Origin of the sequence: Oceanibaculum nanhaiense (genome assembly GCF_002148795.1) — a bacterium.
Lineage (GTDB): Bacteria > Pseudomonadota > Alphaproteobacteria > Oceanibaculales > Oceanibaculaceae > Oceanibaculum > Oceanibaculum nanhaiense.
This window is the reverse complement of sequence record NZ_MPOB01000003.1, coordinates 1-225,120: the sequence shown is the minus strand read 5'-3', so window position 1 is coordinate 225,120 and position 225,120 is coordinate 1. Positions and strand designations below refer to the sequence as shown.

Annotated in this window: 222 protein-coding genes, 2 tRNA genes, 2 pseudogenes and 1 riboswitch (1 of these 227 only partly in view); of the genes and pseudogenes, 139 read left to right on the top strand and 87 right to left on the bottom strand. The window is 64.8% G+C overall.

Annotated features, from left to right (window positions below; genetic code table 11):
* The 4 genes in view from ccoN to ccoP are tightly spaced (at most 15 nt apart) and all read left to right on the top strand, a layout consistent with a single transcriptional unit that may run on beyond the window.
* Positions 1-716 carry the 3' portion of a cytochrome-c oxidase, cbb3-type subunit I gene (ccoN, locus tag BKM74_RS06390; RefSeq protein WP_086464864.1) on the top strand. 760 nt of this gene lie to the left of the window's left edge, so only the last 716 of its 1,476 coding nucleotides appear in the window; its start codon lies beyond the left edge, outside the window; its stop codon occupies positions 714-716.
* 15 nt (positions 717-731) lie between these two features.
* Positions 732-1,469: a cytochrome-c oxidase, cbb3-type subunit II gene (gene ccoO / locus BKM74_RS06385; protein WP_086464863.1), complete on the top strand. Its 738-nt coding sequence runs from the start codon at positions 732-734 to the stop codon at positions 1,467-1,469.
* An 8-nt stretch (positions 1,470-1,477) separates the two neighbouring features.
* On the top strand, positions 1,478-1,654 hold the full coding sequence (locus BKM74_RS06380; protein ID WP_086464862.1) for a cbb3-type cytochrome oxidase subunit 3: 177 nt from the start codon (positions 1,478-1,480) through the stop codon (positions 1,652-1,654).
* Between the two features lie 4 nt (positions 1,655-1,658).
* Positions 1,659-2,534: a cytochrome-c oxidase, cbb3-type subunit III gene (gene ccoP / locus BKM74_RS06375; RefSeq protein WP_086464861.1), complete on the top strand. Its 876-nt coding sequence runs from the start codon at positions 1,659-1,661 to the stop codon at positions 2,532-2,534.
* A 77-nt stretch (positions 2,535-2,611) separates the two neighbouring features.
* Here the strand turns inward: ccoP and BKM74_RS06370 are convergent, their stop codons facing one another.
* From BKM74_RS06370 to BKM74_RS06355, 4 genes are all read right to left on the bottom strand, one after another.
* Positions 2,612-3,190 (bottom strand): YeeE/YedE thiosulfate transporter family protein, encoded by a 579-nt coding sequence (locus BKM74_RS06370; RefSeq protein ID WP_086464860.1) that lies wholly within the window; start codon positions 3,188-3,190, stop codon positions 2,612-2,614.
* Positions 3,191-3,199: 9 nt separating this feature from the next.
* Positions 3,200-3,718 (bottom strand): YeeE/YedE thiosulfate transporter family protein, encoded by a 519-nt coding sequence (locus BKM74_RS06365; RefSeq protein ID WP_086464859.1) that lies wholly within the window; start codon positions 3,716-3,718, stop codon positions 3,200-3,202.
* 10 nt (positions 3,719-3,728) lie between these two features.
* Entirely contained in the window at positions 3,729-3,932 is a 204-nt protein-coding gene (locus tag BKM74_RS06360; RefSeq protein ID WP_086464858.1) for a YgaP family membrane protein, read from the bottom strand.
* Between the two features lie 153 nt (positions 3,933-4,085).
* On the bottom strand, positions 4,086-6,140 hold the full coding sequence (locus BKM74_RS06355) for a 4Fe-4S binding protein (RefSeq protein ID WP_086465065.1): 2,055 nt from the start codon (positions 6,138-6,140) through the stop codon (positions 4,086-4,088).
* Positions 6,141-6,270: 130 nt separating this feature from the next.
* Here BKM74_RS06355 and BKM74_RS06350 point away from each other — a divergent pair, with 130 nt between their 5' ends.
* The 12 genes from BKM74_RS06350 (at position 6,271) to BKM74_RS06300 (ending at position 16,440) form a co-directional block, all read left to right on the top strand.
* The gene (locus BKM74_RS06350; RefSeq protein WP_176342420.1) at positions 6,271-6,813 is read left to right on the top strand and encodes a DUF3305 domain-containing protein; all 543 of its coding nucleotides are present in this window, start codon (positions 6,271-6,273) and stop codon (positions 6,811-6,813) included.
* Positions 6,770-7,567 carry a DUF3306 domain-containing protein gene (locus tag BKM74_RS06345; RefSeq protein WP_140056030.1) on the top strand — a complete coding sequence of 266 codons (798 nt, stop codon included), beginning with the start codon at positions 6,770-6,772 and terminating at the stop codon, positions 7,565-7,567. The genes BKM74_RS06350 and BKM74_RS06345 overlap by 44 nt, the downstream gene beginning before the upstream one ends.
* Before the next feature lie 259 nt (positions 7,568-7,826).
* Positions 7,827-8,441 carry a TorD/DmsD family molecular chaperone gene (locus BKM74_RS06340; RefSeq protein ID WP_245825835.1) on the top strand — a complete coding sequence of 205 codons (615 nt, stop codon included), beginning with the start codon at positions 7,827-7,829 and terminating at the stop codon, positions 8,439-8,441.
* Positions 8,442-8,533: 92 nt separating this feature from the next.
* Positions 8,534-8,737 (top strand): twin-arginine translocation signal domain-containing protein, encoded by a 204-nt coding sequence (locus tag BKM74_RS06335; RefSeq protein ID WP_086464854.1) that lies wholly within the window; start codon positions 8,534-8,536, stop codon positions 8,735-8,737.
* Between the two features lie 33 nt (positions 8,738-8,770).
* Entirely contained in the window at positions 8,771-11,653 is a 2,883-nt protein-coding gene (locus BKM74_RS06330; protein WP_086464853.1) for a formate dehydrogenase subunit alpha, read from the top strand.
* An 18-nt stretch (positions 11,654-11,671) separates the two neighbouring features.
* Positions 11,672-12,271 carry a formate dehydrogenase FDH3 subunit beta gene (gene fdh3B, locus BKM74_RS06325; RefSeq protein WP_086464852.1) on the top strand — a complete coding sequence of 200 codons (600 nt, stop codon included), beginning with the start codon at positions 11,672-11,674 and terminating at the stop codon, positions 12,269-12,271.
* A 202-nt stretch (positions 12,272-12,473) separates the two neighbouring features.
* Positions 12,474-12,653 (top strand): hypothetical protein, encoded by a 180-nt coding sequence (locus BKM74_RS06320; RefSeq protein ID WP_140056029.1) that lies wholly within the window; start codon positions 12,474-12,476, stop codon positions 12,651-12,653.
* Positions 12,654-12,672: 19 nt separating this feature from the next.
* A complete protein-coding gene (locus BKM74_RS06315; protein ID WP_086464850.1) occupies positions 12,673-13,776 on the top strand; it encodes a formate dehydrogenase subunit gamma in 1,104 nt (367 codons plus the stop codon).
* 50 nt (positions 13,777-13,826) lie between these two features.
* Positions 13,827-14,237 carry a PepSY domain-containing protein gene (locus BKM74_RS06310; RefSeq protein ID WP_140056028.1) on the top strand — a complete coding sequence of 137 codons (411 nt, stop codon included), beginning with the start codon at positions 13,827-13,829 and terminating at the stop codon, positions 14,235-14,237.
* A gap of 49 nt (positions 14,238-14,286) precedes the next feature.
* Positions 14,287-15,576, top strand: coding sequence for a c-type cytochrome (locus BKM74_RS06305; protein ID WP_176342419.1), 1,290 nt, complete (start codon positions 14,287-14,289; stop codon positions 15,574-15,576).
* A gap of 68 nt (positions 15,577-15,644) precedes the next feature.
* A complete protein-coding gene (locus tag BKM74_RS19075; RefSeq protein WP_281251448.1) occupies positions 15,645-15,773 on the top strand; it encodes a hypothetical protein in 129 nt (42 codons plus the stop codon).
* Positions 15,774-15,777: 4 nt separating this feature from the next.
* Positions 15,778-16,440: a haloacid dehalogenase type II gene (locus BKM74_RS06300; RefSeq protein ID WP_086464847.1), complete on the top strand. Its 663-nt coding sequence runs from the start codon at positions 15,778-15,780 to the stop codon at positions 16,438-16,440.
* On the opposite strand, the gene BKM74_RS06295 is transcribed toward BKM74_RS06300, so the two are convergent.
* Together BKM74_RS06295 and BKM74_RS06290 are read right to left on the bottom strand one after the other, a co-directional pair.
* Positions 16,437-17,684 (bottom strand): SLC13 family permease, encoded by a 1,248-nt coding sequence (locus tag BKM74_RS06295; protein WP_086464846.1) that lies wholly within the window; start codon positions 17,682-17,684, stop codon positions 16,437-16,439. The genes BKM74_RS06300 and BKM74_RS06295 overlap by 4 nt on opposite strands.
* 58 nt (positions 17,685-17,742) lie before the next feature.
* Positions 17,743-19,065: an MFS transporter gene (locus tag BKM74_RS06290; RefSeq protein ID WP_176342418.1), complete on the bottom strand. Its 1,323-nt coding sequence runs from the start codon at positions 19,063-19,065 to the stop codon at positions 17,743-17,745.
* Positions 19,066-19,192: 127 nt separating this feature from the next.
* Between BKM74_RS06290 and BKM74_RS06285 the strand changes: the two genes are divergently transcribed.
* Positions 19,193-20,479, top strand: coding sequence for an NAD(P)/FAD-dependent oxidoreductase (locus BKM74_RS06285; protein WP_086464844.1), 1,287 nt, complete (start codon positions 19,193-19,195; stop codon positions 20,477-20,479).
* Between the two features lie 4 nt (positions 20,480-20,483).
* On the opposite strand, the gene BKM74_RS06280 is transcribed toward BKM74_RS06285, so the two are convergent.
* The 3 genes from BKM74_RS06280 to BKM74_RS06270 form a co-directional block, all read right to left on the bottom strand.
* Positions 20,484-20,729 (bottom strand): hypothetical protein, encoded by a 246-nt coding sequence (locus BKM74_RS06280; protein ID WP_245825834.1) that lies wholly within the window; start codon positions 20,727-20,729, stop codon positions 20,484-20,486.
* Positions 20,730-20,807: 78 nt separating this feature from the next.
* Entirely contained in the window at positions 20,808-21,611 is an 804-nt protein-coding gene (locus BKM74_RS06275; protein WP_086464843.1) for a response regulator, read from the bottom strand.
* Positions 21,612-21,717: 106 nt separating this feature from the next.
* Positions 21,718-22,857, bottom strand: a complete 1,140-nt coding sequence (locus tag BKM74_RS06270) for an NAD(P)/FAD-dependent oxidoreductase (protein WP_086464842.1) — start codon at positions 22,855-22,857, stop codon at positions 21,718-21,720.
* Positions 22,858-23,127: 270 nt separating this feature from the next.
* Between BKM74_RS06270 and BKM74_RS06265 the strand changes: the two genes are divergently transcribed.
* From BKM74_RS06265 to pseC, 4 genes are all read left to right on the top strand, one after another.
* Positions 23,128-23,898 (top strand): DUF1217 domain-containing protein, encoded by a 771-nt coding sequence (locus BKM74_RS06265; RefSeq protein ID WP_176342417.1) that lies wholly within the window; start codon positions 23,128-23,130, stop codon positions 23,896-23,898.
* 7 nt (positions 23,899-23,905) lie between these two features.
* On the top strand, positions 23,906-24,292 hold the full coding sequence (locus tag BKM74_RS06260) for a hypothetical protein (RefSeq protein WP_086464840.1): 387 nt from the start codon (positions 23,906-23,908) through the stop codon (positions 24,290-24,292).
* Between the two features lie 89 nt (positions 24,293-24,381).
* Positions 24,382-25,455, top strand: coding sequence for a UDP-N-acetylglucosamine 4,6-dehydratase (inverting) (gene pseB, locus BKM74_RS06255; RefSeq protein WP_086464839.1), 1,074 nt, complete (start codon positions 24,382-24,384; stop codon positions 25,453-25,455).
* Positions 25,452-26,690, top strand: a complete 1,239-nt coding sequence (gene pseC / locus BKM74_RS06250; RefSeq protein WP_086464838.1) for a UDP-4-amino-4,6-dideoxy-N-acetyl-beta-L-altrosamine transaminase — start codon at positions 25,452-25,454, stop codon at positions 26,688-26,690. The genes pseB and pseC overlap by 4 nt, the downstream gene beginning before the upstream one ends.
* On the opposite strand, the gene BKM74_RS06245 is transcribed toward pseC, so the two are convergent.
* A complete protein-coding gene (locus tag BKM74_RS06245) occupies positions 26,687-30,007 on the bottom strand; it encodes a tetratricopeptide repeat protein (protein ID WP_086464837.1) in 3,321 nt (1,106 codons plus the stop codon). The genes pseC and BKM74_RS06245 overlap by 4 nt on opposite strands.
* Positions 30,008-30,175: 168 nt before the next feature.
* Positions 30,176-30,931 (bottom strand): TylF/MycF/NovP-related O-methyltransferase, encoded by a 756-nt coding sequence (locus BKM74_RS06240; protein WP_086464836.1) that lies wholly within the window; start codon positions 30,929-30,931, stop codon positions 30,176-30,178.
* Positions 30,932-31,101: 170 nt separating this feature from the next.
* Between BKM74_RS06240 and pseI the strand changes: the two genes are divergently transcribed.
* The gene (gene pseI / locus BKM74_RS06235) at positions 31,102-32,169 is read left to right on the top strand and encodes a pseudaminic acid synthase (RefSeq protein ID WP_176342416.1); all 1,068 of its coding nucleotides are present in this window, start codon (positions 31,102-31,104) and stop codon (positions 32,167-32,169) included.
* 10 nt (positions 32,170-32,179) lie between these two features.
* Here pseI and BKM74_RS06230 read toward each other — a convergent pair whose 3' ends face one another.
* The 6 genes from BKM74_RS06230 to BKM74_RS06205 form a co-directional block, all read right to left on the bottom strand.
* Positions 32,180-32,851, bottom strand: coding sequence for an HAD family hydrolase (locus tag BKM74_RS06230; RefSeq protein WP_086464834.1), 672 nt, complete (start codon positions 32,849-32,851; stop codon positions 32,180-32,182).
* A complete protein-coding gene (locus BKM74_RS06225) occupies positions 32,848-33,813 on the bottom strand; it encodes an ATP-grasp domain-containing protein (RefSeq protein ID WP_086465063.1) in 966 nt (321 codons plus the stop codon). The genes BKM74_RS06230 and BKM74_RS06225 overlap by 4 nt, the downstream gene beginning before the upstream one ends.
* A 4-nt stretch (positions 33,814-33,817) precedes the next feature.
* A complete protein-coding gene (locus tag BKM74_RS06220) occupies positions 33,818-34,414 on the bottom strand; it encodes a GNAT family N-acetyltransferase (protein ID WP_086464833.1) in 597 nt (198 codons plus the stop codon).
* 5 nt (positions 34,415-34,419) lie between these two features.
* Positions 34,420-35,307, bottom strand: a complete 888-nt coding sequence (locus BKM74_RS06215) for a class I SAM-dependent methyltransferase (RefSeq protein ID WP_086464832.1) — start codon at positions 35,305-35,307, stop codon at positions 34,420-34,422.
* Between the two features lie 6 nt (positions 35,308-35,313).
* Positions 35,314-36,009, bottom strand: coding sequence for a pseudaminic acid cytidylyltransferase (gene pseF / locus BKM74_RS06210; RefSeq protein ID WP_086464831.1), 696 nt, complete (start codon positions 36,007-36,009; stop codon positions 35,314-35,316).
* A gap of 90 nt (positions 36,010-36,099) precedes the next feature.
* Positions 36,100-36,864 (bottom strand): SDR family NAD(P)-dependent oxidoreductase, encoded by a 765-nt coding sequence (locus tag BKM74_RS06205; protein ID WP_086464830.1) that lies wholly within the window; start codon positions 36,862-36,864, stop codon positions 36,100-36,102.
* 192 nt (positions 36,865-37,056) lie between these two features.
* Between BKM74_RS06205 and BKM74_RS06200 the strand changes: the two genes are divergently transcribed.
* Complete coding sequence (locus BKM74_RS06200; protein ID WP_086464829.1) at positions 37,057-38,004, top strand: acetamidase/formamidase family protein; 948 nt, start codon at positions 37,057-37,059, stop codon at positions 38,002-38,004.
* Positions 38,005-38,159: 155 nt separating this feature from the next.
* On the opposite strand, the gene BKM74_RS06195 is transcribed toward BKM74_RS06200, so the two are convergent.
* Complete coding sequence (locus tag BKM74_RS06195; protein ID WP_086464828.1) at positions 38,160-39,365, bottom strand: class I SAM-dependent methyltransferase; 1,206 nt, start codon at positions 39,363-39,365, stop codon at positions 38,160-38,162.
* A 130-nt stretch (positions 39,366-39,495) separates the two neighbouring features.
* On the opposite strand from BKM74_RS06195, the gene BKM74_RS06190 reads away from it, so the two are divergent.
* The 4 genes from BKM74_RS06190 (at position 39,496) to BKM74_RS06180 (ending at position 43,242) form a co-directional block, all read left to right on the top strand.
* A complete protein-coding gene (locus BKM74_RS06190; RefSeq protein ID WP_086464827.1) occupies positions 39,496-40,944 on the top strand; it encodes an amidohydrolase family protein in 1,449 nt (482 codons plus the stop codon).
* A gap of 79 nt (positions 40,945-41,023) precedes the next feature.
* On the top strand, positions 41,024-41,146 hold the full coding sequence (locus BKM74_RS19070) for a hypothetical protein (protein WP_281251447.1): 123 nt from the start codon (positions 41,024-41,026) through the stop codon (positions 41,144-41,146).
* Positions 41,147-41,227: 81 nt separating this feature from the next.
* Positions 41,228-42,655: a mannose-1-phosphate guanylyltransferase/mannose-6-phosphate isomerase gene (locus BKM74_RS06185; RefSeq protein WP_086464826.1), complete on the top strand. Its 1,428-nt coding sequence runs from the start codon at positions 41,228-41,230 to the stop codon at positions 42,653-42,655.
* 116 nt (positions 42,656-42,771) lie between these two features.
* On the top strand, positions 42,772-43,242 hold the full coding sequence (locus BKM74_RS06180) for a hypothetical protein (protein ID WP_086464825.1): 471 nt from the start codon (positions 42,772-42,774) through the stop codon (positions 43,240-43,242).
* Here the strand turns inward: BKM74_RS06180 and BKM74_RS06175 are convergent.
* The 6 genes from BKM74_RS06175 to BKM74_RS06150 are packed head-to-tail and all read right to left on the bottom strand — an operon-like array spanning position 43,227 to position 49,128.
* Positions 43,227-43,607 (bottom strand): Na+/H+ antiporter subunit G, encoded by a 381-nt coding sequence (locus BKM74_RS06175; protein ID WP_086464824.1) that lies wholly within the window; start codon positions 43,605-43,607, stop codon positions 43,227-43,229. The genes BKM74_RS06180 and BKM74_RS06175 overlap by 16 nt on opposite strands.
* Before the next feature lie 10 nt (positions 43,608-43,617).
* Positions 43,618-43,887: a K+/H+ antiporter subunit F gene (locus BKM74_RS06170; protein ID WP_086464823.1), complete on the bottom strand. Its 270-nt coding sequence runs from the start codon at positions 43,885-43,887 to the stop codon at positions 43,618-43,620.
* Entirely contained in the window at positions 43,884-44,372 is a 489-nt protein-coding gene (locus BKM74_RS06165) for a Na+/H+ antiporter subunit E (RefSeq protein WP_086464822.1), read from the bottom strand. Before BKM74_RS06165 ends, BKM74_RS06170 begins: the two co-directional genes overlap by 4 nt.
* A 16-nt stretch (positions 44,373-44,388) precedes the next feature.
* Entirely contained in the window at positions 44,389-45,903 is a 1,515-nt protein-coding gene (locus BKM74_RS06160) for a monovalent cation/H+ antiporter subunit D (protein ID WP_086464821.1), read from the bottom strand.
* Positions 45,900-46,262, bottom strand: a complete 363-nt coding sequence (locus tag BKM74_RS06155) for a Na+/H+ antiporter subunit C (RefSeq protein ID WP_086464820.1) — start codon at positions 46,260-46,262, stop codon at positions 45,900-45,902. Before BKM74_RS06155 ends, BKM74_RS06160 begins: the two co-directional genes overlap by 4 nt.
* A gap of 1 nt (position 46,263) precedes the next feature.
* Complete coding sequence (locus tag BKM74_RS06150) at positions 46,264-49,128, bottom strand: monovalent cation/H+ antiporter subunit A (protein WP_086464819.1); 2,865 nt, start codon at positions 49,126-49,128, stop codon at positions 46,264-46,266.
* Between the two features lie 307 nt (positions 49,129-49,435).
* On the opposite strand from BKM74_RS06150, the gene BKM74_RS06145 reads away from it, so the two are divergent.
* Both BKM74_RS06145 and BKM74_RS06140 read left to right on the top strand, forming a co-directional pair.
* Positions 49,436-50,890: an amidase gene (locus BKM74_RS06145; RefSeq protein ID WP_086464818.1), complete on the top strand. Its 1,455-nt coding sequence runs from the start codon at positions 49,436-49,438 to the stop codon at positions 50,888-50,890.
* Between the two features lie 147 nt (positions 50,891-51,037).
* The gene (locus BKM74_RS06140; protein WP_086464817.1) at positions 51,038-52,288 is read left to right on the top strand and encodes a pyridoxal-phosphate-dependent aminotransferase family protein; all 1,251 of its coding nucleotides are present in this window, start codon (positions 51,038-51,040) and stop codon (positions 52,286-52,288) included.
* Here BKM74_RS06140 and BKM74_RS06135 read toward each other — a convergent pair.
* From BKM74_RS06135 to BKM74_RS06120, 4 genes are all read right to left on the bottom strand, one after another.
* A complete protein-coding gene (locus BKM74_RS06135; protein WP_086464816.1) occupies positions 52,234-52,785 on the bottom strand; it encodes a PAS domain-containing protein in 552 nt (183 codons plus the stop codon). The two genes, BKM74_RS06140 and BKM74_RS06135, sit on opposite strands and share 55 nt — an antisense overlap.
* A 125-nt stretch (positions 52,786-52,910) precedes the next feature.
* Positions 52,911-54,596, bottom strand: a complete 1,686-nt coding sequence (locus BKM74_RS06130; protein WP_086464815.1) for a methyl-accepting chemotaxis protein — start codon at positions 54,594-54,596, stop codon at positions 52,911-52,913.
* Between the two features lie 27 nt (positions 54,597-54,623).
* Positions 54,624-55,241, bottom strand: a complete 618-nt coding sequence (locus BKM74_RS06125; protein ID WP_176342415.1) for a hypothetical protein — start codon at positions 55,239-55,241, stop codon at positions 54,624-54,626.
* 311 nt (positions 55,242-55,552) lie between these two features.
* The gene (locus tag BKM74_RS06120; RefSeq protein ID WP_086464814.1) at positions 55,553-57,187 is read right to left on the bottom strand and encodes a thiamine pyrophosphate-dependent enzyme; all 1,635 of its coding nucleotides are present in this window, start codon (positions 57,185-57,187) and stop codon (positions 55,553-55,555) included.
* A 280-nt stretch (positions 57,188-57,467) separates the two neighbouring features.
* Between BKM74_RS06120 and BKM74_RS06115 the strand changes: the two genes are divergently transcribed.
* The 12 genes from BKM74_RS06115 to BKM74_RS06060 all read left to right on the top strand — a co-directional run bounded on the left by BKM74_RS06115 (position 57,468) and on the right by BKM74_RS06060 (position 67,686).
* Entirely contained in the window at positions 57,468-57,791 is a 324-nt protein-coding gene (locus BKM74_RS06115; protein WP_086464813.1) for a hypothetical protein, read from the top strand.
* 165 nt (positions 57,792-57,956) lie between these two features.
* A complete protein-coding gene (locus BKM74_RS06110; protein ID WP_086464812.1) occupies positions 57,957-58,778 on the top strand; it encodes an aspartate dehydrogenase in 822 nt (273 codons plus the stop codon).
* Between the two features lie 167 nt (positions 58,779-58,945).
* On the top strand, positions 58,946-59,773 hold the full coding sequence (locus tag BKM74_RS06105) for a flagellin (RefSeq protein WP_086465061.1): 828 nt from the start codon (positions 58,946-58,948) through the stop codon (positions 59,771-59,773).
* Positions 59,774-60,137: 364 nt separating this feature from the next.
* Positions 60,138-60,965, top strand: a complete 828-nt coding sequence (locus BKM74_RS06100) for a flagellin (RefSeq protein WP_086464811.1) — start codon at positions 60,138-60,140, stop codon at positions 60,963-60,965.
* An 87-nt stretch (positions 60,966-61,052) separates the two neighbouring features.
* The gene (gene flbT / locus BKM74_RS06095) at positions 61,053-61,493 is read left to right on the top strand and encodes a flagellar biosynthesis repressor FlbT (protein WP_086464810.1); all 441 of its coding nucleotides are present in this window, start codon (positions 61,053-61,055) and stop codon (positions 61,491-61,493) included.
* On the top strand, positions 61,441-62,055 hold the full coding sequence (gene flaF, locus BKM74_RS06090) for a flagellar biosynthesis regulator FlaF (RefSeq protein ID WP_086464809.1): 615 nt from the start codon (positions 61,441-61,443) through the stop codon (positions 62,053-62,055). The genes flbT and flaF (BKM74_RS06090) overlap by 53 nt, the downstream gene beginning before the upstream one ends.
* A gap of 102 nt (positions 62,056-62,157) precedes the next feature.
* Positions 62,158-62,577 (top strand): flagellar biosynthesis repressor FlbT, encoded by a 420-nt coding sequence (locus BKM74_RS06085; protein WP_140056026.1) that lies wholly within the window; start codon positions 62,158-62,160, stop codon positions 62,575-62,577.
* 3 nt (positions 62,578-62,580) lie between these two features.
* Positions 62,581-62,925, top strand: coding sequence for a flagellar biosynthesis regulator FlaF (gene flaF / locus BKM74_RS06080; protein WP_086464807.1), 345 nt, complete (start codon positions 62,581-62,583; stop codon positions 62,923-62,925).
* Between the two features lie 303 nt (positions 62,926-63,228).
* Entirely contained in the window at positions 63,229-64,050 is an 822-nt protein-coding gene (locus BKM74_RS06075) for a flagellin (RefSeq protein WP_086464806.1), read from the top strand.
* A 115-nt stretch (positions 64,051-64,165) separates the two neighbouring features.
* On the top strand, positions 64,166-65,671 hold the full coding sequence (gene flgK / locus BKM74_RS06070) for a flagellar hook-associated protein FlgK (protein ID WP_086464805.1): 1,506 nt from the start codon (positions 64,166-64,168) through the stop codon (positions 65,669-65,671).
* Between the two features lie 30 nt (positions 65,672-65,701).
* Positions 65,702-66,736, top strand: a complete 1,035-nt coding sequence (locus BKM74_RS06065) for a flagellin (protein WP_086464804.1) — start codon at positions 65,702-65,704, stop codon at positions 66,734-66,736.
* 380 nt (positions 66,737-67,116) lie between these two features.
* Positions 67,117-67,686, top strand: a complete 570-nt coding sequence (locus BKM74_RS06060) for a hypothetical protein (protein ID WP_140056025.1) — start codon at positions 67,117-67,119, stop codon at positions 67,684-67,686.
* 155 nt (positions 67,687-67,841) lie between these two features.
* On the opposite strand, the gene BKM74_RS06055 is transcribed toward BKM74_RS06060, so the two are convergent.
* From BKM74_RS06055 to BKM74_RS06045, 3 genes are read right to left on the bottom strand one after another with little or no spacing between them, the layout of a single operon-like run.
* Entirely contained in the window at positions 67,842-68,327 is a 486-nt protein-coding gene (locus BKM74_RS06055) for a hypothetical protein (protein WP_086464802.1), read from the bottom strand.
* Complete coding sequence (locus BKM74_RS06050) at positions 68,324-68,656, bottom strand: rod-binding protein (protein ID WP_086464801.1); 333 nt, start codon at positions 68,654-68,656, stop codon at positions 68,324-68,326. The genes BKM74_RS06055 and BKM74_RS06050 overlap by 4 nt, the downstream gene beginning before the upstream one ends.
* Positions 68,656-69,783, bottom strand: a complete 1,128-nt coding sequence (locus BKM74_RS06045; protein ID WP_086464800.1) for a flagellar basal body P-ring protein FlgI — start codon at positions 69,781-69,783, stop codon at positions 68,656-68,658. The genes BKM74_RS06050 and BKM74_RS06045 overlap by 1 nt, the downstream gene beginning before the upstream one ends.
* A 298-nt stretch (positions 69,784-70,081) precedes the next feature.
* On the opposite strand from BKM74_RS06045, the gene BKM74_RS06040 reads away from it, so the two are divergent.
* Both BKM74_RS06040 and dksA read left to right on the top strand, forming a co-directional pair.
* The gene (locus BKM74_RS06040; protein WP_086464799.1) at positions 70,082-70,489 is read left to right on the top strand and encodes a flagellar assembly protein FliX; all 408 of its coding nucleotides are present in this window, start codon (positions 70,082-70,084) and stop codon (positions 70,487-70,489) included.
* Between the two features lie 145 nt (positions 70,490-70,634).
* Positions 70,635-71,057, top strand: coding sequence for an RNA polymerase-binding protein DksA (gene dksA, locus BKM74_RS06035; protein WP_086464798.1), 423 nt, complete (start codon positions 70,635-70,637; stop codon positions 71,055-71,057).
* 248 nt (positions 71,058-71,305) lie between these two features.
* Here dksA and flgH read toward each other — a convergent pair whose 3' ends face one another.
* The 4 genes from flgH to flgF all read right to left on the bottom strand — a co-directional run bounded on the left by flgH (position 71,306) and on the right by flgF (position 74,902).
* Positions 71,306-72,097 (bottom strand): flagellar basal body L-ring protein FlgH, encoded by a 792-nt coding sequence (gene flgH, locus BKM74_RS06030; RefSeq protein ID WP_086464797.1) that lies wholly within the window; start codon positions 72,095-72,097, stop codon positions 71,306-71,308.
* A 93-nt stretch (positions 72,098-72,190) separates the two neighbouring features.
* Entirely contained in the window at positions 72,191-73,258 is a 1,068-nt protein-coding gene (gene flgA / locus BKM74_RS06025) for a flagellar basal body P-ring formation chaperone FlgA (protein WP_086464796.1), read from the bottom strand.
* 73 nt (positions 73,259-73,331) lie between these two features.
* Positions 73,332-74,117 carry a flagellar basal-body rod protein FlgG gene (flgG, locus tag BKM74_RS06020; protein ID WP_086464795.1) on the bottom strand — a complete coding sequence of 262 codons (786 nt, stop codon included), beginning with the start codon at positions 74,115-74,117 and terminating at the stop codon, positions 73,332-73,334.
* 53 nt (positions 74,118-74,170) lie between these two features.
* A complete protein-coding gene (gene flgF, locus BKM74_RS06015; protein ID WP_086464794.1) occupies positions 74,171-74,902 on the bottom strand; it encodes a flagellar basal-body rod protein FlgF in 732 nt (243 codons plus the stop codon).
* A gap of 562 nt (positions 74,903-75,464) precedes the next feature.
* Between flgF and BKM74_RS06010 the strand changes: the two genes are divergently transcribed.
* From BKM74_RS06010 to BKM74_RS05970, 9 genes are all read left to right on the top strand, one after another.
* Positions 75,465-75,980, top strand: a complete 516-nt coding sequence (locus tag BKM74_RS06010) for a flagellar basal body-associated FliL family protein (protein WP_086464793.1) — start codon at positions 75,465-75,467, stop codon at positions 75,978-75,980.
* A 32-nt stretch (positions 75,981-76,012) separates the two neighbouring features.
* Entirely contained in the window at positions 76,013-77,068 is a 1,056-nt protein-coding gene (gene fliM, locus BKM74_RS06005) for a flagellar motor switch protein FliM (RefSeq protein ID WP_008944799.1), read from the top strand.
* A 51-nt stretch (positions 77,069-77,119) separates the two neighbouring features.
* Positions 77,120-77,629, top strand: coding sequence for a DUF6468 domain-containing protein (locus BKM74_RS06000; RefSeq protein WP_140056024.1), 510 nt, complete (start codon positions 77,120-77,122; stop codon positions 77,627-77,629).
* A 74-nt stretch (positions 77,630-77,703) separates the two neighbouring features.
* Positions 77,704-78,414 carry a MotE family protein gene (locus BKM74_RS05995; protein ID WP_086464791.1) on the top strand — a complete coding sequence of 237 codons (711 nt, stop codon included), beginning with the start codon at positions 77,704-77,706 and terminating at the stop codon, positions 78,412-78,414.
* Between the two features lie 144 nt (positions 78,415-78,558).
* Positions 78,559-78,945 carry a response regulator gene (locus BKM74_RS05990; RefSeq protein ID WP_086464790.1) on the top strand — a complete coding sequence of 129 codons (387 nt, stop codon included), beginning with the start codon at positions 78,559-78,561 and terminating at the stop codon, positions 78,943-78,945.
* Positions 78,946-78,959: 14 nt separating this feature from the next.
* Positions 78,960-79,637 carry a protein phosphatase CheZ gene (locus BKM74_RS05985; RefSeq protein ID WP_086464789.1) on the top strand — a complete coding sequence of 226 codons (678 nt, stop codon included), beginning with the start codon at positions 78,960-78,962 and terminating at the stop codon, positions 79,635-79,637.
* Between the two features lie 36 nt (positions 79,638-79,673).
* Complete coding sequence (locus tag BKM74_RS05980; protein WP_086464788.1) at positions 79,674-80,375, top strand: hypothetical protein; 702 nt, start codon at positions 79,674-79,676, stop codon at positions 80,373-80,375.
* Positions 80,375-81,160 (top strand): OmpA/MotB family protein, encoded by a 786-nt coding sequence (locus BKM74_RS05975; RefSeq protein WP_086464787.1) that lies wholly within the window; start codon positions 80,375-80,377, stop codon positions 81,158-81,160. The genes BKM74_RS05980 and BKM74_RS05975 overlap by 1 nt, the downstream gene beginning before the upstream one ends.
* A complete protein-coding gene (locus BKM74_RS05970) occupies positions 81,157-84,702 on the top strand; it encodes a tetratricopeptide repeat protein (protein WP_086464786.1) in 3,546 nt (1,181 codons plus the stop codon). The genes BKM74_RS05975 and BKM74_RS05970 overlap by 4 nt, the downstream gene beginning before the upstream one ends.
* A gap of 15 nt (positions 84,703-84,717) precedes the next feature.
* On the opposite strand, the gene fliP is transcribed toward BKM74_RS05970, so the two are convergent.
* From fliP to BKM74_RS05950, 4 genes are read right to left on the bottom strand one after another with little or no spacing between them, the layout of a single operon-like run.
* Positions 84,718-85,464 carry a flagellar type III secretion system pore protein FliP gene (fliP, locus tag BKM74_RS05965; RefSeq protein ID WP_086464785.1) on the bottom strand — a complete coding sequence of 249 codons (747 nt, stop codon included), beginning with the start codon at positions 85,462-85,464 and terminating at the stop codon, positions 84,718-84,720.
* Positions 85,461-85,880: a flagellar biosynthetic protein FliO gene (locus BKM74_RS05960; protein WP_086464784.1), complete on the bottom strand. Its 420-nt coding sequence runs from the start codon at positions 85,878-85,880 to the stop codon at positions 85,461-85,463. The genes fliP and BKM74_RS05960 overlap by 4 nt, the downstream gene beginning before the upstream one ends.
* 22 nt (positions 85,881-85,902) lie before the next feature.
* Positions 85,903-86,217, bottom strand: a complete 315-nt coding sequence (locus BKM74_RS05955) for a hypothetical protein (protein ID WP_086464783.1) — start codon at positions 86,215-86,217, stop codon at positions 85,903-85,905.
* A 7-nt stretch (positions 86,218-86,224) separates the two neighbouring features.
* Positions 86,225-86,656 (bottom strand): EscU/YscU/HrcU family type III secretion system export apparatus switch protein, encoded by a 432-nt coding sequence (locus BKM74_RS05950; protein WP_086465060.1) that lies wholly within the window; start codon positions 86,654-86,656, stop codon positions 86,225-86,227.
* Between the two features lie 241 nt (positions 86,657-86,897).
* Between BKM74_RS05950 and flgB the strand changes: the two genes are divergently transcribed.
* From flgB to BKM74_RS05885, 14 genes and pseudogenes are all read left to right on the top strand, one after another.
* Positions 86,898-87,311 (top strand): flagellar basal body rod protein FlgB, encoded by a 414-nt coding sequence (flgB, locus tag BKM74_RS05945; RefSeq protein WP_086464782.1) that lies wholly within the window; start codon positions 86,898-86,900, stop codon positions 87,309-87,311.
* A 32-nt stretch (positions 87,312-87,343) separates the two neighbouring features.
* Entirely contained in the window at positions 87,344-87,760 is a 417-nt protein-coding gene (gene flgC, locus BKM74_RS05940; RefSeq protein WP_086464781.1) for a flagellar basal body rod protein FlgC, read from the top strand.
* A gap of 40 nt (positions 87,761-87,800) precedes the next feature.
* Complete coding sequence (gene fliE, locus BKM74_RS05935) at positions 87,801-88,100, top strand: flagellar hook-basal body complex protein FliE (protein WP_086464780.1); 300 nt, start codon at positions 87,801-87,803, stop codon at positions 88,098-88,100.
* Positions 88,101-88,147: 47 nt separating this feature from the next.
* Positions 88,148-88,414, top strand: a complete 267-nt coding sequence (gene fliQ, locus BKM74_RS05930) for a flagellar biosynthesis protein FliQ (RefSeq protein WP_086464779.1) — start codon at positions 88,148-88,150, stop codon at positions 88,412-88,414.
* Positions 88,415-88,432: 18 nt separating this feature from the next.
* Positions 88,433-89,197 (top strand): flagellar biosynthetic protein FliR, encoded by a 765-nt coding sequence (fliR, locus tag BKM74_RS05925; protein WP_086464778.1) that lies wholly within the window; start codon positions 88,433-88,435, stop codon positions 89,195-89,197.
* Between the two features lie 123 nt (positions 89,198-89,320).
* Positions 89,321-90,439: a flagellar biosynthesis protein FlhB gene (gene flhB / locus BKM74_RS05920; protein ID WP_086464777.1), complete on the top strand. Its 1,119-nt coding sequence runs from the start codon at positions 89,321-89,323 to the stop codon at positions 90,437-90,439.
* Positions 90,417-92,093 (top strand): ATP-binding protein, encoded by a 1,677-nt coding sequence (locus tag BKM74_RS05915; RefSeq protein ID WP_086464776.1) that lies wholly within the window; start codon positions 90,417-90,419, stop codon positions 92,091-92,093. The genes flhB and BKM74_RS05915 overlap by 23 nt, the downstream gene beginning before the upstream one ends.
* A 142-nt stretch (positions 92,094-92,235) precedes the next feature.
* The gene (gene recA / locus BKM74_RS05910; protein ID WP_086464775.1) at positions 92,236-93,315 is read left to right on the top strand and encodes a recombinase RecA; all 1,080 of its coding nucleotides are present in this window, start codon (positions 92,236-92,238) and stop codon (positions 93,313-93,315) included.
* A 289-nt stretch (positions 93,316-93,604) separates the two neighbouring features.
* A complete protein-coding gene (gene alaS, locus BKM74_RS05905) occupies positions 93,605-96,277 on the top strand; it encodes an alanine--tRNA ligase (RefSeq protein WP_086464774.1) in 2,673 nt (890 codons plus the stop codon).
* A gap of 17 nt (positions 96,278-96,294) precedes the next feature.
* On the top strand, positions 96,295-97,140 hold the full coding sequence (locus tag BKM74_RS05900) for an AAA family ATPase (protein ID WP_086465059.1): 846 nt from the start codon (positions 96,295-96,297) through the stop codon (positions 97,138-97,140).
* A 21-nt stretch (positions 97,141-97,161) separates the two neighbouring features.
* Positions 97,162-98,340 carry a vWA domain-containing protein gene (locus BKM74_RS05895; RefSeq protein ID WP_086464773.1) on the top strand — a complete coding sequence of 393 codons (1,179 nt, stop codon included), beginning with the start codon at positions 97,162-97,164 and terminating at the stop codon, positions 98,338-98,340.
* A gap of 38 nt (positions 98,341-98,378) precedes the next feature.
* A complete protein-coding gene (locus tag BKM74_RS18700) occupies positions 98,379-98,546 on the top strand; it encodes a hypothetical protein (RefSeq protein WP_176342413.1) in 168 nt (55 codons plus the stop codon).
* Positions 98,547-98,568: 22 nt separating this feature from the next.
* Positions 98,569-98,937 (top strand): annotated as a pseudogene (locus BKM74_RS05890) (type II toxin-antitoxin system death-on-curing family toxin); the annotation flags it as partial.
* Between the two features lie 38 nt (positions 98,938-98,975).
* A complete protein-coding gene (locus tag BKM74_RS05885) occupies positions 98,976-99,815 on the top strand; it encodes a lysozyme family protein (RefSeq protein ID WP_086464771.1) in 840 nt (279 codons plus the stop codon).
* A gap of 64 nt (positions 99,816-99,879) precedes the next feature.
* On the opposite strand, the gene BKM74_RS05880 is transcribed toward BKM74_RS05885, so the two are convergent.
* Together BKM74_RS05880 and BKM74_RS05875 are read right to left on the bottom strand one after the other, a co-directional pair.
* Complete coding sequence (locus BKM74_RS05880) at positions 99,880-101,094, bottom strand: NADP-dependent isocitrate dehydrogenase (protein WP_086464770.1); 1,215 nt, start codon at positions 101,092-101,094, stop codon at positions 99,880-99,882.
* Between the two features lie 106 nt (positions 101,095-101,200).
* Entirely contained in the window at positions 101,201-101,785 is a 585-nt protein-coding gene (locus BKM74_RS05875) for an LOG family protein (protein ID WP_086465058.1), read from the bottom strand.
* A gap of 219 nt (positions 101,786-102,004) precedes the next feature.
* Between BKM74_RS05875 and BKM74_RS05870 the strand changes: the two genes are divergently transcribed.
* Positions 102,005-102,502: a c-type cytochrome gene (locus BKM74_RS05870; protein WP_086464769.1), complete on the top strand. Its 498-nt coding sequence runs from the start codon at positions 102,005-102,007 to the stop codon at positions 102,500-102,502.
* A gap of 4 nt (positions 102,503-102,506) precedes the next feature.
* Here BKM74_RS05870 and BKM74_RS05865 read toward each other — a convergent pair whose 3' ends face one another.
* Positions 102,507-103,205: a cytochrome b/b6 domain-containing protein gene (locus tag BKM74_RS05865; protein ID WP_086464768.1), complete on the bottom strand. Its 699-nt coding sequence runs from the start codon at positions 103,203-103,205 to the stop codon at positions 102,507-102,509.
* A 243-nt stretch (positions 103,206-103,448) separates the two neighbouring features.
* On the opposite strand from BKM74_RS05865, the gene BKM74_RS05860 reads away from it, so the two are divergent.
* Complete coding sequence (locus BKM74_RS05860) at positions 103,449-104,651, top strand: LysM peptidoglycan-binding domain-containing protein (protein WP_245825832.1); 1,203 nt, start codon at positions 103,449-103,451, stop codon at positions 104,649-104,651.
* 6 nt (positions 104,652-104,657) lie between these two features.
* Here BKM74_RS05860 and BKM74_RS05855 read toward each other — a convergent pair whose 3' ends face one another.
* On the bottom strand, positions 104,658-105,137 hold the full coding sequence (locus BKM74_RS05855) for a hypothetical protein (protein ID WP_086464767.1): 480 nt from the start codon (positions 105,135-105,137) through the stop codon (positions 104,658-104,660).
* 99 nt (positions 105,138-105,236) lie between these two features.
* Here BKM74_RS05855 and BKM74_RS05850 point away from each other — a divergent pair, with 99 nt between their 5' ends.
* The 3 genes from BKM74_RS05850 to BKM74_RS05840 are packed head-to-tail and all read left to right on the top strand — an operon-like array spanning position 105,237 to position 107,505.
* Positions 105,237-105,995 carry a phosphatidylserine decarboxylase gene (locus tag BKM74_RS05850; RefSeq protein WP_407668671.1) on the top strand — a complete coding sequence of 253 codons (759 nt, stop codon included), beginning with the start codon at positions 105,237-105,239 and terminating at the stop codon, positions 105,993-105,995.
* A complete protein-coding gene (gene pssA / locus BKM74_RS05845; protein WP_245825831.1) occupies positions 105,995-106,900 on the top strand; it encodes a CDP-diacylglycerol--serine O-phosphatidyltransferase in 906 nt (301 codons plus the stop codon). The genes BKM74_RS05850 and pssA overlap by 1 nt, the downstream gene beginning before the upstream one ends.
* Positions 106,897-107,505, top strand: a complete 609-nt coding sequence (locus BKM74_RS05840) for a CDP-alcohol phosphatidyltransferase family protein (protein WP_086464765.1) — start codon at positions 106,897-106,899, stop codon at positions 107,503-107,505. The genes pssA and BKM74_RS05840 overlap by 4 nt, the downstream gene beginning before the upstream one ends.
* On the opposite strand, the gene BKM74_RS05835 is transcribed toward BKM74_RS05840, so the two are convergent.
* The 3 genes from BKM74_RS05835 to BKM74_RS05825 form a co-directional block, all read right to left on the bottom strand.
* Entirely contained in the window at positions 107,495-110,677 is a 3,183-nt protein-coding gene (locus BKM74_RS05835) for an efflux RND transporter permease subunit (RefSeq protein WP_086464764.1), read from the bottom strand. The genes BKM74_RS05840 and BKM74_RS05835 overlap by 11 nt on opposite strands.
* Positions 110,674-111,774, bottom strand: coding sequence for an efflux RND transporter periplasmic adaptor subunit (locus BKM74_RS05830; protein ID WP_086464763.1), 1,101 nt, complete (start codon positions 111,772-111,774; stop codon positions 110,674-110,676). The genes BKM74_RS05835 and BKM74_RS05830 overlap by 4 nt, the downstream gene beginning before the upstream one ends.
* 231 nt (positions 111,775-112,005) lie before the next feature.
* On the bottom strand, positions 112,006-112,860 hold the full coding sequence (locus BKM74_RS05825; protein WP_176342412.1) for a class I SAM-dependent methyltransferase: 855 nt from the start codon (positions 112,858-112,860) through the stop codon (positions 112,006-112,008).
* A gap of 199 nt (positions 112,861-113,059) precedes the next feature.
* On the opposite strand from BKM74_RS05825, the gene BKM74_RS05820 reads away from it, so the two are divergent.
* The 4 genes from BKM74_RS05820 to BKM74_RS19065 are packed head-to-tail and all read left to right on the top strand — an operon-like array spanning position 113,060 to position 115,575.
* On the top strand, positions 113,060-113,833 hold the full coding sequence (locus BKM74_RS05820; protein ID WP_086464762.1) for a MotA/TolQ/ExbB proton channel family protein: 774 nt from the start codon (positions 113,060-113,062) through the stop codon (positions 113,831-113,833).
* A complete protein-coding gene (locus BKM74_RS05815; RefSeq protein ID WP_086464761.1) occupies positions 113,814-114,218 on the top strand; it encodes an ExbD/TolR family protein in 405 nt (134 codons plus the stop codon). Before BKM74_RS05820 ends, BKM74_RS05815 begins: the two co-directional genes overlap by 20 nt.
* Positions 114,218-114,667, top strand: coding sequence for an ExbD/TolR family protein (locus tag BKM74_RS05810; protein WP_086464760.1), 450 nt, complete (start codon positions 114,218-114,220; stop codon positions 114,665-114,667). The genes BKM74_RS05815 and BKM74_RS05810 overlap by 1 nt, the downstream gene beginning before the upstream one ends.
* A complete protein-coding gene (locus tag BKM74_RS19065; RefSeq protein WP_086464759.1) occupies positions 114,664-115,575 on the top strand; it encodes an energy transducer TonB family protein in 912 nt (303 codons plus the stop codon). Before BKM74_RS05810 ends, BKM74_RS19065 begins: the two co-directional genes overlap by 4 nt.
* Positions 115,576-115,587: 12 nt before the next feature.
* Here the strand turns inward: BKM74_RS19065 and BKM74_RS05800 are convergent, their stop codons facing one another.
* The 3 genes from BKM74_RS05800 to dctP all read right to left on the bottom strand — a co-directional run bounded on the left by BKM74_RS05800 (position 115,588) and on the right by dctP (position 118,515).
* Entirely contained in the window at positions 115,588-116,904 is a 1,317-nt protein-coding gene (locus BKM74_RS05800) for a TRAP transporter large permease (protein WP_086464758.1), read from the bottom strand.
* Positions 116,901-117,419, bottom strand: coding sequence for a TRAP transporter small permease (locus BKM74_RS05795; protein ID WP_086464757.1), 519 nt, complete (start codon positions 117,417-117,419; stop codon positions 116,901-116,903). The genes BKM74_RS05800 and BKM74_RS05795 overlap by 4 nt, the downstream gene beginning before the upstream one ends.
* Positions 117,420-117,513: 94 nt before the next feature.
* Positions 117,514-118,515 (bottom strand): TRAP transporter substrate-binding protein DctP, encoded by a 1,002-nt coding sequence (dctP, locus tag BKM74_RS05790; protein ID WP_086464756.1) that lies wholly within the window; start codon positions 118,513-118,515, stop codon positions 117,514-117,516.
* A 184-nt stretch (positions 118,516-118,699) separates the two neighbouring features.
* Between dctP and BKM74_RS05785 the strand changes: the two genes are divergently transcribed.
* Positions 118,700-119,320 (top strand): glutathione S-transferase family protein, encoded by a 621-nt coding sequence (locus tag BKM74_RS05785; RefSeq protein WP_086464755.1) that lies wholly within the window; start codon positions 118,700-118,702, stop codon positions 119,318-119,320.
* A 116-nt stretch (positions 119,321-119,436) separates the two neighbouring features.
* Positions 119,437-119,907, top strand: coding sequence for a Tat pathway signal sequence domain protein (locus BKM74_RS05780; protein WP_086464754.1), 471 nt, complete (start codon positions 119,437-119,439; stop codon positions 119,905-119,907).
* Between the two features lie 297 nt (positions 119,908-120,204).
* Here BKM74_RS05780 and BKM74_RS05775 read toward each other — a convergent pair whose 3' ends face one another.
* Positions 120,205-120,528, bottom strand: a complete 324-nt coding sequence (locus tag BKM74_RS05775) for a DUF1491 family protein (RefSeq protein ID WP_244922198.1) — start codon at positions 120,526-120,528, stop codon at positions 120,205-120,207.
* A gap of 132 nt (positions 120,529-120,660) precedes the next feature.
* On the opposite strand from BKM74_RS05775, the gene BKM74_RS05770 reads away from it, so the two are divergent.
* From BKM74_RS05770 to BKM74_RS05755, 4 genes are all read left to right on the top strand, one after another.
* Entirely contained in the window at positions 120,661-121,482 is an 822-nt protein-coding gene (locus BKM74_RS05770; protein ID WP_086464752.1) for a CoA transferase subunit A, read from the top strand.
* Between the two features lie 5 nt (positions 121,483-121,487).
* The gene (locus BKM74_RS05765) at positions 121,488-122,222 is read left to right on the top strand and encodes a CoA-transferase (RefSeq protein WP_086464751.1); all 735 of its coding nucleotides are present in this window, start codon (positions 121,488-121,490) and stop codon (positions 122,220-122,222) included.
* 23 nt (positions 122,223-122,245) lie between these two features.
* On the top strand, positions 122,246-123,469 hold the full coding sequence (locus BKM74_RS05760; RefSeq protein WP_086464750.1) for a CaiB/BaiF CoA transferase family protein: 1,224 nt from the start codon (positions 122,246-122,248) through the stop codon (positions 123,467-123,469).
* Positions 123,470-123,717: 248 nt separating this feature from the next.
* Positions 123,718-124,857, top strand: a complete 1,140-nt coding sequence (locus tag BKM74_RS05755; protein ID WP_086464749.1) for a mandelate racemase/muconate lactonizing enzyme family protein — start codon at positions 123,718-123,720, stop codon at positions 124,855-124,857.
* A 3-nt stretch (positions 124,858-124,860) separates the two neighbouring features.
* Here the strand turns inward: BKM74_RS05755 and BKM74_RS05750 are convergent, their stop codons facing one another.
* On the bottom strand, positions 124,861-126,369 hold the full coding sequence (locus BKM74_RS05750; RefSeq protein WP_086464748.1) for a 3-hydroxyacyl-CoA dehydrogenase: 1,509 nt from the start codon (positions 126,367-126,369) through the stop codon (positions 124,861-124,863).
* Positions 126,370-126,382: 13 nt separating this feature from the next.
* Positions 126,383-127,591, bottom strand: a complete 1,209-nt coding sequence (gene pcaF, locus BKM74_RS05745; RefSeq protein WP_086465055.1) for a 3-oxoadipyl-CoA thiolase — start codon at positions 127,589-127,591, stop codon at positions 126,383-126,385.
* 129 nt (positions 127,592-127,720) lie between these two features.
* On the opposite strand from pcaF, the gene BKM74_RS05740 reads away from it, so the two are divergent.
* The 4 genes from BKM74_RS05740 to BKM74_RS05725 all read left to right on the top strand — a co-directional run bounded on the left by BKM74_RS05740 (position 127,721) and on the right by BKM74_RS05725 (position 132,150).
* Positions 127,721-128,506, top strand: a complete 786-nt coding sequence (locus BKM74_RS05740) for an enoyl-CoA hydratase (RefSeq protein ID WP_086464747.1) — start codon at positions 127,721-127,723, stop codon at positions 128,504-128,506.
* A gap of 177 nt (positions 128,507-128,683) precedes the next feature.
* Positions 128,684-130,072 carry an aspartate aminotransferase family protein gene (locus BKM74_RS05735; RefSeq protein ID WP_086464746.1) on the top strand — a complete coding sequence of 463 codons (1,389 nt, stop codon included), beginning with the start codon at positions 128,684-128,686 and terminating at the stop codon, positions 130,070-130,072.
* A 139-nt stretch (positions 130,073-130,211) separates the two neighbouring features.
* Complete coding sequence (hemA, locus tag BKM74_RS05730) at positions 130,212-131,432, top strand: 5-aminolevulinate synthase (RefSeq protein ID WP_086464745.1); 1,221 nt, start codon at positions 130,212-130,214, stop codon at positions 131,430-131,432.
* A gap of 160 nt (positions 131,433-131,592) precedes the next feature.
* Positions 131,593-132,150 carry a hypothetical protein gene (locus tag BKM74_RS05725; RefSeq protein ID WP_086464744.1) on the top strand — a complete coding sequence of 186 codons (558 nt, stop codon included), beginning with the start codon at positions 131,593-131,595 and terminating at the stop codon, positions 132,148-132,150.
* Between the two features lie 16 nt (positions 132,151-132,166).
* Here the strand turns inward: BKM74_RS05725 and BKM74_RS05720 are convergent, their stop codons facing one another.
* A complete protein-coding gene (locus tag BKM74_RS05720) occupies positions 132,167-133,255 on the bottom strand; it encodes a M14 family metallopeptidase (RefSeq protein ID WP_086464743.1) in 1,089 nt (362 codons plus the stop codon).
* Between the two features lie 248 nt (positions 133,256-133,503).
* Between BKM74_RS05720 and BKM74_RS05715 the strand changes: the two genes are divergently transcribed.
* The 7 genes from BKM74_RS05715 to BKM74_RS05685 all read left to right on the top strand — a co-directional run bounded on the left by BKM74_RS05715 (position 133,504) and on the right by BKM74_RS05685 (position 141,767).
* On the top strand, positions 133,504-135,087 hold the full coding sequence (locus tag BKM74_RS05715) for an ABC transporter substrate-binding protein (protein WP_086464742.1): 1,584 nt from the start codon (positions 133,504-133,506) through the stop codon (positions 135,085-135,087).
* 92 nt (positions 135,088-135,179) lie between these two features.
* On the top strand, positions 135,180-136,157 hold the full coding sequence (locus BKM74_RS05710; protein WP_086464741.1) for an ABC transporter permease: 978 nt from the start codon (positions 135,180-135,182) through the stop codon (positions 136,155-136,157).
* A gap of 13 nt (positions 136,158-136,170) precedes the next feature.
* Entirely contained in the window at positions 136,171-137,175 is a 1,005-nt protein-coding gene (locus BKM74_RS05705; RefSeq protein ID WP_245825828.1) for an ABC transporter permease, read from the top strand.
* A 12-nt stretch (positions 137,176-137,187) separates the two neighbouring features.
* A complete protein-coding gene (locus tag BKM74_RS05700; protein ID WP_245825826.1) occupies positions 137,188-138,180 on the top strand; it encodes an ABC transporter ATP-binding protein in 993 nt (330 codons plus the stop codon).
* Positions 138,173-139,216 carry an ABC transporter ATP-binding protein gene (locus BKM74_RS05695; protein ID WP_086464739.1) on the top strand — a complete coding sequence of 348 codons (1,044 nt, stop codon included), beginning with the start codon at positions 138,173-138,175 and terminating at the stop codon, positions 139,214-139,216. Before BKM74_RS05700 ends, BKM74_RS05695 begins: the two co-directional genes overlap by 8 nt.
* Before the next feature lie 120 nt (positions 139,217-139,336).
* Positions 139,337-140,563: a metal-dependent hydrolase family protein gene (locus BKM74_RS05690; RefSeq protein ID WP_086464738.1), complete on the top strand. Its 1,227-nt coding sequence runs from the start codon at positions 139,337-139,339 to the stop codon at positions 140,561-140,563.
* A gap of 28 nt (positions 140,564-140,591) precedes the next feature.
* Positions 140,592-141,767, top strand: a complete 1,176-nt coding sequence (locus BKM74_RS05685) for a M20 aminoacylase family protein (RefSeq protein ID WP_086464737.1) — start codon at positions 140,592-140,594, stop codon at positions 141,765-141,767.
* A 15-nt stretch (positions 141,768-141,782) separates the two neighbouring features.
* Here the strand turns inward: BKM74_RS05685 and BKM74_RS05680 are convergent, their stop codons facing one another.
* From BKM74_RS05680 to BKM74_RS05665, 4 genes are read right to left on the bottom strand one after another with little or no spacing between them, the layout of a single operon-like run.
* Entirely contained in the window at positions 141,783-142,103 is a 321-nt protein-coding gene (locus BKM74_RS05680; RefSeq protein ID WP_281251443.1) for a HigA family addiction module antitoxin, read from the bottom strand.
* Positions 142,084-142,368 (bottom strand): type II toxin-antitoxin system RelE/ParE family toxin, encoded by a 285-nt coding sequence (locus BKM74_RS05675; RefSeq protein ID WP_086464735.1) that lies wholly within the window; start codon positions 142,366-142,368, stop codon positions 142,084-142,086. Before BKM74_RS05675 ends, BKM74_RS05680 begins: the two co-directional genes overlap by 20 nt.
* 33 nt (positions 142,369-142,401) lie before the next feature.
* A complete protein-coding gene (locus BKM74_RS05670; protein ID WP_086464734.1) occupies positions 142,402-143,415 on the bottom strand; it encodes an aldo/keto reductase in 1,014 nt (337 codons plus the stop codon).
* Between the two features lie 11 nt (positions 143,416-143,426).
* Complete coding sequence (locus BKM74_RS05665) at positions 143,427-143,900, bottom strand: hypothetical protein (RefSeq protein WP_086464733.1); 474 nt, start codon at positions 143,898-143,900, stop codon at positions 143,427-143,429.
* Positions 143,901-144,033: 133 nt separating this feature from the next.
* Between BKM74_RS05665 and BKM74_RS18935 the strand changes: the two are divergent.
* Positions 144,034-144,447 (top strand): annotated as a pseudogene (locus BKM74_RS18935) (DedA family protein); the annotation flags it as partial.
* A gap of 201 nt (positions 144,448-144,648) precedes the next feature.
* Here BKM74_RS18935 and BKM74_RS05655 read toward each other — a convergent pair.
* The 3 genes from BKM74_RS05655 to BKM74_RS05645 are packed head-to-tail and all read right to left on the bottom strand — an operon-like array spanning position 144,649 to position 148,287.
* Complete coding sequence (locus BKM74_RS05655) at positions 144,649-145,611, bottom strand: ABC transporter permease (RefSeq protein ID WP_086464732.1); 963 nt, start codon at positions 145,609-145,611, stop codon at positions 144,649-144,651.
* Positions 145,608-146,567: an ABC transporter permease gene (locus BKM74_RS05650; RefSeq protein WP_086464731.1), complete on the bottom strand. Its 960-nt coding sequence runs from the start codon at positions 146,565-146,567 to the stop codon at positions 145,608-145,610. The genes BKM74_RS05655 and BKM74_RS05650 overlap by 4 nt, the downstream gene beginning before the upstream one ends.
* Before the next feature lie 28 nt (positions 146,568-146,595).
* Complete coding sequence (locus BKM74_RS05645) at positions 146,596-148,287, bottom strand: peptide ABC transporter substrate-binding protein (RefSeq protein WP_086464730.1); 1,692 nt, start codon at positions 148,285-148,287, stop codon at positions 146,596-146,598.
* A 139-nt stretch (positions 148,288-148,426) separates the two neighbouring features.
* Here BKM74_RS05645 and BKM74_RS05640 point away from each other — a divergent pair, with 139 nt between their 5' ends.
* Complete coding sequence (locus BKM74_RS05640) at positions 148,427-149,164, top strand: TerC family protein (protein ID WP_086464729.1); 738 nt, start codon at positions 148,427-148,429, stop codon at positions 149,162-149,164.
* A gap of 237 nt (positions 149,165-149,401) precedes the next feature.
* On the opposite strand, the gene BKM74_RS05635 is transcribed toward BKM74_RS05640, so the two are convergent.
* A complete protein-coding gene (locus BKM74_RS05635; protein WP_086464728.1) occupies positions 149,402-150,064 on the bottom strand; it encodes an orotate phosphoribosyltransferase in 663 nt (220 codons plus the stop codon).
* 116 nt (positions 150,065-150,180) lie between these two features.
* On the opposite strand from BKM74_RS05635, the gene BKM74_RS05630 reads away from it, so the two are divergent.
* From BKM74_RS05630 to BKM74_RS05620, 3 genes are read left to right on the top strand one after another with little or no spacing between them, the layout of a single operon-like run.
* Positions 150,181-150,921 (top strand): hypothetical protein, encoded by a 741-nt coding sequence (locus BKM74_RS05630; protein WP_086464727.1) that lies wholly within the window; start codon positions 150,181-150,183, stop codon positions 150,919-150,921.
* A 48-nt stretch (positions 150,922-150,969) separates the two neighbouring features.
* Positions 150,970-151,761, top strand: a complete 792-nt coding sequence (locus BKM74_RS05625; RefSeq protein WP_086464726.1) for an enoyl-CoA hydratase-related protein — start codon at positions 150,970-150,972, stop codon at positions 151,759-151,761.
* An 8-nt stretch (positions 151,762-151,769) separates the two neighbouring features.
* Complete coding sequence (locus BKM74_RS05620) at positions 151,770-152,180, top strand: Crp/Fnr family transcriptional regulator (RefSeq protein ID WP_086464725.1); 411 nt, start codon at positions 151,770-151,772, stop codon at positions 152,178-152,180.
* Between the two features lies 1 nt (position 152,181).
* On the opposite strand, the gene BKM74_RS18695 is transcribed toward BKM74_RS05620, so the two are convergent.
* The gene (locus BKM74_RS18695; RefSeq protein ID WP_176342411.1) at positions 152,182-152,352 is read right to left on the bottom strand and encodes a hypothetical protein; all 171 of its coding nucleotides are present in this window, start codon (positions 152,350-152,352) and stop codon (positions 152,182-152,184) included.
* Positions 152,353-152,442: 90 nt separating this feature from the next.
* Between BKM74_RS18695 and BKM74_RS05615 the strand changes: the two genes are divergently transcribed.
* The gene (locus tag BKM74_RS05615; protein ID WP_086464724.1) at positions 152,443-153,687 is read left to right on the top strand and encodes a cysteine desulfurase-like protein; all 1,245 of its coding nucleotides are present in this window, start codon (positions 152,443-152,445) and stop codon (positions 153,685-153,687) included.
* Here BKM74_RS05615 and lipB read toward each other — a convergent pair.
* Positions 153,684-154,364, bottom strand: a complete 681-nt coding sequence (gene lipB / locus BKM74_RS05610; RefSeq protein ID WP_407668670.1) for a lipoyl(octanoyl) transferase LipB — start codon at positions 154,362-154,364, stop codon at positions 153,684-153,686. The genes BKM74_RS05615 and lipB overlap by 4 nt on opposite strands.
* 220 nt (positions 154,365-154,584) lie before the next feature.
* Between lipB and BKM74_RS05605 the strand changes: the two genes are divergently transcribed.
* The 13 genes from BKM74_RS05605 (at position 154,585) to ndk (ending at position 166,686) form a co-directional block, all read left to right on the top strand.
* A tRNA-Leu gene (locus tag BKM74_RS05605) sits at positions 154,585-154,671 on the top strand.
* An 85-nt stretch (positions 154,672-154,756) separates the two neighbouring features.
* Complete coding sequence (locus BKM74_RS05600) at positions 154,757-157,045, top strand: NADP-dependent malic enzyme (protein WP_086465053.1); 2,289 nt, start codon at positions 154,757-154,759, stop codon at positions 157,043-157,045.
* A gap of 105 nt (positions 157,046-157,150) precedes the next feature.
* A complete protein-coding gene (gene mgtE, locus BKM74_RS05595) occupies positions 157,151-158,803 on the top strand; it encodes a magnesium transporter (RefSeq protein ID WP_086464722.1) in 1,653 nt (550 codons plus the stop codon).
* A 35-nt stretch (positions 158,804-158,838) separates the two neighbouring features.
* On the top strand, positions 158,839-159,219 hold the full coding sequence (locus BKM74_RS05590) for a MerR family transcriptional regulator (protein ID WP_086464721.1): 381 nt from the start codon (positions 158,839-158,841) through the stop codon (positions 159,217-159,219).
* A 56-nt stretch (positions 159,220-159,275) separates the two neighbouring features.
* Positions 159,276-159,731, top strand: coding sequence for a PaaI family thioesterase (locus BKM74_RS05585; RefSeq protein ID WP_086464720.1), 456 nt, complete (start codon positions 159,276-159,278; stop codon positions 159,729-159,731).
* A gap of 103 nt (positions 159,732-159,834) precedes the next feature.
* Positions 159,835-161,010 (top strand): isovaleryl-CoA dehydrogenase, encoded by a 1,176-nt coding sequence (locus tag BKM74_RS05580; RefSeq protein ID WP_086464719.1) that lies wholly within the window; start codon positions 159,835-159,837, stop codon positions 161,008-161,010.
* A gap of 8 nt (positions 161,011-161,018) precedes the next feature.
* Positions 161,019-161,414 (top strand): RidA family protein, encoded by a 396-nt coding sequence (locus BKM74_RS05575; RefSeq protein ID WP_086464718.1) that lies wholly within the window; start codon positions 161,019-161,021, stop codon positions 161,412-161,414.
* Between the two features lie 52 nt (positions 161,415-161,466).
* Complete coding sequence (locus tag BKM74_RS05570; RefSeq protein WP_086464717.1) at positions 161,467-162,144, top strand: SDR family oxidoreductase; 678 nt, start codon at positions 161,467-161,469, stop codon at positions 162,142-162,144.
* A 182-nt stretch (positions 162,145-162,326) separates the two neighbouring features.
* A complete protein-coding gene (locus BKM74_RS05565) occupies positions 162,327-163,463 on the top strand; it encodes an acyl-CoA dehydrogenase family protein (protein ID WP_086464716.1) in 1,137 nt (378 codons plus the stop codon).
* 27 nt (positions 163,464-163,490) lie between these two features.
* Positions 163,491-164,105, top strand: a complete 615-nt coding sequence (locus BKM74_RS05560) for a 2-hydroxychromene-2-carboxylate isomerase (RefSeq protein WP_086464715.1) — start codon at positions 163,491-163,493, stop codon at positions 164,103-164,105.
* Positions 164,106-164,115: 10 nt separating this feature from the next.
* Positions 164,116-165,723: a carboxyl transferase domain-containing protein gene (locus BKM74_RS05555; protein ID WP_086464714.1), complete on the top strand. Its 1,608-nt coding sequence runs from the start codon at positions 164,116-164,118 to the stop codon at positions 165,721-165,723.
* A gap of 10 nt (positions 165,724-165,733) precedes the next feature.
* Positions 165,734-166,183 (top strand): DNA polymerase III subunit chi, encoded by a 450-nt coding sequence (locus BKM74_RS05550; protein ID WP_086464713.1) that lies wholly within the window; start codon positions 165,734-165,736, stop codon positions 166,181-166,183.
* A gap of 80 nt (positions 166,184-166,263) precedes the next feature.
* Positions 166,264-166,686 carry a nucleoside-diphosphate kinase gene (gene ndk / locus BKM74_RS05545; protein WP_086464712.1) on the top strand — a complete coding sequence of 141 codons (423 nt, stop codon included), beginning with the start codon at positions 166,264-166,266 and terminating at the stop codon, positions 166,684-166,686.
* A 70-nt stretch (positions 166,687-166,756) separates the two neighbouring features.
* Here ndk and BKM74_RS05540 read toward each other — a convergent pair whose 3' ends face one another.
* Positions 166,757-166,879 (bottom strand): aa3-type cytochrome c oxidase subunit IV, encoded by a 123-nt coding sequence (locus BKM74_RS05540; RefSeq protein WP_086464711.1) that lies wholly within the window; start codon positions 166,877-166,879, stop codon positions 166,757-166,759.
* A gap of 340 nt (positions 166,880-167,219) precedes the next feature.
* Here BKM74_RS05540 and BKM74_RS18840 point away from each other — a divergent pair, with 340 nt between their 5' ends.
* Positions 167,220-167,822, top strand: a complete 603-nt coding sequence (locus BKM74_RS18840) for a cold-shock protein (protein WP_086464710.1) — start codon at positions 167,220-167,222, stop codon at positions 167,820-167,822.
* Between the two features lie 220 nt (positions 167,823-168,042).
* Positions 168,043-169,503, top strand: a complete 1,461-nt coding sequence (gene gabD / locus BKM74_RS05530) for an NADP-dependent succinate-semialdehyde dehydrogenase (protein WP_086464709.1) — start codon at positions 168,043-168,045, stop codon at positions 169,501-169,503.
* Positions 169,504-169,553: 50 nt separating this feature from the next.
* Here gabD and BKM74_RS05525 read toward each other — a convergent pair whose 3' ends face one another.
* Positions 169,554-170,252, bottom strand: a complete 699-nt coding sequence (locus tag BKM74_RS05525; protein ID WP_245825824.1) for a response regulator transcription factor — start codon at positions 170,250-170,252, stop codon at positions 169,554-169,556.
* Between the two features lie 63 nt (positions 170,253-170,315).
* The gene (locus BKM74_RS05520) at positions 170,316-171,767 is read right to left on the bottom strand and encodes a sensor histidine kinase (RefSeq protein WP_086464707.1); all 1,452 of its coding nucleotides are present in this window, start codon (positions 171,765-171,767) and stop codon (positions 170,316-170,318) included.
* 164 nt (positions 171,768-171,931) lie between these two features.
* On the opposite strand from BKM74_RS05520, the gene BKM74_RS05515 reads away from it, so the two are divergent.
* Positions 171,932-173,371 carry a phenylacetate--CoA ligase family protein gene (locus tag BKM74_RS05515; RefSeq protein ID WP_086464706.1) on the top strand — a complete coding sequence of 480 codons (1,440 nt, stop codon included), beginning with the start codon at positions 171,932-171,934 and terminating at the stop codon, positions 173,369-173,371.
* Here the strand turns inward: BKM74_RS05515 and BKM74_RS05510 are convergent.
* From BKM74_RS05510 to BKM74_RS05490, 5 genes are all read right to left on the bottom strand, one after another.
* The gene (locus BKM74_RS05510) at positions 173,331-174,608 is read right to left on the bottom strand and encodes a TRAP transporter large permease (protein WP_086464705.1); all 1,278 of its coding nucleotides are present in this window, start codon (positions 174,606-174,608) and stop codon (positions 173,331-173,333) included. The genes BKM74_RS05515 and BKM74_RS05510 overlap by 41 nt on opposite strands.
* A gap of 1 nt (position 174,609) precedes the next feature.
* Positions 174,610-175,146, bottom strand: coding sequence for a TRAP transporter small permease (locus BKM74_RS05505; RefSeq protein WP_086464704.1), 537 nt, complete (start codon positions 175,144-175,146; stop codon positions 174,610-174,612).
* Positions 175,147-175,239: 93 nt separating this feature from the next.
* Complete coding sequence (locus BKM74_RS05500; protein ID WP_086464703.1) at positions 175,240-176,235, bottom strand: TRAP transporter substrate-binding protein; 996 nt, start codon at positions 176,233-176,235, stop codon at positions 175,240-175,242.
* An 82-nt stretch (positions 176,236-176,317) separates the two neighbouring features.
* Complete coding sequence (locus BKM74_RS05495; RefSeq protein WP_086464702.1) at positions 176,318-177,214, bottom strand: amidohydrolase family protein; 897 nt, start codon at positions 177,212-177,214, stop codon at positions 176,318-176,320.
* Positions 177,215-177,216: 2 nt separating this feature from the next.
* Entirely contained in the window at positions 177,217-177,942 is a 726-nt protein-coding gene (locus BKM74_RS05490; RefSeq protein WP_086464701.1) for a FadR/GntR family transcriptional regulator, read from the bottom strand.
* Between the two features lie 143 nt (positions 177,943-178,085).
* Here BKM74_RS05490 and BKM74_RS05485 point away from each other — a divergent pair, with 143 nt between their 5' ends.
* Positions 178,086-179,777 carry a methyl-accepting chemotaxis protein gene (locus BKM74_RS05485; protein ID WP_086464700.1) on the top strand — a complete coding sequence of 564 codons (1,692 nt, stop codon included), beginning with the start codon at positions 178,086-178,088 and terminating at the stop codon, positions 179,775-179,777.
* 66 nt (positions 179,778-179,843) lie between these two features.
* On the opposite strand, the gene BKM74_RS05480 is transcribed toward BKM74_RS05485, so the two are convergent.
* On the bottom strand, positions 179,844-180,509 hold the full coding sequence (locus BKM74_RS05480) for a GntR family transcriptional regulator (protein WP_086464699.1): 666 nt from the start codon (positions 180,507-180,509) through the stop codon (positions 179,844-179,846).
* A gap of 203 nt (positions 180,510-180,712) precedes the next feature.
* Here BKM74_RS05480 and tcuA point away from each other — a divergent pair, with 203 nt between their 5' ends.
* Both tcuA and gor read left to right on the top strand, forming a co-directional pair.
* Entirely contained in the window at positions 180,713-182,203 is a 1,491-nt protein-coding gene (tcuA, locus tag BKM74_RS05475) for an FAD-dependent tricarballylate dehydrogenase TcuA (RefSeq protein ID WP_086464698.1), read from the top strand.
* Positions 182,204-182,313: 110 nt separating this feature from the next.
* Positions 182,314-183,726 carry a glutathione-disulfide reductase gene (gene gor / locus BKM74_RS05470; protein WP_086464697.1) on the top strand — a complete coding sequence of 471 codons (1,413 nt, stop codon included), beginning with the start codon at positions 182,314-182,316 and terminating at the stop codon, positions 183,724-183,726.
* Between the two features lie 6 nt (positions 183,727-183,732).
* Here the strand turns inward: gor and BKM74_RS05465 are convergent, their stop codons facing one another.
* The gene (locus BKM74_RS05465) at positions 183,733-184,812 is read right to left on the bottom strand and encodes a 5-(carboxyamino)imidazole ribonucleotide synthase (RefSeq protein WP_086464696.1); all 1,080 of its coding nucleotides are present in this window, start codon (positions 184,810-184,812) and stop codon (positions 183,733-183,735) included.
* A 4-nt stretch (positions 184,813-184,816) separates the two neighbouring features.
* The gene (gene purE / locus BKM74_RS05460) at positions 184,817-185,281 is read right to left on the bottom strand and encodes a 5-(carboxyamino)imidazole ribonucleotide mutase (RefSeq protein WP_176342437.1); all 465 of its coding nucleotides are present in this window, start codon (positions 185,279-185,281) and stop codon (positions 184,817-184,819) included.
* A 492-nt stretch (positions 185,282-185,773) separates the two neighbouring features.
* Here purE and galU point away from each other — a divergent pair, with 492 nt between their 5' ends.
* The 4 genes from galU to BKM74_RS05440 all read left to right on the top strand — a co-directional run bounded on the left by galU (position 185,774) and on the right by BKM74_RS05440 (position 191,017).
* Positions 185,774-186,652: a UTP--glucose-1-phosphate uridylyltransferase GalU gene (gene galU, locus BKM74_RS05455; RefSeq protein WP_086464694.1), complete on the top strand. Its 879-nt coding sequence runs from the start codon at positions 185,774-185,776 to the stop codon at positions 186,650-186,652.
* 50 nt (positions 186,653-186,702) lie between these two features.
* Positions 186,703-188,025, top strand: a complete 1,323-nt coding sequence (locus tag BKM74_RS05450; protein WP_086464693.1) for a UDP-glucose dehydrogenase family protein — start codon at positions 186,703-186,705, stop codon at positions 188,023-188,025.
* A 22-nt stretch (positions 188,026-188,047) separates the two neighbouring features.
* The gene (gene pgmG / locus BKM74_RS05445; RefSeq protein WP_086464692.1) at positions 188,048-189,448 is read left to right on the top strand and encodes a phosphoglucomutase/phosphomannomutase PgmG; all 1,401 of its coding nucleotides are present in this window, start codon (positions 188,048-188,050) and stop codon (positions 189,446-189,448) included.
* A 117-nt stretch (positions 189,449-189,565) separates the two neighbouring features.
* A complete protein-coding gene (locus tag BKM74_RS05440; RefSeq protein WP_245825822.1) occupies positions 189,566-191,017 on the top strand; it encodes a methyl-accepting chemotaxis protein in 1,452 nt (483 codons plus the stop codon).
* Between the two features lie 10 nt (positions 191,018-191,027).
* Here the strand turns inward: BKM74_RS05440 and BKM74_RS05435 are convergent, their stop codons facing one another.
* The 3 genes from BKM74_RS05435 to BKM74_RS05425 all read right to left on the bottom strand — a co-directional run bounded on the left by BKM74_RS05435 (position 191,028) and on the right by BKM74_RS05425 (position 193,953).
* Positions 191,028-192,299, bottom strand: a complete 1,272-nt coding sequence (locus BKM74_RS05435) for a Y-family DNA polymerase (RefSeq protein ID WP_086464690.1) — start codon at positions 192,297-192,299, stop codon at positions 191,028-191,030.
* Between the two features lie 77 nt (positions 192,300-192,376).
* A complete protein-coding gene (locus BKM74_RS05430; protein ID WP_176342410.1) occupies positions 192,377-192,868 on the bottom strand; it encodes a TIGR02444 family protein in 492 nt (163 codons plus the stop codon).
* 2 nt (positions 192,869-192,870) lie between these two features.
* Entirely contained in the window at positions 192,871-193,953 is a 1,083-nt protein-coding gene (locus BKM74_RS05425) for an ATP-dependent 6-phosphofructokinase (RefSeq protein ID WP_086464689.1), read from the bottom strand.
* Positions 193,954-194,065: 112 nt separating this feature from the next.
* Here BKM74_RS05425 and BKM74_RS05420 point away from each other — a divergent pair, with 112 nt between their 5' ends.
* Positions 194,066-194,269: a YdcH family protein gene (locus BKM74_RS05420; protein ID WP_086464688.1), complete on the top strand. Its 204-nt coding sequence runs from the start codon at positions 194,066-194,068 to the stop codon at positions 194,267-194,269.
* A gap of 11 nt (positions 194,270-194,280) precedes the next feature.
* On the opposite strand, the gene BKM74_RS05415 is transcribed toward BKM74_RS05420, so the two are convergent.
* From BKM74_RS05415 to BKM74_RS05400, 4 genes are all read right to left on the bottom strand, one after another.
* Positions 194,281-195,000: a J domain-containing protein gene (locus BKM74_RS05415; protein WP_086464687.1), complete on the bottom strand. Its 720-nt coding sequence runs from the start codon at positions 194,998-195,000 to the stop codon at positions 194,281-194,283.
* Between the two features lie 9 nt (positions 195,001-195,009).
* Entirely contained in the window at positions 195,010-195,738 is a 729-nt protein-coding gene (locus BKM74_RS05410; protein ID WP_086464686.1) for a hypothetical protein, read from the bottom strand.
* Between the two features lie 103 nt (positions 195,739-195,841).
* Positions 195,842-196,720, bottom strand: a complete 879-nt coding sequence (locus BKM74_RS05405) for a division plane positioning ATPase MipZ (RefSeq protein ID WP_086464685.1) — start codon at positions 196,718-196,720, stop codon at positions 195,842-195,844.
* Between the two features lie 75 nt (positions 196,721-196,795).
* Positions 196,796-198,862, bottom strand: a complete 2,067-nt coding sequence (locus BKM74_RS05400; RefSeq protein WP_086464684.1) for a molybdopterin oxidoreductase family protein — start codon at positions 198,860-198,862, stop codon at positions 196,796-196,798.
* Between the two features lie 88 nt (positions 198,863-198,950).
* Between BKM74_RS05400 and BKM74_RS05395 the strand changes: the two genes are divergently transcribed.
* Positions 198,951-200,081 (top strand): NAD(P)/FAD-dependent oxidoreductase, encoded by a 1,131-nt coding sequence (locus BKM74_RS05395; RefSeq protein ID WP_086464683.1) that lies wholly within the window; start codon positions 198,951-198,953, stop codon positions 200,079-200,081.
* On the opposite strand, the gene gph is transcribed toward BKM74_RS05395, so the two are convergent.
* Entirely contained in the window at positions 200,078-200,746 is a 669-nt protein-coding gene (gene gph, locus BKM74_RS05390; RefSeq protein ID WP_086464682.1) for a phosphoglycolate phosphatase, read from the bottom strand. The two genes, BKM74_RS05395 and gph, sit on opposite strands and share 4 nt — an antisense overlap.
* Before the next feature lie 76 nt (positions 200,747-200,822).
* Here gph and glmU point away from each other — a divergent pair, with 76 nt between their 5' ends.
* Positions 200,823-202,166 (top strand): bifunctional UDP-N-acetylglucosamine diphosphorylase/glucosamine-1-phosphate N-acetyltransferase GlmU, encoded by a 1,344-nt coding sequence (gene glmU, locus BKM74_RS05385; RefSeq protein ID WP_086464681.1) that lies wholly within the window; start codon positions 200,823-200,825, stop codon positions 202,164-202,166.
* A gap of 288 nt (positions 202,167-202,454) precedes the next feature.
* On the opposite strand, the gene purN is transcribed toward glmU, so the two are convergent.
* Together purN and purM are read right to left on the bottom strand one after the other, a co-directional pair.
* Positions 202,455-203,105, bottom strand: coding sequence for a phosphoribosylglycinamide formyltransferase (purN, locus tag BKM74_RS05380; protein ID WP_086464680.1), 651 nt, complete (start codon positions 203,103-203,105; stop codon positions 202,455-202,457).
* A complete protein-coding gene (gene purM, locus BKM74_RS05375; RefSeq protein ID WP_086464679.1) occupies positions 203,093-204,217 on the bottom strand; it encodes a phosphoribosylformylglycinamidine cyclo-ligase in 1,125 nt (374 codons plus the stop codon). The genes purN and purM overlap by 13 nt, the downstream gene beginning before the upstream one ends.
* Positions 204,218-204,363: 146 nt before the next feature.
* Here purM and BKM74_RS05370 point away from each other — a divergent pair, with 146 nt between their 5' ends.
* From BKM74_RS05370 to BKM74_RS05340, 7 genes are all read left to right on the top strand, one after another.
* On the top strand, positions 204,364-205,494 hold the full coding sequence (locus BKM74_RS05370; RefSeq protein WP_086464678.1) for a DUF2066 domain-containing protein: 1,131 nt from the start codon (positions 204,364-204,366) through the stop codon (positions 205,492-205,494).
* Between the two features lie 45 nt (positions 205,495-205,539).
* Positions 205,540-206,115 (top strand): CDP-alcohol phosphatidyltransferase family protein, encoded by a 576-nt coding sequence (locus tag BKM74_RS05365; RefSeq protein ID WP_245825821.1) that lies wholly within the window; start codon positions 205,540-205,542, stop codon positions 206,113-206,115.
* The gene (locus tag BKM74_RS05360) at positions 206,112-207,227 is read left to right on the top strand and encodes an AI-2E family transporter (protein ID WP_086464676.1); all 1,116 of its coding nucleotides are present in this window, start codon (positions 206,112-206,114) and stop codon (positions 207,225-207,227) included. Before BKM74_RS05365 ends, BKM74_RS05360 begins: the two co-directional genes overlap by 4 nt.
* Positions 207,224-207,958, top strand: coding sequence for an HdaA/DnaA family protein (locus BKM74_RS05355; protein ID WP_086464675.1), 735 nt, complete (start codon positions 207,224-207,226; stop codon positions 207,956-207,958). The genes BKM74_RS05360 and BKM74_RS05355 overlap by 4 nt, the downstream gene beginning before the upstream one ends.
* Before the next feature lie 3 nt (positions 207,959-207,961).
* Complete coding sequence (locus tag BKM74_RS05350; protein ID WP_086464674.1) at positions 207,962-208,741, top strand: SDR family oxidoreductase; 780 nt, start codon at positions 207,962-207,964, stop codon at positions 208,739-208,741.
* Between the two features lie 132 nt (positions 208,742-208,873).
* On the top strand, positions 208,874-211,012 hold the full coding sequence (locus tag BKM74_RS05345; RefSeq protein ID WP_086464673.1) for an RNA degradosome polyphosphate kinase: 2,139 nt from the start codon (positions 208,874-208,876) through the stop codon (positions 211,010-211,012).
* A 28-nt stretch (positions 211,013-211,040) separates the two neighbouring features.
* A complete protein-coding gene (locus BKM74_RS05340; protein WP_086464672.1) occupies positions 211,041-212,570 on the top strand; it encodes a Ppx/GppA family phosphatase in 1,530 nt (509 codons plus the stop codon).
* A gap of 13 nt (positions 212,571-212,583) precedes the next feature.
* Here the strand turns inward: BKM74_RS05340 and BKM74_RS05335 are convergent, their stop codons facing one another.
* Positions 212,584-213,210, bottom strand: a complete 627-nt coding sequence (locus BKM74_RS05335; RefSeq protein WP_086464671.1) for a flavin reductase family protein — start codon at positions 213,208-213,210, stop codon at positions 212,584-212,586.
* Between the two features lie 168 nt (positions 213,211-213,378).
* A riboswitch (cobalamin riboswitch) is annotated at positions 213,379-213,576 on the top strand.
* A 185-nt stretch (positions 213,577-213,761) separates the two neighbouring features.
* Between BKM74_RS05335 and BKM74_RS05330 the strand changes: the two genes are divergently transcribed.
* From BKM74_RS05330 to BKM74_RS05310, 5 genes are all read left to right on the top strand, one after another.
* Positions 213,762-215,741 carry a TonB-dependent receptor plug domain-containing protein gene (locus BKM74_RS05330; RefSeq protein ID WP_086464670.1) on the top strand — a complete coding sequence of 660 codons (1,980 nt, stop codon included), beginning with the start codon at positions 213,762-213,764 and terminating at the stop codon, positions 215,739-215,741.
* 132 nt (positions 215,742-215,873) lie between these two features.
* A complete protein-coding gene (locus BKM74_RS05325; protein ID WP_086464669.1) occupies positions 215,874-217,034 on the top strand; it encodes an ATP phosphoribosyltransferase regulatory subunit in 1,161 nt (386 codons plus the stop codon).
* Positions 217,035-217,088: 54 nt separating this feature from the next.
* Positions 217,089-218,378, top strand: a complete 1,290-nt coding sequence (locus tag BKM74_RS05320; RefSeq protein ID WP_086464668.1) for an adenylosuccinate synthase — start codon at positions 217,089-217,091, stop codon at positions 218,376-218,378.
* 114 nt (positions 218,379-218,492) lie between these two features.
* Entirely contained in the window at positions 218,493-220,490 is a 1,998-nt protein-coding gene (locus tag BKM74_RS05315) for a protein kinase family protein (protein WP_086464667.1), read from the top strand.
* A 28-nt stretch (positions 220,491-220,518) separates the two neighbouring features.
* Positions 220,519-221,130, top strand: a complete 612-nt coding sequence (locus BKM74_RS05310; protein ID WP_086464666.1) for a hypothetical protein — start codon at positions 220,519-220,521, stop codon at positions 221,128-221,130.
* Between the two features lie 83 nt (positions 221,131-221,213).
* Here BKM74_RS05310 and rpoH read toward each other — a convergent pair whose 3' ends face one another.
* Both rpoH and BKM74_RS05300 read right to left on the bottom strand, forming a co-directional pair.
* Positions 221,214-222,101, bottom strand: a complete 888-nt coding sequence (gene rpoH, locus BKM74_RS05305; protein WP_086464665.1) for an RNA polymerase sigma factor RpoH — start codon at positions 222,099-222,101, stop codon at positions 221,214-221,216.
* 118 nt (positions 222,102-222,219) lie between these two features.
* Positions 222,220-223,245 carry an RluA family pseudouridine synthase gene (locus tag BKM74_RS05300; protein ID WP_086464664.1) on the bottom strand — a complete coding sequence of 342 codons (1,026 nt, stop codon included), beginning with the start codon at positions 223,243-223,245 and terminating at the stop codon, positions 222,220-222,222.
* A gap of 70 nt (positions 223,246-223,315) precedes the next feature.
* Between BKM74_RS05300 and BKM74_RS05295 the strand changes: the two genes are divergently transcribed.
* The 3 genes from BKM74_RS05295 to BKM74_RS05285 all read left to right on the top strand — a co-directional run bounded on the left by BKM74_RS05295 (position 223,316) and on the right by BKM74_RS05285 (position 224,930).
* Entirely contained in the window at positions 223,316-223,645 is a 330-nt protein-coding gene (locus BKM74_RS05295; RefSeq protein WP_086464663.1) for a hypothetical protein, read from the top strand.
* 42 nt (positions 223,646-223,687) lie between these two features.
* Complete coding sequence (locus BKM74_RS05290; RefSeq protein WP_086464662.1) at positions 223,688-224,737, top strand: threonine aldolase family protein; 1,050 nt, start codon at positions 223,688-223,690, stop codon at positions 224,735-224,737.
* 117 nt (positions 224,738-224,854) lie between these two features.
* Positions 224,855-224,930 (top strand) — tRNA-Glu (locus tag BKM74_RS05285).
* The last annotated feature ends 190 nt before the right edge of the window (positions 224,931-225,120 follow it).

Here is a 225,120-nt window from a genome sequence, read left to right as displayed (position 1 = left end):
GGGCGCTGATCTTCCTCTACATCTGGGCCGGCCCGCATCACCTGCACTATACGGCGCTGCCGGACTGGGCGCAGACGCTGGGCATGACCTTCTCGATCATGCTTTGGGTGCCGTCCTGGGGCGGCATGGTGAACGGCATCATGACCCTGTCGGGGGCATGGGACAAACTGCGCACCGATCCGGTGATGCGCTTTCTGGTCACCTCCGTCGCCTTCTACGGCATGTCCACCTTCGAGGGACCGGTCATGTCGATCAAGGCGGTGAACGCGCTGTCGCACTACACCGACTGGACGGTTGGCCATGTGCATTCCGGCGCGCTCGGCTGGGTCGCCTTCATCAGCTTCGGCGCGGTCTATTACCTGGTGCCCAAGCTGTGGAAGCGCGAGGAGCTGTATTCGCTGCGGCTGGTCGGCTGGCATTTCTGGATCGCGACGCTGGGCATCGTGCTCTACATCACCGCGATGTGGGTGTCGGGCATCATGCAGGGGCTGATGTGGCGCGCCTACGACCATCTCGGCTTCCTGCAATACTCCTTCGTCGAGACCGTGGCGGCGATGCATCCCTTCTATGTGATCCGGGCGCTGGGCGGGGTGCTGTTCCTGCTGGGTGCACTGATCATGGTTTACAACCTGGTGCGCACGGTGCGCGGCGATACCCGCGCCGAGCTGCCGATGGCCGCCACACCGCGCAGCGGCGCGCTGCGTCCGGCCGAGTAAGCGAGGATCAGACCAATGGCGAAAACCGCATTCTTCAGCCATGAGCGGATCGAGAAGAACGGCCTGCTGATGCTGGTCCTGGTGCTGCTGACGATCTCGATCGGCGGCATCGTGGAGATCGTGCCGCTCTATACGATCGAAACCACCATCGAGCGGGTGAAGGGCGTGCGCCCCTATACCCCGCTGGAGCAGGTTGGCCGTAACATCTACATCCGCGAAGGCTGCTATACTTGCCACAGCCAGCAGATCCGTCCGTTTCGCGACGAGGTCGAACGCTATGGCCATTACAGTCTGGCGGCGGAGAGCATGTACGATCATCCGTTCCAGTGGGGCTCCAAGCGCACCGGGCCGGACCTCGCGCGTGTCGGTGGCAAATATTCCAACGACTGGCATGTGGTGCACATGATTGATCCGCGCGCCGTGGTGCCGGAATCGGTGATGCCGGCCTATCCGTTCCTGGCGGAAAAGCTGATCCGCACCGACGATATCGCCGATCATCTGGTGGCGTTGCGCCGGGTCGGCGTGCCCTATACCGACGAGATGGTTGCCGAGGCGAAGGCCGACCTCCTGGCCCAGGCCGATCCTGAGGGCGACCATGAGGCGCTGCAGGCCCGCTATCCCAAGGCCGTGGTCGGGGATTTCGACGGCGATCCGCAGCGGCTGACCGAGATGGATGCGCTGATCGCCTATATGCAGATGCTGGGTACGCTGGTGGATTTCAGCGCCCACGATCTCGACGATCTGCGGCAGTAGGGGCGGCTATGGAAATCCTTCAGGAAATTGCCGGCTTTCTGCGTGGCTATTGGGGCCTTTGGCTGATGCTGCTGTTCGTCGGCCTGGTGCTGTGGACACTGCGCCCCGGCGGCCGCAAGAAATATGACGATGCAAGCCAGATCCCGTTGCGTGACGAAAACGGCAACGGCAGCGGGAAGGAGTGAGGCGATGGCGACCAACCGTATCAAGGATCCGGTGACCGACACCGAAACCACGGGCCATGAATGGGACGGCATCCGCGAGTTGGATAACCCGGCCCCGAAATGGCTGATGTACACCTTCTACGCCACGATCATTTGGGCGATCGGCTACTGGGTGCTGTATCCGGCCTGGCCGGATCTGTTCGGCAGCGGCTACACCAAGGGCGTGCTGGGCTATGTGCAACGCGTCGAGATCGAGGAACAGATTGCCGCCAAGCGCGCCGAGCAGTCGGGCATGCGTGACAACATCGCCAACGCCTCGCTGCAGGAAATCCGCGGCGATGCCGATCTGCTGTCCTTCGCGCTGGCCGGCGGCCGCGTTGCCTTCGCCGATAATTGCGCGGGCTGCCATGGCGCCGGCGGGTCGGGCAATACCGGCTTTCCGGTGCTGGTCGATGATGAATGGCTGTGGGGTGGCACGCTGGAGGATATCCAGTACACCATCCTGCACGGCATCCGGAACAGCAGCGCGGATGCGCGCTATTCCGAAATGCCGCGCTTTGGCCGCGACGGCATCCTGAACCGCGAGGAGATCAACGACGTGGCGGAATATGTCCTGTCGCTGAGCGGCAACGCCACGAACGCGGCGGCAGCCGGGCGGGGCGAGGAAATCTTCGTCGCGCAGTGCGTCGCCTGTCATGGCGAGAAGGGCGAGGGCATGCGCGAGCTTGGCGCGCCCAACCTCGCCGACGATATCTGGCTCTATGGTGGCAGCAAGGCGACCGTGGTCGAATCGATCACCAATGCCCGCTTCGGCGTGATGCCGGGCTGGACCGGGCGGCTGGACGAATCGACGATCAAGCAGCTCACCGTCTATGTCCACGCGTTGGGCGGCGGCGAGTAGCCCGCTTACCGATCACCAGAACGAGAAAAGCCCGGGGCTTGTGACCCGGGCTTTTTCTTATGCCGGTATTGGGCCGGTCAGGCGGCGGGCAGGCCGTCGCCGTTCGGGCCCATCTCGTCGCGCCAGGCGGTCTTGCGTTCCAGCCAGACCAGGAAGCCGGCCAGCAGGGCGGCAAAGCCCAGGGCCAGCAGCCAGAAAGGCAGGCCGGTGACGATGTCCAGCGTCAGCTTGCCGGCGTCGGCCAGTTTCAGCAGCGGCGCCAGCGCCGGCTCCAGATAGGCGAAGACCAGCGCACCCAGGATGCCGCCGGCCAGGGTGAACCAGCTGTCCTTGTAGCCGGCGCCGATCTGCGCGGCTACCGTGCCGGGGCAGGCGCCGGCCAGTGTGATGCCGGCACCCAGCAGCAGCCCGCCGGCGATATCGGCGATGAACAGCGTGCCCTTGGGGTGCAGCTTCACGATTCCGAAGCCGTACAGCACGGCCAGGATGACCAGCCCGGTGACCACGGCGCTGAGGAAGATCTTCAGCATCACGAAATTGCGCAGCTGCATCTGCCCGACGATCATGCCGGGCTCGAACACCCGCGATTTCTCCAGCGCGAAACCGAACACCACGCCCATGGCGAGGCCGGTGAGGATGGCAGTGAACAGGCTCATGGCAACTTCCTAGCGGATGCGCTTGAACAGGAAGGCGGTGGCGATGCCACCGGCGAACATGGCGGCGACCGCGATCATCGAGCCGAGTGCCAGCTGCGCCGTACCGGAAATGCCATGACCGCTGGTGCAGCCATCGGCGATGCGCGCGCCGAGCAGCAGGATGAACCCGCCGGCGAAGGCCATGGCGAAGCGGCCGGCGGGCGATATGCCGCCAGTCGCCTTCGCCCAGATCGGGGATATCCCGCTGCGGCGCATGCCTGACAAGCTGGCCGAGAGCAGCGCGCCCAGCGCGATGCCGACGACCAGTGCGACCTGCCACCAGTTCTTTGCCCCGTCCAGATGCTTGGCGGCATAGCCGATCTCGCGGATTGCGGGATCGACCCATTCGGCGATGCTAACCCCGACGGTGACGAAGGAGGAGGAGGCACCGAGCGCGGTGTTGATCAGGAGAAAGGCAGGAATCTGCAGCAAGCCGATGACGATCCCGGCCGCGTAGGGCGACCAGGCCTTCTGCCTCAATATGTCCATAACAGCCTCCTCAGTCGGCCTGTTTGGTCGGGCAGGTGTTCACGCCGATCAGCGTATAGGCCGGGCACCAGCGCAGCAGGGCGGTGCCAAGCGGCACCAGGCCGATCAGCCCCCACCAGCGCGCATTGCCGTCGAGCAGGACCAGCAGGGACAGGATCGCCAGACCGGCGACGATGCGGAGGATGCGGTCGATGCCGCCAACATTCTGGGTCATGATGAACCTCTTCGCGTTGCAATGCCGTCCGGCTGTTCCGGCGGCTGTCTCACATCATTAATATATATTTGAATATTTACAGGTAAAAGGCCGCATTGCGGATTCCGCCCGTCGCGCGTCCGAATGCCGCGCCCGCGTCTGCCAGAACCGGGGCTAGGTCTTTTTCGGACCGTCCTTGCTGGTGAGGCTGCCTTCGGCAAGGCCTTCCTCACGCTCGCGCAGATAATCATCGGTGGTGCGGGTCAGCGGCCGCGCCTTGCCGGCGAACGGGTTGTTGCCGTTCTCGAACTGCACGATGACTCGGCAATCCTCGCACATCTTGATGCGCTCCAGGGCGGCGGGGTCGCTGAACATCGGGTGATCCTGCAGCTTGGCGACGATACGCTCGACCGATCCCTTGGTGCCGAAGGGTTTGCCGCAGCGCACGCACTCGAACGGCTCCTCCTGCTTGATCGACTGGACCGCGCGCGCCTCGGCGGTGAAGTTCAGGCGCGGCTCCAGCGCGATCACCTGTTCTGGGCAGGTCGCCTTGCACAGGCCGCACTGCACGCAGGCATCCTCCTGGAAGCCCAGGAAGGGCCGGTCGGGATCGTCGGTCAGGGCGCCGGTCGGGCAGGCGCTGACACAGGACAGGCACAGCGTGCAGCCCTCGGTATCGACCTTCAGGGTGCCGAACGGCGCGCCGGCGGGCAGTTGGATTGTATCGACCGGCGCCGGGGCGGCATCGTGCAGATGGGTCAGCGCCAGCGACAGCACGGCGCGCTTGCCGCCCATCGGCAGGAAGTCGCCGGCGGGTGCCGGTTCCATGCCGGGCAGGGCGAAGAGCTGGGCCTCCAGCGCGTCGGGATCTTCCTCCACCAGCACCGAGACGCGGCCGCTGTCATAGCCGAGCCCGGCCATGATGGTTTCCGTGAGGCCCGCCTGCTGGGCCAGGCCCGTCAGTTCGCCGCGCTTTGTGGGCGAGACCAGAACGGCGACATGGCTGGCACCATAGGCCAGCGCGCCGGACAGCAGGTCGAGGCCGGTCTGCGTCGCCTCATTGACCGCGAAGGGGATGACATTGGCTGGCAGGCCGCGCCCGAAACGCGCCATCAGCGAGATCATCTCCGCGCCGTGGCGCTCGTCATGCACCAGGATGACCGGTTTTTTGCCGCCCGCCTCGCGGTAGGCGGAGAGCAGGGTGCGCAACCGGGCCAGCAGCGAGGCGCTGGGCGGCATGGCATAGCTGGCGGCGCCGGTCGGGCAGACGCTGTGGCAGGCGCCGCAGCCGCCGCAGAGATAGGGGTCGATGGCAACCACATCGCCGGCCGAACTGATCGCCGAGGCCGGGCAGACATCCAGGCAGCGCGTGCAGCCGGTCTTTTGGTTGCGGCCATGCGCGCACAGATCGGCGTGGAAATTCACATAGCGCGGCTTGGTGAATTCGCCGACCAGATCGGTCATGTCGAACAGCGCCTTCTGTACCGCCGCCGGATTGCCGGGGTCGGGCCGGAAATAGCCGTCGCGCCGCTCATGCGAGGGGAACAGCGGTGCGCCGCCAGTCAGGTCCAGAATCATGTCGCAGCGCGAGGAGGCGCCATTCTTGCCGGCCTCGAACGCCAGCGCCGCGCGTGAGGAGGGGATGAGCGGCGCGTAATCGTCCACCACGATCTCGAACGCGCCGAGATGGCCGGCGGCCCGCGCGATGCTGCCCTTGAAGATCGGGATGTCCATCAGGCGCGGCGGGATGATGTCGCCCGGCTTCGTCAGCAGCACCGTGACGTCGAGCCGCCCGGCAATCTGGCGCGCCGCCTCGATGGCCTGTTCGTCATGGCCATAGATCAGGCACACGCCCTCCGACTTCATCGTCACGCTGGTGGCATGTTCGATCTCCACCATCGCCTCGGCCAGCAGCGCCGCCATCTTCGGTGTGGTGCTTCTGGCCTGTTCGGCCCAGCCGGCCTGTTCGCGGATATTGACGTAAGTGACGGCGGCATCGCTGCCATCCTCCTCCATCACCTCGGCAAACAGCGGCGCTTCCTGGGTGCAGGCGACGGTGAAGGGATGGCCCTGCGCGGCGGCGCGGCGGAAACTGTCGACCCCGGCACGGCACAGTTCCTCATGCAGCTCGCCGACGGCCTGACCGCAGGCGGCGTTCAGGGCCTTGCCGTCGAGCGGCATGGTGCCCCGGCAGGTGCAGGCAAGGATCCGGCGCTGGGCGTCCGTCATGAAGCGTTCCTCGGTCATCGGTCGTTTTGCGTTATCGTTTTTCATTTTGAAGGGCGGATACAGCATTCCGCCTTCTTGCGCTATATACTGGTGGTAAGACCAATCCTCGGCAATAGGGATGGCAGGAGCGATGAGCAAGGACGCGTCGATGCCGTTGGGCATCGTCATCGAACGCCACAAATCGGCGAACCGCTGGCAGGACTGGCGGTTCCAGCCGGTTGCCGTCATACCCGGCGCGCCGGCTGTGGCGGGCTGGAGCGAGATGCTGCGCGGCGAGGGCTGGGTGCGCTATCATGCGGCGACGCTGCCGGTCTGGCTCTACAGGACGCAGACCCCGGCCTATCTGCACAATCTGTCGATGGAACAGCCGGTCGTGTACATCGTGCTGCGCCGCGATCCGGACCAGCCGGAGGAATTCGCCTTCCAGCCCCTGCTGGTGACCGTCTCGCCCTATGAGGCGGAGGAATATCTCATCAGCGGCGACGAGATCGTCGAGCCGGTGGCGATGCCCGATGTGGTGATGGGCTGGATGCAGGACTTCATCGACAGCAACCATGTCGATCAGCCCTTCGTGAAGCGGCAGCGCGACAAGCACAAGGAGAAGCGGTCGGAGTCGCCGCTGCCGCTGGATGCCTATGGCAAGCCGGTGCGGCAAGGGGGCAATCATGGCTGACCGACCTTTCCTGTCGCGCTGGGCGCGGTTGAAGCAGGAATCCCGGCAAAGCGGGGGACGGCAAACGGGGGGAAGGGGCGGTGCCGCGCCGGTGCTGGAGGAACCCGCCCGGCAGGCGACTCTGCCGCCTGAGGCCGGGGATCCGGACCATTCCGTGCCGGCACAGCCGTCGCAGCCAGGGCAGGAGCGGGTGCGGGAGCAGGATGCGGCCGTCGATCCATCAGAACTGCCCGATATCGACAGCCTGACGGCGGAGTCGGACTTTACGGCCTTCATGCGCAAGGGCGTGCCGAAGACGCTGCAGCGCAAGGCGTTGCGCAAGCTCTGGGCGTCCGATCCGGTGCTCGCCTGCCTGGACGGCCTCAATGATTATGAAGAGGATTTCACCGACGCCGCAACGGTGATCGAGGGCATGAAAAGCTCCTATCAGGTCGGGCGCGGATTCCTGACGGACGCGGAACTGGCGGAAAATCATTCTGTCTATGACGCCTCCCGGAAGGCGCTGATCGAGGCGGATGAAAAGGCCGAGGCGGAAGAGACAGCCACGGCCGAGACCGGCCCGGCAGAGGATACGGCAGAAGATACGGCCAGTATTGCGGAGGGTGCGGAGCCGGAACAGCTGCCGGAGAGCGCCGCAGAGGATTTGGAGAGGGCCGAGCCAGGGACGGAATCGGGTGATTCTGAAAACGCCACGGAGGCTGCAGCAATCCAGTTGGTGCCAGATGCCAAAAATAAGAATGATAATCACTCTTAAATGGTGCCGGCATCCTGATCTTAAATAAGAACGATTATCACTTGCGTTATTCTGTTTTCTGCATTGCCCGGACTTCCCGTGCGAAACATCTGCTTTATCGTTTCTGCTAGACCTGCGAATTTGATTGGCCTAGGCTACTGGTAAGACCAATAACGGCATACCCACCCCGCAAGGGGGTAAAAATCAGGGATGCCACATGGATTTGGTTAGAGGGAGCGAAACGACGCAGATGCCTGACGCGGCTGCGATATCTCATCACATGATAGCGGAAGAAGATCTTCTGCGGGCCAACTGGTACGGCTTCGTGGCGCGCTTTCTTGCGGCGCCGCCCGACCAGTCTGCCCTGTCGCTTGCCGCCGGCTTCGATTCCAAGGGAGACGATACCCAGCGCGACAGTCAGGGTGATGGCAGCGATCTGGGAACTGCGCTCGGCATTCTGGCGCGCCTTGCCCGCCAGACCACGCCGCAAGAGGCGGAAGAAGAATATTTCAATCTGTTTATAGGGGTGGGGCGGGGCGAACTGATGCCCTATGGCTCCTATTACCTGACCGGTTTCCTGAATGAAAAGCCGCTGGCCCATCTGCGCCGTGACATGGCGCGGCTCGGCATGTCCCGTGCTGAGGACGTCAAGGAGCCGGAGGATCACATCGCCGCGCTGTGCGACATGATGGCCGGGCTGATCACCGGCAGCTTCGGCGCGCCGGCCACGCTGGAAACCCAGCATGAGTTTTTCCAGCGGCACCTGTCCCCCTGGGCCGGGCGTTTCTTCGGGGATCTGGAGCGGGCGCGTCACGCGCGGCTCTACCAGCCGGTTGGCACCATTGGCCGGCTGCTGATCGATATCGACCGCGCCGCCTACGGGATGGACGCGTGACCGGATTGACGGGTGACTGGCGCAAGCCGGCCCCGAATTGTGACGAGAGTTCTGATGTTTGTTCGTTTTTGTGAAGCTTGAGGAGGCGCACCATGAAGCAGCAAGACAAGCCGGTTTCGGCCCATCGCCGCGACTTCCTGCGCGTCGCCAGCGTCGGCGCGGTGGCGGGTGCCGCCATGGCCGTTGCGGGCGGCAGTGAAGCCGAGGCCGCCGAAGTGACTGATACGGGCGGCGAGCACGCGGGGTACCGCGAAACGCAGCATGTGAAGACCTTCTACAAGCTGGCCCGCTATTAAGCGCCGGCAGCCAGTAGGGAGCGGGAGAAGACAATGCTCAAGAAAAAATCGGATGCAGTAGCGGCCCGTCCGCGCCTCAGTCAGGCGCTGGCAAGCCTCACCGGCGGCGCCATCGATCGCCGTACTTTCCTGAAGCGCTCCGGCCTCGCGGCTGGCGGCGTGGCGATTGCCGGCACGCTGAGCGGCGGCATGGTGCGCAAGGCCCCGGCGGCCAGCCCGGCCTTTGGCGGCGAGATCAAGCTCGCCAAGACGGTGTGCACCCACTGCTCGGTTGGCTGTACCGTGATGGCCGAAGTGCAGAATGGCGTGTGGACCGGGCAGGAACCCGGCTTCGACAGTCCGTTCAACATGGGCTCGCACTGTGCCAAGGGCGCTGCGATCCGTGAGCTGACCCATGGCGAGCGCCGGCTGAAATATCCGGTGAAGCTGGTCGATGGCAAATGGACCCGTGTGAGCTGGGAGCAGGCGATCAGCGAGATCGGCGACAAGATGCTCCAGATCAGCGAGCAGTCTGGCCCCGATTCGGTCTATTGGCTGGGCTCGGCGAAGCACAGCAACGAGCAGGCCTATCTGATGCGCAAGTTCGCGGCCTTCTGGGGCACGAACAACATCGATCATCAGGCCCGCATCTGCCATTCCACCACGGTCGCCGGTGTCGCGAACACCTGGGGCTATGGCGCGATGACCAACAGCTACAACGACATGATGAACAGCCGGCTGATGTTCTTCATCGGCGGCAACCCGGCGGAAGCCCATCCGGTGTCGTTGCAGCACATTCTGAAGTCGAAGGAGCAGAACGGCGCACCGCTGATCGTGTGTGACCCGCGCTTCACCCGCACGGCCGCGCATGCCGACGAGTTCGTGCGCTTCCGGCCGGGCACCGACGTCGCCCTGATCTGGGGCATCCTCTGGCACATCTTCGAGAATGGCTGGGAGGACAAGGACTATATCTCCAAGCGCGTCTATGGCATGGACAAGATCCGGCCGGAAGTCGCGAAATGGACCCCGGAAGAGGTTGAGCGCGTGACCGGCGTTCCCGGCTCGCAGCTGCAGCGTGTGGCGCGCCTGATGGCGACCAACAAGCCCGGCACGCTGGTCTGGTGCATGGGCGGCACGCAGCACACCAACGGCAACAACAACACCCGCGCCTACTGCATCCTGCAGCTGGCGCTGGGCAATGTCGGCGTTGCCGGCGGCGGCACGAACATCTTCCGCGGCCATGACAACGTCCAGGGCGCCACGGATTTCGGCGTGTTGATGGATTCGCTGCCCGGCTATTACGGCCTGGCGACCGGCTCCTGGAAGCACTGGGCGCGCGTCTGGGATGTGGACTACGACTATCTGCTCGGGAAGTTCAAGTCGAAGGAACTGATGGAGCGGTCCGGCATTCCGGTGTCGCGCTGGTTCGATGGCGTGCTGGAAGACAAGGCCAATATGGACCAGCCGGACAATGTCCGCGCCATGGTGTTCTGGGGCCATGCGCCGAACTCGCAGACCCGCCTGCCGGACATGAAGAAGGCGATGGAGAAGCTCGACCTTCTCGTCGTCATCGATCCGGTGCCGACGGTTTCCGCCGTGCTGCATGACCGCAAGGATGGCTGCTATCTGCTGCCGGCGGCGACGCAGATGGAAACCTCCGGCTCCGTTACCGCGTCGAACCGCTCGCTGCAGTGGCGCGAGAAGGTGGTCGATCCGATCTTCGAGGCGAAGGTCGATCACGAGATCATGTATCTGTTCGCCAAGAAGTTCGGCTTCGACAAGGAGATGTTCAAGCACATCAAGGTGGACGGCAACGAGCCGAACATCGAGGACATCACCCGCGAATGGAACAAGGGCATGTGGACCATCGGCTATACCGGCCAGTCGCCGGAACGGCTGAAGATGCACATGGAAAATCAGCACACCTTCGACAAGGTATCGCTACGCGCTGTTGGCGGACCGGCTGATGGCGAGTTCTATGGTCTGCCCTGGCCGTGCTGGGGTACGCCGGAGATGGGGCATCCGGGGTCGGCCAACCTTTACGACATCTCTCTGCCGGTCGCCGAAGGCGGCATGGGTTTCCGCGCCCGCTATGGCGTGGAGCGCAATGGCGAGACGCTGCTGGCCGAAGGGTCCTGGCCGGTCGGTTCGGAGATCGAGGATGGCTATCCCGAATTCACCATGGCGATGCTGCAGAAGCTCGGCTGGGACAAGGATCTGACGGCCGATGAAATGGCTGCCATCCAGAAGGTCGGCGGTGACAAGATCGGCGGGGTGAACTGGAAGACTGACCTGTCGGGCGGCATCCAGCGTGTGGCGATCAAGCATGGCTGCGCGCCCTATGGTAATGCCAAGGCCCGCTGCGAGGTCTGGAACTTCCCGGATCCGATCCCGCTGCACCGCGAGCCGCTCTACACGCCGCGCCGGGACCTTGTGGCCGACTATCCGACCTACAAGGACCGCAAGCTGCATCGCCTGCCGACACTCTTCGAGTCGATCCAGAAGCAGGATTTCTCGAAGGAGTATCCGATCATCCTCACCTCCGGCCGCCTGGTCGAATATGAGGGTGGCGGCGATGAGAGCCGGGCGAACCCCTGGCTGGCCGAGCTGCAGCAGGACATGTTCGTCGAGATCAACCCGTTCGATGCCAATGGTCTGGGCATCAAGGACGGCCAGATGGTCTGGGTGCACGGTCCGGAAGGCGGCAAGGTCCATGTCATGGCGATGCTGACCGAGCGTGTGGGACGCGGCGTGGCTTTCATGCCGTTCCATTTCGGCGGCAAGTTCCAGGGTAAGGACCAGCGGGCCAAATATCCGCAGGGTGCCGATCCGTATGTGTTGGGTGAATCGACCAACACCGCACAGACCTATGGCTATGACTCGGTGACGCAGATGCAGGAAACCAAGACCACGCTCTGCCGCATCGAGCGCGCATAAGAAGGGGAGACGTAAGATATGGCCCGCATGAAATTTCTCTGCGACGCCGAGCGCTGCATCGAATGCAATGCCTGCGTCACCGCCTGCAAGAACGAGCACGAGGTGCCCTGGGGCATCAATCGCCGGCGAGTCGTCACCATCAATGACGGCAAGCCCGGCGAGAAGTCGATCTCGGTCGCCTGCATGCATTGCTCGGACGCGCCCTGCCAGGCGGTCTGCCCGGTCGATTGCTTCGTGACCACGGCCGAGGGCATCGTCCTGCACAACAAGGACACCTGCATCGGCTGCGGCTACTGCTTCTATGCCTGCCCGTTCGGCGCGCCGCAGTATCCGCAGGCCGGCAATTTCGGCACCCGCGGCAAGATGGACAAGTGCACCTTCTGCGCCGGTGGCCCGGAAGAAGCCGCGAGTTCCGAGGCGGAGTTCCACAAATACGGCCGCAACCGTATCGCCGAAGGCAAGCTGCCGCTGTGCGCCGAGATGTGCTCGACCAAGGCGCTGCTGGCCGGTGACGGCGATGTGGTGTCCGACATCTACCGCGAGCGTGTGGTTGCCCGCGGCTTCGGTTCGGGCGCCTGGGGCTGGGGCACCGCCTACGAGGCGAAGGCCGGCGGCTGATCTGTCATAGGAGTGAACGGGTCCGCGCGCAGGCCGGTGTGAACAGGCCAATGTGCACAGGCGAGCGTGTACAGGCGGGCGGACCCGCCATTCCAGCCGGACGTAAAGAAGCAAGAACGAGAATGGGGATAGATCCATGCTAAAGGCGCTGACGGGGAACGAAGGTGCCCGGCGCGGGAAGGCCCGCAAGGCTTCCGGCGTCATGGCTGTTGGCCTGTTGCTTGCGGCGGGTTTTCTGCTTCAGGGCTGCCGCGAGGAAGAACAGGGCCGCATTCTGCTGTTCGACAAGGGGACCTATATCGGCAAGGTCGTCGATGGCAAGAAGCTGGATCCCGCGACCGTCGAGCAGCTGAACAAGCGCGCCGAAAAGCAGTGGATGTAAGGTCAGGGGAGGCGAAGATATGAACGTCAGGAATTTTGTCCCGCGCATTGTCGCCGTCCTGTCGCTGGCCGTGCTGCTACTGGGCGGCATGCCCGCAGCCGAGCGGCTGGCGGGTATCTCCGCTGGCGCCCATGCGCAGCAGGCCGCTCCTGCCGAAGCCGGCAAGTCCGATGTCTGGCGCTCCATCCGCCAGGGCGAGCAGGGCTATGTCTCGATCCCCGACAAGAAGGCCGGCGTGCTGGTCCAGTCCGAGGGCGAGAACTGGCGCGCCTTCCGCAACGGCCCGCTTTCCACCTGGGGCGTGTGGGGCATGGTCGGTATTCTTGGCCTGCTGGCGCTGTTCTTCATTATCCGCGGGCGCATCCGCATCGAGCATGGCCGAAGCGGCCGGCTGATCGAGCGCTTCAACGGGCTGGAGCGGTTTTCGCACTGGCTCACGGCGGTCAGCTTCATCGTGCTGGGGCTCACTGGCCTCAACATCCTGTATGGCCGCTATGTGCTGCTGCCGGTGATTGGGCCAGACGCGTTTTCCGTCATCAGCCTCGCCGGCAAGTACATGCATAATTACATCGCCTTCGCCTTCATGCTGGGGCTGGTGCTGATCCTCGTGCTGTGGATCAAGGACAATATCCCCAGCCGGCTGGACCTTACCTGGTTCGCCCAGGGCGGCGGCATCTTCTCCAAGCACAAGCATCCGCCGGCAAAGAAGTTCAATGCCGGCCAGAAGATCATCTTCTGGGCCGTGGTGCTGGGCGGTTTCTCGGTCAGCCTGTCCGGGATCGCGCTGATGTTCCCGTTCGAGTTCGCCTTCTTCGGCAAGACTTTCGCCGCGCTGAATATCTTCGGCTTCGGTCTGCCGGAGAATCTGACGATGATGCAGGAGATGCAGCTGTCGCAGCTGTGGCACGCCATCGTCGCGCTGGTGCTGCTGATCCTGATCATCGCGCACATCTATATCGGCACCATCGGCATGGAAGGTGCGTTCGATGCCATGGGCAGCGGTATGGTGGACGAGAATTGGGCGAAAGAGCATCATTCGCTCTGGGTCGAGGAAGTTAAGGAGGAGGAGCGCAAGGCCCGTCTCGGCGGGCGTGGCGCTCCGGCTCCGGGCGACGACGACTGATCGCCGCCCCGTTTCCGCCCCAGCCTTCCGGAACCGATGGAGTAACCGACGTGCCGTGTTCCAAGCGCCGAAATCCTCTTGCCGCCGCGACGGGCCTTGCCTTGCTGTGCCTGGTGGCGGCGGTTTCGGCTTCCCCGGCTTCGGCGCAGCTCAGCACCGATGAGGCCGGCAAGAAACTGGCCGAGACCTATAATGTCCGCGTGCTGGACGTTCGCCTGGCCCGGCATGACGGGCGCCCTGTCTATGCCGCGAAGGTGATGCGCACCGGAGAGGGTGCCGGCAACGGCGCCTTCATGGTGACGACCCTGCTGGTGGATCCGATGACCGGTGAGCTGGTCTCGACCTTCGAGCATGGCACGACCGGCTATTCGACCTCCGTGACCGATTCGCACGAGCCCCGACTCGATTCCTCGGGCAGAGAAATGCGGCGCATGACCAATCGGCCCACCCCGCGCAATTGAGCGGGGGCCGCACCGCATGAACGCGCAGGCCCGCGTGAGGATCCGGCGGTTGACGCTGGTCATTGCGTGCCTGCTTCCTGTTTTGCTGACCGCCCCGCAGGCCAGCGCCCATCTGTCCGGCCATGGCGGGCCGGTGCGCGGCGTCGCCGTTTCGCCCGATGGCAGCCGGGCGGTTACCACCAGCTTCGATTATTCGGTCATTCTCTGGTCGCTGGACTCGTCCGAGGCGACGGCGATCCTGCACGGGCATGAGGCGGCGGTGAACGCGGTCGCCATGTTGCCCGACGGCACGGGCGCGGTGACGGCGGGCGACGATGGCAAGCTGGTCTTCTGGCGTTTTGGCGAGACGGAACCGGTTCGCGTGGTCGCGGCCCATGACGGGCGTATCGTGGCGCTGAACCTCAGCCCGGACGGAAAGGCCATCGCCAGTGCCGGCTGGGATGGCGATGCTGCGCTGTGGGATGCCGGCAGCGGTGCGCTGATCCGGCGGTTCGATGGCCATCAGAGCAATGTGAACGACGCGGTCTTCTCCCCCGACGGAACGATGCTTGCCACGGCGGCCTATGACGGCGTCATCCGGCTGTGGAATATCGCGGATGGCCGCCTGCTGCGCGACCTGACCGGGCATGAATTCAGCGTGAACGCGCTCGCCTTTCTGCCGGATGGCGGCGCGCTGCTCAGCGCCGGTACGGACGAGACGATCCGGCGCTGGAACCCGGCAACCGGGCAGGAAATGAGCCGCCGCCTGGCGCATAAGGGGCCGGTGCTCGACATCGCGGTGTCGCCGGATGGCAAAAGCTTCGCCAGCGGCGGCATCGACGGCATGGTACGGCTCTGGAAGGTTGGCGAGGAAAGGCCGGTCCATGCGCTGGCCGGGCGTGGCGGGCCGGTCTGGGCGGTTGCCTATACGCCGGATAGTGGCCGCGTGCTGGCGGCCGGCAATGATTCGGTGGTCCGGCTGTGGGACGCGGCGACCGGGGAGGCGCTCGGCGATCCGGTGGCAGCGACAGCGGGCGCCAGCACCGCGCCGCAGGATAAGGGGGCGGCGATCTTCCGCCGCTGCGGGCCATGCCATACGGTCACGGCCGATGGCGGCAACCGGGCCGGGCCAACGCTGCATGGCATCTTCGGCCGCAAGGCCGGCACGCTGGAAGGCTATCCCTATTCGCCGGCGCTGCGCGACAGCGACATTGTCTGGACGGCCGAAACCATTGGTGATCTGTTCACACAAGGGCCGGATGTTGTGACTCCGGGCAGCAAAATGCCGCTGCAGAAGCTGGTCCGGCAGGAAGACCGGGAAGCGCTCATCGAGTATTTGCGGCGGGTAACCGGTCCGTAAGACACAATCGGCCGAACGGTGCTAAGATTGCCCGGACAAGGCCGGATTTATAAAAAGAGGGGAGTCTGATGAAAGCGTTTCTGGCGAGTGTCATCGCAGTGCTGGTTATCTCCATCGGCGTCGGCGTGCTGCTGGTGAGCGTGAATCCGGGCGTCGGGCAGGTCTATCAATCGACGCACGGTTCGGTAAGGCTGTAATCCGGTGGCCAAGGCCATCGCCTTCGATGCTTACGGTACGCTGTTCGATGTGCATTCGGTGCGCGCGCTCAGCGAGGAACTGTTTCCCGGAAAGGGGCCGGCGCTGTCGCAGATCTGGCGGCAGAAGCAGCTGGAATATACCTGGCTGCGCAGCCTGATGGGCCGCTATGAGGATTTCTGGGCGGTGACCCGCGATGCGCTGGTCTATGCGCTGAAAAGCCAGGGCATAGCGCCGACCACAGTGGTGCTCGACCGGCTGATGGACGAATATCTCCGCTTGCAGCCGCACACGGAGGCGGGCGAGGCGCTGCATCGGCTGAAGTCGATGGGCATCCGGCTTTCCATCGCGTCGAACGGCAGCCCTGCCATGCTGGACGCGGTGGTCCGCAATGCCGGTTTCGAGACGCTGCTGGAGGCGGTCATCAGCGTCGATCCGGTGCGCCTGTTCAAGCCACATGACGCGGCCTACAAGATCGTCACCGAAACGCTGGACCTGCCGGCGAAGGACATCCTGTTCGTCTCCTCCAACGGTTTCGATGTGGCGGGCGCCAGTTATTACGGCTTCGAGAGTGTCTGGATCCAGCGCAGCACCGGCCAGATGGAGGAGCTGGGCATACAGCCGCGACATGCCATCCGCTTCCTCACCGATATCCCGGGGCTGCTCTAGACCAGCGGCATCAGCCCGCTGAGCCACAGCCAGAGGCCGGCGCCGGCCAGCGACAGCAGGGTCATGGGCACGCCGCAACGGGCATGCTCGATGAAGCCCAGCCGCACCCCGGCGCTCTTTGCGCGTTCCACCGTGATGATGTTGGCCAGGCTGCCGACAATCAGCAGATTGCCGGCCAGCGTGGACAGGATTGCCAGCCCGTAGAGCGTTTCCGCCGCCAGATCCGGCCAGACCGCGAGCAGCAGGATGACCGCCGGTACATTCCCGATGCTGTTGCTGCCGAGGATCGCCACCGGCGCCAGCACTGACAGCTTGTCCGGTGTCAGGCCGCTTGCCGCCAGCAGATCAACGGCCCGGCCCGGCAGGCCGGTCGTGGCCAGCGCCTCGGTCACCACGAACAGGCCGGCGAACAGCACCAGCAGCGGCCAGTCCACCTTGCCGAACAGGGTACGGGTCTCGAGCCGCCGGCTGACCAGCAGCGCGCCGCCGATAATCAGCGCGCTGACCGCATGCGGCAGCGGCGTGGCGAACAGCGCCAGCAGGGCGCAGATCGCGGCAATGGCTTTCAGCAGATGCGTGCGGTCCAGCTTCTGCATCGGCAGCGCCGGGACCGGCGGGGTAACTCTCTCGAAGCGGCCGCGCCAGACGAGGCAGGTGACGAGGAACACGCAGCCCAGCCCGATCAGCGCCGGCACCGCGCAGGCGGCCAGGAAGTTCCAGAAATCGAGTGCGCCGGTCTGGCCGATCAGGATGTTCTGCGGGTTGCCGATCAGTGTGGCCGCCGATCCGGCATTGGCGCCGCCGGCCAGCCCGATCAGATAGGGGCGGGGGTCAAGCCCGCGCGCCAGCAGCCCGGCGCACAGCAGCGGCGTCATCGCGAACACCACCACATCGTTCGCCAGCACCGCCGACAGCAGGCCGGATGTGGCCACCACCGCGCCCAGCAGCCAGACCGGGGAGCGTTCCAGACCGGCGATGCGCAGCGAGCACCAGTCGTAGAAGCCGCTGGCGTCGAATTGCGCCGACAGGATCATCAGGCCGAACAGCACGAACAACGTCGGGAAGTCGATGGAGTCCAGGATGCCGGCAGGCGTTACCGCGCCTGTCACCGCCAGCACGATGGCGGCCAGCAGGGCAATGCCGGCGCGGTCGATGCTGAGGCCGGGGAAGCGCCCCAGCGCCATGCCGATATAGGTCGCGACGAAGACCGTCAGGATCAGGCCGAAATCGACAGTGCCGGTCATGCGGGGGTGCCTGAAAGGAAGGATATCTCCTTCTGGACCGTTTCAGGGCCGTTGGCAATCAGCGCTGTGTTTCGTCTGACGGGTCGGACTCGTCCGGCGACGAGGCCCCAGGCGCCGAGGCTGGCGCGGAGGCCATCGTCTCGCCTTCCGGCTGTTCCTCCTCAGCGCGCGGATCAAGCTGGAACACCGCCGGGGTGCTGCGCGGCACGGCGATGAAATCGCCCTGTTCCTCGGCCGGTTTCGGCGGCCGGCGGGTCATGCGATAGAGCGCGAAACCGCCCATCGCCGCATGCACGAGTGCGGTGAAGGCAAACAGCGCGCGGGCATCCGTCGCCTCCATCAGGATCGAGGCGAAAAGCGGCCCGATCACCGCGCCGGCCCCGTTCAGCAGCAGCAGGCCGGAGGAGGCCTCGACGAAATCGCCCGGTTCCATGTAATCGTTGGCGTGCGAGATGCACAGCGAATAGACCGGGATCATCAGCGCGCCGAACAGGGCGGAGCCGACCAGCAGAAATTGCGGCGGCATGCCGTAGAGACCGATCAGAATCAGCCCGGACAGGCTGGCCAGGAACACCGTGCCGGCCAGGATGGTGCGTCGGTCGTAGCGGTCCGACAGCCAGCCGACCGGCCATTGCGCCAGCGCGCCGCCGATCATCACGGCAGCCATGAAGATCGCCACGCCGGACAGCGGCACGCCGCCGGCCTGGGCGAAGACCGGCCCCATGCCCCAGAAGGCGCCGCTGACCACACCGAAGCCGAAACAGCCGACGACACCGAGGGGCGACAGGCGGTACAGCCGGCCGATCCTGATTTTCACCGTGCTGATGGGGGCGGGAACGGCGCTGCGGGTCAGGCCGACCGGCACCAGCGCCAGGCAGATCAGGATGGCCCCCAGGCAGAACAGCGGATAATCCTCGGGGTCGCCCAGCGTCAGCAGCAGCAGCCCGCCGGTGGTCGCCGTCAGATCGACGATGCGGTAGATCGAGATGACGGAACCGCGCAGTTCGTTCGGGCTGCGCTCGTTCAGCCAGCTTTCGATGATCATGTAGAGGCCGGCGAGGCTGATGCCGGAGATGACGCGCAGACCCGTCCAGACATAGGGATCGACGACAATCGCATGCAGCAGGAAGACCGACGCGGCGATGGCGGCGAACACCGAAAAGGCGCGGATATGGCCGACCCGGCGCACGATCAGCGGCCCGACCACGCAGCCGGCAATGAAGCCGGCGAAATAGCCGGACATCATCATGCCGATCATCGAGGGCTGGAAACCTTCCAGATTGCCGCGGACGGCCAGCAATGTGCCCTGGAGGCCGGAGCCGGTCAGCAAAATGCCGACTGACAGCAGAAGTGCGCTGAGCGTGGTGATTGTCTGTCGCAAGGGTCCGTTCGTCAGGCTGGGGGATATCTGACGGGCGAGGCCGCCGACTTTACCGATACAGTCTAGAACATTAACGCGGGATATGGCTAAGGTTCCGGAGAGATTTCCCTGCCGCGCGGTTCCTTTCATGTCCTCTGCCCCTACAGTCTCCCCCCCAGTTGCCCCACGGCACGTCACGATCATCGGCGCCGGTATCGTCGGCATGAGTGCCGCCCTCTACCTGCAGCGTGACGGCCACAAGGTCACGGTGATCGACCCGAAGCCGCCGGGCACCGGCACCTCGCTGGGCAATGCCGGGGTGATCGCCACCGGCGGGGTGACGCCGACCGCCATGCCGGGACTTTGGAAGAAGGTGCCGAAGATGCTGCTGGATCCGGCGGGGCCGTTCGCCATCCGCTGGCGCTACCTGCCGCACATCGCACCCTGGCTGATCCGCTTCCTGCAGGCCGGCGACGCGGCCCGCGTGCGGCAGATATCGCGGGAGCTTTTGCCCTTGGTCAGCCGGGCGCTGATCGCGCATGAGGAGCTGGTGAAGCTGGCCGGGGCGGAAGACATTATCCGCCGCGTTGGCTGGCTGAAGCTCTATGGCAGTGAGGGCAGCTTCAATGGCACCGCCTTCGATCGCGAGCTGATGACGGGCTGCGGCGTGAAGTTCGATGTGCTGGACAGCGACGAGGTGCGCCAGCTGGAACCGCATCTGCAAAAGCGTTTCGCCCGAGGCATCTTCCAGCCCGATGCCGGGTTCGTGTCGCTGCCGCACAAGCTGATTGCCGCCTATGCCGAGCATTTTCGGCGCAATGGCGGCACCATCCTGCAGGAAACTGTGCGCCGGCTGGAGATCGGGCCGGCCGGGCCGGAGAAAGTGGTGACCGACCTTGCCATCCATCCGGTGGACCGGCTGGTGATCGCGGCGGGCGCCTGGTCGAAGGCGCTGGCGGCAGAGGCCGGTGCGCCGGTGCCGCTGGATACCGAGCGCGGCTATCACCTGAACCTGAAGCTGCCGGATGGCACGCCGTCGGTCGGTCGGCCGACGCTGATCGCCGACCAGTCCTATGTGCTGGCGCCGATGCAGGAGGGGCTGCGCCTGACCAGCGGCGTAGAGCTGGCCGGTCTGGACGCGCCGCCGGATTTCCGCCGTATCCGCCGTATGCTGGATCTGGCGAAGGACGTACTGCCCGCCATCGGCCAGGCGGAGGTAACGCGCGAATGGCTGGGTTATCGCCCCTCGACGCCGGATTCGAAGCCGGTGGTGGGGCGCTCGCCGCGCTATGCCAACACGGTGCTGGCCTTCGGCCACGGCCATATGGGGCTGTCGCTGGGGCCGCTCACCGGCCGGGTGGTCGCCGATCTGGTCGCCGGGCGCGGTTCGGAGTTCGACCTAGCGCCTTACCGCCCGGACCGCAGCTTCCGGTGAAGCCTCACGGCACCTTGCCCTTGTCGAGCAGGATGGCGGTGTATTGCTGGTAGGTCATGCCCAGCTCGCGGGCGCGGCGCAGCCGCATCAGCACTACCTCGCGCGGGGCGGCGAAGGCCTTTTCCTTCGCCTTCTTCCAGCAGGTGACCTGCCAGCCGGTGGACAATGGCGGCCCGCCATTATGGCCGATGCCGAAGGTCGGAAAGCTGGGAATGTCGGGGCGGGGAATGCGGTGGATATAGCGGGGCACGGCAGAGACTTCTTGGCGCCAGCGGAGAGAACAGGCGGCTACTATAGGAAGTGCCGCCGGCCGGCTCCACTCAATTAATCAGAGGGCGTCACAGGTTGGCGCTGTTATGGCGGGGCGCAGGCTGATGCCGATCAGCCGTTCGACCGTCCGGCCGATTTCCTTAAGATTCAACGGCTTCTGGTACAGTTCCACAACGCTGTTGCGCAGCCGCATCCAGGACAGATCGCTGACGGGATTACCGGTGACGACGATGATGTGTGGCCGCTTCTCGAAGGCCTGCAGCTCCGCGATCAGGCTCTCGCCATCCAGCACCGGCATTTCGAGATCGGTGATGACCAGATCGGCGGGGTCGGCCAGCATCAGGTCAAGCGCTTCGCGGCCATTATGGACGACGCTGACGCGGTAACCGTGCCAGGCGACAAAGCGGGTGAGGATTTCCGCCGTTGCCGGTTCGTCTTCCACGATCAGGACATGGGGAACGCGGCTGGTCTCGCCGCAGGCTGGCTGCGCAAGGTGCCGGCGCAGAAGTGCCGCGAGCCCGGCCGCGTCGTAATTCTCCAGCACGAAACTGTCGCTGGTGCCGTGATATTCGGCGATGCGGCGGTCGCGATCGTCCAGCATCGGCACGACCGCCAGGATCGGCAGGGTTGGCGCCAGGCAGCGCAGCACCGGAACGCTGCCGAGGTCGATCGCCGTACCCTCTCGGCTGTCAAGGATCACCAGATCGATTCCGCCCTTCTGCAGGCGCGCGGCGGCCTTACCGATGGATTCGGCGATGCTGATGCGAAACCCGGCATCGCCCGATTCCAGCATCCCGCGGATGGTCGTCCGCCGGCTGGCGATATCACCCACCAGAAGGATGTTCACGGTGCTTTCGGTCATGGCAACCCGGCGATTCTCGAAAAAGGATAGCTCAGTGCGCTCTCAATCCACGGAGGCTAACCGCTAATCCTTTACGATTCCTTAGCTGCCGGAAAAATCTGACAAATTATGCACCGCGCAGCGCCGGCCGGTCCGGTGCGAGATCGGCCGCCGATACCCCGAAACCGGCAATGTCGTCCGGCAGGGGGCTACCGGTGGCAAGGCTGGCCGCCAGCCGGCCCATGGCGGGGGCGGTCTGGATACCATAGCCGCCCTGGCCGGCCAGCCAGAAGAAGCCTTTCGTGTCCGGCGCGAAGCCGGCGACCATGGTGCGGTCGGCAACAAAGCTGCGCAGGCCCGCCCAGCGCGAGGCGAGGCGGCGGATCTGGAAGATGGTCGCCTGTTCGATACGGTCCACGGCGATGGCGATATCCATCTCGTCCGGCTGCGCATCGCAGGGCGGCGAGTCGATCTCGTCCGCCGGGCTGCCCATCAGCCGGCCGGATTCGGGACGGAAATACCAGCTTTCCTCGGCATCGACCACGGCGGGCAGGGCATGCACATCCATGCCGTCCGGCGCATCGAAGGTGAAGGCGGTGCGGCGCTTCGGCTGCAGCCCGACCCTGGCGACACCGGCCAGCGCGGCGACCTCGTCCGCCCAGGCACCGGCCGCGTTCACCACCACGGCGGCGGAGAAGCTGCCAGCGGCGGTCTCGACGCGCCAGCCTTCGCCCTCGCGGGTCAGGCCGGTGATCTCCGCATCGGTGACGATCTGTCCACCGGCGGCGCGGATACCGCGCAGATAGCCCTGATGGATGGCATTCACATCCATGTCGCGCTCGCCTTCATTATAGAAGCCGGCGACGGCATAGCCCTCGCGCAGCACGGGGGCGCGGCGCAGCACGCCGGCGGCGTCCAGCCATTCCACATCGGGCAGCGTTGCCGTGGTTTCGGCATAGGCCTTTTCCAGAATCGGCATCTGCTCGGCGGTCGCCACGATCATCGCCCCGCGCGGGGTGAGCAGCGGCGCCTCGGTGAAGCCTTCCGGCGGGTTTTCGAAGAAGGCGCGGCTGGCGCGGGTCAGCGCGCGGATCGGGGCGTTGCCGTAACCTTCCGCGAACAGCGCCGCCGACCGGCCGGTCGTGTGATAGCCGGGCTGGCTTTCCTTCTCGGCCAGGATGACGCGGCCATGCTTGGCCAGCTCATAGCCGGCGGACGCGCCGGCGATGCCGCCGCCGATCACCAGGAAATCGCAGGTTTCAGTCATTTCAGGAAAACGCCTCGATACGCAGACAGGGGATGTGCGGGCCGGAAAAGAACGCCCGGCAAAAACTGCCGGCCGGCCCTTTGTTCGACGCGCCGACCATCGGCCAGCGCCGGTCGCAGGTCAATGGGAATCGCCGGAAAACCGGCCATTCGCCGTGGCGGGACCTGAGCGGGGAAGGCTGGCCCGCCTCTTGCTTCCCTGTCTGCCCGACAGGATTCCGCAAGAGAAGGAAAAGCCATGCAGATCGGGACCGGGGGCGCCGGAGGGGGAATGTCTTCCCTGCTTCTGTTCAGGACGCTGCAGAATTCCGGCGAGGCGCAGAAACAGACCTACGCCAAGCAGCCGCAGATGCAGCGGGAGATCGATTATTTCCTGGAGAATGCGAAGAAGATCGAATCGCCGGAGGATTTCTTCAAGGACCGCCGGCTGATGCAGGTGGCCCTGGGCGCCTTCGGTCTGGACCAGGAAATGAACTACACCGCCCGCATCAAGGCGGTGATGACGCAGGATCCGGAGGCCAAGGAATCGCTGGTCAACCGGATGGTCGAACCGCGTTACAAGCAGATCTCGGAAGCCTTCGACTTCTTCGGCTCCGGCGTGGAGAATCTGAAGGACGACAAGTTCCTGAAGGACATCGCCGACAAGTTCCTGACCAACCAGTTCGAGAAGAATCTGGGCGGCGGTAACGAGGCGCTGCGCGAGGCCGCCTATTTCCGCCGCAAGGTCGCGGAGGTCGCCGAGGATGGCGATATCTACAAGCTGATGGGCGACAAGGTGATGCGCTCGGTCATTACCGACACGCTGCGCATCCCGAAAGAGATCGTGAATCAGAGCCTGGAACGCCAGGCCAAGGTGATCGAATCCAAGGTCAAGGCGGAGGATTTCAAGGATCCGGCCTTCGTGGACAAGTTTCTCGCCCGCTTTCTGACGCAGAAGGATGCCGAGGCGCAGCTTGCCAATATGGGCGGCGGTTCCTTCGGCTCCTCGGGCCAGATTGCCCTGCAGCTGTTGCAGGGCGGCAATCTCAACATCCTTGTGTGAGGCCGTTATGACTGAGCTTTCCCCGATCCGCATCATCCCGACGGACCCGGACTATTATATCGGCCTCGGCCGGGAGCAGGAGGCCGGCGGCGAAATCGACGACGCCATCGACAGCTACCGCACGGCGATCTTTCACGCGCCGCGCTCGGTGCCGGCGCTGACCGCGCTGGGCGATCTGCTGGCCCGGCTTGACCAGGGTGAGGCCGCCGCGCGCTGCTACCGGCTGGCGCTGCTGGTCGATCCGGCCTGCCGCAGCGCTGCCCGGAACGTGGCCCTGTTGAAGACATCTGGCGAAATCAGCCTGTACCGCCTCGGTCTCGCACTGGAGTCGGTGTCCGAGATGAGCACCGCCGGTGTCTCGCGGGTCATGGATGACGCGGCGCTTGGCGACTGATATGATTCTTTACTGAGGGGCAGCCAAAAGGAAAATCGTGTCGAATCCGTAATCTAGCGTATTCAACGCGGTAATCGGCTGAGGGGGATATGGATATCGAAAAGCAGACCGCTACCGAGGGCGAGACCAGCGCGCCCAGCTTCTATCGCGACTTCCTGGACAAGGAAACCGACTTCAACGACAAGGTCATCCTGGTGACCGGCGGTACTGGCTCTTTTGGCCGGCATTTCGTAAAGCAGGTCATCTCGCGCTATACGCCCAAGCGCCTCATCGTGTTCTCGCGCGACGAGATGAAGCAGTACGAGATGGCGCAGGTATTCCCTACCGACCGCTATCCCTTCATGCGCTACTTCATCGGCGATGTGCGCAATGCCGAACGTCTGGAAATGGCAATGCGCGGCGTGGACTATGTGATCCACGCAGCGGCGATGAAGCATGTTTCGATTGCCGAATACAACCCGTTCGAATGTATCCACACCAACGTCATGGGGGCGGAGAATGTGGTGCGCGCCGCCATCGGCGCCGGGGTGAAGCGGGTGATCGCGCTGTCCACCGACAAGGCGGCCAACCCGATCAACCTGTATGGCGCCAGCAAGCTGGCCTCCGACAAGATCTTCATTGCCGCCAATAATCTGTCCGGCGGCAATGGCTGCCGCTTCTCGGTGGTGCGCTATGGCAATGTGGTGGGCTCGCGCGGCAGCGTGCTGACCTATTTCCAGAAGCTGATCGAGGAAGGGGCGGAAGAGCTGCCGATCACCGATCCGCGGATGACGCGGTTCTGGATCACCCTGACCCAGGGTGTCAATTTCGTGCTGTCCTGCCTGCCGATGATGCGCGGCGGCGAGATTTTCGTGCCGAAGATTCCCAGCATGCTGATGACCGAATTCGCCATCGCACTGGCGCCGCGGCTGAAGCACAAGGTTGTTGGCATTCGGCCGGGCGAGAAAATTCATGAGGTGATGATCTCCTCCGACGATGCGCGCACCACGGTGGATATCGGCGACCGTTACGTCATCCAGCCTTCATTCGCCTGGTGGTCACGTCCGACTGGCTACAAGAACGCCCAGAAGGTTCCGGAGGATTTCGTCTATTCCAGCGACCGGAACAACGAGTGGCTTGGCCGCGAAAATCTGGACTATTACCTGAAGGAACAGGTTTCGTGACCGGCAACCGGGCCGGCGCCGGGGGCTTCCTGCCCTATGGCCGCCAGCTCATCGAGGATGAGGATATCGCCGCCGTGGTCGCCGTATTGCGCGGCGATTATCTCACCACCGGGCCGGAAGTCGATCGCTTCGAGGCCGACCTCGCGGCGGTGGTGCAAGCGCGCCATGCGGTGGCCTGCGCCAATGGCACGGCGGCACTGCATATGGCCGCCCTTGCCCTGGGTCTTGGCCCCGGCGACTGGGTGGTGGTGCCGACGGTCACCTTCCTCGCCACCGCCAATGCCGCGCGCTATGTCGGGGCGGAGGTGGTGTTCGCCGATGTCGATCCGGAAACCGGCCTGATGACGCCGGAGGCGCTGGAGCAGGCGCTGGCGCGCGTGCCTGCCGACGGCAACGCGAAGGCACTGTTCAATGTGCATCTCGGCGGGCCGGTCGGCGATGTCGAGGGCATCCACGCGGTCGCCCGCCGGCATGGCCTTGCCATTGTCGATGATGCCAGCCACGCGCTGGGCACGCGCTACCGCGACCCTTCGGGGGCGTGGAATGCCGTCGGCTCGGGCGCGCATGCCGACATGACCACCTTCTCCTTCCATCCGGTGAAGACGGTGACGATGGGCGAGGGCGGGGCGGTCACCACCAACGATCCCGGCCTGGCCGCCCGGCTGCAGGCCTTCCGCAGCCACGGCATGACCCGCGCGCCGGAGGAATTCACGCAGGCCGATCTCGCCTTCGATGCCGATGGGCGGCCCAACCCCTGGTACTACGAGATGCCGGAGCCCGGCTTCAATTACCGCGCGACCGACATGCAGTGCGCGCTGGGGCGCAGCCAGCTCGCCAAGCTGGCGCGCTTCGCCGCCACAAGGCTGGCGCTGTCGCGGCGCTATGACGAGTTGCTGGCCGACTGGGCGCCGGTGGTGGCTGGCTTGCGCAAGCGCGACGGGCTGGAGCCGGCCTTGCATCTGCACCCGGTACTGATCGATTTCAAGCGTGTCGGGCTGGACCGCGCGGCGGTGATGAACCGGCTGCGCAGCAAGGGCATCGGCACGCAGGTGCATTACATCCCGGTGCATCTGCAGCCCTATTACCGCCAGCGCTATGGCGCGGCGTCCTTGCCGGGGGCGGATTCTTATTACGCGCGCTGCCTGTCGCTGCCGCTGTTCGCCGGCATGGTGGAGGCTGATGTGGACCGCACCGTCGAAGCGCTGGGCGACGTGCTGGGCATCGGCAACCGCTAGAAGCGTTCTTTCACGATTTCCGCCGCACGGTCGAGCATCGGCACCTCCGGCGTGCCATGCACCGGTGTCACGCTGGGCTGGAACGGGAAGTGGTCGGTGCCAAGGGCTAGCCAGCTCGCCCCCAGCAGCAGGGTCGGTACGCCCAGCGCGCCGGCTATCGCCTGCACGGCGGTCGGTGCGGTGATCACCAGATCCAGCGCTGTGATCAGCGCCGCCGTTTCGTCCAGATCGTTGCGCTGATCGACATCCGTGAAATTCTGGATCGTCACACCGAATTGCCTCGCGGCGGCGGCCAGTTCCTCCGCGCAATCATCATACTGCAAATTCACGAAGCGCAGGCCCGGCAGGGTCAGGATCGGGCCCCATTCGGAGAGCTCGGTATAGAATCGCCGCCGGTCAGGCGTGCGCAGGCCGCTGCGCCAGCAGATGCCGATCTTCGGTTCCGGCCCCAGCTTGCCCAGCCTTTTGCGCCAGCTGTCGATACGCTGGGCATCCGCCTTCAGATAGCCGCCGGTCGCCGGGAAATCCTCCAGCCTTTGCCGCAGGTAAAGCGGCAGGCTGCCGACCGGGCAGGCGTAATCATGCTTCTCGGTCAGCCAGTCATAGGTATAGACGATATTGCCGTCCTCACCGGTCGAGGTGCTGGCATGGACATGGATGCCGGGGAAGGATCGGCGGAACAGCGGCACCAGACGGGCTTCGACATCGAGGGTTACCTGCTTCGCCTTCGCCGCCACGTCAGGCAGGCAATTGGCGAAGAATATCTGGTCGCCCAGCCCCTGTTCGCCTGACACCAGGATGGTCTTGCCGGACAGGTCCTCGCCCTGCCAGCGCGGCAGGCCGTGACGGTAATCGATGGCCTGCGCCATGCCGCGCTCAAGGCGGGCCTCATAGCGCTGCCAGCCTTCCTGGATATGGCCGGTCGCCAGCAGATCGACGGCGTAGTTGAGCTGCAGCTTCGGATTCTCCGGCGCCAGTTCCAGGGCCTTGCGGTGGAGTTTCAGCCCTTTCTCCCCATTGCCGAGGATACATTGCAGCATGGCGTAATTGCTGAACGGTTCGGGAAGTGAGGGGTCGAGGCGCAGCGCCTCCTCATAGAACAGGATCGCATTGTCGATATCGCCGGGTTCGTGGCGTTGCGACAGGGTGGCGGCGATATTGTGCCAGAGCCGGGCTTCCTGCGGATAGCGGTTGATCGCCTCGCGGACGATGTCGATGGATTCCGCATGCCGGCCCATCTTGCGCAAGGTCGATCCGAGATTGTTGATGACCTCAACCGAGTCCGGGTCGATCTGCAGCAAGGTCTGGTACAGGGCGATGGCCGCTTCCGGCTGCCCGGTCGCCGCCGCGATATTGGCGGCGCCAAACAGGGCGTTCGGGTCAACCGGATTAATCGCCAGGATATCCTGATAGAGTCCAAGGGCGGTTACATAATCCCCGTCCTGGAAATGCTGGTGCGCCTGTTCGGCTTTCTGGGCGGCCTCGATCTGTGCGGCAAGGGCGGGATTCGCGCCGTCGCCCTTTTGCTGCTGCATCATCATCGAGAAGGAAGGCTTCTTCTTCTCGTCATGCCCCAGCACGGGCGGCGTATCGGTCTCGGGCGCCGTTTCCGGCAGCGCCACACTCCAGGTAAAGGCCCGCTTGCCCTGTTCCCGCAACTCCCGCGGGTCGGCCGCGATGGCGGCCAGGTCGCGGTGTACCTCGGCGAACAGGTTTCGCCAGGGCGAATCCGGGTGCCGGCTGAAACACCGCATGCTCGGAAACCAGGGGCGGTTGCGGGTGCCATGACGCGTCCAGTCCGCTTCCAGGCTGAAGCGCCAGACCGGCATCCCCAGCGCGCCGGCAATTTCGCCTACCGAGGTTGCCGCCGAGATCACCAGATCGAGATTGGCCATCAGCGCGGCGGCGCCGTCGATGTCGTTGCGCTGGTCAAGCCCGTCGATATGGACAAGGTCTATGCCGTGGGCCTTGTTGATCTCCGCCACTTCCTCGGCGCTCGCATCATATTGCAGGCAGATGAAGCGGATGCCGGGGATGGAAAACAGCGGCTTCAAATCCTCGATCTCGGCATAGGCCAGGTTACGGTCGCGGCTGCGCAACTGGCTGCGCCAGCAGAGGCCGACCTTGATACCGTCGCCCAGAGCGTCGATCCGCTTTTTCCAGTAGGCCATCCGGGCGGGGTCGGCCCGCAGATAGCCGGGGGTCTTCGGGAAATCGCCGATAGCGTTCCGGAACAGGCCCGGCAGGCTGCCCATCGGGATATGGGCATCCGCATCGGGAACCGAGCGGGCGAAGGAATCCGATGGCCTTACCAGCGCGTCCGGGACTGATCTGGCAAACAGCGGGACCAGGCGGGTGTCGCATTCGACGATGACCTTGCGGACCTGGCGGACCAGATCGGGAATGCAGGTTCCGAACATGATTTCGTCGCCGATGCCCTGTTCACGCCAGACCAGGATCGACTTGTCGCGCGCATCCTCGCCATTCCACCGGGGCTGTTCGAGATGCCGCTGCGGGCGCCTTTCGCCGAGGGCGAAGCCCAACTCGTACAATTTCCAGCCGGGCTTCAATTTACCGACCTGGAGTTCGAGTGTGCCGTAGTTGAATCGGGAATCGATCAAGTCCGGGGCGAGTGCCGAAGCACAGGCATAAGCCTGCATGGCGCGCTCGTATTTTCCCTGACGCCTCAGCGCATTGCCGAAATTGGAATAGAGCGAGGCCATCTTCGAATCGATGTGCAATGCGCGGCGGAAGCAATCCGTTGCCTCATCCAGGCGCAGCAGCTTGCTGAGGACGATGCCGAGATTGTTAAGGGCAACGGTATAGTTGGGCTGGATGCGGAGCGCGATGCGGTATTGCTCGACCGCTTCTTCCAGCTTGTCCTGATCGCTCAGAACCGTTCCGAGATTGTAGTGCGCTTCGGCATAGTTCCGCTTGAATCTGGCGGCCTGGCGAAAGCTGGCATCCGCCTCGTCCAGCTGCTTCTTCGCCTTGTGATAGGTGCCGGCGCTGTTGTACGCCTCGGCGTATTTGGGGTCGGATTCCAGCGCCAGTCCAACCAGCCTCAGCGCCTCGTCGATCTCGCCGCGGTCCATGGCGATCAGGCTCAGATGATGCAGCGCGGTCGAGTCAGTCGGCTGCCGTTCCAGAATCTCGCTATAGCCCGCTTCCGCCTCTGCCAGCCGTCCCGCCTTGTGATGGGCAACCGCCGCCTGCAACACCTGCAAACGCTGTGTCGGTGACAGGCCCTTGCCGGTGACGAGAGGTTTCGACGCGGCGATGTGTCTCTGCGAGGCGCGGCGTTGCTTGCGGTTCATATCAGGCTTGCGGAGAAAAGGGAGAGGGCAAAGCGGATCGAATCACGGGTGCGACCGCTGGCATGCTGACCGTCTTCCGACAGAGTAGTAACAGTGGGCAGTGGATGCCATATTTTATGTCCTTGCCACCGGCGAAGGTCCGGCTTTGGGGCCGGCTGCGTTCACGGGTCATTCGACCACCATGTAGGAGGTCAGCGGACTCGACGGATCGCGGCGAATGGCGTAGCGCGACAGTCCCAGGACCTCGCGCACGGCGATGGTCTCGCCGGGGAATTCGGGCATGTTCAGCTCGTCGAACGCCAGCACGCTGCCCTTGGTCAGATGCGGCAGGATCGCTTCCAGGCAGTCCCGCGTCGGCTTGTAGATATCGAAGTCGAAATAGGCCAGCGCCACGATGGTTTCCGGATGCGCCTGCAGGTAGGCGGGCAGAGTTTCTGTAGCATCGCCCTTGACCAGCGCATGCTTGGTCTTGTGGGGTATCGGCGCGTTCTTGGTATGAAAGTCCAGAATAGTTTCCAGCTCGTCCGTCCAGTTCTCGGCAACGCCATAGTCACCGGCCTGTACGCGCCCACCATCCTGTGGCGTCACTGACGGGAAGCCTTCGAAGGTATCGAAGCCGATCACCATGCGGTTGTAGTTGAACGGCTCGTGGATGCCGCGCAGCGCCGAGAACAGGGCCATGTTCTGACCCCAGCGCACGCCAAATTCCATGATGACGCCATGCACCGGTACGATCATCCTGTAGAGCGACTGCATGAAATTGATGCGCGACAGTGTCTGCCGGGTGAGGTAGAGGCCGATATTATCGAGCAGTTCCTGATCGGGAACCGGCGAGTTGCGCAACCGGCGGGCAAGGTCCAGCTTGCGGTCAGTTTCGGATTGCGTCGAGCCGACGAGGGTGCGGATGGGCTTGTCTTCGGCCATGCTTCGGTTCCTTCGCTGATCCTGCGGCACGTCACGACAACATGCGGTGGCGCGCCCCCGCTTTTCGTATATCATGGGGCCAACCCCTAATAGACCACAAGATGCGGCCGCTGTGCAGGGGGAACGCGCAGTTTCGGCGTCGCATCCGGCACAGGCGGAAAGGTGCGGCCATGCCTCCCATGATGACCATTGATGGCCGGCCGGTCGGGCCGGGTCATCCGCCCTATATCGTGGCGGAGATGTCGGGCAACCATAATGGCGAAATCGAGCGCGCGCTCGCCATCCTGGACGCGGCGAAGGCGGCCGGCGCCGACTCGGTGAAGCTGCAGACCTACCGCGCCGACACCATCACCATCGACCATGACGGTCCGGATTTCCGCGTCGGCAAGGGTCTTTGGGAGGGCCAGCGCCTGTACGACCTGTACCGGGACGCACATACGCCGTGGGAATGGCACGAACCGCTGTTCCGCCACGCGCGGGAGATCGGCATCACCATCTTCTCCGCCCCGTTCGATCCGACGGCGGTCGAGCTGCTCGAATCGCTGGATGCGCCCGTTTACAAGATCGCCTCGTCGGAGATCGTCGATATCCCGCTGATCCGGCTCGTGGCCCGGACCGGCAAGCCGCTGATCCTGTCCACCGGCATGGCAACCTTTGCAGAGATCGAAGAAGCGGTGGCCGCCGCGCGCGATGCCGGGGCGAAGGAGATCGCCATCCTGCACTGCATCAGCGCCTACCCGACGCCGATCGAACGGGCCAATTTGTCAAACATTCCCGACCTCGCCGAACGGCTGGGCACGGTGGTCGGCCTGTCCGACCATTCGATGGGCACGCTGGCCTCCACCGTTGCAATCGGGCTTGGCGCGGCGTTGATCGAGAAGCACTTCACGCTGGCCCGCGCCGATGGCGGCGTGGACAGCGCCTTCTCGCTGGAGCCGGCGGAGCTGGCAACGCTGGTGGCCGACACGCGCGCGGCGCAGGCCGCCCTGGGAACGCCCGTCTATGGGCCGACCGAGGCGGAACGGGACTCATTACGGTTCCGCCGCTCGCTCTATGTCGTGGCGGATTTGAAGAAGGGCGAGACGATCACCGAGGCCTCGGTGCGTTCCATCCGCCCGGCGCACGGGCTTCTGCCGAAATATCTCGATGCTGTGCTGGGCCGCAAGGCGTCGCGCGACCTGAAGCGCGGCGAGGCCTTCAAGGCCGATATGGTGGAAGGCGGCGTGCCCGGGGCCTAACCAGGGGGCTTTAGCCCCTTTCCATCTCCGCCAGCAGGGCCGGGAAGAAAGACAGGTCGGGGATAGTGTGGCGGGCCTCATAGCCCGGCTTCGCGGCGACATGCCGGTGCCGGCCTGTCAGTACGCGCACGGTCTGCGCCCCCAGCGGGTTCAGCCCGACGAAATCCTTGGATGGGTCATCGGCGATATAGGCGATCTGCCGCCAGTCCGCCTTTTCCCGCCGCCGGATCAGCTCGAAGCAATAGGGCGATGGCTTGGCGTGCCGCACGCCATAGCGATGGGTGATGAAGCATTTGCGGAACAGCGGCGCGATGCCCAGCGCTTCCAACTTGTTCGCCTGCACGATCTTGTGCCCGTCAGTGACGAGATAGAGCGGACGGGCGGAAAGCTTCGGCAGCAGCGAAGCCGCCGCCGGGAACAGCGACAGCGCCGGCTTGTGATGGCGGTAGGTTCTCACACAGGCCGCGACCAGCCCCTTGCCGTGCCGCCCATGCGCCGCCAGCCAGCGGTCGAACACCGCACCACGCCCCTCGCGCGCCAGCGTTTCCCGCATCTGCGCCAGCGACTCCTGTTCGTCCCAGCCGAAGCGGTCATGGCCGAAGCCGGCGACGGCGCGGAAGCCGCTCTCGACGAAACGGCTTTCGTCGTAAAGCGTGTCGTCCAGATCGAAGACGAGAATCATTCGGGCAGAATGAAATGTGTGTCGGCGGGCAGCCGCACCTGCCGCACCTCGCCGGAAATGCGGGCGAAAGGCAGGGCGGCGACGTCGTGGCCGGCCACCTCCGCCAGGCTCCAGTACAGCGAGTCCAGCCCGGCGGCGATGCCGGCGGTGGAGGCGCCGCCGAACCGGCTGTTGCATTCGATGATGTGCGGCTGGCCGGCCCTGTCGATCAATATCTGCATGACCACCGGCCCGCAAAGCTGCAACGCCTCCAGCGCCGTCCGGGCGGCTTCCTCGATAGCGGCGTCGCGGAATGTCGTCGTGACCTGCGATTCGCCGTCCACCACCCGATCACGCCGGCGCAGCACCAGCCCCTTCAAGCGGTAATCTTGGTCCAGCCAGGCATCGACGCTGATTTCCGTGCCTTCGATGAAGGGCTGGAAGATCGGCGCGGTCAGCCTTTTGGCATGCTCCCGTGCGGATGCTGCGTCGAGCTTCAGGCCGATGGCGCGGGAACCGGCGCCGAACCGTTCCTTCACCGCATAGGGAGGTGGGCCGGCATCCTCCAGCCCCTCATAGGCCGGGATGAAGGGCCGGCCGCGTTCCTGTCCGAAGCGTGCGAACGCCAGCTTGTCGAGACAGCGCGTCACGCTCTCCTCCGGCGAGACCAGCACGGCGATTCCTTCGCGGGCGAAGCGTGCCTTGTGCCGTGCCCAGAAAGCCAGCTCGCTATCGCGGGTCGGCAGCACGAAGCCGATGCCACGTTCTCTGCAGCCGGCGATGAGCGCGTCCAGCGCCGTATCGTCTGTGCGCGGCATGGCCCAGAAAGCGTCGGCGGCATACTGCGCCGGTGCATCCGGGTCGATGTCGCCGGCCAGCACCTGCATCTCGGGCGACAGCTTGCGCGCCGCCGCGATGGCCGCACGCAGCAGCGGTATCTTGCGCGCGGCGCTGGTCACCAGCAGATGGCGCTTGCCATTCATGCGTTCATCCATTGCCAGGATGTTCGCCGTTTTCGGCGAGGCAGCCATGCAGGATCGAATCGACCGGCTGTCCATCAATCCATACATGCTGGCGCAGCACGCCTTCCCGCCGGAACCTGTTTTCTTCCAGCATGGCGACGTAGTTCGGACGGATCGCGTAGGTCTCGGTACACAGCCGGTTGAGCCCGAGATCGGCAAAGGCCAGCCTTTTCATCAGCCCAAGGAAGGCACTGAAATAGCGGGCAACGACCTTGTCGTCCCCGATATGAACCGGGTCGAGCAGGAAGGAGACTTCGGCCCGCCGGTGCGCCCAGGCGACATGCACCAGCCCGCCATAGCCGATCAGCCGGTCCTCTTCCCGGTAGCTGACCAGGATGGTATCCGGCCGGGCTTTGCTGAATTGCGGCCAGATATGCGTGGCGAAATAGGCTTCCTGCTGCTCGGGCGTGATCGGTTCCGCCTGGCGCAGCACATCGATCTGCGCATTGCGCCACTGCCGTATCGCCTCGATCTCCGTCTTCTGCACCGCGCGTACCGACAGGCTGCCGGCTTCCAGCACCGGATGCGGCATGCAGGCATAGGTGGCGGGTGGGCTTTGCATCTGAATCAGTCGTGCGGCGTCAGGAAGGCGGTAATGTTGCGGCCCAGCCCGACCTCTGCCAGCGCGGCATAGAAGCGGTTCACCGCCTCGGCGGATTGTTCGGCCAACAGCAGTTCCATCTCCACGCGGGCACGGTGCGCCGAAGCGCCCTGCGCGCGGTCGCGTACATAGTTGGAACCGTCATGCATCAGGAACAGGTCGATGGGGAAGTCGCCGATGATCTCCTGGCAGTCCCAGCCGGTTGCCCCGGCGATGGCGCGCAGGCTGTCGCGCGTGAAATAGGCCAGATGGTCGGGCAGCGCGATCCAGAACCGCTCCGGAATATGGCCATCGGCCAGCAGCTTTTCCTGATAGGCGGAACCATCGTTCGGCACGGTGACCGCCAGCACGCCGCCGGGGGCGACCAGCCGGCGCAGCCTTTCCAGCAGGCCGACCGGATCGATGACATGTTCCAGCACGTTGGTCAGCCAGACGAGGTCGTATTTTTCGCTGGCACCGATGCGCGTATCCAGCAGTCCGAACAGGTCGCCGGCGGTGACGGCGTCCGCCAGATCGGGATTCATCGCCTTGATGCCGGCCAGGCTGTGGTCGATCCCCTCGACGTGCCAGCCCGCGCGCCTGAACCAGGCCAGCGCGAAACCCTCGCCGCAGCCGACATCGAGGAACCGGCCGGGCGTACCCGTGCCGCGCAGCTTCTCCGCCAGGGCCGCTCGCTGGGCGAGCTTGGCGTCGAAGAAGGCGTGCTCTTGCGCTGTGTAGGATTTCCGGTAGTTGCTGCGCTCCTGCTGGTAATAGCTGGCGTAATAATCGCTCAGCTCCTGGGCGGTTGGCATCGGGTCCGCCTGGAGAAAGCCCAGCAGATGGCGCTTGAGGCGGGAATCGTTGATCGTCATGCCCGGTCAGCCCTTGTGCAGTTCCAGCAATCGGAAGAGGTGGGTGGCGCGGACCCAGTCATCCTCGGTGTCGATATCCTGCACGCGCCAGCGCGGAATGCGCAGCGGAATGGTGTGTGGCGCGAACATCGGCTTGCCGGATCGCCATGCCTCCGGCGTGCCCCAGTAGAACTGCGCCGCGTCATGCAGCGCCTCCGGCAGGTCCTGGGATCGGGTGAGGGCATGTTCGGGGAAGAACATCTCCACCCCGCCCTCGGGCAATTGCCGGAAGGAGCGGAAGATGGGGGCGGGAAAATCGGTGACGGTAAAGGCATAGGCCCAGCCGCCCGATTGCAGCAGCTCCAGCCCTTTGCGGACATCCTCTGCATGGATGAAGGGGGAGGCGGGGTAGAGGCAGCACACCGCCTCCAGGTCCCAGCCCTGCGCCTGCATCCAGTCCACCGCATGGGCGACCACTGGCGTGGTGCCGGTATGGTCGTCGGCGAGGTCGGCCGGGCGCGTGAACGGCGCTTCCGCCCGCCATTCGCGCGCCACCTGCGCGATCTCGGCATCCTCGGTGGAGACGATGATATGGTCGAACAGGCCGGATTTCTGCGCCGCGATGATGCTCCAGGCGATCATCGGGCGGCCGCAGAAATCCTTGATGTTCTTGCGCGGGATACGCTTGCTGCCGCCCCGCGCCGGGATCACCGCCACCTTCATTGTCACTATCCGTTCCGTATCACCTGTTACCGCGCCCCATCCTCAACGGAAGCGGGGCGCGGATGCAAGGCCGTATAGGAACTGGGGCGATCAGAACTGGATGCGGTTGGTGTAGGCGCCGTCCACAACCAGATTGGTGCCGGAGACGAAGCTGGCGGCCGGGCTGGCCAGGAACACGGCGGCGCGGGCGACCTCCTCCGGCGTGCCCATGCGGCCGGCGCGGTTCTTCTTCAGGAAATGCTCGTAGCGCGCCGGATCGTTGATCTTGGTGCGGCCCCACACGCCGCCCTCGAAATAGATCGTGCCGGGGGAGACGGTGTTGGCGCGGATGCCCTTGCCGGCATGCGCCTTGGCAAGGTTTGACATATAGGCGATGACCGCCGCCTTCACCGTGTTGTAGGAGCGCACGGTATCGGCGGAAATCTCGATGCCCGACACGCTGGAGATGGCGACGATGGCGCCGTTGCCGGCCTTTTCCAGGAAGGGCAGGGCGGCCTCCACCGTGCGCATGGTGCCCATAATGTCCACCTCGACACTGGCGCGCCAGGCGCTCTCCTCATTACCGCCGCCCATGGCGCTGACATTGGCGATAAGGATATCGATACCGCCCAGCTTCGCCGCCGCATCGGCGATGAAGCCGCGGATGCTCTCGCCGTCGCCGACATCGGCGATGCCGCCATAGGCCTTGGCACCGGTTGCCGATACCGCCTGCTCGGTCGCCTTCACCTCATCCTCCTTGCGCGCGCAGAAGGCGACGTCGCAGCCCTCGGCGGCCAGAATATCGACGATGGCCCGGCCGATACCGCGCGTGCCGCCGGTGATGACGGCCTTCTTGCCCTTCAATCCCAGATCCATGTTCGGTCTTTCCTTGATGGTGTTTCGGTTTATGGAGCTGAGTGTAGGCAAGGGCGCGGCAATGCGCCATCGACCCGATGGTGAAGCTGATATGCGCCGCTTCTCAAGACGTCGGGGACATCGGAAAGAGGTGGCGGCTATCCGCTCCCTCTGTTCAAATGCCGCTTCCTTCCGAAAGACACGCGGGTTCCCATGTCCAAGCACCATACGCTATCTTCCAGCCCCGAAACCTGCCATTGGGGCGCCTTCGACGCGAAGATCCCGCCGGTACTGGAAGTGGAATCGGGCGACCGGGTGACCATCCACACCGTTTCCGGCGCGCCGGAGGTGACGCAGGGCGAGGGCATCGTCGTCCGCCCGGAACTGAAGGAAATCCACGCGAAATCGCCGCGCCTGCTGCCCGGCCATATCCTCACCGGTCCGGTGGCGGTGAAGGGGGCGATGCCCGGCGACGTGCTGGAAGTGCGCATCATCGACGTGAAGCTGCGCGACGATTGGGGCTGGAACATCATCCGGCCGCTGGGCGGCACGCTGCCGGACGAGTTCCCGGATACGCGGCTGCTGCATATCCGCATGGATCTCGAGAAGATGGTGGCGAAGCTGCCCTGGGGCGTGGATCTGCCGCTCGACCCGTTCTTCGGTGTGATGGGCGTAGCACCGCCCCCGGGCTGGGGCGCGCAGACCTCGATCATCCCGCGCGCCATGGGCGGCAATCTCGACATCAAGGAGCTGCGCCCCGGCGCCACGCTCTATCTGCCGGTGTTCAACGAGGGCGGGCTGTTCTCCTGCGGCGACGGCCATGCCGTGCAGGGCGATGGCGAGGTCTGCATCACCGCCATCGAGACCGCGCTCAGCGGCACCTTCGAATTCATCGTCCGCAAGGATATGAGCCTGAAGCTACCGCAGGCGGAAACCGCGAAACATTACATCACCATCGGCCTCGACCCGGACCTGGACGAGGCGGCGAAGATCGCGCTGCGCGGCATGATCGAGCTGATCTGCGCCAAGTCCAATCTCAGCCGCGAGGACGCCTATACCCTGTGCAGCCTGGCCTGCGACCTGCGCGTCAGCCAGCTGGTGAACCAGCATAAGGGCATCCACGCCATGCTGCCGAAGGCAGCGCTGCATGGCGGGAAGTAGAATCTAAACCCTCTCCCTTTGCGGGAGAGGGTGGTGCGCGTCAGCGAACCGGGTGAGGGGGCGGCTCGGTCCGTGGGATTACCCCTCACCCAGCTTCGCCTAATTCGCTTCGCTCATAAGGCTGCGCAACCCTCTCCCGCAAGGGGAGAGGGGGGTCAGAACCGCAGCACCAGCCGGTTGATGCCGTTCAGCGCCCGCCAGATGGGGCGGAACACTGCGATGAAGCCTTCCCAGTCGGCGAAGCCGGCCTGCTGACGAATGGCGTCCAGCGTGCGTGCGCCGTCGATCAGTTTCAGGATCGCGGGGGCCTGACGCGGCAGCGGCAGGGTGACCGGCAGCCCGTCGAACGCGCCTTTGATGCCGCCCTGTTGCTGGACCGCCCTGGCGATGGTCTCCGCCTCCCACTCGATGAAGAGCGGGATCGCATCGGGCACGGGCACCGCCACGGTATCGGTCTTGTGGGTCAGATAGGCGATGTGCAGCTTCATATTGCCGGCCAGCCGCTCGGCCAGCGCTGCCTGTTCCAGCATTGGCAGCGACGCCGCCCGCTTCGCCAGCGCCGGGTCGGTGAGGTACAAGCCGGGGTCATAGCGCAGCGGCTCGATGAAGCTGGCGATGTGCAGGCCCGCACCCGCCACCAGCGTGGCCAGTTGCGGCACGGTATAAGCGCGGTCCTGACGGTGCAGCAGCAGATCGACCAGCTCCGCATCGCCGCGCTGGTGATCGCCGAGGAAGCGGTTGTTGCGGAAGCCGTTGGTGACGGGCAGGGCGGGCAGCAGCTTCTTCGCCAGCGTCACCTGCTCCTTCAGCGGCATGTCGCCGGCCAGCTGCTGCAGGGCCGCCTGAAGCGGGTAGAGGCCGGCGCGGCCATATTCGCCATAGACCATGATCCCGATGCCGCCGCCGGGCGCCAGCGCGCCGGCAAGACTGACGAGGCCGGCATCCGGGTCGGGGAGATGGTGCAGCACGCCGCAGCAATCGATGTAGTCGAAGCCGCCGAGGCCCATTGCCGCCAAATCCAGCAACGAGCCATTCAGGAAGGTCACGTTGGTCAGGCCGCGCGCGGCAAGGCGCTGCTCCGCGATGCGGCGTGAGGCGCTGGACAGGTCGAGATAGGTGATCTCGGCTTTCACGCCCTTATCGTGCAGCTGCTGCGCCATCATCACCGTCGCGTCGCCGGTGCCGCCGCCGGCCACCAGCACGCGGAAGGGCTTGCTCCAGTCGCGCTGCCCGCCGAACAGGTAGTGATCGATCTCCAGCACCCGGCTGGGTGAGCCGGTGACGAGCCGCGTGGCTTCCTCTGCCGGGTTGCGGCCGGGATAAGGATAGGCCTCGTACTGGTCCTGCACCGGGTCGGTCATGCCATGTTCCTCTCTGCGCCGGACCGGCATAGCGCAGAAGATGCTTACGGTCGAGACGATAGGCTCTATGAGCGGTCGCAAATCCTTGCCATGCTACCTGTCAATGACACGAACAAGCTGGGGGGCTTAGATGAACAACGCCGACGCCAAGACTACTGTGATCCGCAAGGCCGACTGGGTCGTCGCCTGGGATCCGGGTACGGAGCGCCATGTCTATCGCCGCGGCATCGACATCGCCTTCCGGGGCAACACGATCCTGCATGTCGGGCCGGATTATGACGGGCCGGCGGACAGCGAGATCGACGGGCGCCAGTCGGTCGTGCTGCCGGGCCTCATCAACATCCACTGCCATCCCTACAACCAGCCGACCTACAAGGGCGTGCGCGAGGAGCTGGGCAATCCGAAGCTCTATATGAGCGCGCTGTACGACCGCACGGCGCTGTTCCAGGATCATGAGGGCGGCCCGGAAGGCCCCTGCGCCTATGCGCTGTCGGAAATGCTGCTGTCCGGCGTGACCACCATCGCCGATCTGTCGCCCAGCTATCCCGGATGGATCGAGCTGCTGGCCCGCAGCGGCTTGCGCGCCTATGTGACGCCGCAGTTCCGCGAGGCGCGCTGGGACGTGCCGACCGGCCACCGGCTGGACTTCGTCTGGGACAAGGCGGCTGGCCAGAAGCAGTTCGAGAAGGCGCTGGCGCTGGTGGACGAGGCGGTGGCGCACCCGTCCGGGCGGCTGTCGGGCATCGTCATGCCGGCGCAGATCGATACCTGCTCGGCCGAGATGTTCCAGGAGTCGGTGAAGGCGGCGCGCGCCCGCAAGCTGCCGCTGCAGACCCATGCGGCGCAGAGCGTCGTCGAGTTCCACGAGATGACGCGGCGGCATGGCATCACGCCGATTCAGTGGCTGGACGAGGTGGGCTTCCTGGCGCCGGACGTGACCATTGGCCATGGCATGTTCCTCGACCATCACTCGCTGATCCATTGGGAAAGCCGCAGCGATCTCGGCCTGCTGGCGAAGCGCGGCGTAACGGTGGCGCATTGCCCGACGGTGTTCTCGCGCTATGGCCACACGCTCGAGCATTTCGGTAGCTATCTGGAGGCCGGGGTGAATATGGCGATCGGCACCGACACCCACCCGCATAATCTGTGGGAGGAAATGCGTACTGCCGCCATCCTGGCGCGGGTGAACGCAAAGGATTTCAGGGCCGTCACCACCGCCGACATGTTCAACGCCGTCACCACCGGCCCGGCCAAGGCGCTGGGACGCGACGATATCGGACGGCTGGCGCCGGGGGCAAAGGCCGACATCGTGCTGGTCGATGCCACCCATCCGATCATGCGGCCGCTGCGCGATCCGCTGCGCAGCCTGGTCTATACGGCAGCCGAGCGCGCGGTGCGTGATGTCTATGTCGATGGCGTGTTGCGCGTCGAGGACGGCCAGGTGCTGACCTTCGATTTCAGCGCCGCCGCCGAAGCGGTGGAGCAGGGCCAGCGTCGCGCCGAGGCGACGGTCGCCCAGCGCAACCCGAAGGGGCTGACTGGCCGCGACATCTCGCCGCTGGTCCTGGAGGAGATGTGAGACGACTCCTTGATTGCGAGCCGGTCGCAACTAAATTAGAATGCATCTAGTTTGCGACTGAGCCGCGATGGAGGCGGTCATGATGGACGACAAGAAGAAGCTGGCGGGAATCGTATGGCGATCGGTCACGCTGGGCATGCTGGTTACGGCGGTGGCCGGGCTGTTGCTGTCGCTTGGCCATGAAACGGCGGCAATAGCCTAAGGCTTGGCGCCTAACGCTTGCGGGCAGGAGGGGCTTGTGCGAAGGGATGACGGACCCTTTCGTCCGTATGCGGATAGCGCGATGCCCCAACCCGAAGTTTTCCATTCTGTCATTCCCGTTATCCTGTCTGGCGGCAGCGGTTCGCGGCTGTGGCCGGTGTCCCGCCTCAGCTATCCCAAGCAGTTCCTGCCTCTGCTGGGCGAGAGCAGCCTGATCCAGGAAACCGTGCAACGCACCGCGCCGGCGCATGGCTTCGCCGCGCCGATGATCGTCTGTGCCGAGGATCACCGCTTCATCGTCGCCGAACATATGCGCCAGCTCGATATCGAGCCGGCGGGCATCCTCCTGGAACCGCAGGGCCGCAACACCGCGCCGGCGCTGGCTGCGGCTGCGCTGGTCGCGCGCGAAAAGGCGCCCGACTCCATCCTGCTGGTGCTGCCGGCCGACCACCATATCGCCGATCCGGCGGGGCTGCGCGCCGCTGTGGCGGCGGGGCTGCCGCTGGCGCGTGCGGGAAAACTTGTCACCTTCGGCATGGTGCCGGACGCGCCGGAGACCGGCTATGGCTATGTGAAGCCGGGTGCCGCACTGGGCGCGGGCGTGTGCGCCGTCGAACGCTTCGTCGAGAAGCCGGACCGCGCCACGGCGGAGCGTTTCGTTGCCGAGGGCTATCTGTGGAATTCCGGCATGTTCCTGCTGTCGGCCAGAACCTGCCTGGACGAGATCGCGCGTCACGCCCCGGAAGTGCTGAAGGCGGCGGAAGATGCTGTGGCCACGGCAACCAGCGACCTGTCCTTCCTGCGGCTGGGGGCGGGCTTCGCCGAGGCGCCCTCGATCTCCATCGACTATGCGGTCATGGAGCGCACCGACCATGCCGCCGTGGTGCCGGCGGATATCGGCTGGGCCGATCTCGGTTCCTGGTCCTCGCTCTGGCAGGTTGGCGAGAAGAACGCGGACGGCAATGTCCTGCAGGGCGATGCCTGGGCCATCGGCACGAAGAACAGCCTGGTGCGCGGCGAGGGCATCGCGACCGTGGCGGTGGGCGTCGAGAATCTGATCGTCGTCGCCACCGAGGATGCGGTGCTCGTGGTTTCCAAGGAGTCCGTACAGCAGGTGAAGGATGCGGTTGATCTGCTGAAGCGCGAGGGCCGCAAAGAGGCGAGCACCCATCGCCAGATCTACCGTCCCTGGGGCTATTACCAGACGCTGCATGCCGGCGACCGTTTCCAGGTGAAGCGGCTGACCGTGAAGCCGGGCGGCAAGCTGTCGCTGCAGAAGCATTTCCACCGCGCCGAGCATTGGGTGGTGGTGAACGGCACCGCGCTGGTTACGCGTGGCGAGGAACAGATGCTGCTGCAGGAGAATGAATCGGTCTATCTGCCGCTGGGCTGCGTGCACCGGCTGGAGAATCCCGGGAAGGTGCCGTTGAACCTGATTGAGGTGCAGTCCGGCGCCTATCTGGGCGAGGACGACATCGTGCGCATCGAGGACGCCTTCGGCCGCGCCTGATGATAGCTGCCATGCCGAATTATCGTTGCATTATAGAGCTTTAATCCTGTTCCCCTTGCGAGAGTGATGGTATCGCTGAAGATACTATGCTGCTCAATTCTCCAACCGGGGGCGGGATGACGGGCCGAGACGGCGATGCTTCGAACAGCAATCAGGCAGGACAGGCGAATGACAATGAAAAAGCAGGAGAAATCGTCAGCGGCTTCGCCGATAACCGGGTAACCCTGTCCGTCACGGGCAATCTGATGTTCATCACGGTCGAGAATGAGGCGGAGCTGAGCGATATCCACGCCTGCCTGGCGGAAGGGCTGGCGCGCGGTCTGGTACGCACCAACATGCTGACGCTTGTGGATGCCACGAAATTCTACGGCATCGTCGAATGGGAGACGATGTACGACATCTTCCGCCTGGCGCCCTGGGGCAGCGCCCCGCCACCCGAATCCCGCGTCGCCTATGTTGCCCGGGACGGCTTCTTCTTCCAGCTCGTCAAGATCGCCGCCGGGATCTTTCCGAAGGCCAATCACCGCCTGTTCAAAGACCGGGCGGAAGCGCTGGACTGGCTACTGGAGGCTCAGCCCTCCGTCTGACGGTGCGGCGTGTCATAGGTGCTCCAGCCGATTTTCTTTCCGGCAGGAGCGGGCAACGTGTCCTGAACCTTCTTGCGCTCCAGGTGCATATGCGCCTTGGCGATGAAGTTGGCGGTGATTGGCGCGGTAATGAACAGGAACAGCGTGATCGCCAGCTCATGCACCGACACGCCCCCATGGGCCAGCAGATTGTAGAGAATGGAGGCGATCAGAATGCCGCCGACGCCCAGCGTCGTTGCCTTGGTGGGCGCATGCAGCCTTGTCATCACGTCCGGCAGTTTCAGCAGGCCGAAGGAACCCACCAGCGAGAAGAAGCCGGCGATGACGATGAAGGCGGAGAGCAGCAGCTCGAGGATGAAATCCATGATGTTCCCCTTACTCGATCACGTCGCCGCGCAGCAGGAACTTGCAGTAGGCCACGGTCGAGATGAAGCCGACCATGGCGAACAGGATCGCCGCCTCGAACAGGATCGATGTATCGCTCATCAGGCTGTACAGCACGATCAGCGCGATGGCGTTGATGGTCATGGTGTCCAGCGCCAGGATGCGGTCCGGCATGGTCGGGCCGGTGGCCAGGCGCCAGAGATTCATCAGCAGCGCCAGGCCGATGCAGGCGAAGCAGAAGGTGATGGCGTAGAAGATCATTCGAAAATCTCCTTCAGGCGGGCCTCGTAGCGCCGCTTGATGTCCGCGACAGTGGCCGGTCCGTCCTCAATGTTCAGCCCATGCACCAGCAGGCTGCGGCCATCGGCCGACAGATCGCAGGAGACGGTGCCTGGCGTCATGGTGATGGTGCCGGCCAGCAGGGTGATCGCTTCCGGCGTGCGGACATCCAGCGGGATCGAGATGAAACCCGGCTTCAGATCGGCATTGCGCCTGAACAGGATCAGCCCGGCGACCTGCACATTGGCGATGACGATATCCCACAGGACCAGGAAGAAATAGGCAAAGGCCTTGGGGTAGCTGCCGATGCGTGGCGCGTCCGGCCACAGCCGGCTGGTCAGCAGTGTGATGCCGATGCCCAGAAAGACGCCCAGCACCAGGCCGCCGACCGAGAAATCGTTCAGCAGGATCATCCAGAGCAGGGTGAGGACAAGGGCCATGATCGGGTGCGGAAGGTAACGTTGCATCACTATCCTCCTTCCCTCAGCGCGACGCCAGCGCGTCGCTGCCCAGGACGGCGGCGATGTAGTCCGTGGGCGCGATCAGCTGCCGGGCGGTCTCGTCCAGATAGCCGGTGACGGGGGCGGCGAAGGCCGACAACAGCGCTGTCATCGCCAGCACACCGATCGTGGCGACCAGCGGCAGCACGGGATGCGCCGCGGGGACGGCCTCGGGAACATCCCCGCCGCGCTTCCAGAACACCAGGCTGCCGGCGCGGGCAAAGGCGATGATGGACAGGAAGGATGTCACCAGGATCAGCGTCCAGATCCAGCCCATCGACTGGCTGTCGCGCGCGGCGTCCAGGATCAGCAGCTTGCCGAGGAAGCCGCTCAGCGGCGGCAGGCCGGCCATGGCGATGGCGGCGGCCATGAACAGCGCCGACAGCAGGCCGATACCGGCGAAGCCGGCGCCCGGCGCCACGGCATCGCTGCCACGGCGGATCGATATCTGCTCGACCAGCAGGAACAGCCCGGCGGCGATGAAGGTCGAGTGCAGCATGTAATACATGCCCGCCGACAGGGCCTCGACCGTGAACAGGCTGAAGCCGGTCAGCAGCGTACCCATCGACCCGACGACGCCGAAGGCGACCAGCCAGCGCAATTGCCGGGCGGCCAGCATGCCGACCATGCCAAGCACCATGGTGACCAGTGCGGCAGGCAGCAGCCAGGGGCCGGCGATCCAGGCAGCCTCGCCCGCATCTGCCCCGAAGGCCAGCGTATAGACGCGCAGGATCGAATAGGCGCCGACCTTGGTCATGATCGCGAACAGCGCTGCCACCGGGGCGGCACTGGCGGCATAGGTGCCGGGCAGCCAGAAATGCAGCGGTACCAGCGCGGCCTTGATGCCGAACACCAGCAGCAGCAGCAGTGCTGCGGCCTGCAGCAAACCCTGATCGGCAGCCCCCACCTGCGGCACCTTCAGCGCGAGATCGGCCATGTTCAGCGTGCCGGTGACGCCGTAGATCAGGGTGGCGCCGATCAGGAACAGCGCCGAGGCGGTCAGGTTGGTGACAACGTAATGCGTGCCGGCCTTCAGCCGCTCGCCGCCGCTGCCATGCACCATCAGCCCGTAGGAGGCGATCAGCAGCACTTCATAGAACACGAACAGGTTGAACAGGTCGCCGGTCAGGAAGGCGCCGTTCACCCCCATCAGCTGGAACTGGAACAGCGCGTGGAAATGCTTGCCACGCTTGTCCCAGCCGCCGATGGCATAGAGCAGCACGAACAGCGCCAGCACGGCAGTCAGCAACAGCATCATCGCCGACAGCCGATCCAGCACCATGACGATGCCGAAGGGCGCCGGCCAGTTGCCCAGCAGATAGGCTTCCGCCGGAGTCTGCGTCGCTGCCGCAACCAGCGCAACGGCGATGGCGAATTGCGCGGCGGTCGCGGCCAGCGCGACGGTGCGCTCCAGCGCCTGTTCCCGGTTCAGGCCCAGCAGCAGCAGGCAGGCGGCGATGGCAGGCACCACCACCGGCATGACGATCCAGTGGTTCATTGCCCGGTCCCCTTCCGGTTGGCCCTATTGCCATCGACATGGTCGCCATCCACATGGTCGCTATCGACCTCGAGATAGGCGCGCAGCACCAGCACCACCGCCATCGCTGTCATGCCGAAGGCGATGACGATGGCGGTCAGTACCAGCGCCTGCGGCAGCGGGTCGGTATAGCTCGCCAGTTTCAGTGCCAGGATCGGCGGCTTCTCGGTTTCCAGCCGTCCCATGGCGAAGATGAAGGCATTCACCGCGTAGGACAGGAAAGTCAGGCCGACGATGACCGGGAAGGTGCGCGCGCGCAGCAGCAGATAGACGCCCGCCGCCGTCATCACGCCAATGCCGGATGCAACCAGGAATTCCATCTCAGCCCTCCTGTCCGGCCGGTTTCGCGGCCGTGGTTTCGCGTGACGGGTCGAGGTCCATCGGTTCCCTGGAGACAGTCAGATGTTCCGCCTTCATGCCGATGCGCGACAGGTTGGCCAGGGCGAGCATCACCGCGCCGACCACGGTCAGGAACACGCCAGTGTCGAACAGCATGGCGGTTGCCAGCTCGAAGGTGCCGACCAGCGGCAGGGTGAAATAGCCAAAGTCGCTGGTCAGGAAGGGCCGGTCGGCCAGCCAGGCGCCGACGCCGGTCAGGGCCGCGATCAGCACGCCTAGGCCGATGGTCGCGTGATAGTCGATGCGGATGCGCTGCGTCGCCCAGCCCAGGCCGCTGGCCATGTACTGCATGATCAGCGCGATGGCGACAACGAGGCCGGCGATGAAGCCGCCGCCCGGCTCGTTATGGCCGCGCAGGAAGATATAGACGCCGACCATCAGCGCCAGCGGCAGCATGACGCGCGCGACCACCACCATCATCAGCGGGTGCCGGTCGGCGGCGCGCGCGGTCTCGAACTGCCAGCTCATCAGCTTGCGCCGGCACTCGCCATGCATCGCGCTGTCCAGCAGCGCGAAGATGACCAGCGCCGCGATGCCCAGCACGGTGATCTCGCCGAACGTGTCGAAGCCGCGGAAATCGACCAGGATGACATTCACCACATTGGTGCCGCCGCCGCCGGTCTTGGAATTCTCCAGGAAATAGCCGGAGATGGTCTCGAAATCGCGGGTCATCACCGCCCAGACCGCGCCGCCGACGCCAAGCCCGGCCAGGCCGGCCAGCACGCCGTCACGGGCCTTGCGCGGCATGCTGCTTTCGGCCGGGGTGGCTTTCGGCAGGAAGTTCAGCGCCAGCAGCATCAGAATGACGGTCGCGACCTCGACGGAGATCTGCGTCAGCGCAAGATCGGGGGCCGAGAAATACAGGAAGCCCAGCGACACGATGAGGCCGACCACGCTGACCAGCAGCAGGGTGTACAGCCGCTGGCGGTGCATCGCCACAACGCCGATGCTGGCGGCGATCAGCAGCACCCAGGCGACGATGGCAAGCGGCGGGGCGGGCAGGGACGGCCGGCCGCCCGGCGCGCTCGTGGTGCCGAAATAGCCGGCATAGCCAACGACCAGCGCCGCCCCCACCAGCCAGGCGAGATAGCCTTGCAGCGAGCCGTTCTGCAGCCTGTTGGTGACCTGGCCGGCCAGCGTCACCAGCACGCCGATCGCGGTCTCGAAGATCGTCTTCGCCTCGGGGCGCGGCACCGATTCGCGGATTGCCTTGACCTGCCTGTGGCGCCACAGCAGCAGCGCGCCGCCGGCGACCGCGATCACGCTCATCAGCAGCGCCGGAGTGAAGCCGTGCCACAGCGCCAGGCTGTACTCGGGCAGCGGACCGCCGATCACGGCGGCGGACACGGTGGCGACCAGCGGCCCGGCGACGAGTGCCGGCAGGATGCCGATCAGCACCACCAGAACCGCCAGCAGGGCGGGCGGCGCCCACATCAGGAAGGGCGGATCATGCGGGTGATGCGGGTAGTCGTGCCGCTCCTTGCCGAGAAAGACATGGAAGATGTAGCGGAAGGAATAGGCAACGGAGAACAGCGCGCCCAACGTCGCCAGCACCGGCACGACCCAGTTCTGGCCGAGCCAGAGGGTGTGCGAGGCTTCCTCCAGCATCATTTCCTTGGACAGGAAGCCGTTCAGCAAGGGGAGGCCGGCCATCGAGGCGGCGGTCACCATGGCGATGGTGCCGGTGATCGGCATCAGGAACAGCAGTCCGCCCAGACGCTTGATGTCGCGCGTGCCGGCCTCGTGATCGACAATGCCGGCGGTCATGAACAGGGCGGCCTTGAAGGTCGCATGGTTTAGGATATGGAACACCGCGACCACGGCGGCCATCGGCGTACCGAAGCCCAGCAGCATGGTGATCAGCCCGAGATGGCTGACCGTGGAGAAGGCCAGAAGCCCTTTCAGATCATCCTTGAACAGCGCGATCCAGGCGGCGATCACCATGGTCGTCAGGCCGGCGGTCGTCACCAGATAGAACCATTCCTCGGTACCGGCCAGCGCCGGCCACAGCCGGGCCATCAGGAAGATACCGGCCTTCACCATGGTGGCGCTGTGCAGATAGGCGCTGACCGGCGTGGGCGCCGCCATCGCGTGCGGCAGCCAGAAATGGAACGGGAACTGCGCCGATTTGGTGAAGCAGCCGCCGAGGATCAGCAACAGCGCCGGGAGATACATCGGCGACTGGCGGATCGCCTCGCCGCTTTCCAGGATCACGGTCAGATCGTAGGAGCCGGCGATATTGCCCAGGAGCAGCATGCCGGCGATCAGCGACAGCCCGCCGGCGCCGGTAACAGCCAGCGCCATGCGGGCACCCTGTCGGCCTTCCGGCAGATGGTTCCAGTAGCCGATCAGCAGGAAGGAGGACAGGCTGGTCAGCTCCCAGAACACCAGCAGCAGCAGGATGTTGTCGGACAGCACGATGCCGACCATGGCGCCCTGGAACAGCAGCAGATAGGCCATGAAGCGGCCCATCGGATCGTCCTTCGACAGGTAGGCGCGGGCATAGATGATGATCAGCGCGCCGATGCCGAGGATCAGTCCGGCGAAGAACAGCCCCAGCCCGTCGATGAAGAAATTCACATTGAGGCCCAGCGCCGGCAGCCATTCGTAGCGCGCTGTCACCACCTCGCCGCGGAACACGGCGGGCGCGTGCGTCAGCAGCAAGGTGAGGCTGGTCAGTGTGGTGGCGAGTGCGGCGATGCTGCAGGCATTGCGTCCTGCCCGTATCGACAGCGCAGCGAAAATGGCGCCGATAAACGGCAGCAAAACGATCAGAAGGAGGCTCATCGGTATCCCTTGCGTCTCCCTGCGACGTATGCCCTGTCCGGATGGGACTGTGTGAGGCTGTCTCGATGCGCGGCGCGGTTGATCCGCTTTGTGCCGTCCTTATTGGCGCGAGGCTGGCGAAATAAAGCGAATATCCCGCGTGCTGTCCAGAAAAGTCGGTCGTGTCCCCTGTCGATTTTCGGTTCCGGCGGTTTGCCTTGGTGTTTGCAGACCGGCCATGCGGCGGTTCGGCTTGGCGCTTCCTGTCAGCATCGCTAACATTTCTTACCATCCGCGAAAATAAAGCCAAGCAGGGAGCCTCAGTATCATGGACATCGCATTCTGGCCGGCGAAGAAGCAGGCGGCGGCCATCAGGAACAAGAAGATCAGCGCTCTCGAACTGCTGGATCACTGCCTGGCGCGGGTCGAAAAGCATGATCGCGACATCAATGCCGTGGTCGTGAAGGATGTCGATGGCGCCCGCAAGCGCGCGAAGGAAGCCGACAAGGCGCTGGCCAGGGGTGCCGTCTGGGGGCCGCTGCACGGCGTGCCGATGACCATCAAGGAATCCTTCGACGTGGTCGGCATGCCCACCACCTGGGGCCTGCCGGAACTGAAGGACAATTTTCCCAAGCAGGATGCGCTGTCGGTCGCGCGCCTGAAGCAGGCCGGCGTGACGCTGTATGGCAAGTCGAACGTGCCGCTGCTGCTGTCGGACTGGCAGAGCTATAACGAGGTCTATGGTACCACCAACAACCCCTGGGATCTGACGCGCACGCCCGGCGGCTCCTCCGGCGGCTCGGCGGCGTCGCTGGCGGCCGGCTTCTGCGGCATCGAGGCGGGCAGCGACATCGGCGCCTCGATCCGCAACCCGGCGCATTATTGCGGCGTCTATGGCCATAAGCCGACCTATGGCATCTGCCCGCCGCGCGGCCAGGCGCTGCCGGGTCGGGTGTCGGCCTCCGACATTTCGGTGATCGGCCCGATGGCGCGCAGCGCCGCCGACCTCGCCATCGGCCTCGATGCCATGGCCGGGCCGGACGATATTGAGGCGGCGGGGATGAAACTCGTCCTGCCGGCGCCGAAGAAGAAGAGCCTGAAGGAGTACAAGGTCGCCCTGATGCTGGACGACCCGAATGCCGAGGTGGACAAGAGCGTGCAGGACCGGCTGCTGGCGCTGGCGGATTTCCTGCGCAAGGAGGGGACGACGGTGGACGAGCGCGCCCGCCCGGACATCGACACCGGCGAGGCGATGGCGATCTATGTGGCGCTGCTGCGCGGCGCCACCTCCGGCCGGCAGACGGCGGAGCAGTACAAGGCCAACCTGGCGCTGGCGGAAAAGCTCGACCCGAAGGACGAGAGCTATGCCGCGCGCATGCTGCGGGCCGTCACCATGCCGCACAAGGACTGGCTGGCCTGTAACGAGCGGCGCCACCAGATCCGCCTGAAATGGGCCGAATTCTTCACCCAGTACGATCTGCTGCTGTGCCCGACCGCAACCACGGCAGCCTTCAGGCAGAACCAGAAGGGCGAGCGCTGGGAGCGCATGATCCCGGTGAACGGCAAGGACCAGCCCTCGACCGACCAGCTGTTCTGGGCCGGCTATACGGGGGCCTTCTACCTGCCCTCGACCATGGCGCCCGTCGGCCTGACGCCGGAGGGGCTGCCGGTCGGCGTGCAGATTGTCGGTCCGCAATATGGCGACCGCAGCACCATCCACTTCGCCGGGCTGATCGAGAAGGGCTATGGCGGGTTCGTGCCGCCGCCTTCCTATGCGGCGTAAGGGGGCGAACTCTTTATCTCCGCGAATGTCGCCGATACAAGAAAAGGCTTGACCAGTGCGGCCTGAAAAATGCCCACTCGTGAACCGCACCGTGGATGCCTGATTCGCGGTGGTTCGATCCATGACCAGCAGCCGAGACGAGAAGCGATGAAACAGGTGAAACGGGGCAAGGGCTTCCTGAACACGCCGGGGCCGACGAATGTACCGGACCGCGTGCTGAGTGCGATGCACACCCCGGCGGTGGATCTGAACGATCCTATCCTGCTCGATACCGTCGCGTCCTGCTTCGAGGATATGAAGACGGTCTTCCGCACCCGGGATGGCCGCATCTTCATGTACATCACCAATGGCCATGGCGCCTGGGAAGCCGCCCTGGTCAATATACTGAGCCCCGGCGACAAGCTGCTGGTGCCGGAAACCGGCAATTTCTCCGCCGGCTGGCGCGATGTCGCGGCGGCCTATGGCGCCGAGATCGAGGAAGTGCCGAACGACTGGCGCACGGCCATTGACCCGGCGCAGATCGCCGCGCGCCTTGCCGCCGACAAGGACCAGAAGATCAAGGCTGTGCTGCTGGTGCATACGGACACCGCGGTCGGCATCACCGCCGATGTGAAGGCGGTGCGCGAGGCCATCGACAAGGTCGGCCATCCGGCGCTGCTGATGGTCGATACCATCGCCTCGCTGGGCACGGTCGATTTCCGCATGGATGACTGGGGCGTGGACGTTGCCGTCGCCGCCTCGCAGAAGGGGCTGATGATGCCGCCGGGCCTGGGCATCGTCGCCGCCAGTCCGCGCGCCATCGAGGCGCACCGCAAGGCAACATCGCCGCGCCGCTACTGGGACTGGGGCGCCCGGATGGAGCCGGAGAGCTATCGCAAATTCTGCGGCACCGCGCCGGAGCACCACATGTTCGGCATGCGCGCCGCGCTCGACATGCTGCTGGAGGAGGGGCTGGAGAATGCCTTCCGTCGCCACCAGATGCTGGCCGACGCGACGCGCGCCGCCATCGATGTGTGGAGCCGGGGCAACGCGCTGTCCTTCAATGCCATCAACCCGGCCGAGCGTTCCAACGGCGTCACCACCATTCTGGTCGCTGACGGCTATGACGGGGCGGCGATCCGCGAGGTTGCCCGCGAAGTGTTCCAGACCGGTCTCGGCGGCGGCCTCGGCAAGCTGCAGGGCAAGGCCTTCCGCATCGGCCATATGGGCGACATGAACGAGCCGATGCTGCTGGGTGCGCTGGCGGCGGTCGAAGCCTCGCTGACTTATCTCGACATTCCCTACGGCAAGGGCGGCGTCGATGCCGCGATCCAGAGCATCGCCCATGCGCGGCGGCGGCAGGATCAGGCCTCGTCCTCAATCACCCTGGTCTCGCCCGGCAAAAAGCCGGCGGCGTAGGTCATCGTCAGGTCGCCGATCGAATCCTTGCTCGTCTCGAAGACCTGCATCCCGATGAAATGATCCACCCTCTCGCCATCATAGGCGAGGGGGCAGACCAGCCGCTGGGTGTGGCCCTTGGCAATCTCCCGGGCACCAATGAACACCGATTCGGACAGCACCGGCAGACGGTGGCTCATGGCCTGTTCGTACAGGCCGGTGATGTAGCGCGCATAGTCCTTGTTGGGATTCAGTTCATCCACATAGGCGCCGGTCAGGTCGAGGCCGGCAGCCTTGGCAAGGCCGGTGCCGCACAGCCGGAAGCGCAGGCGGCCCTCATCCAGCTCGACGATGCTGATATAGGGCAGCAGTTTCGCCCCCAGCTCCAGCGGATCGAAATCCTGGCGCTCCGGCAACAGCCCGTTCCGTCGTCTTCGGTTGCTTCGCCACAGGTCCAGAAGACGGCGGATGGTCGGTCGGATGACCGGGATTTCCGGCGAGGAGGTTTTGCTGGGCATCACCAAAAGGTAACGGCATTCCTGTCACGTGCGTAGAATAAAGGAACGGCCCGGCGCGTTTTCGCGCCGGGCCGTTAGGAAGTTTGCCGTGTTTTGCCGGTGTTGGATCCGCCGGGCGTTACCGGTCAGGCGGACCGCACATTCGTCAGGAAGCCGCTCACCTCCTGCTGCAGGCTGGTCGCCTTGTGGCCAAGCTCGACCGAGGAGTCCAGCACTTCGCCAGCGGAGGCGCCGGTGACCTGGGCGGCCGAACTGACGCTGCCGATGTTGCTCGACACCTCATTGGCGCCGGCGGCGGCCTGCTCGACATTACGGGCGATCTCGGAGGTGGCGGCCTGCTGCTCCTCGACGGCCGCGGCGACCATCGTGGTAATGCCGTTCATCTCGTTGATGCGCTCGCTGATCCGGCGGATCGCCTCGACGGCCGAGTTTGTCGTGGTCTGGATCGAGCCGATCTGGTTGCCGATATCCTCGGTCGCCTTGGCAGTCTGGCTGGCCAGGTTCTTGACCTCGGAAGCAACGACCGCGAAGCCCTTGCCCGCCTCGCCAGCGCGGGCCGCCTCAATGGTGGCGTTCAGCGCCAGCAGGTTGGTCTGCTCGGCGATGTCGTTGATCATGCTGATCACCTCGCCGATGCGGCTGGCAGCGTCCGCCAGTTCCTGCACCACGCCGTTGGTCTGCTCGGCGTCCCGTGCGGCCTCGGTCGCCAGGACGGTGGACTGCGACACCTGACGGCTGATTTCGGCGATGGAGTTGGCCAGCTCCTCGGCAGCGGCGGAAACCGCGTTCACATTCTGCGAGGCCTGTTCGGCGGCTGCCGCGACGGAGGTGGCACGTTCGGTCGTCTCGACCGCGGTGCTGCTCATCGAGCGGGCGGTTGCCTGCATGGTTTCTGCCGAGTGCGACACGTTTTCCAGCAGCGTTTCCACATTGCTTCGGAAGTTATTGGTCAGCTGCTCGATGCGGGCGGCGCGGGCGTTGCGCTCCTCCTGCTGGCGGGCGGCTTCCGCAGCCATCTCCTCGTTGCGGATGAGATTGTCCTTGAAGACCTGGACTGCTTCGGCCATTTCGCCGACCTCGTCCTTGCGGCCGATCGCCGGAATCTCGACGCTCTTGTCACCGCCGGCAAGCTGGGTCATGGCGCCCGTCATCCGGCCGATTGGCGTGACGATGCCGCGCGACAGCAGAACGGCGAGAAGGATGGCGACTGCCAGCGCGGCGATGCCGCCGACGACGATCACCATGTAGGTGGTTGAGATCGCCGCGACCTGCACCTCGATGGCATGCGCGACCTGCGCCTGCTCGGTATCGGCCATCTCTGTCTCAAGGGAACGGATACCGTCGATAAAGCGCCTGCCGGCGCCAACGGCTTCCAGCGTGCGGGCCTCCTCAATGGTATCGACAGCGCGCATGGCCGCGATCTGGCGCGTCGCCACGGTGTCGATCCATTCCTTGTGCAGCATCTCGATCTGAGCGAGACGTTCGCGCTGCTTGGGGTCGCTATCGGCCGCGAGGTCTGCTTTCAGGCTTTTGATCGCCTCTTCGTAGCGCTTGCTTCCGCTCTCATAGGGCGCCAGATAGGCCGGATCGCCGCTGATCAGATAGCCGCGGATGCCACTCTGCTGATCGACGATGGCAGCGGTCATGCTGGTGATATTGCCGAGAATGGTGTCGGCGTGTTCGGTGTCCTCGATGGCGGTCTGCACGACCGACACCTTCCAGAAGGCCACGGCGCTGACCGCGAACATGATGGCGACGATGACCGCGAAGGCGAGAGGCAGCTTCGTGGAAATACGAAGATTATTGAGCATGGGAGGGATTCCTTAAGCTTGTCGGGTTCAGCGGACGGCCTGCTGGCGTCGCATTGCCAGCATGTCGAGATCGACTTCGACGGTGATCGCACCGACAGGCTTGCCATCGACCGGATCCTTGATCGTGAAATTCACCTGCTGCAGGCGATGGCCGGTATCTTTCTCGACTGAAACCTTGTCGGGGAATACCGCATCGGGGCCGACCAGGAAGGTCTTCTGGTACTTCGCCTCGTCACCCTGCCAATAATCGCCGGTGATGCTGCTCTGGCCGACATTCAGACCCTTGTTGTCCATCACGAACATCTCGACGAACAGGCCACGGGACTGGGCCATCTGACGGATCAGGTAGCCAGAAAGCGGGGAGCCCAGGACCTTGGCGATCAGTGGCTGATTATCCGATTTGCGTTCCGCGACCCACTGCTTGTCCAACGCGTCGATATCCGCCTGGGTCAGGGACGTGTGGCGCTCATTCTGCGCCTTGATCGAGATCAGCACGGTCGAATGGCTGGCGATCTCGCGCATCTGTTCGATCAGCGCATCATCGATCTGCGCCGGCGCGGCGGGATCGGATGCCTGTGCCGGCATCCCCAGCACTGCGGACAGAGCCAGCATGGCGGCGAAAAGGGAAAGAGAGAAGGGTTTCATGGCTGCATGCTCCGATATGCAAGTGTGGGCTGTGCAGGGCGGAGCATCGGGTGAATTGCTTAACAAACCCTTTCCTGTTTCTTAACGAAGGGTTTACGCAGCGGTTTGATAATCAATGATATTATTGGTTAATTTTTAAAATTGGTAAATTAATTCAATAATTACAAATAATTACAGGCGGAGTTAATTGCATTCAAGAAACGGTATTGACGAAATTTTTCCGCGAATTTTTTTTAATAAGCGCGCAAATTTTCTCTGCTTTATCGCTGCGCGGGATCGCTGCGCGGGATCGCTGCGCGGGCGCTTGCGGGTCAGTCCGCCGCTTTGGGGCGGGTGACAGGCAGGTAGGTTTCCAGGCTGGCCTTCACCTCGATCAGGCGCGGACCTGTGGCCTGGGCCGCTTCGCGCAGCACCGGCAGGATGTCCTCCTCCCGGTCGATGCTGTAGGCGGCGGCACCATAGGCACGCGCCAGCGCCGCGAAATCGGGATTGACCAGATCGGTGGCGACCACGCGGCCCGGATAATGCTGTTCCTGATGGATGCGGATCGAGGCATAGCTGCTGTTGTTCGACAGCAGGATCAGCAGCGGCAGCTTGCGCGCCACGGCGGTCATGAACTCGGAGCCGGTCATCATGAAGCCGCCATCGCCGACCAGGCAGATCACCTGCCGGCCGGGATGCCGCAAGGCGGCGGCGACCGCGCCGGGCACGCCATAGCCCATGGCGCCCGAGATCGGCGCCAGCAGGCGCTGTGGATAGCGGAACGGCACATGGCGATAGACATGGCTGGACAGGGTGCCGGCATCGGCAACCACGATGCCGTCCTCTGCCAGCACCGCGTTCAGCGCGTGCACCACATTGCCGAACACCACACCGTCCGGCGCGGTCTTTACGGTCCAGGTCGCATAGTCTTCATAGAGCGCACGGATTTTGCCTGACCAGTCGCGCGCCGGCAGGGCGGGCCCCTGCGCCAGACTTTCCGCCAGCGCCTTGGGCGCGGCGGCGATACCGACATCGGCGATGAAATGCTGGCCGACGATGCGGGCATCGTCATGGCAATGCACCAGTATCTGGCGCGGGCGCGGGTAATCCGGGAAGCTGTAATTCTGCGTCGTGATGTCGCCCAGCCGCGTGCCCAGCGCCAGGATCAGATCGCTGTTCTGGAAGGTGGCGATCTGCTGCTTCGGGTTGGCGAGGCCAAGATCGCCGGCATAGAGCGGATGCGCGTTGGGGAACAGATCCTGCCGGCGGAAGCTGACCGCGACCGGCACGTTCCAGCGCTCGGCGAAGGCCAGCAGCGCCTCGCGCCCGCCCGGCACATCCAGACCGCCGCCGGCGATGATGAGCGGGCGCTCCGCCTTTTCCAGCAGCGTGCGGACTTCGGCCACATCGGCTGGTGCCGGCACCGACGGCCGGCGCTTCTGCACAACGTCGGCCGGCATCGGCGCTTCCGGGAACTGCAGATCCTCCGGGATCACGAGGACGACCGGTCCCGGCGTGCCGCTGGTTGCGATGCGCACCGCCTTGGCTGTCAGCTCCGGCACCTGTTCGGCGTCGATGGCTTCGGCCACCCATTTAGCGATGCCGCCATACATGCGGCCATAGTCGATTTCCTGGAACGCCTCGCGCCGCAGATCCTTCTTCTCGATCTGGCCGACGATCAGGATCAGCGGCACGGCATCCTGTTCCGCCGTGTGCAGGGCGATGGCGGCGTTGGTGGCGCCCGGTCCGCGGCTGACCAGCAGCACGCCGGGACGGCCGGTCAGCCTGGCATCGGCGACCGCCATAAAGCCGGCGCTAGCCTCATGCCGGGCCGTGACCACATCGATTGCCGAATCGTGCAGCGCGTCCATGATGCCGAGGAAGCTTTCGCCGGGCACGCAGAACAGCCGGTCGATACCGTTTCGGTGCAGAATCTCGACAAGGGTCTGGGCGGCATTCGGCATCGGGGGGATTCCTGCGCTGCGGTAAGTGTATCCAGATGTGTACAGAATGGCTAAAGCCTCGCCCGCTCATGGGCAAGCCCCATATGGGGAGGCCTGTCATGCAGGAAAGGCGGCACGCCAAGCATCGGCCGCCTGTTGACCGGCCCGGCAGAGACGGGTAATTATATTTCCATGATGTATCTGGTCCGGAACGGCGCGATTCGAATTATCGCCCCGGCGTCTGTCGAGACGCCGGGTGCTGATGAATCGCGTTCTGTTTCCGTTTGTGAGGGTACATCCCATGTCCACCGTTCTTCCTGCCGGTCTTACCGGTAGCCTTTCTGCTGGCGCCGCTGAGTTTCCCGCCGCCGGCGATCCTGTTCTCGCCCATTTCCGCCTGACGGCCCTGGCCGACCCCAACATGCTGTCGCGCTTGCTGGAGCATTTCGCCAAGCGCAGCCTCGTGCCGGAGCGCTGGCTGAGCCAGCGCGCGGACGGGCCAGAGGGTGACGTGCTGCAGGTGGAGATCGAGTGCCATCTGCGCGATGCCGATACCGCCCAGTATGTGGGCCGCTGCCTTGCCCAGATCCCCGGTGTGGTGGCATGCGTGGTGCTCAGCGACTGAGCGGCTGAGCGGCTGCATGCCAGCCGCGCCCTGTGTCGGAACAGGCGGGGCTGGACAATCCTCCTTACCCCACAGTAAGTCCTATGCGGAACAAACGGCATGGGTTGCCGGAAAATCGCCGGCAAGAGGCAAGCCGCCCGGAACGGGCGAGGGGGAGAAGAAAAGATGACCAGCACCAACTCAGTTCTGCGTGTTGCGGTGGGCGGTTTCGGGGCCATCGGCTTTGCTCTGGCGAAGGCGCTGGACGATGGCATTGACGGGCTGGCGCTGGCGGCGGTTTCCGCGCGCGACAAGAAGAAGGCCGCCGACAGGATGGCCGGGTTCCGGGCGCCGGTCACCGTGGTCGATCTGGAAGCGCTGGCGGAACTTGCCGATATCGTCGTCGAGTGCGCGCCTTCCAGCGTGTTCCGCTCCATTGCCGAACCGGCGCTGAAGGCGGGCCGCATTTTCGTGCCGCTCAGTGTCGGCCAGCTGCTCGTGCATGATGATCTGAAGGACATCGCCATCGCCCATGGCGGCCGCATCGTGGTGCCGACCGGCGCGCTGATCGGGCTGGACGCGGTGCGCGCCGCCGCCGAGGGCACCATCGAGAGCGTGACCATGGTGACGCGCAAGCCGCCGCGCGGGCTGATGGGGGCACCCTATCTGGAACAAAACAACATCTCGCTGGAAGGGCTGAACGAGGCCAAGCTGATCTTCGACGGTTCGGCCAGGGACGGCGCCAAGGGCTTCCCGGCCAATGTGAATGTCGCGGCGGCCCTTAGCCTCGCCGGCATCGGGCCGGACCGCACCCGCCTGCAGATCTGGGCGGATCCGGCGGTAACGCGCAACACCCACCGCATCGAGGTGGAGGCGGACAGCGCGCGTTTTTCCATGAGCATCGAAAATGTGCCGTCGGAGGAGAATCCGAAAACCGGCAAGATCACCGCTCTCAGCGCGATTGCCTGCCTGCGCGGGCTGGTGGCGCCGATGCGCGTCGGCACCTGACCCCCACGCTTAAAAACCGCCGTGCGGAGAAAATTTCACTTTGCTGATGTTTTTTATTTGACACGCAGGCAGTGAAAAGGCATCTATCTCGATAGCTGGCATTTTACGCAATCAAAACGAAGGCGTGGCTGGCATATCGGCTAACCCTTAGAAAAAGGAATATGATCATGGCCGCAGGTAATAACTCCATCAATACCAATGTCGGCGCGCTCGTCGCCCTGCAGAATCTGAACAGCATCAACACCCGTTTGGATTCGACCCAGAACCGCGTCTCGACCGGTTTCAAGGTGACTGGCGCCGTCGATGACGCCTCCAGCTTCTCGATCGCTCAGGGTCTGCGCGGCGAGATGAAGGCTTACGGTGCCGTCTCTCAGGGCCTCGCCAATGCGCGCGGTGTCATGAAGGTCGCCGAAGCTGGCGCCACTGCGGTGTCCGATCTGGTCGGCGACATCAAGAAGAAGGTCGTCGAGCTGGCGAACGCCGCCATCACGACGGCGCAGCGTTCGATCCTGACCGCCGACTTCAACCAGCTGGTTGACCAGGCCCGGGCTTTCGTCAATCAGGCGACGTTCCAGGGCAACAATCTGCTCAGCTCGGGTGCCGCGACGACCAACGTCATCTCGGACATCGATGGTTCGACGATCGAACTTCGGCCGAACGACCTGATCTCCGGTCTGGACACCTTCTCCGGTGCCGCAGACGTCAGCAGCGCATCGGCGGCGACGTCGACGCTGACAGCGCTGGCCACCTTCGAGGGTGAGGTCAACACGGCGCTCGGCAACATCGGTGCCGACACCCGTCGCCTGAACTTCCAGGACGATTTCATCAGCAAGATCGCTGATGCCGTGGAAGTGGGCCTGGGGTCCATCGTCGATGCCGACCTGGCAAAGGAATCGGCGAAGTTGCAGGCCCTGCAGATCCAGCAGCAGCTGGCTTCGCAGTCCCTCAGCATTGCCAACCAGCGCCCGTCGGTGCTGCTCAGCCTGTTCCGTTAATCACGGAAACCGGTTTTACCGGAAGGGCGGGACCGCAAGGTCCCGCCCTTTTTCTTTGTCTGTTGTTTCTCCTGCCGCGGTTCCTTCCCCGCCGAGGACTCCTGTCTTATGGCTTGGGGCGCCACCTGCCGGACGTTACCTTCCCCGGGCAGGGCTGCTCCTGAGCGCCTGCCGCACCGGGCAGTTTTGTGCATAGCCGGCCACTGACTAGGAACTTCTTGCCGGGGCAATCCCGTCCTGTTTCATCCGGCGGTCGAAGGAATTCAAATAAATCGTTTAAAAACAAATTGTTAGATAGAATAACCGCTGTGGCACGCCGGTTGCTTTGGAATGCCCGTAGTCATCTACGGATAGGAGCCTCGCTATGCCAGCAGGTCAGAATTCGATTAACACCAATGTCGGCGCGCTTGTCGCGCTGCAGAATATGAACAGCATCAACAGCCGTCTGGATCAGACACAGAACCGTGTCTCGACCGGTTTCAAGGTCACGGGTGCGGTCGATGACGCCTCCAGCTTCTCGATCGCTCAGGGGCTGCGCGGTGAGTTGAAGGCGTACAGCGCCGTCTCCCAGGGCCTTGCCCAGGCGCGCGGCGTGATGACAGTTGCCGAGGCGGGCGCCACGTCGGTGTCTAACCTTGTCGGCGACATCAAGAAAAAGGTCGTCGAGTTGGCGAACGCCGCCATCACGACGGCGCAGCGTTCGATCCTGACGGCCGACTTCAATCAGCTGGTCGATCAGGCCCGCGCCTTCCTCAACCAGGCGACGTTCCAGGGCACCAACCTGCTGAACTCCGGTGCCGCCACGGTCAATGTCATCTCCGATATCGACGGTTCGACCATCGAACTGCGGCCGAACGACCTGATCGGCGATCTGGACACCTTCTCGGGTGCCGCGGACGTCAGCGACGCGTCGTCGGCGACCTCGACGCTGGACGCACTGGCCACCTTCGAGTCCGCCGTTAACACGGCGCTGGGCAATATCGGCGCGGATACCCGTCAGCTGAACTTCCAGGACGATTTCATCGGCAAGATTTCAGATGCCGTGGAAGTGGGCCTCGGGTCGATCGTCGATGCCGATCTGGCGAAGGAATCGGCGAAACTGCAGGCCCTGCAGATCCAGCAGCAGCTGGCTTCTCAGTCGCTCAGCATCGCCAACCAGCGGCCGTCGATCCTGCTCAGCCTGTTCCAGTAACGCCAGTTCTGGTAAGATAAAGGCCGGGATCAGACGATCCCGTGCTTTTTTCAAGTTGGACAAGCGGCTAAACCCGAGGATGTGGACATGGCACTGAAAATCAATGTCAAGCCTGGCGAAAAAATCGTCATCAATGGCGCGGTCATTACCATGGGTGAGGGTGCGAGCTATATCGTGCTGCAGAATCAAGCGACCTTCCTGCGCGAGAAGGACATCATGCAGCCTGAAGAAGCGAACACGCCGGTCCGGCGAATTTACTTCTCCTTAATGCTTATGTACTTAGATCAGGAAAACTACCAGGGCTACTACAACGAATATATGGATCGCATGATCGAGTTGCTGCGGACGACGACACTGCCGCAGGTGCGAGACACGTTGATGGTGATTTTCCGGGATGTTCAGGAAAAGCGTTTCTTCCAGGCCATGAAAGCCTGCAAGGCGCTGATGAAGTTCGAGGAAGAACTGCTGAATACCTATGGCGGAGAAGTCGAGCCTTCGGATCTGGAAATGGCTGGAAAGCCGACGTGAGAAAGGTGAATACGCTATGGTAGGGAATTACGGCGCATATCAGCGGACCAACTCCGTGACGGAAAATCCGCGCGCCCTCGAATATCGTCTGCTCGGCATGGTGACGGCGGCAATGATCGAGGCGGAAAAGAAGCCCGATTCTGCGCGCTTTCCGGCACGGGTCGATGCGGCCTACTGGAACAAGCAGATCTGGGACCATCTGATGGTCGATCTGACCCATGAAGAGAACAAGCTGCCCAAGGAGCTGAGGGTTTCCCTGGTCAATATCGGCATCTGGGTGAACAAGGAAGTCCGCAGCGTCATGGACCGCAAGACGGATTGCAGCACGCTGATCGAGATCAACCAGATCATCATGCAGGGGCTGAAGCCGCCTGCTGTCGGCGTCGATGAGGAGCAGGGCAAGAGGGCATCCTCCGCGCCGGTATCGACCTCGTCTTCGGCCAGCCCGCAGGATAATATACCCGCCCATCCGCTGACGGCAGCGATGTCTGCAAACGCGCCGTTAAGGGGCTATGGTGCCAGCCAGGGTGGCAAGAGCCACGGGATGTCCATCCGCTCCTAGACGGTTCGGTCGCGACGGCTGTAAGCTGACGCTCTTACACGGGGCTGGCCAGCATGAGAATTGCCGGAGCGAGCATTCCGCAGTGCGGGAAGGGAGCGTCGCGTGACCGAACAAATAAAGACCATGCCCTTGCGGCCGGGCCAGAAGCTTGTGATCAACGGGGCAGTGGTCCGCATGGGGAGTGATGGTTCCAGTCTTGAGCTGGACCTTAAAACCCCCGTGCTCACGGAAGACGAGCTGCTGAGCGAGGACGAGGCGACGACCCCGGCAACGCGGATCTACTTTCTGCTGCTGGTGATGTATCTTGATCCGTCGAGCTATGATGCAACCTATCTGCCTTTCATGGACCGGATGATCGAATTGTTGCAGGCGACAACCATCAGGGAGGTGCGCGAAAATCTGCGCATCATCATGCAATGCGTCGAAGCCGGCCGGCAGTATGAAGCGCTGCAGGCCTGCCGGGCGCTTGTCCTGTTCGAGAAGGAAGTTCTGGCCATCGCCGAGGCCGCCAGGGCGGGGTGATCCATGTATGGATATAACGCCTATCAGAAAGCCGCCAGGACCACGATCAGCCCGCGCAGTGCGGAGCATCGGCTGCTGGGCGAGGTGACTGCGGCCCTGATCGCCGCCGACCGGAACCCTGAGGAAAAGCAGCAGCAGGTCAAGGCCTTGCTGTGGAACAAGAAGGTCTGGGACAACCTCATCATCGAACTGAAGGCCGAGGACAACCAGTTGCCTGCGGATCTGCGGGCCTCGATGGTGAAGGTCGGAATCTGGGTGCTGCGCGAAACCTATCGTGTGTTGGATGGCGACAGCGACATAAAATCCCTGATTGAAATCAATACGATCATTATGGAAGGGCTGCGCTAGTACGGTCCTTCCGCCCATCCGGCTGCTGATGCCCGGCCCTGGAAACAGGGGCGGGCTTTTTTGTTTTTACACCAGTCTTTTGAGAGGGGGCGCTTTCGGGCCATGCCCGGCACATTCTCCCCTTTGACTCCCCGGAATAGGCGGCAAGAATTGCCGGGGGCAATCGGCGCACGTCGCAATGGCTGTCGGGACTTTACAAATTATCTTTTGAAAACAATTATTTAATGTCTATTGCCGGAACTGGCACCGCGTTTGCTCTCTCCCATGCCAAAGAGAACATGGCATCGACTTGGGAGTTGAGACATGCCGGTCAATTCGATCAACACCAATACATCGGCTCTGGTCGCCCTGCAGGCGCTCAATGCGACGAACCGGGAGCTGGATACCGTCCAGGACCGCATTTCCACTGGCCTCAAGGTCACGGGTGCGGTCGATGACGCTTCCAGCTTTTCGATCGCGCAGGGCATCCGCAGCGATCTGAAGTCCTATGCGGCGGTGTCCCAGGGCATTTCCAACGCCAAGGGCTTGCTGACCGTAACTCTGGCCGGCGTCACCACGATTTCCGACCTGCTGGGAGACATCAAGAAGAAGGTGATCGAGGGGATGAACCCGGCGAACACCTCCCAGCAGCAGGCGATTCTGTCGGCCGACTACGCGCAGCTGGTCGCCCAGATCGACCGGCTGATCGATAATTCCACCTATAATGACCGGAATCTGCTGGTCAGCGGCGCGACCGATGTGAACGTCATCAGCAATATCGATGGCGCGACTATTCCGGTGCGCGCGAATGATCTGATGACCGGCCAGGTTGATCTGGCGACGAACACAAATCTCGACGATGTGGCCAATGCAACCTCCGCGCTGGCCGCGATCAACACCTATATCGGCACGGTCAACACGGTGCTGGGCAATCTTGGCGCGGACAGCCGCACCATCAGTTATCAGGACCAGTTCATCAGCGTGCTGGACGATGCGACGACGACCGGCCTGGGCGACATCGTGGATGCCGACCTCGCCAAGGAATCGGCGCGGCTGCAGGCGATCCAGGTGAAGCAGCAGCTTGGCACCCAGACCCTCAGCATCGCCAACCAGCGTCCGCAGGTCATCCTGCAGCTGTTCGGCTAAGCCGGGAGAGCAGGTGAACCGGGCGCTGGCCCGTTTCTTGCTTTAACAAACGCATGACGTTCAATTCGACCATGATCCACCGTAACGCTCACCGTAACTCAGGGAGATTTCAGCAATGAGCCTCGATATTGCGTTGCAGAATTCGCTGAGCGGCCTGCGTGTGGCGCAGGGCGGGCTGGATATTGTCGCGCGCAACGTCACGAACGCGAATACCGAGGGCTATACCCGCAAGATTGCCCAGCAGCTTCCCACCGTCATTCGCGGCGAAGGGGCAGGGGCCTATCTCGCGGAAATCCGCCGCAATGTGGATGCCGGGCTGCGCCGTGAACTGGAGACCTCGATCTCCAGCGAGGCGCGCCTGACCGTGGTGGACAAGGCGCTGTCGGAACTGGAACTGGCCTTCGGCAAGCCGTCGGAGAATAATTCCATCGCCGGCCGGCTGAACCTGCTGCGCAACAGCTTCGAACAGCTTTACGCCAATCCGGAGAATCTGACCTCGCAGCAGAAAGTGCTGGGCGAGGCGCAGAACTTCATCGATACGATCGGCAGCCTGTCGGAGCAGATCCAGGATCAGCGCGCCCGGGCCGATGCAGAAATCGCGACGGCTGTCACCGAAACCAATGCGGCGACGGCCAACATCAAGTCGCTGAACGACGAGATTGCGCGCCGCCAGGCGCAGGGCAAGAGCACGGCCGATCTCGAAGACCAGCGCGATATGGAGCTGCAGAAGGTCGCGGAGAATATCGGCATCAAGTATTTCGAGCAGAGCGACGGCAAGCTGGTCATCATGACCGAAACCAGCCGTTATCTGGTCGAATACGAGGATTTCGCACTCGAATTTTCCACCACCGCGAATTTCGATCCGTCCTCACGCTATCCCACCAATGTCGGCGGTCTGACGCTGAACGGCGTCGATATCACGGCAGAGGTTACCACCGGCAAGATCGGCGGTCTGCTGGAGATGCGCGACACGCGGCTGGTGCAGGCGCAGGGCCAGCTCGACGAGCTGGCCGCGACCATGGCCGAGGCGTTCCAGGGGTCGGGCACGCCGCCGCCCGCCGCACCGCCCTACGATAACCGTGTCGAACTGTTCATGGATAATGGCGCGACCTTCGCGCGCGGCGTCGATGACGTGAATGTCGTGGGTTTTTCGCAGCGCCTGACGCTCAATCAGGACATTCTGGACGAGCCCTGGCGTCTGCGCGAAGGCTCCGACCCGGCGACGGTGGTGGCGGAAAGCCTGGATACCGGCGATACCGCCGTCCTGCAGTCGATCCTGACCATGTTCGAAACGACGCGCGCCTTCACGACGACGGAACCAGGCGATGTCGGGCCGGGGGCGGGCCTCGATCTCGATGTCGGCACCGGCGTCACGCTGCAGAGCTATGCCGCCGGCATCGTCGCCTATCAGGGTCAGACCCGCGCCGGCGTTCAGGCGCAGCTCAACTTCGAATCCGGTCTGAAACTGTCGCTCGACCAGCGGCTGAAGAACGAGAGCGGCGTGAATATCGACGAGGAAATCTCGACGCTGATTCAGCTGCAAACCTCCTATGCCGCCTCGGCGCGGGTGATCTCCACCATCACCGAGGCGTTCGACCAGTTGATCGCCATCCGGCGCTGATGATGCCCGGACTGAAAGGGGAATAGTGCCATGAGGATCGCAAACCTCGCCCAGACCCTGCTGATTCGCAACCAGACGCTGGAGACGCAGTCGCGCCTGCAGATCGTCGAGCAGCAGATCGCCAGCGGCTACAAATCCCAGGTTTTCAGCGGCCTTGGCGGCGAGTCGAAGAAGCTGCTGGATTTCGACCAGGCGAAGAGCAGCCTGGAGACCTATGTCGATAGCATCATGGCGGCCGAGCGGCGCGCCAAGGTGATGGATGCGGCGATGCTGCAGGTCAGCGATATCGCCAAGGATATGCGCGCGGACAATATCGCGACCTTCCCGTTCATGAATGATGCGTCGGTCCGGCAGAATGTGCTGACCCGTTCGGAGGAGGCGATCGGCACCACGATCAGCGCGCTGAACGCGCAGTTCGAGGGGCGCTTCCTGTTCTCCGGCTACGAACTCGCCACCAAGCCGATTGACGATACGGCGGCGGATGTCATTGCCGGTGCTGAAGCGGTGCTGGTCGCGAATGGTTTTCCGGCCGGCACGCAGCCGATCACCCCTGCCGATATCGAAGCGGCGGTGGACGAATATCTCGGCATCGCGCCGGCCGCCGCCGCCGGCTACTACGAATCCGGCTCCAGCGACGAGATCGCCGTGCGGATCGATGCGAGCCAGGAACTGACCTATGGCGTGACCGCCGATGACGATGCCTTCCGCACGGTGCTGAAGGGCTATCTGATGACCTCGCTGTCGGTGTCGCGCTATGACGATCTGGAAGGCACGGCGCAGGGCAGTTTCGACACCGCCTACGAGAATGCCCGGACGGTGATCGAGCAGGGCGATGACGCGGTGAACGGCGCGGTCGGCCAGCTTGGCATCCAGCGTCAGAAGATGGAGACGACCCGCCTGGGTCACGAATCCACCATCGACATCCTGACCCAGAGCATTTCCGAGATCCAGGACGCCGACGTCTATGAGGCAATCACCGAATTGCAGCGCCTGCAGGTCCAGCTTCAGGGCTCCTACCAGGTCACGTCGCAGCTGGCCAATCTCAGCCTGGTGAACTTCATCTAAGGTCCTGGCGCTTTGCCACTATCCTGCGCCTCTCCGTCTGCGCCTTCACGCATCGTCCGCTCCGTATCATCGGGCGGGCGATGTTTGGTTTAGGGGTTTAGTTTAGGGAAAACGCGCGCAAGCGGTGAAGCACTCTCATGCGTCATTCCCGCACTTGTTGCGGGAATCCAGGGGGCAGCCTGCTCGGTCAGCATCCAGCAAGCGGAAGCCTGGCCCCCCGGTACAAGACCGGGGGTGACAATGAGAGCCTCATCCCCTGCCTACCGGTATTTCCAACGGCGACATTTCTGAAGCGCTAACCCCTGTTGTGGTCTGCTGTCTTTCGCTTATATATAAAAAACGTCTTTTAGCAGGGAACGACGAAGACGGGAGCATTGGGCGTGATTACGGGCGTTGGAACTGGCGAGGTTACGAGGACCGGCATTCAACCGGCGGCGCGCGGCGCGTCCGACCGATCCGGTCCCGCGTCGCCGCTTAGTGCCGGCAATGCCGCTGCCGATCAGCCCGCCCGGCCCCGTGCGCCCGGCCCGACCGAGGTGAACGGTCCGCAGGTCTGGGGCAATGGCTATCTCAGCCCGGTCTATCGCTTTGACGACAGCACCAGCACCCTGTTCTTCGAGCAGCGCGCCTTCGTGTCCGGCGACACCACCCGTCAGGTGCCGCTGGAAAGCGCGGTGAAACGCTACCGGCTGTTCGAGGAGGTGCGCCAAAGCCCGCTGCCGGGACAGTCCGGTGAGGATGCCAGCCAGGGAGCTGGGCAGGGGGCTGGCCAGGATGGCACAGTCGGCCAGGCGGTCCCGGTATCGCAGGCGGCTGCGCAGGATATCCCCCAGGAGGTTTCGGGCGTGGCGCAGCCTCCGGTCGCCGGCGGTCCGGGCAGCGGAGATGCAGAACCGCTGCGCCAGCAAGCCGGTGCCAGCGTGGGACAGGTACTCGACATCGTGGCCTGAGGGGCCTTGGCCCGCACCCGCCAGTATCTTTTCATCCGGTTGATTTCAGCGCGAACATAATAACGGCCCGGTCCGCGTTCTGCGGTCCGGGCCGTAGCTCCCGCCCGCTTCGGCTAACGAAAGGGGCGGAAAGGGGCAGGGCGTTAGATCTCGCGTCAGATCTCGCGGTTGACGGCGATCGATACCTTGTCGTGCTTGGGCGCGCTGACGCCGTAGCTGAAGGCGCCGGTCGCGGTATAGCCGCCGGTCTCCGCCCGCTTGCTCTGCACAGCGTCCTTGATGACCTTGAAGACGCGCTCGCCGGCCTCGACGGCGCTGGCCAGCGCCAGCATGTTGCGGCTGACCCAGTCCTGCAGCACGTTCATTTTCTCGCGCAGCAGGCTGCGCTGCTCTTCCGGCGCCTGGTTGACCGGCGCCGGGTTCTGTTGCAGCGCGGTCTGCAGCTTCACATAGTCGCTCGACGCCATGGTCTTTTCCGTCTGCAGCGTGCCGATCTCTTTCAGCAGCCGCTGTTCCAGCAGCTGGGTCTCGCGGCTGAGCACGTCGATCAGGCGGTCGATGACCTCGACGAAGCGGCTGAGGTTGACCGGCGGCGGGGGCGCCTCCTGGGCCAGCGTCATGGCTGCGAATGCACTGTTCATTTGCTTGTCTCCTGTAGTCTCAGCATTTCGGCCTGCACATTGTCGGCGATGCCGAACCCGCCGCGCCTGGAGATTTCCTTGCCCATCTCAGTGACGAGCAGGGAGCGCCAGATGCCTTCGGAGGGGCCGCCGCCGAAGGGACCTTCGGTCGGCAGCGATTCGAACATCGGCTTCAGCATTTCCGAGATGAAGACCGCCTCGAACTCTTCCGCGGCCTTGCGGGCCTTGTCGACCGTCATGCCCGGGCCGCTGGGGACCGTGGGCCTGCCGCTGGTCGCCTGGCTGGCGGCCAGCGAAAGGTCGACCGAACTGGAAACCGGGGCGCTCATCAGATCACCTCGATCTCGGCCTGCAGCGCGCCGGATGCCTTGATCGCCTGCAGGATGGCGATCATGTCGCGCGGGCCGACACCCAGGGCGTTCAGCCCATCCACCAGCTCCTGCAGCGTGACGCCCGAGGGCAGCACGGTCAGGCGGCGGTCCTGATCTTCATCGATCTCGATCTGGGTGCGCGGCACCACAACGGTCTCGCCCCCTTCGCTGAACGGGTTGGGCTGGGAGACCTGCGGCGTCTCGGTGATACGGATCGTCAGGTTGCCCTGGGCGATGGCGACTGTGCTGATGCGCACATTCTCGCCCATCACGATGACGCCGGACTTCTCGTCGATCACGACCTTGGCGATATAGTCCGGCGAGACGCGCAGCTGCTCGATATCGGTGATCAGGCCGACCGCGTTATTGGCATATTCCTGCGGCAGCGCCATGCGCACGGTCGCCGGATCCAGCGGCTGCGCGATCGGCTGGCCGAGGAAGGCGTTGATCGCCTGGGCGACGCGGCGCGAGGTGGTGAAATCGGGATTGCGCAGGGAAATCTTCACCGATTCCAGCTGGGTCATCTGGAAATCGATCTCGCGCTCCACGATGCCGCCATTGGAGATGCGGCCGGCGGTCGGCACGCCACGGGTAATGGAAGCGGCCGCCCCCTGCGCGGAAAAGCCGGATGCGGCCACCGGGCCCTGCGCCACGGCATAGACTTCGCCATCGGCGGCGATCAGCGGTGTCACCAGCAAGGTGCCGCCCAGAAGGTTGGAGGCGTCGCCGATGGTCGAGATGTTCACGTCGATCCGGGTGCCCTGACGGGCGTAGGGCGGCAGCGTGGCCGTCACCATGACAGCGGCGATGTTATCGACTTCCAGCCCGTTGTCGCGGGCGTTCACGCCGAGTCGTTCCAGCATGCCGACCAGGCTTTCGCGGGTGAAGACCGACTTGGTCAGATCGTCGCCGGTGCCGTTCAGCCCGACCACGAGGCCGTAGCCGACCAGAATGTTGTCGCGCACGCCCTCGAAGCTGGCGATGTCCTTGATCCGCGAATTGGCGGCGGCGGGCTGGAGCCCGGCCATCAGGAACGCGGCAATAAGGGCCGTCGAAAACAGGGTCTTGCCGATTGATCGCAGCATGTCGCTTCCTCGTAAGTGCAAGCGTCGCGTAATGTCTCGCCACCCATCTTGCGAAAAGCGTGCCATCTCTTGTGGCGCGACGGGGGTGGCGGTAAGGCGCGGAAAATGATGGCTCTTTCGGCTTATCAGGGCAGCCGGCCCGGCCGCTGCCGGGCAAGGCTTTCCCGCTATCATGTTCCCTATCCCGCTTTGGCCGGAAAAATTTGCCGGTTGCGGGGAAGTGCCTTGTGGTATCAGCGTAATTTGTTGATCCGATGGCTGATATGGCCATATATAGAGGCATTGGGACGGAGTGCATATGAAAGTCGGTTCAACAGGCTCTATTCGGTCCGACGCCGCCCGCCGGTCTGACAAGGCCAAGGGCCGCGGCGCCGAATTTGCGCGCCATCTGAGCGCCACGGAGGAATCCGGCGCGGCCCAGCCGGTGGCGGGGGTGTCCTCTGTCGATTCCCTCCTGGCAGTGCAGCAGGTGGATGAACGGCCTGAGCGCCGCGCCAGGCGCCATGGCGAGGATCTGCTGAGCCGGCTGGACGAGATTCGCCACGGTCTGCTGATGGGGGAGATTCCGCTCTCCCGGCTGGAGCAGCTTTCCGAGATGGTGAAGCGGCAGCGCGAGCGCGATCTCGATCCCAATCTTTCCGATATCCTGAACGATATCGAGCTGCGGGTGCGCGTAGAGCTGGCGAAGCTGGGCCGAGACAGCTAGCGTTGTTATATTAGTAAATACCGAAATTCATTGCGTTATTTCGGATTTCCACCAGCTTTCCATTTAATAAAACTTACTCTTGTTCAGGGACAATACGATCCCTATACTCCGCGCGCTTTCGGTTCTGCGTAGCGTGGAGTGGAGTATGTCAGCATCGCCTTTGCTGCCCCCCGACTACCGGCCGTCCGAGGACGAGCCGTTCATGAATCCGATGCAGCGGGAATATTTCCGCCAGAAGCTGTTGCGATGGCGACAGGAAATTCTGGTGGAAGCAGGGCAGACTCTCGACCATCTCAGCAAGGAAAACCTGCAGCAGCCGGATATGGCTGACCGCGCCTCGCTGGAAACCGAGCATGCCCTCGAGCTGCGCACCCGTGACCGCGAGCGCAAGCTGCTCGCCAAGATCGACTCCGCACTAGAGCGGATCGACGACGACAGCTATGGCTATTGCGAGGAGACCGGCGAGCAGATCAGCCTGCGACGGCTGGAGGCACGCCCGATCGCCACACTGAGCCTGGAGGCGCAGGAGCGGCACGAGCGGATGGAACGCACCCACCGCGACGACTGATCCCGCAGACGGATACATCAATAAGCAAAGGCCGCATCTTCGGGTGCGGCCTTTGTTTTTTTGCGCGAAAAGGAAAAGACCGCCAGGCCCCGGTTTCGGGAGGCGGTCTTTCGGTTCAGCCTTCTGCCGGCCGTAACTTGCCCTTGCTTGCCCTTTCGACGAGGCGGGCCAGAACCTTCTGCCCTGAGCTTTCTGCCCACCGCCTTTTGTCGCCGTCCGGCCTTCTGCCGGCGTAAATCCTGCCGTCGTCAGAACGGCATGATGATGTCCATCACCTGCTGGCCGTAACGCGGCTGCTGCACGTCGGTGATGTGGCCGCGGCCGCCATAGGCGATGCGCGCCTCGGCCAGACGGTCATAATCGATGGTGTTGGTCGAGCTGATATCCTCGGGCCGGATGATGCCGCCGACGATCAGTTCGCGGACCTCGAAATTCACCCGCACCTCCTGCCGGCCATAGACCACCATATTGCCGTTCGGCAGCTTCTGGGCGACCACGGCGGCGACCCGCAGGTTGATCGCCTCCTGGCGGTTGATCGTGCCACTGCCGGAGCTGCTGCTGCCGCTCTCCAGCCCCAGCAGATTGCCGGGGTTCACGGCATCGGGCAGCACCTTGCCGAGTTCGGCTTCCAGGCCAAACAGGCCGGTCAGGCCGGCATCCTCACTGTTGGCGCGGCTGCGCTGGGTGGTGTTGGTAAGCTGCGCATTGTCGGCGATCTCGATAATGACGGTGATCAGATCGCCAACCTGTGCGGCGCGCTGATCCTTGAAGAAAGCGCGCGAGCCCATGCTCCACAGCGAATTCGCCTGGCGCACCTGCGGCCGGGTTTCCGGCATCGGCATGCTGACCGGGGTGTAGTTTCTGGCGTGGGTTGGGTTGTCGATGCCGCTCAGCGCCGGCGTCCGGCCTACCTGGCTCAGCCTGTCGGCCGTACCGCAGGCCGAGAGGCCAAACGCGGCAAGGGCGGTGCAGGTCAGCAGCAGGGCGCGTGAGCGCTTCAGGCTGGGGCGCTTCGGGTTATGGGGTTTCGGTGCGTTCATCTCGACTATCCTTCTTCGGGCAAGCGTTGGGCGAAGAGTGGGGCGAAAGGGGGGACGGTAAGGGCAGCCGCCCCCCGGTTGGTGATGTTGCGCTCAGTTCAGGGCCACCTGGCCACGGGTGCCGACCTCGACGAGGTTCGGCCCGATGACGCGGCCCTGGATGGTCTTTTTCGAGGCCGTGTTGGTAACCTGGACCACATCGCCCTCGGCGCCGTTCTGCATGGCGATGCCGGTGGCGGTCAGCCGCATGTTGGCGGTGTAGGCCACGATGGTGACGCGGTCGTTGCGTGTGATCAGCAGGTTCGGCTTCAGGTCGGTGGTGCGCAGCGGCCGGTTCGGGGCCAGTGGCCGCCGGGTGACCGCGCCGATAATCTCCTCCGGCTGCGCCACGATATTGCCGGCGAGGCTGACCTGCCGCACCTTCTTCCAGACGATGTCGCTCTGCTGGATCACGGCGCCGGGCAGCACGGCGCGGGCCAGCACCGGGACATCGACCAGCGTATAGACGCGGCCGGTAACTTGTACGCTCTGCGCCTCTGGATCGTTCGCCGGCGCGGTGATGGTGGCCTGGAAGCGCTGCGAGCGGGCATCGTAGCTCAACTGCTCCACCCGCATGGTCATCGGCCGGTCCGTCGGGATATGGATCCGCACGCCGCGATTGAACAGATCGACGTCGATCTCCTCGAACCGGTCCTGGCTGGCCAGCGCGTCGCGAATCTCGCGCTCGATCTCCTCCGTTGGCACGATGACGCTGGCGCGTTCGATGGCGACCTTGTCCAGCGGGCTGTTCGGCCGCCAGTCGAGACCGTGCTGCCGCGCCAGGGCATAGAGATGGCTGGCGGTATAGATGCGGCGTTCGCCGGGCAGCGGCGCGTGATCGACGACGCTGTTCTTGTCGTCCGTGACGCCGGCGAACAGATGGCTGAGGCGCACCTCGCGCTCCTGTACCATGGTGACGTTCTGCAGCGACACGGGCAGCAGCGCGGCGGCAGGCGCCAGCACACGATCGCGTGCCGTGGACTGCTGCGCCGATACAGGTGTCGCGGCCAGGCCGATGGCCAGGACGGGGACCAGAACGGCGAGGCCCAGGCCGTACATCCGAAGCTGACGCGAGGCGTTCCGGGTGGCATTCCGGGGGGCGGTCTTGTCGCTGGCTCGCATGATGTCTGCTCCTTATTCTGCGTGTGTCGCTTAATCGCTCGCGCGCTATCCGGCGCTGGCGCTTGATCCGGGATCAGCGCAGGCGGGTGACGGTCTGCATCATCTGGTCGGTGGCTTCGATAACCTTCGAGTTCATCTCGTAGGCGCGCTGTGCGGTGATCAGCGAGGTGATCTCGGTCACCGGGTTCACGTTCGAGGTTTCCAGATAACCCTGCAGCAGCGTGCCATAGCCCGGCTCGCCCGGATTGCCGGCAATTTCGGCGCCGGAAGCGGGGGATTCGAGCAGCAAATTGTTGCCGATGGATTCGAGGCCGGCCATGTTCGGGAATACCGCCAGGTCGATACGGCCCAGATTCTGCAGCTGCACCTGGTTGTCCAGCTTCGCCAGCACTTCGCCGCTGGCATTGATGGTCACCGATACGGCGTTCTGCGGCACCGCGATGGCGGGCTGCACCAGGAAGCCGTCGGCGGTCACCAGCTGGCCTTCCGGGTTCAGCTGGAAGGAGCCGTCGCGGGTGTAGCCGGTCTCGCCATTGGGCAGTTCGATGCGGAACAGCCCTTCGCCCTGGATGGCGACGTCGAGCTGGTTGTCGGTCAGCATCAGGTTGCCCTGCTCATTGATCCGGTAGGTCGCCGCGGCGCGGACACCGACGCCGATCTGCAGGCCGGAGGGAACCACATTGCCCTCCTGCGCAGACTGGGCGCCAACCCGGCGCAGATCCTGATACAGCAGGTCCTGGAATTCCGGCCGCATGCGCTTGAAGCCGACCGTGCTCATGTTGGCGATGTTGTTGGAGATGACCTCCACATTGATCTGCTGCGCCTGCATGCCGGTGGCGGCAATATTAAGGGATCGCATGGTCTGTTACTCCGTGTCTGGCTTTTGGGCCGTTAATCAGGGTTCGTTAGGTGTTAGGCGCCGGATGACGGCTTGCCGAGGCGGCGGATGCCGTCGCGCATGCGGTCATGTTCCTGCTGGATGAGGTTGGAGGTGCGTTCGTAGCTGCGGTGGATTTCGATCATCCGAGTGATCTCGCCGACCGCATTCACGTTCGACCCTTCCAGGGCACCCTGCACCACCCGCGAATCCTGTGGTTCGATCGGCTCCTCCAGGGAGACGAACAGATTATTGCCGGCGCGCTGGAGCGTCTGCGGGTTTTCGAAGGCGACGATCTGGATCTGGCTGATCTGCGCACCGTCCCGGGTGCGGATGAAGCCGAATTCGTCAATCAGCAGCGGCCCCTGATCCATCGGGATCGACACCGGGTTGTTGTTCGCGTCGAGAACGGCATAGCCCTCGGTGGTGACCAGTTCGCCATCCTCGTTGGGCTTGAAGCTGCCGGTGCGCGTATAGCGCGGACCCGCCGGCGTCTCGACCACGAAGTAACCGTCACCGCTTACCGTCAGGTCGTAATCGTTGGCGGTTGTCATCAGCGGGCCTTCCGACATGTCGAAGGCAATCGCCTTGTCGATCACGTAGGACAGCTTCTCGCCGAAGCGGGGCTCTTCCAGATATTCGGCGAACAGCACGCGTTGCCCCTTGAAGCCGGCCGTGTTCACGTTGGCGATATTGTTCGCGATCGTGGACATCTCGCGCTGCAATGCACTCTGACGTGACAAGGCGATGAAGGAAGTGGCTTCCATAGTCGTATCTCTCCTGCCTGGTTCGATGACCGGGAACTGTCCGGCGCGTCGGGCTTGCCAGATCAGATGCAGGAGGTGTGCCAAACTGAAAAATCCCAGAATTCCGCCATTCTTTGCGGAAAATTCCGGTTCCGGGACGGCCGCGACACCCTGGCGGCAGGCTTTGCCCGGCAATTCTTGCCAAGGCAGTCGGGGCAGGAGGGGGCGGGGCGGCCAGCGCCGCCGCACGGGAGGACCACGCTTGTAATGGAATGCCCCCGCGTAAGATCAGGCGCGTAAGATCAGGACCACAAGATCGCGCGGTCGCCGTGGAAAAAACGACAAGGTATAGGGTTAAGAGACAGCCAATCCTTTCAACACGGACATGATTCCGCTAAACTGCAAAAAGCGTTATGTATGAAGCCATGCCGGATCGCCGGGCAAAATGCGGCCCAGGATGCAACCAGGGAGGCACGGTTTTTGCTTTCCCTGCTTTTTCAGGCGCCACACCCCGGTGCCACACCATTGGCGCAGTCCGTCCGGTCCGGGCGGTTTCGCAAGAGTGACAGACAGGTAGAACAAGATGGCGGCTGACGCGGTCGGCGAAGATTTCGAGGAAGGCGGCGGCCCGCCCAAGAAAAAGTTCAGCGGCAAGAAGCTGATCCTTTTCATTGTGCTGCCGTTGCTGCTGTTGATCGGCGTCGGCGTGGGCGTTTACTTCTCCGGCCTGCTCGGGTCCGATCCGGTGCCGGAGGAAACCTCCCAGGAAGCGGCGCCGCCACCGCCGCCGGCTCAGGCCGTGTTCTTCGATCTGCCGGAGATCATCGTCAATCTGAACAGCAGCGGCCGGCGTTCGACCTTCCTGAAGATGAACATCAGTCTTGAGTTGCAGAATCCGTCCGATATCGGACGGATCAACGAGGTGATGCCGCGCATCATCGATAATTTCCAGGTCTATCTGCGTGAGCTGAGGATCGAGGATCTTCAGGGCTCGGCCGGCATGTACCGCCTGCGCGAGGAATTGCTGCGGCGGGTGAATCTGGCGGTGCGTCCGGCGCGTGTGCGCGACGTGCTGTTCCGCGAGATGCTGGTGCAGTAGCAGATGCGGCGCCGGGAGAAGACGGAGGCAAGATGAGCAACGACCAGGACGCCCTCGCCGACGAATGGGCCGCCGCGGGCGAAGATGACGAGGATATGGCCGCCGCCATGGGCGGTGACGAGGACGAGGCCACAGCCCGTGTTCTGAACCAGGCGGAAATCGATTCGCTGCTGGGGTTCGATGAGGATGGCGACGGGTCGGGCGATAATTCCGGCATCCACGCCATCGTCAATTCGGCGCTGGTGTCCTATGAACGCCTGCCGATGCTGGAGGTGGTCTATGACCGCCTGGTGCGCATGATGTCCACGTCCTTGCGCAACTTCACCTCGGACAATGTCGAGGTCTCGCTCGACAACATCAACTCGATCCGTTTCGGCGACTATCTGAACTCGATCCCGCTGCCCGCCATGCTGGGGGTGTTCAAGGCCGACGAATGGGACAATTTCGGCCTGCTGGTGGTCGACTCAGCGATGATCTACTCCATCGTGGACGTGCTGCTCGGCGGCCGGCGCGGCACCGCGGCAATGCGCATCGAGGGGCGGCCCTACACCACCATCGAACGCAATCTGGTGGAGCGCCTGATCAATGTCGTGCTGTCCGACCTGTCGGCCGCCTTCGATCCGCTGTCGCCGGTGACCTTCCGCTTCGAGCGGCTGGAGACCAACCCGCGCTTCGCCACCATCGCCCGGCCCGCCAACGCTGCCATCGTGGCCAGGCTGCGCATCGATATGGAAGATCGTGGTGGCCGGCTGGAGCTGCTGCTGCCCTACGCCACGCTGGAGCCGGTGCGCGAGCTGCTGCTGCAGATGTTCATGGGCGAGAAGTTCGGTCGCGATTCGATCTGGGAAGGCCATCTGGCGACCGAGCTGTGGCATACCGATGTCGAGCTGGAAGCGGTGCTGGACGAGGTGCCGGTGCCGCTGGGCGATGTGCTGAACTGGAAAGTCGGTAGCCGCATGCTGCTGAACACCGAAGCGGATTCGACGATTGATCTGCGCTGCGGCAACGTTACCCTGTTCGGCGGCCGCATGGGGCGCAAGGGAACGGACATTGCCATTCGCATCGAGAAGCGTCATCGCAAGATGTAGCAAGCTGCCGCCGGCACGCTGCCGGCGGTCTTGGAAAGGGATGTGTGCGCGATGGGTGTGGGAATGTCGCTGATGCTGGAAGCGCTGGTGGCTGCCCTGCTGGTCGCCACCATCATCTATGCCGCCATCCTGAACCGCAAGCTGGGCCGGTTGCGCGCCGACCGCGCCGCGCTGGAGGCGCAGATCGCCCGTTTCGTGGAGTGCACGCTGCGCGCCGAGGCCAGCATCAAGCAGCTGAAGGCAACCTCCGACGAGGCCGGCCGGTCCCTGCAGCAGCCGATCGACCGGGCCATGGCGGTACGCGACGAGCTGGTGTTCATGATCGAACGCGGCGATTCGCTGTCGGAAAAACTGTCGGGCCGCATTTCGGCGGCGCGGGAACCGCGCGCCCCGGACGCTTCCGATACGTCCGCAACGATGCCGAGGCGGGATCGAAACCCGCGTCAGGCCGCGCCGGCGCAGGACAGGGGCGCATCCTCCGAGAATGAGAATGACGAGGATGGGGCAGGCCGCTCCAAGGCGGAGCGGGACTTGCTGCGCGCCCTCCGCGATGCCCGCTAGCGGGTGACGCTATTGATTTTACGATGTGACGCAGGGCGTCTGCCGCCCGCATCATAGAACCGAGTGGAATGCCGATGCTTTCGATTCCCCGTCTCTTGCCGGTCACCATCCTGGCCGCGCTGTTGCTGCTGACCGTGAAGCTGGGCGGTATCTGGGACGGCGTGTCCCGGATCCAGGCCGGCATCGGCACCGTGCCTGTTCAGGCCCAACAACAGGCCCAACAGCAGGCGCCCGCTAACCAGCCGCCGGCCGACAGCCAGCAGCAACCGGGTGGGCAAGCGGGGGCGCAATCGGACGTGAAGCAGGGGGATGCCGCTGGCAAAGGGGAAGGCGGCACCGCTGTCGACCCGATCCTGTTCAGCCGCTCCGAGATCGAATTGCTGCAGGAATTGTCGCGTCGCCGCGACGAGCTGGACCAGCGCGAGCAGACGCTGGTGCAGAAGGAAGGGCTGCTGGCGGCGGCCGAACAGCGCATCGACAAGAAGATTGCGGAGCTCGATACCATCCGCTCCGACATCGAGGCGCTGATCAAGAAATATAATGAGCAGGAAGAGGCGGAGGTGCAGCGCCTCGTTAAGATTTACGAGGCGATGAAGCCGAAGGACGCGGCGCGCATCTTCGATCAGCTCGACATGAATATCCTGCTGCAGGTCGTGGAGCGTATGGCCGAACGCCGTGTTGCGCCGATCCTGGCCGATATGAGCCCCAAGCGGGCCAACGAACTGACCGCGGAAATCGCCACGCGCCGGCAAATGCCCAATCTGGGCGTCCAGCCGACCCAGTAGCCAAAACCGGCGCAGCGGAACCGGGCCTCCGGGCGCTGGAAAAAATGATAGTGATCGTCTTAACTCTTGTTTAATTAACGGCGATTACAGTGGCCCCTGTCGCCCGTTAACCACAGAATCCTACGCTTTAAATCGAGGTGATGAATGAGCGTCGATATGAATATGGAGATCCTCATCGTCGATGATTATCGCACGATGCTTCGGATCATCCGCAATCTGCTGAAACAGATCGGCTTCGACAATGTCGATGAAGCCACCGATGGCAGCATGGCGCTCAAGAAGATGCGCGAGAAAAGCTACGGCCTTGTCATTTCCGACTGGAACATGGAGCCGATGACCGGCCTCCAGCTCCTCAAGGAAGTGCGCGCGGACGCCAAGCTGAAGCATACGCCGTTCATCATGGTGACGGCGGAAAGCAAGACCGAGAACGTGATCGCCGCCAAACAGGCCGGCGTGAACAATTACATCGTGAAGCCGTTCAACGCCGCCACGCTGAAAATGAAGCTGTCGGCCGTTATCGGGAACTTCTGACAAAGGGTTCTGCCATGGCCGTTCCGTCAAAATTTTCGGCAAAGCAGTCTGCCGGCGAGGACGCTGCCGATCTGGCGGCCGGCCCTGCCGTGACCACCGATGAGGTGGTTGCCATTGTCGAGCAGATGCTCTCCAACCTGCGCGGTGACCTGTCGCCGGGCGCGATGCAGCTGTATGGCGAGCTGGAGGATCTGGCGCGCTTCATCCGCGATGCGCGTCACGATCTGGCGGAAATCCGGCCGGAGGACATAAGGGACCATCATATCCCGAGTGCGACCGACGAGCTGGATGCGGTGATTGGCGCCACCGAGGAGGCGACGGGCCGCATTCTGGACGCGTGCGAAGTGTTCTCCGAAGTCTCCGGCAAGCTGTCGGCGGAGGATGCGGAACGCACGATGACGGCCGTTACCGAGATTTACGAGGCCTGCAACTTCCAGGACATTACCGGCCAGCGCATCACCAAGGTGGTCGGCACGCTGAAGCATATCGAAGACAAGATCGAACAGCTCCTGGAAGCGTTCGGGGCGGGTGTCGGCACGGCGAAGGCCGCTGCGGCGAAACAGCCGCCGGCCGCCGCCAAACCGAAGGCGACGGACGACAAGCCGGACGCCGATCTGCTGAACGGGCCGCAATTGCCTGGCAATGCGAATTCGCAGGAAGATATCGACGCAATTCTGGCGAGTTTCGACTAGACTAGAGGCAGTTAGGTTAACGAACGGCCGGGGTCTATGCAGGGCGAGGACGGGCAGAACGAGGCGAAGCACCCCGCAGCGGCAAGCGCCCAGGCTCTGTTGAGCCTGTATTTGCTGTTGCTGGCCTTCTTCATCCTGCTGCAATCGATCTCCACCTTCGAGGATCAGCGCGCCGGCGAAGTGATGGAGGGTGTGAACCGCAGCTTTCCCTCCTTCCTGAAATCCGGCACGGTCGGCGGCGACCGGATGACCAGCGGCGGCCTGGCCGATGGTGCTGAAGCCTCGGCGCGGCTCGGTCCGCTTTTCGAATCCCATTTTACCCTGTCGCCAACGGCGCGCATGACGGCGGCTGACAGCTACCGCATATCCGTGCCGCTTTCCGAACTATTCGCCGGTCCGGGCGAGGCGCTGAACCCGCGCGTCGGCAGCTTCCTCGACCAGCTTGCCGATATTCTGCAGCGCCCGCCCTCTGGCGCGCGGATCGAGCTTGAGCTGCTGATCCCCGATCAGCCCGCCGCCCTGATCGAGAATCCCAGCGCTGCCGAAACGCCGACCATGCGGCGCCTTGCCAATCTGGTGCAGGCGCTGGTGCAGGCCGGTGCGCCGTCCAGTGCGCTGTCGATCGGTCAGGGCTTCGGCAACGGAAATGGAAATGGCAGCGGCCAGGCCATGAGTTTCCTGTTCCATATCCGGGGCAGCGCCGCCACCGCCGTCACTTTCGGGCCGGAGACCCGGTGATGGCGCTCGACCCGCTGGCCGGCCTGCACGAAAGCGAACGCGACAAGGCATCCGCGCCGGCCTCGCCGCCGCCTTACAGCCCGTTCCATATCCTGCCCAAGGTTGGCGGACCATTCTGGCTGCTGACCTTTCTCGATGTCATCAGTCTGCTGCTGGCCTTTTTCATCATGCTGTTCGCGATGTCGAACCCCAGGACAGCGGCCTGGGTGGACCTTTCGGCGACCCTGGCCGACCGTCTGGCGCCGAATGTGGAAACCGCGAAACCGGCCCCGCCCACCGCGCTGACCATCGACGAGGACAAGGTCGCGCCGGGCCTCAATCTCGACTATCTGGTCTCGCTGTTGCGTGGCCATCTCGATAGCGATCCGCTGTTGGCACGAACCGTGCTTCACCGTTTCCCGGACCGGTTGATCCTGTCGATGCCGTCCGATCTGCTGTTCGCCCTGAACAGTGCAACCCTGAACGATCAGGCCCGCCGGGCGCTGTTCGAGCTGGGCGGTCTGCTGGGCAATCTCAGCAATCGGACGGATGTGCATGGTCATACCGATCCCGCGCCGATCCGCTCCGGTCCCTATCGCGGGAACTGGGAGCTTTCGTTGGCGCGTGCACAGTCCGTAGCGACGGCGCTGCTGGAATCAGGTTATGATAAGCCTATGATCGTTCAAGGTTTCGCCGATACGCGGTTCGTCTTTCTCGCCCGTGACATCGTCTCGCCCCGGCGCGAGGCGCTGGCGCGCCGTGTCGATATCGTGCTCTACCCGTCGCAGGCTGCGATCCTGCCATGATGCGCGCCGCGCTCCTTTTCCTGCTGGCGGTCATGATCGGCCTTTTGCCCGTCACGGACCGCATGGTCCTGGCCCAGCAATCCGGGCAACCGGTGGCCCCCCAGGCAGCACCCCAGGCGACACCGACCCAGGTACCGGTCCGCGGCGGCCTGCATGAGGGGTATGGCCGGCTGGTGTTCGACTGGCCCGGCAGTGTGGACTATACCGCTGCTGTCGAGGATGGCTCGCTGGTCATCCAGTTCGACCGGCCGCTGCGCGCGGACCTCTCCGGCGCGCTCGCCAATCTGCGGAGCTTCCTGGCCGGCGGATCGCTGGAGCCGGACGGGCGCACCCTGTCCTTCGTGCTCGCCAATGGCGATTTTGGCCTGCGCAGCTTCAAGATCGGCACCTCGGTGGTGCTCGACCTGTTGCGTCAGGGCGGTGCCGAGACCGCGTCCGCGCCGCCGCCTCCCAGCCCATTGCCCGCAAGCCCCGATATCCCCAGCCTCCAGGTACGCGGTGCCGATCACGAGGGCTATTCCCGCCTGGTTTTCGACTGGAACCAGCCGGTCGATTACACGGTCGATAACCGGAACGGGCAGGCGACCCTGCGGTTCGACCGTCCCGCCAGCTTTGAAACCGGCACGCTGAACAGCCGACCGCTGCGCAATGTGCGGCGCGTGGAGCCGACGGGCAATGATTCGCGCGGGATGACCTTGCAGATTCCAAGCGATGCCCGGCTCCGGCATTTCCGCAGCGGTACCCGCATCGTGGTCGATGTCCTGAACCCGGCATCCGAGGCGCCAGCGGGTGCCCAGCAGGCAGCACCGCAGCAGGCGGCCGCGCCGACACCGGCGCCGAAACCGCCGGCGGGCGAGCGCAGCCAATCGCAAGCGCCGGCTCAGCCGCCACAACAGCAGGCGCAGGCCCCGGCCCAGCCATCTGCCCAGCCATCTGGCCAGCCGCCCGCCCGCCCGGCCGGGACGCGCGGCCCCGCCCTGCCGGCACAGCCGGTCGCGCCGGTTATCGCCGAACCGACGGCAGAGGCCGGCCCGGTCACCGGTGCGGCGCCGCAATCCGGGCCGCAATCCGCAGACAGGATCATGCCGACGCAACCGCTGGCGTCCTCGCTGTCGCCGCAGCGCATCCGCGCGCCGGTGCCGCTGGAGCAGTTGCAGGGCACGCCGGTGCCGGTGACCTTGCGCCGCGAGGGTGACCTTGTGGCGTTGCGCTTCCAGTTCGAGGATGCCAATGCGGCCGCTGTGTTCCGCCGTGCGGCGCATCTCTGGATCGTCTTCGATGGCGCCAGGCGGTTCGATTTCTCGGCAATTTCCGAAAGCGATGCGGGTATTTTCTCCGAACTCACGCAGCTTCCTGTCCCGAACGGCTCAGCGGCGCGCGCCCGGCTGGTGCCGGGCATCAATCCGCGGATCTGGCGCGACGGACCAACCTGGGTGATCGAGCTGCGGGCGCAGCCGCTGCGCCCGGACGTGGCGCTGAATACCGAGATGCAGCCGGTCAGCCCGCAGGGGCCGCGCCTGTTCATTCCGGTTACCGGCATCGGCGAGACCACCGTGGTTCGCGATCCCGAGGTCGGAGACGAACTTCATATCGTACCCTTGTCGATGCTGGGCCGTGGCATTGAGGGCGACAGGCGTTTCGCCGAATTCGAATTGCTGGCGACGGTGCAGGGCATTGCCGTGGTGCCGCTGGCCGATGGCGTGGCCGTGCGGCAACTGCCGGACGGTGTGGCGATCACCGGCGGCGACGGGCTGGTGCTGTCGCGCGATCTGCCGGAACGCTCCGATACGTTCGGCGAAGTGGCGTCGGATTCCGACATCCGCAGCGGCAAGCCGTTCTCGATGCTGGAATGGCGCGGCAATCAGGCGCCCGGCCAGGGCTTCTATCCCAAGCGGCAGCAATTGCAGTTCGCGCTGGCCGATGCCACCAGCATCGCCCGCACCAAGCCGCGCATGGACCTGGCGCGCTTCTATTTCGCCAACGGCCTGGCGCCGGAGGCGACGGGCCTGTTGCGGGTCATCGCGGAGGGCGATTCGGACTATGCCAACCTGCCCAGCTTCAAGGCGCTGCGCGGGGCGACCCAGTTTATGATGGGGCGCCATCAGGATGCGCTGAATGATCTGTCCGACAGGGCACTGGACGGTATCCGCGAGGTGGCGCTGTGGCGCGGCGCGGCTTACGCGGCGCTCGGCAAGTGGAACGAGGCGGTCGAGCAGTTTGCCCGTGCCGGCGAAATCCCTGCCGATTATCCGCGTAATTTCACGACCGAGATCGCGCTGCTGGCGGCACAGGCCGCGATCCGCGTCGGCGACAATCGCGGTGCCGGCCAGTTCCTGAACGTGGTCGCCGCCGGCGCGCCGACCGACAGCGAGCAGGCGCGCATCAACTATCTGCGCGGGCGTGTGCTGCAGGCGACGGGCGATACCGATGCGGCTTTCGATCTGTGGCGTCCGCTGGCCGAGGGCGCGGACCGCTGGGCCCGTGTACGCGCGGCGCGCGCGGTCATCGAGGAGGAGCTGGCGCAGGAGAAGATATCCAACGCCGACGCGCTGCAGCGGCTGGAAAGCCTGCGCTTCGCCTGGCGCGGCGACGAACTCGAGTTCGACCTGCTGCGCCGGCTGGGCGATCTGTATCTGGCGGAGAATGATTATCGCAACGGTCTGGCGACCCTGCGTGAGGCGGCGACCCTGTTCCCGGACCATCCGGAAACGCCGACCCTGGCACGCACCATGACCGATGCCTTTGCCAAGCTGTATCTCGAAGGTGGCGCGGAGCGCATGCCGCCGCTGACCGCGCTGGCCCTGTACGACGATTTCCGTGAGCTGACCCCGCCGGGTGCCCGCGGCAACGAGATGATTCAGCGTCTGGCCGACCGGCTGGTCACGGTCGATCTTCTGGACCGTGCCGCCAACCTGCTGGACCGGCAGGTGAAATTCCGCCTGGAAGGGGTCGAGAAAGCGCGGATCGGCGCCCGGCTTGCGCTCATCCGGCTGCTCGACCGGCGGCCGGAGGCGGCTGTCGGCGCGCTGGATGAAAGTGCTGTTCCCGGTATCCCGGTCGATCTGGCGCGTGAGCGCAACCGGCTGCGGGCGCGCGCGCAGTTCGATCTCGGCAATCCGGATCAGGCCATCGCTTTGTTGCAGCCGGATACCAGCCGGGAGGCCGATCTGCTGCGCGCCGACATTCTGTGGCGGCAGCAGGATTGGGCCGGAGCGGCCGAAGTGTTCACCCGCCTAGCCGAGCCGCTGGCGGACAAGCGCGACCTGACGGAGCGTGAGGCAACCCTGGTGCTGAACTGGGCGATTTCCGCCTCGATGAGCGAGGATACCCCGGCTGTGGTACTGATCCGGCAGAACTATGCCCAGGCGATGGACGATACCCGTTTCCGCGAGGCCTTCCGGCTGATTACCAACACGACGTCGGGCGATCTGAACGATCTGCGCACGCTGACCCAGCGTTTCCAGGAGGTCGAACGCTTCCAGTCCTTCCTCAGCGACTACCGGGAACGGCTGAAGGCCAGCCAGCTCAGCGCCATCAACTGACGGCGATCTCCGGCTCTATAACGGGCCGTAACTCTGCACCAGGCTGCCGGCGATCATGTACCAGCCGTCCAGCAGCACGAAGAAGATCAGCTTGAAGGGCAGGGAGACAATGACCGGCGGGATCATCATCATGCCCATCGACATCAGGATCGAGGCGACCACCATGTCGATGATGACGAACGGGATGTAGATCAGGAAGCCGATCTCGAAGGCGCGGCGCAACTCGCTGATCATGAAGGCGGGGACAAGGGCGCGCAGCGGCGTGTTCTCGCCAACCTGCTCCGGCGTTGCCTTGGCCATGCCGAGGAAAAGATCCAGATCCTGCTCGCGCACATGGCTGCGCATGAAGCTGTGGAACGGTTCGATCACCCGTTGCAGCGCCTCCGCCTCGTCGATCTGCTGGTCAAGCAGCGGCACCACCCCCTCATTATAGGCGCGCTCCAGCGTCGGCTGCATGATGAAGAAGGTCAGGAACATCGCCAGGCTGATCAGTACGATGTTTGGCGGGTTCTGCTGCGTGCCCAGCGCGAAGCGCATGAAGGACAGAACCACGACGATGCGGGTGAAGGAGGTCACCATCACCAGGATGCCGGGGGCGATCGACAGGACGGTGAAGATGGCGATAAGCTGGATGATCCGCGCCGTGGTGGAGCCGTCGGGCGAGCCGAGATCCAGGTTGAAGCTCTGCGCCGCCGCCAGTCCCGGCAGCAGCAGGACAGGCAGCGCCAGCAGCGCGGTTTTCGCAAGAACGCGGCGGCTCATTCCGCCGTCTCCGTGCCGGTGCGGCGGCCCAGGCGCGGTTCGCGCGGGCCCGGGGGTGCCGGTGGCGCTTTCGGCGCCGGCCTGGTCGATGACGGGGGCGATGACGGGGGCGTGCGGTCCAGCATCGCATCGAAATCGCCGGCGCTGTCCTGCTCATCCTCTTCGAGGGATTCGATCAGCAGATCGCTTTCCGGCCCCAGAAGCACCAGATGTTCCCGGCCGTCGCGGCGCAGCAGCAGCAGCCGGCGCTTGGCGTCCACCGGCAGCACCTCGACCAGCCGCAGCCGCCGCTCGCCGCGTGTGCGGGGCAGCGCGCCGCCAATCCCCAGCCGCCGTATGACCAGATAGAGCAGGCCGAGCAGTGCCAGCACGAAGACCAACGCAAGGACGGCGTAGAGATAGCTTTCGATGTTCATGTGCCGGCCTTTCCGGGGAGCATTATCGGAAGCCTTTATCATAGGCGCGCGAGGCATGCAGCCTTTGCGCGCTGGCGGGCTCCTGCTTCGCCTTGCCGCCGGTCTTCTGCTCCAGCCGGCCGGCCAGCGTGCCCAGTGCCTCGATTGCCTGCTCCATCTCCGGCAGCAGGGTCCGGGCCTCGGCGGCGGGCAGGGCGGTCGCCCCGGCGCAGGCTGCCGCGACCGCACCGGTCAGGCTGGCCAGGCGGACCGGTTCGCCGGCGTCCAGCGCGCGGCCGGCAGCGTCGATATCGGTCAGGATGCGGGCGAGGTTCTGGCGGGCGTCGGCGAGTGACATGGCGCGGTTATGACGCGGTTGTATCGGCGGACGGGGCAGGCGGGGCCTCCTCGGCCAACCGGCTGTTGGCCTGGTACACATAGGACAGGATTTCCGCCACGGCGGCGAAGGCCTCGACGGGGATTTCCTGATTGACCTCCACGGCCATCAGCACCTGGGCGAGTTCGGGATCGCGGCGCACCTTCACATCATGATCGAAGGCCAGCCGCAGGATTTTATCGGCGATCGCGCCATAGCCCTGGGCCACCACCATCGGCGCCCTGTCGGCGCCATGTTCGTGATGCAACGCCACGGCAATCTGCCGATCGCCCTTTTTGCCGTCGCGGGGCGGCAGCGGAGCGACGTCCAGTTCGTCGATGATGTCGAACAGCCGGTCACCCAGCGATGGTTTCTGGGAGGGCTTCTGGGGAGGCAAGTGCGGTGGCTTTTTCGGCTCCATGCCATATTCCATTCGAATGCGCTGACCTATCCTAGAGCCTTTCTCTCTTTCACGGAAGCGACTGCGCCGATGCGGCAATTCTTGCCGGGGCGGCAAGCGGTAGGCCGGAATTCTCTGCCTCGCAGCCGGGTGTGGCAGAATTTTTCTATATTTTTCAATATGTTGTGTTCCGGCACGCGGATTGCTTTCAATTCTGGCAAGGCAAACGGCCGAACCGGATGCAAGGCAAGGAGACAACGACATGAGCATGGGCAATCTGGCACTGTTTCAGGGCATGAAGCAGAAGATGGACTGGCTGGCCCAGCGCCATACCGTGCTGGCGGAGAATGTCGCCAATGCCGACACGCCGGGTTATCGGGCGCGCGATCTGAAGCCGCTGGATTTCCGCGCCATGGTGAAGGAAACCCCGCGGGTGAACATGGCCGCCACCACCGCGAACCACCTGACCGGCATCCGGCGCGAGCCGGAATTCCGCGTCAATGAGGAGCGTCCGCGGAACGCCTACGAAGTCAGCATCAACCAGAACGCGGTCTCGCTGGAGAACCAGCTGACCAACGTGTCGCAGAACCAGGCGGATTTCCGCCTCGCGAGCAGCCTGTACCGGCAGAACCTCACCATGATGAAACTGGCGATCGGCCGCCAGCCGGGCGCGTAAGGGCGCCGCCGCAGGAATAAGGAGAGAGCAGGATGGCACAGGATCTGATGGGTGCGATGACGATCTCGACCTCGGGCATGAAGGCCCAGGGTCTGCGTCTGCGGGTGATTTCGGAGAATCTGGCGAACGCCAATTCAGTGGCGGAGGGTCCGGGGCAGGAGCCCTACCGGCGCAAGATCGTGATGTTCCGGAATGAGCTGGACCGCGCCGACAACATGCACAAGGTCTCGGTAAGCAGGGTCACCAACGACCCCTCGCAGTTCCAGACCAAATACGACCCGACGCATCCTTATGCGGACCAGGATGGCTACATCATGGCGCCGAACGTCTCGGCGCTGATCGAGACGATGGACATGCGCGAGGCACAGCGCAGCTACGAAGCCAATCTGAACGTCATCGAGACCTCGATGTCGATGCTGACCAGAACCATCGATCTTCTGCGCGGTTGATGATAAATAGAGGGCTGTAAGCGCGAAGGAGGAACAGACCATGGTTGCCCGGATCGGTGATGCGATTGCTGCCTATGCCAAGACCGGCCAGATCGAAGGCGGTCTGGAGACGCGCGAGCCTGGCAAGGATTTCGCCAGCTTCCTGCGCGACAGCGTCCAGGAGGCGCATGAGGTGATGAAGGGCGGCGAGGAGATGAGCATGAAGGCCATCACCGGAAAAGCCGACCTCAACGATGTTATCGTCGCGGTGAACGACGCCGAGGTGACGCTGCAGACCGTCGTCGGACTGCGCGACCGGATGATCCAGGCCTATCAGGAAATCCTGCGTATGCCGATCTGACGGCCCGGTTCTGCGTTGGTAAAGGCCGGGGGGCGAGGGGCCGAGTCATGAATCCGAGCGACGTAATCGACGTTTCCCGTGAGGCGCTGGTGGCCACGCTCGTTATCTGCGGGCCGGCCATGCTCATCGGCCTCGCCATCGGTCTTGTCATCGCGCTGTTTCAGGCGCTGACGCATATCCAGGAAATGACGCTGGTCTTCGTGCCGAAGATTATTGTGGTGTTTGCCAGCCTGTTTGTTTTCATGCCCTTCATGCTCAGCACGCTCCTGGATTTCTCGGCGACGCTGGTGGACCGCATTATCGCGCTGAATTAACGGAGGCACGGCTGGCCGATGCCTTTCGAGCTGTTCCTACCCGCCCAGTTTTTCGCCTTCTTCCTGGTGTTTTCGCGCGTCGGTGCGGCGCTCTCGATGATGCCGGGACTTGGTGAGGGGCTGGTCTCCATGCGGGTCCGGCTGGCCTTCGCCATGCTGGTCAGTTTCCTGACAGTGCCGCTGGTACAGGATACGCTGCCGGCAATGCCGCCGACTGCGCCGCAACTGGCCCTGCTGGTGGCCGGCGAGGTGGTGATCGGCCTGTTCATCGGCACCCTGTCGCGCATCGCGCTGACGATTCTGGAAATGGCTGGCTTCATCATCTCGATGCAGATCGGCCTCGCCTCGGCGCAGGCCTTCAACCCCAGCCTGGGCGCGCAGGGCTCGCTGCCCGGCGCGCTGCTGAGCACGATCGGCGTGCTGCTGATCCTGGCGACCAACCTGCATCACATCTTCATGCTGGGGGTGGTGGACAGCTATACGGTGTTCACGCCTGGCGCGCCGCTGCCGGTGCAGGATTTCTCCATGGCGGTCACGCGGGCGGTCGCCGACGGTTTCCGCATCGCGCTGCAGATCGGCGCGCCGCTGCTGGTCATCGGCGTGCTGTTCCAGGTCAGCGTCGGCGTGCTGTCGCGGCTGATGCCGCAGCTGCAGATCTTCTTCATCGTGCTGCCGTTCCAGCTGCTGCTCGGTGTTTTCCTGTTCTCGCTGATATTGTCGGCCTCGATGATGTGGTTCCTGCGCTATTATGAAAGCGTGGTGATGCGCATGCTGGCGCTTTGATTTAGAGTGCAGCCGCGATCGATGTGATAAGTCCGGGGGGCGCTTGCCACGTCAGGTGCCCCAATATTTGCGAATCGGAGACGGATCAACCCCGCGCGGGGCCGGATCCAGACGGCGGAGGCCATGTCCGACGATCAGGACGAAGCGTCCAAAACAGAAGACCCGACAGACAAGAAACTGTCGGACGCCCGGGAGAAGGGCCAGGTTGCCGTCTCGCAGGAGGTGGCGAGCTGGTTCTCGCTGGTTGGCGGGCTGCTGATCGTCAGCCTGTTCGCCGGCTTCGTATCGAAGCAGATTTACACCTCCATCCGCCCTTTCATCGAAAAGCCGCATGAGCTGATCCTGGATGCGGCCAATGTCGGCAGCGTCTTCGCCTATGTGGTCGCCGGCACGGCCATCGCACTCAGCATCCCGGTGCTGCTGTTCCTGTTCCTGGGGGTGAGCGCGAACCTTATGCAGAATGGCGTGCTGTTCGCCCCCGAGGCGATTGCGCCGAAGCTGCAGAACATCTCGCCCATAAAAGGGCTGCAGAAGATGTTCTCCTCCAAGGGGCTGGTCGAGTTCCTGAAGGGCATCTTCAAGATTGTCCTGGTGGGCGCGCTGCTGGGCCTGATCATGTATCCGGAACTGGCCCGGCTGGAAGAGATCATGCAGCTGGATCCGGTGGAAATGCTGGAGGAAATCCGCTGGATGCTGATCCTGCTGCTGGGCGGGGCGGTCTGTGTGATGGCGGTCATCGCCTTTGCCGATCTGGTCTATCAGCGCTATGCCTTCAACAAGCAGATGCGCATGACCAAGCAGGAAGTGCGCGACGAATACAAGCAGACCGAAGGCGACCCGATGATCAAGGGCCGCCTGCGCAATCTGCGCATGCAGCGCGCGCGCCAGCGCATGATGTCCGCCGTGCCGCAGGCCACCGTGGTGGTCACCAACCCGACCCATTATGCGGTTGCCATCAAGTATGAGCGCGACAGCATGCAGGCGCCGATGGTGGTGGCCAAGGGCATTGACGCGGTGGCGCTGCGCATTCGCGAGATGGCGGAGGAGCACAAGGTGCCGGTGGTCGAGAATCCGCCGATTGCCCGCATGCTGTACGCCTCGGTCGAGGTCGATCAGGAAATCAAGCCGGAGCAGTATCAGGCCATTGCCGAGATCATCTCCTACGTCTTCCGCCTGAACCAGGGCCGTAACCAGAATCAGAACCAGAACCAGGGACGAAATGGCGGAACAACCCGGCAATAACACCGCCTCCGGCGGATTGTTTGGCGATATCGCCCGGCTGTTTGGCCGTGGCGCCGATTCCGGCGGCGAATCCGGTATCGGTTCGGCTATCGGTTCGGGAGGGGCTGGTAGCGGTATCGGCAATGACCAGCTTGCCCAGGCCTTCGAGAATGCGCCGCTGGCCATCGTCTTCGCCGACCGCGCGGGGCGGGTGCTGGCCGGTAACCGCATGTTCTGCGACCTGGCCGGTCTGGACAGCGTGCCGCCCGAGGGAAGTCTGGCGCTGTCGGCGCTGGTGCAGGCCGAGGATGCCGGCCAGCTCGCCGAGGCCGTCGAACTGGCGCTGGCCGGATCGCCGCCCGGACTTCCGGTGGAAATCCGCATGGCGCGGGACGCCGATCTGGTGGCCGCCGGTTTCGTGCGTGTTCTGCAGGGCGCGGATTTGGCGAATGGGTCCGAAGGAAAAGAGCCCCGCCTGATGCTGCATCTGATCGATGTCAGCCAGCGCAAGAAGCTGGAAGTGCAGTTCGTGCAGTCGCAGAAGATGCAGGCGGTGGGCCAGCTTGCCGGCGGCGTGGCGCATGATTTCAACAATCTGCTGACCGCGATGATCGGCTTCTGCGACCTGCTGCTGCTGCGCCATTCGCCCGGCGACCAGTCCTTCGCCGACATCATGCAGATCAAGCAGAACGCCAACCGGGCGGCCAATCTGGTGCGCCAGCTGCTGGCCTTCTCGCGCCAGCAGACGCTCAGGCCGCGGGTGCTGGACGTCTCGGAGGTGGTGTCGGAACTGTCGCACCTGCTGCGCCGGCTGATGGGCGAGAATATCCGGCTCGACATGCGCCATGGCCGCAATCTCGATCTCGTGAAGGTCGATCAGGGGCAGATTGAGCAGGTGATCCTGAACCTCGCCGTGAATGCGCGCGACGCCATGCCGGAGGGCGGGGCGCTCACCATTGCCACGGAGAATACCGAAATCACCCACATGCAGCAGATCGGCACGGAGGAGATCCTGCCCGGCCGATATGTGAAGATCGAGGTGTCCGATACCGGCACCGGCATCCCGCCCGAGGTGGTGCCGCGCATTTTCGAACCTTTCTTCACCACTAAGGCGGTCGGCTCGGGCACCGGCCTTGGCCTGTCCACCGTCTATGGCATCGTGAAGCAGACCGGCGGCCATGTGCTGGTCAGCAGCGAGCTTGGCCACGGCACTTGCTTCTCGATCCTGCTGCCGGCCTATGCCGCGGACGGGGCGCAGAGCGCGGAGCCGGGGGAGGATGCCGAGACCCGCCACCGCGACCTGACCGGGGCCGGCACGATCATGCTGGTCGAGGATGAGGATCCGGTCCGGCTGTTCAGCGCCCGGGCCCTGCGTAACAAGGGCTACAAGGTGATCGAGGCGCGTTCCGGCGAGGCGGCGATGGAAATCCTGGCCGCCGAGGATGAGCAGATCGACCTGCTGATCACCGATGTGGTCATGCCAGGGATCGACGGGCCGACGCTGATCCGCCTCGTGCGCGAACACCGGCCTCACATCAAGGTACTGTGCATTTCCGGCTATTCCGAGGATGCGCTGCGCCAGCGCATCGCGGAGCAGGCCGACATCGCCTTCCTGTCCAAGCCGTTCAGCCTGAAGCAGCTGGCCGGCCGCGTGAAGGAGCTGCTGGAGGGGTAGCGGCAATCCGCGCCAGTGGGGTTATCGAGCCGTTGCTTTGAGAACAAATCAGGAAAACCTGTTGCGAATGGGAACAAATCATGTACATTGATCCCTGCGTTGCCAGTCGGCGCCGCGCTGTGAAATAACAGGGAGCATTGCCATGTCGGCACAACTTCTCCGCCTCGTCGAAGGGGACAATATGGATAAGCAGAAGGCTCTGGATGCGGCGCTGGGCCAGATTGAGCGCGCATTCGGAAAGGGCTCGATCATGAAGCTGGGTCAGCGCGATTCGGCGGTGGAGATCGATTCGGTTTCCACCGGGTCGCTCGGCCTTGATATCGCGCTGGGCATAGGCGGGCTGCCGCGCGGCCGCGTGATCGAGATTTACGGGCCGGAAAGCTCCGGCAAGACGACGCTGGCGCTGCATACGGTGGCCGAGGCGCAGAAGGTCGGCGGCACTTGCGCCTTCATCGATGCCGAACATGCGCTGGACCCGTCCTATGCCCGCAAGCTGGGCGTGAATATCGATGAATTGCTGATCTCCCAGCCCGATGCCGGCGAACAGGCGCTGGAGATCGCCGACACGCTGGTGCGCTCGGGCGCCATCGATGTGCTGGTGGTGGACAGCGTGGCGGCCCTGGTGCCGCGCGCCGAGCTGGAAGGCGAGATGGGCGACAGCCATGTCGGGTTGCAGGCGCGGCTGATGAGCCAGGCGCTGCGCAAGCTGACCGCCTCGATCTCGAAATCCCGCTGCATGGTCATCTTCATCAACCAGATCCGCATGAAGATCGGCGTCATGTTCGGCAATCCGGAGACCACGACCGGCGGCCATGCGCTGAAATTCTACGCCTCGGTGCGTCTCGACATCCGCCGCATCGGCGCGATCAAGGACAAGGACGAGGTGGTGGGCAACCAGACCCGCGTGAAGGTGGTGAAGAACAAGGTGGCGCCGCCGTTCCGCGTCGTCGAGTTCGACATCATGTATGGCGAGGGTGTGTCGAAGATGGGCGAGCTGATCGATCTCGGCGTGAAGGCCAACATCGTCGAGAAGTCCGGCGCCTGGTTCTCCTACAATGGCCAGCGCATCGGCCAGGGCCGCGAGAACGCCAAGAATTTCCTGCGTGAGAACACCGCCATGGCGCAGGAGATCGAGCAGAAGATCCGGGCCAATGCCGGCATCGTCTCCGAGGCGCTGATGGGCGCACCGGAAGAGGATAACGGCGACACGCCCGAGGAGTAAGATCGGCCTTCCGCCGCTGGACAGTGTTCCCGGCGGCCCGTATAAGCGAAGACCCGCTGGTGATCGGCGGCGTGGATGCCTTGGCCTGCCTCTCGTGGCAGGCTCGGGCCGTTCGCGCCGCCTTGCCATGTGCGCCGTCTGTGTGCGTCGTAGAGGAGGCCTGCATCGACAGGGCTTCACGACGGCGCCGGATGGCACGATATAGGGGAATACGGCACGAGAAACGGCAGGCCGGCTCGGACGGGCCGTAACCGACGCGAAACCTGAATGAACCTAGAAGATTGCACGCATGAACACGGCGAACGATATCCGCAAGACCTTCCTGGAGTATTTTGCGCGCAACGGGCACGAGGTCGTTGCCTCCAGCCCGCTGGTGCCGCGCAATGATCCCACCTTGCTGTTCACCAATGCCGGCATGGTGCAGTTCAAGAACGTCTTCACCGGCGCCGAGACCCGGCCTTATGACAGGGCCGCGACCTCGCAGAAATGCGTGCGCGCCGGCGGCAAGCATAATGACCTGGAAAATGTCGGCTATACCGCGCGCCACCATACTTTCTTCGAGATGCTGGGCAATTTCTCCTTCGGCGATTATTTCAAGGAACAGGCGATCGAGCTGGCCTGGAACCTGATCACCAGGGAATACGGCCTGCCCAAGGAAAAGCTGCTGGTCACCGTCTATGCCGAGGACGAGCAGGCGCACGGGCTGTGGAAGAAGATCGCCGGCCTGACCGACGACAGGATCATCCGCATCGGCACCTCCGACAATTTCTGGCAGATGGGCGATACTGGCCCGTGCGGCCCGTGCTCGGAAATCTTCTACGACCATGGCGACAAGATTCCCGGCGGGCCTCCGGGTAGCCCGGACGAGGATGGCGACCGCTTCATCGAAATCTGGAACCTGGTGTTCATGCAGTTCGACCAGCGCGCACCGGGCGACCGGGTGTCGCTGCCGCGCCCGTCGATCGATACCGGCATGGGGCTGGAGCGCATCACCGCCGTGCTGCAGGGCAAGCACGACAATTACGACATCGACCTGATGCGCGCCCTGATCGAGGCCTCGGCCGAGGCGTCCGGCGTCGATGCCGACGGGCCGTTCAAGACCTCGCACCGGGTGATCGCCGACCATCTGCGCGCCAGTTCCTTCCTGATTGCCGACGGTGTGCTGCCGGCAAATGAGGGTCGCGGCTATGTGCTGCGCCGGATTATGCGCCGCGCCATGCGCCACGCCCACATGCTGGGCTGCCGCGACCCGCTGCTGTGGCGTCTGGTGCCCGCACTGGTGCGCCAGATGGGCGAGGCCTATCCGGAGCTGCTGCGCGCCCAGGCGCTGATCGTCGAGACGCTGAAGCTGGAGGAAAACCGCTTCAAGCAGATGCTGGATCGCGGGCTGAAGCTGCTGGAGGAGGAAACCGGCCGTCTGGGCGCCGGCGGCACGCTGTCCGGCGATGTCGCCTTCAAGCTGTACGACACTTTCGGCTTCCCGCTGGACCTGACGCAGGACATCCTGCGCGGCCAGGGCGGCAGCGTCGATACCGCCGCCTTCGATACCGCGATGGCGCGCCAGAAGGCCGCCGCCCGCGCCGCCTGGGCCGGGTCCGGTGACGCGGCGACCGAGACGGTATGGTTCGACATTCGCGAGAAGGCGGGCGCCACCGAGTTTCTGGGCTATGCCGAGGATGCCGCCGAGGGCCAGATCATGGCGCTGGTGGTGGACGGCCAGCCGGTACACAGCGCGAAGGCGGGCGACAAGGTGGCGCTGGTCGCCAACCAGACGCCGTTCTATGCCGAATCCGGCGGCCAGATGGGCGATGCCGGCAGCATCGTCACGGCCAATGGCGCTGAAATTCGCATCTCCGACACGCAGAAGAAGTTGGGCGCGCTGCATGTCCATCTCGGCGAGGTGGTGAAGGGCGAGGTCACGACCGGCGACACGGCGGAGTTCCGCATCGACACCACGCGCCGCGACGCGCTGCGCGCCAACCATTCCGCGACCCATCTGCTGCATGAGGCGCTGCGCCGCCGGCTGGGCGACCACGTCACGCAGAAGGGCTCGCTGGTGGCGCCGGACCGGCTGCGCTTCGACATCAGCCACCCGAAGGCACTGTCGCCCGAGGAAATCCGCGATGTCGAGGCGGAGGTGAACAACCGCATCCGGGTGAATGCCGAGGTGAACACCTCGCTGATGACCCCGGAGGAGGCGGTCGAGGCCGGGGCGCTGGCACTGTTCGGCGAGAAGTATGGCGAGGAGGTGCGCGTCGTCTCTATGGGCGGTGCGGAACCGGAAAAGGGCAAGTTCGGCAGCTTCTCGACCGAGCTGTGCGGCGGTACCCATGTGCGCCGCACCGGCGATATCGGCTTCCTGAAGATCGTCGGCGAAAGCGCCGTCTCGGCCGGCGTGCGCCGCATCGAGGCGGTGACCGGCATTGGCGCGCTGGCCCATATCGATCAGCAGGAAGCGCTGCTGGCGGAGACTGCCGGCGTGCTGAAGGCATCGCCCTCCGAACTGCCGGCCCGCGTTGCGGCGCTGGTTGAGGAGCGCCGGCGGCTGGAACGCGAGCTGGTCGATCTGCGCAAGAAGATGGCCAGCGGCGGTGGTGGCGGTGACGATTCCGGCGGTGCCCGCGATGTCGGCGGGGTGAAATATGCCGCGCGCCGGCTGGATGACGTGCCGGCCAAGGAGCTGAAGGGCATGGCCGACGCGGTGAAGCAGCAGATCGGCTCCGGCGTCGTGGCGCTGGTCGCGGTGCAGGACGGCAAGGCGTCGCTGGTGGTCGCGGTGACGGATGACCTCATCGGCCGGTTCAGCGCGGTGGATTTCGTGCGCGTCGGCTCCGAGGCGCTGGGCGGCAAGGGCGGCGGCGGCCGTCCCGATATGGCGCAGGCCGGCGGCCCGGACGGCGACAAGGCGGACAGCGCACTGGCGGCCATCGAACAGGCACTGGCGGCGAAGGCGGCGGCCTGATCATGGATGGCGGCACTCTGCGCTTCGGCGGCACCGATTCCTACGTCGCGACCGCCGATCTGACGCTGGCGGTGAATGCCGCCATTACGCTGCAGCGGCCGCTGCTGGTGAAGGGCGAGCCCGGCACCGGCAAGACCGTACTGGCGCATGAGGTGGCGCGCTCGCTTGGCCTCGATCTCATCGAATGGCATGTGAAATCGACCACCAAGGCGCAGCAGGGGCTGTACGAATATGACGCGGTCAGCCGGCTGCGCGACAGCCAGCTTGGCGACGCGAAGGTGAAGGACATCGCCAACTACATCCGCCGCGGCAAGCTGTGGGAGGCCTTTGTCGCCGAGCGCCCCACCGTGCTGCTGATCGACGAGATCGACAAGGCGGATATCGAGTTCCCGAACGATCTGCTGCTGGAACTCGACCGCATGGAATTCTTCGTCTATGAGACCGGCGAAGTGGTGAAGGCGGCGCGCCGGCCCATCGTCATCATCACCTCGAACAATGAGAAGGAACTGCCGGACGCCTTCCTGCGCCGCTGCTTCTTCCATTACATCCGCTTCCCCGATGCGGAGACGATGACCGACATCGTCGAGATGCATTTTCCCGGCATCAAGCAGGCGCTGCTGCGCGAGGCGCTGGCCAGCTTCTACGAGCTGCGCGACGCGCCCGGCCTGAAGAAGAAGCCCGGCACCTCGGAACTGCTGGACTGGCTGAAGCTGCTGCTGGTCGAGGATATCCCGCCGGAGGCACTGCGCGCCAAGGATGCGAAAAGCGCCATTCCGCCGCTCTATGGCGCGCTGCTGAAGAACGAGCAGGACGTGCAGCTGTTCGAGCGCCTGGCCTTCCTCGCCCGCCGCGAAGGCCGCTAGGCGCGGGATCGGAGGAGGCGGATGTTCGTCAGCTTCTTCCTTGAGTTGCGCCAGGCCGGCGTGCCGGTGTCTTTGCGCGAATATCTGACCCTGCTGGAAGGCGTCGAGGCCGGCGTGCCCGGCTATTCGGTCGAGAATTTCTATTATTTCTCCCGCGCCGCGATGGTGAAGGACGAACGCCATCTCGACCGCTTCGACCAGGTGTTCGGCCATGTCTTCAAAGGGCTGGAACTGCTGGACGGCGTGTTCGGCGCGGAAATTCCCGAGGAATGGCTGCGCAAGCTGGCCGAACGGCACCTCTCCGAGGAGGAAAAGCGCCAGATCGAGGCGCTGGGCGGCTGGGACAAGCTGATGGAGACGCTGCGCCAGCGGCTGGAGGAGCAGAAGAAGCGTCACCAGGGCGGCAATAAATGGATCGGCACCGCCGGTACCTCGCCGTTCGGCGCCTATGGCTATAACCCCGAGGGCGTGCGCGTCGGCCAGGAAGGCAACCGCAATTTCCGCGCGGTGAAAGTGTGGGACCAGCGCGCCTACCGCAATCTCGACGACAGCGTGGAGATCGGCACCCGCAACATCAAGGTAGCGCTGCGCCGGCTGCGCCGCTTTGCCCGGCAAGGGGCGCCGACCGAGCTGGACCTCGACGACACCATCCGCTCGACCGCGCGCAATGCCGGGCTGCTCGACCTGAAGATGCGCCCGGAACGGCACAATGCGGTGAAGCTGCTGCTGTTCTTCGATGTCGGCGGCTCGATGGATGGCCATATCCGCGTCTGCGAGGAGCTGTTCTCCGCCGCGCGCGCCGAATTCAAACACATGGAATATTTCTACTTCCACAATTGCCCGTACGAGCGGGTGTGGAAGGACAACAGCCGGCGCGGCACCGACAAGATCCCGACCTTCGAGGTGCTGCGCACCTACCCCGCCGATTATCGCGTGATCTTCGTCGGCGATGCCTCGATGAGTCCCTACGAGGTTTTCCAGCCCGGCGGCTCGGTCGAGCACTGGAACGAGGAGGCCGGCGCGGTGTGGATGCACCGGCTGCTGGAGACCTATTCGCGCGCCATCTGGCTGAACCCGGTGGCGGAGGGGCGCTGGCCGTGGTTCGAATCGATCCAGGCTCTGCGCCAGATGATGGGCGGGCGCATGTTCCCGCTTACCCTCGACGGGCTCGACCGCGGCATCCGCGAGCTGACGCGCTAGGGCTGGTACAGCCAGCGACGGAGGGCTATATTAGGCATATGAGCAAGTCGATCCATAAAGCACCTGTCCGCGATGCCGATGCGCCATCGGTGAAGCCGCTTCCGCCTCGTCCGGCAAAGCCGGAAGTGAGCGCGACGGAGTTGGACGCCTTTGCCGATGAAGCGATGACGCGTTACGACAAGATGTTTAAGGCACTCGCCAAATGACGAGCCGGTCTGGCTCTCCGTCAATGATGTCATTCGCCTTCAGCAAAAATTGATCGATGCCTATGGAGGCTCGCCCGGTATCCGGGATATGAACCTGATCGAATCCGCGCTTGCCCGGCCCATGCAGCTCTGGGCTTACGGCGACCCTCAGCCGGATATGGCCGCATTGGCCGCTTCTCTTGCCCATGGGCTTGCGAAGAATCATGGTTTCGTGGACGGGAACAAACGTATCGCTGCACTAGGCCTTATGGTGTTTCTGCGCGCCAATGGTTATCGCATCGAAACGACCGATGAAGAGGGTGAAAGCAATTTCGTCGCTTTGGCTGCCGGAGAAATAGGGGCTGAAGAGTTGACAGTGTGGGTGCGTGAGAAAGCCGTTACAATAGACTAACCCCGCCTTGGCACGGGGGTTGCTTATGTCTCTGTGCCATGAAGAAAACGATCCTCACTCTGATCCTCCTCGCCGGTGCCGCGCTGCTGCCGCAGCGCGCTGACGCTATCGGCACGACGGCCGGCTCGCTGCCTGACCTGTGCGGCGCGGCCATTGCCCGGACCGAGCAGGCGCGCGGGATTCCGCGAAATTTCCTGCGTGCCGTGGGGCTTGCCGAATCCGGCCGCTGGGACACCAGGGCCGAGCAGGGCGTGCCCTGGCCCTGGACCGTGACGGCGGAAGGGGAGGGCAATTATTACCCCACCAAGGCGGCAGCGATTGCCGCCGTGCGCCGGTTGCAGGGGCGCGGGATCAAATCCATCGATGTCGGTTGCATGCAGGTGAATTTGTACTGGCATGGCAAGGCCTTCGCCGGCCTGGCAGACGCCTTCGAGCCGGAGGCCAATGTCGCCTATGCCGCCGACTTCCTGTCGCGGCTGAAGGAGGAACGGCGCAGCTGGCAGAATGCGGTCGGCTATTACCATTCCGCCACGCCGGAATTCAACCAGCGCTACCGCGCCAAGGTGCTGCGGCTGTGGCAGGGCGTGGGCGACAATGATTATGCCAGCGTGGAAGAGGAGGTTCGCTTCTCCGAAACCGCGCGCTCGGCGGCGCGCCGGCAGCTTCCGACCATGATGCCGGTCTGGGCGAAGAGTGGCGGTGCGGCGGAAACCGCGGCTGCTGTTCCGGCCTCGGCGCGCATCGCCGCCGGTGCCCGGCAGCAGGTGGCGCAGCGCGACGCGGCCGCGGCGAGCGGTGGCCTTGCCGCCTACCGCAAGCGTGTGGTGCACACGCCGGAGACTTTCCAGGCGGTTCCGGAAAGTCTCGTAACCCGTTAATTCTGTAAAGAAAAAGGGCGCCAGATGAACGGCGCCCTTTCTGTGTTCCCAGAAGGGATGGCGCTCAGGCCATCGCCTTCTGCAGGTTCTTGTCCAGTGCATCGAGGAACTGGTTGGTGGTCAGCCAGGGCTGGTCCGGGCTGATCAGGATCGCCAGATCCTTGGTCATCTGGCCGGATTCGACGGTCTGGATGCAGACCTTCTCCAGCGTATCGGCGAACTTCGCGACTTCCGGCGTCTCGTCCATCTTGGCGCGGAAGGCGAGGCCACGCGTCCAGGCGAAGATCGAGGCGATCGGGTTGGTCGAGGTTTCCTTGCCCTGCTGGTGCTGGCGGTAATGGCGCGTCACCGTGCCGTGCGCGGCCTCGGCCTCGACGGTCTTGCCGTCGGCGGTCATCAGCACCGAAGTCATCAGGCCGAGCGAGCCGAAGCCCTGGGCCACGGTGTCGGACTGCACGTCGCCATCATAGTTCTTGCAGGCCCAGACATAGCCGCCGGACCACTTCATGGCGCAGGCCACCATGTCGTCGATCAGGCGATGCTCGTAGGTCAGGCCCTTGGCCTTGAACTTCGAAGCGAAATCCGCGTCGAACACTTCCTGGAACAGGTCCTTGAAGCGGCCGTCATAGGCTTTCAGGATGGTGTTCTTGGTGGACATATAGACCGGCCAGCCGAGATCGAGGCCGTAATTGAAGCAGGCGCGGGCGAAATCGCGGATCGAATCGTCCAGATTATACATGCCCATGGCGACGCCGCTCGATGCGAAGTCATAGATGTCGTAGGTCTGGGCCGGGCCGCCATCGGCCGGCTGGAAGGTCATGGTCAGCTTGCCGGGGCCGGGCACCTTGAAGTCGGTGGCGCGGTACTGGTCGCCGAAGGCATGGCGGCCGATGACGATGGGCTGGGTCCAGCCCGGCACCAGGCGCGGCACGTTCTGGCAGATGATCGGCTGGCGGAACACGGTACCGCCCAGAATGTTGCGGATGGTGCCGTTCGGCGACCGCCACATCTTCTTCAGGCCGAATTCCTTCACCCGGTCTTCGTCCGGGGTGATGGTGGCGCACTTCACGCCCACGCCGTACTTCTTGATCGCATTGGCGGAATCGATGGTGATCTGGTCGTCGGTCTTGTCCCGGGCTTCGATGCCGAGGTCGTAATACTTCAGATCGACGTCGAGATAGGGCAGGATCAGCTTGTCCTTGATCATCTGCCAGATGATGCGGGTCATCTCGTCGCCGTCGAGTTCGACGATCGGATTCTTAACCTTGATTTTCGCCATGCGTTTTCTCCTCTTACCGACGCGTCGGGGCCGGCGCGCCTTTATTAGACGCGGCGCACAATATCAGGCCGCCCGTACGGTGCAATAGCCGGTTGCGGATGGCTGATCACTGCCACTTGACTTCGGGACCGGGGATCGGCTCCGGCACCTCGGCCAGGACGGCGAAGGCGGCGTCGATATCGGGCACGAAACGCAGCAACGCGCGATGCTGCTCATTCACGAAACCTTCTGCGATCATGTGCTCGATCATGGATTGCAGGGGGGTCCAATAGCCCTTCACATCGATCACGATGATTGGCTTGGCATGCAGCTTCAGCTGCCGCCAGGTGGCCATCTCAAAGGTCTCGTCCAGCGTGCCGAGACCGCCGGGCAGTACGATGAAGGCGTCGGAGCGCTCGAACATGATCATCTTGCGCTCGTGCATGGTCTCCACGACGATCAGCTCGGTGGCGCCGCCATGGCCAACCTCCAGACGCATCAGATGCCGGGGAATGATGCCGGTGACGCGGCCGCCGGCGGACAGCGCCGCATCGGCGGCTTCGCCCATCAGCCCCACCTTGCCGCCGCCATAGACCAGCTCGATGCCGGCTTTCGCCATTCTCTCGCCAAGGGCGCGGGCAGCCTGCTTGTAAGCGGGATTGACGCGGCCGGAGGAGCCGCAATAGACGCAAAGGGATCGGATGTTTTCCATGCGCCGCGATATCGCATTGCCGCGCAGCCCGGTCAACCGTGCAGTGAAGGTGATCACAAACGCGTGTACGCCGCATCGGACAGTATGGCGGGGGCCGGTCCGGCTTTACGCTGTCCCGGAAAACGGAGATGCTTCCAGCCGTGGCGCCCCTGTGCAGCGCGGGCCGCCGCGATAATTGCGTGCTAGCCAATTTGAGTCGGTCGAACCGAGGAGAACCAGATGAGCAAGGCCCAGATGACTAAAACCCTGCGTTTCGCCATTACCGCTTTCTGTGCGGCTGGCGTGCTTGCCGGCAGTGTGCTTGCCGGCGCAGCCGTCGCCGCCGACCGCAAGCCTGAGGATGCCCTGAAGTACCGCAAGGGCGTCCTGACCGGCCTTGCCTGGCATTTTGGCCCGGTGGTCGCCATGGCCAAGGGCGAGGCGCCGTTCGATCAGAAGCAGCTTTCCGAGCGCGCGGCCGCCATGGCGGCGCTTTCCAGCATGCTGGGCGAGGGCTTCATTCAGGGCACGGCGCAGGGGCAGATCGAGGGCAGCCGGACGTTGCCGGTGGCCTTTACCGACAGCGCCGACTTCCAGAAGAAGCTGGAAGCGCTGCAGACCGCCACCGCCGCGCTGGCCTCGGCCTCCGGCTCCCTGGCGCAGGGCGATCTCGGCAAGCATGTCGCCGCCATCGGCGGATCCTGCAAGGCCTGCCACGACACCTATCGGGCGAAGTAACACCTCAACGCAGCAGGGGCGGCAGTATTTCCACGGTGAAATAGACGCAGCCCGCGGAGATCGCGACGAACAGGCCGGCAAGCCACAGGCTCGCCGGCCTTTCCATGCCAAGGCCGGGGGGCAGATCCCTGCGGCCGGTCACCATGGCGGTGACCAGGTTTTCGCGCTTGTAGATCCGGTAATAGGCAATCACCGCCAGATGCAGCACGACCAGCGCGATCAGGAACCAGACCGCGATGGCGTGGGTGCGGTTGGCGATGCTATCGACTGCGCCGGAGAACAGCCCGTTCAGCGGGCCTTCGGTCAGAATATCGTCGGAAGCGAACAGGCCGCTGCCGGCTTGCGCCAATGCCGCCAGCAACAGGGCGATGACCGACAGCGCACCCATTGGATTATGGGTGTCGGTAGGATGCGCGTGGCGGCTGCCAAAGGTGCGCAGATAGGCCCATACCGTGCCTGGCCCGCGCAGGAAGCTGGCGAAGCGCGCGGTGCGGCTGCCGAACAATCCCCACAGGATGCGGAAGACCACCAGCGCCAGTACGGCGTAGCCGAAGCGCATGTGCCAGGTCTTGTCGAAGCCGCCGAACTCCCCGGTCCAATAGGCGCCGACGATGGCGCCGGCCAGCAGCCAGTGAAACAATCTTGTCGGCAGATCCCAGACCAGGGCGCGGCGCAGGGTGGCGGTCTCGGCAGGATCGTGCATGGGCGTTTCCCGTGAAAATATGTGCCGGAACAAGATGGCAAAACAAGATGGCTGGCAACCGGCAACCTCGCAAGAGCCCGCCAGCCTCGCAAGAGCAAGCTGGCGGCATGTTCGCGCGCACCTGCAATTGCGCTTGAGACTGTCCCGATATAGGGTTTGCGCTACGGCATAAAACTGGCCGGAGAACCGGCCGCTATTGGGGGCGCACGCAATGTATTCTCATAAAACCGTGGTTTGCTGACGATGCTGCGACGTCCTTTCATCATTGGCGTGATTGGTGTGATTGTCGTTCTGGCGGCATTGGCGCTGAACTTCCTGCTGACTGCGGAGGATGCGCCGCAGCAGGCAGCCCCCGCCGCGCCCCCCGCCGCACCGGCGCAGCAGCGCGAAACGCCTGCCTCGGCTGCCCCTGCAACAGTATCGCAGACGCCGCCCGCCGTGCCGGAACAGACCCCGGCCCCGCGCGCCCCCAGCTTCGATGTGGTGCGGGTCAACCCCAAGGGCGATGCAGTGATCGCTGGCCGGGCCGCACCGAATGCTAAGGTCACGGTGCGGGATGGCGACACGGTGATCGGCGAGATCCAGGCCGACCAGCGCGGCGAATGGGTGCTGCTGCCGAAGGAGCCGCTGCCGCCGGGCAACCGGCAGCTGACGCTCGAAGCCGAATTGCCGGATGGCAGCCGGCTGCAGTCGAAGGATGTGGTCGTGCTGGCGGTGCCGGAGCCGCAGAAGGATATTGCCGGCCAGCCGAGTGCCGCGCCGCAAACACCGCTGGCGATGGTGGTGCCGCGCGAGGGAACCGGCCCGTCCAGGGTCTTGCAGGCGCCGGCGGTGCCGAAGCAGCAACAGCCGCAACAGCAATCGCCGGCGCAGGCGCAGCCGGTCGCGCCCGAACCCGCCGATCCCAAACTTGCCACCTCCAGCCCAACCGAGCCGAAGCCGGAACCGGCGACAGGCCCGTCCGTGGTCAGCCTGCCCGAGACTGGCCGGAAGACCGACATGCCGGTCAGTGTCGATATCGTCGATTACGATGCCAAGGGCGCGGTGATCTTCAGCGGCCGCACCGAACCGGACGGGCAGGTCCGTGTCTATCTTGATGACAAGCTGCTGGGCGACGCGAAGGCTGACGACAAGGGGAACTGGCGCTTCCAGCCCGGGCAGGAAGTGGCGGCCGGCACCTACCGGCTGCGCGTGGACCGGCTGGCCCCGGACGGCAAGGTGGTGGCGCGGGTGGAACTGCCCTTCGCCCGGTCGGAGCCGCTGTCGGGCCTTCTCGAAGGCCGGGTAGTGGTCATTCAGCCGGGGAATAATCTCTGGCGGATCGCCCGGCGCACCTATGGCGATGGCATGGCCTTCACACAGATATATGGCGCCAATCGCGATCAGATTCGCGATCCTGACCTGATCTATCCGGGACAGGTCTTCGTGCTGCCTCAGGTGAATTAAAAGCGCCTAGGCGTTCTTGTCGCTCGTATCCGGCAGGGAGAGCGTGGACATCTGGCCGATATGGTCGCGCAGCCTGGCGAGGAACAGCGCCACTTTCGCGATCAGCAGGCTGGGCGTCGGCGGGCCGTCCAGCGGCAGTTCGACATCCAGCCGGATGCGCTGCCTTGGATCGACCAGCAGCTGGGTTTCTTCCTTGATGCCGATGGCCCGCAGGGCTTCCAGGATGGCGCGCCGGCGTACCGTCGATTCGCTGCTGTAGGGCAGGATGCCGATCAGCGCGCGCATCGACAGGCGGGCTTCGCCCTCACGGTCGTTCAGCTGCGCGATGTAGGTCACGCCGTCGCAGTCGAAGGCGAACTGAAAGGGCCGGGCATTATGAGGCGCGCCGTCGCCGCTGTTGGCAACCTTCACGAAAGTCCGCAGATCGAACTCGTCGGGGACGTGGTTGAGAACGGCACGGAAGGGGCTGGCGGCGTCCATCAGCATCTGCTTTCGACTCCGGGGAGGATAGGCTCAAACTGTCACGCTGAAGGATAGTGTCAAGCTCCTAAGGAAGGGTTAAAACCGCGACGATTGCGTTGGCCGATTCGCTGTGTACTCTCCGCGTGCGAATGCCCATATGCTAGGGTCTCGACGGGAAACGAGAAAGGAAATGGCGTGTTGAAATCGATTCTGGTGCCGATTGCGCGGGAAGGCTGGCCCTTCATCGGGATATTCGCGGTTGGCACATTGGTCCTGTTCGCCATCTCCGATCCGCTGGGCTGGGCCGGTGTGATCCTGACGCTGTGGTGCGTCTATTTCTTCCGCGATCCGGACCGGGTGACGCCAAGCCGTCCCGGCCTGGTGATCAGCCCGGCCGATGGTGTTGTGTGCTATGTCGGCAAGGCCCCGGCGCCGGCCGATCTGGAGCTGGGCGATGCGCCGATGCTGAAGATCGGCATCTTCATGAATGTGTTCGACGTGCATGTGAACCGTGCGCCGGTGGACGGCAAGGTGTCGCGCCTGGCCTATCGCCCCGGCAAGTTCTTCAACGCCTCGCTGGACAAGGCGAGCGAGCAGAATGAGCGGCACGGCATGGTTGTCGAGATGGCCGACGGCACCAAGGTCGGCAGCGTGCAGATCGCCGGCCTGGTGGCCCGCCGCATCGTCTGCAAGACCGCCGAGGGCGCCACCCTGCGCGCGGGCGAGCGCTATGGCCTGATCCGCTTCGGCAGCCGGGTCGATGTCTATCTGCCGGCCAGCGCCGCCTCGCTGGCGGTGCTGGGGCAGCGGATGATCGCCGGCGAAACGGTGATCGCCGACCTGACCTCCGCCGAGCCGGACCGCCTGGGCGAGATTCGCTAGTGGTCGGGTTGCGGCAGGGCGGAGGACACAGGCGGCATCGCCGGGCGCCGCGCCTGAAGGGGCTGTCGATCAACCGGCTGATCCCGAACATCCTGACGGTGCTGGCGCTGTGCGCCGGGCTGACCTCGATCCGCTTCGCGCTGAACGGCGAATGGCATCAGGCGGCCATCGCGATTTTCGCCGCCGCCATCCTGGACGGGCTGGACGGACGCATGGCACGGCTGCTGAAGGCCTCCAGCAAGTTCGGCGCGGAACTTGATTCGCTGTCCGATTTCATCAGCTTCGGCGTGGCGCCTGCCGTGGTCTTGTATATGTGGGCAATGAACGGGGTTGCCGGGTTCGGCTGGGCTGTGGTGCTGTTCTTCGCCACCTGCGCGGCGTTGCGGCTGGCGCGTTTCAACACCAAGCTGGGCGACCCTGACCTGCCGGCCTATGCCTATAATTATTTTTCCGGCGTGCCGGCGCCGGCGGGGGCGGGGCTTGCGCTGCTGCCGATGGTCCTGTCCTTCGATCTGGGGCAGGACGCGGTGCTGAAGCACCCGGCCCTGGTGATTGCCTGGGTGTTCTTCATTGGCCTGCTGATGGTCAGCTCGATCCCGACTTATTCGGGCAAGAATGCGCGCATCCCGCAAGGGCTGGTGATCCCGATGCTGATCGTGGTCGGGCTGCTGGTGGCGGCGATGGTGAACGCGCCGTGGCGCACCCTGTCGGGGCTGGGCCTGCTCTATCTGCTGTGCATTCCGTTTTCCATCCGCTCCTACCGCCGGCTGAAGGCCGAGGCGGAGCAGATGGTGGCTGATCATGAGGCAGACCTAGAGGGCGATACTCCTGGCGATACGGCGCCTGCCGACGGGAAAGCGGCCGATGGGGATCCGCGACCGGGGACCTCGAACCCCGGCACATGATCGACGCCGCGCTGCGCCGGGTGATTGATCGCCCGCTGGATAGGGCTGGCGGCTTTCTGTCGCGCTGCGGAGTCTCGGCGAATGCCATGACGGTTGCCGGCTTTGCGGCCGGCATGCTGGCGCTGCCGGCTCTGGCCGTGCAGGCCTATGGCGCGGCGCTGGCGCTGATCCTGCTGAACCGACTGTCGGACGGGCTGGACGGGGCCATTGCCCGGCGGCGCGGTGCCACCGATTTCGGCGGCTATCTCGATATCGTGCTGGATTTCATCTTCTACGCCGGCATCGCGCTGGGCTTCGCGCTGGCCGATCCGGCGGCGAACGCGCTGGCTGCCTGTTTCCTTATCTTCAGCTTCATGGGCACGGGATCGAGCTTCCTGGCCTATGCCGTGATGGCGGCGAAGCGCGGCCGCACCAGCACGGAGCGCGGCCCGAAATCGCTCTATTACCTGGGCGGGCTGACGGAAGGGGCGGAGACCATCGCCCTGTTCGTCGCCATCTGCCTGTGGCCGGGCTGGTTTCCGGTACTGGCCTATGGCTTCGGGTCGCTGTGCTGGCTCACCACCGCGACCCGAATCCTGGCCGCGCGGCGCGATTTTACCCCTTAACAGCCAGCGCGGATGCCTTCTTCTCCTCGCGCTTCTGCCGCCGGTTTTTCCGCCAGTCGCTGACATTGGCCCGGACCTTCAGCGCCGATGGCGTGATGACGAGTGTGAGGACCGTGGCGAAGGCCAGCCCGAAGACGATGGCCGTGGAGAGCTGCACCCACCATTGCGTCGAGGGCGCGCCGATGCTGACCTCGCGGCTGATGAAGTCGATGTTCATCTGCAGCACCATCGGCATCAGCCCCAGAATGGTGGTCAGCGTGGTCAGGAACACCGGCCGCAGGCGCTGGGCGCCGGTGCGCAGCAGCGCCTCGTGCGCGGGCACGCCCTGCTTGCGCATCAGGTCGTAGGTGTCGATCAGGATGATGTTGTTGTTCACCACGATGCCGGCCAGCGCGATGACGCCGACGCCGCTCATGACGATGCCGAACGGCTTGTTCATCACCAGCAGGCCGATCATCACGCCGATGGTGGAGAGGATCACCGCCGAGAGGATCAGGAAGGCGCTGTAGAAGCTGTTGAACTGCGTCAGCAGGATGACCGCCATGATGAACAGGGCGATGGCGAAGGCGCGCACCAGGAATTGCTGCGCCTCGGCCTGTTCCTTGTCCTCGCCCTTGAAGCTCACCTCGACGCGCGGGTCGAGGCCGGCATCCGGCAGCCAGGCGCGCAGTTCCCGCACCTTGTCGTCGGCCAGAACGCCGGGTTGCACATCGGCCTTCACCGACATGATGCGCCGCCCGTCCACGCGCTTCAGCTCGCCGACCTTCTGTTCCGGCTGCTCGGTAACAAAATTGCTGATCGGGATCAGCCCCTGCGCGGTCTGGATGCGCAGCTGGCCGAAGCGGTCGAGATTCCGGTATTCGGTCGGGAAGCGCACGACGATGTCGATTTCCTCGTCGCTGTCATTGGGCCGGTATTCGGTGACTTTCAGCCCGTTGGTGACAAGGCGCACATAATTGCCGATCATGCTGAGATCGACGCCGAACTTGGCGGCCTGGGCACGGTCGGCGTCGATGGCCCACTGGATGCCGGGGATTGGACGGCTGTCCTCGATATTGGCCAGGCCCTGCATGCTGTCGAACTTCGCGCGGATCAGCGCCGCCGCGGGCTCCAGCAGCGCGACGTCGAGGGCACTGATCTCCAGCGCAACGGGCTTGCCGACCGGTGGGCCGGCCTCCTGCTTCTGCGGCTCGACGAAGATGCCAGGATATTTGCGCGACCGTTCCACGATCTCGGCCAGGATATCGTTGGCCGGCGGGCGTTTGTCCCAGTCCTTGAACTCGACCGAGATGGTGGCGATGACATCCTCGGCCTTGTCCTGGCCGCTGCGCGGCTGGGTGCCGATCGAGGAATAGACCGACTCGAAGGCATCGATCGCCAGCACTTCCCGTTCCACCAGAATGGCAAGCTGCTGCTTCTCATCGATGGAGAGGTTGCCGCGCGCATGCACCAGAATCTGCGCCTGCTCCGGCTCGACTTCGGGGAAGAATTCAACGCCGTGGCCATGCGTGGCATAATACCACTGGACGAAAACAAGCGTGGCGAGAGCAGCCAGCACGACCTTGCCGGGGTGCTTCAGCGCCTTGTCCAGCGTGCGGATATACAGGCCGGTCTGGCCCTTCACCTGTGTCAGATCGACGGTGTCGTTGTCGTCATCCGTCGCCTCGGCGCTCAGTGCCCGGGCCTTCTCGGGGTCGAGCGCGCCGCCCGGCTTGCCGATGAAGGCGCCCAGCGTCGGCACGAAGATCAGCGCCATCAGCAGCGAGGCCGACAGGGTGGCGATCAGCGTGATCGGCAGGAATTTCATGAACTCGCCCACCACGCCCGGCCAGAACAGCAGCGGCAGGAAGGCCGCCAGCGTGGTCGCGGTGGAGGCGATGATCGGCCAGGCCATGCGCTTGGCGGCGCGGGCATAGGCGCGCTTCGGCGACTGGCCCTCGGCCATCTTGCGGTCCGCGAACTCGGTCAGCACGATGGCGCCGTCCACCAGCATGCCGACGGCCAGGATCAGGGCGAAAAGCACCACGATGTTGATGGTGATGCCCATGGTGAAGATCACCAGGATGGCCAGCAGGAAGGAGCCCGGAATGGCGATGCCCACCAGCCCGGCGGAGCGCAGCCCCAGCGCGCCGACGATGACGATCATCACCAGCAGAACCGCGCTGATGACGTTGTTCTGAAGGTCCGACAGCATGGTGCGGATATCCTTCGAGCGGTCCTGGCTGTAGGTGACCTTCACCGTCTCCGGCCAGAACTGCTTCTGCCGCTCCGACAGCGCGCGCACCGCCTCGATGGTCTCGATGATGTTCTCGCCGGTGCGCTTGGTGACCTGCAGCCCCACCGCCGGCTCGCCATCCAGCCGGGCGACGGATTCGCGATCCTTGAAGGTGCGGCGCACCTCGGCCACGTCGCGCACGCGCACCACCGCGTCGCCCTCCGTCTTCAGCGGCATGTCCAGGATGTCGTCGGCGGTCTCAAACAGGCCCGGCACCTTTACCGGGAAGCGGCCGCTGCCGGTATCCAGCGCGCCGGCGGCGATCAGCCGGTTGGACCGGTCGATGAAGGTGAGGATGTCATCGGACCGTAGGCCATAGCTTTCCAGCTTCAGCGGATCGATCAGGATTTCCACCAGCTCCTCACGGTCGCCGGCGATATCGACATTCAGTACCGAGGGGATGCCTTCGATCTCGTCGCGCAGCTCGCGGGCGAGGCGGACCAGCGTGCGCTCCGGCACCGGCCCGGAAAGGGTGACGACCAGCACCGGGAAGAGGCTGAAATTTACCTCGGTGATGCTCGGTTCCTCGGTTTCCGTCGGCAGTTCGGACTTGGCGATGTCCACCTTCTCGCGCACATCGTCCAGCGCCTTGTCGGCATTGAAGCCGGCATCGAACTCCAGCAGCACGAAGCCGCCGCCCTCATAGGCGGTGGAGCGCATCTCCTTCACGCCCTCAATGGATTTCAGCTCCTGCTCCATCGGCCGCAGCAGCAGCCGCTCGGAATCCTCCGGCGAGATGCCCTCATGCACCAGGCTGACATAGATGGTGGGGATGTTGATGTCCGGATCGGATTCCTTGGGAATGTCGATATAGGCGACGGTTCCCGCGATCAGGATCAGTACCAGCACCGCGATGGTGGTACGCGCCCGGGCGATGGCGGCGTCGATCAGGTTCATTTCGGCGCTCCGCCCGTGGCATAGGCGCCGGCAAAATTCTCCGAACGCACGGCCTCGACCTTCTGGCCCTCGGCAACGAATTCCTGCCCGACCACGATCAGGCGGGCGCGCTCCGGCAGGCCCGCCAGCCAGACGCCGTCGGTCTCGCTGGCAATGATCCGGACCGGCCGGAAGGCAACGGTTCCGGCCTCATCCACCAGCTTCACGCCCAACTGCCCGGCATCGTTCAGGGTCAGGATGGCGGGGGTGATGAAATGCGCCGGCACGGTGTCCAGAGACAGCTTCACCGCAGCCGTCAGCCCGTCGCGGATGCTGCCATCCCGATTGTCCAGTTCGGCCTCCACGCGGAAGGTGCGGGTGGCGCTGTTGGCGACGCTGGCGATGAAGCGGATGACCGCGGTGCGGGTTTCGCCGTTGGAGAAGCGCACTTCGGCCAGGTCGCCGAGCGCGAGGGAAAGGGCATGGGTTTCCGGCACTTCGATGACAACCAGCATCGGGTCGGTATCGACGATCTGCGCCACCTCGTCGCCGGCCTGCACGTAATTGCCAACCTCGACCATGCGGTCGTTCAGCACGCCGTCGAAGGGCGCGCGGATGGTCGTGTTGGCGATATCGACCTCGATGCGCGCTAGCGCGGCCCGTGCCGAATCCAGCAGCGCCTGCGTCTGGGCGAGGTTGGTGTCGGAACGGAAACCCTTGCCGGCCAGCTGCTTGGAGGCGCTGAATTCGGCCTCGCGCTGACGCACCAGTGCACGTGCCTCGGCCCGGACTGCCTCACGGCTGTCCAGCGCGATGCGCGCGATGACCTCGCCGGCGGCGACTCGCTTGCCTTTCTCAACCCCGATCTCGGCAATCCGCCCGTCGGTCTCGACGCGCAGCATCACCCGGCGTTCCGCTTCGGTATGGCCGTTGATCGTCAGCTCGCGGCGGTGTGCCTGCGTCTCGGAGACAATGAATTGCACGCCGGGCAGGGCGGCCTGCGTCTCCTGCCGGGGCGTCCCGGACGGCGCGTCGGCGGCATCGCCGAACTGGCCGGAAGCGATCCACAGCGTGGCTGCCACCGCGAACAGGATGGCGATCCAGATTGAGGATTTCATCGCTCGGTTTTCCCTTTGAGCGCGGTGGCAGAAGAGGAGATTTCCGACAGCAGCCGGTGCCGGTTGGCCTCAAGACCGGTTGCCCTCAAGATAGGCCATTGCCGTGCCATAGACAGCCTTGCTTGCCGACATTGGCGCGGACTATAGGAGCGACATCCAACTGTATCAATCAGGATATCGTTACGAAATATTTCGCTGAACCACATATGCCTAATTGGTGATTTGCTCCTGTCAGGCGCTGGGTTTGCCGCCCGCCGCGTATCGGACATGCACCGGCAGACGGTAGTGATCGCCCTCGCGATATTCCTGCAGCCGCCGGACCACCGCCGCCTCGACCGCGTCGCGTTCGGCGGCACCGGCCTCCATCCACAGCCGGCCGAAGGACATGTCCAGGTTGGTGCGCCAGAAGGGCTGGTCGCCCGGTGCCTTGCGGCGGGCCTGGATCACCTGTTCCTCGACACCGGTAAAGCCGGCCTGTTCCAGCAGCCCGACCAGCACGCCGGGCTGGCCAAGAATGAAGGGCATTTCGAGGAAAGTTTCGTCCTGCGGCCCCATCACTTCCTGCACCGCCGCCATGTTGATCTGGAACACCGCATTGTCGGTCAGCGGTCCCCAGACCATGAAGCCGGCGCGCCCGCCGGGCGTCAGCACGCGCAGACATTCCCGCAGCGCCTTCAGCTTGTCAGGGAAGAACATCAGGCCAAAGCGGCAGGTAACGCGGTCAATTCCGGCATCGGGGAAGGGCAGGGATTCGGCATCGGCGATCTCGAAGCCGATATTGCCGAGGCCCCGGTCGGCGGCGCGGCGTCTTGCACCGGCCAGCATGCCCTCGGCCAGATCGGTCGCGGTGACATGGCCGGTGTCGCCGATCAATTCCGCGATGGTCAACGCCGGTTCCCCGGCGCCGGAGGCGAGATCCAGCACGCGCTGGCCGGCGGCGATGCCGACCAGGTCCAGCAGCGGTTCGTTCAGCCGGCGGGCCATCTCCGCCATTTCCTCGGCGCGCTTGTCCCAACCGATGCCGCGGTCGTTCCAGTTCTGCCGCTGGCGTTCCTTGAAACCGTCTTCCGTCGCGTCGCCGCTCATAATGTCCTCCCTGTTCTTCTTCTTTCCCGGTATAGCGCCAGCCGGTGCGGGAGACCATGACAGCCTTGCACGCACTGCAATAAAGGCTCGTTTGCAATCAACTCGCAATCTCACTATGATGCGCGCATCTCGCTGGGGGCGGCCTTGCATCAGGCCGCTTTGGGATGCCCGTACAGCGCCGCAGGAACAGGATACGAGAATGAACGAGACGACCCCGCAGGCCCCGGCCGCGCTTGCCGGAACCATGCCGTCCGATGCCGCCTCGGCTGCTCTGGGGGCGCCGCCCCCCGGCGCGCTTGATCAGGCGCTTCAGCTGATCCAGGCCGGCGGCCCGGTGGTGGTGATCCTGCTGGCCTTCTCGGTGGTGGCGCTGGCCATCTTCATCATGAAGCTGCTGCAGTTCCAGTCGGCACGGCTGTGGAGCCGGGGCTTCGTCGAGCCGGCGCTGACCCAGCTGCGCAATGGCCGCCCGGCCGAGGCGCTGGCGATGCTGCGCGGCGTGCGCAGCCCGGTCGCCGAGATCATGGCGGTCGCCATCGACGGGTTCCGCCATCGCATCGCCGAGGACCGCATCCGCGAGGAAGTCGCCCGCATCGGCAGCGCCCGGCTGGAGGAGCTGCGTTCCTACCTGCGCGTCATCGAGGTTATTGCGACGTTGAGCCCGCTGCTCGGCCTGTTCGGCACGGTGCTGGGCATGATCGACGCCTTCCGGCAGATGGAAGCTGCCGGCAGCAATGTGAACCCGGCCATCCTGTCTGGCGGCATCTGGGTGGCGCTGCTGACCACGGCGGTCGGCCTGGCGGTGGCGATTCCCGCTGTCGCCATGCTGAACTGGCTGGAACGCATCGTCGAGCGCGCGGCGCACACAATGGACGATGCGGTGACCCGGCTTTTTACCATGCCACAGGCTTCCGGATATCAGGAGCGTGAGGCCGCGGGCCTGCGCCAGCCGCATGCACAGCCTGCGGAGTAGCCTTCCGGCGAAGCGCCGGCAGATCATCAGTCTGACGCCGCTGATCGACGTCGTCTTCATCCTGCTGATCTTCTTCATGCTGGCCTCCAGCTTTCTCGACTGGCGGACCATCACGCTGAACACGCCGGGGCAGGCGGTCGCGACACCGGATATGGAAGGCGCCATGCTGGTGCGCCTGCGCGCCGACGGGACACTCGACCTGGCGGGCGAGGCGCTGTCTGGCGAGCAGTTGCAGGCGCGGCTGCAGGCCGCCCTGGCGCGCAAGCCGGACCAGCGCGTGCTGGTGCGGCCGGAGCGCGGCGTGGTGATGCAGCGCGCGGTGGCGGTGCTGGATCTGGTTGCCGCGACCGGTATCAAGGACGTCTCGCTGGTACGGGGGCGGTGATGGCCATTCTGAATCAGGGCGGCAAGGGCGCGCGCCGCGGCCTATTCGCCTCTGGCCGCCACCGCGAGCGGAATTCCGACGAGGGCATCATCCCGCTCATCAATGTCGTGTTCCTGCTGCTGATTTTCTTCATGCTGGCCGGCAAGCTGTCGCAGATCGACCCGTTCGAGGTGACGCCGCCGGATTCCGCCTCGGAAAGCCTGCCGGATGGCTCGACGCTGACCGTGCTGGTTGGCGCCGATGGCCGGATCGCCTTCGACGGCAAGCCGATGGAACTGGAGGCGCTGCCGGCGGCGCTGGCGGAGCATGCCAAGGACGGCGCGGTGCTGCGGCTGAAGGCCGATCAGCAGGCCGAGGCCGACCGGGTGATCGAGGTGATGGAAAGCCTGCGCGCCGCCGGCATCGAGAAACTGTCGCTGCTGACGACGAAGGCAGGAACCGCGCCATGAGACTCTCTCCGCGCGCCAAGCTGGCCGGACTGATTGCCTCGCTGGCGATTCACGGCAGCGCGCTCGCCTTCTTCGTCGATTTCAGCGAGGACAAGGGCACGGCGCAGGCTGGCCTCGGCGGCGTCGAGGTGGCGCTGGCGCCGATGGGTGGCGCGCCGGGCAGCGAGGCACGCGCCGTCGAGGCCACCGAGACGGTGAAACCGACCGAAGTGACGGAGACGGCAAAGCCGGTCGAGACGGCAGAAGTGCCGGACGTGCCGGTTACGCCGGTCGAACAAGCGCGCCCCCTTGAACCGGTAACGCCCGTGGAACCGGTGAAGCCCATCGAACCGGTGAAGCCGGTCGAGACGGTGAAAGTCCGGGACGAGGCGAAGCAGGTGAAGATGGCCGAGGTGCCACCGCCGCCGCCGGTAAAGCCGGTGGTGAAGAAGCCGGAATCGCCGAAGCCGGTGAAACCCGCACCCCAGCAGGTCGCTAAGGCGGAACCGGCCCCTGTGCAGAGCGAACCCGCGCCGGCGCCCTCGGTCGCCGGGTCCGCCGGCAAGTCAGGCTCGCAGGATTCGCGGAATGCCGGCGCCACGAACAGCACTTCGGCATCTGCGGGCGGCGGCATGCCGGGATCGTCCGCCGATTATCTGGCGCTGGTGCAGGCCTGGCTGGAACGCCACAAGGAATATCCGCGCCGGGCGCAGCTGCGCCGCATCGAGGGGACGGCGGTGCTGCGCTTCGTGATGGACCGCGAAGGCAAGGTGCTGTCCTTCCGGCTGGAGCGCGGCTCCGGCCATGCCGTGCTGGACGAGGCGGTGCGGGAAATGGTCGAGCGCGCCTCGCCCTTCCCGCCGCTGCCGCCGGAAATCCACCAGGCCAATCTGGAGCTGGTGGTGCCGGTCGCCTTCTATCTCCGTTAGAGGCTGGCTCCGTTAAAGGCCCGGCCCCATCAGATAATCGGGCAGCCAGGTGGCGATGCCGGGGAACAGGCACAGCAGCAGCATGCCCACCACCATGCACATCATGAAGGGCAGGGCGCCGTACAGGATCGTCGGCAGCTTGATCTTCGGTGCGATGCCGTTGATGACGTAAAGGTTCAGCCCGACCGGCGGGGTGATCAGCCCCAGCTCCATATTGATGGTCAGGATGACGCCGAACCAGATCGGGTCGAAGCCGGCATTCACAATGATCGGCAGCAGGATCGGCGTGGTCATCAGAATCACGGCGGCGGGCGGCAGGAAGCAACCGGCGACCAGCAGCAGGATGTTCACGAAGAACAGCAGCATCCAGCGGTTGATGTCCAGCAGGGCGATCCATTCGGCAATGGATTGCGTCACATACAGGCTGGACAGCATGTAGCTGAACAGCACCGAGGTGCCGATGATCATCATGATCATCACCGATTCGCGCATGCCGTCGCGCATGATGTGCCACAGCGCGGTCGGCTGCCAGACACGATAGATGATGACCACCAGCAGCAGGCACAGCATCGCGCCGACGCCTGCCGCCTCGGACGGGGTGGCGAGGCCGCCATACATCGAATAGACCACGCCGGCGATGATCAGCAGGAAGGGCAGTATGCGCGGCAGCACCTCCAGCTTCTGGCGCAGCGAATAGCGGTCGCCGATCTGCGCCAGCCCCTCGCCGCGTTTCCAGCACAGAAACAGCGCCCACAGCATGAACAGGCCGGTCAGCATCAGCCCCGGCATGACGCCGGCGAGGAACAGCCGGCCGATGGAGGTCTCCGAGGCGATGCCGTAGAGGATCATCGTCACCGAGGGTGGGATCAGGATACCCAGCGTGCCGCCCGCGGCGATGGCGCCGGTTGCCAGATCGTCGGAATAGCCGCGCTTTTGCATCTCCGGGATGCCCATGCGGCCGATCGCGGCGCAGGTGGCGGGGGAGGAGCCGGTCATCGCGCTGAACAGCGCGCAGGCGCCGAGGTTGGAAATGACCAGACTGCCCGGCACGCGGCTGAACCAGCGCGCCAGCGCCTCGTACAGATCCGATCCGGCGCGGCTGGAGGCGACGGCGGCGCCCATCAGCACGAACATCGGGATCGAGACCAGGGTGAAATCGTTCAGGCCGGCATAGAGCGTGTCGGCCAGGAACTCGATGGAGCGCAGCCCGTCGAAGGCGATCATGAAGCCGACCGCGACCACGCCAAGGCCGAAAGCGACGGGGATGCCGGTACCGAGCACGATGAGCGTCACGACGCCGATCAGCAGGCCGATGGTAAGTTCGCTCATAGCCGTTGCTCCGGGTCCATGCCGAACGGCATGTCGCGTCCGGTCAGCAGGCAATAGATATCGGCGACATATTGCAGGCACAAAACGCCCATGCCGATGGGCAGGGCGGCGTAGTAGATCCACAGCCGGGCGCGCCACATGGAATCGGTGGTCCAGCCGCCATCATAGGCTTCCCACCACCATTCGATGCCGTTCCACAGCACCAGCAGGCAGAAGCCAAGCGCCACCAGCGATGCCAGCAAGGCAAGGCGCAGGCGCCAGCGATGCGAGAGGTAGAGCGGCAGCAGATCGACATTCACATGCCCCCTGGTCAGCAGCACATAGGGGCTGCCGACGAAGGTTGCGGCGACCAGGATGAAGGTGACGAACTCGCTTTGCCAGATCGCCGATTCCTGCAGCACGGTGCGCACGAAGATCATCTGGCAGACGATGATGACGGAAGCGAGGATCATCAGCACCGCCGCCACGCCGCACAGGCGTGACAGGGCGGCAACCGCTCGAACGTAGGACTGCATGGACGCTCCGAAGGGGCGGGATGCGAATGTCAGGAAGGACGCTCCGCCCGCGCGGCAGGCCACGCGGGCGGGCGGCGTCATGTGACCGTCGGCGTTATTGCACCGACAGCGCCATCTCGATCAGCTTGGCGCCGGTCGGCACCTTCTCCGAGAAGGTCTTGTAGGAGGTCTTCTTCGCCACCTCGCGCCAGGCATTGGCCTGGGCGTCCGACATGGTGACGACCTTCACATTGTTTTTCTTGTAGGCATCGACCAGCTTCTCATCGAGCTTCTTGCTCTCCGCCGCGAAATAGTCTTCCGACTTCTTGGCCGCCTTCATAAGCGCGTCCTGCTGCGCCTTGTTCAGCTTGTCGAAGCTGCGCTTGGACATCAGCACCGGCTCGTACATGAACCACAGCGCATTGTCGCCGGGTGCTGTCAGGCAGGCGAGCTGCTCGTAAAGACGGAACGAGACGAAGCTGCCGGCGCTGGTGTCGGTGGCGTTGGCCACACCGGTCTGCAGCGCGTTATAGACCTCGTTCGACGGGATCGACACGATGGACGCCCCGGCGCCGGCCCACATCTCCGCAAAGGTTGCACCCGCCGAGCGCGCCTTCAGGCCCGCCGCATCCTGCGGTTCCAGGATGCACTTGTCCTTGCCGCCAAAGGCGCCGGCCAGCCAGGCATCGGCCAGCACAATGACGCCGGCACCCTCGATGATCTTCTTGATCTCGCCCATGAAGGGCGACTTGTTGAGGCGCTGGGCATGATCATGATTCTTCACCAGGCCCGGCATCAGTGTGGCGCCGAACTCCGGATGGCGGCCGCTGGCATAGTCCAGCGGAAAGGCCGTGATGTCGATCTGGCCCTTCTGCATCGCCTGCCACTGTTCCTTCGGCTTCACCAGCGAGGCGCCGGGGAACACCTTGATCTCGAGGCCGACATTGGCCGCCGCGACTTCGCGGGCGATCAACTGCACCATCTCGTCGCGCACGTCGCCCTTGCCGCCGGGGAACTGGTGCGAGGCCTTCAGCTCGACCGCTGCCGCGTCCTGTGCGGTCAGTGCCGCCAGCGCCACGCCGGCGATGGCTGCCAGAATGAACTTGTTACGCTTCATGGTATTTCCTCCCTGTGAAAGCGTTTTTCATTTTTTGTAAAAGCAGTATGAGACGAAAAATACGCGCCTCACAATACTCTGTTCAGGGAACAGCAAAGGACGGTCGCTTCAGGGCTTGCCGTGACGCCCTTCCCGTCGCACTCTGCGACCCGGTCGCACGGGGGTAACCGGAGGAACGAAATCCATGCTGCGCATCTGGGGCCGCAACAATTCCATCAATGTCCAGAAGGTGATGTGGTGCGTCGGCGAGCTGGGGCTGGTGCATGAGCGCATCGATGCCGGGCGCGAATTCGGCCTGACCGGGGAAGACTGGTACCGCAAGATGAACCCGAACGGGCTGGTGCCGGTGATCGATGATCGCGGCTTCGTGCTCTGGGAATCCAACGCCATCGTGCGCTATCTGGCGGAAACCTATGACGAAGGCGGGCGCTGCCCGTCCGATCCGAAGCAGCGCGCGCAGGCCGGGCAGTGGATGGACTGGGCGACGACCATTCTGGCCGCGCCGATGACCGTCGCGTTCTGGCAGCTGGTCCGCACGCCGGAAGCGGAGCGCGACAGCGATGCCGTTGCCAAGGCGGCCGAGGCGCTGAGCAAGCATTATGCGGTGCTGAACCGGCATCTCGACAGCCGCCTCTACATGCTGGGCGAACGGCTGACCATGGCCGATATCCCGGTCGGCGCCTTCGTTCATCGCTGGTACGCGCTGGATGTGCCGCATCCCGATCTGCCATCCTTGCGCGCCTGGTACCAGCGGCTGACCGAGCGTGAGGCATTCCAGACCCATGTCATGCTGCCGCTGACGTGAGTGTTCCATCGTGTGGGTCCGCCTAAAAACGGCCCGAATAGACGTCAATCATCGTCAAAGGTTCAGCTTAGGCCGCTACGATGCGATACCGGACGACCAACCGAAGCGAGGCTATAATGATATCCACCCATGCGAATTTCCGACGCGCTTCCCGTTTGCTGTCCTCTCTGACGCTGGCGGCTTTCCTGGCATTGGCTGGATTGGCCGGTATCGCCACATCGGCCGCACAGGCGCAGGAAGCCGGTATCGGCATCGAGTTGAACAAGCTGGAGGAACAGCAGAACGCCTGCCGTGTCTATATGCTGTTCGAGAATCCCGGCCAGACCGAATTCAGTGAATTCCAGCTCGACCTCGTGCTGTTCGACACCAATGGCGTGATCGCCCGCCGCCTGTCGCTGGACGCTGCCCCGCTGCGCGCCGAGAAGAGCAGCGTGAAGCTGTTCGATATCGACGGGCTGGCCTGTCCGAAGATCGGCCGCATCCTGCTGAACGACATGCTGGCCTGCGCCGATGCCTCGGGCAAGCGCACCGACTGCCTGAAACTGATCAAGCCGGCCAGCCGGGTTGACGCCAAATTCGTTAAGTAGGGGGCGGGGAAGGAAACCCTCTCCCGCAAGGGGAGAGATCATGTGCCAAAAGAATTCCCTCGCCCCGGAAGGGGAGAGGGATGACGAGGCTTGCGAGCGAAGCGAGTTAGCCGAGGCTGGGTGAGGGGAGACCGGCTCCGACCTTGCAATTCCCCCTCACCCAGCTCCGCCTAATCTCGCCATTCGGCTCAATAAGGCTGCGCAACCCTCTCCCCCAAGGGGGCGAGGGATAAAATCGATAGCTATTTCCAAGAATATCCTCCCACAAGGGCAGAAGGCATTTAACAGTAGCCCGACCTACATCACCTTTCCCGGGAACGGGTGTTCGCCGGTGCGCGATTCGACCTCGATGACCCAGAGGTCCGGGTCGCGTCCGACCGCGCGCTCGATATAGGCGTCAGCCTCGGCTTCCGGCACCAGCGCGCCATCGAAGGCGGCCAGCCAGCCCAGATTGCCGTCCAGATCGCGGGCCTGGCTGAGCAGCTGACAGCCCTGTTCCAGCCGGTTCACCTTCAGCAGGACGGTCGCCCCGGCTTCCGCCCCCTTGCGCAGCACATAGGCCGGCAGGTTGCGCGCCATGCATTGGCGCAGGTGAGCCTTGACCCAGATGTCCGTGGTCAAGCGCGGTTCTTCCATCCTAGACTGCCTTTCAGGAATTCAGCGGTCGTCTTCCGGCGCTTATCCCATGGCGGGAGCAGGGTGCCAAGGAAGGGATAAGAACCGCAGCAAAGCTTGAGGAAGGAAACAGACGATATGAGTGCGACCTCATTCACCGTCGAACAGCTGGCCCAGCGCATCCCCGATGGGGCCAAGATCGCCCTGCCGCCGGATTATTCCGGCTGTGCCATGCAGGTGGTGCGCGCGCTGATAAGGCGCGGGGCGAAGAATTTGCACATCGTCGGCGTGCCTTCGGTGGGCCTGCAGGGCGACATGCTGATCGGCGCCGGTTGCGTCGGCACGCTGGAGACCGCGGCCGTCACCATGGGCGAGCTGGGCATCGCGCCGCGGTTCATCGCCGCCGCCAAGGCCGGCTCGATCAAGCTTCGCGACGGCACATGCCCGGCCATCCATGCCGGGTTGCAGGCGGCGGAGAAGGGCATCCCCTACATGCCGCTGCGCGGCGTGCTGGGCAGCGACCTGGTCGCGCACCGCGATGACTGGAAGGTGGCGGACAATCCGTTCGGCGAGAACGACCCCATCCTGCTGGTGCCGGCGATCAAGCCGGATGTGGCGCTGTTCCATGTCCGCAAGGCCGACCGCAAGGGCAATGTCTGGATCGGCGTGCGGCGCGAGCTGATGCTGATGGCGCATGCCGCGAAGGAATGCCTGGTCACCGCCGAGGAGATTGTCGAGGGCGATCTGCTGGCCGACGAGGCGACGGCGGCCGGCACCATCCCCGGCCTCTATGTCACGGCGATTGCCGAAGCGAAGGAGGGCGCCTGGCCGGTCGGGCTGGGCGGCGCCTATCCGGCCGATGCCGCGCATATCGCGGACTATTACGAGCAGGCACGCAGCGACGAGGGCTTCCAGAGCTACCTCGCCGAGCATGTGCTGACCCGCAACGCGGCGGAGTGACCACGATGACTGATTGCAAGCCCGAAGAACTGCTGATCGCCTTCATCGCCGACAGGCTGGCGGGGCTGCGCCATGTCGCGGTCGGCAATTCCTCGCCGATTCCCGGCGCCGCCGCGCTGCTGGCCCGCGCCCGTTCCGACGGCGCGCTGCGTGTTTCGCTGCTCGGCAGCCGTAAGCACACCGCCTTCACCGATGGCGGCAAGGAGCTGTTCGACTGCGCCGCCGAGGGCCGCATCGATGCCTTCTTCCTGGGCGGCGGGCAGATCGACGGCGAGGCCAACATCAACCTGGTCGGCATCGGTGATTATCCGCAGACCAAGGTGCGGTTTCCCGGCTCCTTCGGTTCCGCCTATCTGTATTTCCTGGTGCCGCAGGTGATCCTGTTCCGCGAGGAACATACCGACCGCGTGCTGGTACCAAAGGTGGATTTCGTCAGCGCGCCGGGCACCAGCCCCGCCAATGTCTATCGGCCGGGCGGGCCGAAGATGCTGGTCACCGGGCGCTGCATCTTCGATTTCGATAAGGAAACCAAGCGCTTCAGCCTGCGCAGCGTGCATCCCGGCCATAGCGTGCAGGAAATCCGCGAGAATACTGGCTTCGACTATGACGAGCCGGCGAATGTGCCGGAGACTCCGATCCCCGATGCCGGAACGCTGGCGCTGCTGCGCGGGCGCATCGGCCAGGAGATCGCCGAGACCTATCCCGCCTTCGCGTCGCGTGTCTTCGACATCGCCGCCTGACCGATTTAACAGGAGAACGACAGATGGCGGATACCGCCGCGAATCCGGCCGGTGGCGCTTTTGGTGCGCTGAACGGCCTGAAGGTGATCGACCTGACCCGCGTGCTGGGCGGCCCCTACGGCACCCAGATCCTTGGCGACCATGGCGCGGAGATCGTGAAGATCGAGCCGCCGCAGGGCGATGAGGTGCGCGACTGGGGCCCGCCCTTCCTGGAGGGCGACGCCTCCTACTTCATCGGCGTGAACCGCAACAAGCGCTCGCTCGGCCTCGATCTCTCCAAGCCTGAGGGCAGGGAGGTGCTGCTGCGCCTGCTCGACGGCGCCGACGTGCTGATCGAGAATTACAAGCCCGGCACCATGGAGCGCTGGGGCATCGGCTATGAGGAAGTGCTGTCGAAGCGCTTTCCGGCGCTGATCCATTGCCGCATCAGCGGCTTTGGCGGCGATGGCCCGCTGGGCGGTTTCCCCGGCTATGACGCGGTTATCCAGGCGATGGCCGGCATGTTCTCGATCAACGGCACGCCGGAGGCCGGGCCAACCCGCATGGGCACGCCGCTGGTCGATCTCGGCACCGGGCTCTATTCGGCCATCGCCATCCTGATGGCGCTGTTCGAACGCCAGCGCTCCGGCAAGGGCCAGTATATCGACATGACGCTGTACGATTCGGCGGTAGCTCTCTTGCACCCGCAGGCGGCCAACTACTTCCTGTCGGGCAAGACCCCGGTGCTGACCGGCAGCGAACACCCCAACATCACGCCCTATGACAAATTCGCCACCAGCACCGGCGAGATTTTCCTGGCCATCGGCAACAACCGCGCCTTCGAGCGGTTCTGCACCGAGATCGGCCGCCCGGACCTGCCCGCCGATCCGCACTTTGCCAGCAATGGGGAGCGCACCATCAACCGCCCGGCGCTGCGCGCGGAGCTGGAAAAGGCGATGGCCAATGTCGATGGCAAGGCGCTGTGCGAGCGGCTGCTGGCACTTGGCGTGCCGGCCGGGCCGGTGATGAACATCGCCGAGGTGTTCGCGGCGGAACACACCCAGCACCGCCGCATGGACGAGAAGCTGGATGCCTATCGCGGCACCGGCATCCCGATCAAGTTCAGCCGCACGCCGGGCAGCGTGCGCCGCACCCCGCCGAAATTCGCCCAGCACAGCGACGAGATCCTGACCGAGGCCGGCTTCTCCGCCGAGGAGGTCGCGTCGCTGAAGCAGGGCGATGTGGTGGTCACCAAGCGCCGGCAGTAGGGATCATCAGCCGGCAGTGTCTTCGCCGATGTCCTTCGAGACGCCGGCTTATCGCCGGCTCCTCAGGACGAGGGGAGACTGGGATCGCCGGCAGTGCCACCAGGTGACCTCATGCTGAGGAGCCTGCGCCAAACCCTTTTGGCGCAGGCGTCTCGAAGCATAGGGCGGCTCACACCAATTCCCTCGCTGGGCTGGAACCGGGTGAGGGGAAACGTGCAAAGCAAAGAAAACGAACTCGGAGGACCGCCATGAAGATCGTCGAGCTGAAGGCCTATCCGATCTCCTTCAAGGTGCCAGAGGGAGCGAATGTCTCGCTCGGTATCGGCCGCACGGTGAAGCGCGACGCGGTGATCGTGAAGATCATCACCGAGGATGGCATCACCGGCTGGGGTGAGGCGCATGCCGCCCGCGCGCCGGGTGCGGTGGCACAGCTTGCCAACACCACGCTGCGCCAGCTGGTCATCGGGCAGGATGCCGGCGATATCGTCGGCCTGTGGAACCGCATGTACCGCATGCAGCTCGCCAGCCACGGCATGGGGGCGGGAGCGGCCATCGCGATGAGCGGCATCGACATGGCGCTGTGGGACATCAAGGGCAAGGCGGCGGGCTGGCCGCTCTACCGGCTGCTGGGCGGCTCCGCGAAGCCGATGGCGGCCTATGCCGGCGGCATCTCGCTGGGCTTTCAGGAGCCGGCGAAGCTGGTGGAGGAGGCGCAATCCTATGTCGCGCTGGGCTACAAGGCGCTGAAGCTGCGCATCGGCGACACAGTTGCCCGCGATCTGGAACGGGTGCGCGCCGTGCGCAAGGCGCTGGGCGAGGGCATCGATATCCTGACCGACGCCAACACCAACTACACGCTGGCGGATGCGCGCAACGCCTATCCGGGGCTGGACGAGTGCCGCGTCGGCTGGCTGGAGGAACCCTTCCCCTCGCCGGATGACCGCAGCTATGAGATCGCCGCGGGCTATGGCCGCACGCCGCTGGCGGCGGGCGAGAACCACTATACGCGGTTCGACTTCAACCGGCTGATCGAGCGCAAGACGATCAACATCTTCCAGCCCGATTTGTCGAAGACCGGCGGCATCACCGAGGGGTTGCGCATCGCGCATATGGCCTCGGCCTGGAAGATTTCCATCCACCCGCACACCTCGGTGACGGGTCTCAACATGGCGGCCTCGCTGCATTTCCTGGCCGCCATCGACAATCCCGGCTATTTCGAGGCCGATCTGTCGAAGGGCAATGTGTTCCGCGACCAGCTGTGCAGCCCGGCCTACCGCGTGGCCTCGGACGGCACGGTCACGCCGCCGGAAGCGCCCGGCCTCGGCATCGAGGTGGACGAGGCGGTGCTGGCCGCCCACCCCGTCATCGACGGGGCGGGCTACGTCTAGTACTCAGCCTGCTGTCTTGGCTGACAGGCCCAGCAGGGCGCGGCGGCGGAGCCACAGGCTGGGGCGGTAGCGGTCCTCCCCGGTCAGTGCCTGCAACTGGTCCAGCACGCGCAGCGTCGCCCCGGTGCCCATGGCATCGACCATGGCCAGCGGGCCTTGCGGATAGTTCAGGCCCAGCGTCATGGCGAGGTCGATCTCCTCCGGGCTGGCGAGGCCGATCTGCGCCATCTCGCAGCTGAGGTTACCGATCATGGCGCGGATGCGCTGGGCGATGAAACCTGGCGAATCCTTGATCGCCGTCACCTTGCAGCCATCCTTTGCCAGCAGCGCCGCCACGGAATCGCGGGCGGCGGCATCGGCCCCCGGTGCGGTCATGATGGTGATGCGCTTCGAGATATCGGCGCTGAGGTCGATGGCCACCAGCCGGCGGTGATCGGCGCCGGTGCGCACGGCAACGCTGGTCGCGTCCTCGCCGATGGGCGCGCAGAGGATGGGACTCGATCCGTCATCCGAGGCAGCGATTTTCACGCCGAGGCCGGAGAGGAACTTCTCCAGCGCGGCATCCGGCTCGGCCAGGCTGACGGTCGAGGCCGGGGCCGCGCCGGTCACATGATCCGGGCTCGGCGCATCGACAACATTTCCTTTATCGTCATAGCGATAGTGGCCGGCCTTCGTCTTGCGTCCCAAGCGGCCTGCCTCGTACAGCGCCTTGTGCAGCGGCACCGTCTTCAGCCTAGGGTCGTGCAGATAGCCTTCATAGACGATCATGCTGACCGGATAATTCACATCGATGCCGGTCAGGTCCATCAGCTCGCACGGGCCCATGCGGAAGCCGCAGCAATCCTTCATGACGGCGTCGATCTGCGCCGGTGTCGCCACGCCTTCATGGATCAGGCGCAGCCCCTCGGTGGTGTAGGCGCGACCGCCCATATTGACCAGGAAGCCCGGCGCGTCCTGCACGGTGACCGGGGTGCGGCCCATGCGCTTGCCAAGCTCGGCCAGCGCCACGGCGACATCGTCGGCGGTTTCCGGCCCCTTGATGATCTCGACCAGCTTCATCAGCGGCACGGGGTTGAAGAAATGCATGCCGGCGACGCGCTGCGGCTTGGCGCAATTACGGGCGATGGCGGCAATCGGCAGGGAGGAGGTGTTGGAGGCAAGGATCGCATCCTCCGCCACATGCTTCTCCAGCTCGCCGAAGATATTGCGCTTCAGCTCCAGATCCTCGAACACCGCCTCGACCACCACCGGGCAGCGGCCCAGATCGGACAGGGCAGGGGCGATGGAAAGGCTGGCCTTCATGCCTGCAACGGCATCGGCCTGCAGCCGGCCCTTTTCGACCAGACGGTCGAGCCGCCCGACGATCAGGTCGCGCCCGGCCTCGGCACCGCCCGGCTTGGCGTCGTGCAGCACGACCGTGCAGCCGCCCTCCAGCGCCACCTGGGCGATGCCCTGGCCCATCGCGCCGGCGCCGACGACGCCAACCGCGAATCCCTCGGCTTTCACATCCATGATCGCCGCCTCCTCAGACCCGTTCGATGATGGTGGCGATGCCCTGGCCGACGCCGATGCACATGGTGCACAGCGCATAGCGGCCGCCGGTGTCGTGCAGCTGCTGCGCTGCCGTCAGCAACAGGCGCGCGCCGCTGGCGCCCAGCGGATGGCCCAGCGCGATGGCGCCGCCATTCGGGTTCACGCGGGGATCGTCATCGGCAATGCCGAGCATGCGGGTGGTCGCCAGCGCCTGCGCGGCGAAGGCCTCGTTCAGCTCGATCACGTCCATCTGGTCGATGGTCAGGCCGGCCAGCTTCAGCACCTTCTCCGAGGCCGGGGCCGGGCCGATGCCCATGATGCGCGGGGCGACACCGGCGACGGCGGCGGCCACGATACGGGCGCGCGGGGTCAGGCCGTGGCGCTTGGCGGCTTCCTCCGAGGCGACGATGATGGCGGCGGCGCCGTCATTCACGCCCGACGCGTTGCCGGCGGTCACCGTGCCGCCCTCCTTGCGGAACGGGGTGGACAGCTTCGCCAGCTGCTCGATGGTGGTGTCGCCGCGCGGATGCTCGTCCTGGTCCACTACGATGGGGTCGCCCTTGCGCCGCGGGATGGTGACGGCGACGATCTCCTTCGCCAGCCTGCCATTGGCCTGGGCGGCGGCGGCCTTGTGCTGGCTGCGCAGCGCGAAGGCATCCTGGTCCGCGCGGCAGATCTGGAACTGCTCGGCCACGTTCTCGGCGGTTTCCGGCATCTGGTCGATGCCATACTGCTTCTGCATGATCGGGTTCACGAAGCGCCAGCCGATGGTGGTGTCGTAGATTTCCGCCTTGCGGGAGAATGCACTGTCCGCCTTCGGCATGACGAAGGGCGCGCGCGACATGCTCTCGACGCCGCCCGACAGCATCAGCGAGGTCTCGCCGGCGCGGATCGCGCGGGCGGCCTGGATGGTGGCCTCCATGCCGGAGCCGCACAGCCGGTTCACCGTGGCGCCCGGCACCTCGACAGGCAGCCCCGCCAGCAGCAGCGCCATGCGCGCGACATTGCGGTTATCCTCGCCGGCCTGGTTCACGCAACCATAGAGCACATCGTCCAGCGCGCCCCAGTCCACGGATGTATTACGCTCCATCAGGGCCTTGATCGGCACGGTCGCCAGATCGTCGGCGCGCACGGCGGACAGGCTGCCGCCAAACCGGCCGATTGGCGTGCGGATGGCGTCGCAAATGAAAGCCTCGGTCATCGTTTCCCCCATTGTAAGAGCGGTTTCTCCTAGCATTGCCGGGGAAGCTTGCACACCCTATGATCCGGGTCAATTCTGCAAAACCACATTCCGCCCAGCAAAATTAAGGGCTCATAAAAGGAGGAAACAATGTCCGAGACGGCCCAGCCGGAAGTCATCGTCGAGCGCCCGGAAGCCGGCATCGCACTGGTGCGCATCAACCGCCCGGCGGTGCGCAACGCGCTGAACATCGCCACCCGCAAGAAGCTGGCCGAGGAATTCGCCAAACTGTCCGAGGACAGCAGCGTGCGCGCCATCGTGCTGACCGGCAATGAGGAGGCCTTCGCCGCCGGCGCCGATCTGCGCGAATTTGTCGAGGCCACACCCATCGACCTGCTGACCCGCCACACCGAGCGGCTGTGGCGCGTGATCTCCTCCACGCCGCAGCCGGTGATCGCCGCCATCAACGGCTTCGCGCTGGGCGGCGGGCTGGAGCTGGCGATGCATGCCGATATCATCGTGGCCGGCGAGGGTGCCAAGCTGGGCCAGCCGGAAGTGCGCGTCGGCATCATGCCGGGCGCGGGCGGCACCCAGCGCCTGACCCGCGCTGTCGGCAAGTTCCACGCGATGAAGCTGTGCCTGACCGGCCGGCCCATCGACGCTGCCGAGGCGTACCAGATCGGCCTCATCAGCACGCTGGTGGCCGACGATCAGGTGATGGAGACGGCGCTGAAGATGGCGCGTGACCTCGCCTCGCTGCCGCCGCTCGCCGTGCAGCAGATCAAGGAGGTCATCGTGGCCGGCGAGGATGCCTCGCTGGAAACCGGCCTGATGCTGGAGCGCAAGGCGATGCAGATGCTGTTCGCCAGCAAGGACAAGAATGAGGGCATGCAGGCCTTCTTCGAAAAGCGCAAGCCGGCCTATACGGGCGAGTAGGAAACTTCGGCGAGGCCCGGCATCCGCGCCGGGCCTGCCATGCGCGGAATTTCCGCATTCCGGGATTGACGGCCCCATGGGGAAACCGGCTACATTGTTAAAGTAGTTAGCGCCCTTGACTTTTTGCGGTCACGGGCTAGCCGGCTCGTTATTTGCTGCTTTCCAAAGGACGGACCCATGACCTTCGTGCCGAACTCTTCGAGCGCCCGCGACATCGCGCATCATATGCATCCCTATACCAATCTGAAGGCGCACGAGACGGAAGGTCCGCTGGTCATCACCGGCGGCAAGGGCGTCCATGTGTTCGACGAGGACGGCAAGGATTACATTGAGGCGATGGCCGGTCTGTGGTCGGTGTCGCTGGGCTTCAACGAGAAGCGCCTGGTCGATGCCGCGATCAAGCAGATGAAGGAGCTGCCCTACTACCATACCTTCACGCACAAATCGCACCTGCCCTCCATCGACCTGGCCGAGAAGCTGAAGTCGGTTGCCCCGGTGGAGATGTCGAAGGTGATCTTCCAGAACTCCGGTTCGGAAGCCAACGACACCGTCGTGAAGCTGATCTGGTACTTCTGGAATGCGCAGAACAAGCCGGAGAAGAAGAAGATCATCTCCCGCATCAAGGGCTATCACGGCGTCACCGTCGCCTCGGCCAGCCTGACCGGCCTGCCGAACAATCATCGCGACTTCGACCTGCCGATCGCCAACATCCTGCATGCCGACTGCCCGCATTATTACCGCTTCGGCCTTGAGGGCGAGAGCGAGGAAGAGTTCGCCACCCGCATGGCGGACAATCTGGAGAAGCTGATCCTGAAGGAGGGGCCGGAGACGGTCGGCGCCTTCATCGCCGAGCCGATCATGGGCGCCGGCGGCGTTATCGTGCCGCCGAAGACCTATTTCGAGAAGATCCAGGCGGTGCTGAAGAAGTATGACGTGCTGCTGTGCGCGGACGAGGTGATCTGCGGCTTCTGGCGTACCGGCAATTACTGGGGCAGCCAGACTTTCGGGCTGAAGCCGGATATCCTGTCCTGCGCCAAGGCGCTGTCCTCCTCCTACCTGCCGATCTCGGCGGTGATGGTGAACGAGCGCGTCTATCAGGCCTGCGTGACCGAATCCGAGAAGATCGGCGTGTTCGGCCATGGCTACACCTATTCCGGCCATCCGGTGGCGGCCGCGGTCGCGCTGGAGACGCTGAAGATCTACGAAGAGCGGGACATGGGCGCGCATGTTGCCAAGGTCGGCGCGATCCTGCAGAAGGGCTTCGCCGCCTTCGCCAGCCATCCGCTGATCGGCGAGGTGCGCGGCACCGGCCTGATCGGCGCCATGGAGATGGTGCAGGACAAGAAGACCCGCGCCGCCTTCGATCCGAAGCTGGGCGTCGGCGCGAAGTTCGCCAAGATCGCGCAGAAGAACGGCCTGATCGTCCGTGCTATCGGCGATTCGGTCGCCACCTGCCCGCCGCTGATCATCACCGAGGAAGAAATCGGCGAGATGCTGTCGCGCTACACCAAGACGCTGGATGAGGTGGCCGCGCAGTTGAAGGCCGACGGCGTCTCCTTCGGCTGATCGTCGCAAGCATACATGACGCGAAGGCCGCCTCTCCGGAGGCGGCCTTTTTCGTAGCCTGCCCGGAACCGCGACATTCCGCGCGGATGACCGGCGGCACTTTCGGGATTATGTTAGGAAAAAACCCGGGATCGCCGCCATGGATTATCAGAGTTTCTTCGCCGAGCGCATCGCGCAGCTGAAGGCCGAGGGACGCTATCGCGTCTTCGCCGATCTCGAACGCCAGGCTGGCCGGTTCCCAGATGCCCGCCAGCATGTCGGCGGCGCGCAGCACCGCCCGGTCACCGTCTGGTGCTCCAACGATTATCTCGGCATGGGCCAGCATCCGGCGGTACTGGCGGCGATGCAGGAGGCGATTGCGCGCGCCGGCGCCGGCGCCGGCGGTACCCGCAATATTTCCGGCACCACGCATTATCATGTGCTTCTGGAGCAGGAGCTGGCGGCGCTGCACGGCAAGGAAGCCGCACTGCTGTTCACCTCCGGCTATGTCGCGAACGAGGCGGCGCTGTCCTGCCTGGCGTCATCGCTGCCGAACTGCATCGTGTTCTCCGACGCGCTGAACCATGCCTCGATGATCCAGGGCATCCGGCATTCCGGGGCGGAAAAGCGCATCTTCCGGCATAATGACGTGGCCCATCTGGAGCAGTTGCTGGCCGAGGCCGATCCGGCCCGGCCGAAGCTGGTCGCTTTCGAATCGGTCTATTCGATGGATGGCGATATTTCCCCGATCGGCGAGATCCTTGATCTGTGCGAGCGCTATGGCGCGCTCAGCTATCTCGACGAGGTGCATGCCGTCGGCCTCTATGGCGAGGAGGGGGCTGGCGTCGCCCAGCGCGACGGGGTGATGGGCCGTGTCGATGTGGTGCAGGGCACGATGGGCAAGGCGTTCGGCGTGATGGGCGGCTATATCGCGGCCTCGGCCGCGCTGGCGGATTTCCTGCGCTCGCACGCCTCGGGCTTTATCTTCACCACCTCGCTGCCGCCGGCGCTGACCGCCGGTGCGCTGGCCAGCGCGCGCATCCTGCGCAGCGACGAGGGCAGGGCGCTGCGTGCCCGCCATCAGCAGCGAGCGGAGCGGCTGCGCGTCAAGCTTCGGGCCGCGCGGCTGCCGATCATCGAGGCGCCCAGCCATATCGTGCCGGTGCTGGTGGGCGATGCCGCACGCTGCAAGCAAGCCAGCGACCTGCTGCTGGAGCGCCACGCGATCTATGTGCAGCCGATCAACTACCCGACCGTGCCGCGCGGCACCGAACGGCTGCGCCTGACGCCGACGCCGCTGCACGATGATGACGCGATGGACCGGCTGGTTGCCGCCCTCATCGACATCTGGGGCGCGCTGGAGCTGAAGCAGGCGGCGTAATCGCCAGGACCCTCTGCCCTGGCGGGCGAGGGTAAGTGGGCCTGCCTTGAAATTGCCGCTTCCTTTTTTGCTGCGAATTGTTCTTAATAGTGGACAAATCTGGTCCGGTATCCCATTTAGGTGTCAGCACAGTTCGAAAGGTGCGTAACAGGACATGCCAATGTTTCGCGACAACTCGCTGATTCCGACCGAGGCGCTGCGCCTGGCCATGCTGGGTTTCCTTGCCGAAGGTCCGAAGCGTTATGCCGATCTGGCCGCGACCGTGCGCCGTTTCGCCAGCCGCATGGCCGGGCCGTCGCTGGATTTGCTGGCCCCGTCGCTGGAACTGCTGCGCTTCGAAGGGCTGGTCGCGCCGGTGGATGGCACCGCCGGGGGCGAGAGCATGGAGGATAATCCCGCGCTGCGGCTGACCGATGATGGCCGCACCGCGCTGCTCGGCCTGCTGTCCGCCAACATGAAGCCGCTGGCCAATGACCTGAATAAGCTGGTGGTCGCGCTGAAGCTGCGCTTCCTGAACCTGCTGGACCGCGAGGACCAGCTGGTCCAGCTGGAAATGCTGGAAGACCTCTATCGCAACGAGCGCGCCCGCCTGATCGATTTGAAGGCGAATGAAGAGGCGGCCATCATGGATGGGCTGCTGCCGGCCTGGCTGGATCAGGAGATCGTCCAGGCCGAGGCCCGCATCGCCTGGTGCGAGGAGATGCAGGCCCGCCTCTGAGCGGAAAGGAGAGGGGTCAGGCTTCCGCCAGCCCCCTGATTGCCGCGCGCATGAACTGGCGCGAACGCAGGTAAACCAGTTCCTTCCAATCATCCTCGTCCGGATAGAAGGCCTTGCGCATCTGGGCCTTCAGTTCCTTGCCCTGCGCGGAGTCGAGATCGCCGCGCGCATGCAGCCAGTTGTCGGCGATAACGGCGCCCAGCACGGTCTTCAGCGGATAGGTGCCGTATTCCGCCGTGACGGAGGTGACTTTCGTGCCCTCCAGCATATCCACCACCGCATGCTTGATGACGCCATGCAGTGCCGGCGATGTGGAATTGCCGAGTGCCGGCGAGCTGACATTGTTCACGAACCAGTCGAAGCAGCGCTGCAGCTCTGCGCTACCGGGCTCGCCATCGGCGATCAGATCGACCGTGCCGTAGGGCCCGAGGCCGGTATGGTAGTCGATGAAGCAGGCATGCTTCGCGCCCTGCACATGGGCGCCGACGATCTTGCGGAAGGTCAGGTTCGACCAGGTCGGCTTGTTGCCGCCATGGAAGATTCCGTCGGCATGATTGTACTGGCCCTGGCTCAGCGCTTTCTGCCAGGCGAAGGCGCCATGCTGCTGCTTGTAGGCGTCGAACGCCTTCTCCATCGCGGCCAGGCTGTCCGCCCCCCACTGCTTCGGCACGATGACATCGTGCAGCGCGTCATAGTCCGGGTTCTCCGGATAGCCGCCATTGTGGGTCATGAAATTGCGGTTGAGGTCGACATTGTCCTCAGTCACCCGGCGGATCCAGGCGAAGCCGTGCGGGTTGATGGCGTGGACCAGCACCACCTTCACATTCTTCGGCACGGCGCGGTAGGCGCCGCTGCGCAGCCAGCCCACCAGCGCGCCGGACCCGCAGAATCCCTCCGCGCCATGCGTCGCCGAATTGGCCAGCAGCACGCGGTCGGCCTTCGGGTCGCCCCAGACAGCCACATCGGTGTACAGCGCCCCGCCGTCCGGCCCCTTGGTGTTGGGGTTCAGATGGCTTTCGATGCTGAGGCCGGCATGGGTGGCGGCTTCCAGGAATTTGCTGCGGGCAGCCTGGTAGTGCGGCGAAAAATAATTGATCACGTCCATCGGGGAATTCTCGCGATACGGTAAAAGGATAGGCCCGAAGGGTGCGCGTAATGCGGTATGATGACAAGAGGCGCGATTGTAAAATCGCACATCCTGACGTTACTGATTCGCGTTGACGGGTGACTGAAAAGAAAGCTACATGCGACGAAGGGAAGGCCCGGTAGAAGGCTGGCCTGATGGTTGGTTTGAGGCCTGCCGCATGCTGTGAAAGCAGGCGGTGCGGCGCAAGAAAAGAAGGGATAGCAGGGATGCGTAAACTATTTGGAGCGGCTGTGGTCGCGAGCGCCGTAGCGCTGAGCCTCGGCGCTGCCGCTGACGCCAAGACGTTCCGTTATGCGACGACGGGCGACGTTCTGGGTCTGGACCCCCACATCAATAATGAGGGGCCGACCAACACGATGAAGAACAATGTGTATGAGGGATTGATCCACCGCGCGTGGGATCTCTCTCTGCACCCGGGACTGGCGACCGAGTGGGAGCAGGTCAATCCGACCACCTGGCGTTTCAAGCTGCGGCAGGGCGTGAAGTACCATAACGGCAATGCCTTCAATGCCGATGACGTGCTGTTCAGCTTCGACCGCATCCGCCAGCCCCAGTCGGAGATGAGCTTCGCGGTCAATACCATCAAGGAAATCAAGAAGATCAGCGATTACGAGATCGAGATCATCACCGGTGGTCCGGATCCGATCCTGATGCTGAATCTGCCCAACTTCCATATCATGGACAAGGAATGGGCGGAGAAGAACAACACCACCGATGTGGAGCGCGGCAGTTCGGCGAAGACCTACGCCAATCTGAACATGAACGGCACCGGGCCGTTCAAGCTGATTGAGTGGGTGCCCGATACCCGCGTCGTGCTGGAGCCGAACAAGGAGTGGTGGGGCAAGCCGACCCATAACCTCACCAAGGCCATCTTCACCCCGATCGGCAATGACGCGACCCGCGTCGCCGCCCTGCTGTCGGGCGAGATCGACCTGATGTATCCGGTGCCGCTGCAGGACGTGCAGCGCATCGATAATTCCAGCACCGCCAAGGCGCTGCAGGGGCCGGAACTGCGGACCATCTTCCTGGGCTTCGACCAGCACCGTGACGAAATGCTCGACATGCCCGGCACCGGCAAGAACCCGTTCAAGGACAAGAAGGTCCGTCAGGCCTTCTATCAGGCCATCGACATCGAGGCGATCAAGCGCGTCGTGATGCGCAGCGCCGCGACACCGACCGGCCTGATGATCGCGCCGGGCATCAACGGTTTCGACAAGGCGCTGAACGACCGGTATCCGTACGATCCGGAAGCTTCGAAGAAGCTGCTGGCGGAAGCCGGCTATCCGAAGGGCTTCCCGGTCACGCTGGACTGCCCGAACGACCGCTATGTGAACGACGAGGCGATCTGCCTGGCCGTCGTGCCGATGCTGAAGCGTATCGGCATCGACATCAAGCTGAACGCCCAGACCAAGTCGCTGCATTTCGACAAGATCGGCGCGAAGACCAACTACAACACCAGCTTCTACATGCTGGGCTGGACGCCGGGCAGCTACGATGCGCTGAACCTGCTGGAAAACATCATCACGCTGGACGGCAAGGGCCAGGGCACCTGGAACTCGGGCCGCTATACCAACCCGCGGGTTGAGGAGCTGACCGACCTGATCCGGGTCGAGACCAACCAGCAGAAGCGCAATGCCATGATCAGCGAGGCCATGAAGATCCATAAGGAGGACTTCGGCCATCTGCCGCTGCATCAGCAGGCGCTGGCCTGGGGCGTCGCCAACACCGTCGCCGAGGTGAAGCAGCGTCCGCAGAACGACGTGGACCTGCGCTACGTCACCATGAAGTAAGGCGCTAGCCGGGAGCCGTACGGCCCGGATCGCAAGGTCCGGGCCGTCGCTCTTTGTTAGCCGACCCAGCTCCGTTTTTCAGGCACAGCGATATGTTCGCTTTCATCATTCGGCGTCTGCTCCAGTCACTTTTCGTGATGCTGGCGGTGGCGTTTATCTCCTTTTCGCTGTTCAATTTCGTCGGCGACCCGATCAACAACATGATGGGTCAGGAGGCGACGGCCGAACAGCGCGAGGAACTGCGCAAGGAACTCGGGCTGGACCAGCCCTTCCCGATCCAGTTCGCCCGTTTCGTCGGCAATGCCGTGCAGGGCGATTTCGGCATGTCCTACCGGTTGAGCCGCCCGGTTTCCGATGTCATCGCCACGCGCTTGCCGGCAACGCTGGAGCTGGTGTTCGTCGCCGCCGTTCTGGCGCTTGCCATCGGTGTGCCGCTGGGCGTCTATACCGGCCTGCACCGCCATGGCAGTATCAGCAAGGTGCTGCTGACGGCCTCGCTGATCGGCATATCGCTGCCGACCTTCCTGATCGGCATCATCCTCATTCTCATCTTCGCGGTCTGGCTTGGCTGGCTGCCCTCCTTCGGGCGCGGGCCGACGGTCGATCTCGGCTGGTGGACCACCAATTTCCTGACCGTCGGTGGCTGGCAGGCGCTGATCATGCCGTCGATCACGCTGTGTCTGTTCCAGCTGACCCTGATCATGCGCCTGGTGCGCGCCGAGATGATGGAGGTGCTGCGCACCGACTACATCAAGTTCGCGCGCGCCCGCGGCCTGTCGAACCGGGCGGTGAATTTCGGCCATGCGCTGAAGAACACCATGGTGCCGGTCATCACCATCACCGGCCTGCAGATCGGTTCGCTGATCGCCTTCGCCATCATCACCGAGACAGTGTTCCAGTGGCCGGGCATGGGGCTGCTGTTCCTGCAGGCGATCCAGTTCGTCGATATTCCCGTGATGGCGGCCTATCTGTGCCTGGTCGCCTTCATCTTCGTGGTCATCAACCTGATGGTCGATATGCTCTATTACGTCGTCGATCCGCGCCTGCGCGTCGAACGCGGCGGTCATTGAGGAGGGCGCGCCCATGCCTAATATGACCGGGTCCAACATGACTGGCTCCAACGTGACCGACGCCGTAAACGACGTGATCGTCGAGCGCGGCCTCTGGTTCCGCATCAGCGATGGCGCGCGCCGTTTCTTCGATGGCGACGTGTTCTACAGCTTCAAGCGTTCGCCTGTTGTGATGGTCGCCTTCGCGGTGACGGTGCTGTTCTTCGTGCTGGCTTTCCTGGCGCCGTGGATCGCACCGCACAACACCTATGACGTGATGACGCTGAACCTGATGGACGCCTTCAAGCCGCCGGTCTGGGAGGCGGGGGGCGACCCCAGCTACCTGCTCGGCACCGACGATCAGGGCCGCGACGTGTTCTCCACCATCATGTTCGGCGCGCGTGTCTCGCTGACGGTGGGCTTCCTGTCGGTCATCCTGGCGATGGTGCTGGGCATCGTGCTGGGCCTCGTCGCCGGCTATTTCGGCGGCGTCACCGATGCCGTCATCATGCGCATCGCCGATGTGCAGCTCAGCTTCCCGGCGATTCTGATCGTGCTGCTGATCGACGGATTCACCCGCTCGCTGCTGCCGCGCGGCATGCATGAGGAGATCGCGCTGGTGATCCTGGTGCTGGCCATTGCCTTCGCCAACTGGGTGCAGTTCGCGCGGACCGTGCGCGGCTCCTGCCTGGTCGAGAAGAACAAGGAATATGTGCAGGCGGCCCGCGTGATCGGCCTGCATCCGGCCCTTATTCTGATCCGCCATGTGCTGCCCAACGTGATGAGCCCGGTGCTGGTCATCGCCACCATCAGCCTGGCCATCGCCATCCTGACCGAGGCGACCCTGTCCTTCCTGGGCGTCGGCGTGCCGCCGACCCAGCCGTCGCTTGGCACGCTGATCCGCATCGGCAACGACTTCCTGTTTTCCGGCGAATGGTGGATGACGATCTTCCCCGGGGCCGCGCTGGTCATCCTGGTGCTGGCCGTGAACCTGCTGGGCGACTGGCTGCGCGACGCCCTCAACCCGAAGCTGCGATAGGACATGCCGGAAATGCCCCAGAGCACCGACAAGCCGCTGCTCCAGGTCCGCGATCTGAAAATCGAGTTCCCGACCCGGCGCGGCATCCTGACCGCCGTCGATGGCATCAGCTTCGACATCATGCCCGGCGAGGTGCTGGGCGTGGTTGGCGAATCCGGTGCCGGCAAGTCGCTGACCGGTGCCGCCGTCATCGGCCTGCTGGAACCGCCGGGCCGTATCGCCGCCGGCTCCATCGAGCTGGAAGGGCGGCGGATCGACAATCTGCCCTATGAGGAGATGCGCAAGATCCGCGGCCGCAAGATCGGCGCCATCTTCCAGGATCCGCTGACCAGCCTGAACCCGCTCTATTCGGTGGGGCGTCAGCTGGTCGAGACGATCCAGACCCATACCGACATGACCGACAGGCAGGCGCGCGACCGCGCCATCGAGCTGTTGTCCGATGTCGGCATCCCGGCACCGGAACGCCGCATCGACCATTATCCGCACCAGTTTTCCGGCGGCATGCGGCAGCGCGTGGTGATCGCGCTGGCGCTGGCGGTGAACCCGACACTGGTGATCGCCGATGAGCCGACCACGGCGCTGGACGTGTCGATCCAGGCGCAGATCATCGCGCTCTTGAAGAAGCTGTGCCGGGATCATGGTACGGCGGTCATGCTGGTCACCCACGATATGGGCGTGATCGCGGAAACGGCGGACCGCGTGGCGGTCATGTATGCTGGCCGCATCGCCGAGATCGGCCCGGTGAAGGATGTCATCAAGCGCGCCAAGCATCCCTATACGCACGGGCTGATGGGCTCGATCCCGATGATCGGCCACGATATCGAGCGGCTGACCCAGATCGATGGCTCGATGCCGCGCCTGACCGACATTCCGCAGGGCTGTGCCTTCAATCCGCGCTGCCCCAAGGTGTTCGACAAATGCCGCGTCGAGCGGCCGGAACTGATTGGCGTGGAGAAGACGGACGTGGCCTGCTGGCTGTACGAGAAGGAGGCGGTCCATGGCTGAGAACGCCGCCCTGAAAACCCAGGCCGATACGGCTGGCCCGGTGCTCGCCGCGCGTGACCTGGCGCGCTATTTCGATGTGTCGCCGCCGCTGCTGAACCGCGTTATCGAAGGCGTGCCGCGGCAGACGCTGAAGGCGGTGGACGGGGTGAATTTCGAGATCGCCCGCGGTGAGACCTTCTCGCTGGTCGGTGAGTCGGGCTGCGGCAAGTCCACCGTGGCGCGCCTGGTGGTCGGGCTCTACACGCCGACACGCGGCGACCTGCATTTCGAGGGGCGCAACATCGCCGGCCTGTCGCGCAAGCAGCTGGTGCCGATCCGGCGCAAGATGCAGATGATCTTCCAGGACCCCTATGCCTCGCTCAATCCGCGCTGGCGGGTGGTGGACATCATCGCCGAGCCGCTGCGCTTCTTCGGCCTGACCTCCGGCGAGGCGGCGACCCAGAAGCGCGTCGGCGAGCTGCTGAATTTCGTGGGATTGTCGGCCAAGGATGGCGTGAAGTACCCGCATGAATTCTCCGGCGGCCAGCGTCAGCGCATCTCGATTGCCCGCGCGCTTGCCAGCAACCCGGAATTCCTGGTGTGCGACGAGCCGACCTCGGCGCTGGACGTCTCGGTGCAGGCGCAGATCCTGAACCTGATGAAGGAGCTGCAGCGCGAGCTGAACCTCACCTACCTGTTCATCAGCCACAATCTCGCCGTCGTCTATCACATGTCGAACCATGTCGGCGTGATGTATCTGGGCCGTTTGGCGGAGGTGGCACCGTCGCGCGTGCTGTTCGCCAAGCCGCGCCATCCCTATACCAAGCTGCTGCTCGACACGATCCCCGATCTGGAGATGAAGGGCGGTGAGCGGACGCCGGTTGCCGGCGAGGTGCCGAACCCGATCAACCCGCCCAGCGGCTGCGCCTTCCATCCGCGCTGCCCGTTCGCCAATGACCGCTGCAAGGTTGAGGCGCCGCTGCCGATCGCCCTGCCGGACGGCGCGAAGATCGCCTGCCACGGCGTCGAGGAAGGCCGCATTCCCGACGCTGCCTGAGGGCAGGTGGCGGGGATATGAACAGGCCGCAGCCCAGCCTTGCGGCTGCCGGGGCGGAATCGCCGGGCGCTATAGCCTAGTCTGGCGGGCAATTGGATTCGGAAAAGAAGGAACAGGGATATGGGTATGCTTTTCCTGGGCGCGCAGATCATCGATGGCGCCGGCAAGGCGCTGAAGGATCACGGGCTGATGGTCGAGGGCGGCAAGATCGCCCGGATCGCGCCGGCAGGCGAGTTCGCCGGCTTTACCGGCCAGACGGTGGACGCCAAGGGCATGTCCCTGCTGCCCGGCCTGATCGATTGCCACGTGCATCTCTGCATGGGGGCGGAGGGCAATCCCAGCATCTTCGTGCAGACCGCCCGGCCCGACCAGATCGCCATCCGCGCGCTGGAGCATGCGCAGATCACGCTGCGCGGTGGTGTGACCGCCGTGCGCGATTGCGGCGGCAAGGATTATCTCGAATTCGGCGTGCGCGATGCATGCAACGCCGGCAAGCAGCTGGGGCCGACCATCCGTGCCGCCGGCCGCATGATCTGCATGACCGGTGGTCACGGCAACCGCTATGGCCGCATCGCCGATGGCGTGGACGATGTGGTGAAGGCGGTGCGCGAGCAGGTGCATGCCGGCTCCGACCTCATCAAGATCATGGCCACCGGCGGCGTGATGACGCCGGGCGTGAACCCGGAAGACGCGCATTACTCGCCGGAGGAGCTTGCCGCCGGCATCGCCGAGGGGCACCGGTTCCACAAGACCTGCGCCAGCCATGCCCAGGGCGAGGAGGGCATCCTGAACGCGGTGCGCGGCGGGATCGATTCCATCGAGCATGGCATCTTCCTGACCCAGCAATGCATCGACGAGATGCTGCCGCGCGGCACCTATATCGTCCCCACGCTGGCGGCGGTGAACAACATCGTCGCCAACCGCGACAATGGCGTGCCGCCCTATGCCTATGAGAAGGCGGCGCGCGTCGCCGAACGGCACAAGCAGTCGATCCTGATGTTCTACAAGGCGGGCGGCAACCTCGCCATGGGCACCGATGCCGGCACGCCCTACAACAAGCATGGCGAGAACGCGAAGGAGCTGGAATATATGGTGGAGATCGGTCTCTCCGCGATGGATTCCATCACCATCTCCACGAAGAATGCCGCCGATCTGATGCGGCTTGCCGACCGCGGCCGCATCGCCGAGGGGCTGGCCGCCGACCTGCTGCTGGTGCAGGGCGATCCGCTCAGCGACATCAAGGCCGCCTCGCGCGCCGAGAATCACGTCATGGTGCTGAAGAACGGCATCGCCGCGCTCGACCGCCGGCCGGGCGGCGTCTCCGCCTTCCCGATGGCGGCGGAATAATCAGACAGAAAGACGGAGGCACTGACCCATGCCGATCATCAACCGTATCGCCGATTTCCAGGACGAGATGACCGCCTGGCGGCATCACATCCACACCCATCCGGAAACCGCCTTCGAGGAGCACAAGACCAGCGCCTTCGTGGCGGAGAAGCTGGAATCCTTCGGCATTGAGGTGCATCGCGGCCTGGCCGGCACCGGCATCGTCGGCAAGCTGGCGGGCGGCAGCGGGTCCGGCAAGGCCATCGGCCTGCGCGCCGACATGGATGCGCTGGACGTGCTGGAGAAGAACGACTTCGGCCACAAGTCGCAGCATGAGGGCAAGATGCATGCCTGCGGCCATGACGGCCACACCACCATGCTGTTGGGTGCGGCCAAGTACCTGGCCGAGACCAAGAATTTCGACGGCACGGTCTATTTCATCTTCCAGCCGGCGGAAGAGAATGAAGGCGGCGGCCGGGTCATGGTCGAGGATGGGCTGTTCGAGAAATTCCCGGTCGAGCAGGTCTATGGCATGCACAACTGGCCGGGCCTCGATGTCGGCAAGATCGCCGTGCGGCCGGGGCCGATGATGGCGTCCTTCGATATTTTCGAGATCACCGTGAAGGGCAAGGGCGCGCATGGCGCGATGCCGCATATGGGTGTGGATTCCGTGGTTACCGCCTCACAGATCGTGAACGCGCTGCAGACCATCGCCAGCCGCAACACCCATCCGCTGGATGCCGTGGTGGTCAGTGTGACGCAGATCCATGGCGGCGACGCCTATAACGTGCTGCCGGATGAGGTTGTGCTGCGCGGCACCACGCGCAGCTTCCGGCCGGAGGTGCAGGATATGATCGAGCCGGCGATGCGCCGCATCGTCGATGGCATCTGCCAGACCATGGGCGCGACCGCCACGGTGAAGTATGAGCGTCGCTACCCGCCGACGATCAACACCGCGCCGGAGACCGAGATCGCGGCGCAGGTCGCGGCCCAGGTGGTCGGCGACGGCAATGTGCATGACGATCTGATGCCGTCCATGGGATCGGAGGATTTCGCCTTCATGCTGCAGCAGAAGCCGGGCAGCTATGTCTGGATCGGCAATGGCTCGACCGAGGGCGGATGCATGCTGCACAACCCGCATTACGACTTCAATGACGGCGTGCTGCCGATCGGTGCCAGCTACTGGGCGAAGCTGGTCGAGACCACGCTGGGCAAGGCGGCTTAGGGCAACAAGGCCGGATCAGGCGGCGTCGAGCGGGACGATGCGGGCGATATCCGGCCCCTTTTCCCGCTCGACCTGCTCCAGATCGTAGCGCGCCTGTAAATTCATCCAGAAGGCCGGGCTGGTGCTGAAATAGCGGCCCAGACGCGCCGCCGTGTCGGCGGTGATACCGCGCCGCTCGTGCAGGATTTCCGACAGGCGGGTCTGCGGCACATCAATGGCCTTGGCGAGCCGGTAGGCGGTCAGGCCCATCGGCAGCAGGAATTCCTCCCGCAGGATTTCGCCAGGATGGATGTTGGGCAGCCTGCCAGCCTGTTTCTCAGTCGTGGTAATCGACAATCCTGACCTCCCGTGCGCCGTCGCCATCCCAGATGAAGCATATCCGCCACTGATCGTTGATGCGGATGCTGTGCTGTCCGGCGCGGTCGCCTTTCAGACTTTCCAGCCGGTTGCCAGGCGGAACCCGCAACTCCTCCAGCACTGTCGCAGCATCCAGCATGCGCAGCTTTCGCCGGGCGATACGCTGGATGTCTTCCGGCAGTCGCCTGGCGAAGCGTCCCAGCCAGATCAGTTCCGTATCGCGATCGGCGAAGCCTTTCAGCATAATAACGCCTACCGTTACTGATGACTAGCGTTACTATCCCTCCGTTCGCACCACGCGGCCTTCGATGGGGTAGCTGGGGTCGCTGTAGCCCGGCGTGGAGGGGTGGCCGATGGGCACCAGGCTGTCCACCAGCGCCTCATCCTCGGCGTCGAAGCGGTAGGACAGCGCCTCCACATAGCCCAGCCAGTGGTCCATGGTGCGCGGCCCGGCGATGGTGGCGGTGACGAACTTGTTGTTCAGCACCCAGTTGACCGCGAAGCCGATGGCGGTAGTGCCCTTCTTCTCGGCATGGGCCTTCAGGGTCTGCGCGATGACCATGGATTCGCGCCGCCATTCAGTCTGCATCATGCGCTTGTCCTGGCGTGCCGCGCGGCTGTCGTTCGGCGGCGGCGAATCCGGCAGGTATTTGCCGGTCAGGATGCCGCGCGCCAGCGGGCTGTAGGGCACCACGCCCAGCCCGTAATAATTGCAGGCCGGCAGATGCTCGACCTCCGGCATGCGGTTCATGGCGTTGTAATAGGGCTGGCTGACCACCGGGCGGTCGATGCCGGCCGCGTCCGCCAGACGGCAGATCTCGGCGACACGCCAGGAGCGGAAATTCGACAGGCCGAAATGGCGGATCTTGCCATCGCGCACCAGCATCTCCAGCGCGCGGACGGTCTCGTCCAGCGGCGTGGAAAGGTCCTCCTTATGCAGATAGAGGATGTCGATGTAGTCGGTGCCGAGGCGCTTCAGGCTGGCCTCCGCCGCCTGCAGCACCCAGCGCCGCGACAGACCGCGCTCGTTCGGGCCCGGCCCCATCGCATTGGCCAGCTTGGTTGCCAGCACCCACCAGTCGCGGTCAGCCTTCAGGGTCCGGCCGACGACCCGCTCCGATTCGCCCTCATTATAGGCGTCGGCGGTATCGATGAAATTGAATCCGCGCGCGCGGGCGTCGGCGATAATGGCGGCGGAATCCGCCTCGGTCGTCGGGCCGCCGAACATCATGGTGCCCAGGCAAAGCGGCGAGACCTTCAGCCCGCTGCGGCCAAGATTGCGGTATTCCATTCTTTCTCTCCCTAGCGGCAGTCTGCCGTGTAGTGCCAGCCTGATTCCTGCCGGCGGGCGTTCAGGTCGATGGCGTGGCTGGTCGTGCTGTAGCAGGTGAACAGCGGCACGCCGATATAGTTCAGCAGCACCAGCGAGATGCGGTTGCCGCCATAGGTCGTCCCCACCAGGCAGGATTCGACCTGCTGGTTGCGCTCCAGCCGGAAGGTGAAGCGCTCGCGCGATTGCAGCACCACCCGGCCATTCATCATGACCGGCGAGCGGTTGCGCAGCAGGAAACAGATCTTGCCCGTCGCACCGATGCCCGGGGATGCCGGCGTCTGCGCATGGGCCGGGCGTTCCGGCACTATTGCACAGGCGATCAGCACCAGCAGGGCAACAGAGGCCCAAAGCAGGGGAGTGGGGAGTAGGGGAAGGGGGCGCAGGGAGGCGGTTTTCATGGCGCCATTGAAGCGCAGACGGAAGGTGTGAACAAGCCGCCGCATTCCACGTTCCTTCCATAGAGCGGTTTCGGGCCGGCATTGCGCCGGCATCGGGTGGGGCAATCGCTGAATTAATTGGATTTTAAGGAAGGCGGGCGCATATCTTCCACACGCCCCTTCAGGACAGGTTCGGACCATGCTCTCGGAAATGATCGCGAAATACGGTTATCTCGCGGTTTTCGTCGGTACTTTCTTCGAGGGCGAGACCATCCTGGTGCTGGGCGGCTTCGCGGCCCATCGCGGCTATCTGGAGCTTCCCTATGTGATGCTTGCGGCCTTCGTCGGCACCTTCCTCGGTGACCAGCTCTATTATTTCATCGGCCGGCGCTGGGGTGTCCGCCTGCTGGAAAAGCGGCCGCGCTGGCGCGAACGCTCGGCCAAGGCGATGGCGCTGCTGCACAAGTATGACGTCATCTTCATCCTCAGCTTCCGTTTCATCTATGGCGTGCGTTCGGTCAGCCCCTTCGTGATCGGGATGAGCGGCATCAGCCCGATGCGTTTCATGCCGCTGAACCTGATCGCGGCCTTCATCTGGGCGATTGCCGTCGGCCTGCTGGGCTATCTGTTTGGCGAGGTGTTCCAGCGTTATATGGCGGAGATCAAGCAGTACGAGTTCTACGTGCTGGGCGGCATCGCCGGCATCGGCCTGCTGTTGTGGGGCCGCAACCTGCTGCGTGGCCGCCGCCGCAAGCGCTGGCGCGAGATGCTGGCCGGCGCCCGTATCCGCAAGGAAGCCCGCAAGGCCGAACGCTCAGCCGCGAACGACACATCTTCCCGCCCCCCTTCCAGCCCCCCTGCCGGCTCTGGGGTCGAAGGCGTCCTGCAGCCCGTCGCCCAGGAAATTGAAGGCGATGACGGTCAGAAAGATCAGCAGCCCGGGGTAGAGGGCGAGCGCCGGGCGCTGCCATAGCGTCTCCTGCGCGCCGGTCAGCATGGCGCCCCAGCTCGCCACCGGCGGCTGGATGCCCAGCCCCAGGAAACTCAGCACCGATTCCAGCAGGATCACATTGCCGACCGACAGGGTGGTGGCGACCAGGATCGGCGACATTGCGTTCGGCAGGATATGGCGGAACATGATGCGCGCGGCTGTGGCGCCCTGCGCGCGGGCGGCTTCCACGAAGGCGCGTTCCTTCAGCGACAGGGTGGCGCCGCGCACCAGCCGTGCCGTGGTCGTCCAGCCGACCAGCGCGATGATGGCGACGATACGATACAGGCTGAGATTTTCCGACTGTGCCACGCTGTCCGGCAGGCCCAGCTTGGCCGGGTCGATGGCCGCCAGCACGATCAGCAGCGGCAGCATGGGCAGCGAGATCACCCCGTCCGCCAGCCGCATCAGCACGGCGTCCAGCCGGCCGCCCAGATAGCCGGCGGCGACGCCGAGGATCGAGCCGATACTGGCCGCCGCCAGCGCCGCCACGATGCCGACGAACAGCGACACCCGCGCCCCGTAGAGCAGCCGCAGCATCAGATCGCGGCCCAGCTCGTCGGTGCCCAGCCAGTGCTGGGGCGAGGGCGGGGCCAGCCGGCCGAACAGATTCACTGCCGTCGCGTCCAGCCCCAGCGCCCGCTCGATCAGCGGGGCGGCCAGCGCCAGCCCGGCCAGCAGCACCAGCAATACCAGGCTCGCCAGCGCCAGCCGGTGCCGGCAAAATCGCCGCCAGACCAGCCGCGCCGGGCTCTCCATGGCCGGGGCCAGGGCGGTATCCGCTCTCATCGGTAGGATATCCGCGGGTCGAGCTTCGCATAGGCGACATCGGCCGCCAGATTGGCCAGCAGTGTCACCAGCGTCGCGAACAGCAGCCCGACCAGCGCCAGATTATAGTCATTGTTCATGATCGCGTCGTAGATCAGCTTGCCCATACCGGTCTGCGCGAACATGGTTTCGGTGATCAGCGCGCCGGAGAACAATGTGCCGAAATCCAGCGCCAGGATGGTGACCACCGGGATCAGCGCGTTGCGCACCCCGTGCCGCCACAGCACGCGCGCCTCGCCGGCCCCCTTGGCGCGCGCGGTGCGGATATAATCCTCGCGCATCGCCTCGATCAGCGACGCCCGCAGATAGCGTGTGAGGCCGGCAAGGCTGGCCAGCGTCAGGGTGATGACCGGCAGCACCAGATAGGGCAGCCGGTCGAGGAAGCCCGGCGCCTGCATCCCCGCCGGGGCCATGCCGCCCGCCGGCAGCCAGCCCAGCGTGACGGCGAACAGCATGATCAGCAGCAGCGCCAGCCAGAACGGCGGCACGGAGATGCCGGCGAAGCAGAACAGGTTCACGATGCGGTCGGCCGGCGATCCCGGCCGGCTGGCCGCCAGCACGCCCAGCGGCAGGGCAATGGCGACGGCCAGCAGGAAGCTGGTTCCCATCAGCAGCAGCGTGTTGCCGAGGCGCGGCGCCAGCACCTCCAGCACCGGCCGCGCGAACTGCCGGGAATAGCCCAGATCGCCGGACAGCGCCGCCGAAGCCCAGTTGGCGTAGCGCTCCAGGATCGGCCGGTCGAGCCCGTACAACGCCCGCAGGCGCACCGCGTCGGCGGTCGTCAGGTTCGGGTCGGCCTGGATCATCAGGTCGATGGGGTCGCCCGGCATCAGCCCCAGCAGGCCGTAGATGACAAAGGACATGACGAGCAGTACGCCGATCCCCTGCAACAGCCGCCGGACGATATAGGCCTGCATCAGCGGGCCGGCTGAAGGAGGAAGGAGATCACGGCGCGGCGCGCCATTGCTCGACCCACAGCGTCGTCGGGTACTGGTGACCGGTCGGGGTGATGCCGTCCAGCCAGCGCGGCATCACATAGGCGTCGGCGCGGAAATACAGCGGGATGACCGGCAGTTCCTCGGCATAGATCGCCTGCAGCCGCGCCCACATCGGCCGGCGCTTTTCGCGGTCCAGCTCGACCTCCAGCCGGTCGATGAGCGTATCCATCTCGTCGTTGCGGAATCCCGGGTTGTTCTGGCCGCTCCAGCCATTCTCCGCACTGGGAATCTGCGAGGAATGCAGCGTCGTCCGCGGTACCGATTCCGGCGCGCTGATCCAGGCATACATGGCAAGGCCGGTGAATTTGCGCTTCGTCACCGTCTCGCCGAAGAACACCCGCGCCGGTTCGTTGCGGATACGCGCATCGATGCCGACCTGCCGCCATTGCGCCTGCAAGGCCTGCTGCACCAGCTCGCGGGTGCGGTTGCCGGCGGTGGTCATGAAGTCCAGCGTCAGCTTCTCGCCCTTCGCGTTCTGGCGGATGCCGCCGGGGCCGCGCGTCCAGCCGGCCGCGTCCAGCAGTGCGGCCGCCTGCTTCGGATCATAGGCGTAGGCCGGGACATCCTTGTCATACACCCAGTCCAGCGGGTTCACGTTGGAATGGGCGACCGGCTGCTTGCCGCCGAACAGCTGCCGGTCGATGGCCTGCCGGTCGATGGCGTGGATCAGCGCCTTGCGCACGCGGATGTCGGCCAGCACCGGATTGTCCAGCATCAGGTCGATATGCTCGTAGATCAGGCCCGGCTTGTAGGCGATTTTGAAGCGTTCGCCATGGCGTTTCTCGAAGGCCAGCGCCTGGTCCAGCGGCAGGCCCAGCTCGCCGGCGATATAGTCGATGTCGCCGGCCAGCAGGTTGGCTTCCAGCGCCGCCGTGTTCTCGATCACCCGGACGATGATGCGCTTGAAGGCCGGCTTCTCGCCCCACCAGTGAGCGTTCGGCTCCAGCGTGATGTGGCTACCGGGAGCGACCTGGGTGACGCGGTAGGGGCCGTTATACAGGCCGGGATTGGCCGGGTCGGTGTCGTACAGCGTGCGGTGCCGGTATTCCGCCGGCTCGGCCATCGGCGCGGCTTCCAGATGGGCCGGCAACAGATCCAGCCCGTTGATTGAATTGTAGTTGAAGCCCAGCCGGTCGATGGTGAGGGTGAAGCTCTTGTCGTCCTTCGCCTCGATATCGAGGATGCGGCGGAAACTCTCCTGATTGGCGACGCCGGTCTGCGGCGTGCGGCCCACCTTCCAGGTGAAGATCACGTCTTTCGTCGTGACCGGTGTGCCGTCGCCCCACTTCGCGTCCGGATGCAGCGTGTAGGTGAGACGGATGCCCTTCGTGCCGCCGGCATCGTTCGGCTTGTCCAGCTCGAAGGGGACGGCGCGGCCGTTCTCGATGGTCGGCAACCCGGTGCAGAGCATGCAGATCAGCTGCCAGTCCGGACCGTAGGTGGTGATCGGCCGCCGCGCCATGCCCAGCACATAGGATTTCGCCAGCATGGCATCAATCAGCGGGTTCAGCGTGGAGGGGAACTGGGTGATGCCGATGACCAACTCGTCCTTACCTACCTCGGGGCTTTTCGCCGCCGCCGGGGCGGCAAGGCCAAGGGCGAAAACCAGAAGAACCGCCAGTCGCACCAGACCCGTCATCAAGACCGCTCCACATTCGATTGCTCATTTGGGCACAAAACGACTATAGCAGCCGTTAGACAGACAGACAGGCTTCGGTACTTACCTAAAATCGAAAAGTGTCCGATGACGCCGCCGCCTCTTCAGCCCGGGAGTTTCCATGATTGAGCTTTTGACCGATCCGCAAACCTGGATCGCCTTTGCGACGCTGGCCTTTCTGGAAATCGTCCTGGGCATCGACAACATCATCTTCATCGCCATCATTGCCGACAAGCTGCCGGAAGCCCAGCGCCACCGCGCCCGGCAGGTCGGGCTGGGGCTGGCGCTGGTCATGCGCCTCGTGCTGCTCAGCGTTATCGCCTGGGTCGTCGGGCTGACGACGCCGGTTTTCACCCTGGCCGGTTTCGAAGCGTCGTGGCGCGACATCATCCTGTTCGCCGGCGGCATTTTCCTGATCTGGAAGGCGACCACGGAAATCCATCATACGGTGGAAGGCGGCGAGGACGGCACCACGGAGAAGGTCATCGCCAGCTTCGGGGCGGCCATCGGGCAGATACTGGTGCTCGATGTCATCTTCTCGCTGGATTCGATCGTCACCGCGGTTGGCATGGTTAACGACCTGCGCATCATGATCGCCGCCGTCATCCTGGCTGTCGGCGTGATGATGTTCGCCGCCGGTCCGGTCGGCAATTTCGTCAGCCGGCACCAGACGGTGAAGATGCTGGCGCTGGCCTTCCTGCTGCTGGTCGGCGTGGCGCTGGTCGCCGACGGGCTGCATTTCCATATCCCGAAAGGCTATCTCTACTTCGCCATCGGCTTCTCGGTGCTGGTCGAGGCCCTGAACCTCGCCGCCGCCGCCCGCCGCAAGCGCCTGAAGGCCGAGGCGGCGGGGCATTGAGGCCCGGGGTGACGGGTCTGGAGGTGACGGTCTGGGGGTGACGGTCTGGGGCTAACCGGTTGAGCGAGCCGACCTATGCTTCGAGACGGCCGCGCTCAAAAGGATTGGGCGCGGCCTCCTCAGCATGAGGTCACCAGGAGGCTCTGTCAGAATTCCAACGCTCCCCTCGTCCTGAGGAGCCTGCGCAGCAGGCGTCTCGAAGGACAAGGGAGGAGGGGCCATGCCTCTGAAGCCGCCTTACCCCTTGGTGCGGTTCTCGGCCCAGCCGTCCGGGTCGGCGAGGAAGCTGCGCACCTGGTCGAGCTGGTCCTTGGTGTAGCCGCGCCGCTCGGCGGCCAGCAGCACGTCGGCCCAGGTCGCCAGCTCGTGCAGGGCCACACCCTGTTCGGTCAGCTTGGCCACACCTTCCGGGAACACGCCGTAATGGAACACGACGAAGCAATGCGCCACCTCGGCGCCGGCAGTGCGCAGCGCCTCGACGAAGTTCAGCTTGCTGCCGCCATCGGTGGCCAGATCCTCGACCAGCAGCACACGCTGGCCGTCCCTGATCTCACCTTCAATCTGAGCATTACGACCGAACCCTTTGGGCTTCTTGCGAACATAGAGCATCGGCAGGCCCATACGCTCGGCGATCCAGGCGGCGAAGGGGATGCCCGCCGTCTCGCCGCCGGCCACCGCGTCGAAGCCCTCGAAGCCGGCGATGCGGCCCATCTTCTCCACGCCCATATCCATCAGCTTGGCGCGGGCGCGCGGGAAGCTGATGATCTTGCGGCAATCGACATAGACCGGGCTGAGCCGGCCGGAGGTGAAGGTGAAGGGTTCCTCCGGGCGGATATGGATCGCCTTGATGTCCAGCAGGATGTCGGCGGTGATCTCGGCCCAGCTCTTGGTATCGGTCATTTTGTCCCTCGCGCGGTTTCGCGCCAAGACAGCCCAGGACGCGCCCGCCGTCAAGCGCCCTTCGGTGCGTGTGCCGCATCTGTCGCCAGCGCCGTAGCTGGGGTATTTTCGGGCCGATGATATCCGATCCCGATATTCTGGCCGCCTACCACGCCGAAATGCGCGGCATTCACTACCGCCACGCCCGCAACCGGGCGGCCTGGCGGCCGCATCTGCAGGCGACGCGGCAGGTCATCCTGGAAGCCGTCGCCGCCTGTCCGGAACGGAACAGCGTCGCCATTCTCGGCTCCGGCCCGCTGTTCGACGTGCCGCTGCAAGCATTGATGGCGGCATTCGGGCGGGTGGTGCTGGTCGATGTGGCGCATCCCTGGCGGGTCCGGTTGCGCGCCGCGCTGACGCCGCGGGTGTCCCTGCTGGATGCCGACCTGACCGGCATCGGCGGGATGCTGTCGCCCGGCATGGCGGTACCGGCGCCGCCTGACCTGCCGGCGCTGCGGTCGGCCGATCTGGTGATCTCGCTCAATCTGATGTCACAACTTGCCTATGTGCCGGTCAGCCAGCTGGAGCGGCGCGGCCAGGCGGAGGCGGAGGGCGATTTGTTCGCCGGCGCTCTGGTGCGGGCGCATCTCGACTGGCTGCGTCGCCTGCCGGGACGAGTCTGCCTGGTCACCGACATACGACGGATCGTGCTGGACGCGGACGGGAAGACGATCGGCGAGATCGATCCGCTCTACGGGCTTTCCCTGCCGGAAGGCGGCACGGAATGGGACTGGGACATCGCACCGATTGGCGAGATGGCGCCGGATTATGCGGTGCGGCACCGGGTGCGCGGCTATAGCGATTTGCCGAAGGGCTGAAAGCGGCTAGCATCGGGTCAAGCATCCGAAAGAAAAGAGGAAACCGCCATGCCCACCGACACCGATCCGGTCGTCCTGCTAGAGCGCGCCGGGCCCGTGGCCACCATCACGCTGAACCGGCCGGACAAGCTGAACGCGCTGAACAAGGCGATGTGGGCCGGCGTGCGCGATGCCTTCCATAAGGTTTCGGCGGACCCGTCCGTGCGCTGCGTCGTGCTGACCGGGGCGGGGGAACGCGCCTTCTGCCCCGGCGCCGATATCTCCGAGTTCGAGAGTGCCCGCGCCAATGCCGCGCAGGCCACCGAGTACGGCAAGCTGATGGACGCGGCGATGGAGGCGATATCCGATTGCCCGCATCCGGTGGTGGTGAAGGTGAAGGGCATCTGCGTCGGCGGCGGGCTGGAGATCGCCTGCCTCGCCGACATGCGCATCTGCCAGGAAAGCAGCCGCTTCGGCGTGCCGGTGAACAAGCTGGGCCTGACCATGGGCTATAGCGAGATCGCCGCGCTGATCGGGCTGGTCGGCAAGACCAATGCGCTGGAAATCCTCTATGAGGCGCGGGTGTTCGGCGCGGCGGAGGCGAAGCAGAAGGGGCTGGTGAACCGGGTCGTGCCGGATGCCGAGATCGACGCGGCGGTGGGCGAGACCGTGGCGCGTATCGTCGCCGGCGCGCCGCTGGTTAATCGCTGGCACAAGAAATTCGCGCGCCGGCTGGAGCAGGCCGCGCCGCTGACGGAGGCGCAGATCGCGGAAGGCTATGCCGCCTTCGACACGCAGGATTTCCAGACCGGCTACAAGGCCTTCCTCGCCAAGGCCAAGCCGGAATTCGAGGGCCGATAGGCACCGGCATGGACGCCTTCGAGGGCCATAATTTCTCCAAGGGGGCGGTCATCGTGCATGAGGGCACGCGCGCCGATGCCGCCTATGTGGTGGAGAAGGGGGCGGTCGAGGTGTTCCGCACGGTCAGCGGACGGGAACTGGTGATCGCCCGGCTGGAGACCGGGGCGATCTTCGGCGAAATGGCGCTGATCGAGCGCCGCAAGCACAGCGCCAGCGTACGTGCCGCCGAGGATTGCGTCTGCGCCGTGGTCACCGAGAAAGTGTTCTGGAAGCTGCTGGAGGACGCCAACCCGTTTATCCGGGCGCTGGTGCTGACGCTGGTGAAAAGCCTGGGCGCTACCACTAGCCAGGCGATCGGCCTGCAATCCATGCTCGGCATGGGCATCGGCCCGGATCCGGACGAGGACGGGCGGGGGTAAATTACCCCAGAAACAGCAGGTAACCGCCGACCAGCACGCCGCCCAGTGCGATCCAGATGATCGCGTCTTTCCAGAAATCGGATTTCAGGCGCCGGCGGAAATAGAAGGCCGGCGCCAGGAAGGCCAGCAGCAGGGTCAGATAGACCAGCCGCATCCAGTCATGCTCGCTCATGCTGCCCCGCTGATTGACTTCGCCTCCGTCTGGTCCCTAGCTTGCCTGATGAAGCCGCAAAGGCATAGCACTTGAACCGGGAGCCATCTCTTGACCGTCCTTGATCTCGATTTCGTCCGCCGCCAGTTTCCCAGCTTCTCCGACCCCGAGGCCGGCCCCTGGGCCTTCTTCGAGAATGCCGGCGGCTCCTATGTGCCGCAGGCGGTGGTGGACCGGATGAGCCGCTATCTCTCCACCATGCGGGTGCAGCATGGCGCGGAATATGATCTGTCGCGCCGCGCCACCCAGGCGGTGAACGATGCCGCCGATCTGATGGCGGACTGGATCAACGCCCGGCCCGACGAGATCGTCATCGGCCCGTCGGCGACGCAGCTGACCTATGTGCTGGCACAGGCGATGCGCGGCTGGTTCGGCCCCGGCGACGAGATCATCGTCACCAACCAGGATCATGAATGCAATGTCGGCGCCTGGCGCCGGCTGGCCGCGGCGACCGGGGCGACAATCCGGGAATGGCAGATCGATCCTGAGACCGGGGAGCTTGAGCTGCCGGCCCTGCAGGCGCTGCTGAACGACAAAACTCGGCTGGTCTGTGTTACCCATTGCTCGAACATCGTCGGTACCATCAACGACATTCCGGCGATTGCCCGGATGGTGCATGCGGCCGGGGCGCTGATCTTCGTCGATGGCGTTGCCTACGCGCCGCACCGGGCGCTCGACATGAAGGCGCTGGACGTCGATTTCTACGTCTTCAGCCTGTACAAGACCTACGGCCCGCATCAGGCGCTGCTCTATGGCCGGCATGAGCTGCTGGCGAAGGCGGAGAACCAGAACCACGATTTCATCGCCGGCAGCGTGCCCTACCATCTGGCGCCGGGCGGTAAGAACCAGCCGGATGTGGCCGCGCTGGCCGGCATCGCCGATTACCTGGATGCGGTGCATGCGCATCATTTCCCGGCATCAGAGAACGGGTTCCAGAAGCGCTCCGCCGCGGTGTTCGGGCTGTTCGCCCGGCAGGAGGCGGATCTTGCCGCGCGGCTGCTGGATTATCTGAACGCCCGCAAGGATATCCGCATCATCGGCCAGCGCACCGCCGATCCGGCCAGGCGCGCGCCAACCATCAGCTTCACTGTTTCCGGCCACTCATCGCTGGATGTCACGCGTGGCCTGCTGCCGCACAAGATCGCCGTGCGCAACGGCAATTTCTACGCCACGCGCTGCGTCGAGGCGCTGGGGCTGGACCGTGAGGATGGCGTCGTCCGGGTCAGCATGGTGCATTACAACACGGCAGACGAGGTGGACCGGCTGATCCGCGCGCTGGACGGGGCGCCCTCTTAATCTTGCGCCTGGGCTTTCTGGCAGAGCTTCGTTTCTGCGCCGAACACCTCGTCGAAGGTTTCGCGCAACGCCACGTCCATATCGTCCATCGTCACCGGCAGGCCCAGATCGACCAGGCTGGTCACGCCATGCTGGGCGATGCCGCAGGGCACGATGCCCTGAAAGTGCGAGAGGTCGGGCTCGACATTGATCGACAGGCCGTGGAAGGTCACCCAGTGCCGCACGCGCACGCCGATGGCGGCGATCTTGTCCTCGCGCATCGGCAATCCCAGATCGTGCCGCGCCACCCAGATGCCGACCCGGCCCTCGCGCCGCTCGCCGGTCACGTTGAAGCGGGCCAGCGCGCGGATCACCCATTCTTCCAGCGCGTGGACATAGCAGCGCAAATCGGGGTTGCGCCGCCTCAGATCGAGCATGGCATAGACGATGCGCTGGCCCGGCCCGTGGTAGGTGTACTGGCCGCCGCGACCGGCCTGATAGACCGGGAAGCGGCCTGGCGCCAGCAGGTCGTCGGGTTTTGCGCTGGTGCCGGCGGTGTAGAGCGGCGGATGCTCCAGCAGCCATAGCAGCTCCGGGGCGCTGCCCTCGCGGATCGCCTGCACGCGCGCATCCATTTCGGCCAGCGCGTCGGGATAGGCGACCGACTGGTAGGATATCCGCCATTCGGGATCGGCGATCTGTGGGATGCTGGCGATGGAGCCGTCGGGCACGGGGCACCTTAATAGTACGAAAAACACGGGCTTGGGACGAACGCGCCTTGCGGTGCCCCTCTGGATTTGGTATGTCCGCGCGCACCGTTTGGCAAGGCTTGCTTTCCCGGCGGTGTTGACATTACCTCAGGGCGAAGGTCATACGGATGCCGTTACAGGCGGCGTTGGTCATTGCCTTCATAGATATGCGGTCGTGGCGGAATTGGTAGACGCGCAGCGTTGAGGTCGCTGTCCGAGAAATCGGGTGGAAGTTCGAGTCTTCTCGACCGCACCATTTTTGAAAAGAAAACGGCCCGCCGGACCTACCGCGGGCCGTTTTCTTGCGTATGATCCAGGCGGACAAGACACCGAGGATGGATATGGCCGACGATTTCAGCGAAGCCGCGCTCGACTATCACCGCAATCCGGTGCCGGGGAAGATACAGGTCACCTCGACCAAGCCGCTGGCGACGGCGCGCGATCTGGGGCTGGCCTATACGCCCGGCGTGGCGGTGGCGTGCAATGCCATCGTCGATAATCCGGAGGAAGCCTATAACCTCACCGCGCGCGGCAACCTCGTCGGCGTGGTCACCAACGGCACGGCGGTGCTGGGGCTGGGCGCCATCGGGCCGCTGGCCTCCAAGCCGGTGATGGAAGGCAAGGGCGTGCTGTTCAAGAAGTTCGCCGGTATCGATGTGTTCGATATCGAGATCGACGAGCTCGACGTGGACAAGCTGGTCGATATCATCGCCAGCCTGGAACCGACATTCGGCGGCATCAATCTGGAGGATATCAAGGCCCCGGAATGCTTCGAGGTCGAGCGCCGGCTGCGCGAGCGCATGAAGATTCCGGTGTTCCATGACGACCAGCACGGCACCGCGATCATCGTCGCCGCCGCCGTGTTCAACGGGCTGCGCGTTGTCGGCAAGAAGTTCGAAGACGTGAAGCTGGTCACGTCGGGCGCCGGTGCGGCCGCGCTGGCCTGCGTCGATCTGCTGGTCCATATGGGCGTGAAGCGCGAGAACGTGACGCTCACCGACATTGTCGGCGTGGTCTATGAAGGCCGCAACGAGCTGATGGACAAGTACAAGGAACGCTACTGCCAGAAGACCGACTGCCGCACCCTTGCCGAGGTCATCGAAGGCGCTGACGTGTTCCTGGGATTGTCGGCGCCCAACGTGCTGAAGCCGGAGATGGTGGCCAGCATGGCCGCCCGCCCGATCATCATGGCGCTGGCCAACCCGACGCCGGAGATCATGCCGGACGAGGTGAAGGCGGTGCGCGACGATGCCATCATGGCGACCGGCCGCAGCGATTTCCCGAACCAGGTGAACAACGTCCTGTGCTTCCCCTTCATCTTCCGCGGCGCGCTGGATGTCGGCGCCACGGTGATCAACGAGGAAATGAAGATCGCCTGCGTGAAGGCCATCGCCGACCTCGCCATGGCCGAACCGTCGGATGTGGTGGCCGCCGCCTACAGCGATCAGGAGCTGGTGTTCGGCCCGGATTACATCATCCCCAAGCCATTCGATCCCCGGCTGATCGTCGAGATCGCCCCCGCCGTCGCCAAGGCGGCGATGGAGTCCGGCGTGGCGCGCCGGCCCATCGTGGATTTCGAGGCCTACCGGCAGAAGCTGACGCAGTTCGTCTTCCGCTCCGGCCTTGCGATGAAGCCGGTGTTCGACCGGGCGCGCGAGAATCCGAAGCGCGTCGTCTTCGCGGAAGGCGAGGATGAACGCGTGCTGCGCGCCGCCCAGCAGATGATCGAGGACAAGATCGGCTATCCGATCCTGATTGCCCGGCCCGACGTTGTCGCCACCCGCATCAAGCGCATGGGGCTGAAGCTGGTGCCGGGCGAGAATGTCGAGATCGTGAATCCGCAGAGCGATCCGCGCTATCCGGAATACTGGAAGCTTTATCATCAGCTGCTGGAGCGCAAGGGCGTCTCGCCGGATTATGCCCGCACCGTGGTGCGCACGCGGCAGACGGCGATTGCCACCCTGATGCTGAGGCGCGGCGAGGCCGATGCGATGATCTGCGGCACGGTTGGCCGCTATGACGATCATCTGCGCCACATCACCGACCTGATCGGCAAGGCGGAAGGCGTGCGGCAGATGTCGGCGCTGAACATGCTGATCCTCTCCAAGGGGGTCTATTTCCTGGCCGATACCTATGTGACGCCGGACCCGACCGCCGAGGAGATCGCCGAGCTGGCGGTGCTGGCCGCCGCCGAGGTGAAGCGCTTCGGCATCGAGCCGAAGGTGGCGCTGCTCTCCCATTCCAGTTTCGGCAGCCACCAGACCGCCTCGGCGGTAAAGATGCGCGAGGCGCTGCAGATCCTGATGCGGATGGCGCCGGATATGGAGGTCGAGGGTGAGATGCATGGCGATGCCGCCGTGTCCGAGGCGATCCGCAGCCGCATCTTCCCGAACTCGCGGTTGCAGGGGGCGGCGAATCTTTTCATCTTGCCGACACTGGATGCCGCGAACATTTCCTTTAACCTGCTGAAGGTTCTGGGTGAGGGGCTGTCGGTCGGGCCGATCCTGCTGGGGGCGGCGATGCCGGTGCATATCCTCACCCCGTCCGTCACGGTGCGCGGCATCGTGAACATGTCGGCCCTCGCGGTGGTGGACGCCCAGGGCGTCGAGGGCCAGAACGTTTACGTCTAGGCCCTGTAAGGGAATGCCGTAACGGGACGCGGGAGCAGGCGAACCGCCTGAAATGGCTTCGACAGGCCGATCCGAACCGAGTCGATCCGACGCCGGAGGTGGCGAATGAACGAAACCGACCAGAAGCGCGACGAGCAGCAGGCCGGCCATTCCGCCGCGCCCGAAGCCGAAGCGGCGGCCATGGCCGAGACCATGACCGCTGCAGTGACGGCGGAAGAGGCCGTGCAGCCGCGCGATCCGGTCGATGGCCCGTCCACCCTGTCCGCCGAGGCTACCGACGCCGCCCTGGAGGCCGAGGAGGCGCTGGAGGCGCTGTCGGAAGAGGAGGGGGAGGCTGCCGGGGAGGAGCCTGGCCTGGCGCAGGCCGGCGCTGATGCTGGCAGCCCTGCGGCGCCTGCGGGCGAGTCCGAGACGCTGAAGCGCTTCGTGCTGACGCCGAAGCTGGAGCGCAAGGTCGCCAAGGCAATCGATGAGGAGAAGCTGAAGAAGGCCGGCAAGCTGGCGCGCCGGCTGCACGCCGCCGACCTCGCCGACCTGCTGGAACGGTTGTCCTACGAGCAGCGCGCGATCCTGCTGGAGGTGCTGCGCGAGAGCTTCGACCCCGAGGTGCTGCCCTATCTCGACGATAATGTCCGCGATGACGTGATCGAGATATTGGGGCCGGAGGCGGTGGGCCGCGCCATTGCCGAACTGGATTCCGATGACGCCATCGCCATCATCGAGGATATGGCGGACGCCGAGAAGCAGGCGATCCTCGATGCGGTGGAGCCGACCGACCGCGCCCTGCTGGAAGAAGGCCTCACCTTTCCGGAATATTCCGCCGGCCGCCTGATGCAGCGCGAGCTGGTCGCCGTACCGTCGCACTGGACGGTGGGCCAGACCATCGACTTCATGCGCACCAATCCGAACCTGCCGGACGATTTCTACGAGATTTTTGTGGTCGATCCGCGGTTCCGGCCCATCGGCCTGGTGTCGCTGGGCAAGCTTCTGCACAACAAGCGGCCGATGAGGCTGCGCGACATCATGTCGGGCGATTTCGTGCGGCTGCAGGCGGACACGCCGCAGGATGAAGTGGCTTATCTGTTCCGCCAGTACGGGCTGGTCTCCGCTCCGGTGGTGAACGACAGCGGCCGGCTGCTGGGCCGGGTCACCGTCGATGACGTTGTCGATATCGTCGATGAGGAGGCGGAGGAGGATATCCTGCGTCTCGGTGGTGTGTCCGAATCGGACTTGCAGAGCAGCGTGCTGGAAACCACGAAGCAGCGCTTCCTGTGGCTGTTCATCAATCTCGGCACGGCGATCCTGGCCTCGGGCGTCATCGCGATCTTCGAGGCGACCATCGCGCAGGTGGTGGCGCTTGCCGTTCTCATGCCCATCGTTGCCTCGATGGGTGGCAATGCCGGCACCCAGACTGTTACCGTCGTGGTGCGCGCGCTGGCGATGCGCGACCTCAGCAGGTCGAATGCATTGCGCGTGATCTGGAAGGAGGCGGCGGTCGGATTGCTGAATGGCATGCTGTTCGCGGTGCTGATCGGTGCCATCGCTGGTTTCTGGTTCGAACCGATGATCGGCGGGGTGATCGCGGCTGCCATGGTCATCAACATGCTGATCGCCGGCCTGTTCGGCGCGCTGATCCCGATCACCCTCGAACGGATGAAGGTCGATCCGGCGGTGGCATCCTCGGTCTTCCTCACCACCGTCACCGATGTGATCGGTTTCTTCGCCTTCCTGGGACTGGCGGCGGCGTTCGTGCTCTAACTTTACCTCTGCGTTAAGTTGTGAGACGCTAAGGCATGTCAGAGAGCTTCACCATCGCACAACTGGCCGAAGAGTTCGGCATCACCCACCGGGCCGTCCGCTTCTATGAGCAGGAAGGGTTGCTGGCGCCGGCGCGGCGCGGCAATCGCCGGGTCTATACGGCGGGCGACAGGGTGCGGCTGAAGCTGATATTGCGCGGCCGCCGGCTTGGCTTTTCCGTCGCCGAGATCAAGGAAATCCTGAGTCTGTACGAGTCGGATGGCGGGGAGGGTGCGCAGCTGCGCCATCTGGTCGGGAAAATCCGCGAGCGTCGCGCGATCCTGCGCCAGCAGCGCGCCGATATCGATGCCATCCTGGACGAGCTGGACCGGCTGGAGGGGGCCTGTACCGACCGGTTGCTGGACGCCGCCGACTGATTGACGTGCGCGTAAGGCAAGATTAGGCTTCCCGGAAAGCGGAAGGGGAGGCGTCGATGCAGATCACCATCAGCGATCCCGCGTATGCGGCGCGGGTCAGGCAGGCCTTCGAGGGACAGCCCTATATGCATTTCATCGGGGCGGAGATGACCGGCCTGTCGCCCGGCAGCTGCGAAATCCGCCTGCCCTACCGCCCGGAACTGTCGCAGCATGACGGCTTCTTCCATGGCGGGGTGATCGGCGCGATTGCCGATAATGCCTGCGGCTTCGCCAGCTATACGGTGGCTGGGGCCAGCCAGGCCATCCTGACCGTGGAATACAAGCTGAACATTGTCTCCCCCGGTATCGGCGAGGCGCTGGTGGCGCGTGGCCGCATCGTGAAGCCGGGCCGCCGGCTGGTCATCGCCCAGGCCGATGTCTATGCGCTGCGTGATGGCCGGGAGAAGCTGGTGGCGACCTCGCTCAGCACGCTGATGCTGCTCGATCCGGAGGAGCGCGGTGCCCGCGCCTGATGGGACACGCCTGATGTGACATGCCTGATGGGACACACTTGATTTGACAGGTAAGGCCGCGTCTGATGCAGGACCGGTCGATAAGAGCCGATAGGGAGGAACCATGAGTATCCCCAACGATCTGCCCGGGCTGAATTTCGACCTGGGCGAAACCGCCGACATGATGCGCGACCAGGTGCGCGGCTTTTCGGCCGACGAGATCGCGCCGCGCGCCGCCGATATCGACCGCGACAACCAGTTCCCAATGGACCTCTGGCGCAAGATGGGCGATCTCGGCCTGCTCGGCATCACCGTTGGCGAGGAATATGGCGGCGCCGGCATGGGCTATCTGGAACATTGCGTGGCGATGGAGGAAATCTCCCGCGCCTCGGCCTCGGTGGGCCTGTCTTACGGCGCGCATTCCAATCTCTGCGTGAACCAGATCCGGCTGAACGGCACCGAGGCGCAGAAGCAGCGCTATCTGCCGAAGCTGATTTCCGGCGCGCATGTCGGGGCGCTGGCGATGAGCGAGCCGGGCGCCGGCTCCGATGTCGTCTCTATGCGCACGAAGGCCGAGAAAAAGGGCGACCGCTACATCCTGAACGGCAGCAAGATGTGGATCACCAATGGCCCCGATGCCGATACGCTGGTGGTCTATGCCAAGACCGATCCGGAAAAGGCGCAGCACGGCATCACTGCCTTCCTGATCGAGAAGGGGATGAAGGGCTTCTCTACCGCGCAGAAGCTGGACAAGCTGGGCATGCGCGGCTCCAACACCTGCGAGCTGGTGTTCCAGGACTGCGAGGTGCCGGAAGAGAATGTGCTGGGCCAGATCAATGGCGGCGTGCGCGTGCTGATGAGCGGGCTGGATTACGAGCGCGCGGTGCTGGCCGCAGGCCCTTTGGGCATCATGCAGGCCTGCATGGATGTCGTCGTGCCCTATGTGCATGAGCGCAAGCAGTTCGGCAAATCCATCGGCGAGTTTCAGCTGATGCAGGGCAAGCTGGCCGACATGTACACGACGATGAATGCCAGCAAGGCCTATGTCTATGCGGTGGCGAAGGCCTGCGACCGCGGCGAGGTGACACGCAAGGATGCGGCGGGCTGCATCCTCTACGCCGCCGAAAAAGCCACCTGGATGGCGCTGGAGGCGATCCAGTGTCTTGGCGGCAACGGCTATATCAACGAGTATCCCACCGGCCGGTTGCTGCGCGACGCCAAGCTCTATGAGATCGGGGCGGGCACTTCGGAAATCCGCCGCATGCTGATCGGCCGCGAACTGTTCAACGAAACCCGATAGGATTCCCCATGACGCGCCGCCGCATTTCCTCCGGTTCCAGCTTCGAGAAGCTCTGCTCCTACAGCCGTGCCGTGGTGCATGGCGACTGGGTCTATGTCTCCGGCACCACCGGCTTCGACTATGCGAAAATGTCGATCTCCGACGATCTCGTCGAGCAGACCGAGCAGTGCTTCCGCAATATCGACAAGGCACTGGTCGAGGCCGGGTCGAAGATGGCCGACCTCGTCCGCATCGTGATCTATCTGGGCGATCCGTCCGACTTCGAGACCGTCGCCCCCATCGTCGGCAAATGGTGCGCGGAATGCCGCCCGGCCAACACGACGGTTGTCGCCCGGTTCATCGATCCCAAGATCAGAATAGAGATCGAAACGACCGCCATCATCCAGCGGCCCGAGGGGGAATAAACCCAGGGCGAACAAGCAAGGCGGTCCTACCGGAAAATCGAGGGAGAAGATCATGCCGACCGTTCTGATCACCGGCGCCAATCGCGGCATCGGACTGGAATTCACCAAACAATATGCCGCCGATGGCTGGAAGGTCATCGCCACGGCCCGCGATCCTGGCAAGGCGGATGCGCTGAAGGCGGTCCCTGGCGTGCAGGTCGAGGCGCTGGAGGTGACCGACGATGCCTCGGTCGCGGCCCTCGCCAAGAAGCTGGCCGGTACGAAGATCGATGTGCTGCTGAACAATGCCGGCATTTCCGGCCCGCGCGGCTTCGCTATCGGCGAGTGGGACTTCAAGGCCTGGGAAGAGGTGCTGAGCGTCAATGCCGTCGCTCCCTTGCGGGTGACGCAGGCCTTCCTGCCGCATGTCGAGGCGTCAGAGAAGAAGCAGGTGGTGTTCATCAGCTCGCGCATGGCCTCGATCACGCTGAATGGCGGCGGCAGTGCCTTCTACCGTTCGTCCAAGACGGCGCTGAACATGGCGGTCAGCTGCCTGGCGCTGGAGGTGAAGGACAGGGGCATTACCTGCACCGTCATGCATCCGGGCTGGGTGAAGACCGATATGGGCGGCCCCGGCGCCGACATCACCACGAATGAGAGCGTCAGCGGCCTGCGCAAGGTGATTGGCGGGCTGGATATCTCCAAGACTGGCAAGTTCTTCAACTATGACGGGGCGGAATTCCCCTGGTAGGGGATAAGTATTCTCCAGCCGTCACCCCCGCACTTGTTGCGGGGGTCCAAGGGTCAGCCCGCTGGATGTTGGTCGAGTAGGCTGGACCCTGGATTCCCGGGACAAGCCCGGGAATGACGGTCAGAGAGAACCAGCGGTTCGAGGCAATCGTACTGCGGTGACCAAATGAGGAGGAGGGCGGCATGCGGTTGAGTGAAGAGCAGCGGATGATCCGCGACATGGCGCGGGATTTCGCGCGCGAGAAGCTGCTGCCCAACGCCGCCCGCTGGGACCGCGAGCATGAGTTTCCCGCCGAGGCCGTGGCCGAGATGGGGGTGCTTGGCCTGATGGGTATGCTGGTGCCAGAGGAATGGGGCGGGGCGGCGGCCGACAATGTCGCCTATGCCCTGGCGCTGGAGGAGGTGGCGGCCGGCGACGGTTCCTGCTCTACCATCATGGGTGTGCATAATTCGGTCGGCTGCATGCCAATCCTGCGCTTCGGCACGGAAGAGCAGAAGCAGCGTTTCCTCGGTCCGCTGGCGCGCGGCGAAATGCTGGCCGCCTTCTGCCTGACCGAACCGCAGGCCGGCAGCGATGCCTCCTCGATCCGCACACGGGCGCGGCTGGACGGCAATCACTGGGTGCTGAACGGCACCAAGCAGTTCATCACCTCCGGCAACCGGGCGGATATCGCCATCGTCTTCGCCGTCACCGATCCGAATGCCGGCAAGAAGGGCATCTCCGCCTTCATCGTGCCGACAAAGACGCCCGGCTATCGGGTCGCCAGCGTCGAGCGCAAGCTGGGCCAGCATGCCTCCGACACCTGCCAGATCGTGTTCGAGGAGATGCGCCTGACGCCAGACCTGATGCTGGGCGAGGCCGGGCAGGGCTACCGCATCGCCCTTTCCAACCTGGAAGGCGGGCGCATCGGCATTGCCGCGCAATCGGTCGGCATGGCGCGCGCGGCCTATGAGGCGGCGCTGGCCTATGCGAAGGAACGTCAGAGCTTCGGCAAGCCGATCATCGAGCATCAGGCGGTGGGGTTCCGGCTGGCCGACATGGCGACACAGATCGAGGCGGCCCGCCTGCTGGTGCTGAACGCAGCCCAGAAGCGCGACGCCGGCGAGCCGTGCCTGACCGAGGCGGCGATGGCCAAGCTGTTTGCTTCCGAAATGGCGGAGCGGGTCTGTTCCGACGCCATCCAGATCCATGGTGGCTATGGCTATCTGGAGGATTTTCCGGTGGAGCGCATCTACCGTGACGTGCGGGTCTGCCAGATCTATGAGGGTACCTCCGACATCCAGCGGCTGGTGATCTCCCGCGCGCTGGCGGCGGCCTAGAACAAGCAACAGGAGGAAAAGCAACCCATGTCCGACGCTGCGAAACCCCCGGTCGAATTCTATTTCGACTTCTCCTCGCCCTATGCCTATTTCGCCAGCCTGCGCATCGACGATGTGGCGAAGCTGTATGACCGGTCCGTGGTCTGGAAGCCCATCATGTTGGGGGTGGTGTTCAAGACCACCGGCGCGACGCCGCTGCTCGACCAGCCGCTGAAGGGCGAGTATGCCAAGCGTGACCTTGCCCGCACCGCCCGCCTGCTGGGCGTCGATTTCCGGCTGCCTTCGAGCTTCCCCTTCGCCGCCATCGCCCCCTCGCGGCTGTTCTACTGGCTGGCGCAGGACGATGCGGCGCGCGCCCGCGCCTATGCCAAGGCGGTGTTCTCGACCGCCTTTCAGGAGGCGGTGGCGGTGAACTCGCCCGATGCCGCCGCCGACGTGGCGGCGAAGCTGGGCATCGACCGGGGGGCGGCACTGGCCGCCTGCCAGGACCCGGAAATCAAGGAGAAGCTGCGCCTCGCCAATGAGGAGGCGGTGACCGCCGGCGTCTGCGGCGCCCCCTATTTCATCGTCGAGGGCGAGCCATTCTGGGGCAATGACCGGCTGGACCATCTGGAGCGCTGGCTGGCGACCGGCGGCTGGTGAGCACGACCGCATGAGCATCCTGAAAAGCCAGATCAGCCCGCGCAGCGAGGCGTTCCGCGAGAACGAATCGGCGATGCGCGCGCTGGTCGAGGATCTGCAGGCAAAGCTGCACGGCATCAAGCAGGGCGGCGGCGAGAAGGCCCGCGAGCGGCATCTGTCGCGGGGCAAGCTGCTGCCGCGCGACCGGGTGCGCACGTTGCTGGATGTCGGCTCGCCCTTCCTGGAGCTGTCGCAGTTCGCCGCCCATGGCATGTATGGCGGGGACATTGCGGCGGCCGGCATCATCACCGGCATCGGCCGCGTCTCGGGCCAGGAATGCGTTATCGTTGCCAATGACGCCACGGTGAAGGGCGGCACCTACTATCCGCTGACGGTGAAGAAGCATCTGCGCGCGCAGGAGATCGCGCGGGAGAACAATCTGCCCTGCCTCTATCTGGTCGATTCCGGCGGCGCCAACCTGCCGAACCAGGACGAGGTGTTCCCTGACCGCGACCATTTCGGCCGCATCTTCTACAATCAGGCGACGTTGTCCGCAGCCGGCATTCCGCAGATTGCCGTGGTGATGGGCAGCTGCACGGCGGGCGGTGCCTATGTGCCGGCGATGTCGGACGAGAGCATCATCGTGAAGGGGCAGGGGACCATCTTCCTGGGTGGCCCGCCGCTGGTAAAGGCGGCGACCGGCGAGGTGGTGACGGCGGAGGATCTGGGTGGTGCCGACGTGCATTCCCGGATTTCCGGCGTGACCGACCATTACGCCCAGAACGATGCCCATGCGCTGTCCATCGCGCGCAAGATCGTCGGCAATCTGAACCGGGTGAAGCAGCCGAACCTGGCGATGCGGGAGGCGCGTGAGCCGCTCTACGACCCGGCCGAGCTGTATGGCGTGGTGCCCACCGACCTGCGCCGGCCCTATGATGTGCGCGAGGTGATCGCCCGCCTCGTCGATGGCAGCGAATTCGACGAGTTCAAGCAGCTCTATGGCGCCACACTGGTCACCGGATTTGCCCATCTCTATGGCTATCCGGTCGGCATCGTCGCCAATAACGGCATCCTGTTCTCGGAATCGGCGCAGAAGGGCGCGCATTTCATCGAACTCTGCGCCCAGCGTGGCATCCCGTTGATTTTCCTGCAGAACATCACCGGTTTCATGGTCGGCCGGAAGTATGAGGCCGGCGGCATCGCCAAGGATGGCGCGAAGCTGGTGACGGCGGTGGCGACGGCCAATGTGCCGAAGCTGACGATGATCCTGGGCGGCAGCTTCGGCGCCGGCAATTACGGTATGTGCGGCCGCGCCTTCGGGCCGCGCTTCCTGTGGATGTGGCCGAATGCCCGCATCTCCGTCATGGGCGGGGAGCAGGCGGCGAACGTGCTGGCACAGGTGAAGCGCGACAATTTCGAGGCCGCCGGCACCGACTGGCCAGCGGCGGAGCAGGAAGCATTCATGGCGCCGATCCGCCGGCAATATGAGGAGCAGGGCCACCCCTATTACGCCAGCGCCCGGCTGTGGGACGATGGTATCGTCGATCCGGCGGAGGCCCGCACCGTGCTGGGCTTAAGCCTGTCGGCGGCGCTGAACCGCCCTATCGAGCCGACGAAATTCGGCCTGTTCCGGATGTAGGCGGGAAGAAATGGCGACGATCTGGTTCTATCAATTGCTGCGCAGCGGGCTGGAAGACGAGCTGCCGCGCCTGCTGGAGATGACGCAGGCGCGCGGCAAGCGCGCCGTGGTCATGGCCGGCTCGCCCGAGCGTGTGGAGGCGCTGACCCAGCATCTGTGGACCTATCGCGACGATTCATTCCTGCCGCATGGCAATGCGAAGGATGGCAGTCCGGCGGAGCAGCCGATCTGGCTGACCGAGGCGGACGAAAACCCCAACGGTGCCGCCTATCTGTTCCTGACCGATGGCGCGGTATCGGAGAAGCTGGACGATTATGAGCGCTGCCACGACATGTTCGATGGCCGCGACCCGCAGGCGCTGGCGGCGGCGCGGGCGCGCTGGAAGGCGCTGAAGGCAGCCGGGCATGAGCTGGCCTACTGGCGGCAGAAGGAGCAGGGCGGCTGGGAGAAGGCCGCCTGAAGCTCACTGTTGCCGCAACGCAGCACGCCCGCTATAACCCCGCCACCTGTTCATCTCACAAGCCTTCTGGAGCAACTCACATGGCCATCGAACGCACCCTGTCGATCCTCAAGCCGGACGCCACCCGCCGCAACCTGACGGGCAAGATCAATGCCCGTTTCGAGGATGCCGGCCTGCGCATCGTCGCGCAGAAGCGCCTGCAGCTGACCAAGGCACAGGCCGAGGGCTTCTATGCTGTCCACAAGGAGCGTCCGTTCTTCGGCGAGCTCGTCTCCTTCATGATCTCCGGCCCGGTCGTGGTGCAGGTGCTGGAAGGCGAGAACGCCGTCGTGAAGAACCGCGAGATCATGGGCGCCACCAACCCGGCCAACGCCGCCGATGGCACGATCCGCAAGGATTTCGCCGAATCCATCGAGGCCAACTCGGTGCACGGCTCCGATTCCCCGGAGAATGCGGCCACCGAGATCGATTACTTCTTCGCCCAGATCGAGATCGTCGGCTAAGGCTGACGGTTTCAGGCAAAAAGAAAAGGCCGGGTTTTACCCGGCCTTTTTTTCGTCTGCTGCGTCGCGATCAAACGATGAAGATCGCCATCAGCACCAGTGAGATGACCACGGCCACGGTCGAATAGGTGAAGAACTTCACGAAGCCGCTGTAGATTTCCTGATGGCGCTTGGTTTCGGTATCCATCGTCATGACGCTGTTTTCCCCTCTTCCTCACACATGGTCCGGCAAGCCGCACGGTGACGGCCACGACCTGAAATAGCGGTTTCATATAGCCTAACCGCAAAGATTGGGAAAAGAGAAAATGGCGGAATTCTGCGGGCGCCCCTTGTCATGAGGTAAATACGGTTAAAATCAGTTGCGGAATTGCGCGGGAATCGCCAATTTCGAGTAATCCTGAAGGGGAAGTGTCGCGCGCTCGGATATGGTCCAGCCATGAACTTCCAGGCCCGAGGAACTGAGGCATCGCCGGAATATCGTTGAGGCAGAGGATCGCGGGCCAGACCCCAACTCCCGAAAAGAGCATAACGAGATGAGTGACTATAATTCCGGTGGCGAAGACGCCACCATCACGGGGACGGTGAAGTGGTTCAACGCTGAGAAGGGCTATGGCTTCGTCGCCCCGTCGGACGGCTCCCCCGATGTGTTCCTGCATATTTCCGCCCTGAAGCGGGCCAATCTCGACGATGCGCCGCAGGGATCCACCATCGTCTGCCAGGTACAGCAAGGCCAGAAGGGACGTCAGGTCTCCCAGGTGTCCGAGCTGGATACCAGCACGGCGGAGCCGTCGGCGCCGCGCCGTTCCACGAATTTTGGCGACCGCCCGCGCCCGCCTGGTGACCGGGGCGGTTTCGGTGACCGGGATCGCGGCGGCTACGGCGAACAGCCCCGCCCTTATGGCGGCGATCGTGGCAATGACCGGGGCGGTTATGGCGAGCAGCCCCGGAATTTTGGTGACCGCGGTGGCTATGGCGATCGTGACCGTGGCGGCTTTGGTGACCGTGGCACTCCCGCTGACCGTGACCGCAGCGGTTTTGGCGACAAGGGCGGCTTCGGCGACCGGGGGCGGGGCGGGTTCAACGACCGCGACCGTGGCGGCAAGGGGCGTGGCTCGCGCTCGCGCTACGACGACTGAGCGGGCATCGACAGAGAATTTTGGAAACCCCGGCCTTGTGCCGGGGTTTTCTTTTGCGGGCCATACCAGCAATGGGGGCATGTGGCCCGCCGCTCACGCATGGCGGATGGGCGTGCTTCCCCCTTAACGACCGGTTGCATGCGGTCCATACTGCCCCGACCTTTAAGAAAGGCGCTGGCCCAGCCGGCGCGGTTATCCATTGCGAAGGCAGGAAAATCCCATGAGCACTTCCATTCCCCTGAAGGACCCCAAGCTGTTCCGTCAGCAATGCTATATCGACGGTGCCTGGGTCGATGCCGACAAGGGCGACACCATCGATGTCACCAATCCGGCGGACAATGGCAAGCTGGGCACGGTACCGAAGATGGGCGCCGGCGAGACACGCCGCGCCATCGAGGCGGCGAACGCGGCGTTCCCGGCCTGGCGCGCCAAGACCGCGAAGGAACGCGCGGTCATCCTGCGCAAGCTGTTCGATCTGATGATGGCGAATCAGGATGATCTGGCGGCTCTGATGACGGCGGAGCAGGGCAAGCCGCTGACCGAGGCGAAGGGCGAAGTGGCCTATTCCGCCAGCTTCATCGAATGGTTCGCCGAGGAAGGCAAGCGCGTCTATGGCGACACCATCCCCGGTCATCAGGCCGACAAGCGCATCGTCGTGACCAAGGAGCCGATTGGCGTGGTCGGCGCGATCACGCCCTGGAACTTCCCGTCGGCGATGATCACTCGCAAGGCCGGCCCGGCGCTGGCGGCGGGCTGCACCATCGTCATCAAGCCGGCATCGGCAACGCCCTATTCGGCGCTGGCAATGGCCGAGCTGGCGGAGCGTGCCGGTGTGCCCAAGGGCGTGTTCAATGTCGTCACCGGCTCGGCCTCGGCCATCGGCGGCGAGCTGACGTCCAACCCCATCGTGCGCAAGATCACCTTCACCGGCTCCACCGAGATTGGCAAGGTGCTGCTGGAGCAGTGCGCCGGGACGGTGAAGAAGGCTTCGATGGAGCTGGGCGGCAACGCACCTTTCATCGTGTTCGACGATGCGGACCTAGACGCGGCGGTGGAGGGGGCGATTGCCTCCAAATACCGCAATGCCGGGCAGACCTGCGTGTGCGCCAACCGGCTGCTGGTACAGGATGGCGTCTATGACGCATTCGCTAAGAAGCTGGCCGAGGCGGTGTCCAAGCTGAAGGTCGGCAATGGCTTCGAGGCTGGTGTCGTCCAGGGGCCGCTGATCGACATGGCCGCCGTGGAGAAGGTCGAGGAGCATATCGCCGACGCGCTCGGCAAGGGCGCCAAGATCGTGGTCGGCGGCAGCCGTCACCAGCTCGGCGGCAGCTTCTTCCAGCCGACCGTGCTGTCGGGGGTGACCACCGACATGAAGGTGACCCGCGAGGAAACCTTCGGCCCGGTGGCCCCGCTGTTCCGCTTCAAGACGGAAGAAGAGGCGATCAAGATGGCCAACGATACCGAGTTCGGCCTAGCCTCCTACTTCTACAGCCGCGATCTGAGCCGCGTCTGGCGCGTGTCGGAAGGGCTGGAATACGGCATCGTCGGAATCAATACTGGCATCATCTCGACCGAGGTGGCGCCGTTCGGTGGCGTGAAGGAATCCGGCCTCGGCCGCGAGGGTTCGAAATACGGCATCGATGATTATCTGGAGATGAAATATCTCTGCATGGGCATCTGACCCAGGCAAGCGATACAAAAGGGCGGCGGTCTTTCGGGGCCGCCGCTTTTTTAGTCCTGTTCGGTTTCGTCCGGCCGGGCGGTGAACAGATAGCCCCGGCCATAGACCATGCGGATCGGCGCCTTGCTGCCGGTGGTGCTTTCGACCTTGCGGCGCAGCCGGCGGACAATCGCATCTAGGTTGCGCTCGTTGGCCGGTGCGCCGGGACGGCTGACGGCCTGCAGCAGCGTGTCGCGCGGGCAGATATTTCCCTTGGCGGCGATCAGCGCCGTCATGAAGGTGACCTCGGTCGCCGTCAGCGGCACACTCGTCTCGTTCGGGGCAATCAGCAGCCAGTCCGACGGATCGAAGCGCCAGTTGTGCTCGTTTGAGCCGCTGTGGCCGCTCCGGTCCAGCCGCCGCAGCAGGCTGCGAACGGTCGCGGCGATCTCACTCAGGCTGGTGTGCTTTACCAGATAGGCATCGGCGCCGCTGTCCAGCCCCTCGATTCGCATTTCGGACTCGCTGTGCGCGGTCAGCATCAGGATTCCGCAATCGGAGCGTGCCCGCGCCTGTCGTGCCAGATCGAGGCCATTGCCGTCCGGCAGGCCGATATCGAGGATCAGAACATCCGGTTCGCGCGCCGCAAATTCTGTCGCGAACGATCCGGCGCTACCGACACCCACCGCGATGTAGCCACAGATTGTGAGGTAATCGACGAGATCGGCCCGCAGCGACGGCTCATCTTCGACGACCAGAATATATGTCATGGTCAATTTTGCGTCTTATTTTCAGTTGCTCTTATTAACCATACAGTGATGGCAAGCTTTGCCTCAAGCTTTCACAAGGGATGGCTGGTTTGTGTTCACCTCGTATGTCGAAAGCGGTAGACTCACCAGGATCGTTGTCCCCTGACCCTGGCTGCTGTCGATCCGCATCTCGCCCTCATGCAGTTCGACGAGACGCATCGCCGTATGCAGGCCGAGGCCGGTGCCGCTATGGCTGCTGGCGTTGGAGGCCCGGAAGAAACGCTGGCCGATATGCTCCAGCTCTTCGGGGGGAATGCCGATTCCCTGATCGGCGATGCTTGTGATGGCCCTGTCGCCCTCGCGGCGCAGCTCGAAATTGACAGGCTTGTCCGCGGGCGAATATTTCAGGGCATTATCAAGCAGGTTCACGAACAGGGTTGAGAGCATTGCCGCATCGCCGATCATCGGGAGATATTCCTGTGTGGCAGAAAAGCGGATGCGTGCCTCCTGCCCGGTGCTGGCGAAATAGCAGACGGCATCCTGTCCCAGCGACCGCAGGTCGAGCGGTTCCTTCTGGACGATTCCCTCATCGATCCGCTCCGTGGCGAGGAAGGTCTGGACCAGCAGGCGCTGCCGGCGCACCGCCTCGCGGATCGCGCTCAGCCGTTCCGAGATGGCGGCGGGGGGCGCTGTCATCAGTACGCCGATCATCTCCACGGCACGCTCGATGATGGCCAGGGGGGTGCGGAACTCGTGGCTGACCAGATGCAGGAGATGCTGTTGCTGCTGACGCAACTCGCTTTCCTTCGCAAAGCTGACCGACAGATCCTCCTGCAGTTGCCGGCGGATACCGATTTCGGTCGTAAGCTCGCGGTTCTTTCGCGCGATATCGGCCGTGATGCGCGCCATCACCAGCCCGACCAGGCCGACGAACAGGAAGGTCATGTAGACATTGGTCTCCATGAACAGCAGGGCATGCAGCGGATCGTTCGCCACCATCTCCACCTGGCCCGGCGTCAAGATCATGACGATGCCACGGCCGTTCAGCAGCGTGACGTGGATGAGCGTCAGGGTGATCAGCGTCCAGCGCAGGGGCCGCGGATAATCCTCATCCTGCCACAGCAGCCAGACGATCAGGAGGAAGGCCGATCCCAGCACCAGGCCGGACAGCAATACCCGGATCGAGGTGTTACCGGGGTCAAGAAAGACGCAGAGCGGAAACACCACCAGGTAGCTAACGGCAAAGATCATATCCAGCCAGTGCGGGCGGCGCTTGCCGAAGAAGCGGCAGAGGCCGTCCGCAAGCACCAGATGGCCAAGGCCGATGAGCAGATTGCCGAGCAGGATACTGTACAGATCGGATATCGCGCCGCGCGCGGCGGTCAGCGCCATGCCGATGGCGAAGATAATGAAGGCCATGCCATAGCTGCGCAGGCCCGGCACGCCAGGCTGCGTCCGGTGCAATACCAGGAAGCCGATGCCCTGAAGGACCGCGACCACAAGTATCACCACCAGCAGGGTTCTTACGTCAAGCATGGCCGGTCGATGTCTTTCCAGGCAGCCAAAAAGGGGATCATGCGCATCTTTATCGTTCCGGTTTAGGCCGGCATAGACGACGTCTCAACTCCTTAGTGCGCATTCTATCCATCTTTTCGTCGCTGCCTGCTGGCCCGGCTCCTCGACACTCGATATTTTGAGGCATGGATCAGGACAATTTACCGCCTGCGCCGGCCGGTGCGCTGCCGCCCGCCGCGACGCGGACGCTCAATCTGGCGGCGCAGCTCGATGCCTTCGAGCGTCTTCCCGCGGCGGAGCAGGACAGGCGCCAGCTGGGCAGCCTGCGGACGCTGCTGCGCCATGCCCGCGATTTCTCACCCTTCTGGCGCGACCGTCTGGCGGCGTCGGGCGTTGATCCCGACCGGCCCTTGCAGGAAGGCGAGACCGCGCTGGATCTGATCCGGGATTTGCCGGTCCTGACCCGTGCCGTGCTGCAGGAACAGGGGAACGCCCTGAAGGCCCGCGCGCCGTGGATGGCGGAGGACAGGATCGTCATCGCGCGGACCTCCGGGTCCACCGGCGTGCCGGTCGCCGTCGAACGCTATCTGCCGATGCACCAGCCGCTCTATACCGCGCTCACCTTTCTCGACAATCGCTGGCATGGCCGCGATTCCAGGCGCCCGATCGCCATCGCCAAGGATATGGCGGATGCGGTGCTGCCGACCTGGGGGCCGCTCTACGAGGCGCTGGGGCACCAGGGCGTTGCCCATTGCCGCAACATGATCGGGCATGCGCCGGAGGATATCCTGTCCTGGCTGGCCGGGCTCGGGGTGCCCTACCTGGTGACGACACCGGCGCTGGCCCTGCGATTAGCTGAACTCTCTCTTGTGGGCGGCCCCAGGCCGGTGGGGCTGGAGCAGATCATCACCTTCGGCGAGACGGTGACGCCGGAGATCAGGGCGCGGGTGCGGGCGGCGTTCGGCGCGCGGGTGATCGACCGCTATTCCTGCGAGGAGATTGGCTGGATCGCCTTTCAGTGCCCGGCGCATGAGGAGCGCTATCACACGCTGAGCGCATCGGTGCTGGTGGAAATCCTGGACGAGGCCGGGCAGCCCTGTCCGCCGGGACAGGCGGGTCGGGTGGCGCTGACCGCGCTGCACGGTCTCGCCATGCCGCTGATCCGCTATGAGATTGGCGATTATGCTGAATGGGCGCCACAGCAGGATGTCTGCGCCTGCGGCCGGACGCTGCCGGTAATCGGCGCGCTGCACGGGCGGGAGCGCAGCTTCATCCGCATGCCGGATGGCACGCTCCGCCTGGCCCGGCTGAGCGGCGAATACTGGCGCGGCATCGCCCCCGTGCGCGACTACCGTGTGGTGCAGTATGCCGACGGCCAGATCGAGGCCTTTGTGGAGGCAGAACGGAAGCTGGCTCCGGAGGAGCTGGACGCCCTCCGGGCCATGCTTGCCAAGGTGCTGGGACACCCGATGCCCGCCATCGTCACCCAGGCCGGCCGGATCGACTGGGGCCACCGCTGGAAGCGGCAGGATGTGACCCGTCTCGACCGTGCGCGCGGGGGCGCAGGGGCTACAGCAGTGGGGGCTACAGCAACGACTGCAGCCCCAGACTCACCGCCGGAATGAAGGTGACGGCCAGCAGCACCAGCACCATGATCGCGATCATCGGCCCCATCGCCTTGGCGATGTTCCAGATGCTGACCTTGCTGACGGCGGCGCCGACGAACAGCGCATAGCCGAAGGGCGGGGTCGCCATGCCGACGGTCAGGTTGGTGGTGACCATGGCGCCCAGATGGATCGGGTCCATGCCGAGATCGTTGCCGGCGGTGATCAGCACGCCGCCCAGAATGACCATGGCCGCGACATTGTCCATGACCGCGCCGATCAGCAGCAGCAGCGCGTTGATGGTCAGCAGCACCAGCCAGTTATGGTCGGAGACTTGCGTGATGAGGGCGGCAATCTTCGGCGGCAGCTGCTCGAAGGCGACCAGCCAGCCGAAGCCGGCGGCGGCGGTGATGATGAACATGACGATGGCAGTGGTGCGCAGCGCGCCCAGCGTGATGCGCGGCAGGTCGGCCAGCTTCACCTCGCGATGGACGAACATGCCGACGACCAGGGCGTAGAAGGCGCCGACAACGGCGGCCTCGGTCGGGGTGAAGATACCGCCATAGATGCCGCCCAGGATGATGACCGGGCCGCCCAGCGCCCATTTGCCGTCCCAGAAGGCAAAGGCCATCTCGCGGCCGGTGGCGCGTTCCTCGCGTGGGATCGCATGGCGGCGGGCATAGAACCAGCACACAACCATAAGCCCGACGCCCAGCAGGATGCCGGGCACGAGGCCGGACAGGAACAGCCGGGCAATCGATTGTTCGGCGATGACACCCCAGATCACGAACGGGATGGAGGGCGGGATCAACGGCCCGATGATGCCGGCGGAGACGGCCAGCGCGGTGGCGAAGGCGCGGTTATAGCCGCGCTTCTCCATCTCGGGGATCATGATGGTGCCGATCGCCGCCGTGGTGGCCGGGGCGGAACCGGAAATCGCCGCGAAGAAGATCGCCGCGATGACGGCGACCATGCCAAGCCCGCCGGTGACATGGCGCACCAGCGAATTGGCGACAGCGACCAGCCGGCGCGACAGGCCGCCGGCGGTCATCAGATCGCCGGCCAGCACGAAGAACGGGATCGCCAGCAGGCTGAAGGATTGCGAGCCGGAGATCATCTTCTGGGCGAGCGCGATCACCTCGATGTCGGAGGCGATGAGGGCGGCCAGCGTGGCGATGCCCAGCGCGAAGGCGAAGGGTACGCCGAGCAGCAGCATGCCGGCGAAGCCGGCGCTCAGGATCCAGGCAGCTTCGGACATGTCAGCCGGCCTCGCTCGGGATGGCAGGATCGGGAAGGAAAGAGGTGGCGAGTTTCGCCAACGCATGCAGGGCGACCAGCGCGCCGCAGACCGGCGCCGCCAGATGCAGCACCTCGATCGGATAGGCGATGGCGGCGGAGGTCTGGCCGACTGTCTCGATGACGTAGGTGTAACCGCCCAGCGCCAGCATGACGCCAAATCCCAGTATGCCCAGCAGGATCAGCCGCTCCAGCCAGCGTTGCTGGGCCGGTTTCAGCAGGTCGGGCAGCAGCGTCAGGCGCACATGAAAGCCTTCGCGCACGCCCAGGCTGCCGATCAGCAGCACGACCCAGGTGAACAGCAGCAGCGACAACTCCTCGCTCCAGCTGAGCGCGATATTGAAGAAATAGCGTGCCGCCACCTGCGCGACGAGCACGGCCAGCATGATCAGCGTCATGGCGACCGAGACATAACCGCTGGCACGTCCGGCGAGGCTGCTCAGCCCGTCCAGCAGACGAGTTGGGCCGTCCAGCAGGCGAATCGGGAAAGGGGTGTTCATGCGAGACTTTCCTGCGATCGAATAGGCGAACGAGCGTGCGGGTTTCCCCGCACGCTCGCAACTGCCATTTCAGGTAAGCTATTTGGCAGACGCTTACTGAACTGCCTTAAGGGCGGCATCCATGAGGTCGGCGCCGATCGGGCGGCGGAACTTGTCATAGACCGGTTTCACCGAGGCGCGGAAAGCAGCCGGATCGCTGATCTTGTTCACCTGCATGCCCTTGGATTCGAGATCCGCCAGCAGCTCCTTCACATTGGCGAAGGCGGCCTGGCGCTGCGCCGCGGTCGCGGCCTTTGCTGCCTCACGCACGGCCTTCTGCTGGTCTTCCGGCAGACGGTCGAAATTGCGCTTGGAAACCAGCAGCTCGATCACCGAATAGGTGTGGTTGGTCAGCGACAGGAACTTCGTCACTTCGTTGTATTTGTTCGAGCTGATGACCGCGACCGGGATTTCCAGCCCGTCGATGGTGCCCTGCTGCACGGCGGTAAAGGTCTCGCCCCAGGCCATCGGCACGGCGCTGCCGCCCAGCGAGGAGAACATGTCGATATAGACCGGGTTCTGCATGACGCGGTACTTCACGCCGCCGACATCCTTCGGCTCGACGACCGGGCGGACGTTGTTGATCATGTTGCGGAAACCGCCTTCCATGAAGCCCAGCACATAGAGCCCCTTGGATTCCAGCTCCTTGCCGAGGCGCTGGCCGACATCGCCGTCCAGCACCTTGTGCGCCTGCTCCTCGCTGGAGAACAGGAAGGGCAGGTCGTTCAGCTGGAAGGCCGGGGCGACGTTGGCGACCACGGCGTTGGTGATGATGCCGGCATCGATGGTGCCGAAGCGCATGCCTTCCAGCATGTCCTTCTCGTCGCCGAGCTGGCGGTTCGGGTAGAGCTGCACCTCGATCTTGCCGCCGGTGCGCTTCTCGACCTCGTCCTTGAAGGCGCGGGCGCCGATGGCATAGGGATCCTTGGCGCCGTCGGAGGTGGTCCAGCCCAGCTTCATGACGGTCTGGGCCGAGGCCGGCGCGGCGATGCCGAGGGCGGCGACCGCCACGGCCAGCGACAGGGTTTTCAGTTTCAGTGCGATGGTCATGATGTCGATTCTCCCGATGATTCTTGGGGTGGAGGGTTAGTGATGGGCGCTTCGGCGCTTTCTTGTTTGTTCAGTGGTGGGCTTACTTGTTCAGCGGCGGGAAGTCATAGAGCGCCGCCGGGTTATCGACCAGGATGCGCTGGCGCGTTGCCGCGTCGGGCACCCAGTCGGCAAGCATCTCGACGAGATCGCCGTCGTTCGGCATGTCCGTCTTGATCGACGGATGCGGCCAGTCGGTGCCCCAGACCATACGGTCCGGGCGCCGGGCGACCAGCGTGCGGGCGACCTGCGTCACATCGTCGAACGGGACGGCAGGCCGTGCGGTAATACGATAGGGGCCGGACAGTTTCACCCAGCAGCGCCCGCCATCGAGCAGCCGCAGCAGCGCTGCGAAGCCGGGATCGGTCGCCGTCTTGGCGACGTCACAATGGCCCATATGGTCGATCACCACCGGCGTCGGGAAACCAGCCAGCTCTTCATCCAGTGTCGGATGGTTGGACACGTCGATCAGGAACTGCACATGCCAGCCATAGGGCGCGATGCGTTCGGCCAGAGGGCGCGCGGCGGAGATCGGCACGCCGCCCTTGAACAGCACATTCACGCGCACGCCGCGCACGCCACCCTCATGCAGCGCCTTCAGTTCTGCCTCGGATATGGTGGGCTCCACGACCGCGACGCCGCGCAGCCGGTCCGGATGCGCGTGCAGCGCCTCCATCATCGCGTCATTGTCGGTGCCATAGACGCTGGGCTGCACCAGCACGCCGCGCTCGACGCCCAGCGTGTCATGCATGGCGAGATACTCGGCCAGCGGCGAATCCGGCGGCGTGTAGCTGCGCGGGGTGGAGTAGGGGAAGCGCGCCATCGGGCCGAAGACATGCGCATGGCAGTCGCAGCTGCCCGGCGGCAGCAGCAGCTTTGGCTTGCGCGGGGACCGGTCCGGTCCAGGGATGGGCGGGGCGTCGTCGATGGTGGCACTCATTCCTATTCCTCCAGCTTTTCTTCTATGTCGAGACCCAGCCGGCGCATCGCATTTTCGATGTGCCGGCGCATGGCTTTGCCGGCTGCTTTCGGGTCGCCGGCGGCAACCGCCTCGAAGACGGCGCGGTGTTCGTCCTGCACCTGGTCAGGCGTGCCCGGATAACGGGCGGAATTGCTGCGCGCCGCGCGGATCGCCTCGCGCAGGGAGGTGCCGAGGAATTCGGCGAAGCGCATCAGATAGGCATTGTCGGCGGCGCGCGCGATGGCGGTGTGGAAGGCGGTATCGGCATCCACACCCTCGCGCCCGGCGGCGATGTCCGTTGCCATCGCTTCCAGATGGCCGCGCAGGATGGCGATGTCCTCGGGCGCGCGGCGCTCCGCCGCCAGCGCGGCGGCAGCCGATTCGACGATGCCGCGCAGCTCGAACACGGCGCGCAGATCGGCGGGACCGCCCAGCAGCCCGCATTCGATGCGGAAGGAGCGCGTGTTCGGGTTGCTGTTGACGAAGACCCCGCTGCCCTGCCGGGTTTCCACCAGACCGTCATATTTCAGCATCGACACGGCTTCCCGCACGACCGAGCGGCTGACACCGAACAGCTCGGCCATATCCTTTTCCGTCGGCAGTCTTTCGCCAGGCAGGAACTGCCCGTCCCGGATGCGGGTGGCGAGCACCTGCGCGATCTGGTCGGTCAGCCGCTGCGGCTTGGCGATGGTGTCGAACTTCTGCATGGCGCGCAGGTTGTCTGATAACCGGAGCAACGTCAATCGGCTCTCTCATCAACCTGTTAGCGCCCATTTTTGGGGTACTTAATACTTTTTTTATATGTGTGCGGTATGGCTAAGGCATCTCAATCGATTCCGGGGGATTCACGGTGTCGCTTTTCAAAAACCTGTCCATTTCCGCAAAGCTGGGTGTGATTATCGGGGTGCTGGTGCTGACCATGGCGCTCGGTGTTGGCCTGACCCTGTCCAACATGCATGGCGCGATGCTGGCCGAGCGGCTGGCCAAGGTGAAGGCGCTGACCGAGGCCAGCGTAAATGTGGCGCTGGCACTGCAGAAGCGCGTTGCCGCTGGCGAGCTGACCGAGCAGCAGGCGAAGGAGAGCTGGCGCGTTACCACCAGCTCCATGGTCTATGAAAAGGTTGAGTATCTGTTCGCCTGGACGCTGGAAGGCGACAATTTTGCCCATATCCGCGCCGACATGCAGGGCAAGAATTTGTGGGGCCTGCAGGATTCCAACGGCACCTTCGTGTTGCGCGAAATGCGCCGCGCTGCCGAATCCGGGCCCGAGGGCGGACGGTTCGATTATCTCTGGCCGAAGGTGAAGGATGCCGAGCCGATCAACAAGATCAGCTGGGGCATGCTTGTGCCGGGCTGGAACATCATGGTCGGCACCGGCGTCTATACCGACGATCTGGATGCCGCCTTCCTGGAGAAGGCGCTGCGTGTCGGCGCCCTGATGGGCGTGCTGGTGCTGATCGGTATCGGCATCGCCGTGGTAATCTCCCGCGATGTGAGCACATCGATGCGTGGTGTGTCCGGCGTGATGGAGGCCATGGCGGCTGGCGATCTGTCGCGGGAAGTGCCGGATCAGGGCCGTCGTGACGAGATTGGCCGGATCGGCCGCTCGCTGGAGGTGTTGCGCGCCGCTGCCGCAGAGACCGAGAAACTGCGCAACGAGCAGGAAGCCATGAAGCTGGCCGCCGCGCAGGCGCGCCAGGACGATCTGCGCCGCATTGCCGACCAGTTCCAGACGACCATCGAGAGCGTCGTGGTGCAGGTCTCCAGCGCCTCCCAGGATGTGCGTCAGGGGGCCACGGAAATGGCCAGCGTCTCGTCGGTCACCCGCGACCAGGCGAATCAGGCCACGAGCGCCACGCAGGATGCCGCCAATAATGTGCAGACGGTCGCCGCCGCCGCCGAGGAGCTGACCGTTTCGATCCAGGAGATCGGCCGGCAGACCGGTAATGCCCGCGACGTCAGCCAGCAGGCGGTGACCGCGGCGGATCGCTCGTCCAGCACCATTCAGGGGCTGGTCAGCGCTGCCGAGGAAATCGGCAATGTGCTGAATTTGATCGCCGACATCGCGGCGCAGACCAACCTGCTGGCGCTTAATGCCACCATCGAGGCGGCGCGTGCCGGCGAGATGGGCAAGGGGTTCGCGGTTGTGGCGTCGGAAGTGAAGAACCTGGCCAGTCAGACCGCCAAGGCGACGGAAGAGATCAAGAGCCATATCGACGGTATCCGAACCGCTGTTGGCGGGGCGGCCGGCGAGATGAGCCATATCCGCGAGATCATCGGCTCGGTATCGGAATCGGCGACGGCGATCAGTGCCGCCATCGAAGAGCAATCGGCGGCGACGCAGGAAATCGTGCGCAATGTGCAGCAGGTCTCGGCCGGCACGCAGCAGATTTCCGGCAATATCGGTCAGGTCAGCGATGCGGCCAATCAGGCCGGCGCCGTCTCGGAGAAGCTGCTGGAAGCGGCCAATGATCTGTCCAGCAATTCGCAGACCCTGCAGGCCAAGGTCGGGGACTTCCTGAAGTCGCTCCGCGCCGGCTGAACTTTTTCCTCCTGAAACTTTTCCTCCTGAAACTCCAGGGCGGCCTTCGGGCCGCCCTTTTTTTGCTCAGCGCTGCGGCGGGAGCATGCGCAGCCGAAGCCGCCGTGCCTCGCGGATATGGTCGCGGGCAAGGCGCTCGGCGGTTGCCGGGTCGCGGCGCTCGACCGCGTCCACGATGGCGCGGTGCTCGGCTTCGGCGCCACGCCGGCGGCCAGGGGCGGCCAGGGTGGTGCCGCGCAGCAGGTCGATGGAATCGGCCAAAGCACTGATCGCGCCGGTCAGATAGCGGTTGTGCGCCGCCTCGCAGAGGGCGGCATGGAAGGCGCGGTTGGTGGCCGCGAGGCTGCGGCCCTCGTCGCTGCCGATGGCTTCCTCCTCCATCAGGTGGCGCAGCGTCTCGATATCGGCCTCGCTTGCCCGCTCCGCCGCGAAGGCCGCCGCCGCTCCCTCCAGCACCTCGCGCAGCGCATAGAGTTCCAGCACCTGCTGCTTGTCGAACTCGGTGACGATGACGCCCCGGCCGGGGCTGACCGACAGCAGCCCTTCCGCGGTCAGCCGCTGCAGCGCTTCGCGCACCGGGGTGCGGCTGACGCCCAGCTTCTCGGCGATGTCGGTCTCGCGCAGTCTTTCGCCTGCTGCCATCTCGCCATCGCGAATCGCCGCGCGCAGCGCGCGATAGACCAGCTCGGCACGGGAGGCATTGCGGAAATCGTCGGCCTGGAGCAGGCGCATCGGGGCGCTTTCATTCTATCGTTGGTGGCAGGCAGGGACGTATTCTGCCAACCGGCAATCGCCTTGTCGACAGTTGCATACGAATGTTTGCCCTGCGTATGGATGGGCGTATCGAAGGCTTGAGCCGCCCACTTTGGTCAGTATACTTTTGCATACAAAGAGGGTGCCACCCTCATCAAGGAACATCCAGGAACGGAGCTACCATGTCGGGCGAGTATGATGTTGTGGTTATCGGCGGCGGTAACGCGGCCTTCTGCGCGGCCCTGTCGGCGCAGGAGAACGGCGCCAGGGTGCTGGTGCTGGAGGCGGCGCCGAAAGACGAGGCCGGCGGCAACAGCAGCTTCACGGCGGGCGCCATGCGCGTCGCCTATAATGGCGTCGAGGACCTCTCGAAGCTGATGCCCGACCTCACCGAGGAGGAGAAGGCGAACACAGATTTCGGCACCTATACCGAGGACCAGTTCTTCGACGATATGGGCCGGGTCACGCAGTACCGCACCAATCCGGACCTGGCCGAATTGCTGGTACGGCGCAGCTTCGAAACGCTGCTGTGGATGCGCTCCAAGGGCGTGCGCTTCGTGCCGATCTATGGCCGGCAGGCCTTCAAGGTGGATGGCAAGTTCAAATTCTGGGGCGGGTTGACGGTCGAGGCCTGGGGCGGCGGCCCCGGCCTGGTCGAGGCGCTGACCGAGTCCGCCGGGAAGCGCGGCATCGATATCTGGTACGAAAGCCGCGCGGTGTCGCTGATCCACGACGATGACGGCGTGCATGGGGTGAAGGTGAAGCGCGGCGGCAAGACCGTCGCCGTTGCCGCCAAGGCGGTGGTGATCGCATCGGGCGGGTTCGAGGCCAATTCGGAATGGCGCACCCGCTATCTCGGTCCAGGCTGGGATCTGGCCAAGGTGCGCGGCAGCCGCTTCAACATGGGCGACGGCATCCGCATGGCGCTGGAGATTGGCGCGCAGCCCTATGGCAACTGGTCGGGCTGCCACGCCGTGGGGTGGGAGCGTAACGCCCCGGAGTTCGGCGACCTCGCGGTCGGCGACGGCTTTCAGAAGCACAGCTACCCGTTCGGCATCATGGTGAACGCGACCGGCCGCCGCTTCGTCGATGAAGGCGCGGACTTCCGCAACTACACCTATGCGAAATATGGCCGCGTGATTCTGGAGCAGCCGGGCCAGTTCGCCTGGCAGATCTTCGATTCCAAGGTGACCCACCTGCTGCGCGACGAATACCGCATCCGCCAGGTCACCAAGGTGACGGCGGACACGCTGGAGGAGCTGACTGCCAAGCTGGACGATGTGAATGCCGAGGCGGCGCTGGCGGAGATCGAGGCCTATAACGCGGCGGTCCGGCAGGACACCCCGTTCAACCCGAATGTGAAGGACGGGCGCAGCACCGAGGGGCTGGCGGTGAAGAAATCGAACTGGGCCAACACCATCGACGCGCCGCCCTACGAGGCCTATGCGGTGACCTGCGGCATCACCTTCACCTTCGGCGGGCTGCGTGTCAGCCAGGAGGCGGCCGTGCTGGATATGGAGGGCACGCCGATCCCCGGTCTGTTCGCAGCGGGCGAACTGGTGGGCGGGCTGTTCTATTTCAACTATCCGGGCGGCACCGGCCTCACCTCCGGCGCGGTGTTCGGCAAGATCGCCGGCGCCTCCGCCGTGAAGGCAGCCCAGACGGCGGCGTAGGCGGCTGGGGCATAACAGTCCCCCTCGATCTTCCCTGGCCGTTGCGCTGACCCGATCCTATATGGGACAAAACCCGCAGCAACGGCGCGCGGCAGCTGGAAAGGACGATCATGGCCCAGGATAGCAAGGCCCAGGATAGCAAGGCCCAGTACGACTACGACCTCTTTGTCATCGGGGCCGGCTCCGGGGGCGTGCGCGCCAGCCGGATTTCCGCCCGGCACGGCGCGCGGGTGGCAATCTGCGAGGATTACCGGGTCGGCGGCACCTGTGTCATCCGGGGCTGCGTGCCGAAGAAGCTGCTGGTCTATGCCTCGCACTTCCATGGCGATTTCGAGGATGCCGCTGGCTTCGGCTGGGATGTGGGCGAGATGGCGCATGACTGGAAGCGTCTGATCGAGCGGAAGAACACCGAGATCGACCGGCTGAACGGCATCTATCTGCGCCTGCTGAAGGATGCCGGGGTGGAACTGATCGACGGGCGCGGAAAGCTGATCGACGCGCATACGGTGGAGGTGGCTGGCAAGCGCTATACCGCCGGCACGATCCTGATCGCCACCGGCGGCTGGCCGGAATTCCCGGAAATCCCGGGCATCGAGCATGCCATCACCTCCAATGAGGCGCTGGAGATGATGGAATTGCCGCGCCGCATCGTCATCGTTGGCGGCGGCTATATCGCGGTCGAGTTCGCCGGTATCTTCAACGGGCTTGGATCCGAGGTCAGCCTGGTCATCCGCCGCGACCTGCCGCTGCGCGGCTTCGACGAGGATGTGCGCGTCGCCCTGACCGAGGAACTGACCAAACAGGGTGTCAAGCTGGTGCCGAACACCAATATCCGCAGCATCGAGAAGACGGAAGACGAGCTCAGCCTGCTGACCGACTCGGGCGAGACCATCGTCTGCGACGCGGTGATGTACGCCACCGGCCGCGCGCCCAACACCAAGGGCATCGGGCTGGAGGAAGTCGGCGTCCATCTGAACAAGGCGGGCGCCATCGCGGTGGACGAATTCTCCCGCACCACGGTGGAGAATATCTACGCCGTTGGCGATGTGACCGATCGCATCGCACTGACCCCGGTCGCCATCGCCGAGGGGCACGCCTTCGCCGATACGGTGTTCGGCGGTACGCCGCGCAAGGTGGATCACACCAACGTGCCGGCCGCCGTGTTCAGCCAGCCGCCGATCTCCACGGTCGGGCTGAGCGAGGAACAGGCGCGCCTGACCTACGGCAAGGTCGATGTCTATGTCTCGCGCTTCAAGCCGATGAAGCACACGCTGTCGGGCCGCGACGAGCGTGCCTTGATGAAGCTGGTGGTCGATGCCGGCAGCGGCCGCGTGGTCGGCTGCCATATGGTCGGCGCCGACGCGCCGGAGATCGTGCAGGGTATTGCCATCGCCGTGAAGGCGGGCGCCACCAAGGCCGATTTCGATGCCACCATCGGCATCCACCCGACGGCGGCGGAGGAGTTCGTCACCATGCGCGAGAAGCGCCCCGACCCGGAGGACGCGGCGAAGGCAGCGGAGTAGGGGACCCTACTTCCGCACGATCCGGTTCACATGGCCCATCTTGCGGCCGGGGCGGGCCTCCGCCTTGCCGTAGAGATGCAAGCGGGCGGCGGGATCGCGCAGAATCTCCAGCCAGCCGTTCGCCTGGTCGCCGATCAGGTTCTTCATCTCGGCATCGCCATAGCGCTCGACCGAGCCGAGAGGCAGGCCGCACACCGCGCGTATCTGCTGCTCGAACTGGCTGGTGACACAGGCATCCATCGTCCAGTGGCCGGAATTGTGCGGGCGCGGGGCAATCTCGTTCATCAGAACGCGGCCATCCCCGGTTACGAAGAGTTCGACCGCCAGCAGCCCGACCAGATCCAGCGCTTCGGCCATCTTGCGGGCGATTTCCTCTGCCTCGGCGGCGAGGGCCGGCGGGATCGGCGCGGGGACGATGGTGGTGTCGAGGATGTGGTTCACATGGCGGTTCTCGACCGGTGGATAGCATAGGGTCTGGCCGTCGAGCCCGCGCGCCACGATGACCGAGATTTCCATGCTAAAGCTGACGAAGCCTTCCAGGATCGCCGGCTGGCCGCCGATGGCCGCCCAGGAGTCATCCGGGGCGGTATCCGGCAGAATCTTGGTCTGGCCCTTGCCGTCATAGCCCATGCGCCGCGTCTTTAGCACGGCGGGCGTGCCGATGGCGGCAAGGGCAGAGGCCAGCTCATCGGCGGCGCCAACGGCGCGGAAGGGGGCGGTGCCAATGCCGAGATTGGCCGCGAATTCCTTTTCGCGCAGCCGGTCCTGCGCCACGCGCAACGCCTCTGCGCCGGGCCGCACCGGCACCTTTTCCGCCAGCAATTCGGCAGCCTCGACCGGCACATTCTCGAACTCGTAGGTCACCACATCGACGGATGTCGCGAAGGCCTCCAGCGCAGCCCTGTCGGTATAGTCGGCAATGGTGGTGGTGGCGCAGACCTGCGCGGCCGGGCTGTCGCGCTCAGGTGTCAGCACATGCACCTTGTAGCCCAGATTGGCGGCGGCCAGCGCCGCCATCCGTCCCAACTGCCCGCCGCCCAGCATGCCGATGGTGGCGCCGGGGGCGATAATGTCCTTGCCTGCCATGCTTCTACGCTTCGTCGCTGGGAATCTCGGCGACCTTGTCGGTCTGTTCGGCGCGGAAGGCGTCCAGCGCTTCGGCCACCTTCGGGTCCAGATGGGCAATGACGGAGGCCGCGATCAGTGCGGCGTTGATGGCGCCCGCCTTGCCGATGGCCAGGGTGCCGACCGGGACGCCGCCCGGCATCTGCACGATGGAGAGAAGGCTGTCCATGCCGGACAGCGCCTTGCTCTCGATGGGAACGCCGAACACCGGCAGCGGCGTCATCGACGCTACCATGCCGGGCAGATGCGCGGCGCCGCCGGCACCGGCGATCACCGCCTTCAGCCCGCGTGCCCGCGCTGTCTCGGCATACTCCACCAGGCGTTTGGGCGTGCGGTGGGCGGAGACGATGCGGCATTCATGGGCCACGCCCAGCCGCTCCAGAATCTCCGAGGCATGGCGCATGGTCGGCCAGTCGGACTGGCTGCCCATGATGATGCCGACCACCGGCTTGTCGCTCGCTTTCGTCACGCCCTGCAGGCTCCCTTGTCCACCTTGGGTTCGCACGGGCCTTTCAGGGGCCGCGAAACGGGAAAGCGCGGCATTATAGGGGGTGCCAAGAGGCTGGCAAGTGCGCAGGTGCGAAGAGTTCCGGTTCCGGGGCGGCGGTTGCTTCATGCCCCCTGTCTGTGGCACATAGAGCCGGATCGTTTCAGAGTGAATCAGTCTGCTGATTCACTCTGAAACGTGAATCCGCCTCTAATCAAAAGGGTTGAGGGCGATTCACGTTTTAAAGGCGTTCCTGTCGGGATCGCCTTTAAAACGATCGCACTTTAGAGAGCCTATTTCGGGCATGCCAGCGCAGGTAGGGAAGTCCAGAGAGCTTCCAGGTCAAGGTATCTTCATACCTTATTCTTCGGAACGCCCGGCCGTCCCGTCCGTTTGCACTGCAACAAGCCCGTACCGCAACATTAGGAGTATCCAATGGCAAAACCCGTGCGCAAGGCGATCTTCCCGGTCGGTGGCCTGGGAACGCGCTTTCTGCCGGCGACGAAGGCGCTGCCGAAGGAAATGCTGCCCGTCGTGGACCGCCCGCTGATCCAGTATGCGGTGGACGAGGCGCGCGCAGCCGGCATCGAGGAATTCATCTTCGTGACCGGGCGCGGCAAAAGCGCCATCGAGGATCATTTCGACCATTCCTACGAGCTGGAAGACACGTTGCGCGAGCGTGGCAAGGAGAAGGAGCTGAAGCTGCTGGACGAGATGCTGATGCGGCCCGGTCAGGTCGCCTATCTGCGCCAGCAGGACCCGATGGGGCTTGGCCATGCCGTCTGGTGCGCGCGCAACATGATCGACGATGATGAGCCGGTCGCCGTGCTGCTGGCGGACGATCTGATCCTGTCCGAGGAATCCTGCCTCGCACAGATGGTGGAGGCCTATCACGAGACCGGCGGCAACATGCTGGCGGTCATGGATGTGCCGAAGGAGCAGACCAAGAGCTATGGCGTGGTCTCGCCGGGCACAACCAGCGCCGATGGCCGTCTGGTCGAGGTAAAGGGGCTGGTCGAGAAGCCGGAACCGGACAAGGCACCGTCCACCCTGGCGGTTATCGGCCGCTATATCCTGCAGCCCGATGTCTTCAAGCATCTGGCGAAGGGGCAGAAGGGCGCCGGCGGTGAAATCCAGCTGACCGACGCGATGGCGGACATGATCGGCACGCACCCGTTCCATGGGCTGCGCTTCGATGGCAGGCGTTTCGATTGCGGTTCCAAGATCGGCTTCCTGGAGGCGAATGTCGCCTTCGCGCTGGAGCGCGAGGACATGGCCGGCGACCTGCGCGAGATATTGAAGAATTACCGCTAACCCCGGTTGGCCCAAAAGGCCATGAGAGAGAACGGCCAGGAGAGAACGGCATGCGCGTCGCGATAATCGGCACAGGCTATGTCGGCCTGGTCTCGGGAGCCTGTTTTGCGGAGTTCGGGTTCGACGTCACCTGCGTCGATAAGGACAAGGCCAAGATCGACCGGCTGCTGCAGGGCGAGATGCCGATCTACGAGCCGGGGCTGGAGGCGCTGGTGGCCGGCAATGTGAAGGCCGGGCGGCTCAGCTTCGGCATCGATGTCCGGTCGGCGGTGGCGGCAGCGGACGCCGTGTTCATCGCCGTCGGCACGCCCAGCCGGCGCGGCGATGGCCATGCCGATCTCAGCTATGTCTATGCCGCCGCGAAGGAAATCGCCGAGGCGCTGGACGGCTACACGGTGGTGGTCACCAAATCCACTGTGCCGGTCGGCACCGGGCGCGAGGTCGAGCGGATTATCCGGGAGACACGGCCGGATGCCGATTTCGACGTTGCCTCCAACCCGGAATTTCTGCGCGAAGGGGCCGCCATCGGCGATTTCATGCGGCCTGACCGCGTGGTCATCGGCGCCGAGAGCTCGCGGGCGCAGGAGATTATGCGCGATCTCTACCGGCCGCTGTTCCTGATCGAGACGCCCATCGTGATGACCTCGCTGGAAACCAGCGAGATGATCAAATACGCGGCCAATACCTTCCTCGCCACCAAGATCACCTTCATCAACGAGATTGCCGATCTGTGCGAGAAGCTGGGCGCGGACGTGCATGATGTCGCCAAGGGCATCGGCCTCGACGGCCGCATCGGGCGCAAATTCCTGCATCCGGGGCCGGGCTATGGCGGTTCCTGCTTTCCCAAGGACACGATGGCGCTGGTGCGCACCGCGCAGGAGGCCGGCAGCCCCTTGCGTATTGTCGAGACGGTTGTGGATATCAATGACCGCCGCAAGCATCGCATGGCCGAGAAGATCGTGGCGTTCATGGGCGGCTCGGTCGCCGGCAAGACCATCGCCGTGCTGGGCGTGACCTTCAAGCCGAACACCGACGATATGCGCGACGCGCCCAGCCTGGTCATCCTGCCGGCGCTGATGGCGGCCGGCGCGACAGTGCGGGCCTATGATCCGGTCGGCATGGAGGAGGCTGCGCGCCATATCGAGGGCGTTAGCTGGTGCGAAGGCGCCTATGAGGCGATGGAAGGTGCCGACGCGGCGGTGGTGCTGACCGAATGGAACGAGTTCCGCGGCCTCTCCGTTGAACGAATGCAGCAGGTCCTCGCCCGGCCGGTCATGATCGACCTGCGCAATATCTATGAGCCGAAGGATATGGTCGAGGCCGGTTTCCGCTATACTTGCGTCGGGCGCCCCACGCCCGAACCCGAAGAATAAAGAAAAAGGAAGGCACGCCTTCATGACCGATACGGCTGACACGACCGGGCACAATTTCGATCCCACCATCCTGCGCGAGTACGATATTCGCGGCATCGTCGGCAAGACGCTCTCCGCGGAGGATGCGCGCGCCATCGGCCGCGCCTTCGGCACGCTGGTGCGGCGCAAGGGCGGCAAGTCGGTCGCGGTCGGCTATGACGGGCGGCTCAGCTCGCCGATGCTGGAAGCAGCCCTGGTCGAAGGGCTGTCGGCCAGCGGCGTCGATGTCCGGCGGATCGGCATGGGGCCGACGCCGATGCTGTATTTCTCCGTCTATCACCTGCATACCGATGGCGGCATCATGCTGACCGGGTCGCACAACCCCCCGGACTATAACGGTTTCAAGATGATGCTGGGGCACGATCCGTTCTTCGGTGACGATATCCAGCGCCTGGGCGCCCTGGCGGCCAGCGGCGATTTCGAGAGCGGCACGGGCGCGGTCAGCCGGCATGACATCGTGCAGGAATATGCCGACCGGATGATGCGCGACTATCGCGAAGGCAAGCAGCTGAAGATCGTCTGGGACAGCGGCAATGGCGCTGGCGGCCCGCTGGTGAACGAAATCTGCATGCGTCTGCCCTCCAGCCATGTGCTGCTGAATGTCGAGGTGGATGGCACCTTCCCGAACCATCACCCCGACCCGACCGTGCCGGAAAATCTGGAACAGCTGATGGAGGCGGTGGCCGAGCACAAGGCCGACCTCGGCATCGCGCTGGATGGCGATGGCGACCGGATTGGCGTGATCGACGGGCAGGGCCGCATCCTGTGGGGTGACCAGCTGATGATCGTGCTGGCGCGCGCCGTGCTTGCCGAACGGCCGGGGGCGACGATCATCGCCGATGTGAAGGCCAGCCAGTCGCTCTATGACGAGATTGCCAGGGCCGGCGGCGTGCCGCTGATGTGGCGCACCGGCCATTCCCTCATCAAGACCAAGATGAAGGAGGTGAAGGCGCCGCTCGCCGGCGAAATGAGCGGCCATATCTTCTATGCCGATCATTATTACGGCTTCGATGACGCGCTCTACGCGGCGATCCGGCTGATCGAGATTCTGTCGAACGGCGACCAGAGCCTGGCCGAGATGCGCGATACGCTGCCGGAAATGATGAACACGCCTGAGCTGCGCTTCCCCTGCGCCGAGGAGCGCAAGTTCAAGGTCGCGGGTGAGGTCAAGGAATGGCTGAAGGGGCAGTCCGGCGTCGAGGTTAACGATGTCGATGGCGTGCGGGTGAAGACGGCGGATGGCTGGTGGCTGCTGCGTGCCTCCAACACCCAGGATGTTCTGGTGGCCCGCTGCGAAGCGAAGGATGAGGCCGGCCTGGCCCGGCTGAAGCAGGCGCTGGGCGATGCGTTGCGCGCCGTCGGGATGGAGCCGCCCAGCTTCTAGCCGTGCTGTTCCGTTCACTTGTCTGTTCTGCTTACTTCTTATATTAGACTGACACTTTATTAACATTTCTCTGTTATTCTTGAGCACCCACAACAAAAAAATGGGGCAACAGGGAAAATGAGTGCAAATGAAGGAGAGGCGGCCACCTTGATGGAGCGCCGTCTTGGTGATGCAGGCGGGGGCACTGCGGGACAGATCGAACGCGATGCCTTGCAGAAGATTGCCGAGCAGGTCGGCGATCTGGGGATTGAGATCGCCGATATTTCCGGCAGCGTCACCGATGTGGATTCGCGCGTCCGGCGCGAGGCCGAGGTCTTTTCCGACATCAGGACAGCGGCGGGCGACATGGCCGCGCAGAACCAGAAGGTCGCGGCGGTGGCGCGCAGCGTCTCCGAGGTAACCGACGGGGCCGCGCGGCAGATCGCCGATTCGCGCGACCGGATCGGCGCCTCGATTCGTGACATTCAGGATCTGGTGACGGCGGTGGCAGACATCCATGCCCAGGTGAATGGGCTGCGCGAGGCGCTGGCTAAGGTCGGTACTGTCGCGCAGGAGATTGCCACCATCGCCAAGCAGACCAACCTTCTGGCACTGAACGCCTCCATCGAGGCGGCGCGGGCGGGCGATGCCGGCAAGGGCTTCGCCGTTGTCGCCGCCGAGGTGAAGCAGCTGGCCGGGCAGACCGCCACGGCGACGCAGGACATCAACGTCACCCTGACCCAGCTTGCCGCGGAGTCCGAGCAGCTGATCGACCGCAGCGAATCCGCCGCCGCCAAGGCCGATTCGGTGCGGGAGGGGGCATCCTCCATCGGCCAGGTAATGGCCGGTGTGGGCGAGGCGATCTCCAGCGTCGGCAATGAAACCTCGGTCATCACCGCCTCGGCCGGGGAGATCGACGAGAGCTGCGGGCGGTTCCTTGACGCCATCGACGAGGTCGCGGCCGATGTCGAGCATTCAAGTCAGGATCTCGGCAAGGCGCGGGAACGGATCGACAAGCTGGTCACCGTCACCGAAAGCCTGATCGGCATTACCGCCGGGGCCGGCATCGAGACGCTGGACACGCCCTTCATCGACATGGCGAAGGAGGCGGCACGGCGCATCGGCGAGGCCTATGAGGCTGGCCTGGCGGCCGGCGAGATCACCGAAGCTGATCTGTTCGACCGCGACTACAAGCCGGTTTCCGGCAGCAATCCGCAGCAATTCATGACGCGCTTCACCCTGTTTACCGACAAGGTGCTGCCGCCGATCCAGGAGCCGGTGGCAACCAGCGACAGCCGCATCGTGTTCTGTGCCAGCGTGGACGAGAATGGCTATCTGCCGACGCATAACAAGAAATTCTCGCAGCCCCAAAGCAGCGACCCGACCTGGAACGCCGCCAATTGCCGCAACCGGCGCATGTTCAACGACAGGGTCGGGCTGGCCGCCGGCCGCAGCACGGCGCTTTTCCTGCTGCAGACCTACCGCCGCGATATGGGCGGCGGGCAGTTCGCGATGATGAAGGATTGCTCGGCGCCGATCTTCGTGCGCGGGCGGCATTGGGGCGGGGTCCGCGTCGCCTACAAGATATAAGATATGAGGCTCACTCGCTGAACTCCTCCGGGTCGGGGATGCGGGTGAAGGCAACCTTGGCGCCGGCATATTCCAGCCCGATCTTGGGCAGCAGCCCCAGCGTCACCGTGTCGGACCCGTATTTGCCGTTCAGCCGGTCCAGGGCGCCGGCCAGCCTGGAGCGGATCTGCTGGCGCTGCTGCCGGCCCGGCTCGGCGGCGGCGAACAGGTCGGGTGTCTGCTGTTCCAGCGGCGCCAGCCCCAGCAGCATGACCGAGACCTTCTTCACGCGACCGCTGCCGCCGACCGGTCTGTAGTCGCGCCACAGCGTCTCGAAGGCGGCCAGCAGGGCGAAGCTGTCCTGTGTCGCCTCCAGGCGGGTTTCTCCACCCCAGCGCAGCCCGGTTTCCAGCCGCGCCGAGCAGGCCAGCGCCGAGGCGGTCAGCCCGTAGCGCCGCAGCCGCCCGGCCGCCTTGGCCAGCAGCCGGCGGGCGACCTGCCGCGCCTCATCCGGCGCGCGCATGGCGGGCGGCAGGATGCGGCTGTGTCCGATGGAGCGTTTGGCCGCCGGCGGCGCTTCCGGGATATCGACGCCGTGCAGCCCGTACCAGAAGCGTTCACCGGCCACGCTGCCCCAGATTTTCCGGGCATGCTTGGGCTGCAGCGCGGTCAGCGCGCGCACCGAATGGACACCGGCGGCGTTCAGCCGGCGTTCCATGTTGGGGCCGATCCCGGCGAGGTCGCGCAGTTCCAGGCCGAAGAACCGCTCCGGCAGCTCTTCCGGCCGGATCAGCACCAGCCCGTCCGGCTTCTGCATGTCGCTGGCCACCTTGGCGGCGAAGCGGCTGGGCGCGATGCCGATGGAACAGCGCAGGCATTCCCCGACATTGTCCAGCAAGCCGCGCTTCAGCCGGCGCGCGAGGGCGAGGGCTTTTTCCGGTTCGCGCTCGTCGCCCAGCAGTTCGCAGGCCATCTCGTCGATGGAGCCGACGCGGGAGACCGGGATGTGATTGTTGATCTCCTTCAGGATTCGGTGGTGATAATCGACATAGAGTTCGTGCCGGGCCGGTACCAGAACGATGCCGGGGCACAGCCGGCGGGCCTCCCACACCGGCGTGCCGGTCTTCACACCGCGGGCCTTGGCCTCATAGCTGGCGGCAATGATGCAGGTGGTTTCCGACTGCAGCGGCAGCACGCCAACGGGACGGCCGCGCAGGCGCTGATGCGCCTGTTGCTCGACGCTGGCGAAATAGGCGTTCAGGTCGAGAAACAGCCATTTCAGATAGGGCGTGCGCGGCAGCATGGGGGCATCTCGTCCGGGGATATCGGACAAGCAGGTCTAGCACAAAAAGAACAAATATAGAACAAATATGCGTGGCGTCAGTCGAGATGGCCGGCCAGCTGTTCGAGCGCACCGGTGCTGTCTCCTGCCTGGCAAAGCGCCGCCAGCAGCATCAGATTGGCTGTTGCCGCCTGCCGGGAGGGCAAGAGAATTGGCCCTTCGTTTCTTGCCAGCGCGTCCAGCGCCTGCTGCTGCAGCCTTTCGGCTTCCAGTTCGGCATCGGCGATGCGCTTGCGCAAACCCTGTACCTCGGCCTCGGGGAAGGGCGGGAAGCCGGGCTTCAGCCGACGGCGCAGGGCACGCAGGGGCTGTACGATCTCCGCGCGCCAGGGGGCGGTCAGCGCGATGGCGGCCTCGATCTGCGCCTCGCTAAGGACATCGCCGCGCCAGCAGCAATAGAGCACCAGATTCACATCCAGCCCGTGCCGCTCCTGCAGTTCCAGACAGGCCTCCGCCACGCCGGGGCGGCCATAGAAATCCAGCGAGAAGGACCAGAAATCGGGGGTTGGGGGCAGAGGCGGGGAAGACACGCCTAATCCCCGAAGGAGATGCCAAGCTGCCGGGCGGTCTCCACCATCACGCCATGGGGATCGACGCAATGCGATTTATCGACGATGTCCGCCAGCGGCACCTCGACCGTATCGCGGTTCTGCCAGGCCACCATCCGGTCGAACCGGCCGGCCGCCACCATGTCGATCGCATGCGCGCCGAACACGCTGGCCAGCAGCCGATCCTGTGGCACCGCCTCGGCGCCGCGCTGCACATGGCCCAGAACGGTCACGCGCACCTCCGCCCCGGTCAGCTTTTCCACCGCCTCGCCGATATAATGGCCGATACCGCCATAGCGGGTCTCGCCGCGCCCAAGGTCGCGCATCATGGCCACTCCGCCTTCGGTCTTCACGGCCTCGGCGACGATGATGAGGGCGAAGTTCCGTCCCCCGGCGCGGATCGCCTTCACCTTTTCCGCCACTTTTTCCATGGAGTAGGGAATTTCCGGGATCAGGATCACGTCGGCGCCGCCGGAAATACCGGCATTCAGCGCGATATGGCCGGCATCGCGGCCCATCACCTCCAGCACCATCACGCGGTCGTGGCTGGCCGCCGTCGGCTGCAACCGGTCCAGCGCCTCGATGGCGACCTGCACGGCGGTGGCGTAGCCCAGCGCGTTTTCGGTCTGGGCCACATCATTGTCGATGGTCTTGGGAATCCCGACGAAGGGGATGCCGCCCTGCTGCGCCAGCCGGCGCAGGATGGCGAGGCTGCCATCGCCGCCAATGCCGATCAGCGCGTCCAGCCCCAGCGACCGGTAGCCGGCTATCACTTCTTCCGAGCGGTCCTTGCGGCTGCCATCCGGCATCGGGAAGGCAAACGGGTTGCCGGTATTCACCGAGCCCAGCAGCGTGCCGGCCCGGCGCAGATAGCTGGTGTCGAACAGTTCCGGGGTCAGCGGCAGGGTCTGCGGCGGGCTGTGCATCAGCCCCGCCGTGCCGTAGCGGATGCCGGTCACGCGCCAGCCATGGCCGAGGCAGGCATGCAGCGTGACGGCGCGGATACAGGCATTGAGGCCGGCGCAATCGCCGCCGCTGGTCAGGATACCGATATGTTTCTTGCTCATAGGTGAAGCTTACCCTTTTCCTGCGGTCAGGACTCTGGCAATAAAGCAGAAAGTAGGGCCGCGGCGACAGAGGGGACGCCGTCGCCGGCACCGATTTGGATTTGCGCCAGCCATGAGCGAAGATGAAGATCGCCTAAAGGAGCGGCTCGAAGAGCTGCGTACCGAGCACCGTGACCTTGACGAGGTAATCGCCCGCCTGTCCGAGCAGGCGCCGTTCGACCAGATCAAGCTGCAGCGGCTGAAGAAGCGCAAGCTGATCCTGAAGGACCAGATCCTGCGCGTGGAATCCGAGCTGCTGCCCGACATCATTGCATAGCGGGCGGCGGGCTACTTCTTCCCCAGCAGCACGTCCTTTGCGCGGTTGATCTGCGCGGCGAGGTAGGTGGAGCCGCCATGGTCCGGGTGGTTTGCCATCATCAGCCGCTTGTGCGCCTCGCGGATTTCCTCCGGCGTGGCACCGGGCGCCAGCCCCAGAATCTCGCGGGCCTGATCGGGCGTCATCGGCCCGCTGGCTTGCGCCGCCTCCGCCGTGCCTTCCGCGCCGAAATCCGCGCGCCAGTCCGGTCCGTGCATACGGTCGAGATAGGCTTCCAGCACCTGCGCCGATTGCGCGTCGGCGGCGTGGCACTCGCTCAGCAGTGCGGCCATCTCGGTATGGCTCAGCGTATCCAGCGAGCGGTTGCGGAACTGCCCTTCGAGGACATGGCCATGCATCTCGCCGCTGTCATGGTCGAGGCGCATGGAAAGCAGCCGCGTGACAATCTCCGAGCTTTGGCCCTGGGACGGCCCCTGCGCTGCCTTGGCGGCGTTGCGCACGCTTTGCAGGATGCTGCGCCAGCGCCAGATGAAGGGCACCAGGCCGCCGGCGAGCGCGATCAGATAGCCCAACTGTCCACGCACGAACAGAATGCCGATGGCCGCCACCAGCAGGACGGCGCCGAACCATTTCAGCGCGTTGGCGACTTTCTTCGGGTCGGCGCCGGTCAGCCAGCGTGCGGCCAGCAGCAATCCGATAAGCAGGGCAAGGCCGAGGATGAGATATGGCATCGCCCGGTTTTACGCCCGTCCCAGCCGGCTTGTCAGCATCAGTGCGGCCCCGCCCTTGCGCTTGCCGTAGGATTCCAGCGCCCGATACCCGCCGGCGGCATAGACTGCGACGGCGGACAGCAGGTCGCGCAGCTGCTGCGCGCTGGAGGCATCGAACGGGCAGTATGCGCCCTTGGTCAGCCGGGCGATCTCCTCGAAGGCGCGGCGCGCGGCCGGCTCGCCACCCTCATGGAACAGGAAGGCGGGCACGCCCAGCAGGCCCAGCGCCCCGGCGGTCTGGCAGACCCGGTCGATATCCTCCTCGAAACAGTCACCGACGAACACCAGCGCCTGCACCTTGCGCTGTTTGGTCTCGGCGATCGTGTGGTGCAGCAGCCGGTCGATCTGGGTCTGTCCGCCCCGGCACTGCACCGCCGTCATCCGGCCCAGCAGCGTGTCGGTGTCGGACAGCCACGGGCTGGCGTCGAATTCATGGAAGCCGCGATAATAGGCGAGCTGGATGTCGAGCCCGCCGAGCGCCGCCGTTTCGCGGAACATCTCGCCCTGGATCTGGCAGGCAGTGTCCCAGCTTGGTTGCCGGCTTGCGGTGGCATCCATGGCGAAGATCAGCCGGCCGCGCCCACCCTGCGGCACCGGCTTCGGGGTGGCCGCGATGCGTTGCAGGAAGGCGTCCACCTGCGATTGGCTGGACAGCGCCTTATTGTCCGTATCGGGCAGTTTCGTCTTGTCGGAAACCATGAAGCTCCGCCATTCCACCGGGAATTCCGCTTTCCATTATGTTGGTGCGGCGGGCCAAACTTCCACCCCAAGCCCAGGGCCGAAGCAGAAGGTGTGCGGCAGGTTACTCAGCGGCGCGGCGCTGTTGCTTGGGCAAACGCTCCGGCAGGCCCAGCGCCTCGACCAGCGCGCGGACTTCCTGCCGGGCCGCCAGATGCGACATGCTGGCGCTCTCGCCGGCTTCCAGCAGGTCCAGCATGGTCAGGCCGCGCGGAAACAATTCGCGGTAGATCACCCGCTCGCTGATGCCCGGCGCCATGCGGAAGCCGACGCGGCGGGTCAGTGCGTTCATCACGTCGGCGATGTCCTGCTTGTTGCGGGCGTTCAGGTTGGACAGCCGGTTGCGCATCACCACCCAGTCGATCGAGCTGCGGTCGCGCTGCATGCGCGCCTTGCGCTGCTCGAACACCATTTCGCTATAGACCGACAGTTTCTCGATGTTCCGGCCCGTGCCATCGACGGTCGCCAGCATGTCGAGATCGAGGAAGCTGTCATTCATCGGGGTGACCAGCGTGTCGGCGTGGGAATGCGCCAGTCGACCGAGATAGGTGTTGGCGCCCGGCGTATCGATCACCACGAAGTCGCACAGCACGCGCATTTCGGCGAACAGCTGGTCGAATCGCTCCCGGTCCTCGGTCTCGGCCTCCGACCGTGTCGGCAATTCGCTGGGCTGCAGGAACTGGTGGCGGGGCAGGGGGAGGTTTTCGCCGTTGGCCGCTGACCGCCGCCGGTTGTTGATGTAGCGCGTCAGCGTGCCCTGCCGGGCGTCCAGGTCCAGCGAGCCGACTTCATAGCCGTCGCGCAGCAGCGAGACGATGATGTGCATGGCGGTGGTGGACTTGCCGGAGCCACCCTTCTCGTTGCCAACCACGATGACATAGGCCGGCTCGGCGGGCGGCCAGCTCTCTTCTTCGGGCAGGGACGGGGACTCGGCAAGCGACATGGCGCGACTAAATCTCGTTATCTTGATGCTATCTTCATACTTTGGGTTGTGTCCGGACGCAAGGGGACTGTGCTGTTATGCCCCACGCAGCCACACCGACGTATCGTGGAAAACGGCGCCGCCATTCGGCCCGCCCGGATCGGCGCTGATCAGCGCGTTGATGCCGCTACCTTCCACGAAGGCCTGGTTCGGCCAGATGCTCTCGCAGATCAGCGTGCCCGGGTTCACCCCGTCGAAGGGTTTGGCGTGCAGGGCGATGCTGGCGCGGGCGTTGCCGATCCGCACCAGCTGGCCGTCCGACAGGCCGAGGTCGGCCATGTCCCCGGGATGGATCATCAGGGTCGGCCGGCCTTCGCGCTTCGTGCTGGTGGGGGTTTCGGTGAAGCTGGTGTTCAGGAAATTGCGCGCCGGCGCGGTGACCAGCCGGAACGGCCGGTCCGCCGTTGCATTGTCGATCAGCCCGCAATGGTCGGGCAGGGCGGGCAGGCCAGCATGGTGCGGCCCCATTGCCGCCCAGTCCGGCCTGAAGCGGAACCGGCCGTCGGGATGCCCGAAGCCGTTCTGGAAATGCATGGTCTCGAAATCGCCGATGGCGTCGTGCCAGTGGTCTTTCCAAACGGTTTCCGCGTCCGGCCAGCCGGAGGCCTGCAGGGTGGCGTCCAGCATCTCCCAGGCACTCATCTCGAAACCGGGATGCTCCGCGCCCAGCCTCTTGGCCAGTTGGCAGATCACCCAGTGGTTTTCCCGCGCTTCGCCCAGCGGTTCGATCGCCTTGCGGCCGATCTGGATGAAGGAATGGCCGCTGGCCTGATAGAGATCGTCATGCTCCAGAAAGGTGGTGGCTGGCAGCACGATATCGGCCAGCTGCGCGGTTTCGGTCATGAACTGCTCATGCACCACGGTGAACAGATCGGCGCGGCGCAGCCCTTCATTCACCAGCAGGCTTTCCGGCGCCACCGTCGCCGGGTTGGTGTTCTGGATCAGTAGCGCCGTCACCGGCGGGCCGCCGCGCAGGGCGTCCGCATCGCCGGTCAGCACCCGGCCGATCTGCGACTGGTCCAGCATCCGCACCGACGGGTCGATCCGGTCCAGCCCCTCAATCAGACTCTTGTTCCAGTGATAGATCGCACCCTGGCCATAGAGCGCGCCGCCGCCCGGATGCTGCCAGGCGCCGGTGATCGTCGGCAGGCAGGTGACGGCATGCATCTGCGCCGCGCCGTTGCGGCTGCGGGTGAAGCCATAGCCGGCGCGGATGTAGCTGCGCGGCGTCGCCCCGTAGAGCCTTGCAAAGGAACGGATATCCGCCGCCGGCACACCACAGATGGCCGCCGCCCACTCCGGGGTGCGGCTGGCGAGATGGGCTTCCAGTTCCGCCGGCGCATCGGTGTAGCGGGCGAGATAGTCGCGGTCGGCGAAGCCTTCGGCGAACAGCACATGCATGATGCCGCAGGCGAGGGCGGCATCGGTGCCGGGGTTCACGCACAGGAAGATATCGGCCTGTTCAGCGGTCGCGGTGCGGTAGGTATCGATGACCGCCAGCTTCGCGCCGCGTTCCTTGCGGGCGCGGGTGACGTGGGTCATCACGTTGACCTGGGTGTGCACCGGGTTGCCGCCCCAGATGACGATCAGATCGCTCTCCGCCATCTCGCGCGAATCCGGGCCGCCCTTGCGGCCGGTGCCGGCCACCCAGCCGGCGTCGGAAATCGAATTGCAGTAGGTCGAATGCTGGCCGGAATAGCGCATGACATGGCGCAGCCGGTTGATGCCGTCGCGCTGCACCAGCCCCATCGTGCCGGCATAGTAGAAGGGCCAGACCGTCTCGCTGCCATGGCGCTGGGCGGCCTTCAGGAAGCCGTCCGCGATCTCGTCCAGCGCCGATTCCCAGCTGATTTCCTGCCAGTTTGCGCTGTTATTTTCGGCACCTTTTTCGCCCTTGCGGCGCAAGGGTTTCACCAGCCGGTCTGGATGATGCACGCGTTCTGCATATCTTGCGGTCTTGGCGCAGACGACACCGGCGGTGTAGCTATTGTCCTGCGCGCCCCGCACCCGCCCGATGGTGTGGGCATCCAACCGCTCGACCTCCAGCGCGCAGGTGCTGGGGCAGTCGTGCGGACAGACCGAATGAACGATATCGAGTGGCATCGACAGTGACCCCTGCTTGTATTTCCCTGACAGTAGCGAAACCGCGGAAACGCGGCAAATATTCCCGGCAGCCGGGGAGCGGACGGCGATGAGCGATCATGTCGAATGCATCGTGGTCGGCGCCGGCGTGGTCGGCCTCGCCATCGCCCGCGAGCTGGCGCTGTCCGGCCGCGAGGTGATCCTGCTGGAAAAGACCGAGGCCATCGGCACCGAGACCAGCTCCCGCCATTCCGAGGTGGTGCATGCCGGCATCTATTACGCGCCGGGCAGCCTGAAGGCGGAGCTGTGCGTGCGCGGCAAGCATCTGCTCTACGACTATATGGAAAGCCGCGGCGTTCCCTATAGCCGCATGGGCAAGCTGATTGTCGCCACCTCGGACGACCAGATGCCGGCGCTGGAACAGATCAGGCAGCGCGCGGCGGAAAATGGCGTGCCGGATCTGGACTGGCTGACGCCCGAACAGGTGAAGGCGATGGAGCCGGCGGTGGAGAGCGTCGGCGCGCTGATCTCGCCCTCGACCGGTATTCTCGACACCCATGCCTACATGCTCGCCTTGCAGGGCGAGGCGGAGGATCACGGCGCCATGCTGGCCTTCCACACGCCGGTCCTGTCGGGCCGGGTCAGAGGCCCAGGGCGCAATGGGGGCGGTTTCGAGATCGAGACCGGCGGCGACAGCCCGATGGCGCTCTCCTGCGACATATTGGTGAACGCGGCGGGGCTGTACGCGCAGGCGCTGGGCCGGGCCATCGAGGGCATCCCGGCGGAGACCGTGCCGCCGGCCTATTTCTGCAAGGGTAATTACTACACGCTGTCCGGCGTGAAGACGCCGTTCAGCCGGCTGATCTATCCGGCGCCGGAACAGGCGGGCCTCGGCGTGCATGTGACGCTGGATCTGGGCGGGCAGTGCCGTTTCGGACCGGATGTCGAATGGATCGATGCCATCGATTACGATGTCGATCCGGGCCGGGCGGAGAAATTCTACGCCGCCGTGCGCAAATACTGGCCGGGCCTGCCCGATGGGTCGCTGCAGCCCGGCTATGCCGGCATCCGCCCGAAGATCCAGGCGCCGGGCGAACCGGCGAAGGATTTCATGATCCAGGGGCCGCAGGACCATGGCATCGCCAATCATGTGGCGCTCTATGGTATCGAATCGCCGGGTGTCACCTCCTCGCTGGCAATCGCCGAGAAGGTGGTGGCGCTTCTGGATGAGCAGGCTTAATCGAGGGCTTTCAGGGCCGTCGGCAGATCGGTGAAGCGTTCGAGTACAATCGCGGCGCCGAGTTCGGCAATCGGCACGCGCGGATAGCCATAGGCCATGGCGATGAAGGGCACGCCGCAGCCCGCCGCGACGGCGGCGTCGTTATCATTGTCGCCGATCATCACGCTGTTGGCCTGCGTGCCGCCCAGCCGCTCGATCACGGCGCGCAGATGGCCGGCATCGGGCTTGCGCACCGGCAGCGCATCGCCGCCGACCACGCAATGGAACAGCCCGCCAAGCCCAAGCTGTGGCAGCAGGATTTCGGTCGCCTGTTGCGGCTTGTTGGTGCAGAGGCCGAGCCGGAACCCGTCCGCCTTCAGCCGCGCCAGCGTCTCATCCACGCCGGGATAGAGCTGTGCCGGGGTCACGGGGATAGCCTCGTAGAGGGCGAGGAACCGCGTGACATGACGGTTGGTTTCTTCTTCCGATGCCTCATCACCGGTCGCGGCAAGGGCGCGGCCGACCAGCAGCCGCACGCCATCGCCGGCGAATCTCTCCGTCACCTGCGCCAGCGTGACCGGCGGGCGGCCCAGTTCCGCCAGCAGCCGGTTCAGGGAGGTGCACAGGTCTGGGGCGCTGTCGATCAGCGTGCCGTCGAGGTCGAAGGCGAGAATGGTGCGGGGCATGATGTACTCAAGGTCGTTGCTGCGAAGGGCGCGCAACGATAGAACCGGAAGTCCCGATGCTCCAAGGTCTTTGACGATGAACGATTACCAGCCGAGCCAGCCTGTCGCCGCCGTGATCCTCGCCGCCGGCAAGGGCACACGGATGAAGTCCGACCTGCCGAAGGTGCTGCACCCGATCGCCGGGCGGCCGATGATCCGCCATCTGCTGGCGACGGTCGAGGCGCTGAATCCCGCCCGCATCGTCGTGGTGACGGGCAAGGAAGGGGAAGGTGTGGCGAAGGCGGTGGCGCCGTATCCGACCGCTGTGCAGGACCCGCCGCTCGGCACCGGCCATGCGGTGATGGCGGCGCTGCCGGCGCTGGAAGGGTTCGATGAGGGCACGGTTCTGACGCTGGCCGGTGGCGACCCTTTCGTCTCCGAGGCCACGCTGCGCGCCATGCTGGCAAAGCGCGAGGCCGGGGCCGCCGTGGTGGTGGTCGGGTTCCGTCCGGCCGATCCGGCACGCTACGGCCGGCTGGTTGCAGGGGCCGCCGGCGGGTTGGAGCGGATCGTGGAATTCGCCGATGCATCGCCTAAAGAACGCGCCATAACTCTCTGTAATGGCGGCTATATGGCTATTAATGCGGCCTTGCTGAGTGACTTGCTGGGCGACATCGGCAACGGCAATGCCAAGGGCGAATATTACCTGACCGATATCGTTGCGGCGGCGCGGTCGCGGGGCCAGTCCTGCGCCGTGGTGGAATGTCCGGAGGCGGAGGTCATGGGCATCGACACCCGCATGGATCTGGCGGCGGCGGAGAAGATCGCGCAGCAGGCGCTGCGCCGCCGGGCGATGGAGAATGGCGCGACGCTGACCGACCCGGACAGCGTCCATCTCTGCTGGGATACGGTGCTGGGCCGTGACGTGACCATCGGGCCGTTCTGCGTGTTCGGCCCCGGTGTCACAGTGGCGGACAAGGTCGAGATCCGGGCCTTCAGCCATCTGGAAGGGGCGATAGTGGAAAGCGGCGCGGTGGTCGGCCCCTATGCGCGGCTGCGGCCGGGTGCTGTCATCGGGCCGGATGCCCATATCGGTAATTTCGTCGAGGTGAAGAACGCCAGCCTCGGCAAGGGGGCGAAGGCCAATCACCTGACCTATCTCGGCGATGCCTCCATCGGTGCCGGCACGAATATCGGCGCGGGGACCATCACCTGCAATTATGACGGCTTCGCCAAGCACCGCACGGAGATCGGCGCGGGGGTGTTCATCGGCTCCAATTCGGCGCTGGTCGCCCCGGTAAAAGTGGGCGACGGCGCCATGGTGGCGGCGGGCAGCACCATCACCAAGGACGTGCCGGCGGACGCGCTGTCGGTCGCACGCGGCAAGCAGACGGACCTTGAAGGTGCTGCGAAGCGGTTCCGCGACAAGCGCAAGAAGTAGCCGTTACCGGCGCCGTTACCCCCTCACCCAGCTCCGCCTAGCTCGCTTCGCTTACAAGGCTGCGCAACCCTCTCCCGCAAGGGGAGAGGGAAGGAAGATGAGTTCGCTCTTCATTGCAACTGCACCAGCCGTCATTCCCGGGCTTGTCCCGGGAATCCAGGGTTCGGTTTACTCGGTATACGATCCAGCAAGCGGAAGCCTGGACCCCCGCAATAAATGCGGGGGTGACGGACAGAGTGAGGTGGGGGCGAGAAGCGAATCTGGCCGCTGCCGAGTGAGGGGAGAACCCTACCCCAGCGGGTTGATCGCAGGCTCGGCGGGCGAGGCGATGCCATCGACCAGCACGCGCATGCCGGCGATGGTCACGCGGCCTTCGGCGACCAGGCGCAGCGCCAGCGGGTAGCAGCGATGCTCCGCCGCCAGCACGCGGGCGGACAGGTCGTCCGGCGTGTCGTCCTGGTGGATCGGCACGGCGGCCTGCACGAGGATGGGGCCGTCATCCATCTCGGCGCGCACGAAATGCACCGTGCAGCCGGTGAAGCGGCAACCGGCCTCGATGGCGCGCTCATGGCTGTGCAACCCCTTGAAGGCGGGCAGCAGCGAGGGGTGGATGTTCAGCATGCGGTCGTGCCATTTGCCGACGAAGCCGGGGGTCAGCAGCCGCATGAAACCGGCGAGGCAGACGAAATTGGCCCCGGCAGCGGCGATGGAATCATGCACGGCGGCGTCGAAGCTGTCGCGGTCGGGGAAGTCCTTGTGCGAGATCGCTTTCGTCGGGATGCCGGCCTGTTCGGCGCGCACCAGCCCATAGGCGTCGGCCTTGTTGGACAGCACCAGCACGATCTCCGCCGGGAAATCCGCGGCCGCGCAGGCATCGATCAGCGATTGCAGGTTGCTGCCCCGGCCGGAGATCAGCACCGCGACCTTCAGCCGTTCCACCGTGCCTCCAGACCGTCGATCAGCACGGGCTTGCCGGCCTCTTCGCGGGCGACCATGCGGCCGATCTGGAAGACGTGCTCGCCGGCCTGCTCCAGTGCATCGGTGACGGCCTCGACAGCGCCGGGGGCGACCACCAAGACCATGCCGATGCCGCAGTTGAAGGTGCGCGGCATGTCGGCGGGATCGACGCCGCCGGCCTTCGCCAGCCAGCCGAACACCGGCGGGATGGTCCAGCTGTTGCCGTCGATATGGGCGGACAGGCTGTCGGGGAAGACGCGCGGCAGATTCTCGACGAGGCCGCCGCCGGTGATGTGCGCCAGCGCCTTGACGCCGTCCTTACCGCCCGCAGAGATAGCGGCGAGGCAGGATTTCACATAGATGCGCGTCGGCGCCAGCAGGGCGGCCCCCAGCGTCTGCTCCATGTCGAAGGGGGCGGGGAATTCATAATCGACGCCCAGATCGGCGACCACGCGGCGCACCAGCGAATAGCCGTTTGAATGCACGCCGCTGGATGCGAGACCCAGCAGCACATCGCCCTCGGCGGCACCATCGCCGGTCAGCAGCCGGTCGCGCTCGACCGCACCCACGGCGAATCCGGCCAGGTCATAATCGCCCTTGCCGTACATGCCCGGCATTTCCGCCGTCTCGCCGCCGATCAGCGCGCAGCCGGCCTGCCGGCAGCCCTCGGCGATACCGAAGACGACATCGCGGGCAACCGCCGGGTCGAGCTTGCCGGTGGCGTAGTAATCCAGGAAGAACAGCGGCTCCGCGCCTTGCACGACAAGATCGTTCACGCACATGGCGACCAGATCGATGCCGACCGTCGCGTGATGGCCGCTATCGATGGCGACCTTCAACTTGGTGCCAACGCCATCGGTCGCGGCGATCAGGATCGGATCGGTGAAGCCGGCGGCTTTCAGGTCGAAGGCCGCACCGAAGCCGCCCAGCGCCGCATCGGCGCCGCGCCGCGCCGTGGATTTCGCCAGCGGCTTGATCGCCTCGACCAGCGCGTCCCCGGCATCGATATCGACACCGGCATCGCGGTAGGTGAGGGTGTTGCGCCCAGCGGCCTGGTCTTGGGAGGCCTGGTTGGTGGTCTCGTCACCCGCCATCGGATATAAGCCCTTGCGATGGGGTGCTCTTCGCCCCCATTTTGCCGTGTAAGTGGATCAAGCGCCGCGCCAGGCCGTTATGACCCCAGAAGGGCCGGACCGGAGCGTCGGGCGGCCAGACAATAACGAATACGGGACGCTTTGCAATGGTGCATCGCCACAGGGTTTCGACCCGCCTTGTTCTGATCGGCCTGTTGGCCCTGAGCGGCCTTTTGGCGGAAACCGGTCCGGCTGCCGCGCAGTCGGCGGCCAGGCTCTACACGGTCGAGGATGTGCCGGTCGATGTGACGGCCGGCAGCGCCGTCGCCGCACGCGAACAGGCCTATGAAGAGGGTCAGCGCGCCGCTTTCAGGCTGCTGCTGCAGAAGCTCACCCCTGAATCGGTGCATGGCCGGCTGCCCGCTACTCCGTCAGGTGCGGCGTTCGATGCGCTGGTGCAGGGCTTCGAGGTGCGCGACGAGCGGTCGTCGGGCGTGCGTTACATCGCCAGGATGGTGGTGCGGTTCAACCCGGCCGAGGTGCAGGCGCTGCTGGCGCGCACCGATCTGCCGACGGTAACCATGGCCAGCCAGCCGGTGCTGGTGCTGCCGCTCTGGCAGTCGCCGGAGGCGGGGCTGCTGCTGTGGGACGATCCCAACCCGTGGCGTGACGCCTGGGCGCGTGTCGCCTTGGGACAGGCCCTGGTACCGGTCATCGTGCCGCTTGCCGATGCGGCCGATCTTGTCGGCATCTCGGCGGAGCAGGCGGCCGCCGGAGACCGGGAGCGCCTGGCCGCCATGGCGCGGCGCTATGGCGCGGTGGCGAGCCTGGTGGCGGTGGCCAAGCCGGCGGAATCCGAGGGCAAGCAGGCGCTCGATATCCGCTTCACGCGCTATGATTCTGCTGGTGAGCCGGAAACCCACAGTGAGCGTGTCACAGCGCCGGCCGGCGAGACCGGGACGGAATTGCAGGCGCGCGCCGTGCGGCAGGTCTCCAGCCGGCTGGATGCGAGCTGGAAGAACGCGGCCGCCGTCAGGCCCGGCCTGGAAAACCGGATATCGGTCATCACCGCCGTTTCAGGGCTGGATGAATGGGCGGCCTTGCGCCGGAAACTGGCCGAGATCGGCATGATCCGCCGGCAGAATCTGGTTTCCCTGTCGCGCGGCGAGGCGGAGATCGTGTTGTGGTATGCTGGCCAGCCGGAACAACTCCGCGCCGCCCTGGCACAACGTGGCCTGTCTCTCACAAACGACCCTTCTGCCTCCGTCGGGGCGGTCTGGCGATTGTCGTTGCAATGACCGGGCCGGACATCCAGCATCGCACCGTGCTTTTTGGAGGCCCGTTTGGCGCCCTTCCTTTATCTGTTGCCCAATCTGCTGAGCCTGGCGCGCATTGGCATCGTGCCGGTGGTGATCTGGGCGCTGCTCGACGGCCGGACCGGTGTTGCGCTCTGGCTGTTCCTGCTGGCGGGCCTCAGCGACGCGCTGGATGGTTATATCGCCCGGCGCTTCGATGCGCGCACGGAATTCGGCGCCTATATCGACCCGATCGCCGACAAGGCGCTGCTGATGTCGGTCTATGTGACGCTGGGGTATCTGGGAGGGCTGCCGAACTGGCTGGTCATCCTGGTGGTTTTCCGCGACACCCTGATCGTCGGAGGTGTCATCCTGCTGCAGACAATGGGGTATAAGGTTGCAATGGCGCCCTTGCTGATTTCCAAGGCCAATACGGTGGCACAGGTGGGGTTGGTGCTGGCGGTGCTGGGCGGCACGGTGCTGGCGCAGGCCGGCTATCCCTGGATCGGCGGCTGGCCGGTGGAGGTGCTGACGTCGCTGGTCGCCTGCACCACGCTGTTTTCCGGTGCGGCCTATGTGTGGATATGGGGCAGCCGCGCGATGATCGGGGAGCGCCAGCAATGACCCTCCGGCAACGCGCCAGCTTCTGGCTGGGCGCAATCCTTGTCCTGCTGGCGGCGCTCTATCTGCTCGGCAACATCCTGCTGCCCTTCGTCGCCGGCATGGCGGTGGCCTATTTCCTCGACCCGCTTGTGGACCGGATGGAGCAGGCGCGGCTGCCGCGCTGGCTGGGCACCGCGCTGGCGCTGCTGCTGTTCTTCTGCTTCTTCGCGCTGCTGTTCGTCCTGCTGGTGCCGTTGCTGCACGATCAGGCGGTGCGGCTGAGCGAAAAGCTGCCAGGCTATATCGAAATCCTGTATGAGCGGCTCGGGCCGTTGGTCGCGGAACTGCAGCGCCGGTTGGCGGACAAGCCGGACAACGGCATGTCGGACATCATCGGTTCCTCCGGCGCGGTGCTGAAATGGGCGGCGGGCGTCGTGGGCAACCTCATCAGCGGCGGTGCTGCCGTGGCCAACCTGCTGTCGCTGATCCTCATCACGCCCATCGTCGCCTTCTACCTGCTGCGCGACTGGGACCGGATTGTCGAGCGGGTGGACGGCTGGCTGCCGCGCGAGCAGGCGCCGACCATCCGCCATCTTGCCCGGCAGATCGACGAAACCCTCTCCGGCTTCGTACGCGGCCAGGCGATGGTCTGCCTGCTGCTGGGGCTGTTCTACGCCATCGGCCTGACGCTGGTCGGGCTCGATTTCGGCCTGGTCATCGGCCTGTTCGCCGGTGTGATCTCCTTCATTCCCTTTGTCGGCTCCATCGTCGGCGGGATCGCCAGCATCGGCCTGGCGCTGGTGCAGTTCGGCGACCTCACCTGGGTGGTCGCGGTGGCGGCGATTTTCGTGATCGGCCAGGCCATTGAAGGCAATCTCCTGACGCCCAATCTGGTCGGCGACAAGGTCGGGCTGCATCCGGTCTGGGTGATGTTCGCGCTGCTGGCCGGCGGCGCGCTGTTCGGCTTCGTCGGCGTGCTGGTCGCGGTGCCGGTCGCTGCCGTGGTCGGTGTCATGGCGCGGTTTGCGATCCAGCAATATCTGCAAAGCCCGCTCTATGAGCATCGCGGCCGCGCACCGAAGGACCAGAAGACGCAGCCTGGCGACGAATTGTCCGACGACGACTTGCCATGAAACAGCTTGCCTTCGATCTGCCGCACCGGCCCGCGCTCGGGCGGGAGGATTTTCTAGTGGCCGACAGCAATGCGGACGCCGTCGCCTGGCTGGACCGCTGGCCGGACTGGCCGCGCGTCGGGCGGCTGCCGCATGCGCTGGTGATCTATGGCCCGGCGGGCTGCGGCAAGACGCATCTGGCCTCGGTCTGGCAGGGGATTAGCGGTGCAAGGCGGACCGACGCCCTGTCGGTGACCCAGGCGGCGGTGCCGGCGCTGCTGGACGACGCCACGGCGCTGGTGCTGGACGATGCCGACCGGATCGTGGATGAACGCGGCCTGCTGCATCTGTTGAACCTGCTGGGCGAGCGCGACGGCCATCTGCTGCTGACCATGCGGGAAGCGCCGGCGCGGCTGGCGGCCAGGCTGCCTGACCTGCATTCCCGACTGGCCGCGCTGCCGGCCGTCGGGCTCGGCGCGCCGGACGAGCCGCTGCTGGCCGCCGTTATGGTAAAGCTGTTCGCCGACCGGCAGCTCATGGTAAGTCAGGACCTTGTGCAGTTCCTGCTGCCCCGCATCGAACGTTCCTTCGGCTATCTGCGCGCCATCGTTGACCGGCTGGACCGGGCGGCGCTTGCCTCCCGGCGCAACATCACCGTGCCGCTGGCGCGCGAAATCCTCTCGCAGGAGTGGCCGGAGGAAGCGGACATGCCGGTGCGGCAGGATGATGACAATAAACAGGAAGGAAACTGATCCATGGATATGGGCATCAAGGGGCGCAAGGCGATCGTCTGTGCCTCCAGCAAGGGTCTCGGCAAGGGCTGCGCCCTGGCGCTGGCCGGCGAGGGGGTTGAGCTGGTGATCTCCGCCCGCGGTGCGGAGGCGCTGGAGGCCACCGCAGAGGAAATCCGCAAGGAGACCGGTGCCAAGGTGACCGCCATCGCCTGCGACGTCACCACCCCGGAAGGCCGGGCCAAGCTGCTGGCGGCCTGCCCGGCGCCGGACATTCTGGTGACCAATGCCGGCGGCCCGCCGCCGGGCGATTTCCGCGACTGGTCGCTGGATGACTGGAACAAGGCGCTGAACGACAACATGCTGACCCCGATCGAGCTGATCAAGGCGACGGTGGACGGCATGATCTCCCGCAAGTTCGGGCGCATCGTGAACATCACCTCGGCCTCGGTGAAGTCGCCGATCCCGATCCTCGGCATGTCGAACGGCGCGCGCGCCGGCCTGACCGGCTTCGTCGCCGGCCTGTCGCGGCAGATCGTGAAGCACAATGTGACGATCAACAATCTGCTGCCTGGCCCGTTCGAGACCGACCGCGTGCGCAAGACGGCGGAAAGTGCCGCCAAGCAGGCCGGCAAGAGCATCGACGAGGTGCTCGATTCGCGGCGCCAGCAGAACCCGGCGGGCCGCTTCGGCACCATCGAGGAGTTCGGGGCCGCCTGCGCCTATCTGTGCAGTGGCCATGTCGGCTTTGTCACCGGACAGAATCTGGTGATGGATGGCGGCGCCTATAACGGCACGCTGTAAGCCGAAAACTTCACGAATCCGTCACGTGTTGGGGCCGGGGCTTGCATGACAGCGCCCCGGCCTCATGCTATTTCAATAGGCGTTTCGCGCCCCGCTGGCTGGGCGCACGACCGGTGGCCGGAGGAGAGCGACGTGACGACAGCCGAGATCGAGACTGCCGACGCGGTGGACATCCATTCCCCCAAGCGGTTCTTCAACCGCGAGCTGTCGTGGCTGGCCTTCAACGGCCGGGTTCTGGAGGAAGCGGGGAATCCGAAGCATCCGCTGCTGGAGCGGCTGCGCTTCCTGTCGATTTCCTCCTCCAATCTGGACGAGTTCTACATGGTGCGCGTCGCCGGCCTGAAGGGCCAGGTCGAGGCCAATGTGAACACCCAGAGCCAGGACGGGCTGACCCCGGCGCAGCAGCTGGAGGCGATCTGGCAGGCGACGGCGAAGCTGGTGACCGAGCAGCAGAGCTGCTGGCGCGCCCTGCGTGAGGAGCTGCGCGTAGTCGGACTGGCTATGGTCGAATGGTCGCAATTGACCCGCTCCGACCAGAAGTGGCTCGAACGCTATTTCATGGAGCAGGTGTTCCCGACGCTGACGCCGCTGGCCGTCGATCCGGCGCATCCCTTCCCGTTTCTGCCGAACAGGGGCAAATCCATCGTGCTGCAGCTGCAGCGCGGTGCCGACAAGCGCCGGTTGGAGGCGCTGGTGCCGATGCCGCCGCAGATCGGCCGCTTCATCCGCCTGCCGGGGGCGGCGATCCGCTTCCTGCCGATGGAACATCTCATCGTGCAGTTCTACGAGAAGCTGTTTCCGGGCTTCGAGCTTCTGGGCAGCGGCATCTTCCGCGTGCTGCGCGACAGCGAAATGGAAATCGACGAGGAAGCGGAGGATCTGGTCCGCCTGTTCGAGAGCGCCCTGCGCCGGCGGCGGCGCGGCAGCGTGATCCGGCTGACGGTGAATGGCAGCATGCCGGACGATCTGCGCAGCTTCGTCATCGACCAGCTGGGCGTTGGTCCGCAGGATGTATTCTCGCTGGAGGAGATGATCGGCATCGACGATCTGTCGCAGCTCATCGTCTCGGAACGCACCGATCTGCTGTTCGAACCGTTCAACGCCCGCTTCCCTGAGCGGATCCGGGATTTCGGCGGCGACTGTTTCGCGGCGATCCGGCACAAGGACATCGTGGTCCATCACCCGTTCGAGAGTTTCGACGTGGTGGTGCAGTTTCTGCGTCAGGCGGCCCGCGATCCGGCGGTCATCGCGATCAAGCAGACGCTGTATCGCACCTCGAAGGATTCGCCGATCGTGAAGGAGCTGATCGAGGCGGCCGAGAGCGGCAAGTCGGTCACTGCCATGGTCGAGCTGAAGGCGCGCTTCGACGAGGAGGCGAATATCCAGTGGGCGCGCGATCTGGAACGCGCCGGCTGTCAGGTGGTCTATGGCTTCATGGATCTGAAGACCCACGCCAAGGTGTCGATGGTAGTGCGGCGCGAGGGTGGCAGCTTGCGCTCCTACTGCCATTTCGGCACCGGCAATTATCATCCGGTGACGGCCAAGATCTATACCGACCTGTCGTTCTTCACCTGCGATCCCGAACTGTGCCAGGACGCCGCCAGCGTGTTCAACTTCATGACCGGCTACGCCCAGCCGGCGAAGCTGACGAAGCTGGCGATGGCGCCGTTCAGCCTGCGCGATACCTTGCTCGCCCATATCCGCACCGAGGTGCGCAACGCCAAGGCCGGCAAGCCGTCGGGTATCTGGGTAAAGCTGAACTCGCTGGTGGACGAGAAGCTGATCGATGCGCTCTACATCGCATCGCAGGCCGGGGTGCCGATCGAACTGGTGGTGCGCGGCATCTGCTGTCTGCGGCCCGGCATCAAGGGGCTGTCGGAGAACATCAAGGTGAAGAGCATCGTCGGCCGCTTCCTGGAACATGGCCGCATCGCCTGCTTTGCCAACGGGCACCCCATGCCGTCGCCGGAGAACAAGATGTTCATCTCCTCGGCTGACTGGATGCAGCGCAATATGGACCGCCGCGTCGAGACGCTGGTGCTGATCGACAATCCGACAGTGCATGAACAGATTCTCGACCAGATCATGGTCGCCAACCTGAAGGATGTGCAGCAAAGCTGGCGGTTGCGGCCCGATGGCAACTATATCCGGCTGCCCGCTGGCGAGGGCGATTTCAATGTTCATCACTACTTCATGACGAATCCGAGCTTGTCCGGCCGGGGCAGTGCCCTTAAGAAGTCGCAGCCGCTGCCGCGTTTGGTGGTGAGCTGATCCGCACCGAAACGCGACTTAGGACGCAATGCAGGAAAAACGGATCGACGATCCGGCCGCCAGGCTGAGTTCGGGGACGATGGGTATCGGCGGCCATGTCGGGGTCATCGACATCGGCTCCAACTCGATCCGCCTCGTGGTCTATGACCGTCCGGAGCGCGGCTTTCTGCCGCTGTTCAACGAAAAGGCACTGTGCGGCCTCGGCAAGGGGCTGACAGAGACCAACCGGCTGTCGGAAGACGGCGTGAATGCTGCCTTTGACAGCCTGGCGCGGTTCGCCGCCGTGGCGCGCGGCATGGAGGTGGCGACGCTGCATGTGCTGGCGACAGCCGCCGTGCGCGATGCCGAGAATGGCGCGGCTTTCGTCGCCGAAGTGGAAGGTCGCCTGGGCTTCGATGTACGCGTCCTCTCGGGCGCCGAGGAAGCCCGGCTCTCCGCACTCGGCGTGCTCTGCGCCATGCCGCAGGCCGATGGCGTGGCCGGCGATCTGGGCGGCGGTAGCATGGAACTGGTCGATCTGCGTGTCGGCAGCATCGGCCAGCAGACGACACTGCCGCTGGGGCCCTTGCGTCTGTCGGCGCTCGACGGGCCGGCGAATCGCAAGAAACTGGTTGCCCATATCGACCGCCATCTGGCCAGTGTGCCCTGGCTGTCCGGCCTGAAGGGGCGGCCGCTTTATGCCGTTGGCGGGGGCTGGCGCTCCATCGCCAAGGCGCATATGGACATGACCGGTTATCCGCTGCACATCCTGCACGAATACCGCCTGCAGACGCCGGCGCTGCTGGATTTCCTGGACCGGCTGCAGCAAATCGGCAAGTCCGAGATGAAAGCCATCAACGGGGTGTCGAAGCGCCGGCTGGAAACCATCCCGATGGCTGCCTTGTTGATGCGCCGGCTGCTGACGCTGGCCGAGCCGTCCTGCGTCGTGTTCTCCGCCTATGGCCTGCGTGAGGGCTGCCTGTTCGATCTGCTGCCGGACGAGGCGAAGAGCCTGGACCCGCTCATCGAATCGGCGCGCAAATTCGCCGCTGCGGCCGGGCGTTTCCCGCCGCATGGCGAGGAGTTGCTGGACTGGACAACACCGCTGTTTCCGGAGGATACGCCGCTGCGCCGGCGGCTGCGCCATGCGGCGTGCATCCTGTCGGACACCGCCTGGGCGGAACATCCCGACTATCGCGCGGAAAATGTCTTCTGGAAGGTGCTGCGCGCGCCGATACCCGGTTTCGACCATGCCGGCCGCGCTTTCGTCGCCCTGGCGCTGATGGCGCGCTATGTCGGCAATATCGACCTGCCGGCGGCGGACATCGCGAAGAAGCTGCTGGACAAGGAGCAGACCAGCCAGGCCCTGGTGCTGGGGCTGGCGCTGCGGCTTGCCCATACCTTCACCGGTGGCGCGCCCGGCATATTGCGGGAGACACCGCTGCGCCCCGGGCTTGGCAAGCTGGGCTTCGCGATCGCGAAGCCCCATGCCGCCCTGTCCGGGGATGTGGTGAAGCGGCGGCTCGACTCGCTTGCCGCCGCCCTGGGCCAGACCGGAGAGATTACTCTCCTGCCATAAGGCCCGATGCTGTTCAGCCTGCGCCGCCGGGCCGGTTCATCACGAACACTTCGTTCACCACGGCATATTCCATGTAGCCGAGGCGCGAGATCGGGCGGAAGCGCGTCACATCGACGAAGCCCTTATCGTTGATGACCTCGTCGGCGATGTGAATGCCGACCACGCGCCCGAAGATCACGTAATTGCCGCGCTCGGGATCCCAGCTCGGCATTTTCACGGTCTGCAGATACTTGCATTCCAGATGCACGGGGGCGCCCTTCACGCGCGGCGGCTTCACCATGCTGGACGGCAGCGTCTCCAGCCCGGCGGCCTCGAACTCGTTCTGCCCGGCGGGCAGGCCGGCGGAGGAGATGTTCATCTGCTCGCGCAGATCATAGGTCGCCATGTTGACCACGAACTCGCCGGTCTTCTCGGCATTGGCCTGGCTGTCTTTGAACGCCACGGCTTCCGGGCGCAGGCCGGCGGCGAACATCACGCAGGGCGGGTCGGACGCCACGGCGTTGAAGAAGCTGTAGGGCGCCAGATTGGGCCGGCCATCCTCGTCCAGCGTGGAAATCCAGCCGATTGGGCGCGGTACCACCAGCGATTTGAACGGGTCGCGCGGCAGGCCGTGATTCTTCTTGTCGGGTTCGTAGAACATAAGGGGAGTCGCTCCTGAGATGGGAGGCCGATGCCTGCCGGACGGCGGCGCAGCCAACGAGATGGCAAGAGAGTAGCGAGGCCGAAGCGGGGATGCCAGAGGCTATTAGGGCCATATGGTATGCGTGCCTGTGGTATGCGTGCTTGCCTCGGCATGCAGCATTCTTATAGAACTAGACCCAGCGTTGGTTCCCGCAAGGGATGAAAAGGGAACGCGGTGCGTCCGGCTTCGGCTGGGCAATGCCGCGACTGTCCCCGCAACTGTAAGCGGCGAGCGCCGGTCCAAACAGGCCACTGGGAAACCGGGAAGGCAGGGCAGGTGCAGCGACCCGCGAGTCAGGAGACCTGCCAGCGTGAGCACGTCCCGCGACCGTCGATCGGGGTGAATCGTCGGAACGGCTGTCCGCAGCGGTGACGCCAATCCATTGGCTGGGTTGCCGGAGGCGGAAGGGCTATGAGCTGTCGCGGGTCTCTATCTCTCCATCGTGGGGCATCCATGCCCCTTCCGGTCACGCGCAACCTGTTTTCGCGTCATCTCTCGATGGGGTTTTCATGTCATTCCGTTCTTCCCTGCTGATCGGCAGCGCACTCTGCGTTGTCGCGCTTCCCGCTGCCGCCGTTCGCGCGCAGAGCCAGCCGGGCGACAGCGTCGCCCAGCTCATGCCGCACATCGTCATCACCGCGACCCGCGCCGAAACCGAACTGGAGCGTATCCCCGCCCAGGTTACCGTCATCGACCGCGAGGCCATTGACCGTGGCGGCTACCAGACCGTGGAGGAGGCGCTGCGCACCGTGCCGGGCCTCGCCGTCGTGCGGCTGGGCGGCCCCGGTCAGCAGACCTCGGTGTTCATGCGCGGCGCCAACAGCGACCATGTGCTGGTGCTGGTCGATGGCGTGCCGGTGAACGATCCGTCGGGGGCGGGCGGCGCCTATAATTTCGGCGACGACCTGGTCGGCGATCTGGAGCGCATCGAAGTGGTGCGCGGGCCGGTCTCCAGCCTCTATGGCAGCAATGCCATTGGCGGCGTCATCAACATGATCACCCGCGCGCCGTCGCGTAAGAAGGCCGAAATTTTCGGGCAGGCGGCCGGCGGCAGCCATGGAACGGTGCAGGCACAGGCAGGCTTGCGCGGCCGCTCGGACGGTTTCGACTATATGGTCAGCGCCGAGCATTTCCGCACCGACGGTATCAATCTTTCGCCGTCACGTATCGCCGGCAATATTGACGAGAAGGACGGATCGGAAGTCACCACCATCACCGGCAAGCTGGGCTACAATATCGGCGATGCCGGGCGGGTGGATGCGCTGATGCGCTACCGCCGCAACGAATTCGACCTCGATAATGTCCCGAACGAGGAGCCGAACTATACCGGCGAGAACGAGCATTTCCTCTACAAGCTGGGCGGTGAGGCCTATCTGTTCGATGGCAGCCTGACCTCGCGCCTCGATATCGGGCAGAGCCGTCACGACCGCAGCTTCACCAACCGGCCCGACGCCGCCAGCGCGAATCTGACAGATGACAGCTACGAATCGGTGCGCAGCTTCGCCGAGTTGCAGAATACCTACCGGATCGGCGATCTGGGTGGCCTGCGCGACACGGTGCTGGTGTTCGGCGGCAGTGCCGCGCGCAGCACGGTGGAGACCAGCACGAATTCGGTCAGCGTCTGGGGGCCGTTCACCCAGTCGCTGGATGCCGATTCCAACGATTATGCGCTCTATACCAACCTGCAGGCGCGGGTAAGCGAGCGCATCGACGTGACCGCGGGGCTGCGTTACGACGTGCCGGACGATTACGACAATACGCTGACCTACCGGATCGGCGCGGTGGTCGCGGTGCCGGAAATCCTGACGCGCTTCTCTGGCGCGGTCGGCACCGCCTACAAGGCGCCGACATTGTATGACCGGTTCGGCGTGGATAATTACGGCTATCGCGGCAACACCAACCTGAGCCCGGAGGAATCCTTCTCCTGGGAGGTGGGGTTCGAGACCGACCTGCCGGTTCGCGGCCGGGCCAAGGCGGTCAGCTTCGGTGCGACCTATTTCAGGACGAAGACCGATGACCTCATCACCAACGATTTCGTGCAGCAGACCGTGGTGAATATCGGCGAGGCGTCGAGCGAGGGGGTGGAGAGCTTCATCGCCCTGCGTCCGGCCGATTGGATCGAGACCAGGCTGAACTATACCTGGATGCAGGCGCGCAACGAGGATACCGGCCAGATGCTGCTGCGCCGGCCGCGCCATCAGGGCTCGCTTTCGGTCGATCTGAAGCCGATGCATGACCTCAGCTTCGGACCGGAGCTGGTCTATGTCGGCAGCCGGCTGGATGTCGCCTATGACGACGCCGGCAGCTTCCTAGGCAACCGGCGTAACGGTTCCTACACGCTGGTCAATCTGTCGGGCAGCTACCAGCTGCGTGAGGATGTCTCGCTGTTCGGCAAGGTCTATAACCTGTTCGACCGCGAGTATGAGCCGTCGAACGGCTTTGCCGGGCGTGGCCTGACCGCGCTGTTCGGGGTGCGCGGCAGCTTCTGACCACAGCTTTCCAGGGGAGCTGTCTGGGGGATTTTCAGGGACCGTTCGCCGGCCTGCCGGTTTTCCGTTTGCCCAATCGTGGCAAACCCGGTAGGTAAGCGGGCGGTCTCTCGAAGAACCCGGAGGATACAGGTGACGGCGCAAAACGCCGGCGATACCGGCCCGCGCGCGCTGCTTCCCAACGGCCTGCGCGACGTGCTGCCGCCCGAAGCGGCCCAGGAATCCGAAGCTGTCCGGACGCTGCTGGATTATATGCGCGGTTTCGGCTACCAGCTCGTGAAGCCGCCCCTGGTCGAATTCGAAGGCAGCCTGCTGGACGGCGCCAGCCCGAAGATGGGCACCCGCATTTTCCGTGTCATGGACCCGGTCTCGCAGCGCATGATGGGCGTGCGCGCGGACATGACCATGCAGATCGCGCGCATCGCCACCACGCGGCTGGCCAATGCGCCGCGCCCGCTGCGCCTATCCTATGCCGGCGAGGTGCTGCGCGTGCTGGGCTCGCAGCTGTCGCCGGAGCGCGAGTTCGTCCAGGTCGGCGCGGAGCTGATCGGCAGCCCGTCCGCCGCCGCCGATGCGGAAATCTGCGTCATGGCGCTGGAAGCGCTGGCCGCCGTCGGTGTGCGCAACACCTCCATCGATCTGATGATGCCCACCCTGGTGCCCGCGATCTGCGCCGCCGCCGGGCTGGGGACTTCCGACATCGCGCGGGTGCGCGCAGCGCTCGACCGCAAGGACGCAGCGGAGGTGGCATCCGTGGGCGGTGATATCGGCAGTCTGCTGGCGACGCTGTTGCAGGCCAGCGGCCCGGTGAATCGCGCCTTTGAGAAGCTTGCCGACCTCGACCTGCCGCCGGCAGGGCAGGAGGTGCTGGCACGGCTGCGCCAGGTCGTCGATCTGATGCGCGCCGCCCGGCCGGATGTCACCATCACCATCGATCCGGTGGAGAATCGCGGTTTCGAATATCATACCGGCATCAGCTTCAGCCTGTTCGCGCGCGGCATCCGGGGGGAGCTTGGGCGCGGCGGCCGCTATCTGGCTGGCCAGTCGGATGAACCGGCGACCGGCTATACGCTCTATATGGACACCGTGATGCGCGCCCTGCCGGCGCTGGCCAATGGCCGGCTTCTGTTCCTGCCCTACGGTACGCCGCGCGCCACCGCCGTGCGTCTGGCCGGGGAAGGCTGGACAATCGTGACCGGTCTGGAACCGGTGGCCGACAGTCAGGCGGAGGCGCGGCGGCTGGGCTGCGGCCACTGGCTGCAGAATGAAACCGTTTCGCCTGTCGCGTCATAGGCATATCACGCTACAGACTATCTTCAGTAACGCACGAAACCGCGAGTAAGCAGCATGTCCAACGTTACGGTCATCGGCGCCCAGTGGGGCGATGAAGGTAAGGGCAAGATTGTCGATTGGCTCTCCGAGCGCGCCGATGTGGTGGTGCGCTTCCAGGGCGGCCACAATGCCGGCCATACCATTGTCTGCGGCAGCCAGACCTACAAGCTCAGCCTGCTGCCGTCGGGCGTGGTGCGCGGCAAGCTGTCAATCATCGGCAATGGCGTGGTGGTCGATCCCTGGGCATTGCTGCGCGAGATCGAGACGGTGCGCGCCCAGGGGCTGAACATCACCCCCGAAACCCTGCTGGTCGCCGACAATGCGGCGCTGATCCTGCCGCTGCACCAGCGCATCGACCAGGCGCGCGAAGAGGCCAAGGGCGTGCGCAAGATCGGCACCACCGGACGCGGCATCGGCCCGGCCTACGAGGACAAGGTCGGCCGCCGCGCCATCCGCGTCTGCGATCTGGCCGAGCCGGAGACGCTGGCCGAGAAGGTCGATGACCTGGTCGCCCACCACAATGCTTTCCTGCGTGGCCTTGGCGTGGAGGAGATCGACGCCGCCGCCCTGCTGGCCGCCTTGCAGGAGGTGGCGCCGAAGCTGCTGCCCTATGCGCACAGCGTCTGGCGCCATCTGGAGGAAGCCCGCAAGCAGAGCAAGCGGGTGCTGCTGGAAGGCGCGCAGGGCACCATGCTGGATATCGATCATGGCACCTATCCCTATGTCACCTCCTCCAACACGGTGGCGGGGCAGGCGTCCAGCGGTGCGGGTATCGGGCCGAGCCAAGTCGGCTATGTGCTGGGCATCACCAAGGCCTACACGACGCGCGTCGGTTCCGGTCCGTTCCCGACCGAGCAGGAGAACGAGATCGGCCAGCGCCTGGGCGAGCGTGGCCGCGAATTCGGCACGGTCACCGGGCGCAAGCGGCGCTGCGGCTGGTTCGACGCGGTGATGGTGCGTCAGGCGGTGAAGGTCGGCGGCATCGACGGCATCGCGCTGACCAAGCTGGACGTGCTGGATGGGCTGGATGAGATCAAGGTCTGCATCGGCTATCGCCATGATGGCAAGGAATATGATCACTTTCCGGCCGGCAAGGAATTGCAGGCCAAGGTCGAGCCGATCTACGAGACCTTCGAAGGCTGGCAGGACAGCACCCAAGGCGCCCGCAGCTACAAGGATCTGCCGGCTACCGCGATCAAATATATCCGCCGTATTGAAGAGCTGATCGAGGCGCCGGTGGCGCTGCTGTCCACCAGCCCGGATCGCGATGACACCATTCTGATGAAAGACCCCTTTGCAGATTAAAGCCGTTTCCGCCATTCGGTTTTTGCTTGGAAAGCAATGTGAAGTTTTCTCGTGGAGATCGCCCCATAGGTGCTAGCATAATAACGATTATCGACTGGCTGATGAGGTAGGCGGATGGCCGAGGCGGCGGCAAACGGCAAGCTGACGCTGAAGGGGCGGTACGAGATCGTCATGGACGATCCCCTGCCGGCCTTCGATTCACCGCGCGCCAAAGCCTATTCGGTGATCGATAGCCAGGGTGACCGGCCGCTTCCCCTGATGGGGCTGCTGCTGGACCGCCGGCTGCCGGTGCGGTTGTCGGCGATGGAGGAGATGCGCGACTGCCGCCTGCCGGGCCTGCTGACGCTGCTGGATTCCGGGCAGACCGGCCGGCGCGGCGATGCCCATCGGCAGATGTGCCTGATCTATGAGCGGCCGGCGGGCGCACGGCTGTCGCCAGGCGGCGATGCGCCCTTCAAGCCGTTTCCGGAAGAGGCGATCGAGCGGCAGATACTGCCACGCATATTGCCGGTGCTGAAGGAGTTGCAGGTGCGCAACGTCACGCACCGCGCCATCCGGCCCTCCAACCTGTTTCATTCCGGCGACAATAGGGGGCTGGTGCTGGGCGAGTGCTTCTCGGCGCCGCCTGCGGCCGACCAGCCTGACTTTCTGGAACCGATCGAGAGCGCCATGGCCGATCCGCTGGGCCGCGGCGATGGTGAGCATACAGACGATTACTACGCGCTGGGTGCCACCATCCTGTGCCTGCTGCTGGGCAAGAAACCCGAAGCGGAGGGGGGCGGCAACGACCTGCTGCATCTGAAGATGGAGCTGGGCTCGTTCTCCGCGCTGGCCAGCCGCTATACCCTGTCGCTTCCCATCGTGGAAATGCTGCGCGGGCTGCTGAATGACGATCCGCGCGACCGCTGGGGCATTACCGACCTGGAACACTGGCTTGCCGGCCGGCACCGCAAGACGCTGCGCGGCAAGCTGCCGCCAAAGGCCGCCCGCGCGATCACCATTGGCAAGGCGGAATGCGTGACCAGCCAGTCGGCAGCCTTCCGGCTGTCCCTGGACTGGGAAAGCGGCGCGCAGATGGTGCGCAACCCCGCCTTCGACAATTGGCTGCGCCGCAGCCTGCATGTCGAAGAGATGGCCAAGTCACTGCACGGCATCGTCGGTGGCACCGGGCCGGAACCGGCGGATGCCAAGGCCTTGTCGCGGGCCTGCATGGTGCTGTTTCCGTCATCGCCGATCAGCTTCAAGGGGATCAGCGTCAATCCGGACGGCATCGCCTATATGGTGCCGGCCAGTGCCGGCAATCAGGCGCAGCGGCAGAAGCTGGGCGAATTGCTGGCGGCGAAGGTTCCGTCCACCTGGTTTTCCACGAATACTGCCCAGCGCAGCGATCTGGCCCGGCAACAAAGCCTGCTGGAGCGCATGGCGACGATGATGGCGCAGACCGGCCCGGGCTTCGGTTATGAGCGGGTGATTTACGAGCTGAGCGCCTCGTTTCATTGCCTCAGCCCGCTGATCGAAAGCCGGATGATCGTGAATTACGAGGATCTGCTGCCGGCGATGGAGGCGGCGGTCTCTGAAAGGCTGCCCTCCAACGAGCCGCTGGACCGGCATACGGCGGCCTTTATCGCCGCGCGCTGCCGGCAGGTGACGGACCGCTGGGTGCGGCCGTTGGCCGACGATTCGGACGGTTTTGCGCGCATCGTGGCGCAGGTCCGGCTGATGGCGTTCGTGCAGGGCTTGTCGAGCAACGGCGCCTTGCCGAACCTGTGCCGCTGGCTGGAAATCCATCTTCGCCCGGTGCTGAGCCAGTTTCACAATTTGAAACGCCGCAAGCAGATGTTGAGCGAGTTGGAGGTGGCGGCGAAATCGGGCATCATTGGCAAGATGATGGTCCTGGTGGAGGATACGCAGGCCCGCACCAAGGACGAACAGGGGTACCGGGCGGCGATTGCGAGCTTCGGGCGGGCCGACATGCAGGTGAAGACTCTGCAAAACGAGGCGAATTATATGGAATATACAGCCAGAGTGCTGGGCGAGCAGGTGTCGGCTGTGGCCAGTGGCGTCATTGGCGGCCTGGCGTCTTTCGCGATTCTGGCCTTTTATCTGGTATGACGAATGTAATGCGATTGGCACCGGGATCATGAGCGACAAGGCGAAGACGAAGGCGAAAGCCAAGGCGCCACCCGGCGGTGGCGGTGGCGGTCGGCGGCCCGGCGGCCCAGGGGGCAAGAACAAGCAGCAAAGCCGGGGCGGCTGGAAGCTGCTGATGCTGGTCGTGGTTCTGGGGCTGGGGCTGGCGGTATTGCCGACGATGGTCGTCGCGGCGGTCGGGATGATGCCGACGCTGGTCGCCTATATTGTCGATGGGCGGCGCGAGAAATATGCCGCCTTCTCGGTTGGCTGCATGAATTTCTGCGGTGTCCTGCCCTTCATGCTGCAATTGTGGACGCAGGAGCACAGCTTCGCGATGGCCTGGCGGATCGTCGGCGATCCGGTCTCCTGGATGGTGATGTATGCCGCCGCGTCCGTCGGCTGGATCATCTATTATGCGGCGCCACATGTCGTTGCCGCCTATCTGCGCTTCCAGCTCGACCGGCGAATCCAGAAGCTGCGTGAATACCAGAAGGATCTGGTGTCGGAATGGGGCGACAGCATTACCCGCAGCGCCAGCGCCGAGCCGGCGGGCGACAAGCCCGCCGCGCTTGCCAAGCCGGAGGAGGGGGAACCCGACGGCGAGCAGGCCAAGAGCTGAAACCCGGTGTGATCTTTCGAGACAAAAAAAGCCCCCGTTTCCGGGGGCTTTTCGTTTGCGCGACAGGGAGTGGGGCTGGCGGGTCAGTGCGCCAGCTTCTCCTCGATCGCGGCGTTCTTCATCGCCTTCTGCAGCTTCTCGAAGGCGCGCACCTCGATCTGCCGGACACGCTCGCGGCTGATGCCATATTCCTGGCTCAGATCCTCCAGGGTCATCGGATCCTCGCTCAACCGGCGCTGCGTCAGGATGTTGCGCTCACGCTCGTTCAGCACCTTCATCGACTGGGTCAGCAGCTTGCGCCGGCGGCTGACTTCCTGATGCTCCGCCAGCATCGTCTCTTGGGTCTCCGAATCATCGACCAGCCAGTCCTGCCACTCGCCATCGCCATCCACACGCAGCGGCGCATTCAGCGAATGGTCCGGGCTGGCGAGCCGGCGGTTCATGTTCACCACATCCTGCTCCGGCACTTCCAGCGCGGTGGCGATCTTGGTGACATTCTCCGGGCTGAGGTCGCCCTCATCGATGGCGTTCAGCTTGCCCTTCAGCTTGCGCAGGTTGAAGAACAGCTTCTTCTGCGCCGCCGTGGTGCCGATTTTCACCAGCGACCAGGAATGCAGGATGTATTCTTGTATCGCGGCGCGAATCCACCACATGGCGTAGGTGGCGAGGCGGAAGCCCCGGTCCGGGTCGAAACGCTTCACCGCGTGCATCAGGCCGAGATTGCCTTCCGAGATCAGCTCGGCGACCGGCAGGCCATAGCCGCGATAGCCCATGGCGATCTTCGCCACAAGGCGCAGATGGCTGGTCACCATCTGGTGCGCGGCATCGACGTCCTGATGCTCGGTCCAGCGCTTGGCGAGCATGAACTCGCTTTCTGGGGTGAGCATCGGGAACTTGCGGATGTCCTGCAAGTAGCGCGACAGATTGCCTTCGGGGCTGACGACCGAAATCGACGGGATCGCAGCTGCCATTGTTTAAACTCCCTCCAAGAAGATCCCCGATCCGGTGTATCGACCGGGCCTAGGGATATCGGTATTGCTTCCAAATATACCATATGGCCGATGGCATAAATGTGGCCGGGGGAAACAATTAATTTCCAGCCGGGAGGGAGAGGCCGAGCAGCGCGAGTATTTCCGCCATATCCGCTGGTAAGGCACTCTGAAACAACATTCTTTTTCCGGTCCGCGGATGCTGGAACCCGAGTTCGCGCGCATGCAGGGCCTGGCGCGTGAAGCCTGACAGCGCAGCCTTCACGGGATCGTTACTGCCCGTGTTCTTATTGGCCGGGCTGCGATTACGCCGGCCGCCATAGGGGGCGTCGCCGACCAGCGGGTGGCCAATGGATGCCATATGGACGCGGATCTGGTGAGTGCGGCCGGTTTCCAGCCGGCATTCGACCAGGCTGACCAGCGCCCCATATCGTCCCAGCGTGCGGTAGCGCGTCAGCGCGTGCTTCCCGCTGGTGCCGACCACGGCCATCTTCTTGCGGTCGCGGTTGCTGCGTCCGATATTGCCGGCAATCTCGCCGGCGGGAGGCATCGGCACGCCCCAGACCAGCGCCAGATAGGCGCGGTCGATGGAATGAGCGGCGAATTGCCCGGTCAGCGAGGCATGGGCGAGATCGTTCTTGGCGGCCACCAGCAGGCCGCTGGTATCCTTGTCGATGCGGTGCACGATACCAGGGCGCTTCACCCCGCCAATGCCGCTTAGCGTATCGCCGCAATGCCCAAGCAGCGCGTTCACCAGTGTCGAATCAGGGTTGCCGGGGGCAGGGTGAACCACCATGCCGGCGGGCTTGTCGATGACGATCAGATCATCATCCTCATAGACCACGGTAAGCGGGATATCCTGCGCGCCGGGCGTGGCCGCTTCCGGCGGCGGCAGCGTCACGGTGAAGCACTGGCCGGGCTTCACCTTCTGCGACGGATCGGTGGCTGGTCCCTCTGACTCAGCAACCATGCCCTGCTCGATCAGCGCCTTCACCCGGCTGCGCGACAGATCGCCCAGCCTTGCGGCCAGGAACCGGTCCAGCCGTTCGCCGGCTTCGCCCGTTTCGACGGCGACGGTACGGCGGTCGGGGGAAACGGCCGGGAGATCGGATTTCGGTTGCGTCATGCGGGGCGAATGCCTATCCCGGTCGTCGGAGTCTCGCAAGCCTGACCGAGAGAAGATTGGGGCCAAGCCGATGAAAGCCTTGAACATAGCCGTCGTGGTGATGGGTGTCATGATTGTCGTCGGAGTGGCGGTGATCGGCGTGACCATCGCGAAGCGCCTGGGCGGTGCGTCCGAGCCGGAGCCTGCCATCGCGATGCCACTTGTGCCGGGGGCACCGCTGGCCAGTTTCGATCCGGCGACGGTGCCGCTGCCATCGGGCGCGCGGCTGCAGCAGATCGTGCCGGCCGGGAACCGGCTGGTCCTGCACATGGCGGGCGAGGGCGGCAGGGATGTGCTGATGGTGCTCGACATGGCCGGCGGCCGCGTGCTTGGCTCCTTCCTGCTCGAACCGGCGCAGTGAGGGCCGGCGCAGTGAGGGCCGGCGCAATAAGGGTAGGGACCGATGAATTTCAGCAGCGACAATGTGACGGGCGCCTCGCCGGAAATCCTGGCGGCACTGACCGGCGCGGCCGAAGGCAGCGTCACTTCCTATGGCAACGACCCGCTGACCGCGAAGGTGCAGGAGAAACTGTCGGCGATCTTCGAGAAAGAGGTCACGGCCTTCCCGGTCGCCACCGGTACGGCAGCGAACGCGCTGGCGATCTCCTGCCTGACTCCGTCCTGGGGGGCGATCTATTGCCACCCCAATGCGCATATCGAGGAGGATGAGTGCGGCGCCCCGGAATTCTTCTCGGGGGGAGCCAAGCTGGTGCATGTCGATGGGCCGCACGGCCGGATTGACGCGGCAGAACTCGACCGCCGGCTCGGCAATGCCGGCATCGGTACGGTGCATCATGTGCAGCCGGCCTGCGTCAGCCTCACCAACCTGACCGAGGCCGGCACGCGTTACAGCCCGGACGAGGTGGCTGCCATCGGCGAAATCAGCCGGAAATACGGCCTGAAGCTGCACATGGACGGGTCGCGCTTCGCCAATGCGCTGGTGGCGCAGAACTGCTCTCCGGCGGAACTCACCTGGAAGGCAGGTGTCGATGTGCTGAGTTTCGGCGCCACCAAGAATGGCGCGCTGGCCGCCGAGGCCGTGGTGTTCTTCGACAGGGACCTCGCCCGCGACTTCGCCTTCCGGCGCAAGCGCGGCGGGCATCTGTTCTCCAAGATGCGTTTCCTCTCTTCCCAGCTCGACGCCTATCTGGAGGGCGATCTGTGGCTGAAGAACGCGCGCCACGCCAACCGCATGGCCGCCCTGATCGCCGAGGGGCTGGCCGGCGTGCCGGGGGTGGAGCTGGACCATCCGGTCGAGGGCAACGAGATCTTCGCGCGCCTGCCGGCGGCGGTCATCGACGGGCTGCTGGCCGACGGCTTCGCCTTCTATCGCTGGGGCAGTGCCGAGACGCCCAGCATCCGGCTGGTGACCGCCTTCAACACGGCGGAGGCGACGGCCCGCAACTTCGTGGAGCACGCCGCCGCCCACGCCGCGCGTTCGGCAGCGAAGTAGGGTGCTGGCGCAGGCCAGCAGAGCCAGAGGGATAAATCCGGCGATCAATCGGAAAAGCCCGACGAAATCGCTTGAACCGTGCGGAAGCTTTCGCTATCAAGTGCGCCTTGCCTCGCGGTCCCCATCGTCTAGAGGCCTAGGACACCGCCCTCTCACGGCGGCAACCGGGGTTCGAATCCCCGTGGGGACGCCAACGCTTTTTACCCTATATATTTCAATAACTTAGCGGCCCGTGTGGAGTCGCTGTGGGTGCTCGAGTGGAAACTCGCGAGCGGTCATTCCTGGGCTCGGACGGGGTTGGTTCCGGCAGGGCTTGACCTTCCCCTAGCGGGAACCCCTATCTATCCATGCGTTGGCCAAACGGGCACATCACAAAAGACGCA

Coding starts and splice junctions, on each gene's coding strand:
- BKM74_RS05675 (WP_086464735.1), bottom strand. CDS start 142,368: ATGCTGAAAGGCTTCGCCGATCGCGATACGGAACTGATCTGGCTGGGA.
- BKM74_RS05990 (WP_086464790.1), top strand. CDS start 78,559: ATGAGCGTCGATATGAATATGGAGATCCTCATCGTCGATGATTATCGC.
- BKM74_RS05420 (WP_086464688.1), top strand. CDS start 194,066: ATGAGCGAAGATGAAGATCGCCTAAAGGAGCGGCTCGAAGAGCTGCGT.
- gor (WP_086464697.1), top strand. CDS start 182,314: ATGGCCCAGGATAGCAAGGCCCAGGATAGCAAGGCCCAGTACGACTAC.
- BKM74_RS06040 (WP_086464799.1), top strand. CDS start 70,082: ATGAAAGTCGGTTCAACAGGCTCTATTCGGTCCGACGCCGCCCGCCGG.
- BKM74_RS05795 (WP_086464757.1), bottom strand. CDS start 117,419: ATGCAGTCCTACGTTCGAGCGGTTGCCGCCCTGTCACGCCTGTGCGGC.
- BKM74_RS06165 (WP_086464822.1), bottom strand. CDS start 44,372: ATGCAACGTTACCTTCCGCACCCGATCATGGCCCTTGTCCTCACCCTG.
- BKM74_RS06115 (WP_086464813.1), top strand. CDS start 57,468: ATGTCCACCGTTCTTCCTGCCGGTCTTACCGGTAGCCTTTCTGCTGGC.
- flhB (WP_086464777.1), top strand. CDS start 89,321: ATGTCCGACGATCAGGACGAAGCGTCCAAAACAGAAGACCCGACAGAC.
- flaF (WP_086464809.1), top strand. CDS start 61,441: ATGGCGGAGAAGTCGAGCCTTCGGATCTGGAAATGGCTGGAAAGCCGA.
- BKM74_RS05400 (WP_086464684.1), bottom strand. CDS start 198,862: ATGCCACTCGATATCGTTCATTCGGTCTGTCCGCACGACTGCCCCAGC.
- BKM74_RS05635 (WP_086464728.1), bottom strand. CDS start 150,064: ATGACCGATACCAAGAGCTGGGCCGAGATCACCGCCGACATCCTGCTG.
- BKM74_RS06125 (WP_176342415.1), bottom strand. CDS start 55,241: ATGAAACCCTTCTCTCTTTCCCTTTTCGCCGCCATGCTGGCTCTGTCC.
- BKM74_RS05340 (WP_086464672.1), top strand. CDS start 211,041: ATGCAGGAAAAACGGATCGACGATCCGGCCGCCAGGCTGAGTTCGGGG.
- BKM74_RS06150 (WP_086464819.1), bottom strand. CDS start 49,128: ATGAGCCTCCTTCTGATCGTTTTGCTGCCGTTTATCGGCGCCATTTTC.
- BKM74_RS05765 (WP_086464751.1), top strand. CDS start 121,488: ATGACTGATTGCAAGCCCGAAGAACTGCTGATCGCCTTCATCGCCGAC.
- hemA (WP_086464745.1), top strand. CDS start 130,212: ATGGATTATCAGAGTTTCTTCGCCGAGCGCATCGCGCAGCTGAAGGCC.
- BKM74_RS06045 (WP_086464800.1), bottom strand. CDS start 69,783: ATGCTGCGATCAATCGGCAAGACCCTGTTTTCGACGGCCCTTATTGCC.
- BKM74_RS06175 (WP_086464824.1), bottom strand. CDS start 43,607: ATGGATTTCATCCTCGAGCTGCTGCTCTCCGCCTTCATCGTCATCGCC.
- BKM74_RS05760 (WP_086464750.1), top strand. CDS start 122,246: ATGGCGGATACCGCCGCGAATCCGGCCGGTGGCGCTTTTGGTGCGCTG.
- BKM74_RS05860 (WP_245825832.1), top strand. CDS start 103,449: ATGCTGCGACGTCCTTTCATCATTGGCGTGATTGGTGTGATTGTCGTT.
- BKM74_RS05650 (WP_086464731.1), bottom strand. CDS start 146,567: ATGCAGGCCTATATCGTCCGGCGGCTGTTGCAGGGGATCGGCGTACTG.
- BKM74_RS06135 (WP_086464816.1), bottom strand. CDS start 52,785: ATGCCCAGCAAAACCTCCTCGCCGGAAATCCCGGTCATCCGACCGACC.
- BKM74_RS05520 (WP_086464707.1), bottom strand. CDS start 171,767: ATGCTTGACGTAAGAACCCTGCTGGTGGTGATACTTGTGGTCGCGGTC.
- BKM74_RS05630 (WP_086464727.1), top strand. CDS start 150,181: ATGATATCCGATCCCGATATTCTGGCCGCCTACCACGCCGAAATGCGC.
- BKM74_RS05645 (WP_086464730.1), bottom strand. CDS start 148,287: ATGACGGGTCTGGTGCGACTGGCGGTTCTTCTGGTTTTCGCCCTTGGC.
- flgC (WP_086464781.1), top strand. CDS start 87,344: ATGGCACAGGATCTGATGGGTGCGATGACGATCTCGACCTCGGGCATG.
- BKM74_RS05820 (WP_086464762.1), top strand. CDS start 113,060: ATGAACGAGACGACCCCGCAGGCCCCGGCCGCGCTTGCCGGAACCATG.
- BKM74_RS05700 (WP_245825826.1), top strand. CDS start 137,188: ATGCCCCAGAGCACCGACAAGCCGCTGCTCCAGGTCCGCGATCTGAAA.
- BKM74_RS19075 (WP_281251448.1), top strand. CDS start 15,645: ATGAAAGCGTTTCTGGCGAGTGTCATCGCAGTGCTGGTTATCTCCATC.
- BKM74_RS18840 (WP_086464710.1), top strand. CDS start 167,220: ATGAGTGACTATAATTCCGGTGGCGAAGACGCCACCATCACGGGGACG.
- BKM74_RS05780 (WP_086464754.1), top strand. CDS start 119,437: ATGATATCCACCCATGCGAATTTCCGACGCGCTTCCCGTTTGCTGTCC.
- BKM74_RS05995 (WP_086464791.1), top strand. CDS start 77,704: ATGCTTTCGATTCCCCGTCTCTTGCCGGTCACCATCCTGGCCGCGCTG.
- BKM74_RS05295 (WP_086464663.1), top strand. CDS start 223,316: ATGAAAGCCTTGAACATAGCCGTCGTGGTGATGGGTGTCATGATTGTC.
- BKM74_RS05710 (WP_086464741.1), top strand. CDS start 135,180: ATGTTCGCTTTCATCATTCGGCGTCTGCTCCAGTCACTTTTCGTGATG.
- BKM74_RS06065 (WP_086464804.1), top strand. CDS start 65,702: ATGAGGATCGCAAACCTCGCCCAGACCCTGCTGATTCGCAACCAGACG.
- BKM74_RS06170 (WP_086464823.1), bottom strand. CDS start 43,887: ATGATCTTCTACGCCATCACCTTCTGCTTCGCCTGCATCGGCCTGGCG.
- BKM74_RS06335 (WP_086464854.1), top strand. CDS start 8,534: ATGAAGCAGCAAGACAAGCCGGTTTCGGCCCATCGCCGCGACTTCCTG.
- BKM74_RS05525 (WP_245825824.1), bottom strand. CDS start 170,252: ATGACATATATTCTGGTCGTCGAAGATGAGCCGTCGCTGCGGGCCGAT.
- BKM74_RS05540 (WP_086464711.1), bottom strand. CDS start 166,879: ATGACGATGGATACCGAAACCAAGCGCCATCAGGAAATCTACAGCGGC.
- BKM74_RS05830 (WP_086464763.1), bottom strand. CDS start 111,774: ATGAAATCCTCAATCTGGATCGCCATCCTGTTCGCGGTGGCAGCCACG.
- BKM74_RS06350 (WP_176342420.1), top strand. CDS start 6,271: ATGAGCAAGGACGCGTCGATGCCGTTGGGCATCGTCATCGAACGCCAC.
- ccoP (WP_086464861.1), top strand. CDS start 1,659: ATGGCGACCAACCGTATCAAGGATCCGGTGACCGACACCGAAACCACG.
- BKM74_RS06330 (WP_086464853.1), top strand. CDS start 8,771: ATGCTCAAGAAAAAATCGGATGCAGTAGCGGCCCGTCCGCGCCTCAGT.
- BKM74_RS05735 (WP_086464746.1), top strand. CDS start 128,684: ATGACCTTCGTGCCGAACTCTTCGAGCGCCCGCGACATCGCGCATCAT.
- BKM74_RS06055 (WP_086464802.1), bottom strand. CDS start 68,327: ATGAACAGTGCATTCGCAGCCATGACGCTGGCCCAGGAGGCGCCCCCG.
- BKM74_RS05915 (WP_086464776.1), top strand. CDS start 90,417: ATGGCGGAACAACCCGGCAATAACACCGCCTCCGGCGGATTGTTTGGC.
- pcaF (WP_086465055.1), bottom strand. CDS start 127,591: ATGACCGAGGCTTTCATTTGCGACGCCATCCGCACGCCAATCGGCCGG.
- BKM74_RS06295 (WP_086464846.1), bottom strand. CDS start 17,684: ATGACCGGCACTGTCGATTTCGGCCTGATCCTGACGGTCTTCGTCGCG.
- BKM74_RS06010 (WP_086464793.1), top strand. CDS start 75,465: ATGGCGGCTGACGCGGTCGGCGAAGATTTCGAGGAAGGCGGCGGCCCG.
- BKM74_RS06270 (WP_086464842.1), bottom strand. CDS start 22,857: ATGACTGAAACCTGCGATTTCCTGGTGATCGGCGGCGGCATCGCCGGC.
- BKM74_RS06365 (WP_086464859.1), bottom strand. CDS start 3,718: ATGGACATATTGAGGCAGAAGGCCTGGTCGCCCTACGCGGCCGGGATC.
- BKM74_RS19065 (WP_086464759.1), top strand. CDS start 114,664: ATGAGACTCTCTCCGCGCGCCAAGCTGGCCGGACTGATTGCCTCGCTG.
- BKM74_RS06075 (WP_086464806.1), top strand. CDS start 63,229: ATGCCGGTCAATTCGATCAACACCAATACATCGGCTCTGGTCGCCCTG.
- BKM74_RS06160 (WP_086464821.1), bottom strand. CDS start 45,903: ATGAACCACTGGATCGTCATGCCGGTGGTGGTGCCTGCCATCGCCGCC.
- BKM74_RS05495 (WP_086464702.1), bottom strand. CDS start 177,214: ATGAGTGCCACCATCGACGACGCCCCGCCCATCCCTGGACCGGACCGG.
- BKM74_RS05450 (WP_086464693.1), top strand. CDS start 186,703: ATGCGCGTCGCGATAATCGGCACAGGCTATGTCGGCCTGGTCTCGGGA.
- fdh3B (WP_086464852.1), top strand. CDS start 11,672: ATGGCCCGCATGAAATTTCTCTGCGACGCCGAGCGCTGCATCGAATGC.
- BKM74_RS05555 (WP_086464714.1), top strand. CDS start 164,116: ATGAGCATCCTGAAAAGCCAGATCAGCCCGCGCAGCGAGGCGTTCCGC.
- BKM74_RS05750 (WP_086464748.1), bottom strand. CDS start 126,369: ATGGATGTGAAAGCCGAGGGATTCGCGGTTGGCGTCGTCGGCGCCGGC.
- BKM74_RS05515 (WP_086464706.1), top strand. CDS start 171,932: ATGGATCAGGACAATTTACCGCCTGCGCCGGCCGGTGCGCTGCCGCCC.
- dksA (WP_086464798.1), top strand. CDS start 70,635: ATGTCAGCATCGCCTTTGCTGCCCCCCGACTACCGGCCGTCCGAGGAC.
- BKM74_RS06215 (WP_086464832.1), bottom strand. CDS start 35,307: ATGACGATCAACGATTCCCGCCTCAAGCGCCATCTGCTGGGCTTTCTC.
- BKM74_RS05835 (WP_086464764.1), bottom strand. CDS start 110,677: ATGAACCTGATCGACGCCGCCATCGCCCGGGCGCGTACCACCATCGCG.
- BKM74_RS05885 (WP_086464771.1), top strand. CDS start 98,976: ATGAAGAAAACGATCCTCACTCTGATCCTCCTCGCCGGTGCCGCGCTG.
- BKM74_RS06180 (WP_086464825.1), top strand. CDS start 42,772: ATGACGGGCCGAGACGGCGATGCTTCGAACAGCAATCAGGCAGGACAG.
- alaS (WP_086464774.1), top strand. CDS start 93,605: ATGAACACGGCGAACGATATCCGCAAGACCTTCCTGGAGTATTTTGCG.
- BKM74_RS05310 (WP_086464666.1), top strand. CDS start 220,519: ATGAGCGACAAGGCGAAGACGAAGGCGAAAGCCAAGGCGCCACCCGGC.
- BKM74_RS05370 (WP_086464678.1), top strand. CDS start 204,364: ATGGTGCATCGCCACAGGGTTTCGACCCGCCTTGTTCTGATCGGCCTG.
- BKM74_RS05705 (WP_245825828.1), top strand. CDS start 136,171: ATGCCTAATATGACCGGGTCCAACATGACTGGCTCCAACGTGACCGAC.
- BKM74_RS06355 (WP_086465065.1), bottom strand. CDS start 6,140: ATGACGGACGCCCAGCGCCGGATCCTTGCCTGCACCTGCCGGGGCACC.
- pseF (WP_086464831.1), bottom strand. CDS start 36,009: ATGAAGGTGGCGGTGATCCCGGCGCGGGGCGGCAGCAAGCGTATCCCG.
- mgtE (WP_086464722.1), top strand. CDS start 157,151: ATGAACGAAACCGACCAGAAGCGCGACGAGCAGCAGGCCGGCCATTCC.
- BKM74_RS05985 (WP_086464789.1), top strand. CDS start 78,960: ATGGCCGTTCCGTCAAAATTTTCGGCAAAGCAGTCTGCCGGCGAGGAC.
- BKM74_RS05695 (WP_086464739.1), top strand. CDS start 138,173: ATGGCTGAGAACGCCGCCCTGAAAACCCAGGCCGATACGGCTGGCCCG.
- BKM74_RS06285 (WP_086464844.1), top strand. CDS start 19,193: ATGTCCTCTGCCCCTACAGTCTCCCCCCCAGTTGCCCCACGGCACGTC.
- BKM74_RS06245 (WP_086464837.1), bottom strand. CDS start 30,007: ATGAACCGCAAGCAACGCCGCGCCTCGCAGAGACACATCGCCGCGTCG.
- BKM74_RS05715 (WP_086464742.1), top strand. CDS start 133,504: ATGCGTAAACTATTTGGAGCGGCTGTGGTCGCGAGCGCCGTAGCGCTG.
- BKM74_RS06360 (WP_086464858.1), bottom strand. CDS start 3,932: ATGACCCAGAATGTTGGCGGCATCGACCGCATCCTCCGCATCGTCGCC.
- BKM74_RS05800 (WP_086464758.1), bottom strand. CDS start 116,904: ATGAGCGAACTTACCATCGGCCTGCTGATCGGCGTCGTGACGCTCATC.
- BKM74_RS06205 (WP_086464830.1), bottom strand. CDS start 36,864: ATGGATCTGGGATTGAAGGGCAAGAAGGCCGTCATCACCGGCGGCACG.
- flgH (WP_086464797.1), bottom strand. CDS start 72,097: ATGAACGCACCGAAACCCCATAACCCGAAGCGCCCCAGCCTGAAGCGC.
- fliR (WP_086464778.1), top strand. CDS start 88,433: ATGCCTTTCGAGCTGTTCCTACCCGCCCAGTTTTTCGCCTTCTTCCTG.
- BKM74_RS05955 (WP_086464783.1), bottom strand. CDS start 86,217: ATGTCACTCGCCGACGCCCGCCAGAACCTCGCCCGCATCCTGACCGAT.
- flbT (WP_086464810.1), top strand. CDS start 61,053: ATGGCACTGAAAATCAATGTCAAGCCTGGCGAAAAAATCGTCATCAAT.
- BKM74_RS05315 (WP_086464667.1), top strand. CDS start 218,493: ATGGCCGAGGCGGCGGCAAACGGCAAGCTGACGCTGAAGGGGCGGTAC.
- BKM74_RS06320 (WP_140056029.1), top strand. CDS start 12,474: ATGGCTGTTGGCCTGTTGCTTGCGGCGGGTTTTCTGCTTCAGGGCTGC.
- BKM74_RS05600 (WP_086465053.1), top strand. CDS start 154,757: ATGGCCGACGATTTCAGCGAAGCCGCGCTCGACTATCACCGCAATCCG.
- BKM74_RS06195 (WP_086464828.1), bottom strand. CDS start 39,365: ATGACCGACCCGGTGCAGGACCAGTACGAGGCCTATCCTTATCCCGGC.
- BKM74_RS05875 (WP_086465058.1), bottom strand. CDS start 101,785: ATGGAAAACATCCGATCCCTTTGCGTCTATTGCGGCTCCTCCGGCCGC.
- recA (WP_086464775.1), top strand. CDS start 92,236: ATGTCGGCACAACTTCTCCGCCTCGTCGAAGGGGACAATATGGATAAG.
- BKM74_RS06220 (WP_086464833.1), bottom strand. CDS start 34,414: ATGCAAAGCCCACCCGCCACCTATGCCTGCATGCCGCATCCGGTGCTG.
- BKM74_RS05290 (WP_086464662.1), top strand. CDS start 223,688: ATGAATTTCAGCAGCGACAATGTGACGGGCGCCTCGCCGGAAATCCTG.
- BKM74_RS05840 (WP_086464765.1), top strand. CDS start 106,897: ATGATCGACGCCGCGCTGCGCCGGGTGATTGATCGCCCGCTGGATAGG.
- BKM74_RS05300 (WP_086464664.1), bottom strand. CDS start 223,245: ATGACGCAACCGAAATCCGATCTCCCGGCCGTTTCCCCCGACCGCCGT.
- BKM74_RS06155 (WP_086464820.1), bottom strand. CDS start 46,262: ATGGAATTCCTGGTTGCATCCGGCATTGGCGTGATGACGGCGGCGGGC.
- BKM74_RS05330 (WP_086464670.1), top strand. CDS start 213,762: ATGTCATTCCGTTCTTCCCTGCTGATCGGCAGCGCACTCTGCGTTGTC.
- BKM74_RS05570 (WP_086464717.1), top strand. CDS start 161,467: ATGCCGACCGTTCTGATCACCGGCGCCAATCGCGGCATCGGACTGGAA.
- fliP (WP_086464785.1), bottom strand. CDS start 85,464: ATGAGCCGCCGCGTTCTTGCGAAAACCGCGCTGCTGGCGCTGCCTGTC.
- BKM74_RS06230 (WP_086464834.1), bottom strand. CDS start 32,851: ATGATTCTCGTCTTCGATCTGGACGACACGCTTTACGACGAAAGCCGT.
- BKM74_RS05490 (WP_086464701.1), bottom strand. CDS start 177,942: ATGCAGAAGTTCGACACCATCGCCAAGCCGCAGCGGCTGACCGACCAG.
- BKM74_RS05415 (WP_086464687.1), bottom strand. CDS start 195,000: ATGCCATATCTCATCCTCGGCCTTGCCCTGCTTATCGGATTGCTGCTG.
- fliE (WP_086464780.1), top strand. CDS start 87,801: ATGGTTGCCCGGATCGGTGATGCGATTGCTGCCTATGCCAAGACCGGC.
- pseI (WP_176342416.1), top strand. CDS start 31,102: ATGCCTCCCATGATGACCATTGATGGCCGGCCGGTCGGGCCGGGTCAT.
- BKM74_RS05655 (WP_086464732.1), bottom strand. CDS start 145,611: ATGAGAGCGGATACCGCCCTGGCCCCGGCCATGGAGAGCCCGGCGCGG.
- BKM74_RS05810 (WP_086464760.1), top strand. CDS start 114,218: ATGGCCATTCTGAATCAGGGCGGCAAGGGCGCGCGCCGCGGCCTATTC.
- BKM74_RS05640 (WP_086464729.1), top strand. CDS start 148,427: ATGATTGAGCTTTTGACCGATCCGCAAACCTGGATCGCCTTTGCGACG.
- BKM74_RS06140 (WP_086464817.1), top strand. CDS start 51,038: ATGAAACAGGTGAAACGGGGCAAGGGCTTCCTGAACACGCCGGGGCCG.
- BKM74_RS05770 (WP_086464752.1), top strand. CDS start 120,661: ATGAGTGCGACCTCATTCACCGTCGAACAGCTGGCCCAGCGCATCCCC.
- BKM74_RS05870 (WP_086464769.1), top strand. CDS start 102,005: ATGAGCAAGGCCCAGATGACTAAAACCCTGCGTTTCGCCATTACCGCT.
- rpoH (WP_086464665.1), bottom strand. CDS start 222,101: ATGGCAGCTGCGATCCCGTCGATTTCGGTCGTCAGCCCCGAAGGCAAT.
- galU (WP_086464694.1), top strand. CDS start 185,774: ATGGCAAAACCCGTGCGCAAGGCGATCTTCCCGGTCGGTGGCCTGGGA.
- BKM74_RS06340 (WP_245825835.1), top strand. CDS start 7,827: ATGATAGCGGAAGAAGATCTTCTGCGGGCCAACTGGTACGGCTTCGTG.
- BKM74_RS06130 (WP_086464815.1), bottom strand. CDS start 54,596: ATGCTCAATAATCTTCGTATTTCCACGAAGCTGCCTCTCGCCTTCGCG.
- ccoO (WP_086464863.1), top strand. CDS start 732: ATGGCGAAAACCGCATTCTTCAGCCATGAGCGGATCGAGAAGAACGGC.
- BKM74_RS05720 (WP_086464743.1), bottom strand. CDS start 133,255: ATGGACGTGATCAATTATTTTTCGCCGCACTACCAGGCTGCCCGCAGC.
- flgF (WP_086464794.1), bottom strand. CDS start 74,902: ATGGAAGCCACTTCCTTCATCGCCTTGTCACGTCAGAGTGCATTGCAG.
- BKM74_RS06265 (WP_176342417.1), top strand. CDS start 23,128: ATGTCTTCCCTGCTTCTGTTCAGGACGCTGCAGAATTCCGGCGAGGCG.
- BKM74_RS05360 (WP_086464676.1), top strand. CDS start 206,112: ATGACCCTCCGGCAACGCGCCAGCTTCTGGCTGGGCGCAATCCTTGTC.
- BKM74_RS05425 (WP_086464689.1), bottom strand. CDS start 193,953: ATGAGCAAGAAACATATCGGTATCCTGACCAGCGGCGGCGATTGCGCC.
- BKM74_RS18695 (WP_176342411.1), bottom strand. CDS start 152,352: ATGAGCGAGCATGACTGGATGCGGCTGGTCTATCTGACCCTGCTGCTG.
- BKM74_RS05590 (WP_086464721.1), top strand. CDS start 158,839: ATGTCAGAGAGCTTCACCATCGCACAACTGGCCGAAGAGTTCGGCATC.
- BKM74_RS05625 (WP_086464726.1), top strand. CDS start 150,970: ATGCCCACCGACACCGATCCGGTCGTCCTGCTAGAGCGCGCCGGGCCC.
- BKM74_RS05550 (WP_086464713.1), top strand. CDS start 165,734: ATGGCGACGATCTGGTTCTATCAATTGCTGCGCAGCGGGCTGGAAGAC.
- BKM74_RS05895 (WP_086464773.1), top strand. CDS start 97,162: ATGTTCGTCAGCTTCTTCCTTGAGTTGCGCCAGGCCGGCGTGCCGGTG.
- BKM74_RS05580 (WP_086464719.1), top strand. CDS start 159,835: ATGAGTATCCCCAACGATCTGCCCGGGCTGAATTTCGACCTGGGCGAA.
- BKM74_RS06100 (WP_086464811.1), top strand. CDS start 60,138: ATGCCAGCAGGTCAGAATTCGATTAACACCAATGTCGGCGCGCTTGTC.
- BKM74_RS05785 (WP_086464755.1), top strand. CDS start 118,700: ATGCTGCGCATCTGGGGCCGCAACAATTCCATCAATGTCCAGAAGGTG.
- BKM74_RS05465 (WP_086464696.1), bottom strand. CDS start 184,812: ATGGCAGGCAAGGACATTATCGCCCCCGGCGCCACCATCGGCATGCTG.
- BKM74_RS05565 (WP_086464716.1), top strand. CDS start 162,327: ATGCGGTTGAGTGAAGAGCAGCGGATGATCCGCGACATGGCGCGGGAT.
- BKM74_RS06050 (WP_086464801.1), bottom strand. CDS start 68,656: ATGAGCGCCCCGGTTTCCAGTTCGGTCGACCTTTCGCTGGCCGCCAGC.
- flgK (WP_086464805.1), top strand. CDS start 64,166: ATGAGCCTCGATATTGCGTTGCAGAATTCGCTGAGCGGCCTGCGTGTG.
- BKM74_RS06105 (WP_086465061.1), top strand. CDS start 58,946: ATGGCCGCAGGTAATAACTCCATCAATACCAATGTCGGCGCGCTCGTC.
- BKM74_RS06000 (WP_140056024.1), top strand. CDS start 77,120: ATGGGTGTGGGAATGTCGCTGATGCTGGAAGCGCTGGTGGCTGCCCTG.
- BKM74_RS06380 (WP_086464862.1), top strand. CDS start 1,478: ATGGAAATCCTTCAGGAAATTGCCGGCTTTCTGCGTGGCTATTGGGGC.
- BKM74_RS06260 (WP_086464840.1), top strand. CDS start 23,906: ATGACTGAGCTTTCCCCGATCCGCATCATCCCGACGGACCCGGACTAT.
- BKM74_RS19070 (WP_281251447.1), top strand. CDS start 41,024: ATGATGGACGACAAGAAGAAGCTGGCGGGAATCGTATGGCGATCGGTC.
- BKM74_RS05755 (WP_086464749.1), top strand. CDS start 123,718: ATGAAGATCGTCGAGCTGAAGGCCTATCCGATCTCCTTCAAGGTGCCA.
- BKM74_RS05355 (WP_086464675.1), top strand. CDS start 207,224: ATGAAACAGCTTGCCTTCGATCTGCCGCACCGGCCCGCGCTCGGGCGG.
- BKM74_RS05725 (WP_086464744.1), top strand. CDS start 131,593: ATGTTTCGCGACAACTCGCTGATTCCGACCGAGGCGCTGCGCCTGGCC.
- BKM74_RS05855 (WP_086464767.1), bottom strand. CDS start 105,137: ATGCTGATGGACGCCGCCAGCCCCTTCCGTGCCGTTCTCAACCACGTC.
- glmU (WP_086464681.1), top strand. CDS start 200,823: ATGAACGATTACCAGCCGAGCCAGCCTGTCGCCGCCGTGATCCTCGCC.
- BKM74_RS05815 (WP_086464761.1), top strand. CDS start 113,814: ATGCACAGCCTGCGGAGTAGCCTTCCGGCGAAGCGCCGGCAGATCATC.
- BKM74_RS05620 (WP_086464725.1), top strand. CDS start 151,770: ATGGACGCCTTCGAGGGCCATAATTTCTCCAAGGGGGCGGTCATCGTG.
- pgmG (WP_086464692.1), top strand. CDS start 188,048: ATGACCGATACGGCTGACACGACCGGGCACAATTTCGATCCCACCATC.
- pseB (WP_086464839.1), top strand. CDS start 24,382: ATGGATATCGAAAAGCAGACCGCTACCGAGGGCGAGACCAGCGCGCCC.
- BKM74_RS05980 (WP_086464788.1), top strand. CDS start 79,674: ATGCAGGGCGAGGACGGGCAGAACGAGGCGAAGCACCCCGCAGCGGCA.
- BKM74_RS06315 (WP_086464850.1), top strand. CDS start 12,673: ATGAACGTCAGGAATTTTGTCCCGCGCATTGTCGCCGTCCTGTCGCTG.
- BKM74_RS05440 (WP_245825822.1), top strand. CDS start 189,566: ATGAGTGCAAATGAAGGAGAGGCGGCCACCTTGATGGAGCGCCGTCTT.
- BKM74_RS05500 (WP_086464703.1), bottom strand. CDS start 176,235: ATGACCATCGCACTGAAACTGAAAACCCTGTCGCTGGCCGTGGCGGTC.
- flaF (WP_086464807.1), top strand. CDS start 62,581: ATGTATGGATATAACGCCTATCAGAAAGCCGCCAGGACCACGATCAGC.
- BKM74_RS18700 (WP_176342413.1), top strand. CDS start 98,379: ATGAGCAAGTCGATCCATAAAGCACCTGTCCGCGATGCCGATGCGCCA.
- BKM74_RS06225 (WP_086465063.1), bottom strand. CDS start 33,813: ATGAATGGCAAGCGCCATCTGCTGGTGACCAGCGCCGCGCGCAAGATA.
- BKM74_RS05320 (WP_086464668.1), top strand. CDS start 217,089: ATGTCCAACGTTACGGTCATCGGCGCCCAGTGGGGCGATGAAGGTAAG.
- BKM74_RS06370 (WP_086464860.1), bottom strand. CDS start 3,190: ATGAGCCTGTTCACTGCCATCCTCACCGGCCTCGCCATGGGCGTGGTG.
- BKM74_RS05505 (WP_086464704.1), bottom strand. CDS start 175,146: ATGAACACCCCTTTCCCGATTCGCCTGCTGGACGGCCCAACTCGTCTG.
- BKM74_RS05560 (WP_086464715.1), top strand. CDS start 163,491: ATGTCCGACGCTGCGAAACCCCCGGTCGAATTCTATTTCGACTTCTCC.
- BKM74_RS05350 (WP_086464674.1), top strand. CDS start 207,962: ATGGATATGGGCATCAAGGGGCGCAAGGCGATCGTCTGTGCCTCCAGC.
- purM (WP_086464679.1), bottom strand. CDS start 204,217: ATGGCGGGTGACGAGACCACCAACCAGGCCTCCCAAGACCAGGCCGCT.
- BKM74_RS05665 (WP_086464733.1), bottom strand. CDS start 143,900: ATGCGGCGGCTTGTTCACACCTTCCGTCTGCGCTTCAATGGCGCCATG.
- flgG (WP_086464795.1), bottom strand. CDS start 74,117: ATGCGATCCCTTAATATTGCCGCCACCGGCATGCAGGCGCAGCAGATC.
- BKM74_RS06190 (WP_086464827.1), top strand. CDS start 39,496: ATGAACAACGCCGACGCCAAGACTACTGTGATCCGCAAGGCCGACTGG.
- BKM74_RS05960 (WP_086464784.1), bottom strand. CDS start 85,880: ATGAACATCGAAAGCTATCTCTACGCCGTCCTTGCGTTGGTCTTCGTG.
- BKM74_RS06110 (WP_086464812.1), top strand. CDS start 57,957: ATGACCAGCACCAACTCAGTTCTGCGTGTTGCGGTGGGCGGTTTCGGG.
- BKM74_RS06200 (WP_086464829.1), top strand. CDS start 37,057: ATGTCCAAGCACCATACGCTATCTTCCAGCCCCGAAACCTGCCATTGG.
- BKM74_RS05825 (WP_176342412.1), bottom strand. CDS start 112,860: ATGAGCGGCGACGCGACGGAAGACGGTTTCAAGGAACGCCAGCGGCAG.
- BKM74_RS05970 (WP_086464786.1), top strand. CDS start 81,157: ATGATGCGCGCCGCGCTCCTTTTCCTGCTGGCGGTCATGATCGGCCTT.
- BKM74_RS05740 (WP_086464747.1), top strand. CDS start 127,721: ATGTCCGAGACGGCCCAGCCGGAAGTCATCGTCGAGCGCCCGGAAGCC.
- BKM74_RS06240 (WP_086464836.1), bottom strand. CDS start 30,931: ATGGCCGAAGACAAGCCCATCCGCACCCTCGTCGGCTCGACGCAATCC.
- BKM74_RS06145 (WP_086464818.1), top strand. CDS start 49,436: ATGGACATCGCATTCTGGCCGGCGAAGAAGCAGGCGGCGGCCATCAGG.
- flgB (WP_086464782.1), top strand. CDS start 86,898: ATGAGCATGGGCAATCTGGCACTGTTTCAGGGCATGAAGCAGAAGATG.
- gph (WP_086464682.1), bottom strand. CDS start 200,746: ATGCCCCGCACCATTCTCGCCTTCGACCTCGACGGCACGCTGATCGAC.
- BKM74_RS05335 (WP_086464671.1), bottom strand. CDS start 213,210: ATGTTCTACGAACCCGACAAGAAGAATCACGGCCTGCCGCGCGACCCG.
- BKM74_RS05395 (WP_086464683.1), top strand. CDS start 198,951: ATGAGCGATCATGTCGAATGCATCGTGGTCGGCGCCGGCGTGGTCGGC.
- BKM74_RS05690 (WP_086464738.1), top strand. CDS start 139,337: ATGGGTATGCTTTTCCTGGGCGCGCAGATCATCGATGGCGCCGGCAAG.
- BKM74_RS05480 (WP_086464699.1), bottom strand. CDS start 180,509: ATGCGCCTGCTCCAGGCCGACGATTTCCGCAATGCCTCCCGTGCCGAG.
- BKM74_RS06275 (WP_086464843.1), bottom strand. CDS start 21,611: ATGACCGAAAGCACCGTGAACATCCTTCTGGTGGGTGATATCGCCAGC.
- ndk (WP_086464712.1), top strand. CDS start 166,264: ATGGCCATCGAACGCACCCTGTCGATCCTCAAGCCGGACGCCACCCGC.
- BKM74_RS06185 (WP_086464826.1), top strand. CDS start 41,228: ATGCCCCAACCCGAAGTTTTCCATTCTGTCATTCCCGTTATCCTGTCT.
- flgA (WP_086464796.1), bottom strand. CDS start 73,258: ATGCGAGCCAGCGACAAGACCGCCCCCCGGAATGCCACCCGGAACGCC.
- BKM74_RS05510 (WP_086464705.1), bottom strand. CDS start 174,608: ATGTCCGAAGCTGCCTGGATCCTGAGCGCCGGCTTCGCCGGCATGCTG.
- BKM74_RS06345 (WP_140056030.1), top strand. CDS start 6,770: ATGCCTATGGCAAGCCGGTGCGGCAAGGGGGCAATCATGGCTGACCGA.
- tcuA (WP_086464698.1), top strand. CDS start 180,713: ATGTCGGGCGAGTATGATGTTGTGGTTATCGGCGGCGGTAACGCGGCC.
- fliM (WP_008944799.1), top strand. CDS start 76,013: ATGAGCAACGACCAGGACGCCCTCGCCGACGAATGGGCCGCCGCGGGC.
- BKM74_RS05975 (WP_086464787.1), top strand. CDS start 80,375: ATGGCGCTCGACCCGCTGGCCGGCCTGCACGAAAGCGAACGCGACAAG.
- gabD (WP_086464709.1), top strand. CDS start 168,043: ATGAGCACTTCCATTCCCCTGAAGGACCCCAAGCTGTTCCGTCAGCAA.
- BKM74_RS05880 (WP_086464770.1), bottom strand. CDS start 101,094: ATGGCGAAAATCAAGGTTAAGAATCCGATCGTCGAACTCGACGGCGAC.
- BKM74_RS05410 (WP_086464686.1), bottom strand. CDS start 195,738: ATGGTTTCCGACAAGACGAAACTGCCCGATACGGACAATAAGGCGCTG.
- BKM74_RS05685 (WP_086464737.1), top strand. CDS start 140,592: ATGCCGATCATCAACCGTATCGCCGATTTCCAGGACGAGATGACCGCC.
- BKM74_RS05585 (WP_086464720.1), top strand. CDS start 159,276: ATGCAGATCACCATCAGCGATCCCGCGTATGCGGCGCGGGTCAGGCAG.
- BKM74_RS05435 (WP_086464690.1), bottom strand. CDS start 192,299: ATGCTGCCGCGCACGCCCTATCTGAAATGGCTGTTTCTCGACCTGAAC.
- BKM74_RS05405 (WP_086464685.1), bottom strand. CDS start 196,720: ATGTCGCTTGCCGAGTCCCCGTCCCTGCCCGAAGAAGAGAGCTGGCCG.
- dctP (WP_086464756.1), bottom strand. CDS start 118,515: ATGAAGCGTAACAAGTTCATTCTGGCAGCCATCGCCGGCGTGGCGCTG.
- BKM74_RS05575 (WP_086464718.1), top strand. CDS start 161,019: ATGACGCGCCGCCGCATTTCCTCCGGTTCCAGCTTCGAGAAGCTCTGC.
- fliQ (WP_086464779.1), top strand. CDS start 88,148: ATGAATCCGAGCGACGTAATCGACGTTTCCCGTGAGGCGCTGGTGGCC.
- BKM74_RS05865 (WP_086464768.1), bottom strand. CDS start 103,205: ATGCACGATCCTGCCGAGACCGCCACCCTGCGCCGCGCCCTGGTCTGG.
- purE (WP_176342437.1), bottom strand. CDS start 185,281: ATGGGCAGCCAGTCCGACTGGCCGACCATGCGCCATGCCTCGGAGATT.
- BKM74_RS05670 (WP_086464734.1), bottom strand. CDS start 143,415: ATGGAATACCGCAATCTTGGCCGCAGCGGGCTGAAGGTCTCGCCGCTT.
- BKM74_RS06120 (WP_086464814.1), bottom strand. CDS start 57,187: ATGCCGAATGCCGCCCAGACCCTTGTCGAGATTCTGCACCGAAACGGT.
- BKM74_RS05950 (WP_086465060.1), bottom strand. CDS start 86,656: ATGGAGCCGAAAAAGCCACCGCACTTGCCTCCCCAGAAGCCCTCCCAG.